204 protein-coding genes, 7 tRNA genes, 2 pseudogenes, 1 riboswitch and 1 other annotated feature (1 of these 215 cut by a window edge) are annotated in these 230686 nt (G+C 53.4%); of the genes and pseudogenes, 128 read left to right on the top strand and 85 right to left on the bottom strand.

Annotated features, from left to right (window positions below):
- The 4 genes from ACOTY9_RS05690 to ACOTY9_RS05675 form a co-directional block, all read left to right on the top strand.
- On the top strand, positions 1 to 72 hold the 3' end of the coding sequence (locus tag ACOTY9_RS05690; protein ID WP_250128109.1) for a polysaccharide export protein. The gene continues 1068 nt to the left of window position 1, outside the view; 72 of the gene's 1140 nt are visible here — the last part of the coding sequence; its start codon lies beyond the left edge, outside the window; it ends in the stop codon at positions 70 to 72.
- Complete coding sequence (locus ACOTY9_RS05685; protein WP_348565381.1) at positions 72 to 521, top strand: protein tyrosine phosphatase; 450 nt, start codon at positions 72 to 74, stop codon at positions 519 to 521. Before ACOTY9_RS05690 ends, ACOTY9_RS05685 begins: the two co-directional genes overlap by 1 nt.
- A complete protein-coding gene (locus ACOTY9_RS05680) occupies positions 521 to 2701 on the top strand; it encodes a polysaccharide biosynthesis tyrosine autokinase (protein ID WP_014884536.1) in 2181 nt (726 codons plus the stop codon). Before ACOTY9_RS05685 ends, ACOTY9_RS05680 begins: the two co-directional genes overlap by 1 nt.
- 76 nt (positions 2702 to 2777) lie before the next feature.
- Positions 2778 to 3293 (top strand): protein disulfide oxidoreductase, encoded by a 516-nt coding sequence (locus ACOTY9_RS05675; RefSeq protein WP_348565382.1) that lies wholly within the window; start codon positions 2778 to 2780, stop codon positions 3291 to 3293.
- A gap of 36 nt (positions 3294 to 3329) precedes the next feature.
- Here ACOTY9_RS05675 and ACOTY9_RS05670 read toward each other — a convergent pair whose 3' ends face one another.
- The 3 genes from ACOTY9_RS05670 to ACOTY9_RS05660 form a co-directional block, all read right to left on the bottom strand.
- Entirely contained in the window at positions 3330 to 4796 is a 1467-nt protein-coding gene (locus ACOTY9_RS05670) for a pyridoxal phosphate-dependent decarboxylase family protein (RefSeq protein ID WP_063862106.1), read from the bottom strand.
- Positions 4797 to 4814: 18 nt separating this feature from the next.
- Positions 4815 to 6191, bottom strand: coding sequence for a diaminobutyrate--2-oxoglutarate transaminase (locus ACOTY9_RS05665; protein ID WP_014884533.1), 1377 nt, complete (start codon positions 6189 to 6191; stop codon positions 4815 to 4817).
- Positions 6192 to 6534: 343 nt separating this feature from the next.
- Complete coding sequence (locus ACOTY9_RS05660) at positions 6535 to 7542, bottom strand: LacI family DNA-binding transcriptional regulator (RefSeq protein ID WP_014884532.1); 1008 nt, start codon at positions 7540 to 7542, stop codon at positions 6535 to 6537.
- A gap of 238 nt (positions 7543 to 7780) precedes the next feature.
- Between ACOTY9_RS05660 and ACOTY9_RS05655 the strand changes: the two genes are divergently transcribed.
- The 5 genes from ACOTY9_RS05655 to ACOTY9_RS05635 all read left to right on the top strand — a co-directional run bounded on the left by ACOTY9_RS05655 (position 7781) and on the right by ACOTY9_RS05635 (position 13239).
- A complete protein-coding gene (locus ACOTY9_RS05655) occupies positions 7781 to 9022 on the top strand; it encodes an MFS transporter (protein WP_014884531.1) in 1242 nt (413 codons plus the stop codon).
- A gap of 16 nt (positions 9023 to 9038) precedes the next feature.
- Positions 9039 to 10472 carry a glycoside hydrolase family 32 protein gene (locus ACOTY9_RS05650; protein ID WP_333108772.1) on the top strand — a complete coding sequence of 478 codons (1434 nt, stop codon included), beginning with the start codon at positions 9039 to 9041 and terminating at the stop codon, positions 10470 to 10472.
- Between the two features lie 278 nt (positions 10473 to 10750).
- Positions 10751 to 10847, top strand: a riboswitch (TPP riboswitch).
- A gap of 35 nt (positions 10848 to 10882) precedes the next feature.
- Complete coding sequence (gene thiM / locus ACOTY9_RS05645; protein WP_348565383.1) at positions 10883 to 11653, top strand: hydroxyethylthiazole kinase; 771 nt, start codon at positions 10883 to 10885, stop codon at positions 11651 to 11653.
- On the top strand, positions 11650 to 12450 hold the full coding sequence (gene thiD, locus ACOTY9_RS05640) for a bifunctional hydroxymethylpyrimidine kinase/phosphomethylpyrimidine kinase (protein ID WP_032636044.1): 801 nt from the start codon (positions 11650 to 11652) through the stop codon (positions 12448 to 12450). Before thiM ends, thiD begins: the two co-directional genes overlap by 4 nt.
- A gap of 42 nt (positions 12451 to 12492) precedes the next feature.
- On the top strand, positions 12493 to 13239 hold the full coding sequence (locus tag ACOTY9_RS05635; protein WP_023330895.1) for a GntR family transcriptional regulator: 747 nt from the start codon (positions 12493 to 12495) through the stop codon (positions 13237 to 13239).
- On the opposite strand, the gene ACOTY9_RS05630 is transcribed toward ACOTY9_RS05635, so the two are convergent.
- Genes ACOTY9_RS05630 through ACOTY9_RS05620 form a run of 3 tightly spaced genes read right to left on the bottom strand, consistent with a single transcriptional unit; the run spans position 13213 to position 16441 of the window.
- Positions 13213 to 14166: a PfkB family carbohydrate kinase gene (locus ACOTY9_RS05630; RefSeq protein ID WP_032636045.1), complete on the bottom strand. Its 954-nt coding sequence runs from the start codon at positions 14164 to 14166 to the stop codon at positions 13213 to 13215. The genes ACOTY9_RS05635 and ACOTY9_RS05630 overlap by 27 nt on opposite strands.
- The gene (locus tag ACOTY9_RS05625) at positions 14163 to 15167 is read right to left on the bottom strand and encodes an ADP-ribosylglycohydrolase family protein (RefSeq protein ID WP_032636046.1); all 1005 of its coding nucleotides are present in this window, start codon (positions 15165 to 15167) and stop codon (positions 14163 to 14165) included. The genes ACOTY9_RS05630 and ACOTY9_RS05625 overlap by 4 nt, the downstream gene beginning before the upstream one ends.
- On the bottom strand, positions 15164 to 16441 hold the full coding sequence (locus tag ACOTY9_RS05620; protein ID WP_014884524.1) for a nucleoside permease: 1278 nt from the start codon (positions 16439 to 16441) through the stop codon (positions 15164 to 15166). The genes ACOTY9_RS05625 and ACOTY9_RS05620 overlap by 4 nt, the downstream gene beginning before the upstream one ends.
- A gap of 250 nt (positions 16442 to 16691) precedes the next feature.
- On the opposite strand from ACOTY9_RS05620, the gene fbaB reads away from it, so the two are divergent.
- Positions 16692 to 17744 (top strand): class I fructose-bisphosphate aldolase, encoded by a 1053-nt coding sequence (gene fbaB / locus ACOTY9_RS05615; RefSeq protein WP_014170857.1) that lies wholly within the window; start codon positions 16692 to 16694, stop codon positions 17742 to 17744.
- Between the two features lie 53 nt (positions 17745 to 17797).
- On the opposite strand, the gene yegS is transcribed toward fbaB, so the two are convergent.
- Both yegS and yegQ read right to left on the bottom strand, forming a co-directional pair.
- Positions 17798 to 18697, bottom strand: coding sequence for a lipid kinase YegS (gene yegS, locus ACOTY9_RS05610; RefSeq protein WP_023330892.1), 900 nt, complete (start codon positions 18695 to 18697; stop codon positions 17798 to 17800).
- 248 nt (positions 18698 to 18945) lie between these two features.
- Complete coding sequence (yegQ, locus tag ACOTY9_RS05605) at positions 18946 to 20307, bottom strand: tRNA 5-hydroxyuridine modification protein YegQ (protein ID WP_008500866.1); 1362 nt, start codon at positions 20305 to 20307, stop codon at positions 18946 to 18948.
- Positions 20308 to 20681: 374 nt separating this feature from the next.
- Between yegQ and ACOTY9_RS05600 the strand changes: the two genes are divergently transcribed.
- Entirely contained in the window at positions 20682 to 22697 is a 2016-nt protein-coding gene (locus ACOTY9_RS05600) for a hypothetical protein (protein WP_348565384.1), read from the top strand.
- Between the two features lie 125 nt (positions 22698 to 22822).
- On the opposite strand, the gene baeR is transcribed toward ACOTY9_RS05600, so the two are convergent.
- The 7 genes from baeR to yegD form a co-directional block, all read right to left on the bottom strand.
- On the bottom strand, positions 22823 to 23545 hold the full coding sequence (baeR, locus tag ACOTY9_RS05595; RefSeq protein ID WP_348565385.1) for a two-component system response regulator BaeR: 723 nt from the start codon (positions 23543 to 23545) through the stop codon (positions 22823 to 22825).
- A complete protein-coding gene (gene baeS / locus ACOTY9_RS05590; RefSeq protein ID WP_023330891.1) occupies positions 23542 to 24945 on the bottom strand; it encodes a two-component system sensor histidine kinase BaeS in 1404 nt (467 codons plus the stop codon). Before baeS ends, baeR begins: the two co-directional genes overlap by 4 nt.
- The gene (locus ACOTY9_RS05585) at positions 24942 to 26357 is read right to left on the bottom strand and encodes an MFS transporter (RefSeq protein WP_014884520.1); all 1416 of its coding nucleotides are present in this window, start codon (positions 26355 to 26357) and stop codon (positions 24942 to 24944) included. Before ACOTY9_RS05585 ends, baeS begins: the two co-directional genes overlap by 4 nt.
- Complete coding sequence (gene mdtC / locus ACOTY9_RS05580; RefSeq protein ID WP_071922050.1) at positions 26358 to 29435, bottom strand: multidrug efflux RND transporter permease subunit MdtC; 3078 nt, start codon at positions 29433 to 29435, stop codon at positions 26358 to 26360.
- A complete protein-coding gene (locus ACOTY9_RS05575) occupies positions 29436 to 32558 on the bottom strand; it encodes an MdtB/MuxB family multidrug efflux RND transporter permease subunit (RefSeq protein ID WP_180253224.1) in 3123 nt (1040 codons plus the stop codon). It lies immediately after the preceding gene.
- The gene (locus ACOTY9_RS05570) at positions 32558 to 33760 is read right to left on the bottom strand and encodes an MdtA/MuxA family multidrug efflux RND transporter periplasmic adaptor subunit (protein ID WP_348565386.1); all 1203 of its coding nucleotides are present in this window, start codon (positions 33758 to 33760) and stop codon (positions 32558 to 32560) included. The genes ACOTY9_RS05575 and ACOTY9_RS05570 overlap by 1 nt, the downstream gene beginning before the upstream one ends.
- A 207-nt stretch (positions 33761 to 33967) precedes the next feature.
- On the bottom strand, positions 33968 to 35320 hold the full coding sequence (gene yegD, locus ACOTY9_RS05565; protein ID WP_014884516.1) for a molecular chaperone: 1353 nt from the start codon (positions 35318 to 35320) through the stop codon (positions 33968 to 33970).
- Between the two features lie 130 nt (positions 35321 to 35450).
- Here yegD and alkA point away from each other — a divergent pair, with 130 nt between their 5' ends.
- A complete protein-coding gene (gene alkA, locus ACOTY9_RS05560) occupies positions 35451 to 36323 on the top strand; it encodes a DNA-3-methyladenine glycosylase 2 (protein ID WP_023330887.1) in 873 nt (290 codons plus the stop codon).
- On the opposite strand, the gene ACOTY9_RS05555 is transcribed toward alkA, so the two are convergent.
- Positions 36288 to 39617, bottom strand: a complete 3330-nt coding sequence (locus ACOTY9_RS05555; protein WP_348565387.1) for a diguanylate cyclase — start codon at positions 39615 to 39617, stop codon at positions 36288 to 36290. The genes alkA and ACOTY9_RS05555 overlap by 36 nt on opposite strands.
- Positions 39618 to 39960: 343 nt before the next feature.
- Here ACOTY9_RS05555 and udk point away from each other — a divergent pair, with 343 nt between their 5' ends.
- The 3 genes from udk (at position 39961) to asmA (ending at position 43148) form a co-directional block, all read left to right on the top strand.
- Entirely contained in the window at positions 39961 to 40602 is a 642-nt protein-coding gene (udk, locus tag ACOTY9_RS05550; RefSeq protein WP_008500855.1) for a uridine kinase, read from the top strand.
- Positions 40603 to 40693: 91 nt separating this feature from the next.
- Complete coding sequence (gene dcd / locus ACOTY9_RS05545; RefSeq protein WP_014884513.1) at positions 40694 to 41275, top strand: dCTP deaminase; 582 nt, start codon at positions 40694 to 40696, stop codon at positions 41273 to 41275.
- Between the two features lie 22 nt (positions 41276 to 41297).
- Positions 41298 to 43148, top strand: coding sequence for an outer membrane assembly protein AsmA (gene asmA, locus ACOTY9_RS05540; protein WP_045281001.1), 1851 nt, complete (start codon positions 41298 to 41300; stop codon positions 43146 to 43148).
- A gap of 60 nt (positions 43149 to 43208) precedes the next feature.
- Here the strand turns inward: asmA and ACOTY9_RS05535 are convergent, their stop codons facing one another.
- Complete coding sequence (locus ACOTY9_RS05535) at positions 43209 to 44792, bottom strand: TerC family protein (RefSeq protein ID WP_023330884.1); 1584 nt, start codon at positions 44790 to 44792, stop codon at positions 43209 to 43211.
- A 693-nt stretch (positions 44793 to 45485) separates the two neighbouring features.
- Here ACOTY9_RS05535 and ACOTY9_RS05530 point away from each other — a divergent pair.
- The 39 genes from ACOTY9_RS05530 to ugd all read left to right on the top strand — a co-directional run bounded on the left by ACOTY9_RS05530 (position 45486) and on the right by ugd (position 88385).
- The gene (locus ACOTY9_RS05530; protein ID WP_014884510.1) at positions 45486 to 46625 is read left to right on the top strand and encodes a polysaccharide export protein; all 1140 of its coding nucleotides are present in this window, start codon (positions 45486 to 45488) and stop codon (positions 46623 to 46625) included.
- Positions 46626 to 46631: 6 nt separating this feature from the next.
- Complete coding sequence (gene wzb, locus ACOTY9_RS05525; RefSeq protein ID WP_014884509.1) at positions 46632 to 47075, top strand: low molecular weight protein-tyrosine-phosphatase Wzb; 444 nt, start codon at positions 46632 to 46634, stop codon at positions 47073 to 47075.
- Positions 47076 to 47077: 2 nt separating this feature from the next.
- Positions 47078 to 49240 carry a tyrosine-protein kinase Wzc gene (gene wzc / locus ACOTY9_RS05520; protein WP_014884508.1) on the top strand — a complete coding sequence of 721 codons (2163 nt, stop codon included), beginning with the start codon at positions 47078 to 47080 and terminating at the stop codon, positions 49238 to 49240.
- A gap of 126 nt (positions 49241 to 49366) precedes the next feature.
- Entirely contained in the window at positions 49367 to 50209 is an 843-nt protein-coding gene (gene wcaA / locus ACOTY9_RS05515; protein ID WP_014884507.1) for a colanic acid biosynthesis glycosyltransferase WcaA, read from the top strand.
- Positions 50209 to 50700 carry a colanic acid biosynthesis acetyltransferase WcaB gene (wcaB, locus tag ACOTY9_RS05510; protein ID WP_014170825.1) on the top strand — a complete coding sequence of 164 codons (492 nt, stop codon included), beginning with the start codon at positions 50209 to 50211 and terminating at the stop codon, positions 50698 to 50700. The genes wcaA and wcaB overlap by 1 nt, the downstream gene beginning before the upstream one ends.
- Positions 50697 to 51914, top strand: a complete 1218-nt coding sequence (gene wcaC, locus ACOTY9_RS05505) for a colanic acid biosynthesis glycosyltransferase WcaC (RefSeq protein WP_348565388.1) — start codon at positions 50697 to 50699, stop codon at positions 51912 to 51914. The genes wcaB and wcaC overlap by 4 nt, the downstream gene beginning before the upstream one ends.
- Positions 51889 to 53109 carry a colanic acid polymerase WcaD gene (gene wcaD / locus ACOTY9_RS05500; RefSeq protein WP_014884505.1) on the top strand — a complete coding sequence of 407 codons (1221 nt, stop codon included), beginning with the start codon at positions 51889 to 51891 and terminating at the stop codon, positions 53107 to 53109. The genes wcaC and wcaD overlap by 26 nt, the downstream gene beginning before the upstream one ends.
- Positions 53110 to 53125: 16 nt before the next feature.
- Positions 53126 to 53872, top strand: a complete 747-nt coding sequence (wcaE, locus tag ACOTY9_RS05495; protein WP_023330882.1) for a colanic acid biosynthesis glycosyltransferase WcaE — start codon at positions 53126 to 53128, stop codon at positions 53870 to 53872.
- Between the two features lie 15 nt (positions 53873 to 53887).
- A complete protein-coding gene (gene wcaF / locus ACOTY9_RS05490; RefSeq protein ID WP_023330881.1) occupies positions 53888 to 54436 on the top strand; it encodes a colanic acid biosynthesis acetyltransferase WcaF in 549 nt (182 codons plus the stop codon).
- A 24-nt stretch (positions 54437 to 54460) separates the two neighbouring features.
- Entirely contained in the window at positions 54461 to 55582 is a 1122-nt protein-coding gene (gmd, locus tag ACOTY9_RS05485; protein WP_014884502.1) for a GDP-mannose 4,6-dehydratase, read from the top strand.
- A gap of 2 nt (positions 55583 to 55584) precedes the next feature.
- Positions 55585 to 56550 (top strand): GDP-L-fucose synthase, encoded by a 966-nt coding sequence (gene fcl / locus ACOTY9_RS05480; RefSeq protein ID WP_348565390.1) that lies wholly within the window; start codon positions 55585 to 55587, stop codon positions 56548 to 56550.
- Positions 56551 to 56552: 2 nt separating this feature from the next.
- Complete coding sequence (locus ACOTY9_RS05475; RefSeq protein ID WP_014884500.1) at positions 56553 to 57032, top strand: GDP-mannose mannosyl hydrolase; 480 nt, start codon at positions 56553 to 56555, stop codon at positions 57030 to 57032.
- Complete coding sequence (wcaI, locus tag ACOTY9_RS05470) at positions 57029 to 58252, top strand: colanic acid biosynthesis fucosyltransferase WcaI (protein ID WP_348565391.1); 1224 nt, start codon at positions 57029 to 57031, stop codon at positions 58250 to 58252. The genes ACOTY9_RS05475 and wcaI overlap by 4 nt, the downstream gene beginning before the upstream one ends.
- A 3-nt stretch (positions 58253 to 58255) precedes the next feature.
- Entirely contained in the window at positions 58256 to 59692 is a 1437-nt protein-coding gene (cpsB, locus tag ACOTY9_RS05465; protein WP_014884498.1) for a mannose-1-phosphate guanyltransferase, read from the top strand.
- Between the two features lie 111 nt (positions 59693 to 59803).
- Positions 59804 to 61174, top strand: a complete 1371-nt coding sequence (gene cpsG / locus ACOTY9_RS05460; protein ID WP_045281004.1) for a colanic acid biosynthesis phosphomannomutase CpsG — start codon at positions 59804 to 59806, stop codon at positions 61172 to 61174.
- Positions 61175 to 61220: 46 nt separating this feature from the next.
- The gene (wcaJ, locus tag ACOTY9_RS05455) at positions 61221 to 62615 is read left to right on the top strand and encodes an undecaprenyl-phosphate glucose phosphotransferase (RefSeq protein WP_014884496.1); all 1395 of its coding nucleotides are present in this window, start codon (positions 61221 to 61223) and stop codon (positions 62613 to 62615) included.
- Between the two features lies 1 nt (position 62616).
- Positions 62617 to 64095: a colanic acid undecaprenyl disphosphate flippase WzxC gene (gene wzxC / locus ACOTY9_RS05450; protein ID WP_014884495.1), complete on the top strand. Its 1479-nt coding sequence runs from the start codon at positions 62617 to 62619 to the stop codon at positions 64093 to 64095.
- 17 nt (positions 64096 to 64112) lie between these two features.
- A complete protein-coding gene (wcaK, locus tag ACOTY9_RS05445; RefSeq protein WP_023330878.1) occupies positions 64113 to 65393 on the top strand; it encodes a colanic acid biosynthesis pyruvyl transferase WcaK in 1281 nt (426 codons plus the stop codon).
- Positions 65390 to 66610 carry a colanic acid biosynthesis glycosyltransferase WcaL gene (gene wcaL / locus ACOTY9_RS05440; RefSeq protein WP_248196959.1) on the top strand — a complete coding sequence of 407 codons (1221 nt, stop codon included), beginning with the start codon at positions 65390 to 65392 and terminating at the stop codon, positions 66608 to 66610. The genes wcaK and wcaL overlap by 4 nt, the downstream gene beginning before the upstream one ends.
- 12 nt (positions 66611 to 66622) lie before the next feature.
- On the top strand, positions 66623 to 68014 hold the full coding sequence (gene wcaM / locus ACOTY9_RS05435) for a colanic acid biosynthesis protein WcaM (RefSeq protein WP_032636057.1): 1392 nt from the start codon (positions 66623 to 66625) through the stop codon (positions 68012 to 68014).
- Between the two features lie 176 nt (positions 68015 to 68190).
- Positions 68191 to 69087: a GalU regulator GalF gene (galF, locus tag ACOTY9_RS05430; RefSeq protein ID WP_032636058.1), complete on the top strand. Its 897-nt coding sequence runs from the start codon at positions 68191 to 68193 to the stop codon at positions 69085 to 69087.
- Between the two features lie 354 nt (positions 69088 to 69441).
- Entirely contained in the window at positions 69442 to 70527 is a 1086-nt protein-coding gene (gene rfbB, locus ACOTY9_RS05425; protein ID WP_348565392.1) for a dTDP-glucose 4,6-dehydratase, read from the top strand.
- Positions 70527 to 71426 carry a dTDP-4-dehydrorhamnose reductase gene (gene rfbD / locus ACOTY9_RS05420; RefSeq protein WP_032636060.1) on the top strand — a complete coding sequence of 300 codons (900 nt, stop codon included), beginning with the start codon at positions 70527 to 70529 and terminating at the stop codon, positions 71424 to 71426. The genes rfbB and rfbD overlap by 1 nt, the downstream gene beginning before the upstream one ends.
- 52 nt (positions 71427 to 71478) lie before the next feature.
- The gene (gene rfbA / locus ACOTY9_RS05415; RefSeq protein WP_048995749.1) at positions 71479 to 72357 is read left to right on the top strand and encodes a glucose-1-phosphate thymidylyltransferase RfbA; all 879 of its coding nucleotides are present in this window, start codon (positions 71479 to 71481) and stop codon (positions 72355 to 72357) included.
- 3 nt (positions 72358 to 72360) lie between these two features.
- Positions 72361 to 72906, top strand: a complete 546-nt coding sequence (gene rfbC, locus ACOTY9_RS05410; protein ID WP_248196956.1) for a dTDP-4-dehydrorhamnose 3,5-epimerase — start codon at positions 72361 to 72363, stop codon at positions 72904 to 72906.
- 2 nt (positions 72907 to 72908) lie between these two features.
- The gene (locus ACOTY9_RS05405) at positions 72909 to 74099 is read left to right on the top strand and encodes a UDP-N-acetylglucosamine 4,6-dehydratase (protein ID WP_248196954.1); all 1191 of its coding nucleotides are present in this window, start codon (positions 72909 to 72911) and stop codon (positions 74097 to 74099) included.
- A gap of 10 nt (positions 74100 to 74109) precedes the next feature.
- Positions 74110 to 75258, top strand: coding sequence for a LegC family aminotransferase (locus tag ACOTY9_RS05400; RefSeq protein ID WP_348565393.1), 1149 nt, complete (start codon positions 74110 to 74112; stop codon positions 75256 to 75258).
- 11 nt (positions 75259 to 75269) lie between these two features.
- Positions 75270 to 76424, top strand: a complete 1155-nt coding sequence (gene neuC / locus ACOTY9_RS05395; RefSeq protein ID WP_048995765.1) for a UDP-N-acetylglucosamine 2-epimerase — start codon at positions 75270 to 75272, stop codon at positions 76422 to 76424.
- Between the two features lie 4 nt (positions 76425 to 76428).
- Complete coding sequence (neuB, locus tag ACOTY9_RS05390; RefSeq protein WP_248196947.1) at positions 76429 to 77505, top strand: N-acetylneuraminate synthase; 1077 nt, start codon at positions 76429 to 76431, stop codon at positions 77503 to 77505.
- Positions 77498 to 78109, top strand: a complete 612-nt coding sequence (locus tag ACOTY9_RS05385; RefSeq protein ID WP_248196946.1) for an acetyltransferase — start codon at positions 77498 to 77500, stop codon at positions 78107 to 78109. The genes neuB and ACOTY9_RS05385 overlap by 8 nt, the downstream gene beginning before the upstream one ends.
- A gap of 33 nt (positions 78110 to 78142) precedes the next feature.
- Positions 78143 to 79201: a nucleotidyltransferase family protein gene (locus ACOTY9_RS05380; RefSeq protein ID WP_248196944.1), complete on the top strand. Its 1059-nt coding sequence runs from the start codon at positions 78143 to 78145 to the stop codon at positions 79199 to 79201.
- Positions 79201 to 79890 carry a cytidylyltransferase domain-containing protein gene (locus ACOTY9_RS05375; RefSeq protein WP_048995755.1) on the top strand — a complete coding sequence of 230 codons (690 nt, stop codon included), beginning with the start codon at positions 79201 to 79203 and terminating at the stop codon, positions 79888 to 79890. The genes ACOTY9_RS05380 and ACOTY9_RS05375 overlap by 1 nt, the downstream gene beginning before the upstream one ends.
- 12 nt (positions 79891 to 79902) lie before the next feature.
- Complete coding sequence (locus tag ACOTY9_RS05370) at positions 79903 to 81159, top strand: lipopolysaccharide biosynthesis protein (protein WP_248196941.1); 1257 nt, start codon at positions 79903 to 79905, stop codon at positions 81157 to 81159.
- Positions 81156 to 82127 (top strand): glycosyltransferase family 52, encoded by a 972-nt coding sequence (locus ACOTY9_RS05365; protein ID WP_248196939.1) that lies wholly within the window; start codon positions 81156 to 81158, stop codon positions 82125 to 82127. The genes ACOTY9_RS05370 and ACOTY9_RS05365 overlap by 4 nt, the downstream gene beginning before the upstream one ends.
- A complete protein-coding gene (locus ACOTY9_RS05360) occupies positions 82114 to 83295 on the top strand; it encodes a glycosyltransferase family 4 protein (RefSeq protein WP_348565394.1) in 1182 nt (393 codons plus the stop codon). The genes ACOTY9_RS05365 and ACOTY9_RS05360 overlap by 14 nt, the downstream gene beginning before the upstream one ends.
- The gene (locus ACOTY9_RS05355; RefSeq protein WP_248196933.1) at positions 83279 to 84364 is read left to right on the top strand and encodes a hypothetical protein; all 1086 of its coding nucleotides are present in this window, start codon (positions 83279 to 83281) and stop codon (positions 84362 to 84364) included. The genes ACOTY9_RS05360 and ACOTY9_RS05355 overlap by 17 nt, the downstream gene beginning before the upstream one ends.
- Complete coding sequence (locus ACOTY9_RS05350; RefSeq protein WP_348565395.1) at positions 84361 to 85437, top strand: DUF1972 domain-containing protein; 1077 nt, start codon at positions 84361 to 84363, stop codon at positions 85435 to 85437. The genes ACOTY9_RS05355 and ACOTY9_RS05350 overlap by 4 nt, the downstream gene beginning before the upstream one ends.
- Before the next feature lie 149 nt (positions 85438 to 85586).
- The gene (gene gndA / locus ACOTY9_RS05345) at positions 85587 to 86993 is read left to right on the top strand and encodes an NADP-dependent phosphogluconate dehydrogenase (RefSeq protein ID WP_048995787.1); all 1407 of its coding nucleotides are present in this window, start codon (positions 85587 to 85589) and stop codon (positions 86991 to 86993) included.
- 225 nt (positions 86994 to 87218) lie between these two features.
- Entirely contained in the window at positions 87219 to 88385 is a 1167-nt protein-coding gene (gene ugd / locus ACOTY9_RS05340) for a UDP-glucose 6-dehydrogenase (protein WP_048995784.1), read from the top strand.
- A gap of 51 nt (positions 88386 to 88436) precedes the next feature.
- On the opposite strand, the gene ACOTY9_RS05335 is transcribed toward ugd, so the two are convergent.
- Positions 88437 to 89441 (bottom strand): NAD-dependent epimerase, encoded by a 1005-nt coding sequence (locus ACOTY9_RS05335; RefSeq protein WP_221703409.1) that lies wholly within the window; start codon positions 89439 to 89441, stop codon positions 88437 to 88439.
- Positions 89442 to 89634: 193 nt separating this feature from the next.
- On the opposite strand from ACOTY9_RS05335, the gene wzzB reads away from it, so the two are divergent.
- Positions 89635 to 90615 carry an LPS O-antigen chain length determinant protein WzzB gene (gene wzzB / locus ACOTY9_RS05330; RefSeq protein ID WP_088126573.1) on the top strand — a complete coding sequence of 327 codons (981 nt, stop codon included), beginning with the start codon at positions 89635 to 89637 and terminating at the stop codon, positions 90613 to 90615.
- Between the two features lie 43 nt (positions 90616 to 90658).
- On the opposite strand, the gene hisIE is transcribed toward wzzB, so the two are convergent.
- The 9 genes from hisIE to hisL all read right to left on the bottom strand — a co-directional run bounded on the left by hisIE (position 90659) and on the right by hisL (position 97875).
- On the bottom strand, positions 90659 to 91270 hold the full coding sequence (gene hisIE / locus ACOTY9_RS05325) for a bifunctional phosphoribosyl-AMP cyclohydrolase/phosphoribosyl-ATP diphosphatase HisIE (RefSeq protein ID WP_014884472.1): 612 nt from the start codon (positions 91268 to 91270) through the stop codon (positions 90659 to 90661).
- Entirely contained in the window at positions 91264 to 92040 is a 777-nt protein-coding gene (gene hisF, locus ACOTY9_RS05320) for an imidazole glycerol phosphate synthase subunit HisF (protein ID WP_023330862.1), read from the bottom strand. Before hisF ends, hisIE begins: the two co-directional genes overlap by 7 nt.
- Positions 92022 to 92759, bottom strand: a complete 738-nt coding sequence (gene hisA / locus ACOTY9_RS05315; protein WP_023330861.1) for a 1-(5-phosphoribosyl)-5-[(5-phosphoribosylamino)methylideneamino]imidazole-4-carboxamide isomerase — start codon at positions 92757 to 92759, stop codon at positions 92022 to 92024. The genes hisF and hisA overlap by 19 nt, the downstream gene beginning before the upstream one ends.
- Entirely contained in the window at positions 92759 to 93349 is a 591-nt protein-coding gene (hisH, locus tag ACOTY9_RS05310; protein WP_014884470.1) for an imidazole glycerol phosphate synthase subunit HisH, read from the bottom strand. Before hisH ends, hisA begins: the two co-directional genes overlap by 1 nt.
- Positions 93349 to 94416 (bottom strand): bifunctional histidinol-phosphatase/imidazoleglycerol-phosphate dehydratase HisB, encoded by a 1068-nt coding sequence (gene hisB, locus ACOTY9_RS05305; protein ID WP_348565396.1) that lies wholly within the window; start codon positions 94414 to 94416, stop codon positions 93349 to 93351. Before hisB ends, hisH begins: the two co-directional genes overlap by 1 nt.
- Entirely contained in the window at positions 94413 to 95474 is a 1062-nt protein-coding gene (gene hisC / locus ACOTY9_RS05300) for a histidinol-phosphate transaminase (protein WP_014884468.1), read from the bottom strand. The genes hisB and hisC overlap by 4 nt, the downstream gene beginning before the upstream one ends.
- On the bottom strand, positions 95471 to 96775 hold the full coding sequence (hisD, locus tag ACOTY9_RS05295) for a histidinol dehydrogenase (RefSeq protein ID WP_348565397.1): 1305 nt from the start codon (positions 96773 to 96775) through the stop codon (positions 95471 to 95473). The genes hisC and hisD overlap by 4 nt, the downstream gene beginning before the upstream one ends.
- Positions 96776 to 96780: 5 nt before the next feature.
- The gene (gene hisG, locus ACOTY9_RS05290) at positions 96781 to 97680 is read right to left on the bottom strand and encodes an ATP phosphoribosyltransferase (protein ID WP_023330857.1); all 900 of its coding nucleotides are present in this window, start codon (positions 97678 to 97680) and stop codon (positions 96781 to 96783) included.
- Between the two features lie 45 nt (positions 97681 to 97725).
- Positions 97726 to 97849 (bottom strand) — a sequence feature (His leader region).
- A complete protein-coding gene (gene hisL / locus ACOTY9_RS05285; RefSeq protein ID WP_001364200.1) occupies positions 97825 to 97875 on the bottom strand; it encodes a his operon leader peptide in 51 nt (16 codons plus the stop codon). (Overlaps the previous feature by 25 nt.)
- A 175-nt stretch (positions 97876 to 98050) precedes the next feature.
- Between hisL and ACOTY9_RS05280 the strand changes: the two genes are divergently transcribed.
- The 4 genes from ACOTY9_RS05280 (at position 98051) to ACOTY9_RS05265 (ending at position 101476) form a co-directional block, all read left to right on the top strand.
- Positions 98051 to 98875, top strand: a complete 825-nt coding sequence (locus ACOTY9_RS05280; RefSeq protein ID WP_023330856.1) for an SDR family oxidoreductase — start codon at positions 98051 to 98053, stop codon at positions 98873 to 98875.
- Between the two features lie 41 nt (positions 98876 to 98916).
- A complete protein-coding gene (locus tag ACOTY9_RS05275; RefSeq protein ID WP_023330855.1) occupies positions 98917 to 99846 on the top strand; it encodes a LysR substrate-binding domain-containing protein in 930 nt (309 codons plus the stop codon).
- 219 nt (positions 99847 to 100065) lie between these two features.
- A complete protein-coding gene (gene yoeI / locus ACOTY9_RS05270) occupies positions 100066 to 100128 on the top strand; it encodes a membrane protein YoeI (protein WP_099458931.1) in 63 nt (20 codons plus the stop codon).
- A complete protein-coding gene (locus ACOTY9_RS05265) occupies positions 100118 to 101476 on the top strand; it encodes an APC family permease (protein ID WP_176690544.1) in 1359 nt (452 codons plus the stop codon). The genes yoeI and ACOTY9_RS05265 overlap by 11 nt, the downstream gene beginning before the upstream one ends.
- A 127-nt stretch (positions 101477 to 101603) precedes the next feature.
- Here the strand turns inward: ACOTY9_RS05265 and sbcB are convergent, their stop codons facing one another.
- Positions 101604 to 103040, bottom strand: coding sequence for an exodeoxyribonuclease I (sbcB, locus tag ACOTY9_RS05260; protein WP_421637324.1), 1437 nt, complete (start codon positions 103038 to 103040; stop codon positions 101604 to 101606).
- 198 nt (positions 103041 to 103238) lie between these two features.
- On the opposite strand from sbcB, the gene dacD reads away from it, so the two are divergent.
- From dacD to ACOTY9_RS05240, 4 genes are all read left to right on the top strand, one after another.
- The gene (gene dacD / locus ACOTY9_RS05255) at positions 103239 to 104405 is read left to right on the top strand and encodes a serine-type D-Ala-D-Ala carboxypeptidase DacD (protein ID WP_088126577.1); all 1167 of its coding nucleotides are present in this window, start codon (positions 103239 to 103241) and stop codon (positions 104403 to 104405) included.
- Between the two features lie 118 nt (positions 104406 to 104523).
- On the top strand, positions 104524 to 104997 hold the full coding sequence (sbmC, locus tag ACOTY9_RS05250) for a DNA gyrase inhibitor SbmC (protein WP_014884460.1): 474 nt from the start codon (positions 104524 to 104526) through the stop codon (positions 104995 to 104997).
- 92 nt (positions 104998 to 105089) lie between these two features.
- Positions 105090 to 106148 carry an FUSC family protein gene (locus ACOTY9_RS05245; protein WP_014884459.1) on the top strand — a complete coding sequence of 353 codons (1059 nt, stop codon included), beginning with the start codon at positions 105090 to 105092 and terminating at the stop codon, positions 106146 to 106148.
- A gap of 158 nt (positions 106149 to 106306) precedes the next feature.
- Entirely contained in the window at positions 106307 to 106642 is a 336-nt protein-coding gene (locus tag ACOTY9_RS05240) for a DUF496 family protein (protein WP_008499467.1), read from the top strand.
- A gap of 144 nt (positions 106643 to 106786) precedes the next feature.
- On the opposite strand, the gene ACOTY9_RS05235 is transcribed toward ACOTY9_RS05240, so the two are convergent.
- A tRNA-Asn gene (locus ACOTY9_RS05235) sits at positions 106787 to 106862 on the bottom strand.
- A 161-nt stretch (positions 106863 to 107023) separates the two neighbouring features.
- Between ACOTY9_RS05235 and emmdR the strand changes: the two genes are divergently transcribed.
- The gene (gene emmdR / locus ACOTY9_RS05230; protein ID WP_014884458.1) at positions 107024 to 108478 is read left to right on the top strand and encodes a multidrug efflux MATE transporter EmmdR; all 1455 of its coding nucleotides are present in this window, start codon (positions 107024 to 107026) and stop codon (positions 108476 to 108478) included.
- Between the two features lie 103 nt (positions 108479 to 108581).
- Positions 108582 to 108657 (top strand) — tRNA-Asn (locus ACOTY9_RS05225).
- A gap of 142 nt (positions 108658 to 108799) precedes the next feature.
- On the opposite strand, the gene ACOTY9_RS05220 is transcribed toward ACOTY9_RS05225, so the two are convergent.
- From ACOTY9_RS05220 to shiA, 3 genes are all read right to left on the bottom strand, one after another.
- Positions 108800 to 110566, bottom strand: coding sequence for an aminopeptidase P family protein (locus ACOTY9_RS05220; RefSeq protein ID WP_196361881.1), 1767 nt, complete (start codon positions 110564 to 110566; stop codon positions 108800 to 108802).
- A gap of 19 nt (positions 110567 to 110585) precedes the next feature.
- Positions 110586 to 112040, bottom strand: a complete 1455-nt coding sequence (locus tag ACOTY9_RS05215; protein ID WP_014884456.1) for an AMP nucleosidase — start codon at positions 112038 to 112040, stop codon at positions 110586 to 110588.
- Between the two features lie 73 nt (positions 112041 to 112113).
- Positions 112114 to 113427 (bottom strand): shikimate transporter, encoded by a 1314-nt coding sequence (gene shiA, locus ACOTY9_RS05210; protein ID WP_014884455.1) that lies wholly within the window; start codon positions 113425 to 113427, stop codon positions 112114 to 112116.
- A 255-nt stretch (positions 113428 to 113682) separates the two neighbouring features.
- Between shiA and pagP the strand changes: the two genes are divergently transcribed.
- Positions 113683 to 114258: a lipid IV(A) palmitoyltransferase PagP gene (pagP, locus tag ACOTY9_RS05205; RefSeq protein ID WP_014884454.1), complete on the top strand. Its 576-nt coding sequence runs from the start codon at positions 113683 to 113685 to the stop codon at positions 114256 to 114258.
- On the opposite strand, the gene ACOTY9_RS05200 is transcribed toward pagP, so the two are convergent.
- Genes ACOTY9_RS05200 through ACOTY9_RS05190 form a run of 3 tightly spaced genes read right to left on the bottom strand, consistent with a single transcriptional unit; the run spans position 114255 to position 119364 of the window.
- The gene (locus ACOTY9_RS05200) at positions 114255 to 115220 is read right to left on the bottom strand and encodes an acyltransferase (RefSeq protein WP_014884453.1); all 966 of its coding nucleotides are present in this window, start codon (positions 115218 to 115220) and stop codon (positions 114255 to 114257) included. The two genes, pagP and ACOTY9_RS05200, sit on opposite strands and share 4 nt — an antisense overlap.
- Positions 115217 to 118279, bottom strand: coding sequence for an efflux RND transporter permease subunit (locus ACOTY9_RS05195; RefSeq protein ID WP_180253243.1), 3063 nt, complete (start codon positions 118277 to 118279; stop codon positions 115217 to 115219). The genes ACOTY9_RS05200 and ACOTY9_RS05195 overlap by 4 nt, the downstream gene beginning before the upstream one ends.
- Positions 118279 to 119364 carry an efflux RND transporter periplasmic adaptor subunit gene (locus ACOTY9_RS05190; RefSeq protein WP_014884451.1) on the bottom strand — a complete coding sequence of 362 codons (1086 nt, stop codon included), beginning with the start codon at positions 119362 to 119364 and terminating at the stop codon, positions 118279 to 118281. The genes ACOTY9_RS05195 and ACOTY9_RS05190 overlap by 1 nt, the downstream gene beginning before the upstream one ends.
- Before the next feature lie 394 nt (positions 119365 to 119758).
- Here ACOTY9_RS05190 and ACOTY9_RS05185 point away from each other — a divergent pair, with 394 nt between their 5' ends.
- Genes ACOTY9_RS05185 through ldtA form a run of 3 tightly spaced genes read left to right on the top strand, consistent with a single transcriptional unit; the run spans position 119759 to position 123889 of the window.
- Positions 119759 to 120190, top strand: a complete 432-nt coding sequence (locus ACOTY9_RS05185; RefSeq protein ID WP_063943676.1) for a universal stress protein — start codon at positions 119759 to 119761, stop codon at positions 120188 to 120190.
- Positions 120191 to 120237: 47 nt separating this feature from the next.
- Entirely contained in the window at positions 120238 to 122934 is a 2697-nt protein-coding gene (locus ACOTY9_RS05180) for a cation-transporting P-type ATPase (protein WP_063943674.1), read from the top strand.
- Positions 122935 to 122992: 58 nt separating this feature from the next.
- A complete protein-coding gene (ldtA, locus tag ACOTY9_RS05175; protein WP_088126580.1) occupies positions 122993 to 123889 on the top strand; it encodes a L,D-transpeptidase in 897 nt (298 codons plus the stop codon).
- Positions 123890 to 123983: 94 nt separating this feature from the next.
- Here the strand turns inward: ldtA and ACOTY9_RS05170 are convergent.
- Positions 123984 to 124059: transfer RNA gene (locus ACOTY9_RS05170), tRNA-Asn, on the bottom strand.
- A 320-nt stretch (positions 124060 to 124379) separates the two neighbouring features.
- Here ACOTY9_RS05170 and nac point away from each other — a divergent pair.
- The 13 genes from nac (at position 124380) to ACOTY9_RS05105 (ending at position 137376) form a co-directional block, all read left to right on the top strand.
- Positions 124380 to 125297 carry a nitrogen assimilation transcriptional regulator NAC gene (nac, locus tag ACOTY9_RS05165; RefSeq protein WP_014884446.1) on the top strand — a complete coding sequence of 306 codons (918 nt, stop codon included), beginning with the start codon at positions 124380 to 124382 and terminating at the stop codon, positions 125295 to 125297.
- 96 nt (positions 125298 to 125393) lie between these two features.
- On the top strand, positions 125394 to 126344 hold the full coding sequence (cbl, locus tag ACOTY9_RS05160; RefSeq protein WP_023330849.1) for an HTH-type transcriptional regulator Cbl: 951 nt from the start codon (positions 125394 to 125396) through the stop codon (positions 126342 to 126344).
- A gap of 497 nt (positions 126345 to 126841) precedes the next feature.
- The gene (locus ACOTY9_RS05155) at positions 126842 to 127246 is read left to right on the top strand and encodes a Rid family hydrolase (protein WP_032629102.1); all 405 of its coding nucleotides are present in this window, start codon (positions 126842 to 126844) and stop codon (positions 127244 to 127246) included.
- Positions 127239 to 128429, top strand: coding sequence for an MFS transporter (locus ACOTY9_RS05150; protein WP_063943323.1), 1191 nt, complete (start codon positions 127239 to 127241; stop codon positions 128427 to 128429). Before ACOTY9_RS05155 ends, ACOTY9_RS05150 begins: the two co-directional genes overlap by 8 nt.
- A 48-nt stretch (positions 128430 to 128477) precedes the next feature.
- Entirely contained in the window at positions 128478 to 129728 is a 1251-nt protein-coding gene (locus ACOTY9_RS05145; protein WP_014884443.1) for a cation:proton antiporter, read from the top strand.
- Between the two features lie 4 nt (positions 129729 to 129732).
- On the top strand, positions 129733 to 129996 hold the full coding sequence (locus ACOTY9_RS05140) for an acyl carrier protein (protein ID WP_014884442.1): 264 nt from the start codon (positions 129733 to 129735) through the stop codon (positions 129994 to 129996).
- A 2-nt stretch (positions 129997 to 129998) separates the two neighbouring features.
- Positions 129999 to 131444 carry a class I adenylate-forming enzyme family protein gene (locus ACOTY9_RS05135; RefSeq protein WP_014884441.1) on the top strand — a complete coding sequence of 482 codons (1446 nt, stop codon included), beginning with the start codon at positions 129999 to 130001 and terminating at the stop codon, positions 131442 to 131444.
- A 9-nt stretch (positions 131445 to 131453) separates the two neighbouring features.
- Positions 131454 to 132137 (top strand): hypothetical protein, encoded by a 684-nt coding sequence (locus ACOTY9_RS05130; protein WP_014884440.1) that lies wholly within the window; start codon positions 131454 to 131456, stop codon positions 132135 to 132137.
- 56 nt (positions 132138 to 132193) lie between these two features.
- Positions 132194 to 133312: a beta-ketoacyl synthase N-terminal-like domain-containing protein gene (locus ACOTY9_RS05125; RefSeq protein WP_023337501.1), complete on the top strand. Its 1119-nt coding sequence runs from the start codon at positions 132194 to 132196 to the stop codon at positions 133310 to 133312.
- Between the two features lie 15 nt (positions 133313 to 133327).
- A complete protein-coding gene (locus ACOTY9_RS05120) occupies positions 133328 to 133816 on the top strand; it encodes a hypothetical protein (protein ID WP_045134950.1) in 489 nt (162 codons plus the stop codon).
- Between the two features lie 19 nt (positions 133817 to 133835).
- The gene (locus ACOTY9_RS05115) at positions 133836 to 135527 is read left to right on the top strand and encodes an NAD(P)/FAD-dependent oxidoreductase (RefSeq protein ID WP_014884437.1); all 1692 of its coding nucleotides are present in this window, start codon (positions 133836 to 133838) and stop codon (positions 135525 to 135527) included.
- Positions 135528 to 135569: 42 nt separating this feature from the next.
- A complete protein-coding gene (locus tag ACOTY9_RS05110) occupies positions 135570 to 136880 on the top strand; it encodes an aminotransferase class III-fold pyridoxal phosphate-dependent enzyme (protein WP_023338514.1) in 1311 nt (436 codons plus the stop codon).
- A 1-nt stretch (position 136881) separates the two neighbouring features.
- On the top strand, positions 136882 to 137376 hold the full coding sequence (locus ACOTY9_RS05105) for a flavin reductase family protein (protein WP_023337497.1): 495 nt from the start codon (positions 136882 to 136884) through the stop codon (positions 137374 to 137376).
- A 42-nt stretch (positions 137377 to 137418) separates the two neighbouring features.
- On the opposite strand, the gene ACOTY9_RS05100 is transcribed toward ACOTY9_RS05105, so the two are convergent.
- Positions 137419 to 138027 (bottom strand): glutathione S-transferase family protein, encoded by a 609-nt coding sequence (locus ACOTY9_RS05100; protein ID WP_014884434.1) that lies wholly within the window; start codon positions 138025 to 138027, stop codon positions 137419 to 137421.
- A 170-nt stretch (positions 138028 to 138197) separates the two neighbouring features.
- Between ACOTY9_RS05100 and ACOTY9_RS05095 the strand changes: the two genes are divergently transcribed.
- The 3 genes from ACOTY9_RS05095 to ACOTY9_RS05085 all read left to right on the top strand — a co-directional run bounded on the left by ACOTY9_RS05095 (position 138198) and on the right by ACOTY9_RS05085 (position 141343).
- A complete protein-coding gene (locus tag ACOTY9_RS05095) occupies positions 138198 to 139106 on the top strand; it encodes a LysR substrate-binding domain-containing protein (protein WP_014884433.1) in 909 nt (302 codons plus the stop codon).
- A 575-nt stretch (positions 139107 to 139681) separates the two neighbouring features.
- The gene (locus tag ACOTY9_RS05090; protein ID WP_248196911.1) at positions 139682 to 140827 is read left to right on the top strand and encodes an HNH endonuclease signature motif containing protein; all 1146 of its coding nucleotides are present in this window, start codon (positions 139682 to 139684) and stop codon (positions 140825 to 140827) included.
- Positions 140828 to 140842: 15 nt separating this feature from the next.
- Positions 140843 to 141343 carry a YrhA family protein gene (locus ACOTY9_RS05085; RefSeq protein ID WP_283255502.1) on the top strand — a complete coding sequence of 167 codons (501 nt, stop codon included), beginning with the start codon at positions 140843 to 140845 and terminating at the stop codon, positions 141341 to 141343.
- A 129-nt stretch (positions 141344 to 141472) separates the two neighbouring features.
- Here the strand turns inward: ACOTY9_RS05085 and ACOTY9_RS05080 are convergent.
- The 6 genes from ACOTY9_RS05080 to ACOTY9_RS05055 form a co-directional block, all read right to left on the bottom strand.
- Positions 141473 to 141548 (bottom strand) — tRNA-Asn (locus ACOTY9_RS05080).
- Positions 141549 to 141712: 164 nt separating this feature from the next.
- Entirely contained in the window at positions 141713 to 143902 is a 2190-nt protein-coding gene (locus ACOTY9_RS05075) for a TonB-dependent siderophore receptor (protein WP_348565398.1), read from the bottom strand.
- A gap of 26 nt (positions 143903 to 143928) precedes the next feature.
- Complete coding sequence (locus ACOTY9_RS05070) at positions 143929 to 145254, bottom strand: lysine N(6)-hydroxylase/L-ornithine N(5)-oxygenase family protein (protein WP_059372591.1); 1326 nt, start codon at positions 145252 to 145254, stop codon at positions 143929 to 143931.
- Entirely contained in the window at positions 145251 to 146993 is a 1743-nt protein-coding gene (iucC, locus tag ACOTY9_RS05065) for an IucA/IucC family protein (protein WP_059372589.1), read from the bottom strand. Before iucC ends, ACOTY9_RS05070 begins: the two co-directional genes overlap by 4 nt.
- The gene (locus ACOTY9_RS05060; RefSeq protein ID WP_059372585.1) at positions 146990 to 147937 is read right to left on the bottom strand and encodes a GNAT family N-acetyltransferase; all 948 of its coding nucleotides are present in this window, start codon (positions 147935 to 147937) and stop codon (positions 146990 to 146992) included. Before ACOTY9_RS05060 ends, iucC begins: the two co-directional genes overlap by 4 nt.
- Positions 147937 to 149679, bottom strand: a complete 1743-nt coding sequence (locus ACOTY9_RS05055) for an IucA/IucC family protein (protein WP_059372582.1) — start codon at positions 149677 to 149679, stop codon at positions 147937 to 147939. The genes ACOTY9_RS05060 and ACOTY9_RS05055 overlap by 1 nt, the downstream gene beginning before the upstream one ends.
- A gap of 138 nt (positions 149680 to 149817) precedes the next feature.
- On the opposite strand from ACOTY9_RS05055, the gene ACOTY9_RS05050 reads away from it, so the two are divergent.
- On the top strand, positions 149818 to 151029 hold the full coding sequence (locus ACOTY9_RS05050) for an MFS transporter (RefSeq protein ID WP_045281555.1): 1212 nt from the start codon (positions 149818 to 149820) through the stop codon (positions 151027 to 151029).
- Here ACOTY9_RS05050 and mtfA read toward each other — a convergent pair.
- The gene (gene mtfA / locus ACOTY9_RS05045; protein ID WP_014884426.1) at positions 151026 to 151820 is read right to left on the bottom strand and encodes a DgsA anti-repressor MtfA; all 795 of its coding nucleotides are present in this window, start codon (positions 151818 to 151820) and stop codon (positions 151026 to 151028) included. The two genes, ACOTY9_RS05050 and mtfA, sit on opposite strands and share 4 nt — an antisense overlap.
- A 216-nt stretch (positions 151821 to 152036) precedes the next feature.
- On the opposite strand from mtfA, the gene ACOTY9_RS05040 reads away from it, so the two are divergent.
- The 3 genes from ACOTY9_RS05040 to ACOTY9_RS05030 all read left to right on the top strand — a co-directional run bounded on the left by ACOTY9_RS05040 (position 152037) and on the right by ACOTY9_RS05030 (position 154703).
- Complete coding sequence (locus ACOTY9_RS05040) at positions 152037 to 152183, top strand: DUF2256 domain-containing protein (RefSeq protein WP_071890883.1); 147 nt, start codon at positions 152037 to 152039, stop codon at positions 152181 to 152183.
- On the top strand, positions 152180 to 153709 hold the full coding sequence (locus ACOTY9_RS05035) for a cryptochrome/photolyase family protein (RefSeq protein ID WP_108444076.1): 1530 nt from the start codon (positions 152180 to 152182) through the stop codon (positions 153707 to 153709). Before ACOTY9_RS05040 ends, ACOTY9_RS05035 begins: the two co-directional genes overlap by 4 nt.
- 94 nt (positions 153710 to 153803) lie before the next feature.
- On the top strand, positions 153804 to 154703 hold the full coding sequence (locus ACOTY9_RS05030) for a LysR family transcriptional regulator (RefSeq protein ID WP_059372580.1): 900 nt from the start codon (positions 153804 to 153806) through the stop codon (positions 154701 to 154703).
- Here ACOTY9_RS05030 and ACOTY9_RS05025 read toward each other — a convergent pair.
- From ACOTY9_RS05025 to ACOTY9_RS05015, 3 genes are all read right to left on the bottom strand, one after another.
- On the bottom strand, positions 154678 to 155466 hold the full coding sequence (locus ACOTY9_RS05025) for a substrate-binding domain-containing protein (RefSeq protein WP_059372577.1): 789 nt from the start codon (positions 155464 to 155466) through the stop codon (positions 154678 to 154680). The genes ACOTY9_RS05030 and ACOTY9_RS05025 overlap by 26 nt on opposite strands.
- Positions 155463 to 156776, bottom strand: a complete 1314-nt coding sequence (locus tag ACOTY9_RS05020; protein ID WP_059372575.1) for an MFS transporter — start codon at positions 156774 to 156776, stop codon at positions 155463 to 155465. The genes ACOTY9_RS05025 and ACOTY9_RS05020 overlap by 4 nt, the downstream gene beginning before the upstream one ends.
- 260 nt (positions 156777 to 157036) lie before the next feature.
- Positions 157037 to 158332, bottom strand: coding sequence for a serine hydrolase domain-containing protein (locus tag ACOTY9_RS05015; protein ID WP_045281550.1), 1296 nt, complete (start codon positions 158330 to 158332; stop codon positions 157037 to 157039).
- Between the two features lie 95 nt (positions 158333 to 158427).
- Here ACOTY9_RS05015 and ACOTY9_RS05010 point away from each other — a divergent pair, with 95 nt between their 5' ends.
- The gene (locus tag ACOTY9_RS05010) at positions 158428 to 159333 is read left to right on the top strand and encodes a LysR family transcriptional regulator (RefSeq protein ID WP_045281549.1); all 906 of its coding nucleotides are present in this window, start codon (positions 158428 to 158430) and stop codon (positions 159331 to 159333) included.
- Here the strand turns inward: ACOTY9_RS05010 and fumA are convergent.
- Complete coding sequence (gene fumA / locus ACOTY9_RS05005) at positions 159322 to 160971, bottom strand: class I fumarate hydratase FumA (RefSeq protein ID WP_045281548.1); 1650 nt, start codon at positions 160969 to 160971, stop codon at positions 159322 to 159324. The genes ACOTY9_RS05010 and fumA overlap by 12 nt on opposite strands.
- Before the next feature lie 52 nt (positions 160972 to 161023).
- Positions 161024 to 162532 (bottom strand): anion permease, encoded by a 1509-nt coding sequence (locus ACOTY9_RS05000; RefSeq protein WP_074165009.1) that lies wholly within the window; start codon positions 162530 to 162532, stop codon positions 161024 to 161026.
- A 611-nt stretch (positions 162533 to 163143) separates the two neighbouring features.
- Between ACOTY9_RS05000 and ACOTY9_RS04995 the strand changes: the two genes are divergently transcribed.
- Together ACOTY9_RS04995 and ACOTY9_RS04990 are read left to right on the top strand one after the other, a co-directional pair.
- Positions 163144 to 165924: a flavocytochrome c gene (locus ACOTY9_RS04995; protein ID WP_045269262.1), complete on the top strand. Its 2781-nt coding sequence runs from the start codon at positions 163144 to 163146 to the stop codon at positions 165922 to 165924.
- Between the two features lie 93 nt (positions 165925 to 166017).
- Positions 166018 to 166977: an FAD:protein FMN transferase gene (locus tag ACOTY9_RS04990; protein WP_096217924.1), complete on the top strand. Its 960-nt coding sequence runs from the start codon at positions 166018 to 166020 to the stop codon at positions 166975 to 166977.
- Here ACOTY9_RS04990 and dcuR read toward each other — a convergent pair.
- Positions 166958 to 167677 (bottom strand): two-component system response regulator DcuR, encoded by a 720-nt coding sequence (gene dcuR, locus ACOTY9_RS04985; RefSeq protein ID WP_014884414.1) that lies wholly within the window; start codon positions 167675 to 167677, stop codon positions 166958 to 166960. The genes ACOTY9_RS04990 and dcuR overlap by 20 nt on opposite strands.
- The gene (locus ACOTY9_RS04980; protein WP_014884413.1) at positions 167674 to 169290 is read right to left on the bottom strand and encodes a sensor histidine kinase; all 1617 of its coding nucleotides are present in this window, start codon (positions 169288 to 169290) and stop codon (positions 167674 to 167676) included. The genes dcuR and ACOTY9_RS04980 overlap by 4 nt, the downstream gene beginning before the upstream one ends.
- A 164-nt stretch (positions 169291 to 169454) precedes the next feature.
- On the opposite strand from ACOTY9_RS04980, the gene ACOTY9_RS04975 reads away from it, so the two are divergent.
- Complete coding sequence (locus ACOTY9_RS04975) at positions 169455 to 170318, top strand: N-acetylmuramic acid 6-phosphate etherase (RefSeq protein WP_176260784.1); 864 nt, start codon at positions 169455 to 169457, stop codon at positions 170316 to 170318.
- A 58-nt stretch (positions 170319 to 170376) separates the two neighbouring features.
- Here ACOTY9_RS04975 and ompC read toward each other — a convergent pair whose 3' ends face one another.
- The gene (ompC, locus tag ACOTY9_RS04970) at positions 170377 to 171519 is read right to left on the bottom strand and encodes a porin OmpC (protein ID WP_045281544.1); all 1143 of its coding nucleotides are present in this window, start codon (positions 171517 to 171519) and stop codon (positions 170377 to 170379) included.
- 285 nt (positions 171520 to 171804) lie between these two features.
- Between ompC and ACOTY9_RS04965 the strand changes: the two genes are divergently transcribed.
- The 3 genes from ACOTY9_RS04965 to ACOTY9_RS04955 all read left to right on the top strand — a co-directional run bounded on the left by ACOTY9_RS04965 (position 171805) and on the right by ACOTY9_RS04955 (position 174455).
- Positions 171805 to 172506, top strand: coding sequence for a phosphohydrolase (locus ACOTY9_RS04965; RefSeq protein WP_032636112.1), 702 nt, complete (start codon positions 171805 to 171807; stop codon positions 172504 to 172506).
- Between the two features lie 61 nt (positions 172507 to 172567).
- Complete coding sequence (locus ACOTY9_RS04960) at positions 172568 to 173983, top strand: DNA cytosine methyltransferase (RefSeq protein WP_348565731.1); 1416 nt, start codon at positions 172568 to 172570, stop codon at positions 173981 to 173983.
- The gene (locus tag ACOTY9_RS04955; protein WP_348565400.1) at positions 173964 to 174455 is read left to right on the top strand and encodes a very short patch repair endonuclease; all 492 of its coding nucleotides are present in this window, start codon (positions 173964 to 173966) and stop codon (positions 174453 to 174455) included. The genes ACOTY9_RS04960 and ACOTY9_RS04955 overlap by 20 nt, the downstream gene beginning before the upstream one ends.
- Here ACOTY9_RS04955 and yedA read toward each other — a convergent pair.
- Positions 174427 to 175341 carry a drug/metabolite exporter YedA gene (yedA, locus tag ACOTY9_RS04950; protein WP_014884407.1) on the bottom strand — a complete coding sequence of 305 codons (915 nt, stop codon included), beginning with the start codon at positions 175339 to 175341 and terminating at the stop codon, positions 174427 to 174429. The two genes, ACOTY9_RS04955 and yedA, sit on opposite strands and share 29 nt — an antisense overlap.
- A gap of 175 nt (positions 175342 to 175516) precedes the next feature.
- Between yedA and ACOTY9_RS04945 the strand changes: the two genes are divergently transcribed.
- From ACOTY9_RS04945 to dgcQ, 3 genes are all read left to right on the top strand, one after another.
- Positions 175517 to 176431, top strand: coding sequence for a DUF808 domain-containing protein (locus tag ACOTY9_RS04945; protein WP_349675070.1), 915 nt, complete (start codon positions 175517 to 175519; stop codon positions 176429 to 176431).
- 78 nt (positions 176432 to 176509) lie between these two features.
- Positions 176510 to 176692, top strand: coding sequence for a YodC family protein (locus ACOTY9_RS04940; RefSeq protein WP_008500307.1), 183 nt, complete (start codon positions 176510 to 176512; stop codon positions 176690 to 176692).
- 73 nt (positions 176693 to 176765) lie between these two features.
- Entirely contained in the window at positions 176766 to 178466 is a 1701-nt protein-coding gene (dgcQ, locus tag ACOTY9_RS04935; RefSeq protein ID WP_088126597.1) for a cellulose biosynthesis regulator diguanylate cyclase DgcQ, read from the top strand.
- Here the strand turns inward: dgcQ and ACOTY9_RS04930 are convergent.
- Positions 178451 to 179251 carry a mannosyl-3-phosphoglycerate phosphatase-related protein gene (locus tag ACOTY9_RS04930; protein WP_088126598.1) on the bottom strand — a complete coding sequence of 267 codons (801 nt, stop codon included), beginning with the start codon at positions 179249 to 179251 and terminating at the stop codon, positions 178451 to 178453. The two genes, dgcQ and ACOTY9_RS04930, sit on opposite strands and share 16 nt — an antisense overlap.
- Positions 179252 to 179552: 301 nt before the next feature.
- On the bottom strand, positions 179553 to 179780 hold the full coding sequence (yodD, locus tag ACOTY9_RS04925; RefSeq protein WP_348565732.1) for a YodD family peroxide/acid resistance protein: 228 nt from the start codon (positions 179778 to 179780) through the stop codon (positions 179553 to 179555).
- Between the two features lie 129 nt (positions 179781 to 179909).
- Between yodD and dsrB the strand changes: the two genes are divergently transcribed.
- Complete coding sequence (gene dsrB / locus ACOTY9_RS04920) at positions 179910 to 180098, top strand: protein DsrB (RefSeq protein ID WP_013097741.1); 189 nt, start codon at positions 179910 to 179912, stop codon at positions 180096 to 180098.
- A gap of 102 nt (positions 180099 to 180200) precedes the next feature.
- On the opposite strand, the gene rcsA is transcribed toward dsrB, so the two are convergent.
- From rcsA to fliF, 14 genes and pseudogenes are all read right to left on the bottom strand, one after another.
- Entirely contained in the window at positions 180201 to 180824 is a 624-nt protein-coding gene (gene rcsA, locus ACOTY9_RS04915) for a transcriptional regulator RcsA (RefSeq protein WP_008500313.1), read from the bottom strand.
- Positions 180825 to 181102: 278 nt separating this feature from the next.
- Positions 181103 to 181904 (bottom strand): annotated as a pseudogene (gene fliR, locus ACOTY9_RS04910) (flagellar biosynthetic protein FliR).
- Positions 181905 to 181911: 7 nt separating this feature from the next.
- Positions 181912 to 182181 carry a flagellar biosynthesis protein FliQ gene (gene fliQ / locus ACOTY9_RS04905; protein ID WP_008500315.1) on the bottom strand — a complete coding sequence of 90 codons (270 nt, stop codon included), beginning with the start codon at positions 182179 to 182181 and terminating at the stop codon, positions 181912 to 181914.
- 9 nt (positions 182182 to 182190) lie between these two features.
- Entirely contained in the window at positions 182191 to 182928 is a 738-nt protein-coding gene (fliP, locus tag ACOTY9_RS04900) for a flagellar type III secretion system pore protein FliP (protein ID WP_014884401.1), read from the bottom strand.
- The gene (fliO, locus tag ACOTY9_RS04895; RefSeq protein WP_014884400.1) at positions 182928 to 183302 is read right to left on the bottom strand and encodes a flagellar biosynthetic protein FliO; all 375 of its coding nucleotides are present in this window, start codon (positions 183300 to 183302) and stop codon (positions 182928 to 182930) included. The genes fliP and fliO overlap by 1 nt, the downstream gene beginning before the upstream one ends.
- 2 nt (positions 183303 to 183304) lie before the next feature.
- On the bottom strand, positions 183305 to 183718 hold the full coding sequence (gene fliN / locus ACOTY9_RS04890) for a flagellar motor switch protein FliN (protein WP_014884399.1): 414 nt from the start codon (positions 183716 to 183718) through the stop codon (positions 183305 to 183307).
- Positions 183715 to 184719: a flagellar motor switch protein FliM gene (fliM, locus tag ACOTY9_RS04885; protein WP_014884398.1), complete on the bottom strand. Its 1005-nt coding sequence runs from the start codon at positions 184717 to 184719 to the stop codon at positions 183715 to 183717. The genes fliN and fliM overlap by 4 nt, the downstream gene beginning before the upstream one ends.
- A gap of 4 nt (positions 184720 to 184723) precedes the next feature.
- On the bottom strand, positions 184724 to 185194 hold the full coding sequence (gene fliL, locus ACOTY9_RS04880) for a flagellar basal body-associated protein FliL (RefSeq protein ID WP_014884397.1): 471 nt from the start codon (positions 185192 to 185194) through the stop codon (positions 184724 to 184726).
- Between the two features lie 106 nt (positions 185195 to 185300).
- Positions 185301 to 186530: a flagellar hook length control protein FliK gene (fliK, locus tag ACOTY9_RS04875; RefSeq protein WP_348565401.1), complete on the bottom strand. Its 1230-nt coding sequence runs from the start codon at positions 186528 to 186530 to the stop codon at positions 185301 to 185303.
- Positions 186527 to 186970: a flagellar export protein FliJ gene (fliJ, locus tag ACOTY9_RS04870; RefSeq protein ID WP_014884395.1), complete on the bottom strand. Its 444-nt coding sequence runs from the start codon at positions 186968 to 186970 to the stop codon at positions 186527 to 186529. Before fliJ ends, fliK begins: the two co-directional genes overlap by 4 nt.
- Before the next feature lie 21 nt (positions 186971 to 186991).
- Positions 186992 to 188362: a flagellar protein export ATPase FliI gene (gene fliI, locus ACOTY9_RS04865; protein WP_179121031.1), complete on the bottom strand. Its 1371-nt coding sequence runs from the start codon at positions 188360 to 188362 to the stop codon at positions 186992 to 186994.
- A complete protein-coding gene (gene fliH / locus ACOTY9_RS04860; RefSeq protein ID WP_248196888.1) occupies positions 188362 to 189069 on the bottom strand; it encodes a flagellar assembly protein FliH in 708 nt (235 codons plus the stop codon). The genes fliI and fliH overlap by 1 nt, the downstream gene beginning before the upstream one ends.
- Positions 189062 to 190060: a flagellar motor switch protein FliG gene (gene fliG / locus ACOTY9_RS04855; protein ID WP_008500327.1), complete on the bottom strand. Its 999-nt coding sequence runs from the start codon at positions 190058 to 190060 to the stop codon at positions 189062 to 189064. The genes fliH and fliG overlap by 8 nt, the downstream gene beginning before the upstream one ends.
- Complete coding sequence (fliF, locus tag ACOTY9_RS04850; RefSeq protein ID WP_023330812.1) at positions 190053 to 191732, bottom strand: flagellar basal-body MS-ring/collar protein FliF; 1680 nt, start codon at positions 191730 to 191732, stop codon at positions 190053 to 190055. Before fliF ends, fliG begins: the two co-directional genes overlap by 8 nt.
- A gap of 228 nt (positions 191733 to 191960) precedes the next feature.
- On the opposite strand from fliF, the gene fliE reads away from it, so the two are divergent.
- Both fliE and yedD read left to right on the top strand, forming a co-directional pair.
- Positions 191961 to 192275 carry a flagellar hook-basal body complex protein FliE gene (gene fliE, locus ACOTY9_RS04845; protein WP_013097729.1) on the top strand — a complete coding sequence of 105 codons (315 nt, stop codon included), beginning with the start codon at positions 191961 to 191963 and terminating at the stop codon, positions 192273 to 192275.
- Positions 192276 to 192347: 72 nt separating this feature from the next.
- Complete coding sequence (gene yedD, locus ACOTY9_RS04840) at positions 192348 to 192761, top strand: lipoprotein YedD (RefSeq protein WP_014884390.1); 414 nt, start codon at positions 192348 to 192350, stop codon at positions 192759 to 192761.
- Between the two features lie 93 nt (positions 192762 to 192854).
- Here the strand turns inward: yedD and amyA are convergent, their stop codons facing one another.
- From amyA to fliD, 4 genes are read right to left on the bottom strand one after another with little or no spacing between them, the layout of a single operon-like run.
- Positions 192855 to 194342: an alpha-amylase gene (gene amyA, locus ACOTY9_RS04835; protein ID WP_248196882.1), complete on the bottom strand. Its 1488-nt coding sequence runs from the start codon at positions 194340 to 194342 to the stop codon at positions 192855 to 192857.
- A gap of 52 nt (positions 194343 to 194394) precedes the next feature.
- Entirely contained in the window at positions 194395 to 194769 is a 375-nt protein-coding gene (gene fliT, locus ACOTY9_RS04830) for a flagella biosynthesis regulatory protein FliT (RefSeq protein ID WP_063861512.1), read from the bottom strand.
- On the bottom strand, positions 194769 to 195179 hold the full coding sequence (gene fliS / locus ACOTY9_RS04825; protein ID WP_014832470.1) for a flagellar export chaperone FliS: 411 nt from the start codon (positions 195177 to 195179) through the stop codon (positions 194769 to 194771). Before fliS ends, fliT begins: the two co-directional genes overlap by 1 nt.
- 15 nt (positions 195180 to 195194) lie before the next feature.
- Positions 195195 to 196646, bottom strand: coding sequence for a flagellar filament capping protein FliD (gene fliD / locus ACOTY9_RS04820; RefSeq protein ID WP_248196881.1), 1452 nt, complete (start codon positions 196644 to 196646; stop codon positions 195195 to 195197).
- A 380-nt stretch (positions 196647 to 197026) separates the two neighbouring features.
- Here fliD and ACOTY9_RS04815 point away from each other — a divergent pair, with 380 nt between their 5' ends.
- From ACOTY9_RS04815 to sdiA, 16 genes are all read left to right on the top strand, one after another.
- Entirely contained in the window at positions 197027 to 197863 is an 837-nt protein-coding gene (locus tag ACOTY9_RS04815) for a flagellin FliC (protein WP_013096009.1), read from the top strand.
- 164 nt (positions 197864 to 198027) lie between these two features.
- Complete coding sequence (locus tag ACOTY9_RS04810) at positions 198028 to 199446, top strand: hypothetical protein (protein WP_063861511.1); 1419 nt, start codon at positions 198028 to 198030, stop codon at positions 199444 to 199446.
- Positions 199447 to 199473: 27 nt separating this feature from the next.
- The gene (locus ACOTY9_RS04805; protein ID WP_348565402.1) at positions 199474 to 202809 is read left to right on the top strand and encodes a methyltransferase domain-containing protein; all 3336 of its coding nucleotides are present in this window, start codon (positions 199474 to 199476) and stop codon (positions 202807 to 202809) included.
- A gap of 3 nt (positions 202810 to 202812) precedes the next feature.
- Positions 202813 to 203967 (top strand): DegT/DnrJ/EryC1/StrS family aminotransferase, encoded by a 1155-nt coding sequence (locus ACOTY9_RS04800; protein WP_348565403.1) that lies wholly within the window; start codon positions 202813 to 202815, stop codon positions 203965 to 203967.
- A gap of 12 nt (positions 203968 to 203979) precedes the next feature.
- On the top strand, positions 203980 to 204678 hold the full coding sequence (locus tag ACOTY9_RS04795; protein ID WP_348565404.1) for a WbqC family protein: 699 nt from the start codon (positions 203980 to 203982) through the stop codon (positions 204676 to 204678).
- A gap of 1 nt (position 204679) precedes the next feature.
- Positions 204680 to 205642 (top strand): hypothetical protein, encoded by a 963-nt coding sequence (locus tag ACOTY9_RS04790; RefSeq protein ID WP_063861507.1) that lies wholly within the window; start codon positions 204680 to 204682, stop codon positions 205640 to 205642.
- Positions 205636 to 206601, top strand: coding sequence for a hypothetical protein (locus ACOTY9_RS04785; RefSeq protein ID WP_348565405.1), 966 nt, complete (start codon positions 205636 to 205638; stop codon positions 206599 to 206601). The genes ACOTY9_RS04790 and ACOTY9_RS04785 overlap by 7 nt, the downstream gene beginning before the upstream one ends.
- Positions 206598 to 207050 carry a GNAT family N-acetyltransferase gene (locus tag ACOTY9_RS04780; protein ID WP_348565406.1) on the top strand — a complete coding sequence of 151 codons (453 nt, stop codon included), beginning with the start codon at positions 206598 to 206600 and terminating at the stop codon, positions 207048 to 207050. The genes ACOTY9_RS04785 and ACOTY9_RS04780 overlap by 4 nt, the downstream gene beginning before the upstream one ends.
- A complete protein-coding gene (locus ACOTY9_RS04775; protein ID WP_063861503.1) occupies positions 207047 to 207784 on the top strand; it encodes a class I SAM-dependent methyltransferase in 738 nt (245 codons plus the stop codon). The genes ACOTY9_RS04780 and ACOTY9_RS04775 overlap by 4 nt, the downstream gene beginning before the upstream one ends.
- 148 nt (positions 207785 to 207932) lie before the next feature.
- On the top strand, positions 207933 to 208652 hold the full coding sequence (locus ACOTY9_RS04770; protein ID WP_014170714.1) for an RNA polymerase sigma factor FliA: 720 nt from the start codon (positions 207933 to 207935) through the stop codon (positions 208650 to 208652).
- A 54-nt stretch (positions 208653 to 208706) separates the two neighbouring features.
- On the top strand, positions 208707 to 209258 hold the full coding sequence (gene fliZ / locus ACOTY9_RS04765; RefSeq protein WP_014884383.1) for a flagella biosynthesis regulatory protein FliZ: 552 nt from the start codon (positions 208707 to 208709) through the stop codon (positions 209256 to 209258).
- Between the two features lie 86 nt (positions 209259 to 209344).
- Positions 209345 to 210145 (top strand): cystine ABC transporter substrate-binding protein, encoded by an 801-nt coding sequence (tcyJ, locus tag ACOTY9_RS04760; RefSeq protein WP_348565407.1) that lies wholly within the window; start codon positions 209345 to 209347, stop codon positions 210143 to 210145.
- Positions 210146 to 210252: 107 nt separating this feature from the next.
- Positions 210253 to 211239 carry a D-cysteine desulfhydrase gene (gene dcyD / locus ACOTY9_RS04755; protein WP_348565408.1) on the top strand — a complete coding sequence of 329 codons (987 nt, stop codon included), beginning with the start codon at positions 210253 to 210255 and terminating at the stop codon, positions 211237 to 211239.
- 21 nt (positions 211240 to 211260) lie between these two features.
- The gene (gene tcyL / locus ACOTY9_RS04750; protein ID WP_348565409.1) at positions 211261 to 211929 is read left to right on the top strand and encodes a cystine ABC transporter permease; all 669 of its coding nucleotides are present in this window, start codon (positions 211261 to 211263) and stop codon (positions 211927 to 211929) included.
- Positions 211926 to 212678, top strand: coding sequence for an L-cystine ABC transporter ATP-binding protein TcyN (gene tcyN / locus ACOTY9_RS04745; RefSeq protein ID WP_014884379.1), 753 nt, complete (start codon positions 211926 to 211928; stop codon positions 212676 to 212678). The genes tcyL and tcyN overlap by 4 nt, the downstream gene beginning before the upstream one ends.
- Positions 212679 to 212899: 221 nt before the next feature.
- Entirely contained in the window at positions 212900 to 213622 is a 723-nt protein-coding gene (gene sdiA, locus ACOTY9_RS04740; RefSeq protein WP_014884378.1) for a transcriptional regulator SdiA, read from the top strand.
- Positions 213623 to 213688: 66 nt separating this feature from the next.
- Here sdiA and ACOTY9_RS04735 read toward each other — a convergent pair whose 3' ends face one another.
- On the bottom strand, positions 213689 to 213913 hold the full coding sequence (locus ACOTY9_RS04735) for a DUF2594 family protein (RefSeq protein WP_014832453.1): 225 nt from the start codon (positions 213911 to 213913) through the stop codon (positions 213689 to 213691).
- A gap of 25 nt (positions 213914 to 213938) precedes the next feature.
- Positions 213939 to 214007, bottom strand: a pseudogene (locus ACOTY9_RS04730) (hypothetical protein); the annotation flags it as partial.
- A 370-nt stretch (positions 214008 to 214377) separates the two neighbouring features.
- Between ACOTY9_RS04730 and uvrY the strand changes: the two are divergent.
- From uvrY to ACOTY9_RS04700, 6 genes are all read left to right on the top strand, one after another.
- Entirely contained in the window at positions 214378 to 215034 is a 657-nt protein-coding gene (gene uvrY, locus ACOTY9_RS04725; RefSeq protein WP_023330806.1) for a UvrY/SirA/GacA family response regulator transcription factor, read from the top strand.
- Complete coding sequence (uvrC, locus tag ACOTY9_RS04720) at positions 215031 to 216863, top strand: excinuclease ABC subunit UvrC (RefSeq protein WP_014884376.1); 1833 nt, start codon at positions 215031 to 215033, stop codon at positions 216861 to 216863. The genes uvrY and uvrC overlap by 4 nt, the downstream gene beginning before the upstream one ends.
- Before the next feature lie 56 nt (positions 216864 to 216919).
- On the top strand, positions 216920 to 217468 hold the full coding sequence (gene pgsA, locus ACOTY9_RS04715) for a CDP-diacylglycerol--glycerol-3-phosphate 3-phosphatidyltransferase (protein WP_008500348.1): 549 nt from the start codon (positions 216920 to 216922) through the stop codon (positions 217466 to 217468).
- Positions 217469 to 217620: 152 nt separating this feature from the next.
- Positions 217621 to 217696 (top strand) — tRNA-Gly (locus ACOTY9_RS04710).
- Positions 217697 to 217742: 46 nt separating this feature from the next.
- Positions 217743 to 217816: transfer RNA gene (locus tag ACOTY9_RS04705), tRNA-Cys, on the top strand.
- 11 nt (positions 217817 to 217827) lie between these two features.
- Positions 217828 to 217914 (top strand) — tRNA-Leu (locus ACOTY9_RS04700).
- Positions 217915 to 218714: 800 nt separating this feature from the next.
- Here the strand turns inward: ACOTY9_RS04700 and ACOTY9_RS04695 are convergent.
- The 5 genes from ACOTY9_RS04695 to ACOTY9_RS04675 form a co-directional block, all read right to left on the bottom strand.
- A complete protein-coding gene (locus ACOTY9_RS04695; RefSeq protein WP_045135357.1) occupies positions 218715 to 219431 on the bottom strand; it encodes an ABC transporter ATP-binding protein in 717 nt (238 codons plus the stop codon).
- The gene (locus ACOTY9_RS04690) at positions 219428 to 220303 is read right to left on the bottom strand and encodes an ATP-binding cassette domain-containing protein (protein ID WP_014884373.1); all 876 of its coding nucleotides are present in this window, start codon (positions 220301 to 220303) and stop codon (positions 219428 to 219430) included. Before ACOTY9_RS04690 ends, ACOTY9_RS04695 begins: the two co-directional genes overlap by 4 nt.
- Positions 220300 to 221574: a high-affinity branched-chain amino acid ABC transporter permease LivM gene (gene livM / locus ACOTY9_RS04685; protein WP_045135359.1), complete on the bottom strand. Its 1275-nt coding sequence runs from the start codon at positions 221572 to 221574 to the stop codon at positions 220300 to 220302. The genes ACOTY9_RS04690 and livM overlap by 4 nt, the downstream gene beginning before the upstream one ends.
- An 11-nt stretch (positions 221575 to 221585) precedes the next feature.
- Positions 221586 to 222500, bottom strand: a complete 915-nt coding sequence (locus ACOTY9_RS04680) for an ABC transporter permease subunit (protein ID WP_014884371.1) — start codon at positions 222498 to 222500, stop codon at positions 221586 to 221588.
- A gap of 99 nt (positions 222501 to 222599) precedes the next feature.
- Positions 222600 to 223721 carry a branched-chain amino acid ABC transporter substrate-binding protein gene (locus ACOTY9_RS04675; protein WP_348565410.1) on the bottom strand — a complete coding sequence of 374 codons (1122 nt, stop codon included), beginning with the start codon at positions 223719 to 223721 and terminating at the stop codon, positions 222600 to 222602.
- A gap of 413 nt (positions 223722 to 224134) precedes the next feature.
- Here ACOTY9_RS04675 and ACOTY9_RS04670 point away from each other — a divergent pair, with 413 nt between their 5' ends.
- Entirely contained in the window at positions 224135 to 224803 is a 669-nt protein-coding gene (locus ACOTY9_RS04670; protein WP_014884369.1) for a YecA family protein, read from the top strand.
- 32 nt (positions 224804 to 224835) lie between these two features.
- On the opposite strand, the gene tyrP is transcribed toward ACOTY9_RS04670, so the two are convergent.
- Positions 224836 to 226047, bottom strand: coding sequence for a tyrosine transporter TyrP (tyrP, locus tag ACOTY9_RS04665; RefSeq protein WP_421637310.1), 1212 nt, complete (start codon positions 226045 to 226047; stop codon positions 224836 to 224838).
- A gap of 231 nt (positions 226048 to 226278) precedes the next feature.
- On the opposite strand from tyrP, the gene ACOTY9_RS04660 reads away from it, so the two are divergent.
- Positions 226279 to 226620 carry a hypothetical protein gene (locus ACOTY9_RS04660; protein WP_421637309.1) on the top strand — a complete coding sequence of 114 codons (342 nt, stop codon included), beginning with the start codon at positions 226279 to 226281 and terminating at the stop codon, positions 226618 to 226620.
- Positions 226621 to 226656: 36 nt separating this feature from the next.
- Here the strand turns inward: ACOTY9_RS04660 and ftnA are convergent, their stop codons facing one another.
- Positions 226657 to 227154: a non-heme ferritin gene (ftnA, locus tag ACOTY9_RS04655; RefSeq protein WP_014884366.1), complete on the bottom strand. Its 498-nt coding sequence runs from the start codon at positions 227152 to 227154 to the stop codon at positions 226657 to 226659.
- A 197-nt stretch (positions 227155 to 227351) separates the two neighbouring features.
- Positions 227352 to 227690, bottom strand: coding sequence for a YecR family lipoprotein (gene yecR, locus ACOTY9_RS04650; protein ID WP_014884365.1), 339 nt, complete (start codon positions 227688 to 227690; stop codon positions 227352 to 227354).
- Between the two features lie 237 nt (positions 227691 to 227927).
- Between yecR and azuC the strand changes: the two genes are divergently transcribed.
- Both azuC and ACOTY9_RS04640 read left to right on the top strand, forming a co-directional pair.
- Positions 227928 to 228011 carry a stress response protein AzuC gene (azuC, locus tag ACOTY9_RS04645; RefSeq protein ID WP_014884364.1) on the top strand — a complete coding sequence of 28 codons (84 nt, stop codon included), beginning with the start codon at positions 227928 to 227930 and terminating at the stop codon, positions 228009 to 228011.
- A 109-nt stretch (positions 228012 to 228120) separates the two neighbouring features.
- The gene (locus ACOTY9_RS04640; RefSeq protein ID WP_014884363.1) at positions 228121 to 228372 is read left to right on the top strand and encodes a DUF2766 family protein; all 252 of its coding nucleotides are present in this window, start codon (positions 228121 to 228123) and stop codon (positions 228370 to 228372) included.
- A gap of 42 nt (positions 228373 to 228414) precedes the next feature.
- On the opposite strand, the gene ACOTY9_RS04635 is transcribed toward ACOTY9_RS04640, so the two are convergent.
- Together ACOTY9_RS04635 and ACOTY9_RS04630 are read right to left on the bottom strand one after the other, a co-directional pair.
- Positions 228415 to 229758, bottom strand: a complete 1344-nt coding sequence (locus ACOTY9_RS04635; RefSeq protein ID WP_047626984.1) for an anaerobic C4-dicarboxylate transporter — start codon at positions 229756 to 229758, stop codon at positions 228415 to 228417.
- 154 nt (positions 229759 to 229912) lie between these two features.
- Positions 229913 to 230416 carry a non-heme ferritin-like protein gene (locus ACOTY9_RS04630; protein ID WP_014884361.1) on the bottom strand — a complete coding sequence of 168 codons (504 nt, stop codon included), beginning with the start codon at positions 230414 to 230416 and terminating at the stop codon, positions 229913 to 229915.
- Positions 230417 to 230686 lie beyond the last annotated feature (270 nt).

The following is a 230686-nucleotide window of genomic DNA, read 5'->3' as shown; positions in this document are numbered from 1 at the left end:
CTGGTGCCGACTATCACAGGTGTTCACGATCTGACCGAAACCGTCCGTTATATCAGATCGTGGCCGCAATAATGTTCAATTCAATCTTAGTGGTTTGCACAGGCAATATTTGCCGTTCGCCAATGGGTGAACGGCTGTTGCGCCAGCAGTTACCCGGCAGGCAGGTGACCTCGGCAGGTATTTTCGGTCTCGAAGGATGCCCGGCGGATGCCGCTGCGCAGGCCGTGGCCTGGCGTCATGGTATTTCGCTGGAGGGGCATGTTGCCCGCAAGGTGACGCGTAGCCTGTTACAAAAATCCGATTTGATTCTGGTGATGGAGCCGAAACACCTTCGTTTTATCGCCACTATGGCCCCGGAGAACCGGGGAAAATCGCTGCTATTTGGACAATGGCTGGAAACCAAGGACATTCCCGACCCGTATCACAAAAGTCGTGAAGCCTTCGAATATGTTTTCAACCAATTGGGAAAAGCCAGTCAGGAATGGGCTCGTCGTTTGCGTCAACAAGGAATGAAGCAGTAATGTCGTCTTCTAAATCAGACAAATTTGGTGCCGCGACACCGCAGAATAATGAAATCGATCTCATTCAGTTGCTTGCTGAGATGTTTGATCACCGGATCATGATTGCGTGTATCACACTCCTGTTCACGGTATGTGCGGGGATTTATGCATTTAGCGCCACGCCAGTTTATCAGGCTGATGCCCTGGTGCAGGTCGAGGCGAAGCAGGATAACTCGCTACTTAAAAGCTTAAGCCAGTTCGGGTCCGATCTCTCCCCCGATGTCGCCCCAGAACTTCTGCTCCTTAAATCAAGGATGATTCTGGGAGAGACCGTTGATCAACTCGGGCTAACATACCACGTTAAGCGGCGCGTACTCCCTGTTATCGGTCCTGTGTGGGAACAGATTCGGGGACGAAAATCTGATGAAATAACGATTGGCGCACTGACTATTCCGCTTCTGGAAGGTGAGCCACAAACGCTTTTACTCACCGTACAGGACCAGGGGCGATTTCATCTTGAGGGAAAGACGCTGGCTGTAGACGGCGTTGTGGGAAAAGCGCTGGTTAAAGATGGGGTATCTCTGCTGGTGACATCCCTCGATTCGGTTCCGGGTACCCAATTTATCCTCAAAACCGTCACGAAACTTGAAGCGATCAACGCCATTCAAAAGAGGCTTACGGTTGCTGAATCGGCGAAACAGAGCGGTATGATCGCGTTAACCATAGCGGGTGAAGACCCCGGTAAGATCGCCAGAGTGCTCAATACGATTGCTGAAAATTATCTCAGCCAGAATATTGCGCGTCAGGAAGCTCAAGATACCCGGAGCCTGACGTTTTTACAGACTCAATTACCGAAGATCAGTCGGGAGCTGGATGAAGCCGAAGCACGACTGAATGCCTACAGAGAGAAGCGTGATTCTGTCGACTTGTCTCTGGAGGCAAAGTCGGTTCTTGATCAGGTTGTTAATGTGGAAAACCAGCTTAACGAGCTGACATTCCGTGAAGCAGAGGTTTCTCAGCTTTTCAAGAAGGATCACCCCACTTACCGCGCGTTACGGGAAAAGAAACAAACGCTCGAGCAGGAACGTACGCGCCTCAACAAACGCGTTTCAGCCATGCCCTCCACGCAGCAGGAAATATTACGCCTGAGTCGTGACGTGGAATCCGGGCGTACCATCTACCTGCAGCTTCTGACGCGGCAGCAGGAGCTGAATATCTCCCGCTCCAGCGCGATTGGAAACGTGCGGATCATTGACCCGGCCGTGACGCAGCCCATTCCGATTAAACCGCGTAAAGCGCTTATTATTGTGCTGGGCATGTTGATGGGGTTGATGCTCTCGACCGGAACGGTTTTCGTGCGTTCGGCCTTTAAGCGGGGCATTACGTCATCTGAGCAACTTGAAATGCAGGGAATACCGCTTCTGGCGACGCTCCCGCGTTCAGTTTGGCTCTGGAAAAAGACGCATCTGCGCAGGCGGAACCTGTTTGCTTCCCACTGGAAACACAGAACATCAAACGTACCTTTCCTGCCAGTTGACCGGCCGACCGATATGTTTATCGAAGCGGTGCGCGGACTCCGTACCAGTCTGCATTTTACAATGATGGATGCAACAAACCGGATCGTAGTGGTGTCAGGCCCTACGCAGGACTGCGGAAAGACCCTGGTCAGTACCTCACTGGCGTCGATTGCGGCTCAGGCGGGACAGCGAGTCTTGTTTATTGATGCGGATATGCGCAAGGGGTATGTCCACAATATTTTCAAACTGAACAATCATCTTGGATTGTCCAGCGTGCTCGGAGGAAACGTAGAATGGCAGGACGCGGTTCAACGCTTTGAGAAAGGCGGTTTTGATGTCCTGACCTGCGGACCCCGGCCTTCACATCCCGTTGATTTGCTCATGAGTGAACGCTTCCAGGCGGTAATGTCACGGATCGACACACTTTATGACATCGTCATTATCGACACCCCACCCGTACTTGCCGTGACGGATGCATTGCTGATCACCAGAGCCGCGGCCACCACGCTACTGGTTGCCCGTTTTGGAAAAACCAGCGGTAAAGAGGTCGAGCACTCACTGAAGCGTCTGCGGCAAACGGGCGTGCAGGTGAATGGCGCTATCCTCAACGATATCGTGAAATCCGCTGCGCTCTATTACAACTCGGGCTATAGCCACTACGACTACGGTTACACTCAGGAATAAGCGTGGCGCGACACTTCTTTACAGCACCGCGCCGAACAGCCCGTTAAGATGACCTCCGTTACAACGAGAGGTCATAATGGATAACCGTAAATTGAGTCGACTGCGCCGTTGGGCGCGGGAAGGGATCATTTTTTTCCTGCTCGCGCTGGCCGTGATGTGGGGCGTGGATCAATACCGCAAGCCCACACTCCCCGCCAGTTTTAGCGCCACCCCAATGCAAAGCATTGACGGAAAGCGCCACGATATCGAAGCGCTCAGCCAGGAGCGGCCACTGCTGATCTACGTCTGGGCCACCTGGTGTAGCATCTGCCGTTATACGACACCGGCGGTGGATAAGCTGGCAGAAGAGGGCGGTAACGTCATCAGTATTGCCATGCGTTCCGGTGATGATGCGAAGCTGGCTCGCTGGGACGAGAAGAAAAGCCTGAGTATGCCGGTGATTAACGATGCAAACGGTGCGGTGTCACAACAGTGGCAGGTGAGCGTAACGCCGACGCTGGTGATTGTATCGAAGGGGAATGTGGTCAGTACCACAACGGGCTGGACGAGCTACTGGGGATTAAAAGTCAGGATGTGGTGGGCAGGTCTGTAAAAATAACCCCTCTCCCGGTGGAAGAGGGGTTGTATATTACTTAGCCAGAACTTCCTGCGCGGTGCGCTCAACCAAAGACAGCAGGGTTTTAATATCCTCCAGCGTCACGGTTGGGTTCAGCAGCGTCAGCTTCAGGCAGGTAACGCCGTTATGCTCGGTCACACCGACGTTCGCGCGACCAGACTCCAGCAGCGCATCACCAATTTTCTGGTTCAGCAGGGCGATACCCGCATCGTCCATCTGCACCTGGCCACGGAAGCGGAACAGCACGCTTGCCAGCTGTGGCTGCATAACCAGTTCCAGAGCAGGCTGCTCTTGCACGTAGGCGGCAACCTGCTGCGCCAGCGTCACGCCGTGATCGATGATCGCGGCGTATTGCTCCTGACCCAGTGCTTCCAGGCTCATCCACAGCTTCAGCGCGTCGAAACGACGGGTCGTCTGCAGAGATTTGGACACCAGGTTTGGCACGCCCGCCTCTTCATCGAACTCAGAGTTCAGATAGGCTGCCTGATAGCGCATCAGTTCATAGTGACGTGCTTCTTTCAGCAGGAACGCGCCGCAGCTGATGGTCTGGAAGAACTGCTTGTGGAAGTCCAGCGTGACGGAATCCACCAGCTCAATACCGTCCAGGTAATGACGATACTGCTCAGACATCAGCAGCGCGCCGCCCCAGGCCGCATCAACGTGTACCCAGATGTTCTGCTTCGCCGCCAGTTCAGCAATCGCACGCAGCGGGTCGATAGCACCGGCATCGGTGGTACCGGCTGTCGCGACGATCGCCAGAATCTGCTCGCCGTTCGCGTTGCACTGCGCAATTTTCGCCGCCAGATCGGACAGATCCATACGGGAGAATTCATCCGTTTTCACCTGCACCACGGACTGGTAGCCCAGACCCATCAGCGCCATGTTTTTCTGCACGGAGAAGTGCGCGTTTTCGGAGCACAGTACGCGGATCTTACGCAGATCGCCCACCAGACCGTCCTGCTGAACGGAGTGACCCTGACGCGCGAAGAACGCATCACGGGCCAGCATCAGACCCATCAGGTTGCTCTGAGTGCCGCCGCTGGTGAAAACACCTGCGTCGCCAGCCTGATAACCCACGCGGGTACGCAGCCATTCGATCAGTTTGATCTCAATGATGGTTGCGGACGGGCTTTGATCCCAGGAGTCCATACTCTGGTTAGTGGCGTTAATCAGCACTTCTGCCGCCTGGCTTACGACCAGACTTGGGCAGTGCAAGTGCGCCACGCACTGTGGGTGATGAACGGACAAGCTGTCTTTCAGGAAGAACTCCACGGCGCGTTCAATCGCCGCTTCGTTGCCCAGCCCTTTCGGGTTGAAATCCAGCTTAATACGGTCGCGCAGTTCCGCGACCGTTTTGCCCTGGTACATCTCAGGCTGTTTCAGCCACTGCATCACAGCCTGAGTGCTTTGTTCAATCGCCTGCTGATAAGCGTCAATACTCTGCGCAGAGGAGAACAAAATTGGGTTTGAATCTGACATCGTAATCAACTACTCCGGTTACGCCGGGCGAACGCCCGCAGCAAGCAGTGCCTGCTCGAATTTATCCAGGAAGATTTTCAGCTCTTCATCGCTGATCAGCAGAGAAGGCAGCAGACGCAGAACGATACCGTTGCGACCACCACGTTCCAGAATCAGACCGGCTTCGAAGCATTTCTTCTGAATCAGTGCAGACAGCTCGCCGTCGCCCGGGAAGCAACCCATGTGGTCAGCCGCTTCGTGTGGCTTAACGATCTCAATACCGATCATCATGCCCAGACCGCGAACGTGGCCGATGACCGGATAACGTTTCGCCATCTCTTTCAGCTGGCCTTTCAGCCATTCGCCCTGTGCAGCCACTTTGCCTGCGATGTTCTGGTCTTTCAGGATTTTCAGCGTCGTCAGACCGGTTGCCATCGCCAGCTGGTTGCCGCGGAAGGTGCCGGTGTGGTGACCCGGTGCCCATGCGTCGAACTGCTTTTTGATACCGAGCACGGCCAGCGGCAGACCGCCGCCAACGGCTTTAGACATCACGATAATGTCTGGCTCAATGCCCGCGTGTTCGAAGGCGAAGAATTTACCGGTACGGGCAAAGCCTGCCTGAACTTCGTCGAGGATCAGCAGAATGCCATGTTCCTGCGTCACTTTACGGATGCGCTGCAGCCACTCAGCCGGAGCCGGGTTCACGCCGCCTTCACCCTGAACGGCTTCGAGGATCACCGCTGCAGGTTTACGCACGCCGCTTTCAACGTCGTTAATCAGGTTGTCGAAGTAGTAGGTCAGCGCTTTAACACCCGCTTCACCACCGATACCCAGTGGGCAGCGGTATTCGTGCGGATAAGGCATGAACTGCACTTCTGGCATCATACCGTCAACCGCTTCTTTCGGAGACAGGTTACCCGTCACGGACAGTGCGCCGTGGGTCATCCCGTGGTAACCACCTGAGAAGCTGATGATACCGCTACGGCCGGTCACTTTTTTCGCCAGCTTCAGCGCCGCTTCAACGGCGTCAGCACCGGATGGACCGGTGAACTGCAGGCAGTACTCTTTGCCCTGACCCGGCAGCAGAGAGAGAAGGTATTCAGAAAACGCGTCTTTCAGAGGCGTCGTCAGATCCAGTGTATGTAACGGCAAGCCGCTGGTAATGACATTTTGGATGCTTTTCAGCACATCAGGATGGTTATGTCCAAGCGCAAGGGTCCCTGCACCTGCTAAACAGTCAAGGTATTCTTTATTATCTGCATCGGTGATCCACACGCCTTCTGCTTTAGTGATCGCTAAAGGCAGTTTGCGCGGATAACTCCTGACGTTAGATTCAAACTCGGCCTGACGGGCCAGATAGGTTTCGTTGCTTTTGTGGGCATCTACAGTGTCAATACGGACTTTATCCGTCATCATATCACTCCTACAACCGCCGCTTCGTTATGAGCCACGATTGAATAAAAAGTTAAAAAACAGATGGGGCCTGAAAAAAACGCCGCCAATATAGAGCCTTTTGCCACGGGGCTCAATGGTTAATTTGTTTACTGTTTTGTGACATGGGTTACAGGGGCGGGTTTATCCCCGTTTAAGGAGAGGAAATTACACTTTATGGTAAATAAAAACAGCCTGTTACGTACTTTACGCCCTGATTGTAAAATCATAAAAAAGAGTGTGGCAAATTGTGCGATTCGCTTGATGAAAAGGAGGTAAGCCGCCTCCTTTGCAAGCTTATTTCTGCGACCTGTGCAAAAAGCTGCGGTCAGGATGCATGCGCAACGGAATCACGCTTTAAATATGGACTTTCAACACGTGTGGTTTCCAGGTGTTGCTCACCGTTAATAATATGCAGGGCGCTCAGGCGACCAATTTCATAATGCGGCAACTGAACCGTAGAGAGCGGAGGGAGGAAGAGTTCCCCAATGCCGACCATATTGTCGTAGCCGATAACCGCGACATCCTCGGGAATGCGAAGCCCTTGCGCCAGTAGCGTCTGATAGACCATCAACGCGATGCGGTCGTTGCCGCAGATCACGGCGTCGAACCGTGGGACACCATTCTGGATGCGCGCCAGCAACACTGAGGGAATGTCACGATAGTGCTCATCGCCGGGCGCCATATAGTTGTGCTCCAGGCTATCCGGGTCGATTCCCGCTTCAAGGCATGCGCGTTCCAGCCCCTGACGGCGTCGGGTTGTGGCCAGGTGGCCCGCAGGCAAATGCAGGCAGAGTGGTTGTTGATAGCCCTCCGCAAGCAACGCGCGCACGGCGGTGTACTGCCCCAGTTCGTCATCTGGAATATAGCTGGCTACCCGTTCACCGTCACTTTCGCAGTTGGCCAACACACAGGGTAGGGTAAGCAACTTAGCCGGGAGAGGAACCTGACGTAGCCCCATGGTGGTGTAAATAATCCCGTCAGGCCGATGAGACAGGAGAAGGTCGACAATGGCGTCCGGGTTATCATCGCTAAACATATTCATCACGAAGCTGTTCCAGCCGTGCATCCTGGCGGTCTCTTCAATGGACAGCGTAATCTCCACCGAGAAAGGTGTCGTCACCGTATCAAGGGCCAGCACGCCGATGGTTTTAGGTGAGGCATGTGCACCACGTATCTTCTTGGCGGACAGATCGGGCACATAGTTGGTCTGCTCGATGGCCCGATGTACGCGCGCCAGCGTTTCCGGTTTTAGGCGCTCCGGGCTGTTAAGCGCACGTGATACAGTCATCAGAGACACGTTCGCCAGCTTTGCGACGTCCTTCAGGGAAGCCATTTTCTTACTCCGTCAATGATCTGTAAGAGAGAATATACAACTAAGTAAATGATGTAAAAGGAAATCCTGTTCTGGGGTAGTGTCGTGCAGCGATCACAGATGAATATTTGATCGCGATCGCACTCCTTCAATGTTAACGTTAACTTTCGTGATTAACATCATAAATCTTAGTCAAACAGCATGAGAATAAAATTATGTTAACGTTACCATTGCGCCATTACTCCAACATGAGAATGTCATGATGAAAACGCATCACTCTCACAGCTACCCTTTATTGAGCGCATTACTGTTTTTCTTTTTTGTGACCTGGTCGTCTTCCGGCTCGTTGCTTTCTATCTGGCTCCACCAGGAAGTGGGCTTAAAGGCAGGGGATACCGGCATTATCTATGCCGTGCTTTCAGTCTCTGCGCTGTTTGCTCAAATCTGCTATGGATTCATTCAGGACAAGCTCGGTCTGCGAAAAAACCTGCTCTGGTTTTTGACCAGTCTGCTCATTCTTTCGGGTCCGGCGTTTTTGCTGTTTGGTTATCTGCTGCAGATTAACGTTTTACTCGGCAGTATTTTCGGCGGGGTTTTTATCGGTTTGACGTTTAACGGCGGGATAGGGGTACTGGAATCCTATACCGAGCGCGTGGCACGCCAAAGCCAGTTTGAATTCGGCAAAGCGAGGATGTGGGGATCGCTTGGCTGGGCAGTGGCGACCTTTTTTGCGGGACTCTTGTTTAACATCGATCCGAAGCTGAATTTCGCTGTCGCGAGCTGCGCAGGACTGGTGTTTTTTATTTTGCTGGCGCGTCTCAGGGTCTCTTCCGCACCGCACGCCATGCAGGAAGCGGTCTCCGGCGGCAAGGTCACGCTGGAAGACGCGCTGCGCCTGCTGACGCTGCCACGCTTCTGGGCGCTGGTGTTTTTCGTAATCGGGACCTGTATTTACGGCGTTTACGACCAGCAGTTTCCGGTCTATTTCTCCTCCCAGTTCCCGACGTTGCAGGAAGGGAACGCCATGTACGGCTACCTCAACTCCTTCCAGGTTTTCCTTGAAGCGGCGGGGATGTTCTGCGCCCCCTGGCTGGTGAATCGCCTCGGCGCGAAGAATGGCCTGATTTTCGCGGGAATGGTGATGGCGATGCGTATGGTGGCATCGGGTCTGGTTGAGGGGCCGGTATTGATCTCCATAACCAAACTATTGCACGCAGTAGAACTGCCTGTTTTGCTGGTCTCAATCTTTAAATACAACAGTTTACATTTTGATAAGCGGCTCTCTTCCACCCTTTATCTGGTGGGCTTCGCCTGTACAAGCTCGGTAATTGCCTCAGTCCTGTCGCCGCTGGCAGGTTACAGCTATGAGAAATACGGTTTTGCCCAGTCTTATCTGATTATGGGGCTGTTAGTGTTCAGCACCACGTTTATCTCCATCTTCCTTTTGCGCTCGGGTAAGTCCTCTTCTGACCCGCTCATGCCGCAACCTTCCACTATCTGATCGAAAGAGTAGAGCAATGACGTATTCCATTACGAAAGCAGAGCAGGAACTTCAGTCCAGACGCGAGGGGCTTAACCTGCGCTGGTATCCGCGTTACCACCTCGCTGCACGCGCTGGCTGGATGAACGACCCTAATGGCCTGGTCTGGTTTGATGGCTGGTATCACGCCTTTTATCAACATCATCCGTATTCGACCCAGTGGGGCCCGATGCACTGGGGCCATGCGCGCAGCAAGGATTTAGTTCACTGGGAACATCTCCCGGTTGCACTGGCGCCAGAAGGAGCAGAAGACAAGGATGGCTGTTTTTCCGGATCGGCAGTGGTGGATGGCGATACGCTTGCGCTGATTTACACCGGACATAAATTCCACGGCGATCCTAGTGATGAGGCAAATCTCTACCAGGTGCAGTGTCTGGCGACCAGCCGTGATGGTATTCATTTTAGCCGGGAAGGCATGGTTGTTGACACGCCGCCTGGCCTGCATCACTTCCGTGACCCGAAAGTGTGGCGTGAGGGGGAGAGCTGGTACATGGTCGTCGGTGCGCGGGACGGCGAAACGGGTCAGGTGCGCGTGTATCGCTCTGAAGATCTGCACGCGTGGCAGGATATGGGCGTGCTTGCGGTGGCAGAAAAAGAGATGGGGTATATGTGGGAATGCCCTGACTTTTTCACTCTCAATGGCAAGCGCGTACTGATGTTTTCACCTCAGGGAGTGGTGGCTGAAGGATACAAAAATCGTAATCTATTTCAGAGTGGCTATCTGTTGGGCGAGTGGCAGCCTGGTCAGCCTTTTGTGCGAGAAGGTGAGTTTGTGGAGATGGATCGCGGACATGATTTCTATGCGCCACAAAGTTTCCTGACCCCTGATGGCCGCCGCATCGTTATCGGCTGGCTGGACATGTGGGAATCCCCACTGCCGGAGCAGGAAGATGGATGGGCTGGCATGCTCTCTTTACCGCGCGAACTGACGCTGAGTGCGGATAACCGCCTGCAGATGCGACCGGCCAGAGAGGTCGAAGGCCTCCGGGGAGAGTGGTTCCCCTGGCCAGTAAGTACTCTTAAAAACCAGCAGATTACTCTGGTGGAACACTGCGACGCGATGGAGGTCATGCTGAAGTGGGATTGCGCCAACAGCGGTGCAGAGCAATACGGCATTCGTTTTGGAGATGGCTTACGCGTCTATGTTGATGCGCAGATGCAGCGCCTGGTGCTGGAGCGTCACTATCCGCAGTATGGCCTCTGTGGTACCCGAAGCGTTGCGCTTGATATGAACGACACGCTAAACCTGCGCTTGTTCTTTGACAATTCATCCGTAGAAGTGTTTGTCAATGAAGGGGAGGCGTGCCTGAGCAGCCGTATTTACCCTGATGCAGAGTGTCGCGAACTGGCGTTGTTCGCGTGGACCGGGGCCGCTTCGCTTATCGATGCCGGAGCATGGCAATTAGGGTAAACGAATGACGTCAGGAATAACGTCCTGAATTTCCTGACGTCATAATCCGTATGGTCTGCAAATAAAAAGGCGACAGGCGACGCCTTTGTTTTACGTTGCTTCTTTACTCACCGCCGATCTGCTCTGACAGAGTAATAAACGAAGATGAACAGGTGATTCCTTTCCCGGTCTCTGTTGTGATGAGTACCGCGATAAATCGAAACCCCTTGCGCCTGGCACGCCGCCGCGGTTACACTAAACAACAGCAATAAGCGTTAATTAACTCATTGTTTTAAAAGTATTTTGACTCGGGGTGCCCTTCATTGTGAAGGCTGAGAAATACCCGTATTACCTGATCTGGATAATGCCAGCGTAGGGAAGTCAGATGCCTCACCGGTCATCGCTTCTTCACGCAAGGCAGGAGCGAACCCATGCAGCCTGACCTGCTCGATTTACACGTTTTACATCATTTCCGTACCCGTTCTCCGCTTACCCATTGCATGACCAACGATGTCGTACAGACCTTCACGGCTAACGTGTTGCTGGCGCTTGGCGCATCCCCTGCGATGGTGATTGAGGCCGAAGAAGCTGAGCAGTTTGCCGGGATTGCCGATGCCCTGCTGATTAACGTCGGCACGTTGACCTCGCCGCGCGCCCAGTCGATGCGGCGGGCGATTGAAAGCGCGGTGGCGGCAGGAAAGCCCTGGACGCTGGACCCGGTGGCCGTGGGCGCGCTGACGTTCCGCACCCGCTTTTGCCACCAAATTCTTGCCCTTAAACCGGCCGCCATTCGCGGCAATGCCTCCGAAATCCTTGCCCTTGCCGGAATGAGCGCCGGTGGGCGCGGCGTTGATACCACCGATACCGCGGTCAGCGCGGTGCCAGCTGCACAGGCGCTGGCCCGTCAGACTAATACCATTGTGGCGGTGACGGGGGAAATAGATTACATCACTGACGGACAGCGCACCCGAACGGTTGCGGGCGGCGACCCGCTGATGACCCGCGTGGTGGGTACGGGCTGTGCGCTCTCCGCCGTCGTCGCGGCCTGCTGTTCGCTGCCGGGCGACAGGCTGGATAACGTTGCCGCCGCCTGCGGATGGATGAAGCGTGCCGGAACGGTTGGCGTTGCGCACGCTCGCGAGCCAGGCAGTTTTGCCAGCGCGTTCCTTGATGCGCTCTATACGCTGGAGGACCAGGCATGAAACGGATTAACGCCCTGACCATTGCCGGTACCGACCCCAGCGGCGGCGCGGGTATCCAGGCTGACCTGAAAACCTTCTCGGCCCTCGGCGCGTACGGCTGTTCAGTGATTACCGCGCTGGTGGCGCAAAATACGCGCGGCGTGCAGTCGGTTTACCGAATCGAACCGGATTTTGTTGCCGCGCAGCTTGATTCGGTGTTCAGCGACGTGCGCATTGATACCACCAAAATCGGCATGCTGGCCGAAACGGACATTGTTGAAGCGGTGGCAGAACGACTGAAGCGTTATCAGGTGCAAAACGTGGTGCTGGACACCGTGATGCTGGCAAAAAGTGGCGATCCGCTGCTTTCCGCTTCCGCGGTTGAGACGTTGCGCTGGAAATTGCTGCCGCAGGTGGCGCTCATTACCCCTAATCTGCCGGAGGCCGCCGCGCTGTTAGGCACATCGCATGCGCAAACTGAACGTGAAATGAAAGCGCAGGGAAACGCGCTGCTGGCGATGGGGTGTGGCGCGGTGCTGATGAAAGGTGGGCACCTGGATGATGCTGAAAGCCCTGACTGGCTCTTTACCCGCGACGGAGAAGTGCGTTTTACCGCCCCGCGCGTACAGACAAAAAATACCCACGGCACGGGCTGTACGCTCTCTGCCGCGCTGGCGGCGCTGCGTCCACGGCATGACAACTGGGCCGATACGGTACGCGAAGCGAAGACCTGGCTCTCGGCGGCGCTGGCAAAAGCCGATACTCTGGAAGTCGGTCACGGTATTGGGCCGGTTCATCATTTTCATGCATGGTGGTAAGCCAGTATACTGGCAGGAAACACCACGTCTGAGAAAACAGAGATGGAACAAGCGCATACCCGATTAATCGCTCAACTGAATGAACGGATCGCCGCGGCCGATAACACACCGCTGTACCTGAAATTTGCCGAAACGGTAAAAAACGCGGTGCGCAGCGGGGTGCTGGAGCACGGGAATATTCTGCCCGGCGAACGCGATCTGAGCCAGTTAACCGGCGTGTCGCGCATCACCGTGCGCAAAGCGATGCAGGCGCTGGAAGCCGAGGGGGTTGTAACGCGTGCCCGGGGTTACGGAACGCAAATCCACAACATCTTCGAATATTCGCTGAAAGAGGCGCGCGGTTTTTCTCAGCAGGTGGTGCTGCGCGGTAAAACGCCCAACACGCTGTGGGTCAATAAACGGGTGGTAAAATGCCCGGAAGAGGTGGCCAGCCAGCTGTCGCTTGAGCCTGAAAGCGAGGTGTTCATGCTGAAACGCATTCGCTATGTTGACGACGACGCGGTGTCGATTGAAGAGTCCTGGGTGCCGGTCGGGTTAATTCCCGATCCGGATGCGATTGGTATTTCGCTGTACGATTACTTCCGCAGTCAGAATATTTTCCCGCAGCGTACCCGTTCACGGGTGAGCGCCCGTATGCCGGACAGCGAGTTTCAGGCGCACATCAAGATGGACGAAAAAATACCGGTGCTGGTGATCAAGCAGGTTGCGCTTGACCAGCAACACCGGCCGATTGAGTACAGCATCAGCTACTGTCGTAGCGATCTATACGTCTTTGTGTGCGAGGAGTAGTTCCTCGCGAGTGGGAGCGCAATCACCGCCGCGGTGGCTGACCACCCAGGACGCCACGGCATTCCCCAACAGAATGGCATCTGCCAGTGACCATCCTGCCGCCAGCCCGGCGAGCGTGCCGCCCGCATGGCTGTCGCCTGCGCCAATGGTATCCACGACTGTGGCCGGAAACGCCGGAACAACGCCTGAAGCATCGCCGTCATACCAGGCTGCGCCGTCTTTATCATGACGGACAATCAGCGCGGCGCCGAAACGCCGCTGCCATTCCACGCCGAGGTTTTCAGGCTTCACCCCCAGTCTTTCTGCCGCAATTTCTGCCTCCTGACGATTAAGCGACACGATCGGCCTGCAGGCCATAATCCGCGCCATAAGGGGGTCTGGAATATCCCCGATGCGCGGGCCGAAATCGATCAATGCCGTCACCTCATGTAACCCTTCCAGCCAGCTCGTCAGCAGCTCACCGCACGGTGAGGCCAGCTGATATCCGGACAAATAAACCAGGCTGTGTGATGGTACAGACAGCGTATCAAGCCAGCCCGGCTGCCACTGGTTCTCCACCCCGCTAAACGACATAAAGGTGCGCTCGCCGTCAGGCTCTACCAGCGCCAGGCACCAGCCGTTGTCGCCGGTTTCGGCCTCCACGGCGCTGTGCAGATCCTGTTTTGCCATCGCGTTGCGGATAATATCCGCCCACACGCCGTGGCCGACGGGAAGGGCGTTTTGTGCCGCAATGCCGAGTCGTTTCAGGGCGATGGCAATGTTCAGCGCGCAGCCGCCGATATTCACACCCTGCTGTTTAAGCTCGATATCGCACCCGCGCCAGGGCAGGGCGTAGGCGTCGGCGATGACGTCAATCACCGCCGCGCCCAGCACCGTCACCGGGCGTGTGGCATGCAAGGTTTCGAGACGTCGGGCAAACGAGTTCATACGCCCTCCCTTTGCTCCCGGTAGTGCAGCAGTTTTTCGCAATAGTGGCCGAAATCGAGCTGGTTGACGGCGTCGAGCTCGGCCTTAAGCGCCGGATCAATCGCCTGCACGCCATGCAACGCCCCGCAGATGGCCGTTGCCATCGCGCCAATGGTGTCGGTGTCGCCGCCCAGGTTGGCGCACAGGACCGCGCAGCGGTTCGGGTCGGTTCCCGCCAGTTCCACCATCGCAATGGCCGCCGGAACGGATTCAATGGTGCTGGTTCCCGCGCCCGTGAGCTGATAAATCTGCTCGCTGGCGGAGTCGATGCCGTTAGCTTCCCGCACTGTCTTAAGCGCCAGCTCAATACGCGCTGCCAGCGATGCACTGAAGGTGGTCGTTTTCGCCTCCTGCGCATAGCGGGCGATACCCGGCAGGGCATCGACGATGTTCTGCCAGCGTTCCCCGTCGATGGCGCGGGAAACCGCCCAGGCAATCACCACCGCACCGGCGATGGCAAGATCCGATTTATGGGTCGGGCTGGAGGCCAGTGCCACCTGCTCCACAAAATGTTCCAGACGCGTGGCCGGGAGCAGGCAGCCCAACGGGGAGGCTCGCATCGCCGCCCCGTTGGTCACGCCGTTGTTTTCCAGTTCACTGACCGGTTTCCCGTCACGGATCGCGTTTAGCGCGATTTTCGATGTCGGGCCGAGTACGTTCTTATTAAACGCGTCGAAATCGAGCGCCCAGTTCAGGATATGTTTGCCGATAACATCCGCATCAATGTGTCCGTCGCATTCGATAATCGCATCCGCCAGACACAGCGCCATCGAGGTATCATCGGTGAACTCGGCCTGCCTGAAATAACAGGCTGCATTATTCTCTGCCGGGCCGGGTAAAAAGCGGTCGATCCAGCCGAAGTGCGCCTTAACGCGCTTTCTCGGCCACAGCTCTGACGGCATGCCCATCGCATCGCCTAATGCCTGCCCGTAAAGGGCACCGAGAATACGGTTTTGCTTCATTTAACTTCCCCTTGTGTCAGCGCGGCATCGCCATCAACCACCTCAATTGCAGTGATCTCTTTGTCCGATTCGCGGAAAAACAGCATAAACAGCACGGCGATCACGGCAATCATGATCCCACCAAATGTCCACATTCCGGCCCAGTTGAAGGTCAGCCCATTCACCGGCTCTTTGTAGGCGAACATTTTTTCCATCATCACGCCGCCCAGGCGGTAACCCAGCAGGCTACCAAAACCCTGACAGCACAGCGTAATCAGGCCTTGCGCGGCGGTGCGCATATGCGCCGGCGCTTTTTTATCCACGTAGATATACGCGGTGACGTAGTAGAAGTCGTAGCTCACGCCATGCAGCAGAATACCGAGGAACAGCAGGGCATAGGTGAAGTACTGTTCCGCGCCGCCGTAAACGAAGAATCCATAGCGAATGGCGGCCGTAATCAGGCCCAGCAGTAAGACCTTCTTAATACCAAAGCGTTTGGTGAAGAACGGCAGGGCCAGCATAAAGAAGATTTCGGAGAACTGACCGAGCGTCATCCAGCCGGTGGCGTTTTTCATTCCCACTTCGGTGAGATAGCCGTTGGCGAAGATGTAATAGAAGGCCAGCGGCATGGCGAATAAAAATGAGCAGAAGAAGAACACCAGAAAGTTTTTATCACGCAGCAGGATAAGGGCATCCAGACCCAGCATCACTTTGAAATCCAGCTTGCCGGTACTCTTCGGCGGCGTGTCTGGCAGGAACAGGGCAAAGACACCGAGCAGGGCGGAGCTGGCTGCCGTCATCAGCAGCGGAATATTGGTATCCGAGATGTCGCTATAGCCCAGCATTTGCGGCAGGAATCCGCACGCCAGCCCGGAGGCGATCCAGCCGATCGTTCCCATCACGCGGATGCGCGGGAAATCGGCCTCGACATCGCCCACGTTGGCGAAGGCGATACTGTTGGTCAGTGCGATGGTGGGCATATAGGTCAGGGAGTAAGCCAGCAGCAGCGGGAAGAAGGTGCTGAACTGGGTTTGCTGCGCGGCGAAGTACATCAGAATGGCACCGGCAAACATCAGTACCGCCAGCACTTTCTGGGCGGCGAAGAAGCGGTCCGTCAGCGAGCCGACCAGAATAGGCGAGAGGATAGCGGCAATGGCGGTACAGGCATAAGACCAGCCGATTTCCCCGGCGGTAAACCCGCTTTTACTCAGCCACAGCCACAATGGCACAAACCAGGCGCCCCAGATAAACCATTCAACGAACATCATGAATGACAGTTGGACTTTCGTTTTCATTTTTTAATCCTGCATGTCAGTGAGGGTACGCCTTTAACATACCACTCAATAATACCTTTTAAATACCTTTGTGGCGATTGTTTGATCAATGTAACAGTTTTGTTGTACACGAATCGAGCCAGCAGATTGTGCTGAAAAAAAATGCAAAGGGTGGAAAATCGGTTAAGTCGGTACCAGGCTTAGTCTGCCCATAAAAAATGGGACGGGATAAACACACACCGACACGATGTCGGATTTACGGGAGTATCACATGACTGATATTGCGCAGTTGCTTGGCAAAGACGCCGACAGCCTTTTACAGCATCGTTGTATGACCATTCCAGCCGACCAGCTTTACCTGCCTGGTCATGACTATGTTGACCGGGTGATGGTGGATAACAACCGTCCGCCAGCGGTTCTGCGAAATATGCAAACGCTCTATAATACCGGACGACTGGGTGGCACCGGCTATCTCTCTATTCTGCCGGTAGACCAGGGCGTTGAACACTCGGCGGGTGCCTCCTTTGCCGCGAATCCGCTCTATTTCGATCCGAAGAACATCGTTGAACTGGCGATAGAAGCGGGCTGTAACTGCGTGGCGTCCACCTACGGCGTGCTGGCCTCCGTCTCGCGTCGCTATGCCCACCGCATTCCGTTCCTCGTGAAGTTGAACCACAACGAAACCCTCAGCTACCCAACCGAATATGACCAGACCCTCTACGCCAGCGTCGAGCAGGCGTTCAATATGGGGGCGGTGGCCGTTGGCGCGACGATTTACTTTGGCTCTGAACAGTCCCGCCGTCAGATTGAAGAGATCTCTGCGGCGTTTGAGCGTGCGCACGAGCTGGGTATGGTCACCGTGCTGTGGGCGTACCTGCGTAACTCAGCGTTCAAAAAAGACGGGGTAGATTACCACGTCTCCGCTGACCTGACCGGGCAGGCGAACCATCTGGCCGCGACCATCGGCGCGGATATTGTGAAGCAGAAAATGGCCGAGAATAACGGTGGCTATAAAGCGGTCAACTTCGGCTATACCGACGATCGCGTCTACAGCAAGCTGACCAGCGAAAACCCAATCGACCTGGTGCGCTACCAGCTGGCGAACTGCTATATGGGCCGCGCGGGGCTGATCAACTCCGGCGGGGCTGCAGGGGGCGACACTGACCTGTCAGATGCGGTGCGTACAGCGGTTATTAACAAACGCGCGGGCGGCATGGGGCTGATCCTGGGCCGTAAGGCGTTTAAGAAATCGATGGCCGACGGCGTGAAGCTGATCAATGCGGTTCAGGACGTCTATCTGGACAGCAAAGTAACGATTGCCTGATCTGAGGACGAAACGTAGGCCGGGTAAGGCGTAGCCGCCACCCGGCAATACAATCAGCGCAAAAGCACACAGTCCGGCGGCAATCTGCACTGCAGCGCGCCGGGCAATACCTCAATGCGGAACTGCGTCCCGCTCAGCGGTTCGCCGTCGAGATTAAAGGTCATCCCGTGCGGGGCATTCACCTCAAACCATGCCGATTTCCCGGCAATAATATTCGGGCTCTCTTCGGGCTGCGTCAGCGTGGTAAACAGCGCGGGCAGCAGGCCGTCACCTGTGAAAATACGTAGCTGGAGCTGACCGTCATTGATCAGCGCCTCTGGGCAGAGCTGCTGTCCGCCGCCTGCCTGACGGCCATTGCCAATCCCAATCACCAGCGCATCTCCCTGCCAGTGAAAATCCTCGCCATGAATTTCGCAGCGGTCTGGCTTAAGGGTATCCATGCGCATCAGACCGTGGATCAGATAAGACACGCCGCCCAGCGCCGCCTTCAGCTTTTCCGGCGTTTCGCTGGTGATGCGCGTGCCAAATCCGCCCGTCGCCATATTAATAAAGCAGGTTTTGTCATTCACCTGGGCAATATCCACCGCGGTGGCTTTGCCAAGGATGGCCAGCTGGAGTGCTTTCTCTAAATCTTCCGGGATCCCGGCGCTGGTGGCGAAATCATTGGCGGTGCCGAGCGGTAAGATGCCCATCACCGGGCGGTCAGCCGGGGGAAGGTCGATAAGCGCAGAGGCGATCTCATTGATGGTGCCGTCGCCGCCGCCGGAAATAATAGTGCTGACGCCTAACGTTAAGCCTTCATGGATATAGCGTGCCGCGTCGCCCTTTTCCCAGGTTACCCGCACGTGGATACGTGCGCCATCGTCACGCAACCCCTGAATTGCCTGACGCAACAGATCGTTGCCTGCACTTTTGCCATTGAGAATCAATAAACTGTCTGGATAGGTTGCCATCCGCGCTGCTCCCTTTTTTAGCGTTAGTAAGAGTGTATAGCAGAGCGGCAAAAAGCGGGTAAGAACAGGATGAAAGGCAAAAAATAAGCCCGCGTAAGGGAGATTACGCAGGCTAAGGAGGTGGTTCCTGGTACAGCTAGCATTTATGGGTTATGTTTTTCAGCGGGGGGATAATACCCGTATTGAACGAAGCGGTATGTGATCCGATTCTAAGAATTATCCCACCGTGAAAAAATTCCCCTGATTAACTATTTACCGTGTGGGTTTCGGGTGCTTTCACCGTTGAAATTACGCATCAGCAGCGCGAATTTCAGCTCCACCTCTTCCGGAACCGGCAGCCAGACGGTATGACCGTCACCCGGGGCAACCTCAATCGCTTCGCCTTTACCGTTTTCCAGATGCTCCAGCGTGAAGTTCATATTGCCCTGCGGGGTCATCAGCTCCAGGCTGTCGCCTTTGGTGAACTTATTTTTCACCGCCACGGCCGCCAGTGCGCCCTTACGCTCGCCGGTGAAGTCACCGACAAACTGCTGACGCTCGGAAACGGAGTAGCCGTGCTCATAGTTCTGGTAGTCATCGTGAGTGTGACGACGCAGGAAGCCTTCGGTATAGCCGCGGTGCGCCAGACCCTCCAGGGTTTCCAGCAGGCTGGTATCGAACGGTTTACCGGCTGCCGCATCGTCGATGGCCTTGCGGTAGACCTGCGCGGTACGCGCGCAGTAGTAGTAGGATTTGGTGCGGCCTTCGATCTTGAGGGAGTGCACACCCATCTGGGTCAGGCGTTCAACGTGGGCGATAGCGCGCAGATCTTTCGAGTTCATGATGTAGGTGCCGTGTTCGTCTTCAAAGGCGGTCATGTACTCGCCCGGACGTTTGGCTTCTTCAATCATAAACACGCTGTCGGTTGGTGCGCCGATGCCCAGCGTCGGCTCAACGTTGGTCACCGGGATCGGCTCATGTTTGTGGACAATGTTGCCGATGTCATCCTCTTTGCCTTCCTGGACGTTGTATTCCCAGCGGCAGGCGTTGGTGCAGGTACCCTGGTTCGGGTCGCGCTTGTTGATATAGCCGGAAAGCAGGCAGCGGCCGGAGTAGGCCATGCACAGCGCGCCGTGAACGAAGATTTCGATCTCCATATCCGGCACCTGAGTGCGGATCTCTTCGATCTCTTCAAGGGACAATTCGCGAGACAGGATAACGCGGGTCAGCCCCATCTGCTTCCAGAACTTCACCGTCGCCCAGTTGACGGCGTTAGCCTGTACCGAGAGGTGAATATCCATCTCCGGGAAGTTCTCCCGAACCAGCATGATTAAACCCGGGTCCGACATGATCAGCGCGTCCGGACCCATATCCACCACCGGCTTCAGGTCACGGATGAACGTCTTCAGCTTGGCGTTGTGCGGCGCGATGTTGACCACCACGTAGAATTTTTTGCCAAGGGCATGCGCTTCGTTGATGCCGAGCTGCAGGTTCTCGTGGTTGAATTCGTTGTTACGCACGCGCAGCGAGTAGCGAGGCTGGCCCGCGTAAACGGCGTCGGCACCATAGGCGAAAGCGTAACGCATATTTTGCAGCGTTCCCGCCGGGGAAAGGAGTTCCGGTTTAAACATGTTTGTTCTCGTTCTGATGACAGGTCAGATCCGCATGCACCAGGTGCAGCGGTAAGGGGAGATCCCCCACTTTAAGGGCGGGCATTGTAGCGCTGAGGGTCAGGGAGGTAAAGCGCGGGACTCTTAAAAAAGTAATTTACTACTCTTTATGGTAGTTGAAATTTATTTCATATTTTATAAATCAATAATGCGATTTAAAATAATTTATCTAAATGCAAAATAACAGTAGTTTTATCTTTTATTGATTTGCTATGTTATTAATTTTAATATCGCATAAGCCGTTTGTTTTATGCGTGTTTTTTTACTTGCTGTCATTTTTTATGAAGTCTGACAGTTTTAAATATGGTGGATTCAATTTAAAAGGAACCTTTTCAATGTCAAATATAAATTTTAAAGAATTAGCTAAGGATTGCGTTAATTACAAAACCAAACGATTAGTCAGTGCATTAAGCTCGACTGAAAATGAAGGAGGGTTACATAGCTTTCTTGAGTATCAAGTTAAAAATTTTAAAAATTTCCAAATGCATGATTTTGATAAAAGAGAGAAAAGAAATGGTTTTTTAGAATCAATTATTAAAAATTGTAGTAGTCAGGAAATAATAGATTTGACGAAAAAAGTATTAACAATATGTCAAATTTCTGAAAATCTACTTGATGGCATCAAGGATGGGTTACATAATTTAGAGATCATGAAAAAATCGGTACGGGAACAATGTTGGTCCGTAATTAGCCATGCTCTGGATGAGGGGTATTTTCTCCAGGATTTGATAGATAAAAATATACAAAGCTTTGATTTCAAAGATTCAATGCTTACTATAAATGCTCGGAATATTAAAAATGATGAAGGAAAGTCGTTCTCTCCTGATTCAGCATTAGATAAAATAGTGAACTATTTGACTCTTACGTTAAAAATGTTTTCCTATGAGAATAAACTCTGCAAAGGGGACGTAATTGTCTTGCCGGAAAATATTGTAATGGTTGAAGAGGATATAAAAAAAGCAATCCCTGTTTTTTACTATGCTCTCATTTGGAATGAACTTCTCACATGTACAAAAAGCTGTATCTATTTTGATAATGAATTATTAATGATGGAGTCAAAGGAAATTCCAGAAGATTACAAGAGAGAGGGGATTGAATCAGTTGTAGTTTTTGATAGAACAATTGATAGTCTTGAGAGGTATGATGTGATCTCCAATGAAAGACTTTCAAGAAAAATTAGCCAGAATTTTTGGGAAGGAGTCGCTAAGCATAATCTTGAGGGAAATTTACTTAAAGATATTACAGAGTGGCCTGGAAAAATTGACCATAGGATGGTAATCCTTGAAGAATTACCTGCCTTGGTTTCTCTCTTTGATGTAATTTCGAGTAATGATGTTAATACTGTAGTTCTAGGGCTCACCATCCGTGAGTGGGTTAGGGGATATTCTGTTATTACTTATATTGCCAAAAATAAAAAGAAAAAAATACATTATAGTCACAGTGCTCTTGTAGGCATTCTGCGTCTTGGAGGTTTGTCAGAGAGTAGTGCGAAAACATTTATTGATAAGCTTACATTTAGTATGAAAAGTCGAGATATTTATGACTCGCCATTAATTAAAGTTGAGGATGATACATATGTATTATTCACTCCTGCTTATACATCCCCTTTAATTAGTAACATCATACTATCAAAATTTGCCTCTGAAGAAGCAGATCTTACGGCAAAAGGATATGGATTTGAAAAGGATATAATAAGTACTCTTGAAGAGCATGGCTTAAATTTTAAAAAATTTAAATTTACTCGAGATAAAGAAGAGTATGAATATGACGCTGTATTTTTATTAGATGATAAGTTATTTGTTCTAGAATGCAAGAATACTAATTTATCTTCTGGATCCGTTACTAGAGCCTATCAGAGGAAAAAATTTCTTTTTGAAACCACTTATCAAGTCAAGAGGCTTGTTAAAGGTCTTAAGATATATCCAGAAATATTCAAAGAATACTTTGGTTTTGAGCTGGGTAATTATGAAATAATCCCTGTTATTATGAATAATCTTCCCCATTCAATTCCAGGGAAAATTAATGATGTTTATGTGACCGATTCATCTTCATTTAGCCGGTTAATAAAGTCAAAGTATATAAATGCAACAATGATTTCACATGAGGAAGGGTTTAAGATGTCGGAGTCGAGAGCAATAATAAATCAATGGGAAGGGGAGGTCTTATCTGCAATGGATATAATTAGATCTTTTGAAGAACCTATACAAGTAAATGATTTCAAAAAACACGAGAAAGTTAATGTATACCCGCTTCAAGTTGATAGGGAAAGAGTATTTATTAATAAAATAATTGAAACTGATTATGATAGTATGGTAACTGAACAAAACACAATTTTGAAGTCATTACGTTAAGTTCAATATGAAAATATTATTTTAATGAATATTTTTACCCAAAAAATATTTAAGCAAATTATTGTACTAAGTCTCTAAGAAATGAGTATCGTGTGGATTGTTTTCCACCGATACCCATTGCAAAATCACGCAATCCTGCACGCATCCGCTTCCCAGCGATACCCCACGCCGTACACCGCGCGGATAAACGACTGCTCGGCGTCCAGCGCCTCCAGCTTGCGGCGCAGGTTTTTGATGTGGCTGTCGATGGTGCGGTCAGTCACCACGCGGTAATCATCGTACAGATGGTTCAGCAGCTGTTCTCGGGAAAATACCTTCCCGGGCTCATGAGAGAGGGTTTTCAGCAGGCGGAATTCGGCAGGCGTCAGGTCCAGCAGCTTACTGCGCCAGCTTGCCTGGAAACGGCTTTCGTCGACAATCAGCGGGCTTTGTGCATCCAGCACCTGCAGTTCGCGCTGCGGTTTGCAGCGGCGCAGAATGGTTTTCACCCGGGCGACCACTTCACGCGGGCTGTAGGGTTTACAGATGTAATCGTCCGCGCCGATTTCGAGGCCCAGCAGGCGGTCAATCTCTTCAATTTTGGCGGTGACCATGACGATCGGCACGTCGGAGAAGCGACGAATTTCCCGGCACAGGGTCAGGCCATCGGTACCCGGTAGCATCAGGTCCAGCAGGATCAGGTCCTGTGGCGTCTGGCGCACGTACGCCAATACCTGGTCGCCGTGGCTTATCAGTGACGGGGCATAGCTGGCCGCGCGTAAATAGTCGATCAGCAGTTGCCCCAGCTTGGGTTCGTCTTCGACAATCAAAATACGTGGCGTGTTTTCGTCAATCGGTAACTCGGTCATGCTTCTCTCGATAAATCCCGTTCCAGAGGTAACTCTACTGTAATGCTAACCCCGCCAAAAGGCGAATGGGCGGCGCGGATCGTCCCATTATGCGCCTCGACGATGTTAACGCAAATCGCCAGCCCCAGGCCGGATCCGCCGCTGGCGCGGTTGCGGGAGCCTTCGGTCCGGTAAAAACGTTCGAATAGTTTGTCCAGCTGTGCATCCTGCACCCCTGGAGCGGAATCGGCGAAGGTGAGGGCAAAGCGCCCGTTTTCCTGTCTGCCGGAGATATGCAGCCCGCCGCCGCTGTCGGTATAGCGCAGGCTGTTTTCCAGCAGATTATTGAAGAGCTGCATCAGACGATCTTTGTCGCCAAACACCACCGCGCTGTCCGGCAGGGAGAGATCGATCTTCAGGTTGCGGCTTGCAAACCGTTCCCGGAAGGCGCCGCTGGCAACTTCAAGCACGTTAATCACATCAACCGGCGCCTTCTGGTAAGCCAGAGCCCCTTCGTCGGACATAGAGAGCTGGTGGAGGTCATCCACCAGTTTGGTGAGTGTGCCCACCTCCGCCTGCAGAGAGGCCACCGATTCAGGCGTAAACTGACGCACGCCGTCCTGAATGGCTTCCAGCTCGCCGCGCAGGACCGCCAGCGGCGTGCGCAGTTCATGAGAAATATCGGCCATAAAGTCGCGTCGCATCTGCTGGTTTTTCTCCAGCGTGCTGGCGAGCTGGTTAAAGTCCTGCGCCAGCCGGCCGAGTTCATCCTGGCTACGGGTATCGACGCGGGTGGTGAAATCCCCGGCGGCCAGCTTGTGCGTACCTTCCACCAGCCGCTTTACCGGGGCGAGCAGACCGCGCGCCAGCGGGAAGGTGGCGAGCGCGGCGAGCAGGGTGGAGAGAGCGACAATCAGCCAACTGGTCCGGCGCTGCTGGCGATCAAAGTTGATGTCGGTGTTGCGCGTCAGGCGCTCCACCGGGGAGGCGATAACCCAGCCGACGGTGGCGTTATTGACCTTAATCGCCCGCCGGGTGCCGTCCGGCGGAATCGGTGCGCGCGGGCCAACCAGCGTGCGCATCTCCTGGTCAATGACCCAAAACTGGGTGCGCCAGCCGTGCGGCGGCATGCCCGGGCCGGGACGATCGTCCCCGGTATCGTGCTCCAGCGAGCGCAGGATCTGGAAAATAAAGCGGTCATTGTTGCGCAGAAAACGCCAGTTGCCGTGCTGGGCGTACTGCTCGCCCAGCGCATCGCTTAAGCCCTGCAGACGCTGCTCGTTGCCGTGCTTAATGTAATCAATAAAACCCCGCTCAAAGCTGACCCGCACGGCCCAGTGCATGGTGATCAGCAGGACGATACAGGTGGCGAAGATCGCCACAAAGAGCTTGCCGGTGATCCCCGGTCGCCAGAATTTCATGAGCCACTCCTTTTGCCGCGCCTAATCACGACGTTCTTGCTGGTATCATCCGGCACTCTGGCGAAGATGAATGCGGGCAGGGCGATGATGACCGCCATGCTGAGATACGTATATAAAAAGATCTGATGCGCCACCGGCGTATCGACGCTGAGATGGTGCTGGCCGTACATGCCGAGCAGCAGTCCGGCGATCGTCACCCCCACGCTCATGGAGAGCTGCATGATCATCGACAGCAGGCTGTTGCCGCTGCTCGCCAGTTCGTCCGGCAGATCTTTCAGCGTCAGGGTATTCATCGACGAGAAACGCATGGAGTTGATGATCCCCTGGCAGAACAGGACCAGCGGCAGAACGTAGAACCAGCCCATTAACGCCACGGCCATGAACAGCAGGCTGACCAGCGCCAGCCCCAGCGTGGCGGCCACCAGCACGTGACGGTAGCCAAAGCGGTTCACCACCTGCACTACGATGCGCTTCATGCCCATGCTGCCGAGCACCATCGGGATCATCATCAGGCCCGCGTGAAACGGTGAAAATCCCATCCCGATTTGCAGAAAAACGGGGGTCATGAACGGCAACATGCCGCTGCCAATACGTCCGGCAAAACTTCCCAGCAGTCCCAGACGGTAGGTCGGGTTTTTAAACAAATTCAGGCTGAACAAGGCCCGATCGTTTCCTCTGGCATGCCACAGGTACCACAGAATCGCGGTGATGCCGAGGGCGACCAGAACACCGAGCATGAGGGAAGAGATCCCCAGCCCCTTTTGTCCGTCGAGCGCCAGGGTGAGCGTGGCCATGCCCGCTGCCAGCAGAATAAAACCGAAGAAATCGAAGCGACGCGTCTGCATTGTGTAGTTCGGCATCAGCGCCAGGGTGGCAATCGCGCCGATGATGCCCACCGGCAGGTTGATTAAGAAAATCCAGTGCCACGAGGCGTACTCCACCAGCATCCCGCCCAGCGCCGGGCCCAGCAGCGGCCCCACCTGGCCGGGCAGGGTGACAAAGGTCATCGCCGCCATGTACTGCTCGCGCGGGACAATCTTCATCACCGTTAACCGCCCGACGGGCACCATCATCGCCCCGCCAACGCCCTGCAGCACGCGCGCCATGACCAGCTGGTCGAGGGTGCTGGCCTGAGCGCAAAACAGCGAGCCGGTGGTGAACAGCACGATGGCGGTAAAGAAGATATTTCTCACGCCCACTTTGTCCGCCAGCCAGCCGCTGGCAGGCAGCATGACGGCAACCGTCAGCACGTAGGCGACAATCACCATATGCATATGCAGCGGGCTCTCCCCCAGGCTTTTCGCCATGGAGGGGAGGGCGGTGTTGACGATGGTCGTGTCCAGCGACTGCATAAAGAAGCCGAAGGCGACTATCCATAACTGCCAGCGAACGTTAGCGGGGAGGTCGGTCATTTACTCGGTCACCGTGGATCTGTTTTTACGCGAAAAACGCAGCCGCAGGCGGTCGAAGAACAGATAGACCACCGGCGTGGTGTACAGCGTCAGCAGCTGACTCATCACCAGGCCGCCGACAATGGTGATCCCCAGCGGCTGGCGCAGTTCAGACCCGTCGCCGCCCGAGACAACCAGCGGCAACGCACCAAACAGTGCCGCCAGGGTGGTCATCATGATCGGACGAAAACGCAGCAGGCACGCCTGGAAGATCGCCTCTTCCGGGGAGAGATTGCCATTACGCTGGGCGTCCAGCGCGAAGTCGACCATCATAATCGCGTTTTTCTTCACGATACCGATCAATAGCATGATCCCGATGAGCGCGATAAGGCTGAATGGCGCACCAAACAGCTCAAGCGCCAGCAGTGCCCCCACGCCTGCGGAGGGTAGCGTCGAGAGAATAGTCAGCGGGTGAACGTAGCTCTCATACAGGATACCCAGCACAATGTAGACCGTGGCGATGGCGGCCAGAATCAAAATCACCTGCGAGTTCATCGTCTCCTGGAACACCTGCGCAGTGCCGGCAAAACTGCCGCGCACGGTGGACGGCACGCCGAGCTGCGTCATCGCACGGTTGATCGCATCGCTGGCTTCGGAAAGCGACGAACCGGCGGGCAGGTTGAAGGAGATGGTCGACGCCGCTGACAGCCCCTGGTGGTTTACCGACAGCGGCGCGTTGGCTGGCTGCCAGCTGGCAAAGTAGGAGAGCGGTATCGCCTTGCCGTCGTTGTTAATCACAAACATTTTGTCCAGGGCGCTGATGTCCTGGGTATAACGCGGATCCACCTCCATCACCACCTTGTACTGGTTCATCGGCTGGTAGATGGTCGAGATCTCACGCTGGCCGAAGGCGTTGTTCAGCAGGCTGTTGGCGGCCTCAACGTTGATGCCCAGCCGCGACATGGTTTCGCGGTCGTAGGTCAGGGCCATCTCGGCGCCGTTGTCCTGCTGGTCGGAGTTCACGTCCGCCAGCTGGGGCAGGGCGGCCAGCGCCTTGCGGATCTTCGGCTCCCACTCGCGCAGGGCGGCCAAATCATCCGAGAGCAGCGTGTACTGATAGCTGGCGTTAGCCTGACGCCCGCCGACGCGGATATCCTGAACGGCCATCAAAAACAGGTTGGCCCCCGGCTCTTTGGCGAGCTTGACCCGCAGGCGGTCGATCACCTGCTGGGCGGTTTCATTGCGCTCGCTGCGCGGTTTGAGGGTGATAAACATCATCCCGCTGTTGACGCGCGATCCGCCGGTAAAGCCGGTGACGTTATCCACGGCGTTGTCTTCACGAATGATCTTCATAAAGTCCTGCAGCTTGCCGCGCATCGCCTGGAACGAAATGCTCTGGTCCGCCTGAATGCCGCCCATCAGCACGCCGGTATCTTGCTCCGGGAAGAAGGTTTTCGGGATGGTGATATACATCCAGACGTTGAGCACAATGGTGCCGATGAGCACCAGGCCGACAAGCCGGGTATGGTTGAGCACCCACTTCAGCGATTTGCCATAGCCTTCCTGCATCGCCATCAGGAAACGGCCAAAGCCTTTGCGACGCGGCTGGGAGTGCGGCTTGCTGCGCTTGAGCATCCACCCGCACATCATCGGCGTGAGCGTCAGCGAAATCAGCAGCGAGATGCCGATGGCGACCGAAAGCGTGACGGCAAACTCCCGCAACAGCCGACCCGGCAGGCCGCCCATCAGCAGCAGCGGCAGGAACACCGCCACCAGGGACAGGCTCATGGAGAGCACCGTAAAGCCCACCTCGCGCGTCCCCTGCAGCGCGGCCTGAAGCGGCTTCACGCCCGCTTCCAGATGGCGGGAAATGTTCTCCAGCACCACGATAGCGTCATCCACCACAAAACCCGTCGCAATGGTCAGGGCCATCAGCGACAGGTTATTGAGGCTAAACCCGCACAGGTACATGGCGGCAAAGGTGCCAATAAGCGACACCGGCACGGCCACCGCCGGGATCAGCGTCGCCCGACCGGAGCGCAGGAACAGGAATACCACCAGGATCACCAGCGCGACGGAGATCACCAGCGTCTGCTCCACCTCCTCAAGCGAGGCGCGAATGGTCGGGGAACGATCCTGGGCAATTTGCAGATCGATCGCGGCCGGGATAGTCTCCTGCAGCTCCGGGAGGCGGGCGCGAATGCTGTTCACCGTCTCAATAATGTTCGCTTCCGGCAGCTTGCGGATCATCAGCAGAATGGCCGGTTTGGCGTTGGTCATCCCGGCGTTGCGTACGTCCTGCACGGAGTCTGTCACGCTGGCGACATCGCTTAAGCGTACCGCCGCGCCGTTGTTGTAGTGAATAATCAACGGCTGATATTCAGCTGCAGTTTTCAGCTCGTCGTTGGTGTGGATCTGCCAGCGGTGGCTGCTGTCCTCAACCGCCCCTTGCGGTTTGCGCACGTTGGCGTTGCTGATGGCGGATCGCACATCGTCCAGCGACACGCCCTGGTTGAACAGCGCCTGTGGGTTTAATCCCACGCGCACGGCGGGCAGGGAGCTGCCGCCGACGCTCACGTCACCGACGCCGTTAATCTGTGAGATCGTCTGCGCCAGTTGGGTGGACGCAAAGTCGTAAAGCTGCCCCTGAGAATAGGTATCGGAGGTCAGCGTCAGGATCATGATCGGCGCATCGGACGGGTTGGCCTTGCGGTAGGTCGGGCGGCTCGGCATCCCGCTCGGCAGCAGGCTTTGCGCGGCGTTGATGGCGGCCTGCACGTCGCGCGCTGCGCCGTTAATATCCCGGTCGAAGCTGAACTCCAGAATGATGCGCGTACTGCCGAGCGAACTGCTGGAGGTCATCTCGTTAACCCCGGCAATCCGCCCGAGCGAGCGCTCCAGCGGCGTGGCGACGGATGACGCCATGGTTTCCGGTGAGGCGCCCGGCAGCGAGGCGCTGACCATGATCACCGGGAAATCCACCTGCGGCAGGGGGGCCACCGGCAGTAGCCGGAAACCGAGCACGCCGCAGAGGGTGATGGCGAGCGAGATTAATATCGTCGCCACCGGGCGATAAATGAAGAGGGCGAAAAACTTCACTTATGCCTCCTCTTCACGTTTCGGGAAGCGGCTTTTGGTCCACAGCGCCAGGCGGTCAAACAGCAGGTAGATCACCGGCGTGGTGAACAGGGTCAATACCTGGCTCACCAGCAGACCGCCGACCATGCCTATCCCCAGCGGACGGCGTAGCTCCGCCCCGACGCCGGTGCTGAGCATCAGCGGCAGCGCGCCAAGCAGGGCCGCCAGCGTGGTCATCAGGATCGGACGAAAACGCAGCAGACAGGCCTGGAAGATGGCCTCACGCGGCGACATGCCTTGCTCGCGTTCGGCGGCCAGCGCAAAGTCGATCATCATGATGGCGTTTTTCTTCACGATCCCAATTAACAGGATGATGCCGATAATGGCAATCACGTCCAGCTCGCTTCCCGCCAGCATTAATGCCAGCAGCGCCCCCACGCCTGCCGTCGGCAGGGTAGAGAGGATGGTGATCGGGTGGATAAAGCTTTCATACAGCACGCCGAGCACGATGTACATTGCCACGACGGCGGCGACAATCAGCCAGATGGTGTTGCCCAGTGCGGCCTGGAACGCCAGCGTGCTGCCCTGGAACTGGGTCTGAATATCGGACGGGAAGCTGAGCGCTTTTTCAGCCGCCTGGATCGCCTCCACCGCTTCGCCGAGCGAATAATTGTCCGACACGTTGAAGGAAATCGTGGTGGACGGGAACTGATCCAGGTGGTTAATCGACAGCGGGGTATAGCGCTCTTCCACCGTGGCGATAGCGCTTAACGGCACAATCCCACCGTCTTTGCTGGTCAGGCGCACCGAATCCAGCCCGGCCAGACCGGGTGTATTTTCCGTGTTGTGCTCCAGTACCACGCGGTATTGATTCGCCTGGGTGTAGATGGTGGAGATCAGTCGCTGCCCAAACGCGTTATACAGGGCGTTATCCACGTCCGCCATGGTAATGCCGAGACGGCTTGCCGTGTCGCGGTTGACGTTCACATACGCGGCCAGCCCTTTGTCCTGCCAGTCGCTGCTTACATCGTTAAGTTGCGGCAGGGTTTTTAGCTTATCGACCAGCTGCGGCACCCAGGTGCTGAGGGCATCCAGCGTGGTGGCCTGCAGCGTAAACTGGTACTGCGTGCGGCTGACCTGGGTATCAATGGTCAAATCCTGTATCGGTTGCAGATAAAGCTCCACGCCCGGGACGCGAGCGACGGCGCTTTGCAGCCGTTCAATAACGGCATTGACGCGATCGTCACGCTCATCCAGCGGTTTGAGGTTGATCTGCAGACGGGCGCTGTTCAGCGACGGGTTGGTGCCGTCGACGCCAACGTAGGACGTCAGGCTCTCTACCGCCGGGTCTTTCATGACGATCTCAGACACCTGCTGCTGACGCTGCGCCATATTGGCGAAGGAGACCGACTGCGGCGCCTGCAGGGTTCCCTGAATAATGCCGTTGTCCTGAATCGGGAAGAAGCCTTTCGGGATAAAAATCCACAGCATCACGCTGAGCGCCAGCGTGCCAAGCGCCACGCCGAGCGTGGCCCATGGATGGTTCAGCACGTTGGCCAGCACGCGACCATACGCCGCAATGATCCGTTCGAACATCCGCTCGGAGGCGAGCGAGAAGCGGTTTTGCTTGCGCAGGGACGCGTGGCTCAGCATCCGGGCGCACATCATCGGCGTCAGGGTCAATGACACCACGGCGGAGATCAAAATGGCCACCGCCAGCGTGACGGCAAATTCGCGGAACAGTCGCCCGACGATATCGCCCATAAACAGCAGCGGGATCAGCACGGCAATCAGCGAGAAGGTCAGCGAGATAATGGTAAAGCCGATCTCACCCGCCCCTTTCAGCGCCGCCGCCAGCGGTTTTTCGCCTTTCTCGATATAGCGCGAGATGTTCTCGATAACCACGATGGCGTCGTCCACCACGAAGCCGGTGGCGATGGTGAGCGCCATTAGCGTCAGGTTGTTGATTGAAAAATCGAGGAACACCATCACCGCAAACGTGCCAACCAGCGAGAGCGGCACGGCGACGGCGGGAATAATGGTTGCCGGGACGTTGCGCAGGAACAGGTAGATAATCATCACGACCAGGGCAATCGCCAGCATCAGTTCGAACTGAGTGTCGGTGACCGACGCGCGAATGTTCGTGGTGCGGTCGGAAAGCACCTTCACGCTGACCGACTTCGGCAGGCTTTCGATCAGCTGCGGCAGCATGGTGCGAATGCTGTCGGCGGTTTCGATGATGTTGGCGCCCGGCTGGCGCTGGACGTTCATTACGATCGCCTGCTGCTTGTTCGCCCATGCGCCAAGCCAGCTATTCTCCGCCCCTTGCTCCACCGTCGCCACATCGCCCAGACGCACCGGGGCGCCGTTCTGGTAAGCAATAATCAGCTGACGGTATTCATCCGCGGACTGCATCTGATCGTTGGCAGAGAGCGTGACGGCGCGGGTTGGGCCGTCCAGCGAGCCTTTTGCCGAATTAACGTTGGCGCTGCTGATGGCGGTGCGGATGGTTTCACTGGTCAGCCCCAGTGCGGCAATCGCCTGCGCATTAAGCTTAACGCGCACCGCCGGGCGCTGCCCGCCCGCCAGCGTGACGAGACCGACGCCGGAGACCTGAGAAATCTTTTGCGCCACGCGGGTCTCGACCATGTCTTCCACCTGCGTCATTGGCATGGCGGAGGAGGTGACGGCAAGCGTCATGATCGGCGGATCCGCCGGGTTTACTTTGCTGTAGACCGGCGGGTTAGGCAGGTCCGACGGCAGCAGGTTGGTGGCCGCATTGATGGCGGCCTGAACTTCCTGCTCGGCGACATCCAGCGACAGCGTCAGCTGGAACTGTAGCGTCACGACAGAGGCCCCGCCGGAGCTTTGGGAGGACATCTGCTTCAGGCCCGACATCTGCCCAAACTGGCGCTCCAGCGGGGCGGTAATGGCGGACGTCACCACGTCAGGGCTGGCGCCGGGATAAAGCGTCACCACCTGAATGGTGGGGTAATCCACTTCCGGCAGCGCCGAGACGGGCAGGAAGCGGTAGCCGATAATCCCGGCCAGCAGGATCGCCACCATCAGCAGCGTGGTGGCGACAGGACGGAGGATAAACAGGCGTGACGGCCCACCTGTAGCGACGGGAGGCATAACCTGCATCAGGAGGCCGCTCCCTGTTTCGCAGGTTCAACCACTTCCACTTTCGCCCCTTCGGTCAGACGGTCGATACCGTCGGTGACCACGCGGTCGCCAGCGGAAAGCCCGGCGCTGATTACGACCGTCTGACTGTCCTGAATCCCGGTTTTCACCAGATGCTTACTGACTTTGTTTTCACTGTTCAGTACCCAGACAAAGTTGCCTTCGTTACCCATCTGCAGCGCGGCGCTGGGGATCACCACCGCGTTCTCTTCGGTCGCGACCAGCATTCGCGCGTTGACGAACTGGTTCGGGAAGAGGGCATCGTCCTGGTTGTTAAAGCGGGCCTTCAGCTTAATGGTACCGGTCGTGGTGTCGATCTGGTTATCCAGGCTGAGCAGGCTACCTTCGCTGAGCTTCTGTTTATTGGTGCGGTCCCAGGCTTCCACCACCAGGCCTTTCCCGGCTTTTTGCGCCTGAATGACCGTCGCAATGTCGCTTTCCGGCAGGGTAAAGACTAAATCAATCGGGTGAGTCTGGGTGATCACCACGATGCCCGTGGTATCTCCGCTGGAGATTTGGTTGCCGATATCGACCTGCTTCAGACCAACCCGCCCGTCAATCGGTGCGGTGATGCGGCTCCAGTCGAGTTGTAACTTGGCGCTGGCCACGGCGGCTTCGTCGGCTTTGATGGTGCCCTGCGTTTCGCTGACCAGCGACTGCTGTGTGTCCAGCTCCTGGCGGGAGACCAGATTGGTTTTTACCAGCTGCTGATAGCGCGCTAAATCACGCCGGGCGTTGGCAAGGGTGGCTTTGTCTTTCGCGAGCTGTCCCTGCGCCTGGGCGAGGGCCACCTTAAACTGGCTTGGGTCGATCGCCGCCAGTAAGTCACCGGCCTTAACCTGCTGACCTTCCTGGAAGTGGATCGCAATGAGCTGACCATCGACGCGGCTACGCACCGTGGCGGTGTTAGCGGCGGTAATGGTTCCGAGCCCCGTCAGATAACGCGGAACGGCTTTACTCACCGCCGTAGCTGCCTGAACCGGCGCCAGCGCACCGCCTCGCATACCGTGACGGCCGCCACCTGCCGGGCGCTGTGATGCGCTGTTGGCACCGGCGGGGGCGCCAGAGTTTGCGGATTGGCTGTGCCAGTACCAGGCGGCGGCAAGTGCCACCACAATGATGCCAGCGGCGATTGCCCAGCGGGATTTATTACGGCCTTTCATCGTTATACGTTCTCATCCTGAATACTTCGGGGAATGATACTAGTTTAGTCAGGCAACACAGCGGAAAGATGGAGGAAATATGGAAGACTGTCTGGAATTGTCTGAGTGTGGTGCTTTTTTTCGCCGGGTGGCGCTTCGCTTACCCGGCCTACGGTGCGAGGGTTTTGTGGGCCGGGTAAGGCGAAGCCGCCACCCGGCACAGCGGCACTAGCTAAACATCACCTGCGCCCAGCGCGCCAGCCCCGCGGTAACGGAACCAAAGTCATCTCCACCGGCAATAGGAATACCCGGCAGCTGTTCCGCCAGCGCTTTTTTGATCAGCGGTGAACGGGCGCTTCCGCCGGTGAGGTAGATGACGTCCGGCTTCTCTTTGCCGTTCTCCAGCGCGAGTTGCACCTGTTCCAGTATGCGCTGTAGCGGCTGCGCGAGCGCGGTCTCCAGCCCCTCCTGTGAAATCGCCGTGGCCAGATCGTCGCTGATAAATGGCAAGGACACCGCATGTTCAGCGCGGTTTGAAAGGGCAATTTTGCTCTCTTCGGCGGTGCGTACCACGCGGTAGCTCAGGCGCTGACGCCACACTTTATACAGCAGGGCGACTTTATCGGCGTCCTGCGCATCACGCATCAGGTCATTCAGGAAGCGGCCGTTGGCGGTACTGTAAAAATCACTCTGCGCCGGGACGTCGTTGATGGCAATCGCGTTCCACCACGGCAGGATCGGCAGGGCGATGCCTTTTTCCGTTTGCCCGCCCATGCCGAGCAGCGGCATCAGGCTCTTGAATGCCAGGGCGATATCCAGATCGTTACCGCCCACGCGGCAGCCGCTGTGCCCCAGCAGGCTATTTTCACGGTCGCGGCGGTGATGCCACTGCGGCCCCATCAGCAGCAGCGAGCAGTCCGTTGTACCCCCGCCGATATCCACGACCAGCACCCGTTTTTCTTCCGTCAACGTGGCCTCAAAGTCCAGCCCCGCCGCAACCGGCTCATACTGGAACACCACGTCGCGAAAGCCTGCCCGGTGCGCCGCGCGCTCAAGGATCCCCTGCGCCTGCTGGTTGGCCTCATCGCCGCCCAGCCCCTGGAAGTTGATCGGGCGGCCAATCACGGCCTGGGTAATCGTCTCGGGGACCTGCGTCTGCGCCTGATGACGGATATGCAGCATCATGGCGCATACCAGGTCTTCAAACACCGCCACCTGCTGCGGCTTGAGGCCGCTGGCCCCGAGGAAAGATTTTGGCGATTTAACAAAGTAGACCTCTTCCGGGTCTTCAATGTAATGCCCGAGTGAAGAGAGGCCGAACTGCACGCTGGAAGGCGTAACGTCGATATCTTCCTCGCGGTTAAAGCTCACTGCCCGGCGCAGCAGCGCCTGGGTTTCTGCCGCAGTCGCCGGAACCTGATGGTGGCGGAACAGCCACTCGCTCACCGCTTCACGCGTCGGCGCGCAGAGCATTGACGGCAGCAGCGTGCTCTCTTTTTCCATTTTCAGGAGCTGTGGTTGCCCGTTTTGCATAATTGCAACCGAGCAGTTTGCCGTACCGTAGTCGAATCCGATAAACACAATAAATCCCCATGCCAGTGAGAAGGGGCGAGACTTTAGCGGAATGCCTGTCCGGCGACAACAGGAATATGAAAGCAAGGCGTAACACGCTTTTTCAGTTTATCCTGAGGGGAACAAAAAAGGAGCGACAATGCATACCCTGACCTGGCACCCCCCTTACGACTGGCAATGGATGTTTGGCTTTCTTGGCGCCCGTGCGGTGGCGGGGGTTGAGACGGTCACGGAAAGCTATTACGAGCGCAGTTTTGCCTGTGAAGGGCATCAGGGGATCTTCCGCGTTACGCCGGACACGCAAACCCATACGCTACAGGTCACGCTCAGCCCGGGGTTAACGCCGGTGGCCGGACTTTGCCTTGAGCGTATCGGGCGTCTGTTCGATCTTGCCTGCGATCCGCAGGACGTCCACCGGACTTTGGGCGATCTCGGCGCCGCGCGACCAGGCCTGCGTTTGCCCGGGGCGATGGATGCCTACGAACAGGGCGTGCGGGCCATTCTGGGTCAACTGGTCAGCGTGGCGATGGCGGCTAAACTGGCTTCACGCGTTGTCGCCCTGTGCGGTGAGCCGGTCAAGGATGCGCCGGGCTATGTCTGCTTTCCCTCCCCACAAGCCCTGGCGGCTGCCGACCCGCTGGCGCTCAAAGCGCTCGGGATGCCGGTCAAACGCGCGGAATCGCTGATTCATCTGGCACAGTCGGTCGTCGACGGGACGTTTCCGCTCACGCCGCCTGAGGACGTTGAGGCAGGCATGAAGGCGTTACAACAACGGCCGGGTATTGGCCGCTGGACGGCAAATTACCTCGCCCTTCGCGGCTGGCAGGCGAAAGATGTGTTTCTTCCTGATGATTATCTGATTAAGCAACGTTTCGCCGGGATGACGCCTGCGCAAATTCGTCGCTATGCCGAGCGCTGGCAGCCATGGCGCTCCTACGCGCTGCTGCACATCTGGTATACCGACGGCTGGGCGCCGTCAGTTGATGGCGAAATAACTGGTGTTGAGCAGTAGATCCAGCGGCTGCGGCTCGGCGATGGTGTCACCATAGATAAAATCAATGCCAATGCCAGAAAGCGTATCCATCATGATGGGCTGGTTGCAGGGGCCTGCGATGGTTCTCATCCCCAGACGCTGGGCATGGCCCTGAACGATGGTCACCATCATCTCATCCATCAGGTTGCCATAGACGTTGCTCACGACTTCGGCATCCAGCATCAGGTAATCGGCCATGTTCGGACTCAGGTGGGTGAAAATGTCCATGTCGCGGCCTATCTGGCTGAGGATCACGCGGCAGCCCGCCTGGCGAAGCTTTTGTAAACCCCGCTGCAGATTCTCATCCGAATCACACACCACGCCGGCAGGGATCACCAGATGCAGCAGACGGCCCGGCATTGGGCTTTTATCAAGAAGATCGAGGAGTTCGTCGACCAGCGTCACGCTGGCTAAACCGGCTGCCGAAAGCGGCAATGCGATCCCCATGCCTTTACTGGCGATCCTGGCGGCAGATGTCCGGAAGAAGTCGCTAAAGATGCGTCTGTCGAGGGCGTGCAGCAGTTCCGGCTCTGCCAGGCCAGAACGGAAGGCGTGTTCCTCCAGAACTTCGCCCTGGCTGGTCCACAGGCGCAGCGAAATCAGCCAGAAATTACAGCTCTCCGGTATGCGAGGGGAGGCGACGCTACGGGCTATCATCATCAGGTGATTGTCTTTGATCATGTGCCATTGTTCGTCCAGCGACATCATGCTGCGCGTGCTGTGATCCCGCTCCTGCTGCGGTTCGTAAACCGTCACGATGCCGCGCCCGCTGTTTTTCGAGGCATAACAGGCAATATCTGCCTGTGACATCACTTCTGACGCCAGGTGGTTATGTTCATCGATCAGCGTGATCCCGGCGCTGGCGCCAATTCGATGCAGGCGGCCTTCCCACATAAAGTGATAGTCGTTGATGCTATGGACCAGACGACCGGTGATATAGCGTGCGCTCTCAATATTGCAGTCCGGGAGCAACAGCCCAAACTCATCACCCCCCAGACGCGCCAGCACATCGCTGGAGCGCAGCATGGTTAACATCATGGAAGAGAGTTCCCGCAGCAGGGCATCGCCCGCCGCATGGCCTGCGGTATCATTGACGGCTTTGAAGCGGTCCAGATCGATAAAGACCAGCGCATGACGCTGCCGCGTCTCACGAACCGTTTGCAGGAGTCGTTTGAGGTGGTTTTCAAAGCTGACCCGGTTTGCCAGGTGGGTCAGGGCATCGTGCGACGCGCTGTAACTCAGCTGACGCAGCATTTTGCGCGACTCGGTGACATCCTGAATAACGATAACCGAGCCGATACTTTGTCCATCCAGCGTGCTGAGTGGCGTAATGCTGTAATGGATGTCAAACGATCCACCCGTGCGGCAGTTCAGCACCACGTCCTGGTCGATATCTGAGCGTGACATATCCCCGCTGTGGATGTTCTCCATCAGCGGCCCCCGCTCCCCAAACGTGATGTGTAATACCTTGAGAACCGGCTGGCCGATAGCCTCGGTTTGTAGCCAGCCGCTCATCTTCTCGGCGACCGGGTTCATAAAGGTGACGTTCATGTCGATATCGGTACAGAGCACGGCTTCGCCGATGGAGTCGAGCGTGATATGCAGACGCTCTTTTTCCTGGAACAGCGCCTCGTTAAGCTGCTTAACCTCGGTCATGTCCATGTTGATGCCAAGCAAACGCTCGACTTCACCCTCTTTATTCAACACCCGGTTTGCCAGGGAGCGAATATGGCGCACGCCTTCCTTCACGCGGATACGGAATTCCAGCTTAAACGGCAGACGTGAGATCAGTGAATCCCGCAGCACCTGTTCTGCATGGGCGCGGTCTTCCGGCAGCATCGTGTCGTGCCAGAGCTGCCAGGTGGGCTTGATGTGCGGTGGGATTTCATACAGTTCGAACATCCGCTTATCCCAGCTGATGATGTCAGGCTCCAGATCCCACTCCCAGATGCCGATGCCGCCCGCTTCGTTGGCCAGCGTAATGCGCTCCATCAGGCGTTTGTTGACCCACTCGGTCTGCTTCAGGTCGTTAATGTCTTCAATCTGGGCGATAAAATAGAGCGGCGAGCCGTCGGTATGGCGCACAACGGAGACGGCAAGCAGCGCCCAGACCACTTCACCGTTGCGCGTGTAATAGCGCTTTTCAAGGGTATAGGTGTTGATGTCGCCGTTGACCAGCTGCTCCAGCTGTTCGAGGTCGGTGTGCAAATCTTCCGGCCAGGTGAGCTGCTGGAAAGTGAGTGACTGTAGTTCGGACTGGCTGTAACCGAGGAAATTGCACAGCGCTTTGTTGGCCTGTAGCCACTGCCCCTCAATGCTGACTAACGCCATCCCGATGGCGGAATACTCCATCGCATTACGAAAACGCGCTTCGCTTTCAGTGATGTGTTTGCGTTCGGCACGGAAGGCATACATCACCATGGTCATCACGTTCGCCGGGAGAAGCAGCATCAGGAACGGCAGCCAGGGCGCGTTGATCATCGGCCCTTCGTGTTGGGTGGTCAGCGCCTCAGGGTTATGGGCAATCATCAGGGACACGACCATCACGGTGACCAGAAACACCAGGAACGCTTCCATTCGCGGTAAGCGCACGGCGCTCCACATAAGCAGGACGATCACGCAGGTAAATGGCCATGGAAGCCAGGTGATGGCTGCCCAACTCAGGGCCAACGTCACGGCCATTGTGAGCAGCGTTTCCAGCAGCAGTCGCGGATCACGGTGGCGCAGCAGGTAGTGGGGTTTAAACAGTAATCCCAGCGGCACCAGTGCCAGCGCGCCAATGGATTCAGATAACACCCAGACAATGAAATCGCGCAGTGGCTCAGGACCGGGAACCAGAAAAATCACCAGAATACCGCCCACCAGCGGCGGCACCAGCGCGCTGCCCATCGCCAGACGGATCCAGTCACTTAAATTTTGCAGCGGGTTATACCACGGGAGCAGTTTGCGCAGTAGTAATGCACCGACGACGGCCTCAATCACATTTATGGCGGTGTAGGTGAGGTTAATCGCCCCCCACGAGAACAACATCCACGAGGCCAGAATATTGCCGAACGAACAGGCCAGGGCAATGCCCGGCCACATTTTTCCCGCGTGGCGGTAAAACGCCACCATCATGATGGCGGTGGGGAACCAGAGCGGCGCCAGCAGGGTGCCGAAGCGGGTAAGCTCCAGCGAAAATAAGGTAAAGATAAAGGTGACCAGGCCCAGACAGACAAGTCGTAATAAAGGATGTGGGGTGGTAACCAAAACCCGCTGGTATTGTTTATTCATTACCGCTTTATCCAGAGACGCCGTGCCGTCAGGAGAGAAGTCCGTACGAGTGAATTTGATAATTTGGTTTATGCTAGTACAAACAATTTACAATTCATATGGCGACTGCTCATAATTTGACATCATAGACTTATTAAATAGTTACAGGTTAAAAAATCGCTGTGAAACGCTGAAAAAACGCGCATTAAAATTTCACTCAGGGAACAATTCACAACTTTACAGGCTGTCTCGCATTACCTGCGCTTTCGACTGGTATCACGCCTGCGAAATCCCTATAATTGCCGCGTTTGACGCTCCGGCGTCGTCCTTCCTTAACATCCAGGTTAATCAGGTCGCTAAATTTATGACTGATAAGTCTCATCAGTGCGTCATTATAGGCATCGCCGGCGCATCGGCTTCAGGTAAAAGTCTAATTGCCAGTACGCTTTATCGCGAACTGCGTGAACAAGTAGGTGATGAGCACATCGGCGTCATTCCCGAAGACAGCTATTACAAAGATCAATCCCATCTGTCGATGGAAGAGCGCGTAAAAACCAACTATGACCACCCGAATGCAATGGATCACAGTTTACTGTTCCAGCATTTAGAAGCCCTAAAAAGCGGCCAGGCAATTGAGCTGCCCGTTTACAGTTACGTAGAACACACCCGCACCCAGGAGACGATCCGCATCGAGCCGAAAAAGGTGATTATCCTTGAAGGTATCCTGCTCCTGACCGATGCTCGCCTGCGTGAATCGATGAACTTCTCGATTTTCGTCGATACCCCGCTGGATATTTGCCTGATGCGCCGCATCAAGCGAGACGTTAACGAGCGCGGCCGTTCGATGGATTCCGTCATGGCGCAATACCAGAAAACGGTCCGTCCGATGTTCCTGCAGTTTATTGAGCCCTCCAAACAATACGCCGATATCATCGTGCCGCGCGGAGGCAAAAACCGCATTGCCATTGATATCTTAAAAGCGAAAATCAGCCAGTTTTTTGAATAAGCCGCGCGAATTGTGTACCGTTCAGAGATAACCTGGTTTTACCCTGAGATGTTAAGGTCTCAGGGGTCGATGCATGAAAGGAGAAAGTGCCATGCGTCTTTGTGATCGCGATATTGAAGCCTGGCTGGATGAAGGCCGTTTGTCTATTACCCCACGTCCTCCTGTAGAGCGTATCAATGGGGTGACCGTTGATGTACGGTTGGGGAATAAATTCCGCACCTTTAGTGGCCATACTGCACCGTTCATCGACCTCAGCGGGCCGAAGGATGAAGTCAGCGCCGCGCTCGATCGCGTGATGAGTGACGAAATCGTCATTGACGAAGGTGACGCTTTTTATTTGCATCCAGGTGAACTGGCGCTGGCGGTGACGTTCGAATCCGTGACCCTGCCTGCTGACCTCGTCGGCTGGCTGGATGGCCGTTCTTCTCTGGCCCGTCTGGGGCTGATGGTGCACGTGACCGCGCACCGTATCGATCCCGGCTGGTCGGGCCGTATCGTGCTGGAGTTCTTCAATGCCGGCAAACTGCCGCTGGCGCTGCGTCCCGGCATGATGATTGGTGCGTTAAGCTTTGAGCCGCTAACCGGCCCGGCAGACAGGCCTTATAACCGCCGGCAGGACGCAAAATACCGCGACCAGCAGGGTGCGGTTGCCAGCCGTATTGATAAAGACTGATCGTTAGTCCATTGAGGATGCCATGAGAAGAGTTCTGACAACGCTGATGATTTTGCTGGTCGTGCTGGTTGCTGGCCTTTCGGCGTTGGTTCTGCTGGTTAACCCTAACGATTTCCGCGCTTACATGGTGCGGCAGGTCGAGGCGCGCAGTGGTTACCAACTGAAGCTCGACGGACCGCTACGCTGGCACGTCTGGCCGCAGCTCAGCATTCTCTCTGGCCGCATGTCGTTAACGGCACCGGGCGCTGCCCAGCCGATCGTGTCTGCGGACAACATGCGTCTCGATGTGGCGCTCATCCCCCTCATTTCTCACCAGTTGCAGGTAAACCAGGTGATGCTCAAAGGGGCGGTCATTCAGCTTACCCAGCAGACTGAAGCCGTGCGCAACGCGAATGCGCCGGTTGCACCGCGTGAGAATACCTTACCGGATGAGCCGTCCGATACGGGCTGGTCCTTTGATATTGCCAAACTGAAAGTTGCCGATAGCGTGCTGGTATTCCAGCATGAGGATCAAGAGCAGGTTACGGTTCGCAATATTAATCTGCAGATGGAACAGGATGCGCATCATCTTGCGTCGCTGGAATTCAGCGGGCGAATGAATCGCGACCAGCGCGATCTGACTCTCTCGCTAAATGCCAGGGTCAATGCGTCAGATTATCCCCATCAGCTGACGGCCGATATTCAGCAGCTCAACTGGCAGCTCACGGGCGCAGATCTTCCGACCCAGGGGATTACCGGGCAGGGGACGATGCAGGCCGTCTGGCGCGAAGAACAAAAACAGCTGGAGCTGGATAACCTCAACCTGCAGGCCAATGACAGCAGCCTGAAGGGGCAGGCGAGCGTCACGCTCGAAGAGAAGCCGAAGTGGGTGCTGAACCTGCAGTTTGACAAGCTCAACCTGGAAAACATCCTGCCGCCGCTACCGGCTGGCACAACGGACAGCGATGCTGTGCAGACAGGACAAAGCCAGCCGCCGGTGTCGCGTCCGGTTATCTCGTCGAATCTTGATCAACCTGACTATAACGCCCTGCGCGGATTCACGGCCGATATCCTGTTGAAAGCCAACAGCCTGCGCTGGCGCGGTATGGACTTCACCGACGTGAGTGGCCAGATGTTTAACCACAACGGGTTGCTGGTGATCTCCGAGCTGAGCGGCAAAATGGGGGCAGGGCATCTTTCACTGCCTGGCACGCTGGACGTGCGTAAGGACGAAACCCGCGCGCAATTCCAGCCGCGTCTCGACAACGTTGAGATTGGTACCATCCTTAAAGCCTTTAACTATCCGATATCCCTGACAGGGCAGTTGACGCTGGCGGGGGATTTCTCAGGCACAAAAATTGATGCCGAAGCTTTCCGCCGTGAATGGCAGGGCGAGGCGCACGTGGACCTGAAAGACTCCCGTATGGAAGGTCTTAACTTCCAGCAGCTGGTACAGCAGGCAGTGGAGCGCAGCAGTGACGTCAAAGCGCAGGACAACTACGATAGCGTCACGCGCCTCGACAGTTTCTCCACGGATCTGACGCTGGATAACGGGCAACTGACGCTGGCAGCGATGCAGGGAACCTCTTCTATGCTGTCGTTGACCGGAGAAGGCTCGCTGGATCTGGTCAAAGAGACGGCGGACACGCGCTTTAACGTCCGGGTACTTTCCGGCTGGCAGGGCGAAAGTAAGCTGATTGATTTCCTGAAAGAGACGCCAGTGCCGCTTAGCGTCTATGGTAAATGGCAGGCGCTGAATTACAGCCTTCAGGTGGATCAGATCCTGCGTAAGCATCTGCAGGATGAAGCGAAACGTCGGCTTAATAGCTGGGCAGATCGTAATAAAGATTCCCAGAACGGCAAGGATGTGAAGAAACTGCTGGATAAGCTTTGATGCTGGTTTTGCCGGGTGCAAACACAAAAAACGGCAACGGGGTTGCCGTTTTGCTTTTACCTACACCTCAAAATCCAGTTCTTCCTCATCCCGCAGTGGAATGAGCTGCACTTTCTGCACGCGATGGTTTTCAATCTGCAGCGTTTTAAGCCGATAGTCACCCACCTGAACCTCTTCACCTGGCTGCGGGATACGCTGTAAGTATTCCATCAGCAGGCCCGCAATGGTGTGGTACTCCCGCTTTTCATCCAGCGGCAGCGGCACATACTGCACCAGGTCTTCCAGCGGCATATGGCCGTTGGCCGTCCACGAGCCGTCGGCGTTTTTCTGAATATCATGGCGGGCATCAATCTCATCCACTTCGTTTGGCAAATTACCGGCAATGGTTTCCATCACGTCGCTGAGCGTGACCAGCCCTTCAACCGAACCAAACTCATCCACCACAAAGGCAAAGTGCGTTCGTGCATTTCGGAATTGCTCAAGGGCAGAGAGCAATTGCAATCCTTCCGGGAAGACCAGGGGCTGGCGTACCAGGGCGCGCAGATTGAGCGCCTCCCCGTGCAGCTGCTGCTGGAGCAGGTCGATAACGTGCACGACGCCCAGTAATTCTTCTTCCTCTTCACCGCCGGTTACCACCACGCGCGTGTGCTGGTTTTTATCCAGCAGGGCGCGGATGTGCTCTTCGGGTGCCGTCAGATCGATATGCTCAATGTCATGCCGGGAAGTCATGATGCTGCTGACCGTGCGCTCATTAAGGTTAAGCACTCGCTCAATCATCAGGCGCTCCTGCGGGTTAAAGATCTGCCCGTCGCTGTGATCGGCCAGCATGGCAGCAGATTCGGCGTCCAGCTCTGCATCCTCTTTTTTACCGCTCAGCAGGCGCATAACGGTGTCGGCCGTGCGCTGACGCAGGGTCTGATTAGCGGAAAGGAAGCGGCGGCGGTTAAATATCGCCAGCTGGTTAAGCGCTTCAATCATGACGGAGAAACCAATGGCGGCGTACAAATAGCCTTTCGGAATGTGGAAGCCAAAACCGTCGGCCACCAGGCTAAAGCCAATCATCAGCAGGAAGCTCAGGCAGAGGATCACGATGGTCGGGTGGCTGTTCACAAAGCGGGTGAGTGCCTTGCTCGCCATCACCATCAGCGTGATGGCGATAATCACCGCTGCCATCATAACGGCCAGATGGTCCACCATCCCGACGGCGGTGATCACCGAATCCAGGGAGAAGACGGCATCCAGCACCACGATTTGCGCTACCACCGGCCAGAATCTCGCGCCACGTCGCTGGGTCGGGTTCTCGCTGTCTTTACCTTCGAGCCGTTCATTGAGCTCTACCGTGGCTTTGAACAGCAGGAACAACCCGCCGAAGAGCATGATCAGATCGCGGGCGCTAAAGCTGAGGCCGTGAACGGAGAACAGCGGTTGCGTGAGTGTGACCATCCAGGAGATAGAGGCCAGCAACAGTAAACGCATCACCATCGCCAGCAGCAGGCCCGTTACGCGCGCGCGATCGCGCTGGGAAGGGGGCAGTTTTTCAGCGAGGATGGCAATAAAGACCAGATTATCAATCCCGAGCACTAATTCGATGACGACCAGCGTCACGAGCCCGGCCCAGATTGATGGATCGGCAATCCATTCCATAGTAATAGCAATACCTTCTGTTATATGACGATTGTCACACTTCGATCATGGATAAAGCCGGGGAAAATTGCAATGCCGGGCTGAGATTTCTCTTAATACGAAACGCTTAAAAGAGAGCAAACTCATCGGGGTGTAAATAAGCAAATTACGTATATTTAATTATAAAGAGAACATTTTAGGATATATCGCAGATAATGGTTTTCACTCCCGCTTTGTCAATATAAAGAAAATCCTAAAAGGTTAAAACTTTGCTCTTAATATTAATCTTAAAAACAGATATTAGGACAGTTGTCTCCTTGCCTGCTATTAGGTTAGCTGCAACAATTCTCCCAGCATCAAATGTTAAATCTTGTTGTTGCTATTTTTGTTTTGGTCTTCCGGGATGGTTATTCATTATCCGTTGGGTGTCTCACCCGGCTGATATATTTCCAGAAGGCCTTGCTCAAGAGGGTGTCTATCCATAACACATTGTTTAGTCAGTGGATTGGTAACTGAAAGCCAAGGGCGGTAGCGTGCCTGAAAGCGTGTGAATCAGCCTCGGTTATTCTGTCAATAGCCAATGGATGAATAAGCTTTTTTTAGGACTGATGCCAGTTATATTTCTATTTGATTAACTGCATGCTGAAACCCAATACGACCCAAGCTTATTTAAATTGCACAGGATAATTACTCTGCCAAAGTGATAAATAATCAATGATGAAATCCAAAATGAAATTGATGCCATTATTGGTGTCTGTGACCTTGATGAGTGGTTGCACGGTCTTTCCCGGCAGCAATATGTCAACAATGGGTAAGGATGTGATCAAGCAACAGGATGCCGATTTTGATCTCGACAAAATGGTGAATGTTTATCCACTTACGCCACGTCTGGTCGAACAATTACGCCCACGTCCGAATGTTGCTCAGCCGAATATGTCTCTGGACCAGGAAATCGCCGCTTATCAGTATCGCGTGGGGCCGGGCGACGTGATCAACGTGACCGTCTGGGACCACCCCGAACTGACCACGCCAGCGGGCCAGTATCGTAGCTCAAGCGACACCGGGAACTGGGTACAGTCAGATGGCACGATGTTCTACCCCTACATTGGTAAAGTCCATGTTGCCGGGAAAACCCTTGCCGAGATCCGGAGTGATATTACCGGCCGCTTAGCGCAGTACATCGCCGATCCGCAGGTGGACGTTAATATTGCCGCATTCCGCTCGCAAAAAGCCTACATTTCCGGCCAGGTCAATAAATCCGGCCAGCAGGCCATCACCAACGTACCGTTAACCGTTCTGGATGCCATTAACGCCGCAGGCGGGTTAACCGACGGTGCCGACTGGCGCAACGTGGTCCTGACCCACAACGGCAAAGAGCAGCGCATCTCACTGCAGGCGCTGATGCAAAACGGCGATCTGACCCAGAACCGCCTGCTCTATCCGGGCGATATTCTCTACGTACCGCGTAATGACGATCTGAAAGTCTTCGTGATGGGTGAAGTGAAGAAACAGAGCACCCTCAAAATGGACTTCAGCGGCATGACGCTGACCGAAGCGCTGGGCAATGCGGAAGGCATCGATCTGACCTCCTCCAACGCCAGCGGCATCTTCGTGATTCGCCCACTTAAGGACGACGCCAGCAACAAAGGCAAGATTGCCAACATTTACCAGCTCGATATGTCCGACGCCACCTCGCTGGTGATGGCAACGTCGTTCCGCCTCCAGCCATACGATGTGGTGTATGTCACTACCGCGCCGGTTGCCCGCTGGAACCGTCTGATCAACCAGTTGCTGCCAACCATCAGTGGCGTTCGCTACATGACGGATACGGCGCGCGACATTCATACTTGGTAATCCGCGATGTTTAACAAAATTCTGGTGGTATGCGTGGGGAACATTTGCCGTTCCCCGACGGCAGAGCGGTTGTTGAAACACTACCAGCCTGAACTGACCGTCGAGTCCGCAGGCCTTGGCGCACTGGTCGGTAAAGCGGCCGATGAGCGCGCAACGAGCGTGGCCCGCGATCATAACCTCTCCCTTGACGGGCATATTGCCCGCCAGGTCACCGGCCGCATGTGCCGGGAATATGACCTGATCCTGGCAATGGAAAAACGCCATATTCATGCGCTATGCGATATCGCACCGGAGATGCGCGGCAAGGTGATGCTGTTTGGTCACTGGGACAATGAACGCGAAATCCCCGATCCGTATCGCAAAAGCCATGAGGCCTTCGAGGCGGTTTACACCTTACTTGACCAGTCTGCCCAACAGTGGGCGCAGGCACTGAAAGCTCAGCAGGGATAACAATGACAGAAAAAACAAGACCTTCTGCCGCCCCGACTTCGGGCAGTGATGAAATTGATATTGGTCGCCTGGTCGGCACGGTTATCGAGGCAAAGTGGTGGGTGCTTGGCATTACCGCTGTGTTTGCCGCGGCAGCCGTCGTCTACACGCTGTTCGCCACGCCTATCTACAGCGCCGACGCGCTGGTGCAGATTGAGCAAAATACCGGCAACTCGCTGGTGCAGGATATTGGCTCTGCGCTGGCGAACAAACCACCGGCATCCGACGCTGAAATTCAGCTGATTCAGTCACGTCTGGTACTGGGGAAAACGGTTCACGACCTCGGTCTCGATATCTCCGTCACCAAAAATACCTTCCCGATCTTTGGTGCCGGCTGGGATCGCCTTATGGGACGAAGCAACGATACGGTAAAGGTGACTGACTTTGTGCTGCCGAAAGGGGCGGGCGATCAAACCTTTACCCTGACGGTGCTGGGTCCGAAACAGTACCAGTTGACCAGCGATGCGGGATTCAGCGCGCGCGGCGAAGTGGGCCAGATGCTGACGAAAGATGGCGTCAGCATGATGGTGAGCGCCATTCATGCCCAGGAGGGCGGCGAGTTCACCGTGACCAAATTCTCCACGCTGGGAATGATCAACAATCTGCAAAACAACCTCACCGTGACTGAAAACGGTAAGGACACCGGCGTGCTGAGCATGACCTTTACCGGTGAAGATAAAGATCAAATCCGCGACATCCTGAACAGCATCACCCGCAACTATCTTGAGCAGAACGTTGAGCGTAAGTCGGCGGAAGCGGCGAAAAGCCTGGCTTTCCTTGCTAAACAGCTTCCGGAAGTGCGGGCCCGTCTGGATGATGCCGAGAATAAACTGAACGCTTACCGTCAGGATAAAGACTCTGTCGACCTGCCGCTGGAGGCGAAGTCTGTTCTTGATTCAATGGTTAACATCGACGCCCAGCTCAACGAGCTGACCTTCAAAGAGGCGGAGATTTCCAAGCTGTACACCAAACGTCACCCGGCCTACCGCACGCTGCTGGAAAAACGTCGCACGCTGGAAGAAGAGAAGGCGAAGCTGAACGACCGCGTAACCGCGATGCCGAAAACGCAGCAGGAAATTGTACGTCTGACCCGCGACGTGGAATCTGGTCAGCAGGTGTACATGCAGCTGCTGAACAAACAGCAGGAGCTGAAAATCACCGAAGCCAGTACCGTGGGTGATGTGCGCATCGTCGACCCGGCGATTACCCAGCCCGGCGTGCTGAAGCCGAAGAAAGCGCTGATCGTTCTCGGCAGCATTATTCTCGGCCTGATGCTCTCCATTGTCGGTGTGCTGCTGCGCTCGCTGTTCAACCGCGGAATCGAAAGCCCGCAGGCGCTGGAAGAGAGTGGTATCAACGTCTATGCCAGCATCCCGCTTTCCGAGTGGCAAAAATCCCGTGACAGCGTCAAAACCATTAAAGGCGTTAAGCGATACAAACAGAGCCAGTTGCTGGCCGTGGGTAACCCGACGGACCTGGCGATTGAAGCGATACGTAGCCTGCGTACCAGCCTGCACTTCGCCATGATGCAGGCCAAAAACAACGTCCTGATGTTAACCGGTGTCAGTCCGTCAATCGGTAAGACCTTTGTCTGCGCCAACCTGGCGGCCGTCGTCAGCCAGACCAACAAACGCGTGCTGCTGATCGACTGCGATATGCGCAAGGGTTATACCCACGAGCTGCTGGGCACCAACAACGTTAACGGTCTGTCGGAAATCCTGCTGGGGCAGGGGGAGATTAGCCAGAGCGCCAAGCCGACCTCGATTCCGAGATTCGATCTGATCCCACGTGGTCAGATACCGCCTAACCCGTCGGAACTGCTGATGAGCGAACGCTTCACCCAGCTGATTGAGTGGGCGAGCAAACACTATGACCTGGTGCTGATCGATACGCCGCCAATTCTGGCCGTGACCGATGCCGCCGTGGTAGGTCGCCATGCGGGTACCACCCTGATGGTGGCACGTTACGCGGTGAACACCCTGAAAGAAGTGGAAACCAGCCTGAGCCGCTTCGAGCAGAACGGGATTGAGGTGAAAGGGGTGATCCTGAACTCCATCTTCCGCCGCGCGACCGGGTATCAGGATTACGGTTATTACGAGTACGAATATAAGTCTGACAGTAAATAACAGCCAAAACATACCCTTACACCCCTCACCCTAACCCTCTCCCCTGAGGGGAGAGGGGATTGTTCGGTGCCGCTTTCACCCTATCCCCTCAGGGGAGAGGGCCGGGGTGAGGGGTAGGAGAAAGAAATGACCACACAACGCCCTTTGATTTCTATCTATATGCCGACATGGAATCGTCAGCAGCTGGCGATCCGCGCAATCAAGTCGGTGTTACGTCAGGATTATGACAACTGGGAACTGATCATCGTGGATGACTGTTCTTCTTCGTATGAACAGCTGCAAAAATTTGTCACCGATCTCAACGACCCGCGCGTGATGTACACCCATAACCCGATTAACTCCGGGGCATGCGCGGTGCGTAACCAGGCGATTATGCAGGCCAAAGGGCAGTATCTGACCGGCATCGACGACGATGACGAATGGACCCCGAACCGACTGTCTGTCTTCCTTTCACATAAAGCACAGCTGGTGACGCACGCGTTCCTGTATGCCAACGACTATGTCTGTCAGGGTGAAGTTTATTCGCAGCCTGCCAGCCTGCCGCTGTACCCGAAATCACCCTATTCTCGCCGCCTGTTCTACAAGCGCAATATTATCGGCAATCAGGTTTTCACCTGGGCATGGCGCTTTAAGGAGTGCCTGTTCGATACCGAACTGAAAGCCGCGCAGGATTACGACATCTTCTTGCGGATGGTGGTTGAGTATGGCGAACCGTGGAAAGTGGAAGAGGCCACGCAGATCCTGCACATCAATCACGGGGAGATGCAAATTACCTCCTCGCCGAAGAAGTTCTCGGGCTACTTCCATTTTTACCGCAAGCACAAGGACAAGTTCGACCGTGCCAGCCGGAAGTATCAGCTCTTTACCCTCTATCAGATCCGCAATAAGCGCATGAACTGGCGCACGCTGCTGACGCTGCTGTCCGTCCGTAACGGCAAACGTCTGGCTGATGGACTTCGGGGGAAATAATGTTTCTTGAAGATTGCCGCGCAAACAGCTGGAGCCTGCGCCCATGCTGCATGGTCCTGGCGTACCGTATCGCGCATTTTTGTTCGGTGTGGCGCAAGAAAAACGTGCTGAACAACCTCTGGGCAGCGCCGGTTCTGGTGCTGTACCGCATTATTACTGAATGCTTTTTTGGTTATGAAATTCAGGCCGCTGCCACCATTGGCCGCCGCTTTACCATTCACCACGGCTATGCGGTGGTGATCAATAAGTTCGTGGTCGCCGGGGATGATTTCACCATTCGTCATGCGGTCACCATTGGCAACCGAGGGCCAGACAGCCTGGCCTGCCCGGTTATCGGCAATAACGTCGAGCTGGGCGCGAACGTGGTGATCATTGGTGACATTACCATCGGTAACAACGTGACGATTGGTGCGGGCAGCGTGGTGCTGGACAGCATTCCGGACAACGCGCTGGTGGTGGGAGAAAAGGCCCGCGTGAAGGTGATTAAATGAACATTCTGCAATTTAACGTCCGCCTCGCTGAAGGCGGAGCGGCAGGCGTGGCCCTGGATCTGCACCAGCGCGCACTGCAAAAAGGACTTCAGTCTCGTTTTATTTATGGCTACGGCAAAGGCGGCAAGAAAAGCGTCAGTCACGATAACTACCCGCAGGTGCAAAAGCACACGCCGCGTCTGACCTCGATGGCCAACATTGCCTTGTTCCGCCTGTTTAACCGCGATCTGTTTGGTAACCTGAATAATCTTTATCGCACTGTAACCCGAACCACGGGTCCGGTTGTGCTGCATTTCCACGTCCTGCACAGCTATTGGCTGAATCTGGAAGAGGTGGTGGCGTTTTGTCAGAAGGTGCAGGCGCACAAGCCTGATACACGCTTCGTCTGGACGCTGCACGATCACTGGAGCGTGACCGGACGCTGCGCATTTACCGACGGCTGCGAAGGCTGGAAGGATAACTGCCAGAAATGCCCGACGTTAAGCAACTACCCGCCGGTGAAAGTGGATCGTGCTCACCAGCTGGTAACCGGCAAGCGCAAACTGTTCCGCGACATGCTCTCGCTCGGCTGCACGTTTATCTCCCCGAGCCAGCACGTGGCCGATGCCTTCAACAGCCTTTACGGGGCAGGGCGCTGCCAGATTATCAACAACGGTATCGACGTGGCGACGGAAGCCATTCTGGCGGAGCTGACGCCGGTGGCGGACACCGCGGGTAAACCGAAAATCGCCATCGTTGCGCATGACCTGCGTTACGACGGCAAAACCAACCAGCAGCTGGTGCGCGACATGATGGCGCTCGGTGACAAGATTGAACTGCATACCTTCGGCAAGTTTTCCCCGTTCGAAGGGGCGAACGTCGTGAACCACGGGTTTGAAACCGACAAGCGCAAACTGATGAGCGCGCTGAACGGCATGGATGCGCTGGTGTTCAGCTCCCGCGTGGATAACTACCCGCTGATCCTCTGCGAAGCGCTTTCCATCGGCGTGCCGGTGATTGCCACCCACAGCGATGCCGCGCGTGAAGTGCTGGAAAAGTCGGGCGGTAAAACGTTCTCGGAAGGGGAAGTGCTGCCGCTGGTGCAGATGCCGAAAGCGCAGATCGCTGAGACTGTTTTTGGCACTGACCTGGAATCGTTCCGCAACCGCAGCCGCAAGGCCTACAGTGGACAACAGATGCTGGAGGAGTATGTCTCGTTCTATCAGAATCTGTAGTTATCTGCTGCTGCCGCTGATCTACCTGCTGGTCAACGTCAAAATTGCCCAGCTTGGCGAAAGCTTCCCGATAACCATCGTCACCTTCTTGCCCGTTCTGCTTCTGCTGTATGTCGATAAAATCAACCTGAAGAAGCTGATGATTGCCCTGGGGTTGGGCACGGGCCTGACGCTGTTTAACTACATCTTTGGCCAGTCACTGGATGCCAGTAAATACGTCACCTCCACCATGCTGTTTGTCTATATTGTCATTATTATCGGCATGGTCTGGAGTATTCGGTTTAAAACGATTTCTCCGCACAATTATCGGAAAATCCTCAGGTTCTTTTATATTGCCGTTGCGTTAATTGTTATGCTTGCTGCACTGGAAATGGCGCAAATTATTCTCACCGGTGGCAGCAGCCTGATGGAGATAATTTCGAAATATCTCATTTACAGCAACAGCTATGTATTGAACTTCATTAAGTTTGGCGGAAAACGTACCACGGCCCTCTATTTTGAACCGGCGTTCTTCGCTCTGGCGTTAATCTCAATTTGGCTCAGCATCAAACAGTTTGGTATCAAAACACCTAAGACCGATGCTATGATTCTTGCAGGAATTGTTCTGTCTGGATCGTTCTCAGGGGTAATGACATTTATCCTGTTTTACCTGCTGGAGTGGGCGTTCCAGTACCTGAACAAAGATGCGATTAAGAAAAAACTGCCGCTGGCGATTATCTCCCTGACGGTATTTTTGGTCGGCGTGATATTTGCGTTCCCGTACATCTCAGAACGTCTGGGAGATTTGGGAACAGAAGGCTCATCGTCCTATTATCGCATCATTGGTCCGCTGGTGATGGTGGGTTATTCCTTAACCCATATTGATGGTGTAGTAAGATTCGGCTCACTTTACGAATATGTTGCATCATTCGGAATCTTTAACGGTGCGGATGTCGGTAAAACCATAGACAATGGTCTGTATCTGTTAATTATTTATTTTTCGTGGTTCGCCGTACTGTTGACGCTGTGGTATCTGTTTAAAGTTTTCAAAATGATGATTAACGCGTTTGGTGATAACCAGAACTTTCGCGTGCAACTTTATCTGTTTACACCGGTGTCGCTGTTTTTTACCGGGTCAATATTTAGCCCGGAATATGCTTTCTTGATTGTCTGTCCGTTTATTTTGCGCAAAGCGCTTAATATTACGAACGTATGACGAAATGAGGTGATTTATGTTTCTTAGCGTCATTACTGTCGCTTTTCGTAATTACGAAGGGGTGGTAAAAACCTGGCGCTCGCTGCGCAACCTGGCGCGCGATCCAAGCCTCACTTTTGAGTGGATTGTGGTCGACGGCGGCTCGAACGATGGCACGGCGGAGTTTCTGGAAAAACTCAACGGTGAGTTCAACTTACGTTACATCAGCGAGAAAGATAAAGGCATTTACGATGCGATGAACAAGGGCATTAACATGGCCCAGGGTCGTTATGCCATCTTCCTCAATTCTGGCGATGTTTTCCATGATGACGTGGCGCTGTTTGCCCGTCAGCTGGCGCGTCAGAAAGAGGAGGCCATGTATATTGGCGATGCACTGCTTGATTTTGGTGATGGGCATAAAGTGTGCCGCAGCGCAAAGCCAGGCTGGTATATCTACCACAGTTTGCCCGCCAGCCATCAGGCCATTTTCTTCCCGGTAAACGGTCTGAAAAAACAGCCATACGATTTGCAGTATAAAGTGTCATCGGATTATGCCCTGGCCGCCAGTCTGTATAAGTCGGGCTATCCGTTCCGCCGAATTAAAGGACTGGTCTCTGAATTCTCAATGGGTGGCGTGTCAACATCGAATAATCTGGAATTGTGCCAGGATGCCAAAAACGTGCAGCGCAAAATATTACGCGTGCCGGGGTTCTGGGCGGAATTGTCTTATTTATTACGCCTGCGGACGACAGGTAAAACGAAAACCTTATATAACAAAGCCTGAATATAAGGAAACGCAATGCAGGATTTGAAGGGTTTCTCCGTGCCGAAAGGCTTTCGGGGCGGCAACGGTATTAAAGTGCAGCTGTGGTGGGCCGTTCAGGCAACGTTATTTGCCTGGTCACCACAAATATTGTACCGCTGGCGAGCATTCTTATTGCGTCTGTTTGGCGCAAAAATCGGAAAAAACGTAGTCATTCGACCTTCGGTAAAAATTACCTACCCCTGGAAATTAACGCTTGGGGATTACGCCTGGGTAGGGGATGACGCGGTGTTATATACCCTTGGCGAAATTACGATTGGCGCAAATTCGGTGGTGTCACAGAAGTGTTATTTGTGCACCGGCAGCCACGATTTTATGAGTCAGCATTTTGATATTACCGCTTCGCCTATTGTGATTGGTGAAAAATGCTGGCTGGCAACGGATGTTTTTGTTGCACCAGGTGTTTCTGTTGGCGATGGCACGGTAGTGGGTGCCCGCAGCAGCGTTTTTAAATCGCTACCGGCAAATAAAGTTTGCCGTGGCAACCCCGCAGTGGTGATACGCGAACGCGTTGAAACTGATTAAATTCATAAGTAGAGGAATATAAACATGTCTAAAGTCGCTCTCATCACCGGCGTTACCGGGCAGGATGGTTCTTATCTGGCAGAGTTCCTGCTGGAAAAAGGGTATGAAGTACACGGTATTAAACGTCGTGCCTCTTCGTTCAACACCGAACGTGTCGATCATATTTATCAGGATCCTCACGCGGCAAACCCGAAATTCCACCTGCACTACGGCGACCTGACCGATACCTCCAACCTGACCCGTATCCTGCAGGAAGTGCAGCCGGATGAAGTGTACAACCTGGGCGCGATGAGCCACGTGGCGGTCTCCTTCGAATCCCCGGAATACACCGCTGACGTTGACGCCATGGGTACTCTGCGTCTGCTGGAAGCGATTCGCTTCCTGGGTCTGGAGAAGAAAACCCGTTTCTATCAGGCCTCTACCTCTGAGCTTTACGGTCTGGTGCAGGAAATCCCACAGAAAGAGACCACGCCGTTCTACCCACGTTCTCCGTATGCGGTCGCAAAACTGTACGCCTACTGGATCACCGTGAACTACCGTGAATCCTACGGCATGTATGCCTGTAACGGTATTCTGTTCAACCACGAATCCCCACGTCGCGGTGAAACGTTCGTTACCCGTAAAATCACCCGCGCTATTGCGAACATCGCCCAGGGTCTGGAATCGTGCCTGCACCTCGGCAACATGGACTCCCTGCGTGACTGGGGCCATGCGAAAGACTACGTGAAAATGCAGTGGATGATGCTGCAGCAGGAACAGCCAGAAGACTTCGTGATCGCAACCGGCGTTCAATACTCCGTACGTCAGTTCGTTGAGATGGCCGCTGCACAGCTGGGCATCAAGCTGCGCTTCGAAGGTACCGGCGTGGAAGAGAAAGGTATCGTTGTTTCCGTAACCGGCCATGATGCGCCAGGCGTGAAACCAGGCGACGTCATTGTTCAGGTTGACCCACGTTACTTCCGTCCTGCTGAAGTGGAAACCCTGCTGGGCGACCCAACCAAAGCGCACGAGAAACTGGGCTGGAAACCAGAAATCACTCTGCAGGAGATGGTTTCCGAGATGGTCGCCAAAGATCTTGAAGCAGCGAAAAAACACTCCCTGCTCAAGTCTCATGGCTACGAGGTTGCCATCGCGCTGGAGTCCTGAGAATGACAAAACAACGTATTTTTGTCGCCGGTCATCGCGGAATGGTGGGTTCCGCGATTGTTCGCCAGCTGGAACAGCGCGGTGACGTAGAAGTGGTTGTCCGCACGCGCGACGAGCTGAACCTGCTCGATAGCCGTGCGGTGCAGGACTTCTTTGCTAACGAACACATTGACCAGGTGTATCTGGCGGCGGCGAAAGTGGGCGGCATTGTCGCCAACAACACTTACCCGGCGGATTTCATCTACGAGAACATGATGATTGAGAGCAACATCATTCACGCGGCGCACCTGCACAACGTGAATAAGCTGCTGTTCCTCGGTTCATCCTGCATCTACCCGAAAATGGCAAAACAGCCGATCGCGGAAAGCGAACTGCTGCAGGGCACGCTGGAGGCAACCAACGAGCCTTACGCGATTGCCAAGATTGCCGGGATTAAGCTCTGCGAATCTTACAACCGTCAGTACAACCGCGACTATCGCTCGGTGATGCCGACCAACCTGTACGGACCGCACGACAACTTCCACCCGAGCAACTCGCACGTGATCCCGGCGCTGCTGCGTCGCTTCCACGAGGCGACCGCCGAGAACGCACCGGATGTGGTGGTGTGGGGCAGCGGCACGCCGATGCGCGAATTCCTGCACGTGGACGACATGGCTGCCGCCAGCATTCACGTGATGGAGCTGGATCGCGAAGTGTGGCAGGAGAACACCGAGCCGATGCTGTCGCACATCAACGTGGGAACCGGCGTGGACTGCACCATTCGCGAGCTGGCGCAAACCATCGCGCAGGTGGTGGGCTACAAAGGCCGCGTGGTGTTTGACGCGACGAAACCGGACGGCACGCCGCGCAAACTGCTGGACGTGACCCGTCTGCATCAGCTGGGCTGGTATCACGAGGTATCACTGGAGCTGGGGCTGGCCAGCACCTACCAGTGGTTCCTGGAAAACCAGCACCGCTTCCGGGGGTAACGATGTTTTTAAGTCAGGAAGATTTTGCCACGGTGGTGCGTTCCACTCCGCTCATCTCGATTGATTTGATCGTGGAGAACGAACGCGGCGAGTTCTTGCTGGGGAAACGAACCAACCGTCCTGCACAGGGCTTCTGGTTCGTGCCCGGCGGGCGCGTGCAGAAGGATGAGACGCTTCATGATGCGTTTGAGCGTCTCACTCTGGCGGAACTGGGCCTCCAGCTGCCGATGGCGGCGGGCCAGTTTTACGGGGTCTGGCAGCACTTCTATGACGATAACTTTTCAGGCACCGGGTTCACCACGCACTACATCGTGCTGGGGTTCCGCCTGAAGGTGACTCAGGCAGACCTGCGTCTGCCTGATGCTCAGCATGACGACTACCGCTGGCTGGCACCGGAGCCGCTTCTGGCAAGCGAGAACGTCCATGACAACAGTCGGGCGTATTTCCTGGCGGATCGTCAGGCCGAGGTGCCAGGCATATGAAAATCCTCGTATACGGAATTAACTACTCGCCGGAATTAACCGGTATCGGGAAATATACCGGCGAGATGGTCGAGTGGATGGCGAGCCAGGGACATGACGTGCGGGTCATTACCGCGCCGCCGTACTACCCGGAATGGAAAGTCGGTGAGCGCTACTCAAGCTGGCGCTACCGTCGTGAAGAGGGGGCGGCAACCGTCTGGCGCTGCCCGCTTTATGTACCTAAGCAGCCCTCGACGCTGAAACGGCTACTGCATCTCGGCAGCTTTGCCCTGAGCAGTTTTTTCCCGCTGATGGCGCAGCGTCGCTGGAAGCCGGATCGCATCATTGGTGTGGTGCCGACGCTGTTTTGCACGCCGGGCATGCGCCTGCTGGGCAAACTCTCCGGCGCACGCACCCTGCTGCACATACAGGATTATGAAGTGGACGCCATGCTGGGCCTGGGGATGGCAGGCAAAGGCAAGGGTGGAAAAGTGGCGAAGCTCGCCAGCGCCTTTGAGCGTAGCGGTCTGCATAACGTGGATTACGTTTCGACCATCTCACGCTCGATGATGAACAAGGCCCAGGAGAAGGGCGTACCTGCCCGGAAGGTGATCTTCTTCCCGAACTGGTCCGAAGTGGCGCGTTTTCGCGACGTGACGGAGCAGGACGCTCACACGCTACGCGCCCAACTCGGTTTGCCTGAAGACCAAAAAATCATTCTTTACTCAGGCAACATCGGCGAAAAGCAAGGGCTGGAAAGCGTGATTGAAGCGGCTCAGCAGCTTAACGAGCATCCGTGGATGTTTGTGATTGTCGGGCAGGGCGGCGGGAAAGCGCGGCTGGAAAAGATGGTCAGCGAACGCGGCCTGAGCAACGTGAAATTCTTCCCGCTTCAGTCTTACGAGGCGTTACCTGCGCTGCTGAAGATGGGCGACTGCCATCTGGTGGTACAAAAACGTGGCGCGGCGGATGCGGTATTGCCTTCCAAGCTGACAAACATTCTGGCGGTGGGCGGCAACGCGGTGATCACGGCAGAAGCCGAAACTGAATTAGGCCAGCTGTGTGACAGCTATCCGGGGATTGCCGTGTGCGTCGAACCGGAATCGGTCCCGGCACTGGTCTCCGGCATTGAACAGGCACTTGCCATGCCAAAAGTGAACACGGTGGCACGTGAATATGCCGAACGCACGCTCGAGAAAGAGAACGTGCTGAGTCAATTTATTGCAGATATACGGGGATAAATCATGAGTCAAACCACTTTGTATCCGGTCGTAATGGCGGGTGGATCCGGGAGCCGGTTGTGGCCACTGTCCCGCGTGCTTTATCCAAAACAATTTCTGTGCCTGAAGGGTGACCTCACCATGCTGCAGACGACGGTAAACCGTCTGCACGGTGTGGAGTGTGAAAGCCCGGTGGTGATTTGTAACGAACAGCACCGCTTTATTGTTGCCGAGCAGCTGCGCCAGCTGAATAAACTCACAGAAAACATCATTCTGGAGCCTGCCGGACGTAACACCGCGCCTGCTATCGCCCTCGCGGCGCTGGCGGCAAAACGCAGCAGTCCTGACTGTGACCCGCTGATGCTGGTGCTGGCGGCAGACCACGTTATCCAGCAGGAAGAGGCGTTCCGCGAGGCGGTGCGTGCAGCGATCCCTTACGCCGAAAGCGGCAAACTGGTGACCTTCGGCATCGTGCCGGATCTGCCAGAAACCGGCTATGGCTATATTCGCCGCGGTAATGTTACGCCTGGCGAAGGCGACAGCGTGGCGTTTGATGTGGCGCAGTTTGTCGAAAAACCGAATCTGGAAACCGCTCAGGCCTACGTCGCCAGCGGTGAGTACTACTGGAACAGTGGGATGTTCCTGTTCCGTGCCGGGCGCTATCTGGAAGAGCTGCGCAAATACCGTCCGGATATTCTGAATGCCTGTGAGAAGGCGATGGCAGTGGTGGACCCGGATCTCGACTTCATCCGCGTGGATGAGGAGGCGTTCCTCGCCTGCCCGGAAGAGTCCATTGACTATGCGGTGATGGAACGCACGGCCGACGCCGTTGTGGTTCCGATGGATGCGGGCTGGAGTGATGTGGGCTCCTGGTCCTCACTGTGGGAGATCAGCGCCCATACCCCGGAGGGTAACGTCCATCACGGCGATGTCATTAGCCACAAAACGGAAAACAGCTACGTCTATGCCGAGTCCGGCCTGGTGACCACGGTCGGGGTGAAAGATCTGGTGGTTGTCCAGACCAAAGACGCCGTGCTGATTGCCGACCGTAACGCCGTGCAGGACGTTAAAAAAGTGGTCGAGCAAATCAAGGCCGATGGCCGACACGAACACCACATTCACCGCGAAGTGTACCGTCCGTGGGGCAAATATGACTCCATCGATGCAGGTGAGCGTTATCAGGTGAAACGCATCACCGTGAAGCCGGGCGAAGGGCTGTCGGTGCAGATGCACCATCACCGCGCCGAGCACTGGGTCGTGGTGGCGGGCACGGCTAAAGTCACCATCGACGGCGAAGTCAAACTGCTGGGTGAAAACGAGTCCATCTATATTCCGCTGGGGGCCACGCACTGTCTGGAGAACCCGGGGAAAATTCCTCTCGATTTAATTGAGGTGCGCTCCGGCTCGTATCTGGAAGAGGACGATATCGTGCGCTTCCAGGACCGCTACGGTCGAGTGTAGCACGCTGCAATACGCCCGGTGGCGCTGCGCTTGCCGGGCCTACGAATGACAAAAAAATCAATTTGGCCATTTAGTGGTCAGGGCCGACTGTTGCCTGAAAAAGGGGTCATCATGGAAAAATTAACCTGTTTTAAAGCCTACGATATTCGCGGCAAGCTGGGCGAAGAGCTGAATGAAGATATCGCGTGGCGCATTGGCCGCGCCTATGGCGAATACCTGAAGCCGCAGACCATCGTGCTGGGCGGCGACGTGCGTCTGACCAGTGAATCCCTGAAGCTGGCGCTGGCGAAAGGCTTGCAGGACGCGGGCGTGGACGTGCTGGATATCGGACTTTCCGGGACCGAAGAGATTTACTTTGCCACCTTCCACCTGGGCGTGGACGGCGGTATTGAAGTGACCGCCAGCCACAACCCGATGGACTACAACGGCATGAAGCTGGTGCGCAAAGGTGCGCGTCCTATCAGCGGCGACACCGGCCTGCGCGACGTGCAGCGTCTGGCGGAAGCCAACGATTTCCCGCCGGTGAACGACGCGAAACGCGGCAGCTATAAGCAAATCAACCTGCAAAAAGAGTATATCGATCACCTGCTGGGCTACATCAACGTGGCGAACCTCAAGCCGCTGAAGCTGGTCATCAACTCCGGTAACGGCGCGGCCGGCCCGGTGGTGGATGCCCTGGAAGCCCGCTTTAAAGCGCTGAACGTGCCGGTGACCTTCGTCAAAGTGCACAACACCCCGGACGGCAACTTCCCGAACGGTATTCCTAACCCGCTGCTGCCGGAGTGCCGCGACGACACCCGTAACGCGGTGATTGAGCACGGCGCGGATATGGGCATTGCCTTTGACGGCGATTTCGACCGCTGCTTCCTGTTCGACGAGAAAGGGCAGTTCATCGAGGGCTACTACATTGTCGGCCTGCTGGCGGAAGCGTTCCTTGAGAAAAACCCGGGTGCGAAAATCATTCATGACCCGCGTCTTTCCTGGAACACCGTCGATGTGGTGTCAGCGGCAGGCGGCACGCCGGTGATGTCCAAAACCGGTCACGCCTTTATCAAAGAGCGCATGCGTGAAGAAGACGCTATCTACGGCGGCGAGATGAGCGCCCACCACTACTTCCGTGATTTTGCCTACTGCGACAGCGGGATGATCCCGTGGCTGCTGGTGACTGAACTCCTGTGTCTGAAAGGGAAAACGCTGGGTGAGCTGGTGCGCGACCGCATGGCGGCGTTCCCGGCGAGCGGGGAGATCAACAGCAAGCTGGCGCAGCCCGCCGAGGCGATTGCCCGCGTGGAGCAACACTTTGCCATTCACGCGCTGGAAGTTGACCGCACCGACGGCATCAGCATGGCGTTTCCACAGTGGCGCTTTAACCTGCGCTCCTCCAATACCGAGCCGGTGGTGCGCCTGAACGTGGAATCCCGCGCGGATACGGCGCTGATGGAAGCTCGAACGAAGGACATTCTGGCGCTGTTGAATCAGTAACAATTGCCCCTCCCGGCGGGAGGGGAAACCGAATACAGGAACAACGATGACGAATCTAAAAAAACGCGAACGAGCGAGAACGAATGCATCGTTAATCTCTATGGTGCAGCGTTTTTCTGATATCACCATCATGGTCGGCGGACTGTGGGCGGTGTGTCGGATCGGCGGGCTGCCGTTTTTATATATGCATCTGCTGATGGCGCTGATTGCGTTGGTCGTGTTTCAGATGATCGGCGGGATGACCGATTTCTACCGCTCGTGGCGCGGCGTGAAAATGACTACCGAACTGATGCTGTTGCTGCAGAACTGGACCCTGAGTCTGATCTTCAGCGCGGGCCTGGTGGCGTTCAGCCATGATTTCGATAATCGCCTCGTGACCTATCTCAGCTGGTATCTGCTGACCAGCGTCGGCATGGTGGTGTGCCGCTCCCTGATCCGCTTTGGCGCGGGCTGGCTGCGTAACCGCGGTTATAACCGTCGCTTTGTGGCGGTGGCAGGGGATTTACCGGTTGGAAGGGTTCTGCTCGAGAGCTTCCGCAAAGAGCCGTGGTTAGGGTTTGAAGTGGTGGGCATTTATCACGACGCGAAACCGGGCGGCGTGCCTTCGGACTGGGCGGGGAATTACGTCCAGCTGATTGAAGACGCGAAAGCCGGAAAAATTCACAACGTTTATATCGCCATGCAGATGAAAGACGAATCCCGCATTAAGCAGCTGATGCGCGAGCTGGCGGATACCACCTGCTCGGTGATCCTCATTCCGGATGTGTTTACCTTCAACATTCTGCATTCCCGTATTGAAGAGGTGAACGGCGTGCCGGTGGTACCGCTGTACGATACGCCGTTGTCGGGCATTAACCGCGTGCTCAAGCGTGTGGAAGATATCGTGCTCTCTTCGCTGATTTTACTCCTCATCTCCCCGGTACTGTGCTGCATCGCTCTGGCGGTGAAGCTGAGCTCCCCCGGCCCGGTCATTTTCCGTCAGACCCGCTACGGCATGGACGGTAAGCCGATCATGGTCTGGAAATTCCGCTCTATGAAGGTGATGGAGAACGACAAGGTGGTCACCCAGGCGACGCAGAACGATCCGCGCGTCACCCGTGTAGGTAACTTCCTGCGTCGCACCTCGCTGGACGAGCTGCCGCAGTTTATCAATGTCTTTACCGGCGGCATGTCGATTGTTGGCCCCCGTCCGCACGCCGTGGCGCACAACGAGCAGTACCGCTCGCTGATTGAAGGCTACATGCTGCGCCATAAGGTGAAGCCGGGCATCACCGGCTGGGCACAGATCAACGGCTGGCGCGGTGAAACCGACACGCTGGAAAAAATGGAAAAACGCATCGAGTTCGATCTGGAGTACATCCGCGAGTGGAGCCTCTGGTTCGATATCAAGATTGTTTTTCTGACCATTTTCAAAGGCTTCGTGAACAAAGCGGCGTACTAAGATGAGCTTACGTGAAAAAACCATCAGCGGCGCCAAGTGGTCAGCGATGGCGACCATCGTCATCATTGGCCTCGGCCTGGTGCAGATGACGGTGCTGGCGCGCATTATTGATAATCACCAGTTCGGCCTGCTGACCGTCTCGCTGGTGATTATTGCGCTGGCCGACACGCTGTCGGACTTTGGTATCGCCAACTCGATTATCCAGCGTAAAGAGATCAGCCATCTGGAGCTGACCACGCTCTACTGGCTGAATGTGGGGCTGGGTATTTTCGTGTTTGTGCTGGTCTTTCTGCTGAGCGGTACTATCGCCAGCGTGCTGCACAACCCGGATCTCGCCCCGCTGATGCGCACATTGTCCTTTGCCTTCGTGGTGATCCCACACGGGCAGCAGTTCCGCGCGCTGATGCAGAAAGAGCTGGAGTTCAACAAAATCGGCATGATCGAAACCAGCGCCGTGCTGGCGGGCTTTACCTTCACCGTGGTCAGCGCCCATTTCTGGCCGCTGGCGATGACGGCCATCCTCGGTTACCTGGTCAACTCCGCCGTGCGTACGCTGCTGTTTGGCTATTTTGGCCGCAAAATTTATCGCCCGGGGCTGCATTTCTCTCTCGCGTCCGTCTCGTCTAACCTGCGCTTTGGCGCGTGGCTGACGGCGGACAGCATCATTAACTACGTGAATACCAACCTCTCAACGCTGGTGCTGGCACGTATTCTTGGGGCGAGCGTCGCGGGGGGCTACAACCTGGCCTATAACGTTGCGGTTGTACCGCCGATGAAGCTGAACCCGATTATCACCCGCGTCCTGTTCCCGGCGTTTGCCAAGATTCAGGACGATACCGAAAAGCTGCGCGTTAATTTTTACAAGCTGCTGTCCGTGGTAGGGATCATCAACTTCCCGGTGCTGCTGGGGTTAATGGTGGTCTCGAGCAACTTCGTACCGCTGGTGTTTGGCGAGAAGTGGAACGGCATTATCCCGATCCTGCAATTGCTCTGCGTGGTGGGACTGCTGCGCTCCGTGGGGAATCCGATTGGTTCGCTGCTGATGGCGAAGGCACGGGTGGATATCAGCTTCAAGTTCAACGTGTTCAAAACCTTCCTGTTTATTCCGGCAATTATCGTCGGTGGCCATATGGCGGGCGCCATCGGCGTCACGCTGGGCTTCCTGCTGGTGCAGGTAGTCAATACCGTTCTGAGCTACTTCATCATGATTAAGCCGGTGCTGGGCTCCAGCTACCGTCAGTACATTTTGAGTCTGTGGCTGCCTTTTTACCTCTCACTGCCAACCCTGGCTGTGAGCTACGGTCTGGGCATTATCCTTCGCGGCCATCTGCCGCTGGCCGCACTGCTGGCGGTGCAGGTGGCCGCCGGCGCGCTGGCATTTGGCGTGATGATTGTGCTGTCACGCAATGCGCTGGTGGTCGAAATGAAGCGCCAGTTTTGCCGTAACGAAAAAATGAAAACGCTGCTTCGCGCAGGCTAGTTATTTAAGAGGCCATTATGAAATTATTAATTCTTGGCAACCATACCTGCGGCAACCGTGGCGACAGCGCCATCCTGCGCGGTTTACTGGATGCAATTAACACCCTTAAGCCTGAGACCGAAGTGGACGTGATGAGCCGTTATCCGGTCAGCTCATCCTGGTTACTGAACCGCCCGGTAATGGGCGACCCGCTCTACAGCCAGATGAAACAGCATAACAACGCCGCAGGCGTGATGGGGCGGGTGAAGAAAGTCCTGCGTCGTCGCTACCAGCACCAGGTGCTGCTTTCCCGCGTGACGGATACCGGCAAGCTGCGCAACATTGCGATTGCGCAGGGCTTTACCGATTTCGTGCGGCTGCTGTCCGGCTACGACGCGATTATTCAGGTTGGCGGTTCGTTCTTCGTCGATCTCTACGGCGTACCGCAGTTTGAACATGCGCTCTGCACGTTTATGGCCAAAAAGCCGTTGTTTATGATTGGCCACAGCGTCGGACCTTTCCAGGATCCGCAGTTCAACCAGCTGGCGAACTATGTCTTTGGGCACTGCGACGCGCTGATCCTGCGTGAGTCGGTGAGTCTGGATATGATGAAGCGCAGCGAAATTGACACGTCTAAAGTAGAACACGGCGTGGACACCGCCTGGCTGGTGGATCATCAGGACGACAGCTTCCAGGCAAGCTACGCGGTACAGCACTGGCTGGACGTGGCGGCAAAACAAAAAACGGTCGCCATCACGCTGCGTGAACTGGCTCCCTTTGATAAACGGCTAGGCACCACCCAGGCGGCGTATGAGAAAGCCTTTGCCGACGTGGTGAACCGCGTGCTGGACAGCGGTTATCAGGTACTGGCGCTTTCCACCTGTACCGGCATCGACAGCTACAACAAAGATGACCGCATGGTGGCGCTGAACCTGCGCAACCTGGTTAACGATCCGTCCCGTTATCACGTTGTGATGGATGAGCTGAACGACCTTGAAATGGGCAAGCTGCTCGGCGCCTGTGACCTGACCGTCGGCACCCGCCTGCATTCGGCCATTATCTCCATGAACTTCGGTACGCCGGCCATCGCCATTAACTACGAACACAAATCCGCCGGGATTATGCAGCAGCTTGGCATGCCGGAAATGGCCGTGGATATTCGTCATCTGCTGGATGGTTCGCTTGGTGCGATGGTGGGGGACACGCTGGGTCAACTGCCCGCCATCAACGAACGGCTGGCCGTGGCGGTGAAAGCCGAGCGCGAGAAGGGCATTGGCATGGTGAAATCGGTACTCGACCGCGTACGGGAGGGGAAATGAAGGTTGGTTTCTTCTTACTGAAATTTCCGCTGTCGTCCGAGACCTTTGTGCTGAACCAAATTACCGCGTTTATCGATATGGGATATGACGTGGAGATTATCGCCCTGCAAAAGGGCGATACCCAAAACACCCATGCGGCCTATACCCAGTATGGGCTGGAGGCGAAAACCCGCTGGCTTCAGGATGAGCCTTCCGGGAAGTTGAGCAAGCTGCGCCACCGGGCCAGCCAGACCTTACGCGGGATCCATCGGCCGCAGACCTGGCGGGCGCTGAATGTTTCCCGCTATGGGGCCGAATCTCGCAATCTGATCCTGTCGGCCATCTGCGGGCAAACGGCGCAGCCGTATCGTGCCGATGTGTTTATCGCCCACTTCGGCCCGGCGGGTGTCACTGCCGCGAAGCTGCGCGAACTGGGGGTAATAGACGGCAAGATTGCGACTATTTTCCACGGAATCGACATCTCAAGCCGTGAAGTGTTGAACCACTATACGCCAGAGTATCAGCAGCTTTTCCGCCGTGGTGACATGATGCTGCCCATCAGCGACCTGTGGGCCGGACGCCTGAAAAGTATGGGCTGCCCGGGTGAGAAGATTGCCGTTTCGCGCATGGGCGTCGATTTAACACGCTTTACGCGTCGTCCGGTGAAGGTGCCGGGAAAACCGCTACAGATCATCTCTGTGGCGCGTCTGACCGAAAAGAAAGGTCTGCATGTGGCCATTGAGGCCTGCCGTCAGCTAAAAGCACGCGGGGTGGCGTTCCACTATCGCATTCTCGGCATTGGGCCGTGGGAACGTCGTCTGCGCACGCTTATCGAACAGTATCAGCTGGACGATGTCGTGGAGATGCCGGGCTTTAAGCCGAGCCATGAAGTTAAGGCCATGCTCGATGAGGCGGACGTGTTCCTGCTGCCCTCCGTGACGGGCGCCGATGGTGACATGGAAGGCATTCCGGTGGCGCTGATGGAGGCGATGGCCGTGGGTATTCCGGTGGTATCGACCCTGCACAGCGGGATCCCGGAGCTGATTAAATCTGACCATTCCGGCTGGCTGGTGCCGGAGAATAACGCGATGGCCCTTGCTGACCGGTTAGCGGCCTTCAGCGACATCGACCAGCAGGCGCTGGAGCCCGTGATTCACAATGCCAGACAAAAAGTAGAAACCGATTTTAACCAGCAGGTGATTAATCGCCAGTTAGCGAGCCTGCTGCAAACGCTGTAACGCCGAGGTTGTATGCTGAAAAAGATTACCCGACGCACTTTTGTCTCTTCTCTGTCCGTTCTGGCGGCCACGCCGCTGCTGTCGTCCCGCCTCGCGCGGGCGGCAGGCGGAAAGACGGTCTCAGTTAATCAGTACAATAACAACGACTGGATCGCTGCCTTTAAGCAGGCGTTTAAAGAAGGTGACATCGTCGTTGTCCCGGCGGGACTCACCTGCGAGAACATCAATACGGGCATTTTCATTCCTGACGGTAAAACGCTGCTGATCCGCGGGGCGTTAACCGGCAACGGGCGCGGCCGCTTTGTTCTGCAGGAAGGCTGCAAGGTCATTGGCGAAGGGGCAGGGCGCACGGAGAACATTACGCTCGACGTTCGTGGCTCAGATTGTGTGATTAAAGGGCTGGCAATGAGTGGATTTGGCCCGGTAACGCAGATCTACATTGGCGGTAAGAAACCCAAAGTGATGCGCAATTTGCTGATTGATAATATCAGCGTGAGCCAGGCTAACTACGCTATCCTGCGTCAGGGTTTTCATAACCAGATCGATGGGGCCCGTATTACCAACAGCAAATTCAGCCACCTGCAGGGCGATGCGATTGAGTGGAATGTGGCGATCAATGACCGCAATATCCTGATCTCCGATCACGTCATCGACAACATCAACTGCACCAACGGCAAGATCAACTGGGGTATCGGTATTGGCCTCGCCGGGAGCACCTACGACAACGACTATCCTGAAAAACAGACCGTTAAGAACTTCGTGGTGGCCAACATCACCGGCAGCAACTGTCGCCAGCTGGTACATGTTGAAAACGGTAAACACTTTGTTATCCGCAATATAAAGGCCGAAAATATTACCCCCGACTTCAGTAAAAAGGCGGGAATAGATAACGCCACGGTAGCTATTTATGGCTGTGATAATTTCATTATTGATAATGTCGATATGGTCAATAGTGCCGGAATGCTAATTGGCTATGGGGTCATTAAAGGCGATTATTTGTCCATTCCCCAGAACTTCAAGCTAAACAATATTCATCTGGATAATCGCCAGCTTGCGTATAAGCTGCGCGGAATCCAAATATCATCCGGCAATGCCACCTCCTTTGTGGCGATCACCAACGTCGAGATGAAGCGCGCGACGCTTGAGCTGCACAATAAGCCGCAGCATCTGTTCTTACGTAATATCAACGTGATGCAGGAGGCTGCTATCGGTCCTGCGCTGAAGATAAACTTTGACTTACGTAAGGATGTGCGGGGCAAATTTATGGCCAAAGATGAGACCCTGCTGTCACTGGCGAACATAAAAGCGGTGAATGAGAAGGGGCAGAGCTCGGTGGATATTGACCGGGTGGACCAGCAGGTAGTGAATGTGGAAAGGCTGAACTTTGCACTTCCGCGCAAATAATCGACGATCGTCTGTTTTGAGACTATTCCTGGCACAAAAGCGCGATCGAATCAGATTACAACTACAGAAATTTGTGATGCTGAGGCGTAACATTACCTCAGGATTACGGCAAATCATGCTGGCGAAAACAGGTTTAAGAGCTATAATTCGTCAACCATTTTAAGGTGGAAGAAATAATGATTAATTTGAAAGCAGTCATTCCGGTAGCAGGCCTGGGCATGCATATGTTGCCAGCCACAAAAGCCATTCCTAAAGAAATGCTGCCGATCGTCGACAAACCGATGATTCAATACATCGTCGACGAGATTGTTGCTGCAGGGATCAAAGAAATCGTCCTGGTTACGCACTCGTCCAAGAATGCGGTTGAAAACCACTTCGACACCTCTTACGAACTCGAAGCGTTGCTTGAGCAACGCGTGAAACGCCAGCTGCTGGCGGAAGTGCAATCTATTTGTCCACCTGGCGTGACCATCATGAACGTGCGCCAGGCGCAGCCGCTGGGGCTGGGCCACTCCATCCTGTGTGCCCGTCCGGTTGTCGGTGATAACCCGTTCATCGTTGTTCTTCCGGACATCATCATTGATACCGCGTCTGCCGATCCGCTGCGCTACAACCTGGCGGCCATGGTGGCGCGTTTCAACGAAACCGGTCGCAGCCAGGTACTGGCAAAACGCATGAAGGGCGATCTCTCTGAGTACTCTGTGATTCAGACGAAAGAAGCGCTGGAGACGGAAGGGCAGGTGAGCCGCATCGTTGAGTTCATCGAAAAGCCGGATCAGCCGCAGACGCTGGACTCCGACCTGATGGCGGTGGGCCGTTATGTTCTGAATGCCGATATCTGGGCGGAGCTGGAGAAAACCGAGCCAGGCGCCTGGGACCGTATTCAGCTGACTGACGCGATTGCCGAACTGGCGAAGAAGCAGTCTGTGGATGCCATGCTGATGACGGGTGACAGCTATGACTGCGGTAAGAAAATGGGGTATATGCAGGCGTTTGTGAACTATGGGCTGCGTAACCTGAAGGAAGGGGCGAAGTTCAGAAGCCGGATTGAGAAGCTGCTGGCTAACGACTGATATTCCTTTTTGTCTTTTTGAATAAGCGGCAGTTATCATTTGGCTATGTCAAACATAACCAAAATGGTAACTGCCGTTTTTTATTATTAATTCTAGCAATAACATGCAGTTATCTGATTCAATTGTGGGCTGATTTGTAACGATTTGTGCTTGTTTCCAGGGCCATTTAGGACGACAATTAATGCCAGTTTTTTGTCTGTAATCAGACTTCAAAATCCTTTATTCAACATTCGCTCAGTGCACTGGTAGCTGTTAAGCCAGGGGCGGTAGCGTGCAAAATTTCTGAAACCGTTATTATTAATCGGGTTCCAGAGCATCAATATCTCGATATACCCAATAGATGGAATAGCTAACGTGAAGATTCTTGTTACGGGCGGTGCCGGTTTTATCGGCTCAGCAGTGGTGCGTCATATTATTAAGAATACCCAGGATGCGGTCGTCAATGTGGATAAACTGACTTACGCCGGTAACCTGGAGTCACTGACCGACGTCAATGAAAGCGATCGTTATGTCTTCGAACATGCGGATATTTGCGATAAAGCCGCTATGGATCGCATTTTTGCCGAGCACAAACCGGATGCGGTGATGCACCTTGCGGCAGAGAGTCACGTTGACCGTTCTATTACCGGCCCAGCTGCGTTTATTGAAACTAACATTGTGGGTACCTATGTCCTTCTGGAGGCCGCCCGTGCCTACTGGTTGACGTTAGATGATGCGGCTAAAGCGGCGTTTCGTTTCCACCACATCTCAACTGATGAAGTTTACGGTGATTTGCCTCACCCTGATGAACATCCTGCGTCTGCTGAGTTGCCGCTGTTTACCGAAACTACAGCCTATGCGCCAAGCAGCCCGTATTCCGCCTCTAAAGCCTCCAGCGATCATCTTGTACGCGCGTGGCTGCGTACCTACGGTTTCCCTACGATTGTGACTAACTGCTCCAATAACTACGGTCCGTATCATTTCCCTGAAAAGCTGATCCCGTTGGTGATTTTGAATGCTCTGGACGGTAAAGCGCTGCCAATTTACGGCAAAGGTGACCAGATACGTGACTGGCTGTATGTTGAAGACCATGCGCGTGCGCTGTATACCGTTGTAACCCAAGGTAAGCCGGGTGAAACATATAACATTGGTGGGCATAACGAAAAGCAGAATCTGGATGTGGTACACACCATCTGCGATCTGCTGGATGAAATCGTGCCGAAAGAAGGCTCCTATCGCGATCAGATTACTTACGTCGCTGACCGTCCAGGGCATGATCGGCGCTACGCAATTGATGCACATAAAATTGGCGTTGAGCTGGGCTGGAAACCCGAAGAGACATTCGAAAGCGGTATCCGCAAGACCGTGGAATGGTATTTGAGCAACCAGGACTGGGTTAACAATGTTAAAAGCGGTGCCTACAAGACCTGGATCGAACAGAATTACGGAGAACGTCAATAATGAACATTCTTCTGTTCGGCAAGACAGGGCAGGTGGGTTGGGAACTCCAGCGTGCACTCGCACCATTAGGGAACGTGATTGCACTCGATGTGCAGTCGAAAGAATATTGTGGTGATTTTAGCAACCCTGAAGGTATCGCTGAAACCGTTCGTACAATTAAGCCCGACGTCATCGTCAATGCTGCGGCGCATACCGCAGTCGATAAAGCTGAATCAGAGCAGGAATTCGCTCAGCTGCTCAACGCAACCAGCGTCGAGGCAATTGCGAAAGAAGCGGCTAAAATCGGTGCCTGGGTTGTACACTATTCTACTGATTACGTGTTTCCAGGGGATGGCGAAACGCCATGGTGCGAAACGGATGCTACCGCACCTCTTAATGTATATGGGCAGACCAAGCTCGAGGGTGAAAAAGCGCTCCAGTCTCATTGTGCTAAGCACCTGATTTTCCGCACAAGTTGGGTTTACGCCGGCAAAGGCAATAACTTTGCAAAAACAATGCTTCGCCTGGCGAAAGCGCGTAAAGAGCTCTCCGTCATCAACGATCAGGTTGGCGCACCGACAGGCGCTGAGTTACTGGCTGACTGTACTGCGCATGCTATCCGTGTAGCGATGGTAAAACCGGAAGTGGCTGGCCTGTATCATCTTGTTGCATCAGACACGACCACCTGGTATGACTATGCCGCGTTAGTATTCGATGAAGCCAGAAAGGCGGGGATTGAACTGGAAATTGAAAAACTCAATGCCGTTCCAACCACCGCATATCCTACGCCTGCACGTCGGCCACATAATTCGCGTTTAAATACAGAGAAATTCCAGCGCAACTTTGGCCTGGTATTACCGGCATGGGATGTGGGCGTTAAGCGAATGCTCGCCGAGCTTTTTACCGCTGAATCAATCTAATCATTAAATAATTGCCCGGATTCGGGCAATTTGCATTTATAGAGAAATTAAAATGGCTACGCGTAAAGGTATTATTCTTGCTGGTGGATCCGGTACTCGTCTCTACCCTGTGACCATGGCGGTGAGTAAACAACTGCTGCCCATTTACGACAAACCAATGATTTACTATCCGCTGTCTACACTGATGCTGGCGGGGATTAAAGACATTTTGATCATCAGTACGCCACAGGATACCCCACGCTTTGAACAGCTTCTGGGCGACGGCAGTCAGTGGGGGTTAAACCTTCAGTATAAAGTACAGCCAAGTCCTGATGGACTGGCACAGGCTTTTATCATTGGTGAAGAGTTCATTGGTGACGATAGCTGTGCGCTGGTGCTGGGCGATAATATTTTCTACGGTCATGATTTGCCTAAACAGCTGGAAGCCGCAGTGAGTAAAGGCGAAGGTGCAACGGTATTCGCCTACCACGTCAACGATCCTGAACGTTATGGCGTGGTGGAGTTCGATAAAAATGGTACGGCTATCAGTCTGGAAGAGAAGCCGCTGGAACCTAAAAGCAACTATGCCGTAACGGGTCTTTATTTCTACGACAATGATGTAGTGGAAATGGCGAAGAACCTAAAGCCTTCTGCGCGTGGTGAGTTGGAAATTACCGATATTAACCGTATCTACCTGGAGCAGGGCCGTTTGTCTGTAGCGATGATGGGACGCGGATATGCCTGGCTGGATACCGGTACACACCAGAGCCTGATTGAAGCGAGTAACTTTATTGCGACAATTGAAGAGCGTCAGGGGCTAAAGGTTTCCTGTCCTGAAGAGATTGCTTTTCGAAAAGGTTTCATCGATGCGGAGCAGGTCAAGATACTGGCAGAACCCCTGAAAAAGAATGCCTACGGTCAATATCTGCTTAAAATGATAAAAGGTTACTAATCGATGAAAGTTGTAAAAACTGATATTCCAGATGTACTCATTTTTGAGCCGAAAGTATTTGGTGACGAACGCGGTTTTTTCTTTGAAAGCTTTAGCCATAAAGTTTTTGAAGAAGCAGTTGGGCGAAAAATTGAATTTGTACAAGATAACCATTCGAAATCGTGTAAAGGCGTTTTACGCGGATTGCACTATCAGTTAGATCCCTACGCGCAGGGTAAATTAGTACGCTGCGTTGCGGGCGAAGTATTTGATGTCGCCGTGGATATTCGCGAATCTTCTCCAACTTTTGGTAAATGGGTTGGTGTAAATATCTCTGCTGAAAATAAAAAACAATTGTGGATCCCTGAAGGATTTGCGCATGGATTTTTAGTATTAAGTGAATCTGCTGAGTTTGTTTATAAAACGACAAATTATTATGCACCCCAGCATGAGGCTGGAATAATTTGGAATGATGAAACCATAAATATTGAATGGCCTTCAATTGAAGTGGTTTTATCAGAAAAAGATAAACAAAACCCACGATTCAATAAATCTTTTGGAGTAAGATAAAAATGATTGATATTTTAAAGTTAATTGGAAGAAATAAAGCATTGTTCGAATCGGATATCATCCACCATGAGAATGAATTAAAAGAGATTGTTTCAGATTCGAAATTTCTAGTTCTTGGTGGCGCTGGTTCGATAGGTCAGGCTGTAACTAAAGAAATATTCAAAAGAAATCCTAAAAAGTTACATGTGGTTGATATCAGTGAAAACAATTTAGTTGAGCTCGTTCGTGATATCCGAAGTTCTTTTGGTTATATTAATGGGGATTTTAAAACTTTCGCTTTAGATATAGGCTCTATCGTATATGATGCATTCATAAAAGCTGATGGCGAATATGATTATGTATTGAATTTATCTGCTCTAAAGCACGTTCGTAGTGAAAAAGACCCTTACACATTAATGCGTATGATAGATGTTAATGTGTTTAATACGGAAAAAACAATCATTCAATCTCATTTGCACGGCGCAAAAAAATATTTCTGTGTGTCAACGGACAAGGCCGCCAATCCCGTTAATATGATGGGTGGCTCTAAACGTATCATGGAAATGTTTTTAATGGAACAAAGCCAGAACATAAATATCTCAACAGCAAGATTTGCAAATGTTGCTTTCTCTGATGGTTCGTTATTACATGGTTTTAACCAAAGAATACAGAAAAGACAACCGATTGTTGCTCCTAATGATATCAAACGCTATTTTGTTACTCCACAAGAGTCCGGTGAGTTATGTTTGATGTCATGTATCTTCGGAGAACGTGGTGATATATTTTTCCCTAAACTAAGCGAAGAGTTGGATTTAATAACTTTTTCGGAAATAGCTGTGCTGTATTTACAACAGCTAGGACTAAAGCCATATTTATGTAATTCAGAAGAAGAAGCGCGAGAATTTGCCAAAAGTAATCTAAACAAAGATTTATGGCCTTGCTTGTTTACACCGAGTGATACTACAGGTGAAAAGGATTTCGAAGAGTTTTTCATGGCAAATGAAATTGTTGATATGTATAAATACGATAACATTGGAATAGTTAAAAATACATCTTCGCCTGATTCTGAAAAAATACAGAATTTCCGTGATAAAATTCAGAGTATGAAGAAAGATTTATCATGGAACAAAGATGAAATCGTTTCTTTATTTCACGAAACTATTGGTGGTTTCGGACATCAAGAAAAAGGCAAATATTTAGATGGCAAAATGTAAAGGTTGAAAGATGAACGCTGATATCTTGGTGGATTTTATTAGAGAACTGTATAAAACGGATGATTTCATTCCTCTCCATGTGCCAACATTCATTGGAAATGAAAAGGCATATGTTGCTGATACAATTGAATCAAGTTTTGTCTCTAGTGTTGGGAAGTATGTGGATGAATTCGAGAGGAAAATCGAATCTTATACAAAAAGCCCAAGGGCAGTGGCGACAGTAAATGGTACCGCTGCGCTACACGCAGCACTCTATCTTTCTGGAGTGCAACGTGGTGACTTGGTCATTACACAAGCATTAACATTTGTCGCAACATGCAATGCCATATATCATTTAGGTGCAGAGCCTGTCTTCATCGATATATCACCTATTAGCATGGGCCTATGTCCAGTAGCGATGAGTAATTGGCTTAATGAAAATGCTGAGCTCACTGAATCTGGTGCAATTCATCGGAAAACGGGTAAAAATATTCGAGCGGCAGTTCCGATGCATACTTTTGGTCATCCAGTTGAGTTAGATGAATTACTTAAAGTATGTCTTAAGTGGGGCATCACATTAGTAGAAGATGCTGCAGAGAGCCTGGGGTCTTATTATAAAGGTAGACATACTGGCACAATCGGAAAATATGGATGTTTAAGTTTTAATGGTAACAAAATAATCACCACTGGCGGTGGTGGAATGATTTTATGTCATTCAGAGGAGGAAGGTAAAAGAACTAAGCATGTAACAACGACGGCGAAAATTCCTCATCCTTACGAGTTTAATCATGATGAACCAGGATTTAATTATCGGATGCCAAATATTAATGCCGCTCTTGGTTGTGCACAAATAGAAAATATTAATCTTTTCCTCTCTCAAAAAAGAGAGCTTGCTAAAAAATATCAAGAGTTTTTTGCTAAAAGTGAACTGAGATTTGTATCTGAGCCTGAATATGCACGTTCTAATTACTGGTTAAATGCGGTTATATGTGACACAAAAGAAACGAGAGAACGGTTACTTAACGATTTGAATCAGAAGGGGATAATGACCAGGCCTGTCTGGAAATTAATGCATCGTTTACCAATGTATAGCGGATGCATTCGTGATGAATTGACACAATCGGAAATTATTGAAGAGAGATTAATTAATCTTCCAAGTACCCCTATCAATACTTTGTAGGAAAATTTGGTATGCCAAAAAAAATTGCTGTCTTTACTGGTACAAGAGCTGAATATGGTCTGCTATATTGGTTAATGCAGGACATAAAAAATGATCCTACTCTTGAGCTCCAGGTTTTGGTTAGCGGGATGCATTTGTCCCCTGAATTTGGCCTAACATGGCAGCAGATAGAAGAAGATGGCTTTAAGATTGATGAAAAAGTTGAAATCCTGCTATCTTCGGACAGTGCTATTGGAGTGGTGAAGAGTATAGGGCTTGGTTTAATTGGATTTGCCGATGCACTAGCCAGAATGAAACCTGACCTGATTATCATTCTGGGGGATCGATATGAAGCTTTTGCAGCAGCCCAGGCAGCAATGTTCTTAAGAATACCTATCTTTCATTTACATGGCGGTGAAATTACTGAAGGTGCATACGACGATGCGATTCGTCATGCTATAACTAAGCTTAGTTATCTGCATGGAGTTTCAACAGAAGAATATCGTACAAGAGTCATTCAATTAGGTGAGGAACCTAACAGAGTTTACAATGTCGGTGCGTTAGGCCTCGAACACCTTCATCGTACTAATCTACTAGGATTAGCTGAATTAAGTAAATCATTAAATTTTGCGTTAGATTGTCCTTATTTTCTAGTTACATATCACCCTGTGACTCTTGCATTCGAATCACCAAAGTCCTCTTTTGAGGCATTATTGGATGCACTTGATGAATTTAAAGAATACAAAATCATTATAACTTATCCAAATTCAGACGATGGTGGGCGGCAAATAATTCCAATCCTTGAGCAATATGCGAAGAATCAGGCGGGTAGAGTTTTTGCTATACCCTCCTTAGGACAACTTCGCTACCTTTCTGCATTGAAGCATAGCACTATGGTAATTGGGAACTCTTCAAGTGGAATCATTGAAGCACCATCATTTGGTGTCCCAACTATAAATATTGGCTCTCGTCAAAATGGTAGATTGGCTGCTGACTCTGTTTTTAACTGCCTCCCAAATAAGAATGCTATTGTTGAGACTATAAAAGCAGCCTGCCAGATGAAAGTTAAACTTAATGCTGTAAAAATTGATAATCCTTATGGGGAAGGTGATTCGAGCAAAAAAATTATTAATGCAGTTAAAACACTCGATTTTAATCCCATGAAAAAATTTCACGATTTAGGATAACATTATGACTCTTATCATTGCAGAGGCCGGTGTAAATCACAATGGCCAGCGTGACCTGGCTTTTCGTTTGGTCGATGCGGCACACGACGCTGGAGCTGATATAGTAAAGTTTCAAACCTTCAAATCGCAAAGTCTCGTTACATCTAGTGCAGTTCAGGCTGAATATCAAGTTGCTAATACTAATAAAACCGAATCGCAGCTAGCCATGTTAAGTCGGTTAGAATTATCTTATGAAGTTCATAAGGAACTAATTGACTATTGCAACCAGTTAGGCATTGAGTTTTTATCTACTGCATTTGATGAAGAAAGCTTAAATTTTTTGGTAAATGACTTAAACTTGAAAACGTTGAAAATACCCTCAGGAGAGATAACGAACGCTCCATTCGTATTATCGCATGCATTGACAGGCTGCAATATTATCTTGTCAACAGGAATGGCTACATTATCCGAAATTGAAGATGCTCTGGGTGTGCTTGCATTTGGATTTACTTCTGATGGTGATGTGGAACCGTCACGCTCAGAATTTCAGAAAGCATATTCATCGGATGCTGGGCAGCGCGCACTGAAAGAAAAGGTACGTATATTACATTGCACTACTGAATATCCTGCACCAATGAATGAAATAAATCTGAGGGCGATGGATTCTATGGCTTTAGCCTTTGGCTTACCGACAGGATATTCAGATCATAGTCAGGGCATTACTATTCCAGTTGCCGCTGTTGCAAGAGGAGCTGTTATAATAGAAAAACATTTCACTCTCGATAAAAATATGGAAGGGCCTGATCATAAAGCATCTCTTGAACCAAACGAGCTTGCAGAAATGGTTAAAGCAATTAGAAACGTTGAATTAGCTTTAGGTGATGGAGTTAAAAGACCAACGGCTTCAGAGCAAAAGAATAAATCGATAGCACGTCGAAGCATTGTTGCTGCAAAAGATATTAGTTCGGGTTCTAATTTTAGTAGCGATAATATTGCTATCAAACGTCCCGGTGATGGTATTTCACCGTATGAATATTGGAGTATGCAAGGGAAAACAGCAAAAAAAGATTATCGTGAAGGTGATAGAATCAGCAATGACTAAAACGATTGCTTTATTTGGTGGTGGGGGCCATGCCTCTGTTATTGCTGATATGTTACTCAAGCTTGGGTATAAAATAGAAGTTATAGTTGATAAACAGTTATCTCTAAATCGTGAAGTATTTAATGGTATACCCGTTATTCCCGATGATGTTTTTATTAGCAAATACTCACCCGAGGCAATAAAGGTAGTAAATGGCTTAGGCTTTGTGCCTGGGTCTCATATCAGAAAAGCGATATTTGAGAAATTAAAAACTATCGGGTTTGTATTTGAAACAGTTGTATCTAAAGACGCTATAGTTTCTTCGTACTCAGAATTAGGCGAAGGTGTACAGGTTTTACCTGGTGCAATAATTCAACCCGGCGTAAGACTTGGTGAAAATACAATTATCAATACAGGCGTTATCATTGAGCATGACTCAATTGTTGGTAATAACTGCCATATTTCACCTGGCGGGGTGCTGTGCGGTGGTGTTACTTGTGGCGATAATGTTTTTGTAGGCGCGAATGCGACTGTTATTCAAAACATCACTATCGGAGATGAAAGCATTATCGGTTCTGCTGCACTTGTCCGGAAAAATATTCTACCTAACTCTACCTTTTACTAAATATCATGATTGCTCGCTAGTCAGGGGGATACGATGAAAAAAAAATGGCAAAAAGTTCTTATATCACCAAATGAAAGTATTCGTAGTGCACTCAAAATAATCAATGACGAAGCCTTACGTATAGCCCTTGTTATCGATGCTGAAGGCCGGTTGCTTGGAGTACTTACCGATGGTGATATACGGCGTGGTATAATAAATAATATTGATCTTGACGAAAATGTCAGCTGCGTGATGAATAAATCACCCATCACAGCAACTGTTGAAACATCAAAATCGCAGTTAGTCCAATTAATGTCAAATCGATCTATACTAGCAATACCAATTATTGATTCTCTGACTAGGAAAGTAGTTGGTTTGGAAACTTATGAAACAAGTATGGAGAAGCCTAGCTACCAAAATCCTATTTTTATAATGGCGGGTGGGTTTGGGACCAGGCTAAAACCCTTAACCGATAATTGCCCAAAACCAATGCTTAAGGTTGGTGATAAACCAATTTTGGAAACACTTTTAACTCAGTTTATTTCCTCTGGGTTTGAGAATATATATATTTCAACGCATTATATGCCAGATTATATTTCAGACTATTTTGGCGACGGTTCTAAATGGGGTGTTAATATAACCTATGTTTATGAGGCTGAGCCTTTAGGGACTGGCGGTGCCCTTGGGCTTTTACCGAATGATATCGGTAATTTACCATTGATCATGATTAATGGTGACGTACTTACGACGCTTAATGTTGAGAAGCTTTTGCAATTTCATATTGAATCAAAATCAATTGCGACTATGTGTGTGCGGGAATATGAGTATCAAATCCCATATGGAGTTGTTCGTGGCAAAGGGAATGTCATTACGGATATGGTCGAAAAGCCAATTCAAAAATTTTTTGTGAATGCAGGCATTTATGTTGTTAATCCAGAAATATATAAAAATGTTGGAGCAAATACTAAAGTTGACATGCCAACATTATTAGAGCAACAAATAAAAATGGATAAACAAGTAACAATGTTCCCAATCCATGAATACTGGTTGGATATTGGTCGTATGGATGATTTTAATAAAGCTCAACAAGATATCCAGGGGTTGTACTTATAATGAAGAAAATAGCGATAATTCCTGCCAGAGGCGGTAGTAAAAGACTCCCAGGTAAGAATATTAAAAAAATTTGTGGGAGACCTCTGATTGAATGGACGATAGAAGCAGCCTTAAAATCTAAGCTATTCGATAGGATTATAGTTAGCACGGATTCTGATGAGATCCGTGAAATTTCTATACGCGCCGGAGCAGAGGTTCCTTACCTTCGTTCGCCTGAACTCTCATCTGATACGGCAACTACCAATGATGTTGTTACAGATATAGTAAATTGGTTAGAGGGAACTGGTGTCGTAGTTTCTACTATTATGATATTACAACCAACTTCACCTCTGCGAACCGAGACTGACATCATTAATGCATTTGACTTGATGGTAGAAAAAAAAGCAAAGGCGATAGTCTCAGTATGCGAGATTGAGCATCCTATTCAATATTGTAACGTTTTGGAAGATGATTTATCGATGGATAATTTTATTCCAGAAGCCAGTATTAAACGGACTCAAGATCTTCCTACATATTATAGATTAAATGGCTCAATCTATTTATTTAATAGGGATTATGTCTCAAACATAAATACTATTTATAGTAAAGGGACTTTTGCTTATATAATGAACAGGTTTAATTCTATTGATATTGATGAGGAAATAGATTTTGAATTGGCTGAAATACTACTGTCTAAAAGAATTAATTAAAACAGGTATCCTATGTCTTTTCTAAAGAAATCATCAGTATATTTGATTTCAAACATATTAAATGCATCTATACCTTTTGTTCTTTTACCAATACTAACCCGATATCTTACGACATCTGAGTATGGAAAAATCGCTATTTTCCAAACAATTATTACAGGATTAGTGTCAGTTATTGCATTTAATACTCTAGGTGCAACTGCGCGGGTTTTTTTCGATAAAAAAGACAAAGATTATTTAAGGAATTACAACGGTGCTTGTTTTTATCTTTTGATTCTAAGTCTAGCAATCATTATTACTTTAACTTTAATGTTTTCATCACACTTGGAATATTTTACTGGGATAAATAAAAACTGGATTCTCGCTGCTATATTCATAAGTGGTATAAATTTCATTGTCCAATTTCGGCTTAACCAATGGCAAGTTACTGAGAAAGCGGTATCATTTGGAATGTTGCAAATCGGACAAAGCCTTCTTCTTTTTATTTTCACATTGGCTTTCGTTGTGGTTCTTGGACGTCATGCCGAGGGACGAATTGAAGCACAAATATATACCATGATTATTATTTTAGTCATTGTTATTTATCTCATCCAAAAAGATAAATTATTAAGCTTTAAGAAAATACATAGAGGTATGTTTCTGGATGCGTTAAGTTTTAGCGTTCCTCTAATACCTCATGTTTTTGGCATGTATCTTATTAGTTCAGTCGACCGTTTTTTTATAAATGCTAAAATGGGTTCTGATCAGGCTGGTATATACATGGTGGCAATGCAATTAAGTATGGGAATGGTGATCGTTTTCGATGCAGTTAATAAAGCATTTATGCCATGGCTTTTCAAGGAATTGAGTAATAGTGCGTTTATTGAGAGGAAGCATATCGTTAGTAAAACGTATTATTATTTTATTCTATTAGTATGTATTGGTGTGTTATCTTTCTTCATTTCACCTTATATTTTAACCTTGGTTGCAGGCGAAAAATATGAAGCAGGAAAATCTGTTATAGGCTGGTTGTGCATAGGGCAGGTTTGTCTTGGCATGTATTTAATGGTAACTAATTATTTGTTTTACGCCAAAAAAACAGGACAATTATCAGTTTTAACGATAGCCTGCGGAATATTTAATGTCATCCTTCTTATGTTATTGATTACTCCATTTGGTATAAAAGGCGTCGCGATTTCATTTGCTATTTCGATGTTTCTACGTTTTTTAGGTACCTGGATTCTTGCTTATAAAACAAAACTTGTACCGTGGGCTTTAGGGAATGTTAGATGATAAATAGTCGAGAATTGCAATTACCAATAATTTGTGTTGTTAATAATATACATGGTCTTTTCATGTATTATCTTATAAGACCAGAAGATTTTAAAAAGACAACCTTTATTGTTTCCGATGGCATTTCACAAGATGTCCAGAGAAAACTGCCTTCTTCAGTGTTATTTCCTTCATTCAATAATCATCCTAAATTAATAAGCCTGTTGCTAAGGGCAGTTTATTATCGTTATAAAAACATTTGCCTTCATCTTAAAATGAAAAAGAGTAAAGTGTATGGGCATGATCATCTATATTTTTCGCAGCTTTACATTAAGCGCAGTCTTGGTTTTGTCTTAATTGAAGATGGATTGGCTAATTATGCATCTACAAAGCAAAATCGAAAATCTTTATTCAGAAAATATCTATTCGGTTCAAGTGGTCCTTTCTTTGGATGGGGCGATGATATAAATGAGGTTATTCTCTCTGGTATTGTTAATATACCAGAAGAAATTAGCAACAAAGTAACGCAGATCGATATTACTAAAACTTGGAATAACCTCTCATCTATTCAGAAAAACTATTTTCTAGATCTCTTTTCTAATGAGCCTTATGTACCACTTTCAAAAGTTGTTATTTTTACCCAACCATTTTCAGAAGATGGAATGATGTCCGAGACAGAAAAAATCGCGATTTACAAAGTTCTTTATGAGCATTATTGCAGCATCTATGATAAAAATGAAATTTGCATAAAATCCCACCCGCGAGAAAATACGGATTATTCTCGATATTTTGACTGTACATTTATTCAATCAAAAATCCCTGGTCAGATCATGATATTAATAGATCAGCCTGAGGTATTAGCAACAATTTATTCGAGCGTGGGTTTTGTAAAAGGTAATGCCCAGACCCACGTATGGGGAACGTCTTTTAATGAATCTCTTTTGAAGAAAGCTGGTTACTTCGAAGGAAACTATAATGGATTTGAATGAAATGAGAAAGATTGTTATAATTCATCCTTTAGATGACAGCTATGGCGCAACGAAGATTTTATCTTATGTGATATCTATTTTATCAAATTATTTTTTGATTGAAGTCTGGTTTAAAAATGATAAAAAGTGTCTTGAAGAATTTCTGTCAAAACAATCATGCAAAATTGAGAATATAAAATATAATAAAGTCGATACTATTCCAGTTGTACATAGTAAAATTTTCACTGCGAAAGGCATATCTTCTCTTGTTAAAGATTTCATAAAATTCAGTTTTTATTTGTTCAAAAATAAAAATAACTATGATTTTTTTTACATTAACACTTATGCTGCAGGTTTGGTTTCTTTTGGTTGTAAATTATTTCTTGTTAAAAATATAGTCCATTGCCATGAAAATCAGAAACAAAAATTCTCTGGTAGGGCATTGGCTTTTTTAATAAAGAAGAGTGCGAATCAAATTTTTTGCGTATCCAATGTAGTTAAAGATTATGTAACGAATGGAGACGAGAATATATGTGCTACCGTAATAAAAAATGGTGTTCCAGATATTTTTGAAGCCTCCATTTCCCAAAAGAAAATTAATCTTTCCAACCCAAAATTCCTTATGGTAGGTAGAATAATGCCTGAAAAGGGATATTGGTTTTTAGCTGATGCTGTAAAGAAACTCACTAATAATGAAAACCAAAGTATCTTAATTGATGCATACGGAGATGCACCACCAAATAGACCTTCATTACTCGACGATTTTCGACATTATCTTAAAGAAAATAATATAGAGAATAATGTTCGATTACTTGGTTTCAGTGACTGTGCTGATCGTCAAATGTTCAACTATGACGTGGTTCTGGTTCCATCTGTTATGAGTGATCCTTTTCCAACTACAGTCTTGGAGGCAATGCGAGCAAAATGTGTAATAATTACAACTTCACATGGTGGAGCTGCAGAGATAGTTAGCAATAATAATAATGGGATACTCATTAATAAAGATGATATTGACGCTTTCGCCGAAGTGTTAAAAAATATCTGCCAACAAAAAATAGATACTGAGCTTTTAGCTTCCCGAGCTAGAGAGTTTTATGCTACCAACCTAACTAAAGATATTTTCGAAAAGAATATTCTTAGTCATATTCAAAATTTTATAAAAGATCATATCGATGAAAAGCATATTTAAAGCAGTATTCTTATTATTGACTGCAATTTATCTCTTTTCAATGACATTCGATGGTGTGCTAATACGACAAATGGTAACAGTCCTTTTTTTAGCATCTTCTCTAATGTTATTCATCTTTAACAAGACTTATTTCTCCCAAAACGTCATTTTTGGGCTTGCAATTATTTTGATTATATTTTCTGTTTCAGCTTTATTATCACCAAACGATGACTGGAAACTGAAGATCTACTTTATATTCTCTGGGGTGGCATTTTTAGCTTTTTCATATGCATTGTATATTTTGGATTATAAGCGTTATTTTTTTCACTTTCTTCTTTTGGCGTGTGCACTGATTATAATACGCCTTTTAATTGTTCATGATGAAAATCTAATTTTCTTTGAGGCTAGCAGAAATATTGTAGCCACCTTTGTAATTTTTCCCGTTGCTTGTAGTTTTTTGTTTACTCTACGAAATAGAAACTTACTCCCCGTCGCAATTGTTACGTTATTAATGTGCTTTTTATTAAAGGGAAGAACAGCTTTATTAATTTCCGCAGTGATATTGTGTGTTGCGCTGTATAAGACCTTTGGCTTGAAAGGAATGCTGATTGTAGTTTTGATTTGCTCACCTTTTATAATGTATGTTGATTTCAGTTCTCTGAATGAAAGAATTGCTGATAATACAAATTTTTCCGAAGGGTTAAAAACCACAAGAAGTGTTATATATGATGAGTATTTTTCCAATTTCGGTCTGACTGATCTTGTCCTGGGCCGATCATTCAATGGAATGGAGATAATTAATATTCTAAATAACAACCCACATAATTCTTTTGTCTTAATACACTCATTATTTGGATTGCTACCGGTATTAATGCTGTTAATTCTATTTATAGTCGTGACTTTTAAAACGTTTTTACGCTATGGCTTTATATGCTCTTTATTGTTCGCAATAATACCAATTAAAGCAATGACGGACAGTGTTTTATTTTTTAATTTGTTAGATGTTTTTTATATGTTCCCTATTATGCTGTTAATGAATGGAGAGCGATCAATTAATTCAATTGATTCGAAGAATGAAGGTTATAAATGAAAAAAATATCTATAATTGGTATTGTTGGTATTCCTGCTTCCTATGGTGGATTTGAGTCGCTTGTTGAAAACCTGACAAGGTTTTCTAGTGAAGATATTAACTACGAAGTCTTTTGTTCATCAAAACAACTTTCGACACGTTTAGAACACCACAATGGCGCTAAATTAAAGTATATACCATTAAAAGCGAATGGAATTCAAAGTATTGCATATGATATGGTTTCAATAATGCAAACTCTGAAAACCAAGCCAGATGTGATACTTGTGCTCGGCGTTTCTGGCGCTGTTATTTTCCCTTTTTTTAAACTCTTTAGCCGCAGTAAGGTTATTACAAATATTGATGGGTTGGAGTGGAGAAGAGAAAAATGGGGTCGGTTCGCACGTTTGTTTTTGAAATTTTCTGAATATATAGCTATTAAATTTTCTGATGTAATTATTACTGATAATCAAGCTTTGTCGGATTATGTTTATAGAAAATATAAGCTGCAAAGTGAAGTTATTGCATATGGCGGTGATCACGCAGTAAATGTTTGTGAAATTTCAACCTCCAGTGGAGTTGATACATTCCTCCAGGATGATGAAAAGTTTTTTCTCAGCATCTGCCGGATAGAACCAGAGAATAATATACACCTTATTCTTGATTCGTTTACGAAAAGTCAAAAGAAAATTAAATTCATTGGTAATTGGAATTCCAGCGAATATGGGCGTGAGCTCGTAAAGAAATATAGCCACTTTTCCAACATTGAGCTAATCAATCCAATTTATGATATAAATCTTCTCTATCACATTCGAATGGCTTGTGCTGGCTATCTTCACGGGCATTCCGCTGGAGGTACTAATCCTTCCCTGGTTGAAGCAATGCACTTTGGCAAACCTATATATGCATATGATTGCAGCTTCAACCGTTTCACAACGGAAGGACAAGCTTTCTATTTTACTGACAGCGATAACCTTGTACAACTTTTGAATGATCAAAAGCTTAATATTTCAGAGAATGCAGCTGCAATGCAGGAAATTGCAGAACGCAGGTATACCTGGAAGATTATCTCCAGGCAGTATGAAAGTTTGTATTAAGATGTTCAGTGTTTCATAACGCATTGATAAAAATGAAAATTATTTAAAGAGCATCTTCCACTACCTTTCACCTCGTATCCTGAGTTAACATCATAGATACATTCAAGCCACGTATTTTTCGTGGTGACCACACCTGACAGGAGTATGTAATGTCCAAGCAACAGATCGGCGTTGTCGGTATGGCAGTGATGGGGCGCAACCTGGCGCTCAACATCGAAAGCCGTGGTTATACCGTCTCCGTTTTCAACCGCTCCCGTGATAAGACTGAAGAAGTCATCGCTGAGAATCCAGGCAAGAAACTGGTTCCTTTCTATACGGTTAAAGAGTTCGTTGAGTCTCTGGAAACGCCTCGTCGTATCCTGTTAATGGTGAAAGCGGGCGCGGGTACCGATGCTGCTATCGATTCCCTGAAACCGTATCTGGATAAAGGCGACATCATCATTGATGGCGGCAACACCTTCTTCCACGACACCATCCGTCGTAACCGTGAACTGTCTGCTGAAGGCTTTAACTTCATCGGTACCGGTGTCTCCGGTGGTGAAGAGGGCGCCCTGAAAGGCCCATCTATCATGCCTGGCGGTCAGAAAGAAGCCTACGAACTGGTTGCACCTATCCTGACCAAAATCGCAGCGGTTGCCGAAGATGGCGAACCGTGCGTGACCTATATCGGTCCGGACGGTGCGGGCCACTACGTTAAGATGGTTCACAACGGCATCGAATACGGTGATATGCAGCTGATTGCAGAAGCCTACTCCCTGTTGAAAGGCGGTCTGAACCTTTCTAACGAAGAGCTGGCTGAAACCTTCACCGAGTGGAACAAAGGTGAGCTGAACAGCTACCTTATCGACATCACTAAAGATATCTTCACGAAGAAAGATGAAGAGGGTAAATACCTGGTCGATGTGATTCTCGATGAAGCAGCGAACAAAGGTACTGGTAAATGGACCAGCCAGAGCTCTCTGGATCTGGGCGAACCTCTGTCCCTGATCACCGAATCTGTGTTTGCACGTTACATTTCCTCTCTGAAAGAGCAGCGCGTTGCGGCATCTAAAGTGCTCTCTGGTCCGCAGGCTAAGCCAGCGGGTGACAAAGCGGAATTCGTTGAGAAAGTTCGTCGCGCTCTGTACCTGGGTAAAATCGTTTCCTACGCGCAGGGCTTCTCACAGCTGCGTGCAGCGTCTGACGAGAACAACTGGGATCTGAACTACGGCGAAATCGCGAAGATCTTCCGTGCTGGTTGCATTATTCGCGCTCAGTTCCTGCAGAAAATTACTGATGCTTATGCTGAAAATGCCGGTATCGCGAACCTGCTGCTGGCACCGTATTTCAAGAAGATTGCCGACGAATACCAGCAGGCACTGCGTGATGTGGTTGCTTACGCTGTTCAAAACGGTATTCCGGTTCCGACGTTCTCCGCTGCCGTGGCGTACTATGACAGCTACCGTGCTGCCGTACTGCCAGCGAACCTGATTCAGGCGCAGCGTGATTACTTCGGTGCACATACGTATAAACGTACCGATAAAGACGGTGTATTCCATACCGAATGGATGGAATAATTTAATCAACTGGCTGTGAACATAACCCGGAGAATTCTCCGGGTTTTTTTTATCCTGAAAATGCCGATTTTTTTCGAAGAAGTCTGAATGTCAGCCCACTCGTAGGGATTACTCCTGGTTTGCCTTGACAGTTCTGTTGGCAAGGAGGTACAAAGCCCAACAGTCAGGTTCATCGCGATGGTCAGGTGGCCATCAATACAGTTAACTCACAGAAGTCATTAGCGAATGAAAATAACTATTTCCGGAACAGGCTATGTTGGTCTTTCAAACGGCATTCTAATTGCTCAGAATCATGAAGTGGTTGCACTGGACATCGTGCAGGCCAAAGTTGATATGCTCAACCAGAAGAAGTCCCCGATTGTTGATAAGGAAATACAGGATTATCTCTCAAATAAGTCGCTGAATTTCCGTGCCACGACGGACAAAGAAGACGCCTACCGCGACGCAGATTTCGTCATCATCGCGACACCAACAGATTACGATCCCAAAACCAACTACTTCAACACCTCTACTGTTGAAGCCGTGATCAAAGACGTTATCGCAATTAATCCAAAAGCGGTAATGATCATCAAATCGACCATTCCGGTAGGCTTCACCAAATCGATTAAAGAAGAGTTGGGTATTGATAATGTCTTCTTCTCGCCAGAGTTTCTGCGCGAGGGCAGGGCGCTATACGACAACCTGCACCCCTCGCGTATCGTGATCGGTGAGCGCTCTGAGCGGGCGGAGCGTTTTGCCGCGCTGCTCCAGGAAGGCGCAATCAAGAAAGACATTCCGGTTCTGTTTACCGACTCCACGGAAGCCGAAGCCATCAAGCTGTTCGCCAATACTTATCTGGCGATGCGTGTAGCGTACTTCAACGAGCTGGACAGCTACGCAGAGAGTTTGGGCCTGAATACCCGTCAGATCATAGAAGGCGTGTGCCTCGACCCTCGCATCGGCAACCACTATAACAACCCGTCATTCGGTTACGGCGGCTACTGCCTGCCAAAAGATACCAAACAGTTGCTGGCCAACTATCAGGCTGTACCGAATAACCTGATTTCAGCCATTGTAGATGCCAACCGCACGCGTAAAGATTTCATCTCTGACTCTATCCTTGCGCGTCAGCCTAAAGTTGTGGGCGTGTATCGTCTGATCATGAAGAGCGGTTCAGATAACTTCCGTGCCTCTTCCATTCAGGGCATCATGAAGCGCATTAAGGCTAAAGGAGTGCAGGTTATTATTTATGAACCCGCGATGCAGGAAGATGAGTTCTTCCACTCCCGCGTGATTCGCGATCTGGATGCATTCAAGCAGGAAGCGGACGTGATCATCTCTAACCGCATGGCGGAAGAGCTGGCGGACGTGGCGGATAAAGTCTATACCCGCGATCTGTTCGGAAGCGATTGATTACTCTTAACGCACGTAAAAAACCCGGCCATGTAGCCGGGTTTTTTATTTTCAGACCTTGTAGAAAGCGCGATACCAGTCGACAAAGTTCTTCACTCCGTCTTTGACCGACGTCTGCGGTTTAAAGCCAATATCGTCATACAACGCTTTCGTATCCGCGCTGGTCTCCAGCACGTCACCCGGTTGAATCGGCATCATGTTTTTCTCTGCTTCTTTGCCGAGAGCTTCTTCCAGCGCCGTGATGTAATCCATAAGCTCGACCGGAGAGCTGTTACCAATGTTGTAAACGCGATAAGGCGCGGAGCTGGTCGCCGGGGAACCGGTCTCGACGGTCCAGTCTGCATCGGCCTGAGGAATGACATCCTGCAGACGAATAATGGCTTCGGCGATATCGTCGATGTAGGTGAAGTCTCGTTTCATCTTACCGTAGTTGTAAACATCAATCGGCTTATCTTCGATCATTGCTTTGGTAAATTTGAACAAGGCCATGTCCGGTCGCCCCCACGGGCCGTACACAGTAAAGAAGCGCAGGCCGGTCGTTGGCAGGTTGTACAAATGAGAATAGGTATGCGACATCAGCTCATTGGCCTTTTTAGTTGCCGCATACAGCGAAACAGGGTGATCCACTGAATCGTCCGTAGAGAAAGGCATCTTACGGTTGAGCCCATAAACGGAGCTGGATGAGGCGTAAAGCAGGTGTTGAACCTTATTATGGCGACAGCCTTCCAGCACGTTGAGATGACCCACCAGGTTAGCTTCTGCATAAGCATGTGGATTATCCAGCGAGTAGCGAACCCCAGCCTGCGCGGCCAGATGAATCACCCGATCAAACTGCTCATCGGCGAAGAGCGCAGACATCCCTTCACGGTCGGCTAAATCAAGTTTATGGAAAGAGAAATTGTCAGATTTGAGCAAGTCCAGACGTGCCAGCTTAAGATTGACGTCATAGTAGTCATTCAGATTATCAATACCGACAACCTGATGGCCTGCGTCCAGCAGTCGCTTGCTGACATGTGAACCGATAAAACCTGCTGCGCCCGTTACCAAAAATTTCATATCTTTCCTCGTTAACGCTTCGTTCTTGTGATGCATAAGGCATCCGAATTTGTCTATGATAGCGCGTAGCACACCCGATACATAACCCATCTTTCCGATATAACTCATCGAATTCCTATAGAAAAATCCTCAGCAACAGATAAACTACGTAAACATAATTTTTTTTTGCCCTTTTTCATCTGTTAGGGATTGTATGACGCAAAACAACAATAGCCTGGTCACGCGCAGTACTGACCCGGAGCAAATTGATTTACTTGATTTAGTGCTGCAACTTTGGCGCGGAAAGTGGGTAATTGGGGCATTTATTGCGGTTTTTATCGTATTAGCAGGCGTATACATTACAGTCGCGAAAGAGAAATGGACCTCCTCCGCCATTATTGCTCAGCCAGATGCGGCGCAGATCGCCACTTACGCCAATGCACTGAATATCCTTTACGGTAGCGCTGCACCTTCAATGCTGGATATCCAGAACCGTGCTATTAATCGTTTCAATTCCTCGTTTTCTGCTTTAGCTCAGGCTCTCGACAACCAGGACATTCCAGAAAAGCTGACTATCGACACCACCGTTAAGGGGCAACCGCTGCCGTTAAGCGTCTCCTATCAGGGGGAGTCTGCAGAAGCGGCTCAAAAACAGCTGGCGCAATACATACAGCAGGTTGATCAGCAAACAGCGAAAGAACTTTCTCTCGACCTCAAAGATAATATCAAGCAGCAAATTACCACGCTAAATGACTCTCTGGAAAACCAGGAAAAGGTTGCTCAGGAGCAGAAAGATCTGCGAATCAAACAGATCACTGAGGCGCTTAAAAATGCGGAAGCTGCAAAAATCGCGACCCCACAGATCCAGCAAACTCAGGATGTGACCCAGGAAACTATGTTTCTGCTGGGTAGTGAAGCGCTGAAATCGATGATTGATAACGAAGCGTCTCGCCCGTTAGTGTTCTCTCCTGCTTACTATCAGACGAAACAAAACTTACTGGATATCGAGAAGTTGAATGTGAATCCAGACACGATTCACGTCTATCGTTACGTCATGAAGCCGGATCTCCCTGTCCGTCGTGATAGCCCGAAAAAGGCGATCACCTTAATTCTGGCGGTTCTGCTGGGCGGGATTATTGGTTCTGGTGTGGTACTGGGCCGCAATGCACTGCGTAACTACAAACCCAAATCCTGAACCACATTGGATATAAAAAAACCGGGGAAATTCCCCGGTTTTTTTATTTGTGGCGCTTACGAAGATTCTCGATCACCGCCGTCAAATCCAGCTCCTGATCCTGCAGCAGTACCAGAAGGTGATACATCAAATCCGACGCCTCGTTGGTCAGCTCCTCGCGGTCATGCACCGTCGCAGCCAGCGCGGTCTCAACGCCTTCTTCCCCTACCTTTTGCGCAATACGCTTGGTTCCGCTGGCGTACAACTTCGCAGTGTAAGAGCTTTCAGGATCCGCCGTTTTACGCTCTGCCAGCAGCTGTTCCAGTTGATACAGGAACAGCCACTGGTGGCTCGCCTCACCGAAGCAGCTGCTGGTGCCCTTGTGGCAGGTCGGCCCGATCGGATTGGCCAGCACCAGCAGGGTGTCGTTATCGCAGTCTGGCGCCATGCTGACCACATTCAGGAAATGACCTGAGGTTTCACCTTTGGTCCACAGACGCTGTTTCGTGCGTGAGAAAAACGTCACCTTGCCGCTGTCGATCGTTTTCGCCAGCGCGTCCTGGTTCATATACCCCAGCATCAGCACTTCGCCTGAGACGGCATGCTGTACAACCACCGGCAGTAATCCGTCAGTTTTTTCCCAGTCCAGCTGCGCCTGTTGTTGCTCTGTTAACATACCCTGATCTCCACGCCCTGGTCGGCCAGGTACGTCTTTAACTCACCAATATTAATAATCTGTTTGTGGAACACGGACGCCGCCAGCGCACCGTCTACGTTCGCATCACGGAAAGCTTCCAGGAAGTGCTCCATGGTGCCCGCACCGCCGGAGGCAATCAGCGGCACGTGGCAGACCGCACGGACTTTTTTCAGCTGCTCGAGGTCATACCCGTTACGCACGCCGTCCTGGTTCATCATGTTCAGCACAATCTCACCCGCGCCGCGCTTCTGCACTTCCTGCACCCAGTCCAGCGTTTCCCATTGGGTGACACGCGTCCGGCTCTCATCACCGGTATACTGGTTGACGTGATATTTACCGGTTGCAGCGTCATACCAGGTGTCGATCCCAACCACAATGCACTGCACGCCAAAGCGATCGGCCAGACGGGTAATCAGCTCCGGGTCGGCCAGGGCAGGGGAGTTGATGGAAATCTTGTCGGCACCAAAAGAGAGAATTTTGGCCGCGTCGTCAGCGGACTTAATCCCGCCCGCGACACAGAACGGAATATCAATCACTTCCGCCACGCGCGCGACCCAGCTTTTGTCGACCACGCGACCATCGCTTGAGGCGGTGATATCGTAAAAGACCAGCTCGTCTGCGCCTTCATCGGCATAACGTTTTGCCAGCGGAACGATGTCGCCAATAATCTCGTGGTTGCGGAACTGTACGCCTTTCACAACCTGACCGTCGCGTACGTCAAGACAAGGGATTATCCGTTTTGCCAGCATTGAATCGCCTCCGTTACAGTAAATTTACCTTCCAGCAGGGCACGGCCTACAATCACACCCTTTACACCGGTACCGCGCAGCGCAGCCACGTCGTCTATATCGCCGATGCCGCCTGAAGACTGGAACGCCACCTGCGGATAACGTGCACAAACCTCTTCATACAGCGAGACATTAGAGCCTGCCAGCGTACCGTCGCGAGAGATATCGGTGCACAGCACGTGCTTGAGGCCAACGGGCAGATACATCTCGACCAGTTCTTCCAGCGTTACCCCGGAGTTTTCCTGCCAGCCGCTGATCGCCACCTGCTTATTACCTTGTTCGTCAATGCGAACGTCCAGCGCCAGCACCAGCGCATCGGCGCCGAAGCGGCGGAACCAGCCTTTCACGGTCTCAGGATCGTTGACCGCGGTTGAGCCTACCACCACGCGCGCCACGCCTGCATCCAGGAGTGCCGCAACGTCCTCTTCCGTACGCACGCCGCCGCCGACCTGTACGGGCACATTAACGCCAGCAACCAGGTTTTTCAGCAGCGGGATCTGGCGTTTCGCCGGATCTTTCGCGCCCGTCAAATCCACCAGATGCAATACCTGCGCGCCCTGAGCCGCATAATCCTGCAGACGCGGCAGCGGGTCGTTCCCGTAGTCACGCTGCTGGCCGTAATCGCCCTGATGCAGACGGACAACCGTGCCGTCAATTAAATCTAAAGCGGGAATGATCATCACATCTCCAGGAAGTTTTTCAGCAACTGCGCGCCCGCGGCGCCCGAACGTTCCGGGTGAAACTGCACGCCGAAGAAATTGTCTTTCTGCACCGCGGCAGTAAATGCCTCGCCGTAGTTGCACTGGGCGATGGTATGGGCGTTCACCGGCATGGCGTAGCTGTGCACGAAGTAAAAATACGCACCGTCTTCGATGCCGCGAAACAGACGGTCACCTGCTTTCGCGTAAACGCGGTTCCACCCCATATGCGGTAGCGGCAGGCCGTGGTCGGTCATTTTCGGTACGTCTTCGTCAATAATGCCCAGCAGGTCAACGCCGTTGCTCTCTTCGCTGCGGCGACCCAGAAGCTGCATGCCTAAGCAAATCCCCAGTACCGGTTGGGTACAGGCTTTGATCAAATCGACCAGCTCGCGCTCGTGGATCTGATCCATCGCCGCCTGGGCGGTGCCTACGCCGGGCAGGAAAAGCTTGTCGGCGCGCAATACCACGTCCGGATCACGGCTCACCACCGGCTCGTAGCCGTGGCGCGCAATGGCCGATTTGACGGAGTTCAGGTTGGCGCATCCGGTGTCCAGAATCACCACGTTCATCACAGCACTCCTTTCGACGAGGGAAGGGCGTCACCTTCCACGCGGATCGCCTGACGCAGCGTACGGCCAAAGGCTTTAAACAGACTTTCCACGCGGTGGTGATCGTTTTTGCCTTTCGTTTTCAGATGCAACGTCAGGCCCATGGTGTAGGACAAGGAACGGAAGAAATGCTCCACCATTTCGGTGCTGAGATCGCCCACGCGCTGATAGGTGAAGTCGGCTTTGTATTCCAGGTGCGGACGACCGGAGATGTCCATCGCGCAGCGCGCCAGACATTCGTCCATCGGAAGAACAAAGCCAAAACGGTTGATGCCGCGTTTGTTGCCGAGCGCCAGCTTCAGGGCTTCACCCAGCGCCAGACCGGTATCTTCTACGGTGTGGTGATCGTCAATGTAAAGGTCACCCTTCACCGAGATTTCCATGCGGAAACCGCCGTGGGTGGCAATCTGGTCCAGCATATGGTCAAAGAAACCGACACCGGTGTGGATCTTGCTGCCGCCTTCACGGTCCAGCCAGACCTTCACATCAATCTGTGTCTCTTTGGTGTTGCGTTCAACGTGCGAGTAGCGGTCACGTTTTGTCAGCTGTTCGCCAATCTTTGCCCAGCTAAGATTGTTGCGGTCGTAGCGAAGCCCCGCAATGCCCATATTTTCCGCCAGCGTAATATCAGTGATGCGATCCCCGATGACATAGCTGTTGGTTTTATCCAGCATATCCTCAGCCAGATAGCGCTCAACCAGCTTCACTTTTGGCTTACGGCAGTCGCACTCATCGGCTGGCATGTGCGGGCAAATCAGTACCTCATCGAACACTACGCCCTGAGAGGTCAACACCTGCATCATTAAATTATGGGGGCCGTCAAAGTCTGCCTGCGGGAAGCTGTCGGTACCCAGACCGTCCTGGTTGGTGATCATCACCAGCTTATAACCGGCTTTTTGCAGCGTAAGCAGCACCGGTATCACGTCCGGTTCAAAAGCCAGTTTGTCGAAACGATCAACCTGAAAATCGGCTGGTGGCTCCGAAATAAGGGTGCCGTCACGATCGATGAAAAGGATCTTCTGGGTCATACTTTCTCCGCTTTCAGGGCGTCAATCACGCGCTGGCTCTCTGCGCGGGTGCCTACGGTAATGCGCAGGCAGCCGCTCAGGGAAGGTTGTTTATTCTGGTCTCGTAAGATAATGCCCTGATCCCACAAAGATTTAAATACGGCACTCGAGGCGGTAAAACGCACCAGGATGTAATTGGTTTCCGAGTCAAACACCTGCTCCACGCACGCAATATCCTTCAGGGCGGTGACCAGGTACTGGCGTTCTTCCAGGATCTGCGCCACGCGTTCGCGCATCGCATTAATGCCCTGAGGCGTCAACGCCTGGGCCGCAATATCCGCAACCGGTGTGGAGAGTGGATACGGGGCGATGACTTTCAAAAGCAGGTCGATGACCGCTTTATTCGCCAGGGTGAATCCGCAGCGCAAGCCCGCGAGGGCGAAAGCCTTCGACAGTGTGCGCAGGACAACAAGATGCGGATACTCCTCAAGCCAGCCTGTCAGCGTCGCCTGTGGGCAGAACTCAATATATGCTTCGTCCGCGACCACCAGCGCTTTACCGCGCGTCATTTCCAGCAGGGTACGGATATCCTGTGGCGTGATAATCTGCCCGGTTGGATTGTTCGGGCTACAGACAAACACGACTTTTACGCCGTCAAGATTGTCGGCAATCCCCTGCAGATCCAGCTGCCAGTTCTCCAGCGCCTGCACGTTGCGGCACGCCACGCCGAAGGTTTCGGCGCTGACGCTGTACATGCCGTAGGTCGGCTGGCAGTACATTACTGCGTCTTTTCCCGGCTCGCAGAACGCGCGGATCAGCAGTTCAATGCCTTCGTCTGCCCCACGGCTGACCAGCACCTGCTCCGGTTTCACGCCTGCGTACTGGGCGTAGTTTTCGATTACCGCTTTCGGCTGACACTCCGGATAACGGTTCAACGTTTGCTGCGACAGCTCAAACTGCACCGCCGTCGGGAATTCGTTGGCGTTCAGCCAGACATCGCCTTTGCCACCCAGGCGGCGCGCGGACTGATAAGGCGTCAGGCGACGGACATTTTCGCGGGCTAATTCTTCAATGTTCATGCTTGCTCCTTCAGCGCAGCAACGCGCAGCGTAACGGCATTTTTATGGGCAGTCAGACGTTCGGCGGCGGCCAGCGTCTCAATAGTTGAAGCCAGCGAGGCAAACCCTTCTCGGGAAAGTTCCTGCACGGTCATCCGTTTCTGGAAATCCGCCAGGCCCAGGCTGGAACAGGTTGAGGTATAGCCATACGTCGGCAGAACGTGGTTGGTACCAGAAGCGTAGTCGCCCGCGGATTCCGGTGACCAGTCGCCGAGGAACACCGAGCCAGCGCTGGTAATGCTGTCGACCAGATCGCGGGCGTTGCGGGTCTGAATAATCAGATGCTCCGGGCCGTACTGGTTGGAAATAGCAATGCACTGCTCCATGTCACGCGCCACAATCAGGCGGCTGGCGGATAATGCCTGGCGTGCCGTGTCGGCACGGGGCAGGTCGGCAAGCTGACGCTCAACGGCCTCACCCACACGTTTAGCCATATCGGCGTCCGGTGTCAGCAAAATGACCTGGGAGTCCGGGCCGTGTTCTGCCTGTGAAAGCAGGTCAGACGCCACGAAATCCGGCGTTGCGCCGCTGTCGGCAATCACCAGTACCTCAGAAGGGCCGGCTGGCATATCAATTGCCGCACCGTCCAGACGCTGGCTGACCTGGCGCTTGGCTTCGGTTACATACGCGTTGCCCGGTCCAAAGATTTTGTCGACCTTCGGAATGGATTCAGTCCCGAACGCCAGGGCCGAAATGGCCTGGGCACCGCCCACTTTATAGACTGCCTGTACGCCGCACAGCTTTGCCGCATAAAGGATCTCATCGGCAATCGGTGGCGGAGAGCACAGCACCACTTTCTGGCATCCGGCGATACGCGCCGGGGTTGCGAGCATTAATACGGTTGAAAACAGCGGCGCTGAACCGCCAGGGATATAAAGCCCGACTGACGCCACCGGGCGAGTCACCTGCTGACAACGCACGCCGGGCAGGGTTTCCACGTCCACGGTCGGCAGTTTCTGCGCGACGTGAAAGGTCTCAATGTTTTTCACCGCGACGGCCATCGCCTGTTTGATGTCGTCACCGAGGCGGCTTTCCGCCTCCGCGATTTCTTGCCCGGTGACCTGTAGCGCGTCAACTTCGGTTTTATCAAACTTTGCACTGTATTCACGCAGCGCGTCATCGCCACGCGTTTTGACGCTATCAAGGATCTCCGCCACGGTGCGGGAGATGCTTTCGGAGGCGGAAATCGCCGGGCGCATCAGCAGCTCGCGCTGCTGTGCGTCGCTACAGGTATTCCAGTCGATGATTGTGTTAAAACGCATGGCCGTTACTCCATCATCTTCTCAATTGGCAGCACCAGAATGGAGCTTGCGCCCAGCGCCTTCAGTTTTTCCATGGTTTCCCAGAAGAGGGTTTCGCTACTGACCATGTGCATTGCCACGCGCTGCTGATCGCCCGCCAGCGGCAGAATGGTTGGACGTTCTGCGCCCGGCAGCAGGGCAATCACTTCATCCAGACGCTCGGTCGGCGCATGCATCATGATGTATTTTGATTCACGTGCCTGAATCACGCCCTGAATACGGGTCAGCAGTTTGTCGATGAGCTGCTGCTTGGCATCGGCCATATCGCCATCACGCTGGATCAGACACGCTTTGGAGCGGTAAATCACTTCGACCTCGCGCAGGCCGTTCGCTTCCAGCGTCGCGCCGGTAGAGACGAGGTCACAGATAGCGTCCGCCAGACCCGCACGCGGTGCCACTTCAACCGAGCCGTTCAGCAGGCAGGATTTAAACTGCACGCCTTTCTGATCCAGATAACGCTTTAACAGGTGAGGGTAGGAGGTGGCGATACGTTTGCCATTCAGCGCGGCCGGACCGTCCCAGGGTTCATCAACCGGCGTTGCCAGCGACAGGCGGCAGCCGCCAAAATCCAGACGACGCAGGGTGAAGTAACGCGGGTCTTCGCCCTGCGCACGGCGGGTCAGCAATTCTTCTTCCAGCACGTTTTCACCGATAATCCCGAGATCAACGACGCCATCCATGACCAGGCCTGGAATATCGTCATCACGCACGCGCAGAATGTCGATCGGCATGTTTTCAGCCAGAGCAATCAGGCGCTGGGTGTGCAGGTTGATTTTAATCCCGCAGCGGGCCAGCAGTTCGCGTGAATCATCACTCAAACGACCTGATTTTTGAATAGCTATGCGTAAGCGTGAGTTATCTAACATTCTTTATTCCTCGTTAACCTGTTTTAACCTGTCTGAATTTGGTCCAAAAAAAAGCCCCCGGAAGAAGATCTTCCGGGGGCTTTATCATGCGTTCATGCACCACTGGAAGATCCAAACGTCTTCCAGCACACATCGCCTGAAAGACTAGTCAGGATGATGGTGATGATGGTGGTGTTTAAATTGAACGCGTGTCATATAAATTCTCGATGAATGCTTATTCATTTGATGTCTTTTAACCTAAACCAGTTGTGTGACAGATTGCAAGGGCTTTTTTTGATCATTAATTCATTTCATATTGATGCTATGAATTGTGTGTTCTGCCAGGCTGGCGTAGCCTTATGAAAGACGAGTGAGAGTCAGGAGAATTCGCATGAAAAAGGTCGCGATTGTCGGTTTGGGCTGGCTGGGAATGCCGCTGGCGATGTCATTAGCCGCGAAAGGCTGGCAGGTGACCGGGAGCAAAACGACGAGGGATGGGGTCGAAGCGGCACGCATGTGCGGTATTGATGGCGTTGAACTGCGTCTGGAACCGGAGCTGGTGTGTGATGCGGACGATCTGGACACGCTGATGAACGTCGATGCGCTGGTGATTACGCTACCCGCGCGGCGCAGCGGCCCGGGTGAATCATTCTATCTGCAGGCGATGCAGGAGATTGTCGACAGCGCCCTTGCGCACCATGTTCCGCGTATCATTTTTACCAGTTCGACGTCGGTCTATGGCGATGCTCCGGGCGTAATGAAAGAAGGAACTGAGCGCCGTCCGGTGACCGCGAGTGGCAAGGTCCTTAAAGAGCTGGAAGACTGGCTGCATAATTTGCCCGGCACGCAGGTGGATATCGTCCGTCTGGCGGGGCTGGTCGGCCCCGGGCGGCATCCGGGACGCTTTTTTGCCGGGAAATCGGCGCCGGACGGGCAGCATGTCGTCAATCTTGTTCATCTTGAGGATGTTATTGGCGCGATTGAGCTACTCTTAAAAGCTCCAAAAGGTGGACACATCTATAATATATGTGCACCTTCTCATCCTTCGCGCAGCACGTTTTACCCGCTGATGGCGCGTCAGCTTGGCCTGGCTCCGCCGGTTTTTGCTGAGGCAAAGGACGAAAGCAAAGGCAAAATTGTTGATGGCAATCGCATTTGTCATGAGCTGGGGTTTGAGTATCAATATCCCGATCCGCTGGTGATGCCCATGGAATAAGTCCCGCAGCGGAAACGATCGCACACCGGAAGGGGGCGAGCATGAAACCGCTGCTGGATGTTCTTATTATTCTGGATGCACTGGAAAAAGAGGGGAGCTTTGCGGCTGCTTCAGCAAAGCTCTATAAAACCCCTTCGGCATTGAGTTACACCGTTCAAAAACTGGAAAGCGATCTTAATATCCAAATCCTCGATCGCACCGGACATCGCGCGCGTTTTACCCGTACCGGACAGATGCTGCTGGAAAAAGGCCGCGAAGTCCTGCACACCGTTCGTGAACTGGAAAAACAGGCCGTCAAGCTCCACCAGGGATGGGAGAACGAGCTGGTCATTGGCGTGGATGATACCTTCCCGTTCTCTCTTTTGACCCCGCTGATCGAAGCGTTTTATCAACATCACAGCGTCACCCGGCTTATCTTCATCAATGGTGTGCTTGGCGGCTCCTGGGATGCCTTAACGCAGGGCAGGGCAGATATTTTTGTCGGGGCATTGCATGAGCCTCCCCAGCTGAGTGAATTTGGCTTTGCCCGACTTGGCGTGCTGGAGCAGGTGTTCGCCGTAGCGCCTCATCATCCGCTGGCTCAGGAGCCAGAGCCCCTTAACCGTCGCGTGATTAAAGGCTATCGCGCCATCGTGGTGGGGGATAGCGCTCGCCCGGAATGTTCGGTTTCCTCGCAACTGCTTGATGAGCAGGAAGCCATCACGGTTTTTGATTTTAAAACTAAGCTGGAACTGCAAATTAGTGGACTCGGCTGCGGCTACTTACCGCGCTATCTGGCGCAGCGGTTTATTGATAGCGGTGCGCTTGTTGAAAAACAGGTACTTGCTCAAAGCAGTAACGAATCGGTATGGATGGGCTGGAATGAACAAACCGCCGGGCTTGCGAGCGCCTGGTGGCGGGATGAAATTTTAGCAAATAGTGCTATCGCGGCAATTTACTCTCAGCCCGGCGTCCAGAAATCAGCCAGTTAGCAGAAAGAAAACGGCCCGGTGCGTTGCAAAGTATTGCCTTTTGTATCCGATGTGGGGCAAAATGCCGCCGCTGCAACCAAATGAATAATCGACGATATAAAAGGCGTCGGTTATTTTTTTTTGCATGTACGAAACGAAACTAAAAACCAAGAGGCCGGGCTTCGTACCGGATAGATATTTACTAAAATCCGACAGTTGTTGTCGCTGAGGAAGAAAGAAATGGGGCAATTTTTCGCTTACGTGGCGGTTATCACCGTAAAGGAGAATAACTATGTCGCATAACGCAACTCCAAACACCTCTCGCGTGGAATTACGTAAAACGCTTACGTTGATTCCGGTTGTTATGATGGGCCTTGCCTATATGCAACCGATGACGCTGTTCGATACATTCGGTATCGTATCGGGCCTCACCAACGGTCACGTTGCGACGGCGTACGCCTTCGCACTGGTCGCGATCCTCTTTACCGCGCTGAGCTACGGAAAACTCGTCCGCCGTTTCCCGTCAGCAGGCTCTGCGTACACCTATGCTCAGAAATCCATTAGCCCGGCAGTTGGCTTTATGGTGGGCTGGTCATCTCTGCTGGACTACCTGTTCATGCCGATGATCAACATTCTGCTGGCAAAAATTTACTTTGAAGCGCTGGTGCCTTCCGTGCCGTCGTGGATCTTTGTTGTCGCGCTGGTGGCCTTTATGACCATTTCTAACCTGCGCAGCATCAAGACCGTGGCAAACTTCAACACCCTGATTGTTATTCTGCAGATGGGCATCGTGGCAGTTATCGTCGGCCTGATCATCTACGGTGTTTCTCACGGTGAAGGTGCGGGCACGCTGACCAGCACGCGTCCATTCTGGTCTGAAGGCGCACATGTTGTGCCGATGATTACCGGTGCGACAATTCTGTGCTTCTCGTTCCTGGGCTTTGACGGTATCTCTTCTCTGTCAGAAGAGACCAAAGATGCTGAGCGCGTGATCCCAAAAGCGATTTTCCTGACGGCGCTGATTGGCGGCCTGATCTTCATCGGTGCCTCCTACTTCCTGCAGCTGTACTTCCCGGATATCTCTCGCTTTAAAGATCCGGATGCGTCGCAGCCTGAAATCATGCTTTATGTTGCGGGTAAAACGTTCCAGTGGGGCGTGCTGATTTTCTCCAGCGTGACCGTACTGGCATCCGGTATGGCAGCACACGCAGGCGTTTCTCGTCTGATGTATGTTATGGGCCGTGACGGCGTGTTCCCGACTCGCTTCTTCGGTTATGTGCATCCAAAATGGCGTACTCCGGCGTGGAACGTGCTCTTGGTTGGCGCGATTGCCCTGCTGGCGATTAAATTCGACCTGGTGACTGCAACTGCGCTGATTAACTTCGGTGCGCTGGTGGCGTTCACCTTCGTTAACCTCTCCGTGATTTCGCAGTTCTGGATCCGTGAGAAGCGCAACAAAACGCTGAAAGACCACTTCAACTATCTGGTGCTGCCAGTGTGTGGTGCGCTGACGGTGGGGGCGCTGTGGATTAACCTGGAAGAGAGCTCTATGATTCTGGGGCTGATCTGGGGCGGTATCGGCCTGGTTTACCTGGCCTGCGTAACGAAGAGCTTCCGTAACCCGGTTCCTCAGTACGAAGACGTTGCGTGATGACTCGCCGGGTGGCGCTAGCGCTTACCCGGCCTACAAAACAACACTCCTGTAGGCCCGCGTAAGCGAAGCGCCACCGGGCAAAAAAAAGCGGAGACCATCGTCTCCGCTTTTTTATGTCTGATTTTCAGACTATCTCTTGCGCGTACTGAAACAGCGCTTTCAGCAGCGCCTGTTTCTCTGCATTCCCTTCGTACTGACCGTAAAGCATCTCCAGCTCCTGGGCGTAGTTGTGCAGATACTCTGGCGTAAACACGTTACGACGATGCTGCAGCCAGCGCTCCTGCTCTGTTTCATCCAGCGTACCGGGGTAGTTACGTGCGCGGTAATTAAACATCAGCTTTTCGATGCGTTTATCGGCGAAAGTGATGTCCAGCGCCGGCAGGTTCCGCGGCTCGGTTTGCAGGACAATATTCATCGCTGCACGGTCGGCATCGCTGAAGAAGCCGTTGTAGAGCTGTGCATCGACGTTTTCCGACGGCACAAACGGCTCCGCTTCGGCGAAGATCGCGACCACTTTCTCGCGTACCTGCGGATTTTCGCGCAGCACTTTCAGGTTATCCAGGCAGTGCTGACGGTTAATGCCCAGCCTGTCAGCATCCTCCGGGCGCAGCGTATTCGCCTGCGCCAGTACCGGACATTTATTGATATGCACCAGTTTGACCGGCACCGCGGGCAGGTCACCAAGCTCATTTTTCGTGGTGTAGAGCCGCTCGCGCAGGGTATCGCTGTCAAGTTCCAGCAGCGGCGAAATATCGCCCGCTAAATCCACCATGATAACGGCGTTACGGTTGTCCGGATGCCACGCCAGCGGTGCCACCCAGCTTGTATTGCCGCGCCAGGCACCGAACATACCGGAGATATGCACCAGGGGTTTCATCTGCGGCACGTCGATAAGGGTCATGAGCTTCTGCTTGCTGCGATGGCTCAGCAAATACTCAAACAGCCGGGGCTGCGCGGCTTTCACCAGCTTCGCCATGGCAATAGTGGCATAGACGTCCGCCATTGCGTCGTGGGCATTGCTGTGCTCAATGCCATTAGCGCGCGTCAGGTGTTCCAGGCGGAAGCTCGTCAGACCTTCCTCATTTTCCGGCCAGTTGATGCCTTCAGGACGCAGGGCATAACAGGCGCGCATGATATCCAGCAGATCCCAGCGCGAGTTGCGGTTCTGCCAGCTCCAGGCGTACGGATCGTAGAAGTTGCGATAGAAAACGTTGCGGGTCACTTCGTCATCGAAACGGATGTTGTTGTAACCGACCACGCAGGTATTGGGGACGGTAAACAGATCGTGGATGCGGCGGGCGAATTCCGCCTCGTTCACCCCTTTCTCCCGCGCTTCCTGAGGGGTGATCCCGGTGACCATGACCGCGCCTGGCTGCGGCAGGTAATCATCAGCAGGTTTGCAGTAAAAGACCTCAGGCTCGCCAATGATGTTGAATTCGTCGTCGGTACGGATGGCGGCAAACTGCGCCGGTCGGTCCAGCGCCGGGTGCGTGCCAAAGGTTTCATAGTCGTGGAATAAAAAAGTGGGGCGTGCGGCAGAGTCAGACACCAGTAATACCATCCTGTTAAAAAATGACGCCACTATGGTAAACGATCGTGCGGGTCAGACCGAATAAAAAGCGCCGCCGTGGTGCAAATTTGCGAGACAGATTCAGCGTGAAACCTGCGTTCTGTCACATTTTTTTGCAATTAAGCCAGGTAACGACATCAGAACTCCCGTAAAAAGGTCATCGATTTTTAATGACCTGAGGATATACCGTTGAAACGCCGTCTGTTTATTGCTGTTTCTTTACTCGCTTCGAGTATCTCATCTGCTTTTGCGGCCGAACCGCTGGATTTTTCCCCGCAGCCTCCGGCCATTCAGGCGGGCTCGTGGGTGCTGATGGATTACACGACTGGTCAGATCTTAACGGCGGGCAACGAACATCAACAACGTAATCCGGCGAGCCTTACTAAGCTGATGACGGGTTATGTGGTTGATCGGGCCATTGATAGCCATCGCATTACGCCGGATGACATTGTCACCGTAGGCCGTGATGCATGGGCCAAAGGGAACCCGGTTTTTGACGGATCATCCCTGATGTTCCTGAAAGAGGGCGATCGCGTCTCCGTGCGGGACTTAAGCCGCGGGCTGATTGTGGATTCCGGCAACGACGCCTGCGTGGCGCTGGCCGATCACGTAGCGGGTGGGCAGCCGCAGTTTGTGAAGATGATGAACGACTATGTGCAGAAGCTGAACCTGCGCGATACGCACTTTGAAACCGTCCATGGGCTTGATGCGCCGGGTCAACACAGCTCGGCCTATGACCTGGCCGTTCTCTCCCGGGCTATCATTCACGGTGAGCCTGAGTTTTACCATATGTACAGCGAAAAGAGTCTCACCTGGAACGGGATCACCCAGCAAAACCGTAACGGCCTGCTGTGGGATAAAACCATGAACGTGGATGGCCTCAAAACGGGGCACACTTCTGGCGCGGGCTTTAACCTGATTGCTTCCGCCATTGACGGTCAGCGCCGTTTAATCGCGGTGGTGATGGGGGCGGACAGCCCGAAAGGGCGCGAAGACCAGGCCCGGAAACTGCTGCACTGGGGTCAGCAGAATTTCGATACGGTGCAGATTCTGCACAGCGGTAAAAAAGTAGGGACAGAACGTATCTGGTACGGTGATAAAGAACAGGTAAATCTGGGTACGGATCAGGACTTCTGGCTGGCTTTACCGAAAGCGGAAGTGGCGAACATTAAGGCGAAATACGTTCTGGATAAAAAAGAGCTGGAAGCGCCGATTGCCGCACATCAGCGGGTTGGGGAGATCCAGCTCTATGACCGCGAAAAAGTGGTGGCACACTGGCCGCTGGTCACGCTGGAACGTGTTGATAAGGGTGGGATTTTCTCTCGCCTCAGTGATTACCTGCACCAAAAAATCTAACCTTTCTGAGCAGACTGGCAGGGTTGCGAGTCTGCTCACATAATAAACACTCCTCGTTTGCCGATAATATTGTTCCTGTTTTATAGTGTATAAATATACAGTAATAAGCGGAGGCAGTATGGACTACAGCATCAAGCAGCAACAGAAGCGTAAGATTGCGGGTTTTCATCTTGTTGGGCCGTGGGAAAAAACGGTTAAGCAGGGATTTGAACAGCTGGTCATGTGGGTGGACGGACGTCACATTGAGCCGCTGGAGTGGGTGGCGGTCTACTACGATAATCCTGATGAGGTCCCGGCGGAAAAACTGCGCTGTGATACGGCCGTTACGGTACCGGAGGATTTTGTTATCCCGGATAACAGCGAAGGCGTCATGATGACGGAAATCGCGGCGGGTGATTATGCCGTGGCCACGGCGCGTGTGGAAAACTACGACTTTGCAACACCGTGGTATCAGTTCTTCAATTCCCTGTTGCAGGACAATAAATACCAGATGGCGCTCAAACCCTGCTTCGAACGCTATCTCAATGATGGCAACGCGGACGGTTACTGGGATATCGAAATGTTTATCGCGGTAGAGCACAAAACGGCTTAAGCCTGCTAAATGAAGGGTTTTTCAGCCGGGTGTGATCCGCCCGGCTGAAAACACAGTACAATTGTGATTTGCCGTGTAGCTGGAGAGCGGGTGTGCGTCCCGACAAATCATTAACGCCGTTTGAAATTCGTCTATACAAACATTACCGCGTGGTGCATGGGTGCCGCATTGCGCTGGCGTTCGTATTGACCTTTATACTGGTCCGACTGCTGGATGTTCCGGAGGGGACGTGGCCGCTGATCACGCTGGTGGTGGTGATGGGGCCTATCTCATTTTGGGGGAACGTTGTTCCTCGCGCCTTCGAGCGGATCGGCGGTACCGTTCTTGGCTCTGCGCTGGGGCTTATTGCCCTGAAGCTGGAGCTTATCTCATTTCCGGTCATGCTGGCATGGTGCGGTGCGGCCATGTTCCTCTGCGGTTGGCTGGCGTTGGGCAAACGCCCCTATCAGGCGCTGCTGATTGGTATCACGCTTGCGGTGGTGGTTGGCGCACCGGCCGGGGATATGACCACGGCGCTCTGGCGAAGCGGGGATGTCATCCTGGGCTCGCTGCTTGCCATGCTGTTTACCGGCATCTGGCCGCAGCGTGCTTTTTTGCACTGGCGTATCCAGATGGCCAGCTATGTCACCGCGTTTAACCGCGTTTACCAGGCCGGTTTCTCCCCCAATCTGGTTGAGCGCCCCCGGCTGGAAAAGCATCTGCAAACCATCCTTAATGACGTGGTCAAAATGCGCGGCCTGATTACCCCCGCCAGCAAAGAGACCCATATTCAGAAAGCGATTTTCGAGGCTATTCAGACCGTAAGCCGCAATCTGGTCTGCATGCTTGAGCTGCAGATTAACGCGCACTGGGCTTCTCGCCCAAGCCATCTGTTGATGCTCAACGCACATACGCTGAAAGAGACACAGCAGATGACGCAGCAAACCCTGTTGACCATCGCTCATGCGCTCTATGAAGGCAACCCGCAGCCGATACTGGCGAACAGCGAGCGTCTGAATGACATTGTGGCGGAGCTGAAAACGCTTATTAGCGAGCGGCAGGGTGATAACGTGGCGGAAACGCCCATTCATGGCTATGTCTGGTTGAGCCTGGAACTGGCCCGGCAGCTTGAACTGTTATCGCACCTCATTTGCCGGGCGCTGCGCAAATAAAACGCGGATGTGACGCCTGCTGCTTCGATTCAGCAGCAATTGGGGTTATGATAGCGTTAAACGATATAGTCATTGTCATTCGCAGCCGCTGTCAGTAAGGTTATTGATACAACGGTTGCTTTAACGAATCCGAATCTCACATTATCAGGGGTGTAAAAATGGAAACTACCAAGCCTTCGTTCCAGGATGTTCTGGAATTCGTCCGCCTGTTCCGTCGCAAAAACAAACTGCAGCGTGAAATCCAGGACGTTGAGAAGAAGATCCGTGACAACCAGAAACGTGTCCTGCTGCTCGACAACCTGAGCGACTACATCAAGCCAGGCATGAGCGTTGAAGCTATTCAGGGCATCATCGCCAGCATGAAGAGCGACTATGAAGACCGCGTGGATGACTACATCATCAAAAATGCTGAGCTGTCCAAAGAGCGTCGCGATATCTCTAAAAAGCTGAAAGTGATGGGCGAAATCAAAAACGGCGAAGCAAAAAGCGAGTAATCGCAATGAATGGTGAAAAAGGCTCTCTGGTGACAGAGAGCCTTTTTTATTTTAGTAGGTCGGGTAAGGCGCAAGCCGCCACCTGACAATTTTATCAGGCACAGAAAAGCAAAAAGCCTGCTTTAAAAGCAGGCTTTTTAAATTTGGCTCCTCTGACTGGACTCGAACCAGTGACATACGGATTAACAGTCCGCCGTTCTACCGACTGAACTACAGAGGAATCGTTGTGGAGGCTTATCTTAGCGGCGAAAAAACTTTTGTCAAACCTGATCTTAGAGAAAATCGACCGACTGCTGAATCTGTCGTCAGTTTGTTGTAAATCCACACATCTTTTTCAGGAAAATACTTTGCAGGATGAGCATTTCTCCCCCATCATTTGAAATGGAGTTTCAACTTTTCTCGCTAAGGTCCATTTTGAACGTCACTGCTCCTCTGCGCCAGGCGATCATGCGCACGCCCTGGTATGCAAAACGTAAAAGCTATCGTGTCCTCTTCTGGCGTGAAATCACCCCCCTTGCGGTGCCTATCTTTCTGGAGAATACCTGCGTACTGCTGATGGGGGTGTTGAGCACCTTCCTTGTCAGCTGGCTGGGGAAAGAGGCGATGGCGGGGGTTGGGCTGGCGGACAGCTTCAACATGGTGGTGATGTCCTTCTTCGCGGCTATCGACCTTGGGACAACCGTCGTGGTGGCCTTCAGCCTTGGCAAGCTTGACCCCAAACGGGCCCGCGAGGCGGCTCGCCAGTCGCTGATGATCATGACCATTTTTTCGATCGTTCTGGCGGCAGTGATCCACTATTTCGGTAAAGAGATTATCGACGTTGTCGCCGGGGAAGCCACGAACGAGGTGAAGGACCTGGCGCTAACCTACCTCGAAATGACCGTCATAAGCTATCCGGCCGCGGCCATCGCGCTGATTGGCAGCGGTGCGCTGCGCGGGGCAGGTAACACCAAAATCCCGCTGCTGATCAACGGCGGGATGAATATCCTGAATATCATCATCAGCAGCGTGCTGATCTACGGCGTGTTTTCATGGGATGGGTTGGGGTTCGTCGGTGCCGGTCTGGGGCTAACCATTTCTCGCTACATTGGTGCTGCGGCGATTATCGGGGTGCTGATGACGGGCATCACGCCTTCGCTGCGCCTTACGCTGAAAAGCTACTTCCGACCCTTTAACTTCGCCATTATCTGGGAAGTGATGGGGATTGGTATTCCCGCCAGTATTGAATCAGTGCTGTTTAACGGCGGTAAGCTGCTGACGCAGATGTTTGTCGCCGGTATGGGGACCGACGTTATCGCCGGTAACTTTATCGCCTTCTCCATCGCCTCGCTGATTAACCTGCCGGGTAACGCGCTGGGTTCAGCCTCGACCATCATCACGGGCAAACGGCTCGGGAAAGGGCAGATAGGCCAGGCGGAACGTCAGCTGCGCCACGTGTTCTGGTTGTCAACGATTGGCCTGACGGCGATCGCCTGGGGAACCGCCCCCTTTGCCGGGCTGATGGCCGCGTTTTATACCCATGAACAGGATGTGAAAGAGGTTGTTAAGATCCTTATCTGGCTCAATGCCGCGTTTATGCCCATCTGGGCGGCCTCATGGGTGCTACCCGCGGGTCTGAAAGGGGCGCGTGATGCTCGTTTTGCGATGTGGGTGTCGATGCTCGGCATGTGGGGGTGTCGGGTTGTGGCGGGTTATACGTTAGGTGTGGTGCTTGGCTGGGGCGTGGTGGGTGTCTGGCTGGGAATGTTCCTTGACTGGGCCGTGCGCGGGGCGCTGTTCTACTGGCGTATGGTCAGCGGGCGCTGGCTATGGAAATATCCGCGACAAAATGCCTGACAAATGTGCGAAATGGAGAATAAATCGGCAAACGATCGGAAATCTGCATTCTGCCTTTGACATCCCGGGGGAGCATCGATAATATGCGCCCCGTTCACACGATTCCTCTGTAGTTCAGTCGGTAGAACGGCGGACTGTTAATCCGTATGTCACTGGTTCGAGTCCAGTCAGAGGAGCCAAATTTAAAAAGCCTGCTTTTAAAGCAGGCTTTTTGCTTTTCTGCGTAAGGTAAATGCAAAACGGCAACCTTGTTGCCGTTTTTAGTGTTTGCACTCTCTCCCGTGGGAGAGGGATGGGGTGAGGGCACCAGCCCGCACGATGTTACATGCTAATCGGCGCCGTCGCCTCAACCAGCCACGGACGCGCTTCGCTATTCACCAGCGGTGACAGCGCCTCGCGAACCTGCTGATGATATTCATCCAGCCACTGCTTTTCCTGCCCGGTCAACAGCTGCAATTCCACCTGGCTTAAATCAATCGGGATCAGCGTTAGCGAAGAAAACGTGCAGAACCCCGGGCGGCTTTCAACAATTTCCACCTGGTTTTCAATGCGGATACCGTGGCTGCCGCCCAGATAATACCCCGGTTCAATGGTCATGATATTGCCCGCCACCAGTGGCCAGGGGTTAACCTTTTTGGCGATGCGGTGTGGGTTTTCATGGATAAGAAGCTGATGCCCCACGCCATGTCCCGTGCCGTGATCGTAATCCAGCCCCATTTCCCACAGCGGACGTCGCGCGAAAGCGTCCAGCTGATGCCCGTGTGTGCCGGATGGGAACTGCAGGGTTATCAGCGACAGGAAGCCTCTCAGTACGGCGGTATAATGCATACGCTGCTGCGGGGGAACATGACCCCAGGCAAGCGTGCGCGTGGCGTCAGTGGTGCCGTTAGTGTACTGACCGCCAGAATCATTCAGGTAAAAATGATCGTGGCCGATGGGTTTGTTGCTGGCCTCGCTGGAGTGATAGTGGCACATCGCCGCGTTGCTCGAAGAGGCGGAAATGGTCGCAAAGCTCTGCTCGATAAAGCCGGGCTGCTGTTTACGGAACGCGAGCTGTTGCGCCTGTACTTCGAGCTCGGTTAAGGGATTTCCAGCCGCTTCACGTCGCGGCACTTCACGGCTCAGCCAGGCCAGGAAGTTGACCCACGCGGCGCCGTCCTGGTGATGACATTCACGATACCCTGCCAGCTCGACCGGGTTTTTGGTGGCTTTCAGCAGGGTGATCGGATCGGTCTGCCAGACGATCTCCCCCTGGGGTTCAATGGCGAAGCGCAGGGCTACCGGTGCGGAATCGGCATCGACCATCACTCGTTTACCTTCCGCAATTTCTCGGCAGCGTTCGATAAAGGTGTCCTGTGGCGCAGTGGCGAGCGTGTTACGCACGGCTTCGGGCAGGGCGCTGAGCTTAGTGTCGTTAACAAACCACTCCACGTGACCGTCGCGACGCAACAGGGCAAAAGAGAGCGGTACCGGGCTGGTGGGGATATCTGACCCGCGTACGTTGAGCAGCCAGGCAATGTTATCCGGCAGCGTAACCGCCAGATAATCAGCATTGTTCGCGGCCAGCACGGCGGCAACGCGCTGACGTTTGTCTTCGCTGCTTTCACCGCTTACCGCAACTGGCATTTCACTGATCGGCCCCGCCGGTGCGGCAGGACGATCGATCCAGAGCGTGTCAAACGGTGAGGCATTCAGCGGGACGAACTCACACGGCGTGGCAGAAAGTTGCGTAAACTCGGTATTTGTCATCAGCAGTGGATCAAAACCGATGCGCGTGGCGGGCTCAACGTTTGCCGCCAGCCATGCTGCCAGCGGTTCATTGTGCAGATGATGAATTTCAATCTCATCCAGGTTGACCTGAACGCGGGCCTGCACCTGATAGCGCCCGTCGACGAACAGCAACGCCTTGTCTTTCAGAACCAGCGCCAGGCCAGCCGAGCCGTCAAAGCCCGTCAGCCAGGCCAGTTTTTCATCATACGGCGCGCAGTATTCACTCTGCCAGGCATCCGCGCGCGGGACGATCATCCCGTCGAGATGGTTTTCCTGAAGCCACCGGCGCAGGGCCGCTAAGGGTGATGAGGTGGACATGCATTTTCCTTAATTGTTATCAGCGGAACGGTGGCTCGTTGAAGGTACGCAACTTGCGGGAATGCAGTTTGTCACCTTCCGCCCGCAGCAAATCAATGGCGCGAATGCCAATTTGCAGATGTTCGGATATCGCCCCTTCATAGAAGCGGTTGGCCTGACCCGGCAGCTTGATTTCGCCATGCAGCGGCTTATCGGACACGCAGAGCAAGGTGCCGTAAGGCACGCGGAAGCGATACCCCTGCGCGGCAATGGTGGCGCTCTCCATATCAATCGCCACCGCACGGCTCAGGTTGAACCGCAGCGCGGAGGCGGAGTAACGCAGCTCCCAGTTACGGTCATCGGTAGTGACCACCGTACCGGTGCGCAGGCGCTGCTTAACCTCTTCACCGGGCATGCCGCTCACCTCTTTGGTGGCGTCATACAGCGCGCGCTGCACTTCAGCGATGCTCGGAATCGGAATGTCTGGCGGCAGCACGGCGTCGAGAACGTGGTCGTCGCGTAAGTAGGCGTGGGCCAGCACGTAATCACCAATCAGCTGGCTTTCGCGCAGGCCGCCGCAATGGCCGATCATCAGCCAGACGTCCGGGCGCAGTACCGCCAGATGGTCGCAGATGGTTTTGGCGTTCGACGGCCCCACGCCGATGTTGATCAGCGTGATGCCCTGGCCGTCGGCGGTGATCAGGTGCCAGGCAGGCATCTGGTGTTTTTTCCATGCTAGATCGGAAATGGCCTGCTCTGGCGCTTCAGTCTCTGCGGTGATCCAGATCCCGCCCGCACAGGAGAGCGCGATGTACGGGCTTTCCGGGTCAAGGATCTGGCTGCAGCCCCAGCGGACAAACTCGTCGACGTAACGGGTGTAGTTGGTAAACAGCACGAACGGCTGGAAATGCTCGGCGGGCGTGCCGGTGTAGTGGCGCAGGCGTGCCAGCGAGAAATCCACCCGGCGGGCATCAAAGTGCGAGAGGGGAGAAAATTCTGCCGGGTGATAAATCCCGTCTGCCGTTTCATCGCCAATCTGTGAAAGCTCGGTGGTTGGGAAATGGCGGGTCAGTCCCGCGCTCATGGAACGATCAAGGGTTAGCGCCGAACCGTCAATCACGTAAGGATACGGGATCTCATGCTGTGAAGGTTCTACGGCAATGTGTGCGCCGTAATCCTGGTATAACAGCGTGAGTTGCTCTTCAAGATAAGGGCGGAACAGTGCAGGGCGGGTGACGGTGGTGCTGTAGCAGCCGGAGTGGGTAAAACGGGCATAGGCGCGGGTTTTTGGCGTCGTGCTGGCGCTGCCGTCCCAGGTCACAGAGAGCGATGGATAAACAAAAAGGCCCTCGCTTCTGGCCTTTTCGTCGGGAAGTTTCCCTGTTTCGATATATTCGCTGATGGCGCTGCGCAGCGCGTTGACGGACTGTTCATACAGTGCGTCGAGTTTTTCCAGCGCCTGAGCCGGGGTCAGGCTGGAGCCCTTATTATTCATCTCTGTCTCCTTGTTCCACAGGTGTGCGACTCTACCCGATAGTATGTCACACGCCTGTGAAACAAAAGGGAGATCAGCTGTGGCGCGTCTCTTTCATCAGTAGCGCCGTCGCCGCTGACAGCAGGCATCCAGCCAGCAGATAAATCGCCACGCTGTGCCAGTTTCCCCCGGAGAAGGTCACCAGCGCGGCGGCAATAAACGGCGTGAAACCGCCGCCGACCACGCTGGCAACCTGGTAGCCCACGCCCGCGCCGCTGTAGCGATAGCTCGCGCCAAACAGTTCGGTAAACATCGGCTGCTGTACGCAGACCACCATATCGTGAGCGATGTTCGCGAGCATAATGGCGAAGAAGACAATCCAGAACACAGACTGCGCCTCCAGCGCCATAAAGAACGGCCAGGCGCTGAGGGTACCAATCAGCGCGCCGGTGATATAGACGCGACGGCGGCCAAATTTGTCCGCCAGCCAGGCGAAACAGGGGATAGTCAGGCAGCTGATCCCGCCGACCACCAGACCAATATTCAGGAATAGCTCACGCGGCAGACCGAGATTTTGCGTCGAGTAGTTCAGGGCAAACGCGGTGACGATGTACATCGTCAGCAGCTCACACAGGCGCAGGGCGATAATTTTCAGAAAAGCGCCAGGGTGCCGGACGAGGGCTTCCATAACCGGAAGGCGTTTTTTGACGGAAGGCTTTTCCTGCTGCTTTTCGAATTCTGCCGACTCCTCCATACCGTTACGGATCCACAGCGCGGCAATGACCAGCACGATGCTGAAGATAAACGGAATGCGCCAGCCCCAGCTCAGGAACTGCTCGTCGGTGGTGTAATGGCTGATGAGTGACACCAGCCCGGTCGACAGCAGCAGCCCCACGCCATATCCCACCTGTACGCCGCTGCTGTAGAACGCTTTCCGGTTTTTCGGTGCGCTCTCAACGGATAACAACGCCGCACCGCCCCATTCGCCGCCTACGGCGAAGCCCTGGATGGCGCGCAGTATCACCAGCAATACCGGTGCCCACCAGCCAATGGCGGAAAACGAAGGGAGAATGCCAATCAGCGCAGTGGCAATCCCCATCATCCAGACGGTAAGCATTAGCATGCGTTTGCGGCCCAGCCGGTCGCCGAAGTGGCCGAAGATCACCCCACCAAGCGGACGAAACAGGAACCCGACGCCGAAGGTGGCAAATGCGGCGAGGGTGCCCATCGCGGGGCTGACCTGGGGGAAGAATTCACGGTTAAACACCAGCGCGGCGGTGATACCGTAGAGCAGAAAATCATACCAGTCGACGACGGCGCCCGCGAAGCTGCCGAGGGCGGCACGACGGGCACGATTGAGCGAAGGGGTCTCCTCGCCGGGACGTTCGGAGATGAGGGTGGAGTCCATAGTTGTCCTGTCCATACTGATTTTAATTATTGGTATAAGAAAAGGTCACTCACATAGCAGCCGTCATATAAACGGAACCTATGAGACTACCGCGACAGAACGTCTGAGAAAACGTTTTTATCTTTCCGGAAGGCGCTGAATAAAGAAATTTCATCAACACCTTCAGCGATATAATTATGTCTGCTTGACGCGGTTATCTGCTGAATGGTTTACAGTAATAGTGACCGCTGCGTGAGTTAAGCTGAGGGAATCACGATGCAACGCACCTTTTCGGCAATCTGGATGATCCTGTTTTTATTCGTCGCACCGCTTCACGCGGAGCCCAACGTCTACGGTGAACAGCGCATCAGCGGCTGGTGGAATGCGCTGACGGATGATATTTCGCAAACCTGGGAGCAGCCTCAACGTTACGATCTGTACCTGCCATTTTTGAGCTGGCATGCCCGCTTTATGTACGACAAAGAAAAAACCGACAATTACAATGAAATGCCGTGGGGCGGTGGCCTGGGCGTCTCCCGCTATAACGAAGAGGGCAACTGGAGCGCGCTTTTCGCAATGATGTTCAAAGACTCGCACAACGAATGGCAGCCCGCAATGGGCTATGGCTGGGAGAAGGGCTGGTATCTGGATGACGCCAACGATTTCCGGCTTGGGCTCGGCGCCGCGGCGGGGATCACGGCGCGAGATGATTTTGCAAACTATGTACCGCTACCGTTCATCTTCCCGCTGTTCTCGGCCAGCTATAAGCGCGTTACCGTTCAGTTCACCTATATTCCCGGAACCTATAACAACGGGAACGTGCTTTTTGCCTGGCTGCGCTTAGGCTTTTAAAGGGTGATCACCTTTTTTGCCACAGCGTTAGACAGTACCAGCATGGAGAAGAGAACTGAGCTGACGAACGTGAGCACAATCAACGTCAGCTTCATGCCGAGAGACGTCACCGGTATTAGCGCCGTCAGCAGATGAAATACCGAGTAGTGCACAATGTACACGCCGGTCATCGTTTTGCTGATGGCGGCCAGGATGGACTCCTTCAGTTCAGCATTGCGGCGAAAGCGTACGCCGTTCGCCGCAATCACCAGCGCGACGATCAGAATGTAAATTTGAGAGCCGGTGAGGATAAAAGCGTTTCTGTCGGCCTTAAACAGGGCAAAAAAGAAGTGGCGCTCGTAAAACCAGGTAAAGAGGTAGATGAACGGGATGGCAATAACCGCTGCCCGAACCACCGATTTGCGGCTTATCCACTCGGCTATTTTGGGGTCGCAGAAGAGTTGCCCCGTCAGATAAAACAGCAGCCATGTCCACAGCCGATACTGCGGTGACAGAGAGAGGACGTGCGCGTCAGGATAAAGCGCCGATAATAGGTCGTATCCGTAAGAAAAGACCAGCAGTGCAGCAATCGCGGTGCAGAACAACGCTCGCCGCTGGCTGAGCCATTCCACCGCAGGGTGGAAGGCGTAAATCACGACAAACGCAAACACGAACCACGGCTGGATTAAATACCCGCGCTGATACGGCTCCCACAGGTAGTAGATCGTTATCCAGAAAAGAAAGACGGTCACCAGGCTTTTAATTTTGCCCAGCTGCCAGTGGCTGCCGTGCCGGGACTGTCCGTCGAGATAGCCTGACACCACAAAAAACAACGGTGTGGCAATCGTCGAGATAAAGGTTAAAAACCCCAGGATCCAGTGATAGTCATAATCATAACGATCCCAGGTGTTGTAGATGGTGAAGAAGGTAACCGCCGTCATACAGCCCAGCGTCTTGATAATGTTCAGTCCTGTCGCATTCATTGTTGTCTGGCTTCGTCCTTACGATGGAAACATGCATATATTACAGGAAGAACCAGCAGCGTCAGGATAGTCGCAAACCCCAGTCCAAACATAATCACAACGGCCATGCTCTGGAAGAAAACATCCAGCAGCAGCGGCGCCAGGCCCAGTACGGTCGTAAATGCGGTAAGCAGGATAGGCCGCAGGCGCGAGGTGGCGGCGTAAACGATCGCCTCGTGCTGACCTTTATGCGCCTTCTGCTGCTCGATCTCTTCCACCAACACGATGCCGTTGCGAATGAGCATTCCGCTCAGGCTCAGGAGACCAATCAGCGCCATAAAGCCGAACGGGATCCCGGTAATTAAGAATCCCGGCGTAACGCCAATCAGCGCCAGCGGCACGGTCAGCCAGATGGCGACGGCGTTTTTCACCGAGCTGAACATCAATACTGTGATAACAAACATGACCAGGAATCCGATCGGCAGCGTGGTGAAGAGCCCCTGCTGGGCTTCGCTGGAGTTTTCTGCATCGCCTCCCCACTCGATGCTGTAGCCGTGGGGCAGAGGGAGGGCGTCAATGTGCGGCTTCACCCGGGCGAGAATATCGCCGGAGGTTTGCTGGCTGAGGGGATCGGGGTCGGTCATAACCGTCAGCACCCGCGAGCGGTCGCGGCGCAGAATAAGCGGATCTTCCCACTCCAGCGAGAAACGGCTAACAACGTTACTTAGCGGGATATACTGCTGCCGCGTCTGGCTCCAGACCAGCACGTTGTTCAGGTGATTGGCGTCCAGCCGTTCGCTCTCCGGCGGGCGCACCACGACAGGGAGCAGGTCGCTGCCTTCCCGATATAATCCTGCCCGGCTGCCGGAAAAATTCATCTCCAGCGCGTTGTCGACGTCCTGCTTGTCCACGCCAAGCTCGCGTCCAAGCGCGGCGACGTACTGCGGACGGATCACCTTGCTGCGGTTTTGCCAGTCGTTTCTCACGCTGCTTGTCGCCGGGTCGCGCGCCAGAATATCGTCCACCTGGCTGGCAATCAGGCGCAGCCTGTCGGGATCGGGACCCTTGATGCGCACCTCAATGGCGCTGTCCCCGGAGGGGCCAAACATCACGCGTTTGGTGCTGGCGTTAACCTGCGGATAGTTTCGCGCAATGTACTCATCGACGTGACGCGTCAATGCGGAGATGTTGCGCTGGTCATCCATGCGCACCATGATCTGCGCGTAGTTGCTGTACTGCCGCTGTCCGCTGTAGGTCAGAATAAACCGCATGCTGCCCTGACCGATGGTTGAAACGGTGGTTTCCACGCCGGGCTGGCCGTTGATGGTTTTTTCGATATCACTGGTCATCTTCTCGGTCCATTTGATATCGGTGCCATACGGTAACCACAGGTCGACAAAGAAAATCGGCGTATTAGACGAGGGGAAAAAGTTTTGCCGCACGGCGCCAAAACCCCAGACTGACGCGACCAGCAGCGCAGCCATAACGATGAGTGTCGGCGCTTTCCGGAACAGCAGCGCGTTCAGGAGACGCTGATAAAGGCGGTAGAGGCGTTTGTCGTAAGGATTTGACTCGTCGGGTTTCACAGCCGCGCCGTCGTTTTTAAACAACCACCACTTAATCAGCACCGGCGTGATGGTAAGCGCAGAGAACCAGCTCAGCATCAGGGAAATCAGCAGCACCTGGAACAGGGATTTACAATATTCCCCGGTAGAATCCTGCGACAGCCCGATAGGCGCAAAAGCCAGGATGGCGATCACCGTTGCCCCCAGCAGCGGCAGGGCGGAGCGACGGATGATGCAGCTAATGGCGGTCAATAGTGGCGAGCCCTGCTGACGCGCAATCAGTACCCCTTCAACTATCACGATGGCGTTATCCACCAGCATGCTGAGGGCGATGATCAGCGCGCCGAGCGAGATACGCTGCAGCTCAATGCCCCACAGATACATGATCAGCAGCGTGCCCAGCACGTTAAGCGCGAGGGAAAACGCGATGATAATCCCGCTGCGTACGCCCATAAAGATCAGCAGCACGCCGATGACAATCGCCAGCGCCATCAGAAAGTTAATGATAAAACCGTTAACAGAGTGGCCCACTTCGGCGGCCTGATCGTAGAACAGGTCGATGTGTATCCCCGCCGGTTTTTCCGCTGACATCTGGTTTAGCTTCGCCTCCAGCGCGTGTCCCACGTCGATCACGTTCACGCCGGGAATAAACGAGACGCCCATCGTGACGGCTTTTCTGCCGTTAGCATGGTAGATACTGGCGGGCGATTCGTTCAGCCCGCGCGACAGCGTGGCGATATCCCGTAGACGCGTCGCTGCCCCGGTGCCGGGAGGGGTGATGATGAGATCGGCCAGTTCATCCAGATTTTCAAACTCACCGGTTGGATGCAGGCGAATAGATTCCGTTCCCGAGGTGATTTCTCCGGCGCTGGAAACCACGTTCAGCCTGCCGAGCAGGGCGGAAAGCTGGTTCAGCGTGATGCCGCGCGCGGCCATTTTGGTCAGGGAAATATCGATGTTGACCTGCTGGCTGATGGCCCCGCCGATGGCAACTTTACCGACGCCGGGGACCAGAATCAGTTCACGACGCAGCTGCTCGGCATACCTCACCAGTTCAGGATTGCTGAATTCATCCCCGGAAATCGCGAAGAAAAAGCCGAAGACATCGCCAAAATCATCATTTACAAAGGGCGTCACGACGCCGGGTGGGAACTGGCGCGCGGCATCGCCCACGCGACGGCGCAGTTCGTCCCAAATCTGCGGCAGTTCGTTCGAATGATAGCGCGAGGCAATGTTCACGGTGATTTGCGACAAGCCGTTTGATGAGATAGAGCTGACATTGTCCAGATAGGGCAGCTGCTGAAGGGCATTCTCGAGGGGCAGCGTGACCTCCTCTTCCACCTGCTGAGCAGAGGCCCCAGGATAGTGGGTAATGACCACGGCCGTTTTGATGGTAAAGGCCGGATCTTCCAGTCTGCCAATGTTCAGCAGGGCGAAAATGCCCCCCACGCCGAGCAGCAGGATCGTTAGCCAGACGCGAATGGGGTTATTAATAAACTGGCGAGAGATATCCATTATAGTCCCCGTTCACGCGTCCAGATACGCACCGGCTGGTTAGCATGAAGCTCACCCACGCCTGCAGCCACCACGCGCTCGCCCGCCTTGAGCCCATGCGTTATGACAACGCCCTCAGTGGTGACTTGCCCCACGCTGACCTTGCGGTCTTCAAGATGGAGCGCGTCGCCTTCTCCCGCGACGACCCAGACGTGCGGCTCATTGCGCGGGCTGTTGTTTGGGTTAAAGACCGCCTCCACCGGGACGACCAGTGCCTCAGCGCCCGCACCTGCCGGGAGATTGGTTAAATTGATTGTCACCGTACCGCTGACGCCGCCCACGGCGGGAAAATCATCCGGGCGCGGCATGGTGAGGATCACCTGCCAGGTCAGGGTGTTGCTATCGCTGCTGCCCGAGTGCTCTTTATAGACGGCGGTAAACTCCCGATCCGGGAAGGCGTTAATTCTCACCACGGGGCGATACTGCGCGTTACGAATATCAAAGGTCCTGAACAGGTTCTCAGGAATACTAAACACCACGTCCAGCAGGTCTGTGCGGGTTAAAGTCACAACCGGCTGACCCGCAGACACCACCTGATGGTTTCGGACATGCACGCTGGCCACCGTTCCGCTGAAGGGGGCGACGAGCGTCATCTGATTGAGCTCTTCACGGGCAATCTTTAGCGCCGCATTCGCCGAATCACGGTTCGCGCGCTGTACGTCCATCTCTGCTTTAGAGATAGCCTGGCGGCCCGCCAGCGTCTGAAAGCGATCGAACTGCCGCTGGGCCAGCGTCGCCGCTGTTTGTCTGTCGTTAACCCGCTGCTGGGCTTCACGGGCATTTAATCTCGCAAGCTGTTGACCCTGCTTGATGGCTGCACCCTGACGTATATCGAGTGCCTCAATTTGACCTGCGCGCTTGAAGGAAAGGTCTGTGGCATCACCCGATTCTATGCGTGCGGGAAAAACGCGCTGCTGGGCGTGACCGGGGACCGTCACCTCCGCCACTTTTACCATTCTGGGCAGAGGGGGAGCTTGCTTAGGTTTCGGGTCACATGCCGTGAGCATTAACAAAACGAATGGTAAAAGAGAGAGGTAGCGGTTCACTGTATTCCCCTAATAAATAACTGTTTTATTTATTCCATAACCTGGGCAGGGGTGACACTATTCTGCCAGAACAGTGACGACCATATAGGTAAATAAACCAATCGCCGTACTGGCGATAATGGCAAGCGCAATAAACAGACCGAGGCGGAGCAGGCTTAAACCATACATAAATTCCTCCATGAGCCGGAAGCGGTGGCTGACTATGAGCATAGTCGGCGAAAAGATAAATGTTAAATAACCATTATCAGTGGGTGGCGCTAAACCTGATATTCATGTGCTACGTTTAATATCAATCATCTCTTTTTACCGTAACTGGCATTAAGGGCAACCCCCTGCATTTAATGCGCTTTTTGCTTCTCTCACTCTCGTGTTGGTTATAAAAAGGATGCTCGATATGTACAAAAACATTCTCGTTCCGGTGGATGTCTACGAGACAAGCCTGGCGGATAAAGCGTTGCAGCATGCCCATTTTCTGGCGCAAAGCGCATCGGGTGACATTCATTTGCTGCACGTTATGCCAAAATTTTCAGCCGAACTGACGCGTGGTTTTATTTCAGATGCGCGTAAGATGGATGAATATATGATTAATAATTCGAAGGAAAAACTGTCTGACCTGATCAAAAAATTGAATTTGCCAGAAGAACGCGTTCACCTCCATGTCCGGAGCGGGAATGTTCGTGATGAGGTGATTAAGCTGGCGGATGAACTTGCCGTCGGCGCGATTATTGTCGGCTCTCGAAACCCCAATATTCAAACCCATTTGTTAGGCTCAGAGGCGGCAAGTATTGTTCGTTACGCCCATGTTCCTGTTTTCGTTATTCGTTAATTACATGAAAGCAAGGTGATTTCTGAATAGAACCTGAGGAAGGAACGATGAAAACAGGAAAACCTGACCGTCCGTATTATCAACAAACCGTTGACGAAACCCTGTCGAATATTCACTCCACCCTGGAAGGGCTTAGCGGCACTGAGGCATCCGTCCGACTTCAGCAGCATGGAGAGAATGCGTTACCGCAAAAAGAGGGCAAGCCTGCCTGGCTGCGCTTCCTGGCACATTTTAACGATGTGTTGATTTACGTTCTGCTGGTGGCCGCGTTGCTTAAGCTCTTTATGGGCCACTGGGTAGACATGCTGGTGATCCTTGGGGTTGCGATCGTCAACGCGCTGATTGGCCATATTCAGGAGAGCAATGCTGAAAAATCGTTGCAGAGTATTCGTAATATGCTCTCCAGCGAAGCCGTGGTGGTAAGACAGGGGAATCATGAAACAATCCCCACCACGGCGTTGGTACCGGGTGATATCGTGGTGATCCGCGCCGGGGATCGCATCCCTGCGGACCTGCGCGTGATTGAAGCGCATAACCTTCGCGTGGAGGAGGCCATCCTCACCGGTGAATCCACCGTTGTTGAGAAAAACAGCGATGCGTTAAGCGGGGAACTGCCTCTGGGCGATCGCTACAATTTGCTCTATTCAGGGACAACCGTCAGCTCTGGCGGCGGTAAAGGCGTGGTGGTGGCGACCGGGGGCGAGACCGAGCTGGGCCACATCAATCAGATGATGTCCGACATTGAAAAGCACCGCACGCCGCTGATGGTGCAGATGGATAAGCTTGGAAAAACCATCTTCATTACCATTCTGGTGATGATGGTGGCGCTGTTTGTTTTTAGCCTTCTGTTCCGGGATATGCCCGTTTCTGAACTGGTGCTGTCGCTTATCAGCTTAGCCGTTGCTGCCGTGCCGGAAGGCCTGCCCGCCATCATCTCCATTATCCTTTCGCTTGGCGTGCAGGCCATGGCGCGCCGTAAGGCCATCATTCGTAAGTTGCCTACGGTGGAAACCCTGGGCGCAATGACGGTCATCTGCTCGGATAAAACCGGCACCCTGACCATGAACGAAATGACGGTCAAGGCGGTGATTACCGCTGATACGATCTATCGCGTGGAGGGAGAAAGCTACGAGCCGGTCGGCAATATTCACCCCGTAGATGATCCGACGCCCGTCAGCGTGACGCAGGGTTCCGTGCTGGAACGCTACCTGCGGACCATCGACCTCTGTAACGACAGTCAGCTGATCAAAGACGAACAGGGACTGTGGAAAATAACCGGCGGCCCGACCGAAGGCGCGCTGAAGGTGCTGGCGGCGAAAATCCCGCTTCCCGCGCTGGATACCGAAATGCGCAGTAAAATCCCGTTTGATTCGCAGTATAAATACATGTCCACGCTGTACCGTCTGGGCGAAGAAGAGGTGATTTTACTCACCGGCGCGCCGGACGTCCTGTTCCGTCTCTGCCAGTACCAGCAGACGAATGACGGACTGCAGCCGTTCGATCAGCCATACTGGGAAGGGAAGATTGAAGAGTATGCCCGCGAGGGGCTGCGCATGGTGGCTGCGGCCTGGAAACCCGCCCGCGAGGGACAGCGTGAGCTGGATCACCCTGACCTGCAGGATGGCATTATTCTGCTCGGTATCGCCGGGATGATGGATCCCCCGCGTCCGGAGGCCATTACCGCGATTGCCGACTGCCTGCAGGCCGGGATCCGCGTGAAAATGATCACCGGCGACCACCCGCAAACGGCGATGAGCATTGGGCAAATGTTGGGGATTGGTAACGCCGCAAGCGCTATTACCGGACGTGAGCTGGAGGCGATGGACGATCGTCAGCTGAGCGACGCCGCGCAACAGTACGATATTTTCGCCCGCACCAGCCCGGAGGATAAATTCCGCCTCGTGCAGGCCCTGCAAAGTAAACAGGAAGTGGTAGGGATGACCGGGGATGGCGTGAATGACGCTCCGGCGCTCAAGCGGGCGGATGTGGGGATCGCCATGGGGATTAAGGGGACTGAAGTCACCAAGGAAGCCGCGGACATGGTGTTAACGGATGACAACTTTGCCACCATTGCCAGCGCGGTGCACGAGGGTCGTCGGGTTTACGATAACCTGAAAAAGACCATCCTGTTCGTTATCCCCAGCAACATCGCCCAGGCCCTGCTGATCATCATTGCGCTGCTGGCGGGGAACCTCATCCCGCTGACGCCGGTTCTGATCCTGTGGATGAACATGGCAACATCGGCAACGCTGTCGTTTGGCCTGGCGTTTGAAGCGGGTGAGAAGGACATCATGAACCGGCCGCCGCGCAAGGCGAATTTGCATGTGATGGACGGCTATGCCATCTGGCGCGTAGTGTTTGTCGGCCTGATGATTGCCATCAGCGCCTTCGTGCTGGAAGCCTGGCTACAGCCGCGCGGTTACTCGGCGGAATTTATCCGCACCGTGCTGTTGCAAACCCTGGTGACCGCGCAGTGGTTCTACATGCTTAACTGCCGCGTTAATGACGGCTTCTCACTGAGCAAAGGCCTGCTGGAGAATAAAGGGATTTGGATCGTGAGCGGCGTACTGCTGGCGCTACAACTTCTTATTATTTACGCGCCGTTCATGCAGATGCTGTTTGGCACCGAAGCGCTGCCGTTCCGCTACTGGGTCATTACCTTCCTGATTGGTTTTGTGATGTTCCTGATTGTCGAGGCGGAAAAGGTGCTGACACGCAGGTGGCGCAAAACCGAGGTGAGATAGTATATGCTGAGAAAGCCTGACGGAGATCGGGCTTTCTCTTTTTTGAGCGCAGGAAACTATGATTCGATTTATCTGGTTCGTCCTTACGCTGTGTGCCGCTGTTCCCGGTGCGTTTGCCGTAACCTATACCCTACCGCCGGAAGGCAGTCGTCTGGTGGGAACGCCGATTATCGTCACCGTTCCGCAGGGCAACACGCTGCCTCTGGAGGCTTTCGCCGCGCAGCACGGACAGGGCCTAAGCAATATGCTGGAAGCAAACCCGGGCGTGGATCCTTTTCTGCCTAAGTCCGGCACCCGGCTGGTGATCCCCCAGCAACTGATTTTGCCCGACACCGTCCGCGAGGGGATTGTCGTTAACGTGGCGGAAATGCGTCTCTACTATTATCCACCGGGCAGTCATACCGTTGACGTATTGCCCATCGGCATCGGTCAGGCCGGGCGTGAAACTCCGCGAAACTGGGTAACGGCCGTTGAGCGTAAGCAGGAAGGCCCCACCTGGTCTCCGACGCCGAATACGCGGCGCGCCTATGCGGCAGAGGGGAAAACGCTTCCGGCCTTCGTGCCCGCCGGGCCGGATAACCCGATGGGCCTGTATGCGATATATATCGGCAGGCTGTATGCGATTCACGGCACCAACTCGAATTTCGGTATCGGGCTACGGGTTAGCCAGGGATGTATTCGTCTGCGTAACGCCGATATCAAATATCTTTTCGATAATGTTCCCGTGGGCACCCGTGTGCAGATTATCGATCGCCCCGTTAAAGTGACGACAGAGCCGGACGGTAGCCGGTGGGTGGAGGTTCACGAACCGCTATCACGCAATCGGGCGGAATTCGAGTCAACCCGGAAAGTGCCTCTGCCCATTTCGGCCGCGCAGCGGACGCAGTTGATTAACGAGGGCGCGGGAGCGGAGCTGGAACGTCGGTCGGGGTTGCCGGTTAAGATAGGGATGTGAAGCCCTTTCCGTCGGGTAAGGCGCAGCCGCCACCCGACAATTTTACCAGATGCAGAAAAGCAAAAAGCCCGCTCGTAAGCAGGCTTTTCAAATTTGGCTCCTCTGACTGGACTCGAACCAGTGACATACGGATTAACAGTCCGCCGTTCTACCGACTGAACTACAGAGGAATCGTGTGAACGGGGCGCATATTATCGACGTCAGCCGCGCTTGTCAAAGGGTGGATCAACGCCTTTTGATCGTTTGCTGACAAAATCGGCAATGTGATGTTTTTGACAGCGTAATGCACCGCTTTGGTGCGTATATACCTCTAATGGGGCAGATCATAAACTGCTGTTTCAGTAATAAAACCCCCCTCCATGATTAGGTTTCCTTATTTTCAGGCGCTTAGCGAGGAATTCAGACCGCCCGGTAAAAGTGGCATTCATATTGCAAAACCTGTTCAACAACGATAGCCAGTACCGGCAAAGCATTTCGAACAGGGGGCAAAATGAACTTAAGACGACTGAAATACTTCGTAAAAATCGTCGATATCGGCAGCCTGACTCAAGCGGCAGAAGTGCTGCATATCGCGCAGCCTGCGCTGAGCCAGCAGGTGGCTACTCTGGAAGGCGAGATGGATCAGCAATTATTGATTCGTACCAAACGCGGCGTCACGCCAACGGAAGCCGGAAAAATTCTTTATACCCATGCCCGCACTATTCTGCGCCAGTGCGAACAGGCGCAACTGGCGGTCAACAACGTCGGCCAGACCCTCAGCGGGCACGTTTCCATTGGTCTTGCGCCGGGCACTGCGGCGTCTTCTATCACCATGCCGCTGCTGCAGGCCGTTCGTGCTGAGCTGCCGGAAGTGCTGGTCTATCTGCACGAGAACAGCGGTTCGGTACTCAATGACAAACTGCTCAATGGCCAGCTGGATATGGCGGTCCTTTACGATCGTTCTCCGGTCGCCGGGATCACCAGCCAGCCGCTGCTGAAAGAAGATCTCTACCTCGTGGGCACCCGCGACTGTCCGGGGCAGAGCGTCGATCTTACCGCCGTGGCAGAAATGAACCTCTATCTGCCGCGTGATTACAGCGCCGTGCGTGTGCGCGTGGATGAAGCATTCTCCCTGCGTCGCCTGACGGCCAAAATCATCGGCGAGATCGACTCACTCTCCACGCTGACCGCGGCCATTGCCAGCGGAATGGGCGTCACCGTGTTGCCAGAATCCGCAGCGCGCTCGCTCTGCAGTGCGGCAAATGGCTGGATGGCACGGATCACTACGCCTTCGATGAGCCTGCCGCTGTCGCTCAACATGTCCGCACGCGGCTCGCTGACGCCACAGGCGCAGGCGGTAAAAGAGATTTTGATGTCGCTGGTCAGCAAGCCATCGCTTGAGAACCGTGAACTCCAGCTCGTGAGCTGATATTCCATAAAAGCATAAGTTGCGGGTTTTTATTATTTGTTCTGCAGTGCGGCTGACTCTAACAATAGCGTTATGTCAGATGCGCCGGAGTGAATCGTGAATTTCCAGCAACTTAAAATTATCCGTGAGGCGGCCAGGCGGGATTACAACCTGACCGAGGTCGCCAATATGCTTTATACCTCTCAGTCCGGCGTCAGTCGCCATATCCGCGAGCTGGAAGAAGAACTGGGGATAGAGATTTTTATCCGTCGCGGCAAACGTCTGCTTGGCATGACGGAGCCGGGCAAAGCCTTGCTGACCATTGCGGAGCGGATCCTCAACGAAGCCAGCAATGTGCGCCGCCTGGCGGATCTCTTCACGAATGACGCCTCGGGCGTCCTCACCATCGCCACCACCCACACCCAGGCGCGTTACAGCCTGCCGCCGGTGATTAAAGCCTTCCGTGAACTTTTTCCTGACGTCCGCCTGGAGCTTATCCAGGGGACGCCGCAGGAAATTGAAGTGCTGCTGCAAAACGGTGGGGCAGATATCGGCATTGCCAGTGAACGCCTGAGCAACGACCCGCTGCTGGTGGCTTTTCCCTGGTTCCGCTGGTATCACAGTTTGTTGCTCCCCGCCGATCATCCGTTGAATCAGGTTTCGCCCCTGACGCTGGAAGACATTGCCAAATGGCCGCTGATTACCTATCGCCAGGGCATTACCGGACGCTCGCGCATTGATGAAGCCTTCAACCGCAAAGGGCTCACGCCGGACGTGGTGCTGAGCGCACAGGACTCTGATGTAATCAAAACCTACGTCGAGCTCGGGCTGGGCATAGGTCTGGTGGCAGAACAGTCCAGTGGCGAACGCGAGGGGGGAGATCTGGTGCGTCTTGATACACGTCATCTGTTTGATGCTAATACCGTATGGCTCGGCCTGAAGCGTGGACAGCTGCAGCGCAACTATGTGTGGCGTTTTATCGAACTTTGCAACGCCGGGCTGTCCGTTGATGAGATTAAACGTCAGGTGATGGAGCCAGAAGAAGTGGCGATTGATTATCAGATTTAAGCCCTTTATAGCATCCGTCTCCGTCGACAAGAAGCAAAGGCCTGCAATTAAAGCAGGCTTTTTTATTGAAACCGTTTAATTTCCTGACCACTTATTCTTAAGAATACCCTGATTAACAACGATACCCTGTGACGTCATAAGGTTGTCTTATATTTAAATATTTCTCATATTTTCCATTGGGTTACATATAAGAATAAATAAAGAAATATGATTCGGGTAATATTTGTGTGCGGTAAAAACTCCCGGTTAAATAAAAGAGTCATTATTTTAATACTCAACTCATTTAATTGTCGTTATCTGCGGGAAATTTTCTGCTTTATTTATCATTTAATTTTATTAATTTAGATATTGATTGGTTAGCTGAGCTTACAGCTTATCCAGGAAATGCTTACTTAATTACCTGCTAAATTTCAGGTCAATTTTTTGTTATTTTTTCTGGACAAATTTGATTGGGTTGTAATATGTTTGTTTCACCCTGTGATGAAAGGCATGACATTGTGGAATCAAAAAGACTTATTACTTCTGGCAGCAGCTGGGAGGAGGCTTTCGGTTTCTCGCGAGCGGTAGAAGCAGACGGTTGGCTATATATTTCGAAAACGGGACCTCTTAATTCTTGTGGTGAGATTGAATCTGATGACATCTCACTGCAAACGGAATGCGTTCTGAATAAGATCAAGGGGATACTTGAATCCAGTGGTTATGCAATAGACGATGTAATACAAAGCAGGCTGTATCTGACTGAAATTGAAGAATGGCAGCAGGTAGCGCGTATCCATGGGCACTATTTCCGTGATTCCCGACCTGCATTTACGTTATTGCATGTCTTACCGTTTCCCGAGAAAAAAATGAAAGTAGCAATTGATATTGTGGCAAAAAAAAGACAGGGGGCGATTAATGAGTGATATCGCGCAAGAAAATCCGGTTTCGCCGTTATTTATCTGGTTCGCCAGTATCGCGGCGGGTACGGCTATGGCAAATAACTATATTCTTCAGCCCGTATTGCCCGCTATCGCGGCATCTTTGCAGTTGCCTCTGTTTTATACCGGCTTCATTGCGGCGAGCATGCAAATAGGTTATATGCTGGGAATACTGTTTCTTGTTCCGCTTGGAGACAGCGTTAACCGTAAGAAACTGATTATTTCTCAGTTTATTCTCCTCTCACTTGCGCTCTTCGCCGCTTCCCTGACCCGTCAGCCGTTGCTCCTTTTTAGCGCGGGAATAGTGACAGGCGCCATGGCGACAAGCGCAGTGCAACTGAATGCGCTTGGATTTCACATTACGCCAAAAGGCGCTACGGTCGGACTGATCACCATGGGCATTTCGGCAGGAATTTTGCTCGCGAGGCTCGTGGGCGGCAGTCTGGCCGATGCGCTTGGCTGGCGAGGGATGCTGGCCATCGTCGCAGCCGTGATGGCCTCCATGGCGCTACTGGCCATCAGATGCCTGCCTGATGTTAAACCCGCAAGGGAGACGGGGTATCTGAGCGTCATGGCGCAATTGCCGGGCTTGCTGCGTAACGTGCGGCTTATTGAATCTGCCGTCACCGGAGGGGCATGGTTTTTCGTCTTTAGCCTGTTATGGGTGACCATCATGCTTCATCTGCAAAGACCGCCACTCCATCTGCCAGCGGGAACAGCCGGATTATTTGGCCTGGCGGGTATCGTCGGTCTTGTACTGGCCAACTATGCGGGGAAACTGGCTGACCGCTTCGGGTGTCGTAGCGTGATTTTTGGCGGAATGGTATTTGTGGTTGCGGGAATATCCATACTGTTTCTTTTTCCTGCGTCCTTACCGGGAATTACGCTGGGCATTATATTATTCGATTTAGGGTGTTTTGCCGCGCAGGTGGCTAACCAGACGCGTGTTCTCGGATTACATCCGGATAAAAGAAGCAGCCTCTATGCGCTTTATATGTTCTTTTATTATGCATTGGGCGCAGCCGGATCCGTTACCGGTCCGTGGGTTTATGAAAGGTGGGACTGGCAGGGCATCTGTTTGCTGAGCCTCGTTATGGTGATGGTAGCGATGATAACCACCGCGATGGGGTATTTTAACGAGAACAGCGTCGCCCACGTTTCGAACTAAACACTTTTAATATCAATAAACTCAACGCTAGCATTGGCGGGGATACCCATGTTTATTATTCAGCTTTCGGTCATTGTTTTTGCCTGCTATGTCGTCGGCAAACTTATGGAGCAAATAGGTCAAACACAGGTTATTGGCCATATTGCTGCAGGCGTTTTATTGGGACCGACTTTCTTTCCCGGAATAATGTCTCTGTTCTCATTTCAAACGTCTTTATTTAGCCAGGAGTCGCTGACCACCATAGATAAGCTGGCGAATCTGGGCATGATTCTGCTCATGTTCGATATTGGGTTGTCGCATTTTCATGGTCATAATCATGGCCGTCGAAAGCAGACTATCGCTGCATTGAAAATAGCGTTCCTGGGCATGCTGCTGCCGTTTATCGGTGGCATGTTAGCGGGAAATTCGGTACATGCCGAACTGGCGCCACAAACCGATCGTCTTTTATTTAATATCTTTATGGGGACGGCGCTGGCGGTATCCGCTCTGCCGGTCATTGTGCGAATCATTGAAGATTTAAAAATGCTTCACCTGGCCATCATTCCTCCCGTCATTACCGCTGCCATTCTTACCGATGTGACAGGCTGGGGGATTTTGGCTTTGGACAGCGTATTTGCCGCGGTTGAAGGAAAATCTGATTCGCTGTGGTCGTATTTGGCGGTCGTGACGGCAGCCCTGGTACTTTATGGGTTGGTGACCGGCAAAGTCGTGGTCCCCCTGCTTATACGGTATGCGCACAGGCCGGAGATGAGATTTCCGGCGATCATTTTTTGGATTTTGGTCAGCGCGTGGGGAGCGGAGTATCTTCACCTGCACAGTGGTTTCGGTGCCTTGCTGGCGGGCAGCATGTTCGCGCGGATCCCCGGGTTAGCGAAGCAATGGCATGCGAGTATGAACGGTTTCATGCACTATCTTTTACTTCCCGTATTGTTTGTCAGCGCCGGCCTGAAAACGCATTTCGACTTCAGTATGGCAACGCAGGACATTGCCTGGATAATTGGGTTCACCTTACTGGCATTTATAACCAAATTCAGTGGTGCTCTGCTCGGGGCGCGTATTTCAGGATATTCCCTTCGTGAAGCCTCCATGATTGGCGCGCTCATGAATACGCGTGGTCTGATGGAGCTGGTTGTGCTGTCTATCGGGCTCGAATTGCATCTTATTTCACAACGCGTCTACTCCATTATGGTCATCGTGGCGCTCGTGGTAACGGCAACCACACCGCCAATATTACGTTGGTTAAATAAAGAATCATCTTCCGCTGTAGTAAATAAAACACTTGAAAACATTAAAGGGTAAAATTATGAAACTGGATATGCCTGTAATTGTCGATCGTATTAAAGAAATCATCGCTGAACGTATTGGTCTGGATGTCGAGCGCGAAGATATTGCTGACGAGACCGGTCTCGCCTCAATGGTAGGAATGGATTCTATTGGATTTGTAGAATTACGCTTCCAGTGTGAGGAAGAGTTTAATATTAAAGTTGAAGATAAAGAGTTTTCGCCCGCGAATTTTTATTCGTGCCAAACCCTTTCGCGTTTCATTATGAATAAGCTCGGAGCCTGAGAATGTTAACGCGAGCAGAAGAATGTGCCGCATTTGTTCCCTATGAGCCTGCCGGTTTATTTTCTCCGGTGCAGGCAACGTCTGCGGTGGGGACCAGCGGCACTGAAGGAGAGAGTTATCAATACTATGTCGATTACTGGCAGCGGCAGAGTCTGGAACCCGGTCGGGTGGTGCTGATAGCGATGCCGAACTGCCCGGACTTGATGTATATGTTCTTTGCTGTCCTCAACAGTGGCTTTGTGCCTGCGCTGATCCCGCCGCTCACGCCAGCAGAACGCATCCTGCAGATGCTTGAGGACTTTGCGGCGGGGGCGCTGGTGCGTACGCCGGTTCAGCCAGGACGATGGCAGGAGCTGGGCGTAAGCGCAGCTGAACCCCTCGGGCGCTGGCAGGTGGGAAAATGCCGTGATGGCGGACCCGTACAGACACAGCCGGGGCAGGTCGTGATAGCCACGTCCGGCACGTCGTCGTCGTTCAGCAGCGGCTGTGTCCATCATTTTGATTCGCTGCGGCGTAACGCGCTGCGTCATGCCAAAAGTATCGGCATGAGCGCCAGCGACAGGGTATTGATCAGTTTGCCGATGTGCTATTCCACCGCGCTGGTTGCCCAGATGATTGCTGCCCTGGAGACGGGCTGCGAAATTGTTATCAGTGGACCTCCGTTTTCTGTACCCCATTATCTGGATGATTTACAGCGATACGGCGTGACCCTCAGTTCGCTCACGCCCGTATTGCTGCGACAGTTGAACGCCTGGGAAACAACGCTTCCGCCGGGGTTAAACAAACTGACGATTGGGGGCGATTTGGCTGCGCCGAATGAGGTGGAAGCCTTTTTACTCCGACAGCCATGGCTTGAGTTATATCTGACTTATGGCATCAGTGAGGCCGGACCGCGGGTGTCGACATGCCCGGCTCATCTGCTGGGGAGAGGATATTATGCGTCAGCCGGACGTCCTATTGACCAGACGGACGTCCGTATCCTGCCCGGTGCAGACGGCCAGGACGGGCAGGGGGAGTTGCTAATTAGTTCTGATACGTTGCTCGTCAAGCGCATTGGGCGCGGTAACCGACAAACGTTCATTGAGCTTGATGGCAAACGCTGGCTTCGCACCGGAGACATCTTCTTCCAGGACGCTGATGGGTTCCTGTTTTTCAAAGGCAGAATCAGTGATTTTATTGTTATCAGGGATGAGAAAGTCAATATCGGCGCCGTTAAGCAGCTGTGCCGGGAAATTAAAGGGGTGATGACCTGCAAGACCCAAATTGTCAATGAAGGGGATCAAATTGCGGGATTCGATATTGTTTTGACCTGCGATGAATCAGTGATCAATGAAACTAATTGCCAGCAGCACAGTGCCAGCCTGCTGAAAAAGCTCAAACGCCACGAACGGCCACGTAATATAAACTTTGTTTATTGTGGCGCGGCCTCTTTAACACAATATAAGTAAGGTGATGTTATGAATGATGAACTTCGGGAACTGGCACGGGCAGTCATTGAAAAATATCACCTGGCGAGCCTTGATGATATTCTACGTGAAGTTCCAAAAACAATGTGCCATGTCCTTCAGGAATCAGATGTGTTTGAAACATGGCCGGCAGACATCGTTCGCCTCAAATTTCCTGAGGAGCATTGGGATTATTATATTTCACGTTACGAGCATTTTCGCGACGAGGTCATACGTAACCTGACACCTCAGGATTATCTTCGTGAAATGCTGGGTCAAACACAGCGCTTGCCCTGCTTCTGTTCGGAAATGGCCGATGTCTCGGCAATACTGTATAGCCAGATAATCAACAAGCCAGTGTATTCTCTTCGGAATATTTTTGTGAATTATCTTTATTTGCCCCGCCCCTGGCATTGTATTAATGCAGTGGTGGAAGATGATCGCATTCGATATTTTGATATTTCTGCTTATGCACAGGTTCTGGACCGTAAAAGAAGGAAAGTGGTTAAGCCTGCCGAGCTCGAAGGATTTGATGCGACAGACATCGCATTTGATTTTATTGAAAGTCCACGCTGGCTACAAAAAGAACCTTATCAACGAAAGATAGAATTAACTGCAGGCGAGATTAAAGATAATTTTTCTCCTTCTCCGCTTGAAGATAAACCTTCAAACGAATTTTTGCGCGCGTTCCACTGATATATCGTTAATTCACTTTAACCAGCTTACCGTACTATTTTGCGGTAAAGGAAAAAATGATGACTACTACAACGTATGTCGCCAATGTTGTCGGCATGGGATGGACAACTGCGTCTGGCGATCGTATCGAGGATGTTTTCCAGACATTACTGGAAAAACAAACCGGTATTGCGCCTGCGCCATCGGATCGAAGCTTGCGTACCGATCTGGCCGCCATGCTGCCGGGTGAATGGCCTGCCGAAATGCGCGAAAAATTGATCGCTCTGACGAAACGCACGGCCCGCCAGGCGCTAGAGGATTCGGGTGCAGCAGAACCTGTGCCGGAGGAGCGACGCTTTTTGATTGTCGGAACCAGTCTGGGATTCCGCCTCGACAGCGAGGCGTTTTGCCGGGAGCCGCTCGACGGCTGGGTCAACGAGGTAGCGGAGTCGCTGGGAATGGAAGGGATAGCCCTTTCTACCGCCTGCTCCTCGGGCTCGGATGCTCTTCTTCTGGGGGCGCATTTAATTGCAACGGGGCAAGCCGATCTGTGCGTGTGCGGCGGCGCCGATATTCTTACTGATTCAAAACGTCTGGCCCATAGCGCATTAGGCACGCTCTCACTTTCTACCCTGAAATCGTTCGATGCTACACACGAAGGAACCATTCTCGGAGAAGGGGCCGGTTTTCTGGTGCTGCAACGAGAAGGCGGCTCTGCACCACGCGTGCTGGCAAGGCTTGTCGGTGCTGGGGCGTCTAACGATGCGGCAGGCTTGACCGCGCCGGATGAGCAAGGCAATGGCATCCGCCTGGCATTGCAGCGTGCCCTGACGCAGGCGGGACTTGAACCTGGCGATATTGCGCTTATTAATGCGCACGGTTCGGGTACCCTGACCAACGATCGGGTTGAAAGCAATGCCTATAACCAGTTTTTCACACATCGTCCCTGGGTCTTCGCGACGAAGGGCAATTTTGGCCATACGCTGGGGGCGACAGGGGCGCTGGAAGCCATCGCGCTCATTCATAGCCTCAATGCGGGCACGATCCCCCCGGTGTATGAACTGAAAAAGCCGATTGATGGCCTGCGTTTTAATTTACCTGCCGCGCAGCCTCAGCCCTTAACGGGAAAGACCGGGTTAAGCATGACGATTGGGTTTGGTGGTTTTAACACCTGCCTGATATTTACCGTAATGTAAAAGGTGGGGCAGCTAATGAAGATCGTTTCTACGAGTACCGCACGCTCATTAATCTGGTCTGATTTAGATGAGACCTTGCGCCGGGGGCTAAAAACAGCCGACCCATTGTCTTTAAATGTGCTGTTTACTGTCGATGAACTTTATCAACAGCACCAGGCATTGCTGGATAATCATCTTGAAAGCGTCGGGATTATTCAGTTTGGCACGGCATTCCCGGTGAATACCAGTGAGAAAATTATTCATGACATGGCAATAAAATCGCGCGTCTCTCCGGTCGATTTTATTAATGCCAATGTTGGGGCACCTATTTCCATTTGCTGTACGCGCTATCGCTTTCAGGGACCCACCATGGTACTGACAATGCCGCAGCGCACTGGCAAAGAAATTGCCCTGTCTCTGGCGAGAGAATGGTTAACACAACAGGCAACATATCTTTTTCTGATTCAGGCAGATCACACGCGTGAACATGAAATCGAAATAACAACTCAGTTAGTCACTCAGTAATATTATTAAGGGTAAAGCAATGAAACAAAGTCATTATGATGTGGCCATCATCGGGAGCGGTATTGCAGGAACCATGCTCGGCGCTATTCTGGCAAAACAGAAATTAAACGTGGTAATTATTGATGCCGGTACCCATCCTCGCTTTGCCGTCGGGGAATCGATGGTGCCGGAAAGTGCTGTACTGTTGAAAATTCTGGCGCGTCAGTACAATATTCCTGAGCTGGCGTGGCCGGGGGAAATTCACGCGCTGATGGAAAATATTGGTACGTCGAGCGCCGGTATTAAACTGGCGTTCAGCTTTGCATGGAACGGTAAGAATAAAGCGCATAATCCCCAGGACGTTGTCTCGACACCGGTATTGTCGCCGGAAGCGCATCTGTTCCGTCAGGATATTGATGCCTATTATCTGGCGCTGGCCGCACGTCTGGGGGCCGATATTCGCCAGCAAACCCGCATCCAGTCGATTGAAGAAACCGGCGACGGGATGCTGCTGGATCTGGGAAAAGAGCAGATAAAAGCCAGGTACGTCGTGGATGCAGCAGGCTATCGTTCACCGGTTGCCGATAAGTTTGGCCTGCGCGAGGGTGCACGTGAGATGCAGAGCCGTACGCGTTCGTTGTTCACCCATATGACAGGGGTCAAACTGTATGAAGACGTCATCGCCTCAACGGACGTGACCGGTTCGCCGACCCCGCTCTCACAGAGCACGCTGCACCACATGTTTGAAGGCGGATGGCTGTGGATTATTCCGTTCAACAACCACCCCTATTCGACCAATACCTTATGCAGCGTCGGCCTGCAGTTCGATATTGATAAACATGGTCCCGCAGGCGATCCGGAAGAAGAGTTTACCCGTTTTCTCGATGAGCACCCCTCCGTTGCCCGTCACTTTGAGAGCGCGGCACGGGTACGCGAATGGACCGTTGCACCTCGTCTGAATTACACCAGCCGCGAAAGCGTAGGGGAGCGTTATTGCCTTTTAGGCCATGCAGTGGGCTTTGTCGATCCGCTGTTCTCGCGCGGGTTGGTGAATACGTTCGAATCGATTCTGCGCGTCGCGCCTAAAATTGTTCGTGCCGTCAGACAGGATGACTGGTCAGCAGCGAATTTCGCCAGCTATCAGGATTACAGCCTGGAAGTGGTGAAGGTAAACGACAGGCTGGTGGCAAATTCATTCACCGCATTTGATAGCTTCCCACTGTGGAATGCGTGGTTCCGTATCTGGATTAGCGGCAGTTACATCGGCGTGTTGCGTCTGCGCAAAATCCTCAGCGACTATCAGCAGCACGGTGATGACGAGCGGCTTGAGAAGGAATTTGAAAGCGCAACCTATCCGGGACATCTTTCCATTGAGAGCCCTTACTATGAGGCTATTTTCGATAAGGCCTGCGAAACAATGGAAGCCTATCGCGCCGGTAATCTTCCAGAAAAAGAGGTGATTGCTACGCTTCATTCGCTTTTTGCTGACAACCGCGAGCATTTCCCCATCGATTTCTCTGATTTCACCAATCGTTACCTGTCCCGGGCAACGGAGGAATTTGCCGATTCTCTGTTCTACTGGGCTCATAACGCGCCTGGCGGAATCGGGCACTTGTTCGACCGCGGAGATAAACCGGTCCGTTTCGATTTCCTCGATCCTTACCGCTATGGCGATCGTCAGCAGTTAAACCAGCATGCAGATGCCATGTTGCAACAGGCGCGTCATCAATAACCTGACGGGCGGTTGTTCCGACCGCCCACTGAGGAGAGCGTTATGGATACTGTAGTCGAGCAGCTTTTGCAGCGACGGGAGGGTGCCGTCGCCCGTGGTATTAACCAGATGCATCCGGTTTATATTCAACGAGCGGAAAATGCGGTGATGTATGACGTCAACAACCGTCGCTACATTGATTTTTCCGGCGGCATTGCCGCGCTCAATACCGGCCATCTTCATCCCAACGTCATCGCGGCCGTTGAGCGCCAGCTGCACCAGTTTACCCACAGCTGTTTTGCCGCCACCCCTTATGAATCGTATATTGCGGTGTGTGAACGTATTAACGCCTTAATGCCGGGAGATTTTGACCGACGGAGTTTTCTCCTGACGACGGGGTCCGAAGCGGTGGAAAGCGCGCTTAAGGTTGCCCGCGCGGCCACGCGGCGAAGCGGTGTGATTGTTTTCAGCGGTGCCTATCACGGGCGTACGTTTATGACCCTCGCGATGAACGGCAAAATTGCGCCCTACAGCCAGGGGATGGGGATCATGCCCGGCCCGGTCTTCCGGGCACCCTTCCCGCAGGGAGAGACGGAGCGTGATATTGCTCAGGCGCTGGCGGGCCTCAAGACGATATTAACGAGCGACATTGCCCCCCAGGATGTGGCCGCCATCGTCATTGAGCCCGTTCAGGGAGAAGGCGGGTTTTACGTCGTGCCGCCTGCGTTTATGCGTGCTCTGCGTGAACTCTGTGACCGGGAAGGCATCGTGTTAATCGCGGATGAAGTTCAGTCTGGCGCGGGGCGCACGGGGACGTTCTTTGCTATGGAACAAACCGGTGTTGACGCCGATTTAATTGTGTTCGGTAAATCCGTTGCCGGCGGGCTTCCGCTGTCTGGCGTGGTGGGCCGTGAGTCGCTTATCAACCAGGTGGCACCGGGCGGTCTTGGTGGAACCTGGGCAGGCAACCCGCTTTCCTGCGCGGCGGCGCTGGCGGTACTTAAGCTCTTTGAAGAGACTGACCTGCTGGGCGCAGCCCGGCGTCTGGGTCAACGTCTGCGCTCCGCCTTAGTGTCCATTGTCAGCCCTCTGTCGATTGGCTATGAGATACGCGGGACTGGCGCCATGATTGCGCTGGAGCTTTTTTCTCTGGAGCATGGAGAGCGAACGCCGGCGACCGGGCTTATCGATCGGTTAGTCAAAAGCTGTGCCCGTGAGGGGCTTATTCTTCTTAAATGCGGCAAACAGGCAAATGCTATCCGCTTTTTAATGCCGCTAACGATTGAAGACAGCGTTCTGGATGAAGGGCTGACAATTTTTGCCGGCGCGCTGCAGCAGCAGGTCGCGTCTTCAGGCTTAGCAGAGGTGAAATAATATGGCGCAGTTTGATAGCCGAACATTACGGAATGTATTTGGTCAATTCGCAACTGGCGTGTGTGTCGTGACCATGATGGATAAAGATAACAATTTCCATGGGCTAACCATCAGCAGCTTTAACACCGTCTCCCTGGAACCCCCGCTGGTGCTCTGGAGCCTGCGCAAGCAATCCTGGTACGCTCAGCATTTTCTGGAGGCGGACGCCTTTGCGATAAATGTCCTGTCGGGCCATCAGCATCAGGTTAGCGATATTTTTGCCAGCGCGGGGAGCGACAAATTTCATCGCGTAGACCACCGGGTCAGCGGCTTTAAACTGCCTTTGATTGACGGGGCACTCGCGCATCTTGAATGTAAAATGTGGCGTCAGGTAGACGGTGGCGATCACTGGATATTCATCGGTGAGGTGGTGGATTCGTTACATACTGAAGGTGAACCGCTCATCTTTTTCAACGGTCGCTATGCCACCACCGCGGGTCTGTCGATTCCTGCCTAAAAAAAAGGGGCTGAAAAGCCCCATAACACGCCGAGCGAAGCGTTAACTAAAAGGGTATTTTTTAAATGCCGCCTGGTTTTCGAAAACGTCGGCAACCGCCTGAATCTTTTTAAAATCCCCGGCGTTAACGACGTGAGGGATCATTGACTGAATAAATGTCCAGATAACCGTACTGGTGACAGCAACCTGATCGGCCACCGCATTTTCCGGACGGGCTTCCAGTAGCGCGTTCCATTCCCGACAGGCAGCCAGCAGCTGGACGGTGATACGTTCTATCCACGGATTATGTTGTTTCTCCGCCGGGCGCAGGTTGTGTTCGTACACATTTTGCACAGCTTTCTCCGCGGCGGCGAGGATAAAGCCCAGCGTCTGGAGATCGTTCGCCAGTGCATCCGGCGTCACGGGCAGGAGTCTCCGTTCAGGCGCGGCCTGAGCCTCAAAATAATTCAGTATGAGAGACGAGTCCATCAGACGTGTTCCATTCTCCAGAACCAGCGTTGGCGCTTTTACCGCAGGGTTAATCCGGGAAAATTCCTCAAATGTGCTGAATACGGACAACGGCTGGCTTTCAAACGCAACGCCATAAAGTTCCAGGGAGACCGCCACGCGGCGTACATAAGGAGAATCCATCATGCCAATCAGCTTTATCATGATTCCAGTTTTCCTGTCTGTGTGAAAAAACGCTTCATTGAAGATGATAAACAGACATTACAATAAATTCGTTATGGCGAATATCATCAGTATCTTACGGCCTGAGTTAGTATTACTGACAGATTGGCCGGTTAGCGTTTATCAGATTCAGTCTATGAGGGAGTGGTTTCATGTCGGATTTTCCACCTATCGCAAGTTTGCGTAGTTTTGAAGCTGTGGCTCGCCTTGGCAGCGTAACGCTTGCGGCGAAAGAGCTTCACGTTACCCATTCCGCCATCAGCCAGCAGATTAAAGTGCTGGAGGAAATGGTGGGGGTGAAGCTGTTTATCCGTCATGGGCGAGGGGTGCAGATCAACGAAGAGGGGCGTCTCTACGCGTTACAGGTGCGCGAAGCGCTGAATCATATCGCAGATGCTACCCGGTTAGTGCAGGTGAAACCGAGAATACTGGAACTGACGCTGGCGATGGTGCCGTCTTTTGGTTGTCACTGGTTGTTGCCGCGTCTGGAGCGGTTTCGGGAAAAATATCCACACATCACGCTGCGGATCCAGGCCAGTCTGACGATCACCAGCATGCAGCAGGAAGGGATAGATGTGGCGATACGCATGGGGAAAGGTAACTGGGAAGGAAGCGACTGCCATTATCTGTTTTCAGATGAACTGATTGTGGTTGCAGCACCCGGTTATAACGGCGGCATCCTCCCGGCAACGCCAGCAGAGGTGGCAAAGAGTAAAATCATATTCTCCATGGAGTCGTGGAAAACCTGGTGTTTCAATGCGGGACTGGAAAAAGATATTGTGCCCGGCGGGTTATGCATTAACGACTCAAATTTAGTCCTTGAGGCTGTCAGACTCGGTAAAGGTATCGCGCTGGAACGTCGCTCTCTGGTACAGGATGCCATCACCCGGGGCGAACTGGTCCAGCTTACCCCTTTCACTGCACCTTATCCCTGGCCTTACTGGCTGGTGACATCGCAGTTAACGGAAGCGAAACCGGAGGTGGCTCTCTTTAGTGAGTGGCTGGATGAGGAAGTGGCGGCCTGGCGTCAGTTGACAGGGGCGGTGGAAAGTAACGGCTAACAGAAAAGCAAAAAGCCTGCTTTAAAAGCAGGCTTTTTAAATTTGGATCCTCTAACTGTATGCGTTTTTGCACATACCTTATTGAATTAAAATAAATTAAATTTTTAAAATCGAAATGAGGCTCTTAATAAGGCCCCAAATGTTGTTGCTGTTTTTAAATGTGATGTCTCACATTATAGATTGCTATTCTGACCGCAGGTAAATATGACAATCAGCATTGCGCTACAAGCAAGCTTCCATAGAGAGGCTCCTGGCATTATATGGCAGAAAACATGTTTTTGGTTCCAAATGAAGATAAATATTGCCCTGAACATTTTTCATAGCAGATAAGCACGTTTTTCAGCACCCAATAGATAAAACCAATAGCACCGACAGAATAAAGAAAATATCTAAACCCGCATAAGAGAAGAATTGAAAGTAAGTTATTATGCCTTTCCAACTATTGTTACTTCCAGCTTGTGGCGACATTACATGTTCAGATAATAAATGTATTGTTTGCGTATATTCACAATCTAAATAATTGATCGCATAGCGAGCAATGCTAGTATAACCCCTTAACATTGTGAGGGATCTACATGCACGATTTCAGATTAATGATGGTATGGGATGCAGCAAGAGAGCTTAGCCCGGAAGATTTCCAATACATACTGAGGCCAGAAGTAGCTTTTGAAAGAGCAAGAATTTACTACGATCTTGATTCTGACAACTACTCTCACTTTGGCCTCCAACAAATGCCAAAGCGGAAGAGCGGATTTATCACCCCCTTTTCAACTAAGTATGACCGCAAACGTAATGGTATGTATGACGGTGCTTATGATCATACACAGCATAATATAGATATTGGCTGGTTTATTGGAATAGATGAATCTGAACAATGGGATTACTTTAATCATCCATTCTATTTTGATGAGAAAGGTGATCTTATCTATGATTGCTTTATGAGTCATTGGCATGAATGGTTTGAGATGGAAGTTAGAGATGCTTACCGAAAGTGCTTAGATAGCTATCAGGGAAGGAAACCAGCACCAACACAAAAGATTCATTATTCAGATGCTCCTATACAACACGCTCAAGCCGCCAAAACGATTAACAGTAAAGCAGCAGGACGTTTGTTAGCTGCTGGCGGCATTTATAATGGAAACATTGAAGGATTCAGGAAAACGGCAGAGCAATTAGGCGGTGACGCTGTTCAAGGTTATGACCAGGTATTAAATGAAAAAACAGCAGGTTCAGCGATAGCAGCGGCTTCAATACTTTTAGCTAAAAGACCTAATGCTAAACTATATGAAGAGATGAATAGTTACTTAGGAAAGTTAAGAGGTGAAACTAATTTGCTTGATGGGTTAGAAATTAAGCAAATTAACTACATGAAGCGCAATCCTGCTGAAGCAGCAGCTTTAAGACGCGAGTTTAATATTTCTGTCAGGAAGAGCTTCCTTAAAGATATAGCCGGTACACCGGAAGCTGCAAGCAAGTTTAATCTGTCCGATTTATTGCGTATGTCAGAAGGTGGTGTTCCTGGCGGTTGGAGCGTTCACCACAAGTTACCGTTAGATGATGGTGGTACTAACGCTTTTGATAACCTGTCATTGATTGAAAATGAACCATTCCATAAAGTGCTTACCAATATGCAATCATCCGTAACAAGAGGTATGATAGCAGGTGAGAGCAAAGTAACACCGTGGGCTGTGCCAACTGGTTCAATTTATCCGCTAAATTAATTATCAGGAATTAAAATGCGTAATAATATTAGTAAAATTCTGAGTGATTTAAAAAGCAAAATGACCAATTGGAATTATCCAATAGAAGAGCCTATCACAGAACAATACCTGGAGAGTATAACTAAGCGAAAATCACCTTCTGGCTTAAGCCCAATGCTGGAAAAGCTAGGTGATGAAGTTTGTCTATTATTCGTAAATCAGCCTGATTATGTTACTTTCTTAGAAATAATGGATGGATTTGAATTTGATGGGCTGATTTTGTTTAGCCTATCCATACCTGAGCCATTAGTAAGAAACTTGTTTGTAATGAATGATTTTTACAGGAATAATGATGATTACATCAATCCTGATTTAAGTGAGAGAATAGTTATTGGCAATGACAGCATTTCTATATTTACCTACGACAGTAAAAAAAATCTGTTTGAAATTAGAGATAATGTAGGTACTGAAAATGTCTTTGGTTCATTTTCGAACTTTACAGATTTTCTATCAGAAATATTAGATGCAGTAGCTTAAATTACGGAGGGGCTAGAATGCCCTGACGACGTTGTAAATAAGGTGCTTGCCAGGCTGGATGCGATTCTGAATTAACATCAGAGATGCAGAAAAGCAAAAAGCCTGCTCTAAAAGCAGGCTTTTCAAATTTGGCTCCTCTGACTGGACTCGAACCAGTGACATACGGATTAACAGTCCGCCGTTCTACCGACTGAACTACAGAGGAATCGTGTGAACGAGGCGCATAGTAGCGACCTCAGTTCGTCTTGTCAAAGGGGGAAAACGTACTTTTCGTTCGTTTGCCGACAATTTCAGCAAATCGCTGATTTTATAGCAAATTCGCGCTGAAATTACGCAGCAAATTGCGCCGCCCGCAGGCGGCGCACAGGATCAGAACAGTACGGAGTAGTTCAGACCAAACGTACGGCCACGGCCTTTATAGGTATACAGACCTGGTGCACCGTAGGTTGGGCTATACAGCCCCGGCGCGCGCTGACCCCAGGCGGTGGTGTAGTCTTTGTCCAGCACGTTTTCCACGCTGAAGCTCACTTTACCCACCGGCAGGGCGTAGCTACCCAGGAAGTCGACCGTGTTATAGCCATCGATCTTCTTGCCGTCCGCATCTGACACGTCAAAGGTCTGCGAGCTCTGCACGCGCAGGGTCCAGTCGCCCGGTGCCCAGTTGACCCATGCGCTGGCTTTTGACGGGCTGGCGCTGTCTACCGTCAGCTTCTCCCATTTGCCGTTTTCGCGGGTTTCAGACTTAATGGCGTTAAAGTTCGCGCCCGTGCTCCAGTCGCTGTCGGTGAAGAAATAGTCCACCTGGCCTTCAATCCCGTAGATACGACGCTTGTCGTCTTCGAGGTTGATGGTCATGTCCGTCTTGTTGATGGTGATCGTTTTGTCCGAGAGCGAGTAGTACGCCGCGACCTGGGTACGCAGGTTATCGCCGGTGTAGCGCCAGCCCAGCTCGTAAGCGTTGACCTTGATGCCGTCAAGCGTCGAGTCGTTCACGTTCACGCTGTTCAGCAGGCGATAGTGACCGTTGCTGAGCTGATAAGTCCCGGAACCGTAGTACTTCGCCAGATCCGGAATTTCAAAGCCCTGGGAGAAGTTAAACCACAGCTGCTGCTGTTCGGTCAGACGACCGAGGATCCCGGCGTTGAACAGGAAGTTATTGTAATCGGTTTTCCCGCCCGGCACCGCGTCTGCGGAGGTGGCTTTCCCGGTTGCAATGGCCTGCTGCTGGGCGTAACCCACAAAATCGTCCACCTTGTTTTCGGTGTACTGGTAGCGCACGCCGCCGCTCAGGGTGATGGCGTCAATGTCGTAGCTGGCCTGCAGGAACGGGGCGAGGTTGGTAATGCTGTAACCCGGGTAGCGGCCCACGTTATAGGCGTTATCAAGCTCCATGCCGCCGCTCGCCGCTGCTTTGCTCAGATCAAAGAACTGCTGATTGGCATCGAAGGTTTCATGGTCGGCATCCACACCCCAGGTCAGGGTTAAATCATCCATCGGTTTGCTGTTCAGCGTCAGCTTGCCGCCGTAAAAATCGGTTTTCTGCTGCGACGCACCGATGCTGCTCACGACGCCTTTGGTCAGGGTCGGGAAGGGGTAGTAGGTCAGGATTTCGTCACGATAGTAAATCTGCGCAACCAGATCCTGGCCCCAGAAGTCGGTATTGGAGTATTGCAGGTTAATCAGATGACGCTCGGTACCCGGTATACGGTCAGAATCGAGATTACCTTTGTTATAGGCAGTCGCATCGCCCGTGACCGCCGAGAAGTTTTTCCCGAGGTACAGGCCATGCTTGCCGTCGGACTCGCTCTTATAGTACTGCGTCGTGAGCTGAAGCTGCTGGTGTTCATCAATGTTGAGGGTGCCGGTCCCCATCACATCAATACGGTCGGAATACTGTAAGCCGGTCTGGGTGTTATCAATGATCACCTCGTCGCCGTTGCCGTCATACCAGCCGCCGTAACGCTGATACGACACCGACAGACGACCCGAGGCGTTGTCGTTGCCGCCGCTGACCGCCGCCGACACGTTCTCATCGTGGTCGTTGTGGCTGTTAAAGCCGCTTTTTGCTCCGGTCTGGAACTCAACTTCGGTCTCCGGCTGGCCTTTTTTGGTGACGATGTTCACCAGGCCGCCGGTGCTGCCGCCGCCGTAGAGGGACGTGGCGCCGGAGATCACTTCGATACGGTCAATGTTGAACGGATCGATGGAGTCGAGCTGGCGGCTGTCGCTGCGGGAGGAGTTCAGGCGCACGCCGTCCACCATCACCATCATCGAGCGGCCGCGCAGGTTCATACCGTAGTTGGTACGCCCCTGGCTGCTGACGTCCATGCCCGGGATCAGCTGCGCCAGGACTTCTTTAATCTCCTTTCCGCCCTGAACCTGCTGCTCAATTTCAGACCGTTCAATAACCCACGTGGTCTGCGCCATCTCGGCCACGCTGCGGTGTGCACGGCTGGCGGAGACCACGATATTTTCTTCCTTTTGTTCTTCCGCCCACGCAGAGGTAGAAAGCATTGCAAGCAAGCAAGGATTTAAAACCCAAAGATGAGAACGTTTCATTGTTATGTTGATCCTGATTGTGTGTGTCAGTACTCGGTCGTTTTCTCTAACGCGTTAAAAACCGGGCTGCTGTCCTGGCTGGCGGTGGTGCGCCAGTGGATAACGCCGGGTGTGGTAGCCAGCTCAAATGGCTCGTCAGGATGCGCGCGGTTAAGAATGCGTGCGGCACGCCAGGCCATCAGGCTGAGCTGGGGTTCAGCAATGCCGAGACGGTGCATCCCGGCATTGACGGCAAACAGGCGGTTGCTCTGCGGGCCGTCCCATTCGAGGGTGAAATCGTTGTTGATGCAGAAGGCTTCGTCCGTATCCAGATGCAGGCGGTGAGACAGCGGGGCAAGGAACGCAGGCTGCACGGCGCGGTAACCGGTGGCAAAGATCACCACGTCGGTATCCAGCTGTTCGCGACCGCCGTCGAGATGATGCTGTATGCTCAGACGCTGACCGTTTTCCTGACGCGCCAGTGACGTCACCGAGCGGGACGGCAAAAGGTGCGCCCACGGTTTTTCACGCAGCACCTCAAAGCGGTGATACATGGCGCGGTAAATTGCCAGCAGGGACTCGGTGGTAATGCCGTCAGAGGTCATCTTCTGCTCGTGCAGCATCTGACGACGGGCCTCTTCGCCGAGCGTGGAGAAGCTGTCCACATACTCCGGCGTGAAGTACTCGTTGGCGAAGGCGGCTTCATCCAGCGCGTTATAATTGTTACGGCGCGACACCCAGTTCAGGCTTAGCGGCTGGCCCCATTCCCCGCGGAAGATATTTAAGAACAGGTCGGCACCGCTCTGGCCGCCACCGACGACGGTCACGCGCTTGCCCGCTAAATTTGGCGTGCGCAGCATCATCTCGCTGGCGTGGAAACAGGTGTCGTCCTGCACCGTCACGCAATCCGGGAGGTTAATCTGTTTGCCAATCCCCACGCAGACGTGGCGGGCAAAGAACCGATCCCGCTGGGTCACGACCTCAAACAGACCGCTTGTCTCATCAAAGCTCACCTGCTGCACCTGCTGGCTGAAGGCGAGGTTGGTGAGGTTTTCTGCCGCCCAGCACAGGTAATCGGCAAACTCTTCGCGAGACACCGTGCGCTGTTCGGTGGTCAGGAAGCGGTAGAACTTTTTACGCTGCACCAGGTAGTTCAGGAAGCTGTGGCGGTTGGTCGGCTCCACGGCGCTGACCAGATCCTTCAGGAAGCTGGTCTGCATGTGGCAGTCCGGCACCATCATCCCCGGGTGCCAGGAGAAGTGCGGCTTGCGCTCAAGGAACAGCGAGCTAAAACCGTCCAGCCCTTCGGCCAGGGCGGCGATGCTGAGGTTAAACGGGCCAATACCAATGCCGATGAAATCATAGGTTTTCATTGCGCTGACTCCCGGGAGGCCAGAAAAAGAGGGTTATCAAGGTCGGTAACGTAGTTCGGCAGCATGCGGCTGCCGCCGTCATGCTCGGAGAAGGTCAGTTTGACCGGGTTAAGGATCACGCGAATAATTTGCGGCTTAAACAGGTCGAACATCGCGAAACGTTCCGCAAGCTCGGGGTGCGCAGCCATATACCGGCGCAATACCCCCGCCAGGATTTGATAGAAACGGATTTCGCTCACGCCGCATTGCAGGGTGAGACGCGAGATAAAGCGCAGCACCGTTACAAAGTTGCCGGTTTGCAGGTCGTGGATGATGTAATCCGCGCTCAGACGTGCCGTAACGTCCTTCACCTGCGCCGGCAGGCTCTGCGCCTGCGGGAAATCTTCGTCCACCAGACGCATATCACCCTGGAAATCCTTCAGCAGGATGCGCTGCGGCACGTAGTTTTTCATCACCAGCGTCACGTTCTGGCCGTGGGCGATCAGCGCCACGCCGTAGCGGCAGAGCAGGTGATAGAACGGGATCACCGTCGCGTCGAACAGCTTTTCAAGCCAGGCGTCGGCGCTTAGCCCCGAGCGCTTAATCCACGCGTCGATCAGCGGACGCCCGGCGTTATCGGTTTCCATCAGCGCCGCCATCAGCACCGCCTGTTCACCGTCTTCTAAATAACAGGACGGATTCTCGCGCCAGATCACCCCCAGCATCTCCTGATAGCGGTAGGGCGCTTTCGGTAATGCGGCATAGCCCGGATGCGACAGATATCCGGCGGCGGGTTCACCCAGTACCTGCGCGCCGCAGCGAATCAGCGTGGCGTCAGAGGCGAACTGCTGCTGCAGCCAGCGCGAGGCCAGCGGCCCGGCGGCAATGTATTTGCCCGGAATGCCGCGATAGCAGGAGGTGTTGTAGATGGTCAGCGGCAGCTTGATGTCAAACGGCGCGCGACGGCTGGCGTTGGTGAGCGTGCGCAGGGACTGCTGCGCCAGATACTCATCGCCAAATTCGCCCAGCTCCACCATCTCACCGCGCGCCAGCTGCGCCAGGAAGTGAATGGCAATTTTCTGCTGCCACTGCCACGGGTGTAGCGGCACGGGCAGCCAGCTTTCGTCGAGCCCCAGCGCCTGCCAGCGATGCTCAAACCGGACGTGCTCGGCGTTGTCCATGGTACTGGCAAGCAGATTCTGAATGTCGCAATCGGCGTCGCTGCTCCAGACCAGGTGTTCACGCTGAACGGCAACCCAGTGCAGACGAAAACGTCCGCGATACTCAGGCGCGTACTGATGCAGGGCATCCAGCCCCCATCCGCGGCGGCCTTTGTTGAAAATAAACTTAGGATGACCGCTCATCAGACACTGTAATTCATCCGGGTCGAGGTGGATCAGTGCGTCGGCATCCAGCGCTTCACGCGCCTGGAGCAGCTGAATATCACCGCGCAGCGTGGCGTAAAGATCTTCCATATGCTCCGCCGTTTGCGCGTCGCTCATCTCCAGCACGGTCGCCAGCTGCAGCAGCGCGCTTTCCGCTTCCACGGCGGCGCCGCTGGCGGTGGTCAGGGTATCAGGATCGATATGCAGCCAGCCCCAGATCCCGCGCGTGGCGCGAAACTGCCAGGACTCCATGCCCATGGTGATGCGCCAGCCGTCCGATGAAACCGGCTCAGCGCGCAGGGTACGTTCGTATTCCAGTTCGGCGAGGATCTTCGCCACCATCTCGCGGTTTACTTTCTGCCAGAGCGCGTTCACAGTTCCACCTCATGGAAGAAGCGGTGACGCTCGCTCACGATCAGGCGCGAGCGCTTGTGCGGGAAGTCGAACTCTTTTGCGGTGTCGAAACCGGCGGACGCCAGGTGGCGGAACAGGCGTTGGTTGTCGAAGCGCGGCTCGGCCACAATGCGCGTCGTGCGCGGTTCATCCAGATACAGGTAGTGGCTCAGACCGCGCAGCCAGCTGCGGATGTACTGCGCGCCGCGCCAGCGCTCTTCGCCCACCAGCATATGCAGCCCGCGGTCGAACGGCTGCCAGCGGTAGTGGCGGCCAATGCGGTCTTCAGGTGCCCAGTAGAGTTCAAAGTAGCCGAACGGCTGGTCGTCGAAGCAGCCGATAACCGGGTAGCAGTAGGTCGAGTCAAGCTGACGGCGCAGGTAGTTTTCCTGTTCGGCCTGCGAGCCGGCCATCTCCCAGAAGGCGTTCACGCGCGGGTTGTTCATCCATTGCGTGAATCGTTCGCCATCCAGCGCCACGTCGGCCACGCGGAAGCTCAGCGTGCGTTTAATTTGCGGATCGTAACGGCGATACACCTCACCCTGCGGGCGGCGAGGGCGCTGCGGGAAGTACAGCTGACGGCTCTCATCAAACTGCATACCGTTGCTCGTCTGCGGTCGTTCGCCTTTCAGCCAGAGCGGCAATTGCCAGAAGGTTTCACGCGCCAGGTAATCCCCGTGGACCAGGCTAAACAGCGCCTTTGCCTGAGGTTCATCCTGCCAGGTTGCCCACGGCAGCGTAATGCCGGTCAGCGCGGGTGCGGCGACAAACAGCTGATCCAGCGCTTCCACCAGCCAGCCCGCCGGGATAGCCCCGAGACGCTCCAGCACCGCGCTGCCGTCGAGACCTAACGTCAGCGGCAGCGCGGTATCCGTTGCGGTGCAGCGAAAGCCGAAGCCAGAATGGACGATATTCGCGATGGCCATTACGCCTTCTCCTTGTAGAACGGGTTGCTAAAGTCGAAATAGATCACCGCCGGATCGGCGATGGTGTTTTCGTTGCGATCGTGCAGATAACAGAAGAAGTTGCCTTTGCAGTTCCAGGTCGGGCTGTCCAGCACGTAGTCAAGGCAGCGGGTCTGCTTCGCCGTACGGCGCAGCGCGACCAGCGCGTCACGTACGCGCGCCATCAGGCGCTCTTCACTGTCGAAACCGGCGGCGGCAAGGGCGGCAGTCACCGCAAGGGTGGAGTTCAGCAGCAGGTAGTAAGGGAAGTAGCGCAGCAGCTGGCTCTCACCGAAGCGGTTTTCCACGTCAGTTTCACCCGCCTCTTTCAGCCACCCGTCGGCTCCTTCGGTCCAGGCGCTGCCCTGGCAGTCACGGTAGATAAGCCCGACGGGGAAATCCTGTTGCATCTCAACGAGGATATTTTGCTGGTGGGCGAGCAGCACCAGGCCGTAGTCCGCCTCGGCGCTGAACAGGGGGAGTAACACGCGGTCGCAATAGGCGTCCAGCCAGCAGCGTGCGGCCTGAGCGAGGGGTAAATCCAGACGCTGGCTCAGACGACGCACTGCCGCAGCCAGCAGGCTGTCACCGCCATCCGGGGCGGCCTGGGTCAGGCTGACCAGCACGTTGGTCTGCGTGTCCGGCGTGTCAAACAGCAGATTGACGCGCAGGGCCATCAGGCTCTCTTCCTGCACCACGCCGTTTTCGTCACGCAGCCCCGCCCAGCCGTCTTCCTGCATCACGCGCATCGTCGGGTAGCGTGCCTGAAGCGTTTGCCAGCGTTCCGTTTTCGCCAGGCGCGCCAGGCGCATCCCGCGCTTAACTTCTTTCACCGACAGCGTGCGCACGGAATTGGTCAGGCGCACGCTGAGGGAGAATTTAATCATGTCGCTGTTGGTTTCGCTGTACAGCGAGCGGGACGAGCTGGTGGGCAGCCACTGTGGGCCCGCTTCGCCCAGATCCTGCAATGAACCGTTTTCCACCAGACGCTGGCACCAGGCCTGACCCAGCAGATGCTCTGCCTGCCATGGGTGCATAGGCAACAGCCAGCGCGTGTCGGTGAAGTGGCCGAGCAGCTCAGGCGCGCTCTGGGCGGCGAAGCGCAGCAGACGTTCGCGCAGGGAGACGTTCAGGCTGTCACCGGCAATGCGCGTGCTCTCAACGGCAAACCAGCGCAGCGGGAAACGGGAGGCAAAATCAGGCAGATAGCGTCGCGCTTCGGTTTCGTTGAATGGCTCGTGCGACTTCGGTGCCGGGTGAAATGCGTGGCCGACCAGCAGCGCCTGTTCCGCTTCAGCAAACGTCAGCGGTTTATCACGCAGCGTGGACCAGCTGTGGCGCAGGTCGATCGCCTGCCAGGTATGCGCATGACTTTCCAGCACGCGTTGCTTAAAACGCGCCAGCGTATCGGCATCAAGAACGCCTTTTACTGATGGTTTTTCAAGAAGTAAATCAACAAGTTGGGTATATGTGACGGCGTCACCGCAGTCGCTATCGCTCTGGATAAGCGTTGCCGGGAAACAGTACTGATGGTGCTGGGTGGGGGAGAAATAGCGTACCGGAACCCGCAGGGCCTGAGCGGGAGAAAGCGGGATATGAATATGCGCCAGCTCATCCGCAGCGGCTGCGGGGAGATAGCGCCAGTCCGTCGTTTCGCGCAGCAGGGCGTTTAAAAAACACTGGGCCGCAACGTCTGTACCGGCGGAGCGGGGCAGAGTACGCATAGATGTACCTCATTCCATGATTGATAATAATTCTCGTTATGATATTCATTCTATTTACACTCGCAACCATTTTTGCAATATTTGTTTTCATAAACTTCATAATTTCCACACATTTATTGACACTATGTTCACATTCTCATGCGCGCTAATTCAGAAACGCTGACTGAAAACGTCACCTCTAAAGCCAACTGGCCGCTGGCACTCTGTGCAGGTTTATTGGGCATCGGGCAGAACGGTTTACTGGTCATGCTCCCGCAGCTGGTGAACCTGACCGGGCTGTCGCTCTCGGTCTGGGCCGGGCTGTTAATGTTCGGCTCCATGCTTTTTTTACCGGCATCGCCCTGGTGGGGGCGTCAGAGCGAGCGACGCGGCTGTAAGGTCGTGATGGTGGCCTCGCTCAGCGGCTATCTTGCCAGCTTCGCCGTGATGGCCGTGGTGGTCTGGGCAATGGCGGCCGGGTTGCTCCAGAGCACCTGGGGGCTGGCGGGGTTGATCTTTTCGCGCCTGCTCTACGGTTTAACCGTGTCGGGGATGGTGCCTGCCGCCCAGACCTGGGCTATTCAGCGTGCGGGGCTGGACAAACGCATGGCGGCGCTGGCCACCATCAGCTCCGGCCTGAGCTGCGGCCGTCTGCTTGGACCACCGCTGGCAGCAATGATGCTCAGCATTAACCCGGTGGCACCGCTCTGGCTCATGGCGATTGCGCCGTTTATCGCTCTGCTGCTGGTGCTGCGAGAAGTGGCCGACCCTCCGCTGCCGCCGGTGGCGCATCAGGCGACCCGTCTGCAGGTCTCTATGCTGCCGTTCCTGCTGCTGGCGATGCTGCTGGCGGCGCTGGTGAGCCTGATGCAGCTTGGCCTCACGCCGCATCTCAGCCCCTTGCTGGAGGGCAACGCCCGTGAGATCAGCCACCATGTTGCGCTCCTGCTGAGCCTGGCCGCGCTGGCCACGCTCGCGGCGCAATTTTTGATTGTTCGCCCGCAGCACTTCAGCCCGCTGACGTTGCTCTGTATGGCGGCGGTATTGATGGTGGCAGGACTTGGGTTGATGTGTATTGCCGGGCTGGCGCTGTTCTACGTGGGAATTGCTGTCACCTCGCTCGGCGCGGCGATGGCTACACCGGGCTATCAGCTACTGTTGAACGATCGGCTGACCACGGGGAAAGGCGCGGGCGCGATCGCCACCAGCCATACGTTAGGCTACGGCATCAGCGCGCTGCTGGTGCCCGTCGTCACGCGCTTTTTCGGTGAGCAGTATTTAACGATGGCGGCAGGGGGAATGGCGGTGCTGTTTCTCGTACTGAGCATCGGGGTACGGTTAACCGGGCGCACCCCTGTCGAAAAAAATTAATGTACCTGGTGAGGGGAAGGGCCGACCGCCTCATTTTGACGCAGACGCTTAAGCGGATCCTGCTGATAAAACTGGGTAAAACGCTGCCATAGCGCCGGGAAACGCGGGGCGAAGAGTTCGGGGGCGCTGAAGAAGTACTCTGAAAGCACCGCGAAGCACTCTGCGGGATCGGTCGCCGCGTAGGCATCAATGCTGGCGGCACTTTCGCCCACGAGATCGATCTCGTCCTGGATGTTATCCATCGCCGCATGCAGATCGTGCTCCCATCCTGCGACTTCACGCAGCGGGATCAGCGGAACGCCGCTGGCGCGGTCGCCGTTGCGGGTATCCAGCTTATGCGCGACTTCATGAATAATCAGATTAAAGCCTGACGCGTCGAACGAGTCCTGAATGTCGAGCCAGTTCAGGATAATCGGCCCTTGCTGCCAGCTTTGTCCGGACTGTACCACCCGCTGGTTGTGTACCAGGCCGATGTCATCCTCCCACTCATCGTCGACGATGAAGGGCGCCGGGTAGATCAGCACTTCGTGGAAGCCGTCCAGCCACTCGATACCCAGTTCAAGCACCGGCAGGCAGAAAAGCAGGGCGATACGCGCGTTTTTCAGGGGATCCAGCTCGAAGCCCTGCAGAGGAACCAGGCGTTTTTGCTGCAAAAAACGATCCGCCAGCTGAACCAGTTTTGACTGTTCGTCCGGCTGGAGATTCGCCAGAACAGGGATCGCCAGCGCGTCATCCCACGGCAGCGCCATATCCCGGCCAGCCTCATTCGTTTTCCAGGGCCACTTAATCATCGCTTTGCTCGCAAACTCGTCACTTGAACAAAAATGGGAAAGTCAGGTTCAGTTAAGATGCCAGAAAATGGCTTATTTCTACACTTCCAGCCTGAATAAACTATCATTTCGTACAGAGCAGTAGGTAGCGCTTTGCAGGCATCACCTTCATTTTGTGATGTCTGTCGTAGCCTTTATCCGCAGCCCGAGTGAATAAATCAGTCCGGTATTGAAAAGATGAGTGATTTCAAAGGTAACAAGCAGAACCTGCCCAGTCGAGCGTGTTTGCACTGCCAGCGGCCCATGACGTGGCGCAAGAAGTGGGCGAAATGCTGGGATGAGGTCAAATTCTGTTCTGAGCGCTGTCGCAGGAGCCACCGTTGACCGAACTACGCCTGATTCTGGGCGATCAGCTCAATCCACATCACAGCTGGTTTGATACCTGCAGCGCGAATGTCATTTACGTGATGCTGGAACTGCGGGCAGAAACCGCGTATGTCCTTCATCATGCTCAGAAAATCATCGCTATCTTCGCAGCCATGCGCGCGTTTGCCGCTGAGTTAAAAGAGAAGGGGCATCGGGTAAGGTATGTCCGGCTCTCTGAGGGTTCAAATCGCGGCGCGCTGGAAGATAATCTCAACGCGCTTATCGCACATTACCATGCTGGCAGGGTGATGTGGCAGGAGCCCGATGAATGGCGCCTTGATGCGCAGTTGCAGGCGTGGGCGAAAACGGCGACCGTCGAAACGACCTGCGTCAGCAGCGAGCATTTTTTCACCTCCCGGGAGCAGGTGAGCGCGTTCTTTGCATCGCGTAAAAGCTGGCGAATGGAATATTTTTACCGGGAAATGCGTCGTCAGCATGGCGTGCTGTTGACTCCGGAAGGCGAGCCAGAAGGGGGGAAATGGAATTTCGATGCTGAAAACCGCAAGCGCTGGTCCGGTGAACCGCCTGCTCCGGATGACTCTCGCATCTGCCACGATCGCTCAGCATTATGGGAAGAGATCCAACGCTGCGGCGTACGCACCTTTGGCGAACCGCGGGCCAACACTTTTCGCTGGCCAGTCGACCGCGCTGAAGCTAAAGCCCGGCTGGATGCGTTTATTTCGCACGTCCTGCCCCAGTTTGGTAACTGGCAGGATGCAATGCACACGGAAGAACCTTTTCTTTTCCACTCTTTAATTTCATTTGCGCTGAACACTAAAATGCTCAATCCCCGGGAAGTGGTTGCCGCCGCCGAGCAGGCATGGCGCTCGGGTGATGCGCCGTTGCCTGCTGTCGAAGGGTTCATCCGGCAAATTCTTGGCTGGCGGGAGTATGTGCGCGGGATCTACTGGTCGCAAATGCCGGGTTATCGGGAGATGAATGCGTTAGAGCAGCACACCCCGCTGCCGGAGTGGTTCTGGACGGGCAAGACGCAAATGCGCTGCCTGGCGCACGCCATTGGACAGTCGCTCACTGAGGCTTACGCCCACCATATCCAGCGCCTGATGATTATCGGGAATTTTAGCCTGCTCGGCGGTCTCTCGCCGCAGGCGGTACATGAATGGTATCTGGGCGTTTATATTGATGCGTTTGAGTGGGTAGAATTGCCCAATACTCTCGGCATGAGCCAGTTTGGCGATGGCGGTTTACTGGCCAGTAAGCCTTATGTTTCAAGCGCGTCTTACATCCATAAGATGAGTAACTACTGTCAGGGATGTCGGTATCAACACAATCAACGCACCGGCGAGCTGGCGTGTCCCTTCAATGCGCTTTACTGGGATTTCTTTGAGCGTAACCAGGCACGTCTCGGTCACAATCCCCGGCTGGGCATTGTCTTTAAACAACTCGCGGATATGACGGAAGAGGAACGGCACGCTATTGCTGAGCGCGCCGGACACATTCGTCTCAATCTCAACGACCTTTGAACGGCATTCCGACACCGCGCCGGTTGCGGCAGGTTAATAAGCCGTTATTATTTTGGACTTTGTAACGTATTCCCTGACAGGACCGCCAGATACTATGCCCGTGAATTTTGACCTCAACGATCTCTATGCCTTCAGAGCGTTAGTGGAATACGGTAACTTCCGTGTCGCCGCTGAATCTATCTGTCTGTCCCAGTCGGCGCTGAGCCGCAGGATTGAAAAGCTGGAAGCCGCGCTGGGGAACCGACTCTTTGACCGAACCACCCGCCGCGTCTCCCTGACGTTATACGGGCAAAACTTTGCTGAACGCTCCACGCAGCTGCTCGATAACGTAGAGTCAATGCTGGCGGATGTCGATAAAGCCAGCGAAGAGCGGACGGGGCTGATCACGGTGGCCACGGTACCTTCCGCAGCCTGTTACTTTATGCCCGATGTGATCCGTCGCTTTCAGTCTCGCTATCCGCGCGTTCGCATTAAGCTCATCGACAGCAGCGCGGGCAACGTGATGGACGCCGTGGCCCGAAGCCAGGCGGATTTTGGTATTTGCTTCGCAGGAAACTTGTCGTCTGAAATCGAATTTTTCCCGCTGGTGGAGGATGTGTATGTTGCAGCATGCAGAAAGGATCACCCGCTGGCGCAGAAGAGCCAGCTGACGTGGCAGGCATTTTTTCAGCAGGATTACATCTCTCTCGATAAAACGTCCGGCAATCGCAACCTGCTCGATCGCCTGCTGGGGGATATCATTCCCGAGCGTCCCAGCGTCTGCGAAACGCGTCATGTCACCACGATGCTCGGTATGGTAGAGGCGGGGATCGGCATTGCTGCCGTTCCCGCCATGTCGATGCCGACGTCAGAGCACACGCTGCTGACCCATTTGCCGCTGGTGGCGCCGGAGGTGAAGCGTACCGTGGGGCTTATCCGGCGCCGGGGGCGCATCCAGTCCTATATTGCGGCTGAGCTTGAAAAACAGATCACCGAACAGTATCGCCGGACGTAACGGGGATCATCCCCGTTACGCGGATGACTTCCCTTGAGGGCGGTGAGGCGAGATAGTTCAGCAGCGCTTTTCCCTCCGCGGGATGTTCCGCGTCACGGGTGACCGCGCCAGCGAAGCGCGTGATGTATTGCAAATTATCCGGGATTTTACCGATAAAGGTGACGCCCTGAATCGGCAGCAGCTCGCTGACCTGCTGGAACCCGACGGCGTATTTTCCTTTCGCCACTTCTGATGCGACCGGAATGCGCTCGACTTTTGTCGCTTTGCCCGTCACCTCCTTTTCAATCCCCAGCTTTTTGAACAATTCTTCACTGACATACCTGCCGCTGGCGCTGTCTGAGTAGGCGATGGAGCGAGCCTGCAGCAGGGTATTACGCAGCGTCGTCTCGCTGCTGATATCAGGGATATCCGCACCTTTTTTCACGACCATGCCGATGGGAGAGTCCGCGAGTTCAGTCCGCGTACCCGGCCAGGTCAGACGGGCCTGTTCAAGCTTCGCCAGTGCATTGCCCACCATAATCACCACGTCGGCTTTCTCTCCGCGCGCGAGCCGGTTTGGGATTGCCTGCGGCGTAGTGCCCATTGAGGGACCGGGGATGATCACAATGTTATCCCCGGTCCGGCGTTCATACTCCGGAGCCAGCTTTTCCAGGGCGGCCTTGAATCCGCCCGAAATCATGACCTTCACGTCCTCTGCGCAGGCATTGACGCTCAGGAACATCGTCATTAGCGCGATGGCGGTAGAGCGAGACGTACGTTTCATGCGGCCCCCTGTGACTTAACGGTGTTTTGCAGCGATGCCGCGCGGCGACGATAGAGGTAGAGCGTTGCCAGCAACGCGCAGACCGCCGCAAAGCTCATCCAGTATCCCGGCGAGGCTTTGTCACCCGTGTATTCAATCAGCGCGGTTGACATCACGGGGGTGAAACCGCCAAAGACGGCGGTAGCCAGGCTATAAGCCAGCGAGAACCCCGCCACGCGGACTTCAGCAGGCATGATTTCCGTCAGCGCCGGGATCATCGCGCCGTTATACAGGCCGTAGAGGAAAGAGAGCCACAGCAGGACGCTCAGCATCATGGAGAAGCTGGGGGCTGCCGCCAGCATCGTCAGTGCCGGGTAGCTGGTGGCGAGCGCCAGCAGCGTCATGACAACCAGCACCGGTTTACGACCGAAGCGGTCCGAGAGGGCACCGCCCACTGGCAGCCAGATGAAGTTGGAGACGGCCACCAGCAGCGTGACCAGCAGGCTGTCCGACGCGCTCAGCATCAGCACTTTTTTGCCGAAGGTTGGTGCGTAAACGGTGATCAGGTAGAACGCGGTGGTGGTCATTGCCACCATCAGCATGCCCGCGACCACAACCTGCCAGTTTGTCAGCAGCGTTTTGAAAACCTGGCGCATCGCCAGATGATTGCGCCGTGCGTTGAACGCTTCGGTCTCCTCCAGCTTACGACGCAGGAAAAAGATGAACGGCACGATTAAACAGCCAAACAGAAACGGGATGCGCCAGCCCCACTCGCGAATGGCGCTCTCCTCCATCAGGGCATTCAGGGCAAAGCCCATCGCCGCGGCGACCATAATGGCAACCTGCTGGCTGCCGGACTGCCAGCTGGTGTAAAAACCTTTGCGGCCCGGCGTGGCGATTTCTGCCAGATAGACCGAGACGCCGCCAAGCTCCGCACCGGCGGAAAAGCCCTGCAGCAAACGGCCCGTCAGCACCAGCAGCGGTGCCCACAGCCCAATGCTCTGATACGACGGAATAAGCACAATCAGGAATGTTCCGGCAGCCATGATCGACAAGGTGACAATCAGCCCTTTACGACGACCCACTTTATCGATGTAAGCGCCGAGCACAATAGCGCCGATCGGACGCATCAAAAAGCCCGCGCCAAAGACGGCAAAGGTCATCATCAGCGAGGCAAATTCACTGCTTGCCGGGAAGAAGGTGTGGGCGATATAGGTGGCATAAAAGCCGAACAGAAAGAAGTCGAATTGCTCGAGAAAGTTGCCCGAGGTGACGCGAAAAATCGCGCCCGCTTTCGCACGGACCGTTGCAGGTGAGGTTGAGGAAACCATGATTATCTCCAGTTTTTATCGTGACGTTATGCTCGTCTGTTTTTGAAAACTGGATCAGGAAACGGAAATTAATAAGCGCAAAGAGTGAATGAACTGATGCGCGTTGTGCATCAATGACAGGATGTTGACCAGGATTCACATACCTAACAATAACTTAACAATCGTGTGATTTTTTATTCACGCTAATTCGCTAAGTTGCTGATATCGCTGTTTTGTGACATCGCGCAGAGGAGACGCCAGGCAGCGCCTGGCTCTAAAAATCAGCGCAGCGCGTTCGCGATTGCGCTAAACATTAACGATGCTTCCAGCGGCTGAGCGCTGAAGGACGGTTCCGCCTGCGGCCAGGTGGACCACTGGACGATAACCAGGTTCTCTTTCTGATTCACCATAATCATCTGTCCAAAGATCCCCAGCGCCCAGAGCGACCCTTTAAGTGAATTGTCGACCTTTGGCGCGACGTGGGTGGCATTAACCGGCACTTCGTTGTTCCACCACTGATAGCCATACAACCCGTTCGGATGCGCGGCGGACACCGAACCTTTTGCCTGCGTCCAGTCTGAGGACTGTTTTACCCAGCCTTCGGGCAGGATCTGCTTCCCGCCGGGCAATGTGCCGTTATGAAGGATGAACTGACCGAAGCGGCCCCAGTCTTCCAGCGTGGCGTTAAAGCCGTGGGCGCCGACATCATGCTGGCCTTTGCTGTAGGCATGCCATACGCCGTCGCTGGCCATGCCGTAGGGTTGCCAGATGCGTTTCTCCAGATACGCCGCGAGCGTCATGCCGGTTGCGCGTTCAAGCACGTCACCCAGCAGCCACGCGCCGCCCGAGGAATAGGACCAGTTTTCGCCCGCAGGGTGTGCGCGGTGTAACCCTTTTACTAATGTCCGCACGCAGTCATAGGTGCCCGGTTTGGCTTCGCACTCTGTCAGCTTTGCGAAATCGGATCCCGGATTCGTGTAGTCCTCATTCCACGCCACGCCGGAGGTGTGGGTAATAAGCTGTCTCAGCGTCACACCGTCCCAGGCGGTGCCTTTCAAATCAGGTTCATATTGGGTAATAAGATCGTCGAGGGAGTGGATTTTTCCCTCTTTAATCGCTACCCCAACCAGCGCAGAGACCACCGATTTACCGACAGAGCGTGAGGTCCAGAGCGTGCTGTCGGTATTTCCTTCACCCAGATACTTATAGGCAACGTGGCCGTTTTTTAATACCAGCATGCCGCTGACGTTCTGGCGTTTCAGGTAATCATGGAGATCGTAGGTCTTGCCATTCACCTGATAGCGGGCATCGGTCAGCGGTTTTTCTGCGGCCAGCAACGGCGAGGCGTTGCCGTGATGGAATACGTCGCCCGCATAGTTGCGGTAGTCATTGCGGAAACCCACGACGCGGTCGGCCTGGCTCCAGGTGAGCATCGTATGTGCGTCCGGCAGTTTTGTATCAAAAGGGGCGGGACAGGTGTCGAGAACGGTACCGTTGCAGGCAGCCATGGCGGCAGGAGAGAGAAGGCTGCTGACAATCAGCGCCGCGAGCAGAGTGCGGTGTGTTTTGTTTTTCATGTTTTTCTCGTATGGCTCAGGAAGGACTTCAGTTTACGAACCCGCGGCCTATAATAAAAAACGCGTTATGGGGGAAAATCCCCCGAAAAGATACTGTGGAGGATGGCGTGGCGTCATTGATCTATTCGTTTGCCCAGCTTGAGGCGTTCACCGCCGTGGCTGAACATGGCAGCCTGGTGAAGGCGGCCACTAAACTGGGTAAAGACCGCACGACCCTGCGCGATCTGATTGATTTTCTGGAAGATGGTCTGGGTTACGCGTTGTTCCTGCGCGAGGGGCGGACCCTGCGGTTAACGCTGGAGGGGGAGCAGTTACAGCGGCAGGCGCATCTGTTGATGCGTCAGGTAAAAGCCTTTGAGGCGTTCGCCAGAGCCGTTCCGCAAAGCGCGACGCAGGATATTGCGCTCGTCTACGATCCGTTCACCCCGCGCGCTTTTTTGCAGGCGCTGATAGCAAAAATGGCGAGCCAGAATATTCGGCTGAGCCTGACCAGCACCTCGCGTGATGAAGCAGAAGCGATGCTCGCCAGCGGTGAGGCCGATGTGGGGATCTGTCAGGCACGTAATCGCAGCGTAGGCAATGAGATGGAATGGCGGGCGTTAGGGTCCATTGAGATGGATTTTTACGCCTCGAAAGCGCTGTTCCGGAATAACGGCTCTCCGGTTTCGCTACTCGATCTCTCTCTGGTGCCGCAGGTCATTATGCATGCGGCGTCTGACGAGCCGGTCGCGCGCCGTCTGCAAATCTCCGGACATACCCTTTTTACCAATGAACTTGAGATGCTGCGCGGTCTGCTGGAAAAGGGGTGCGGCTGGGGATTTTTGCCGACGCATCTTCATGCGGCGCAGTGGAAGGATGTAAAAAGGCTGCCCACCGAGGTGGGCAGCCAGGGTATAGCTCAGACGATGGTGACCATCTGGAAACCGGGCAGCGACAAGCGCGGGCTTATCAACGAAACGCTGTCGCTGTTACCGGCGTTGTGGAAGTCCTCAGCGCTGTGAGCAGCCTTTGCACTGTTGATTCTGGATCTGCTGGAAGAAATCGTTACCTTTGTCATCCACCAGGATAAACGCCGGGAAATTTTCCACTTCAATTTTCCAGATGGCTTCCATACCCAGTTCAGGATACGCCACGCACTCCAGGCTCTTAATGCTGTTTTGCGCCAGTACCGCCGCCGGACCGCCAATGCTGCCGAGGTAGAAGCCGCCGTGCTTATGGCAGGCGTCGGTCACCTGCTGGCTGCGGTTGCCCTTCGCCAGCATGATCATGCTCGCACCGTGGGATTGCAGTAAGTCTACGTACGAGTCCATACGTCCCGCGGTGGTCGGGCCGAGTGAGCCAGAGGCGTAACCTTCCGGCGTTTTTGCCGGACCTGCGTAGTAAATCGGATGATCTTTAACGTACTGCGGCAGTTCCTCGCCGTTATCCAGCAGCTCTTTCAGCTTCGCATGGGCAATATCGCGTGCCACGATGATGGTCCCGTTCAGCGACAGTCGGGTAGAGACCGGGTGCGCGGAGAGCTGGGCCAGGATTTCATTCATCGGCTTGTTCAGGTTGATGCTCACCACGTCGCCTTCACCCTGCTGACGCAGTGATTCAGGAATATACTGGCCCGGGTTGTGTTCCAGTTTTTCAATCCAGATCCCGTCGCGGTTGATTTTCGCTTTGATGTTGCGGTCTGCGGAGCAGGAAACCCCCATGCCGATCGGGCAGGACGCGCCGTGGCGCGGCAGGCGAATAACGCGGATGTCGTGGGCAAAATATTTACCGCCAAACTGTGCGCCCAGGCCGAGGTTCTGCGCTTCCTCGAGCAGTTCCTGTTCCAGCTTAACGTCGCGGAACGCCTGGCCATGTTCGTTGCCTTCGGTTGGCAGCGCGTCATAGTAGCGGGTAGAGGCCAGCTTCACGGTTTTCAGCGTGGCTTCTGCGGAGGTACCGCCGATCACAAACGCGATATGGTAAGGCGGGCAGGCGGCGGTGCCGAGCGTGCGCATCTTCTCAACGAGATAGTTTTTCAGCTTCGCCGGGACGATCAGCGCTTTGGTTTCCTGATAGAGATAGGTTTTATTCGCGGAACCGCCGCCTTTTGCCATGCACAGGAATTTGTACTCATCACCGTCCACGCTGTAGAGGTCAATCTGCGCGGGCAGGTTGGTGCCGGTATTCACCTCTTTATACATATCCAGCGCGGCGTTCTGGGAATAACGCAGGTTGTCTTCAATGTAGGTGTTATACACGCCCTGGCTCAGGGCGGCTTCGTCACCGCCGCCGGTCCAGACGCGCTGGCCTTTCTTGCCCATGATGATCGCGGTGCCGGTATCCTGACAGGTCGGCAGGACGCCTTTTGCGGCAATTTCAGAGTTGCGCAGGAACTGCAGGGCGACGTACTTATCGTTCTGGCTGGCTTCCGGGTCGTTAAGAATGGCGGCAACCTGTTTCTGATGAGAAGGACGCAGCATAAAGGCGGCATCGTGGAAGGCCTGCTGCGCCAGCAGCGTCAGGGCTTGCGGCTCGACTTTCAGGATTTCCTGCCCCTCGAACTCGGCAACGGAAACGTGCTCTTTGGTGAGCAGATAATATTCTGTGTCGTCATGGGAAAGAGGGAAGGGGTTCTGGTAGATAAACGGTTTGTTTGACATAGCTTGCTCCACAAAAATAAAACCGCCGGAGGAAGACCCCGGCGGTCAGAAATCAGAACATCATCGACATCCACGGATAACCAATCAGCAGCAGGGCCGCCAGGAAGATGGCACCGAAGATAGTGCCCAGGCGCCAGTAGTCTTTGGTTGGCAGGTAGCCGCTACCGTAGTAAATCGGGCTTGGGCCGGTACCGTATGGGGTGATGATCCCCATTACACCCAGCGAGGTCACCATCAGCAGGACGAACACTTCCATATTCATGCCCGGAATGGTGGAGGCGATGGTCAGCATCGCGGGCAGCAGCGCGGTGGTGTGTGCGGTGGTGCTGGCAAACAGGTAGTGCAGCAGGTAGAACGCCAGCAGCAGGACGATAGTCGCCACGCCCGGAGAGATACCGCTCATCAGCAGACCGCCTTCTTTACCTAACCAGCTGATAAAGCCGGTAGAGGAGAGGCCATCCGCCAGCGCCACCAGGGTGGCGAACCAGACGAAGGTGTTCCATGCGGCTTTGTTACCGGTGATATCGTTCCACTCCAGCACACCGGTCCACAGCATCAGACCGACAATTAACAGGGCAGCCATGGCCGGTTCAATCCACGCCGCGGCGAAGATCCACATCAGTAACGCACAGCACACGAAGACCAGCAGCAGGATCTCATTGCGCGACAGTTTGCCAAGTTTTTCCAGCTCGCGGGTCGCCCACAGCGGTACTTCGTTATTCACTTTCACTTCAGGCGGGTAGAACCAGTAGGCCAGCAGCGGCATGGTCAGAATCAACAGGATGCCCAGCGGCAGGAACGCGAGGAACCAGGTACCCCAGGAGATATCAATCCCAACGGTGCTTTTCACCAGCGCCAGCGCCAGCAGGTTCGGCGCCAGAGCGGAGAGGAACATAGAGCTGGTGATACAGGCCGCGGTGATAGCCACCCACATCAGATAAGAACCAATTTTGCGCGCGCTTGGGTCGTTGGGTTTTGAGCCGTACAGCGGCGGCAGGTTAGCGATAATCGGGTAGATGGTCCCGCCGCTGCGTGCCGTGTTGGACGGGGTAAACGGTGCCAGCAGCAGGTCTGCAAAGGTAATAGCATACCCGAGCGTCAGGCTGCGACGGCCGAGATATTTTACCAGAATCAGCGCCAGACGGCGGCCGAAGCGGGTTTTGTCATAGCCTGCGGCAAACATAAAGGCACCGAAAATCAACCAGACCGTTGAGTTACCGAACCCGCTCACCGCCCATTTGAAGGAGGCGCCTGCCAGCTTGAATTTTGGATCTGCCAGCTGGTCCGGGCTGAAGAGCACCCACTGGCTACACAGCGCAATGGCGACCACGCCGGTCAGGCCAATCACCGCGCCAGGCAGTGGTTCGAAGATCAACCCGACGATCACGCCAACGAAGATAGCGAAGTAGTGCCACGCGTAAGGCGGTAAACCTTCCGGTACCGGAACAAACAGCAGCAGTACGGCGACGATGACGGGCAACGCCATCATGAGCAGTCGTTTCGCTTTTCCATTTGATGCCTGGTTCGCCACTTGGGGCGTTACAGCAGTTTTTGTATTCATAGTTTCACGTCTTAAGTTGTCAAAAATTCGGTGGTGCAGAAAAAACCAAATGCGTTTTTTTAAGTTTCTTTGCTTTTTTTAGTTATTAAAGGTGCGGTTTGATTTTTTCATTAATAACGATTTAACGCCTTTCTGTGTGCGTTAAATTAAAAATTGATGATGTTTTTATATTGCGCTTTTGGATGCTGCAACTATTGATCAGGATCAAAAAAACAGAAGTGCGGCGTTATTTTCGTGCTTTTATTAATAACCACTCTGGCGTATGGGGTTATTATTTATTTTTATCGTTTTCTTTATCATTCTTGTAACAATTCAAAATCTGGTATTCTTTTTATTGTTTGATTTTATTGAATTTTTTACGGTTAAAGGAAATTGGTATGACCAATATTTATTTAACTTATTTTAAATTATTGTAAACGGGTAAATTATTATCACTAACACCATTGTGTTATTTCTGTTATCTCAGGGATTAAATAGTTTTTTAACTAACGTAATGGCTTTAGAAACTAAAAAAATCATTATATTGGTATCATGACATCGGCAAATAACAACCAATTTAAAAATTAAACCCGATAACGAATTCTTAATTTTAAAAGTTTGGAGTTTCTATTATGAGCACTAACGAACGCATTCTTAGCCCCTTCACATTACCGAATGGCACCGAACTGAAAAACCGTTTGTTAATGGCCCCGATGACCACCTGTACCGGCTACTATGACGGTACTGTCACCAGTGAGCTGGTGGAGTACTACCGGGCTCGCTCCGGCAGCATCGGTACCATCATCGTGGAGTGCTGCTTCGTTGACGATCTCGGTCTCGCCTTCCCGGGCGCCATCGGTATTGATAACGACGAGAAAATTGCCGGGCTGGCGAAAATCGCAGAGGCGATTAAATCCAAAGGTTCGAAAGCGCTGCTGCAGATCTACCACGGCGGCCGTATGGTTGACCCAAAACTGATTGGTGGCCGTACCCCGGTTGGCCCAAGCGCGGTGGCCGCACCGCGTGACGGTGCCGCAACGCCGGTTGCACTGACCGCCGAAGAAGTAGAAGGAATGATCGGCAAGTTTGGGGAAGCTGTGCGTCGCGCCATTCAGGCCGGTTTCGACGGCGTGGAAATCCACGGGGCCAACACCTACCTGATTCAGCAGTTCTACTCACCGAACTCTAACCAGCGCGATGACGAGTGGGGCGGCAGCCGCGACAACCGCGCGAAGTTCCCGCTGGCCGTGCTGGACATTACGCACAAAATGGTGCGCCAGTACGCGGATGATGCCTTCATCATTGGTTACCGCTTCTCCCCTGAAGAGCTGGAAGTCCCGGGCATCCGTTTTGAAGACACCATGTACCTGCTGGAGAAACTGGCCGCGCGCGGCGTGGATTACCTGCACTTCTCCGTCGGTGCAACCCTGCGTCCTTCGATTGTTGACACCCAGGACCCGACCCCGCTCATCGAAAAATACTGCGCGATGCGTTCAGAAACGCTGGCGCAGGTTCCGGTCATGGGCGTGGGCGGCGTGGTGAATGCTTCAGACGTGAATGACGCGCTGGACCACGGTTACGACCTGATTGCCGTTGGCCGCGCCACCATCGCTTATCCGGACTGGACAGACCGCATTGCGGCTGGCGAAAGCCTTGAACTGTTTATGGACAGCACCAAACGCGAGGAGCTGAGCATTCCGGAACCGCTGTGGCGTTTCTCGCTGGTGGAAGCGATGATCCGCGACATGAGCATGGGCGAGTCTAAATTCAAACCGGGCACCTTCGTCGAGAAAGTGCAGGACGACGCTAACGAGCTGGTGATTAACGTCAGCCTGGAAACCGACCGCATTGCGGACATCGCGCTGGCCTCCGGCCCAAGCGAAGACGTTGAGTTTGTGACCAGCTTCGAAGAGATCCGCACCCGCATTCTGGATGCCAACACCCCGCACGTGGATGCCATCACTGGCGCAACCAGCCAGAGTGAAGCGGTGAAAAAAGCGGTTTCTAAAGCGATGCTGAAATCCAGTAAAGCGCTGGCGGCAGAGGAGGGCGTTGACCCGAACGAAACCCGCAGCGTTGACGTGGTTGTCGTGGGCAGCGGCGGTGCCGGTCTGGCGGCGGCGATTCAGGCGCACGACGAAGGCGCAAGCGTGCTGATTGTCGAGAAAATGCCAACCATCGGCGGTAACACCATCAAAGCGTCTGCCGGGATGAACGCCGCTGAAACTCGCTTCCAGCGCGTGAAGGGTATTCAGGACAGCAAAGAACTGTTCTACCAGGAAAGCCTGAAAGGCGGCGGTAACAAGAACAACCCGGAACTGCTGCGTCGCTTTGTCGAGAACGCACCGGAAGCAATTGAGTGGCTGGCAACCCGCGGCATTATGCTCAACGACATCACCACCACCGGCGGGATGAGCATCGACCGTACTCACCGTCCAAAAGACGGTTCTGCAGTAGGCGGCTATCTGATCAGCGGTCTGGTGCGTAACGTCAACAAACGCAACATCGAGGTGATGCTGGATACCTCCGTCAGTGACATTATTTTCGAAAACGGCGAAGTGACCGGCGTGCGCCTGACGACCGAAGAGAATGAAACCGTCATCGTGGCAACCAAAAGCGTGATTGTGGCGACCGGCGGCTTCAGCGCCAACAGCCAGATGGTGGTGAAATACCGTCCGGACCTGGAAGGATTCGTCACCACCAACCATAAAGGGGCCACCGGCGGCGGTATCGCACTGCTGGAGCGCATTGGGGCGGGCACCGTGGATATGGGCGAAATTCAGATTCACCCCACCGTGGAGCAGAAAACCTCGTACCTGATTTCCGAATCCATCCGCGGCGGCGGGGCGATTCTGGTCAATCAGAAAGGAGAGCGCTTCTACAACGAAATGTCGACCCGCGACAAAGTCTCCGCGCAGATCATCGCGCTGCCAGAGAAATACGCTTACATCGTCTTTGATGAACACGTACGCGCCAAAAACAAAGCTGCGGATGAGTACATCGCCAAAGGGTTCGTGACCAGCGCCAGCTCACCAAAAGCCCTGGCCGAAGCGCTGGGCATGGATCATCACGCCTTCCTGGCAACGCTGGAACGCTACAACGGCTTTGTCGAGAAACAGCACGACGATGATTTTGGCCGTACCACCGCGCTGCGTGCGCCAATCAATGAAGGGCCGTTCTACGCCATTCAGATTGCGCCGGGCGTGCACCACACCATGGGCGGTGTGACCATCAACACTGAAACCTGCGTGCTGGACAGCAACCACAACGTGCTGCCAGGGGCATTTGCTGCGGGTGAAGTGGTCGGCGGGATCCACGGCGGTAACCGTATCGGCGGTAACGCGGTGGCAGACATCATTATTTTTGGTACCCTTGCCGGACATCAGGCGGCGATGCGCGCAAAAATGGCATAAAGCACCTGTGTTGTAGGCCGGATAAACGCAACGTTATCCGGCGATTTCCCCGGCGGCGCGGTGCTTGCCGGGGCTACATCTGAGGAAACATGCATGTCAGATAACCGTGTTTACAGTTACTCCGCCGTCCTGATGGGTTCCCCCATCCTCCTGAAACTCTTCTCCCATGACGAAGCCCTCGCCTCCCGCGTGTTTCGACTCATCAAACAGTATGAAGATCTGCTTACCGTCAACCGTGCCCACTCGCAGGTGATGGACATCAACCACGCGGCTGGTCAGCATCCGGTCATCGTCAGCCGACCGGTGTTCGAGCTGATCCGCTGTGCAAAAGCGGCAAGCCTGCTCAAGGACAGCGCTTTTAACCTGGCGATAGGCCCGCTGGTGAAGCGCTGGAAAATTGGTTTCCGGGGTGACAGCGTTCCGCCTGCTGATGACATTGCGGCGCTGCTGGCGATTACCCGTCCTGAGGATGTCATCCTTGATGAGGCGCAGAGCAGCGTGTTTCTGGCGAGAGCAGGCATGGAGATCGACCTGGGCGCCATCGCCAAAGGCTATATCGCTGACCGGGTGCGGGATTACCTGCACAAAGAGGGGACCGAGCGGGGACTCATCAACCTGGGAGGAAATATCCAGACGTTGGGCTCACCGGAAGGGGGCTGGAGCGTCGGGCTGAAAAAACCGTTCGTCAGCGACGCGCTGATTGGCGCGATGACGGTGGAAAACCGCTCCGTGGTGACTTCAGGAACCTACGAGCGCTTCTTTGAGCAAAACGGCAAGCGCTATCACCATATTCTCGATCCGCGCACCGGATACCCGCTGGACAACGCGCTGGACAGCGTCACCATCGTGTCAAAAGAGTCTATCGACGGCGATATCTGGACCACGCTGATGTACGGCATGGGCGTGGAGAAGGGCTGCGCGGCGCTGCGCTCTCGCCCGGATATTGAAGCCATTTTTGTGACCAAAACAAAAGAAGTGGTGATCTCATCGATGCACCACTTCCGCTTTACGTTGCTGGATAATACCTACCGCGTTACTGACAGTACTGCTTAAGCAGACCCGTCTGTTCCGGCTGGAGACGGTAACGATACACTGGCCGCCCGGTGGCACCGTAGTGAATGCTGGTGAACAGAATGTTGATTTGCGCCAGCCAGATCAGGTATTTGCGGCAAGAGACGCGGGAGATATTCACCGCGCTCGCCAGGTCATCGGTGGAAAACTCCATCTCCGGGTGGGCGTCAATCCACTGGCAGATCGTGCGCAGCGTCTGCGGCGTTAACCCTTTCGGCAGTTTTTTGCTGTCCGCCAGCTCCGGCGCTCCGCCGTGGATCAGGCGGTCAACGTCGGCCTGTTCATAATACGGGTGCGATTCCATCAGGTTATGCTTCGCTTTCCAGCCGTTGAGCGCCTCTTCAAAGCGCGGGAACTGGAAGGGTTTGATCAGGTAATCCACCACGCCGTAGTGGATAGAGGTCTGGATCGTGGCGGCATCGGCGGCCGAGGAGATCATAATGACATCGATCGGGCGGCCGGACGCGCGAATCACGGGCAGCAGATCCAGCCCGTTATCCTGCTGCATATAGACATCCAGTAGCACCAGATCGACCGGCTGACCGGGGTCGTTAATCATGGCCTTCGCCTGGTTGAGCGTGGAGGCGACACCGCAGCAGCTAAAGCCTTCAACACGGTTGACATACAGACGGTTGAGGTCGGCCACCATGGCGTCATCATCGACAATTAATACATTTATCACGCGATATTCCTCTCGCTATCCCAGGGGATGTGAACAAAAAATTGGGTAAAGACGCCAGGCTCAGACTCCACGGAGATCTCTCCGCCCAGGTTCTGAATCTGCTGGCGAGCAAGGAACAGCCCAACGCCGCGGTTTTCACCTTTCGTTGAGAAGCCCTTAGTAAAAATAGCCTCCAGCTGAGTGGGATCAATGCCGGGGCCATCGTCGCTGACTTCGCAACTAAGCCAGCCATTCTGATAATGCAGCAGCAGGCCGATCTCGCCTTCCTGCTGTCCTTCCATCGCGTCGAGCGCGTTTTCAATCAGGTTACCCAGCGCGGTGATCAACACCGCGACCTGCTCTTCGCTGGCGGTATCCGGTATCTGGCTTTCGTCCGCCAGCGTCAGGGTGACGCCCGCCTCTTTTGCCCGGTTGATTTTACCCAGCAGGAACCCGGCAATGACCGGCGATTTTACCTTGCTCTGGATCGTACCGATATCCGTCTGGTAATTATGCGCCGTCTGGATGATGTACTCCTCCAGCTTGTCGTAGCGCTTCATATGCAGCAGGCCAAGGATCACATGCAGTTTATTCATAAACTCGTGCGTGTGGCTGCGCAGGGCATCGACGTAGTTGACCATGCCATCAATGCGCTGCATCAGCTGGCTGATTTCCGTTTTATCGCGGAAGGTGGCGATCGCCCCGATGACCTGCTCCTGGCTTTTGACCGGCACCATGTTGCACAGCAACAACCGACCGTTACAGCTGATCTCCTGATCCTGGCGCGCGACGCCGGTTTTTGAAATCTCACGCAGGCTGGCTAAAAGTGGTGCGCTGGCGTTTTCCGTTTGCTTGCCGGAGGGCAGGAGTAAAATTTCTCTGGCGGTGTGGTTGATCATCGTCACGCGCCCGTGAATATCGACGGCCAGTACGCCTTCGCGAAGCGACTGCAGCATCGCCTGACGTTGTTCGAAAAGGGCGGATATCTCGTAGGGTTCGAGGCCGAACAGAATGCGCTTCAGCACCCGCACCAGGCCCCAAATCGCCATCGAACTCATAAAGATACTGAATAATATCGTCCAGAGCGCATTCAGCCGCCCGCGGGCAATCTGGTCTTCCACCTTTTTGAGAGAGATACCGACCACCACCACCCCGATCTGATCGTGCTGGCTGTCATAAACCGGGGTAAAGACGCGAAGCGCTTCGGCGAGGGCGCCCCGGTTAACCGAGACGTTCTCTTTACCTTCCAGGGCGGGTTCCAGATCGTTGCCAATAAAATGCAGGCCAATCAGTGCTTCGTTTGGGTGCGAGTAGCGAATACCGCGCATGTCGGTCACCACGGTGAGCAGCAGATCGTTACGTTGGGTGACCGCTTTGGCGATGGGCTGAATGATGTCGGCCTGCGGGGACTGCATCAGGCCTCGCTGGATCTCCGGGCTGTCGGCCAGCGTGCGGGCGATACCCAGTGCGGTGTCTTTGACATCATCGCGGGTGGCCCGGGTGATCTGAACGGAGTAGAGCGCAAAGACCAGAAGCAGCACAGAAGCAATAATCGCGCATACCATCAACGTGACCAGCGTGTTCAGTTTCATGGGGCGCTTGCGCGTCAGAAGGAAAGGCTGCAAATCGCTCATCAATACTCCGCGATGATTAACAAAGGGGTAATTATCGCTGATGACGCGCGTTTCTTAAAGCCATGTAAAGGCATGGATTTGGTCCTCTTTTCGTGACCCTCCTCGCAGGTCATCCATATAAAACACTTTATAGTGTGTGGGTACTCATAATAAGGAGGCTGTTTATGAGCATTATGCTTACCGGTTCGGTCAAGGAAAGACGGCACGCCAGCACGATGAATATTGATAGATTGTCCACGCTGGACATGCTGAAGGTCATTCACCAGGAAGATGCACTCATTTCCGCTGCAATATCCCCCTGTTTAACGACGATCGCCCGCGTGGTGGATAACGCCGCGGCGACTCTTAGTCACGGGGGCCGTCTGGTTATTGTTGGAGCGGGGCCGTCTGGCCGTGTCGCACAACAGGCTGCCGATGAATATGCGCCGGGCAAAACCCCCGTGATTGCCGTGACGGCACAGGAAGGGGAAGGGAGCTACGAGCGTGGCGTTGCCGATCTGCAGGCCATTAAGTTTGGTGAACACGATATGATGCTGGCGGTCACCGTTAGCGGAAAAACGCCGTGGGTCTGGGGTGCAATGCGCCATGCATGGTCGCTGGGGTCACCGGTCGCCATCATAACCGGTGATGCACAAAGTGAAGCGGCGCAGCTGGCAAGCATGGTGATTGCCCCGGCGCTGGGAGCTGATGTGGTGGCAGGCTTTAGCAATACCAAAGCGGGTATTGCGCAAAAAATGATCCTCTCGATGGTCACCACCGGGCTGGCCGTGCGGACCGGGCGCGTTTACAGCAACCTGCGGGTGGATCTGGAGGCACGCAATACCAAATGGGCCGAACGACAAATTGCCATTGTGATGGAGGCGGGGGGCTGCACCCGGGCGCAGGCAAAAGCCGCGCTGGAGAGCTGTAACCATAACTGTAAAACGGCAGTCCTGATGGTACTGACCGGGCTGGATGCATGGAAAGCCCACGAACTGCTGGCGCAGAATAACGGGTTTATTCGCGTGGCGTTGCAGGAAGCGCCGTAAATTCGGCTCTTATAAATGAAAAAAAGCCCGCGAGTGCGGGCTTTAGTATTTTTGGGGATTAGAACTGGTAGGTCATGCCTACGCCAACGATGTCGTCGGTAGAGATACCGTACGCATCATACAGCGCTTCATCCTGATCCAGCATGTTGATTTTGTAATCAACATAGGTGGAGAAGTTTTTGTTGAAGCTGTAAGTCATGCCCAGGTCAATGTAGTTAACCAGATCCTGGTTGAAGCCCTGACCATCCAGGTCTTTACCTTTTGAGTAAACCCATGCCAGGGAAGGACGCAGACCAAAGTCGAACTGGTACTGTGCAACCGCTTCAAAGTTTTGAGTCTGGTTTGCGACACCAACGTCACCGAATGGCGTCATGTTGCGGGTTTCCGCATACATCATCGCCAGGTAGATGCTGTTTGCATCGTATTTCGCGCCAACAGTCCAGGCTTCGGCTTTTTCGCCATCCGCAAACCCGACACCTTCAAAGCGTTTGCCGTTTGCAACCTGCTCATTGGTACGGTCAGAAGACGAGTACGCCGCACCCAGGCTCAGGCCGGACAGGTCGCCAGAGAAATCATAGGAGGTAGACATACCGAAGCCGTCACCGTTCTGGAAACGTACTTTGTTATGACCGTTTTTGGTGCCTTCCTGATCTTCATTCGCGTTAGCACCTTCATTCGCCCCCTGATACTGCAGTGCGAAATTCAGACCTTCAACCAGACCGAAGAAATCACTATTACGGTAGGTTGCCAGACCGTTAGCACGGCCGTTCATGAAGTTATCGGTCCAGGTGTAAGAATCACCGCCGAATACTGGCAGCATATCGGTCCAGGCTTCAACGTCATACACCACGCCATAATTACGGCCATAATCAAATGAACCGTATTCGCCATATTTCAGGCCAGCGTACGCCAGACGGTTGAAAGAGTTACCACCTGCGTTTTCAGTATCGTTGGCGTAGGTTTTATATTCCCACTGGCCGTAACCCGTCAGCTCATTAGTAATCTGAGTTTCGCCTTTGAAACCCACCTGTACATAGGTTTCATCGCCGTCGTCACCAGGGTTGTCAGAGAAGGTATGACGCGCATCAACTTTGCCATACAGGTCAACTTTGTTGCCGTTTTTATTATAAATTTCAGCCGCATTTGCTGCGCCAGCCATTAATAATGCGGGTACCAGGATTGCCAGAACTTTTCTTTTCATTATATATTCCCTTTAAAGATAATTTATATGAATATATGTAATTACCCTCCGTAATTACGGTTTTGATACTATTCTATGGATTGTTATTTTGGTTCAAAAATAAATGTAATTAAATCGGTAAAGATATTGCAAAATATTTCTAAAGCTCTCATTATTTTTCATGTGAATTAATGAACTGAATACATTGCGCATAATTATTATTAAGTATTTCTCATTTCTATTTTTTAAATCATTTAATTCGGCTGTGTTATAATCCACAGCCTGTTTTCGTCACAGGATAGAATGATGGAACCCATACAGTGGCAGCAGCGTTTTGAATCCTGGCTTGATGAACATCACGCCAGCGAAGACAGTGCGCATGATATTTCGCACTTCCGACGCGTCTGGATGACGGCCCGCAAAATAATGATTCATCATCAGGCCGATCCGCTGGTGGTCCTGACCGCCTGCTATTTTCACGACATCGTTAGCCTGCCGAAAAATCATCCTGAACGCAGTCAGTCATCGCGTCTGGCGGCGCGCAAAACGCGGGACATTCTGCACCGCGATTTCCCGGACTTTCCGCCGGATCGCTTTGCCGCCGTGGAGCATGCCATCGAGGCGCACAGTTTCAGCGCGGGTATTGCGCCGCAAAGTATCGAGGCCAAAATTGTCCAGGACGCCGATCGTCTCGAAGCGCTGGGCGCGATTGGCCTGGCGCGCGTGTTTGCCGTCTCGGGGGCGCTGGGCGTGGCACTGTTTGACGCGGAAGATCCCTTTGCCGATGCGCGCTCGCTGGATGACCGGGCATTTGCCCTCGATCATTTTCAGACTAAGCTGCTGCGCTTGCCTGATACAATGCAAACCGACGTCGGGCGCGAGCTCGCACAACATAACGCCGATTTTCTCGTTCACTTTATGGCGAAACTCAGTGCCGAATTACAGGGCGACTGCATCGGGCTGGATAGCCAGATTCAGCACCGCTTCTGTCGCAGTTTGCCCAACTGAACTGTGGTAATCTGTTCCCAGTCTTTATTCTCCGGTTAAAAGAATGCAGGAAAATCGATCAGTGACAGGGCCCGCGCCAGAGCAGGCTGAGAAATCAACGGCAACGGTGCAGGCATTACTGCGCCAGCTGCTGGATATTTATGATGTCAAAACGCTGGCGAACCAGCTGATAGCGCACGGTGAGAGCCACTGGAGCCCGGCCATCCTTAAGCGACTGCTGACCAGCGAGCGGGCAGGGCGCCGCCTGAGCGACGGTGAGTTTCGTTATCTGCAAAACCTGCTTCCGCGTCCGTCTGCCGCGCACCCGGACTATGCATTCCGCTTTATCGATCTGTTCGCCGGTATCGGTGGGATCCGGCACGGTTTTGAAGCCATCGGCGGTCAGTGCGTGTTTACCAGCGAGTGGAACAAACATGCGGTACGCACCTATAAAGCGAACTGGTACTGCGATCCGCACGAACATCACTTCAACGCCGATATCCGTGATGTCACCCTGAGCCATAAAAGCGGCGTCACGGATGAACAGGCCGCCGGGCATATTCGTCAGACGATCCCGGCGCACGACGTGCTGCTGGCTGGCTTCCCCTGCCAGCCTTTCTCGCTGGCCGGCGTATCGAAAAAGAATGCCCTCGGTCGCGCCCACGGTTTCGCCTGCGATACGCAGGGAACGCTGTTTTTTGATGTGGCCCGCATCATTGACGCCCGCCGTCCGGCCATTTTTGTGCTGGAAAACGTCAAAAACTTAAAGAGCCATGACGGCGGAAAAACCTTCCGCATTATTATGCAGACTCTGGATGAGCTGGGTTACGACGTGGCCGATTCTGAGGATATGGGCGCGGATGACCCAAAAATCATTGACGGGAAACATTTCCTGCCCCAGCATCGCGAGCGCATTGTGCTGGTCGGCTTCCGCCGCGATCTCAATCTGAAGGGAGATTTTACCCTGCGGGATATCCCGTCTCTGTATCCCGAGCGTCGTCCAACCGTCGCCGACCTGCTGGAGCCTGTGGTCGATGCGAAATTTATCCTTACGCCCGTTCTGTGGAAATACCTCTACCGCTATGCCAAAAAGCATCAGGCAAAAGGCAACGGCTTCGGATTTGGCATGGTTAATCCTCACGATCCGCACAGCGTGACCCGCACCTTGTCCGCCCGTTATTATAAAGACGGCGCGGAAATCCTGATCGACAGAGGCTGGGATAAAGCGCTGGGCGAGAAGGATTTCGACGATCCGCAAAACCAGCTCCACCGTCCACGACGCCTCACACCGCGGGAATGTGCCCGGCTGATGGGCTTTGAAACGCCGCAGGGCTACAGTTTCCGTATTCCGGTGTCGGACACTCAGGCATACCGTCAGTTTGGTAACTCGGTGGTGGTGCCCGCGTTTGCGGCGGTGGCAAAACTGCTGGCCTCACGTATCCGGCAGGCGGTGGCACTCCGCCAGAGTGAGGCCGTCAATGACGGACGTTCACGATAAGGCAACGCGCAGCAAAAACATGCGTGCCATCGGCACGCGTGATACCGCCATTGAAAAGCGTCTGGCCGGATTATTGACGCAGGCGGGGTTTGATTTCCGCGTGCAGGATGCCGCGCTGGCGGGGCGACCGGATTTCGTCATCGACGCGTATCAGTGCCTTATCTTTACCCACGGCTGTTTCTGGCATCATCACGACTGTTACCTGTTTAAAGTTCCGGCAACGCGCACTGATTTCTGGCTGGAGAAGATTGGCAAGAACGTTGCGCGCGACGCGCGGGATCTCACCACGCTTATCGCGCAGGGCTGGCGCGTGCTGATCGTCTGGGAGTGTGCGCTGAGAGGGCGGCTAAAACTGAACGATGCCGATCTGCGCGAACGGCTGGAAGAGTGGATCTGCGGCGGCGGACACACCGCGCAGATCGACACACAGGGGATCCACGCGCTTACGGTTTCTCCACCCCGCAAGGCGTAATCACGGGCTTCGCCGGCAGTAAATATTTGCCCAGCGTCACCAGCACGACGGCAAAAACAATCACCCCTAATGCTAACCACTCAACCGGAGAGAGCGTTTCCCCGCCGAGCCCGGTACCGAGCAGCACGGCCACGACCGGGTTGACGTAGGCATAGCTGGTGGCAACCGCCGGAGACACATTGCGGATCAGGAACATGTAGGCATTGATTGCAATGAGCGAACCAAACAGCGCCAGATACCCGACCGCCAGGAAGCCCGACAGATCCGGCATGGTCGTCAGCCTTTCCCCCGTCAGCATGGAGGCAATCAGAAGCACGATCCCCGCGGCAAGCATCTCAATCGCCCCCGCCATCATGCCGGTTGGCAGTTCGATACGCGAACCGTATACCGAACCAAACGCCCAGCTCATTGAGCCGATAAGAATAATGATCGCGCCCCACGGATTGCCGCTCAGGTTACCGCCGCTGTTGAGCAGAATAATGCCCGCCAGGCCGATGCCAATCCCCAGCCATTCCAGCTTGCGGGTACGGATGCCAAAAAGACGGCTGAAGCAGAGGGTAAACAGCGGTACGGTGGCAACGACCACGGCGGCGATCCCCGACGGTACGTTCTGGTGCTCGGCAATGGTCACAAACCCATTCCCTACCGCCAATAGCAGCAGGCCAATCAGGGCGGCGTTGAGCATCGGGCGCAGCGGCGGTAGCTTATGACCGCGCAGCAGCAGAAAGGCCAGCAGCAACACGCCCGCCGAGAGGAAACGAATGCCCGCCATCATCAGCGGCGGCCAGCTTTCCACGCCGATGCGAATGACAAAGTAGGTCGAACCCCAGATGATATAAAGCGAAAAAAGTGCCCCGATGAGCGGTAGCAGTTGCCGGAAACGCATAATCCCTCACGACGAAATAAAAAGGTCGCTGATAGTAAACGCGAAAACTATCGTGCTGGCGAGCCCTTTAATTGTGTAGTTGATGTGAATTTTTTGTTGACGTGAGGTGCCTGTTTCCGCGTTTGCGCTTTTGCTCCATACTATTCACTTAATTACCAAAAAAAGAAGGATCACGATTTTGGCAGGAAGTAGCTTATTAACATTGCTGGATGATATTGCCACCTTACTGGATGATATTTCCGTGATGGGGAAACTGGCGGCGAAGAAAACCGCGGGTGTGCTGGGGGATGATTTATCGCTTAACGCTCAACAGGTGAGCGGTGTACGGGCTAACCGCGAACTGCCGGTGGTGTGGGGCGTGGCAAAAGGCTCGTTTCTGAATAAAGTGATCCTGGTGCCGCTGGCGCTGCTGATCAGTGCATTTATTCCCTGGGCCATCACGCCGTTGCTGATGATTGGCGGGGCATTTTTATGCTTTGAAGGCGTGGAGAAAGTCCTGCACTCCTTCAGCGCACGCAAGCAGAACGACACGCCGGAGATGCGCCAGCAGCGTCTGGACGCGCTGGCCGCGCAGGATCCGAAAACCTTCGAGCGCGATAAAGTCAAAGGCGCCATTCGGACCGACTTTATTCTCTCGGCAGAGATCGTCGCCATTACGTTGGGCATTGTCTCCGATGCGCCGCTGCTCAATCAGGTGTTGATCCTCTCCGGCATCGCCATTCTGGTCACCGTCGGCGTGTACGGTCTGGTCGGATTGATCGTGAAGCTGGATGATATCGGCTACTGGCTGGAGGAGAAATCAAGCGCGGTGGCAAAAGGCATCGGTAAAAGCTTACTGACGCTGGCACCGTGGTTGATGAAGAGCTTGTCGGTGGTTGGCACCCTGGCGATGTTCCTGGTGGGGGGCGGTATTGTGGTCCACGGCATTGCTCCGCTGCACCATGCGATCGAACAGTTCTCCTCGGCGCAGGGGAGCGTGGTGGCCGCTATTCTGCCGACGCTGCTTAATCTTGTGCTGGGCTTTATCGTTGGCGCTATCGTGGTGGCGGCGGTGAAACTGGTCGAAAAAATGCGCGGTTCTGCGCACTAATTGTTACCTGTTGTGGTATGCAAAAAGACTATTCCTCGTCTAAATTGAAACAGTTTCACCCTGATACAGGAGGCAGGTATGGTCTTTTTGGTCAGTGATGAAGTTAAGCCTAAGAAAGGTGGCCCACGTATGATTGTCACAGGCTATTCTAGCGGAATGGTGGAGTGTCGGTGGCACGATGGCTATAGCATCAAGCGGGAAGCATTTCGTGAAGATGAGCTTCAGCCGGGCGACGGGCAGCACAAGCGGGACAAGGCTTAATCACATAACGCCCGGCTTTGCCGGGCGTTTTTATCTCATGTACCGGGTGTAAGGCAGTAATCAGGGAGTGTGTGTGCAGCGCGATACCTTTGTTGTAAAACAATATTTTCTGCAATGGCTGCATAAGCGTAGCAATCCGGGGTTAATCGTTAATCTCTGTTTTCTTGTCGTCCTTGTCTTTTCCACCCTCCTGACCTGGCGTGAGGTGGTGGTCCTGGAGGAGGCGTATATCTCCAGCCAGCGTAACCATCTCGAAACGGTCGCCACGTCGCTGGACCGTCAGCTGCAGTACAGCGTGGACAAAATGCTGTTTTTTCGCACCAGCATGCATGATGCCTTACAGACCCCCCTGGGGTTTGATGTCCTGCACGATGCGGTGTCTCGTTTTAGCGCCGTGCGGACGGATGAAACCTGGCAGCTGGCCGTTGATAAAAAACGCACCCTTCCCCTGAACGGCGTGTCAGATGCCTTCGTTGCAAAGTCCACGCTCCTTAACCGTGATAGTGAGCGTATCAGTAATGAGATTTCTGCCGCGCTGGAAGTGGGGTATTTACTGCGCCTGGCCTCGTCGGGTGTGCAAAGTGAAGAGCGGATTATCTACGTTTCCCGCGCGGGGTTTTATCTTTCGACAGACACGCCTGACATGGCTGACGATATCAGCGCCCGCTATTACTTTCTGGTGACTCAACCCTGGTTTACCTTACACTCAGAACGCCACAATCGCGCGCGCGCGGTGCGCTGGTTTATTTCGGCGCCGTCGCCCTGGAGCAATGGGGAGCGCACGATAACGGCGAGCGTGCCCATCTATTTTGAGCATTACTGGTATGGCGTGGTAGCGATGGATTTCTCCATACACACCATGAAACGCCTGCTGACTGAGGCGACGCAGGACCGGACGGAGGGCGAGTATCAACTGTATGACACGCGTCTGAACATGATTGCCACGTCAGAAGCGGACGGCAGTCAGGTGAACCGCTTTGACGAGGTTGAAACGGCGCAAATTGCTCACGCGATTGAGCACGACACCCGAGGCGGTATTCGCCTTGGAAGCCGTTTTATTAGCTGGGAGCGACTCGATCATTTTGACGGGGTGATCTTACGCGTTCATACGTTGCACGAAGGCGTACAGGGTGACTTTGGCAGTATCAGTATTGTGCTGGCCCTGCTGTGGGCGCTCTTTACCGCCATGCTGCTTGTTTCATGGCTGGTCATCCGCAGGATGGTCAGCAATATGTACACCCTGCAGCACTCCCTGCAGTGGCAGGCCTGGCACGATCCCCTCACGCGTCTGAATAACCGCGGCGCGCTGTTTGAGCGCGCAAAAGTGATTGCGGAGAACTGTCGACAACAGGGTCAACCGTTTACGGTGATCCAGATCGATCTTGACCATTTCAAATGCATTAATGACCAGTACGGGCATCAGGCGGGTGACAAAGTGCTGTCCCATGCCGCAGGGTTGATTGCCAGCGTGCTGCGCAAAAATGATGTTGCCGGGCGCGTGGGCGGGGAAGAGTTTTGCGTCGTCCTGCCGGGGAGCAGCCTGGAAGAGGGGAGGAGGGTCGCGGAGCGCATCCGGTCACGCATCAACAGCAGGGAGATCCTGGTTAAAAAGAGCACGACCGTTCGCATCAGCGCCTCGCTGGGCGTCGCCAGCGCGCAGGAAAAAGAGAACTATGTTTTTGAACAACTGCAGTCTGCCGCGGACGACAGGCTGTATCAGGCCAAGCAGAGCGGGCGTAACCGGGTGTGCTGGAGCGATCAGGAGAAAAAGTGATCCATCCCTTCCCGCCAGCCTAAGGGACCGCTCAGCTGCGTGTGATAAGCCCGTTCAGGGCTATCATTCTGTAGCGTAATGCCCTGGCGGTTTATGCTTTTAATCACCACGGCGAAGTCGACGCTGTCCAGCAGCGGTGCATCGTTTGGGCCATCCCCCAGCCCCAGGGTGGTGGGGACACAATCTTCCTGCTCGCGGTACTGCGCAATCAGCCAGTTAACCGCCACGTCTTTACCGCAGCGTGCATCCAGAATGTGCCAGAAACGGGCCCCCTGTAGACATTTCAGACCCCTTTGCGCCAGCGCCTCTTCAAAGCGGACCATTGCGTCGTCGGTATCACGCCAGATGAGCGTGACAGAGGCGTCGTGTTTGCGTGCGAGCGCCGCACGGTAGCGCGTCAGCCCGGTCCATTCGCTGATGACGCGTTCGTTCACGTCATCAAACGTGACGAATTTAAAGACTGCCTGCTGGCGGATTTGCTCAATAAGCGGATGAATTTCCCGATGCGTCATCCCTGTGATCTGGCGCTGCCCCCTCTCCCAGCGCACATCAGGCTGAATGACCGCGCCGTTCTCAGCAATAAAAGGTAACCCCTCCAGGCCCAGATCCTGTTGGATATCCAGCATCTCTGCGGCACTCTTGCTGCTGCACAGAATCACCGGCACCTGATAATCCTGCAGTTTGTCCAGCCATGGCATCGCGGGTTGCCACTCGTAGGTATGAATGTCCAAAAGCGATCCATCCAGATCGGAAAAAACCAGCAGGGGACCCTGAAGTGAAAGCATGATTACTCCTGAAAGCGCACGCGCTTCTACCTAAGAATATTCTTAAAAAAATACTGAAGGGAAAACCGTCTTTATAAGACGCGATTCAGCCAAAGCCGCATTCACCGTGCGTTATTGCTCATAACAAAAATGATTATGTTAAAAATATTATATTCGCCGTAAGAATATATGCTTGTCAGACAAAATCGTTGGGGATAGTGTGGTTTGTACATCAGATTTCCTGGTGTAACGAATTTTCAAGTGCTTCTTGCATAAGCAAGTTTTGATCCCGGCCATCCCCATGACCGGGATTTTTTTCGCGCTAACGATTGGCTTCAGTCACGCTAAAGTCGTGTATATCAAGCTCGAAGGCCTCCGCCAGTTCGCGGTAGGTATGGTAATCCCTCCCGTTCACCATCACCCTCTCGGAATCATCCTCTGCACGACGTACTTCGGATTCACTGATCTCATTGATGGCGGCCAGCAGGGCATCGACATCCACTTCGACTTCGCGCTTGATGGTGTCGCTATACGCTTTGTTGGTCTTCATTACGGGGTACCTCATATAAACGTGTCCACGGTTAAGTATAGACCGCACACAAAAACGGCATTCGCATCCGTCAGCGATGTCAGCGCATGCGTTTTGTTCTACACTGGCTCAAAACCAGAGGAGGAATGTATGAAGGTCAACGATCGGGTTACCGTTAAAACGGACGGTGGGCCGCGCCGCCCGGGGGTGGTATTGGCAATTGAAGAGTTCAGTGAGGGGACAATGTACCTGGTATCACTGGAAGACTACCCGCTCGGCATCTGGTTTTTTAATGAACTGGGGCATCCGGACGGCATTTTTGTCGAAAAAGCGGAGTAACACAGCGTCGGGTGGCATTGCGGTTGCCCGACAACGCCCACATAAGCAAAAATCTCTGGCCTGGCCAGAGATCAAAGGTAGGGTGCAAAGGGGTTTAAGCCACTAACGCATGTTGACGAAAATCCCGTTCGTCACATTATCGGTCAAACGTACCACGTGATAGATCACTTGCTTATTATGCGTTTTAATTTTCCTTTTAATATTTCCTTTATGTGATGAAACGGTTTTTGCTTTAATATTCATCTGGTCAGAGATCTGAATAGTTCCTTGTCCTGCCATCCACATTCGCAGCATACTTGATTCAGTCCTGCTTAATGATAGGGTGGGTAAGTTAACCGCTCCTACATTTTTAACTTCTTTATTCAAATAATCACCCAGAATGTCATCCAGCGACTCGGGCTTAATCGACTTAGAACTGATCAATAAATTTTTACGGACCAACAAATACTCATCGAAATGGATATTCGCGATCGCCATAAAAACAATAAACAGAGTTTTTGGATGCTGATTAATGATTTGCTTAATGTGCTGACTGTTGGCTGGATCGTGAATGAAACAGTCCTCATTAATAAACACCACGCCTGGTTTTAGTTCGTCACAAGCGGCTGCGAGTTCGTCAACGGTGTGTGCATCGTTGATGTCTCTCTTTCTTACCCCTCTGCTTGCCAGGTACCCGGTTAACCCTAGCCGGGTGTAGCTGCATAAATCCATAATGATCGTTGACATGGCATACCCTCACTCAATGCGTAACGATAATTCACCATCTGCCTGAGAGCTCAAAACAGCCATACGGGATGGAAAAAAATAATAAACCTGTGAGCATGACAAAGACTTTCAGGCGGACTCACTATCCCGTAAAGTTACGTATAATTTGCCAGGAATCTTCTTAAAGTAAAGTAAATATTAAGTATTGTGAGGTGGTTAGAAACAATTAAACCCCGTCAGATATATCCTGGAAGATGTTTTTCATGTTTTATTTTAGGAATATCCTCAGAAAGACAATATCAATCGTGAGGACTATTATTTACGTGGCAGCTCGCTGACAATATCTGCTAACAGATTGAATATCTCGCCGAATAAGTGTTCACAGAAGGGGGCGATAAGGGGCATCAGTAATGACATTAATAAAATTCCGACCGTCAACGTCAGCGGAAAACCGATCACAAAGATGGAGAGCTGCGGTGCCATGCGGTTCAACAGACCTAATGCCAGGTTGACGGTCAGGAGCAGGGTGATAATCGGCAACGCCAGCATCAGGCCGTTGAGGAAGATCAGCCCCGCCGCGCGGGTGAGCGCGAGAAAGGCATTGCTGTTGACCGGGTTTTCACCAATCGGCAGCGTATGAAAAGTATCCACCAGCATGGAGATAAGCCACAGATGACCGTTAAACGACAGGAACAGCAGCATGGCGAGCAGATCGATAATGCGCGCCAGCACCGGCATATTGAGGTGGCTGCCGGGGTCAACAAACGTGGCGAACGATAAGCCCATCTGCAGGCCAATCAGCTCCCCGGCCGTGCGAACGGCGGCAAAGGCGAGCTGCATGGTAAAGCCTACGGCAACGCCAATCATCACCTGCTGTAATGCCACCCACACCGCATTCGCCGAGAAGATCGGAATATCCACCGGGGGAAGGGAAGGGGCGACGATGATGGTGATGATAATGCCCAGCCCCACTTTGACACGCTTGGGGATCGATTTCTCACTGAGAATCGGGGCGGTGGTGATCAGCGCCAGAATGCGCAGCATCGGCCAGAAATAGACGCCGAGCCACTGAACCCACTGGTCGCTGGTGAAGTGAAGCATCGTCAGGTCAGCCGATGATATACGGCAGATTGGTAAACAGGTTGCGCATATAGTCCAGCAACAGGTTCAGCATCCACGGTCCGGCCACGATAATCGCCACAAATACGGCGATGATTTTCGGAATGAAGGACAGCGTCATTTCGTTAATCTGCGTGGCGGCCTGCAGAATACTGATAATCAGACCGGTAACCAGCGCGACAAGCAGCAGGGGAGCGGCAACGGCAATGGCGATTTTCATCGCTTCCGTGCCCATCATCATGACCGATTCGGGTGTCATTGCCGTTCCTTAACTGTAGAAACTCTGCGCCAGCGAACTGACCAGCAGCTGCCAGCCATCGACCAGTACAAAGAGCATGATCTTAAAGGGCAGGGCAATGGTTGCGGGCGGCACCATCATCATCCCGAGCGCCATCAGGACGCTGGCGATCACCAGGTCGATAATCAGGAACGGAATAAAGATGGTAAAGCCAATCTGAAACGCCGTTTTCAGCTCGCTGGTGACGTAGGCAGGCAGCAGAACGCGCATGGGTACCGCTTCCGGCCCCTGCAATTCGCCGGTATTGGACAAGCGGACAAAGAGTGCCAGATCCGCTTCGCGCGTCTGGCGCAGCATAAATTCCCGCAGCGGCTGTGCGCCTTTATCCAGCGCCTCCTGCATGGAGATTTTATCTTCGCTGAACGGCTGGTACGCGTCGGTATAAATCTTATCGATGACCGGCGACATAATGAAAAAGGTCAAAAACAGCGCCAGCCCCAGCAGCACCTGGTTTGGCGGCGCGGAAGGGGTACCGAGCGCGTTTCGCAGCAGACCAAAGACGATAATGATGCGGGTGAAGCTGGTCATCATCAGCAGGATGGCCGGGATAAAGGTCAGCGAGGTGATGAATACCAGCGTCTGCACCGGGAGCGACCAGCTCTGACCGCCACCGGCAATGGGCGTTGAGACCAGACCGGGCAGTTGCGCATAAACCGCGGGAGCAAACAGGCCAATGCCCGCAAGCGTAAGGGATAACAAACGGCGCATCAGGATCTCCCGGAACGCTTAAGCAAACTCTTCATGACGGACTGAAAATCCGCAGGGGCTTGTGCGCGCTCCTCCACCGTGACAGGGGCGGGCGGCAGTTTATGTAATACGTTGATGTTCGAGGCGGTGACACCCAAAACCAGACGCGCATCGTCCACCTCGACGATAACCACGCGTTCACGCGGCCCCAGCGTGGTGCTGGCGCTCACCTTCAGGCCGCGGGTGCCGGCGGTTTTACCCGCCAGACCAAAACGCTTCGCCAGCCAGGCGGCGATAAGAATAAAGGCAATAATACCGAACAACGCCCCGCTCACCTGGAGCAGCGGGGAACCGGGAACGGCAGACGGTTGCGATAGTGTTGCCTGGGTTTTCATACTTATCGGCTCAGACGACGCATACGTTCAGACGGGGTGATGATGTCCGTGATACGCACGCCGTATTTATCGGCAACCACCACTACTTCACCCTGGGCAATCAGATAACCGTTGATCAGAATATCCAGCGGCTCACCCGCCAGACCGTCAAGGGCCACGACGGAACCCTGCGTCAGGCGCAGCAGCTCTTTAATGGTCATCCGGGTGCGTCCCAGTTCAACGGTCAGCTTGACCGGGATGTCCATAATCAGGTCGATATCCTGCAGCGTGCCGCTGACGTCACCGCCGCCGAGTTGCTGGAATACCGCATCCGCTGCGCTTTTCGTTGGGGTCGCTTTTTGTTCGTTTAACGCGTCAGCCCACAGATCGTCCAGTGCTCCGCTGTTTTCATCGGACGGATTGTTCATGTCACTCATTTGGGCTGTTCCTCATTCAGCGAATTCAAAATCGGGTTGATCAAGTGCTCAACGCGTAACGCATACTGACCGTTAATCGTGCCGTACTGGCTTGTCAGCACGGGGACACCATCCACATGGGCAATAATGCGGTCGGGTTTGTCTATCGGCAAAACGTCGCCGGGTTGTAATTTCAGGATCTGGGATAACCGCATTGAGATGTCGGCAAAGTTAGCCACCAGCTCAAGCTGTGAGTGCTGGACCTGGCGAACCAGATTTTCACGCCAGTTCTGATCTTCGTTGCGTGAGTTTTCCAGCGGCGGGTTAACCAGCAGCTCGCGCAGCGGTTCAATCATGCTGAACGGCAGACAGATATTGAACTCGCCGGTCAGGTTACCGATCTCAACGTGGAACGGCGTGTTGACGACGATATCGTTCGGGGAGGTGGTGATATTGGTAAACTTCACCTGCATCTCGGAACGAACGTATTCCACTTCCAGCGGGTTAATCGCTTTCCACGCGTCGCTGTAGGACTCCAGCGCCAGCTTCAGCATGCGGTTGATGACGCGCTGTTCGGTGTGGGTGAATTCACGACCTTCTACTTTGGTCGGGAAACGCCCGTCGCCGCCGAACAGGTTATCCACCGCAATGAACACCAGGCTTGGCGAAAACACGACCAGACCGGTGCCGCGCAGCGGCTTCAGATGAATCAGGTTAAGGTTGGTTGGCACCGGCAGGTTGCGGGCAAACTCGTGATACGGCTGAATGCGGATCGCACCGACCGTGATATCCGGGCTACGACGCAACAGGTTGAACAGCCCCATTCGGAACTGACGTGCAAAACGTTCGTTAATGATCTCCAGCGCCTGCAGACGTTCACGAACTACGCGGCGCTGGGTATTCGGATCATAGGGACGAATATTGTCGTCACCCGTTAGGCCCGGTTGCGGATCATCGTTTTTATCGCTGTCGCCGTTGAGCAGCGCATCGATTTCTGCCTGAGAAAGAATACTGTCGCCCATGTCGTTACCGCAGAATGAAGGCTGTATACAGAACGTCAGTGACTTCCTGCTTAGGTTGACCGTTTACCAGCGGGGTGGCCAGCGTCTCTTTGATGGCGTCGACCAGCTTTTGCTTACCCACGTCGGTGGCCAGCGCGGAGGCGTCCTGACGAGAGAACAGCAGCAGAAGACGGCTACGCACTTCCGGAAGATAATCATTCAGGCGCGCGCGAGTGGCTTCATCCTTCAGGCGCAGCGTAATACCGACATACAGCACACGATCCGCATCACCGAGGTTAACGGTGAAGGTGTCCAGAGGGAAAAAGACCGGCGCCGGCGGCGGTGCGGGTTCGGCTTTGGCGGCAGCGGTTGAAGGTTCCTGCTGCATACGCCAGTAACTATAGCCCGCGGTAGCGCAGGCGGCGAGCGTGATCAACACCAGCAGCGGGATCCAGATGGAACGCTTACTTTTTTTGGTGATAGCGGAGTCTGTCATCTGATACGAGCTTCCTGTTTCGGTACAGCTTAATAAGGTGATTATCCCGTGTCCTGCCGTCGTCAAAGCGTGGAAAAGACGGGGATAATCACGCTACCTCTGGCGTTTAGGCGAAGATGTCTACGGCGCTGTTACCGCGCGCCGCGGATTGCAGGGCGGCAGGGGTGGGCAGTAGCTCCTCGCTCTCTTCATTAAATCCGCCGTTGTGACCGGAACGTGAAGCCTGATGCTGCTGCGATGAGGATTGCTGTTGCCCGGCAAAGCTTTCGCTGCTGACGCTGCTCTGAGAGAGCTGAATACCGTTCTCTGCCAGTGACGTCCGCAGGACAGGCAGTGCCGCTTCCAGCGCCGCGCGCACGTGGCTGTGTGCCGAGACCATCTGCAGCTGCGCCTGGTTATCATCCAGTTTAAGCGAGATTTGCACCTGGCCCAGATCTTCCGGGTACAGGCGCAGCTCCGCAGTCTGTTGCCCCTGCTTAGTGAACAGCGTGATGTGCTGGCTCAGGGACTGCTGCCATTCGTGAGTACCCAGCGGCTGGCTTAACACCGGCGCGGTGGCAACGGTGGCGGCAGGCTGGCTGGTGGCATGACTGGACATGATCGGCGCCAGGGTAGCCGTGGGTGAGGATGATGAAGAGGAACTGGCGAATTCCTGCTTCTCTGCCGCAGCGGCCACGACCGGAGTGACTGGCGCAGTGGCGGAGAGATCCGGGCCGTTGTTTTTCGCCTGACTCTGATAAGGTGCGGAAAGCTGCGCTTTATCGTGGTCTCCCGCTGCCGCGTTCAGGGGGGAGTGGCCCGCTGCGTTTGGCGAAAGCGTTGCTGAACTCAACGTTGAGGTTGCGGAAACGCCGTTACTGCCCGCCGCGTGAGGCGTGCTAGTCTGCTGGTGCGGCAGCATTGCCATCAGCGCGCTTAATCCGGCCAGCTCTTCTTCGCTCAGTTCGCTTTTGCTGTCATCCTTGCTGTTGGCCGCATTGAGCGTTTTCAGGGCATCGCCCTTTGACAGCGGCACCAGCCCGGAAATCAGGGTTTCAGGTGTGGCAAGCTGCGCCGTTTCATCGCCACTCAGGGCTGGCTGACGCGCGAGCAGGTCGGCAATTTTGGCCTGCAGCGCGGTATCGCCTTTGGTGTCCTGAGCGACTTTTGACAGCTTACTGCCAGCGGCTTTCAGGTCAGCCAGGGTCAGCGGCGCATCTTTGCCCTTGCCCGTCGCGTCCGTCAGGGCACCCGTCAGCAGGGAGAGAAAGTCTTGCGCACCGTCGGTGCCTTTCCCTGTTTGCATCCCGCCCGACAGGTCGCTGTCGCTCATCAGCAGTTGTTGCAGTGTGATCATTCCGGTTTCCTCATTGATGCGCGCTGGGCAAACTCATCCATTTTTTTCTGATCCAGACGGTTTTCCGCCAGGGTCGCGGCTGCGATCTGCCGGTCCTGTAAGGTTTGCCAGGCCTGCAGCCGCTGTTTTTTCTCACGCCAGAAATTCAGCGCGGTATCGACTTTTTGGGTCCACTGGTTAAGCTGCTGGCGGTGCTGCTCTATCGCCTTCTCCAGCGTCTGGATAAACTGCTGATAGTTAATCCACCGCTGGCTTCCAATGCCCTGGGTCATATCGGTATTGAGGTTGGTGCGATACTCATGCTGATAGTCGATTAACATCTTCAACTGTTCTTCAGCCTGCTGGCACCCGCGTCGCATTGCACCAAGCTGCAATGCGGCATCATCAACTTCTTTTTCAGCCAGATCTTTCAGCGTTGATAACGCGCTGTTTTGCGCCATGACCTTCGCCCTCCACCTGTGTTACACCTGCGGGAAAATCAGTTCCAGAGCCTGGATTGAATCTTCCCAGTCGGCACGTTCAAAAATGCCCTGTTGTAAAAACGCCTCCAGCTGCGGCCACAGGCTAATCGCTTTGTCGAGCATAGGATCGCTGCCTTTGGCATACGCCCCCACGCTGACCAGATCGCGGTTGCGCTGGAAGCTGGAGAGGAGTTGTTTAAAGTTACGCACGCGGGCGTAATGCTTCTCGGTGATCAGCGCCGTCATTGCGCGGCTGATGGATGCTTCAATATCAATCGCCGGGTAGTGTCCGGCTTCAGCCAGACGACGCGATAACACAATATGACCGTCGAGAATGGCGCGCGCGGAGTCGGCAATCGGGTCCTGCTGGTCATCGCCTTCGGTCAGTACCGTATAAAATGCAGTGATGGATCCGCCGCCGCTGATGCCGTTCCCTGCGCGTTCAACCAGCGCAGGAAGTTTGGCAAAGACCGAAGGCGGGTAGCCTTTGGTGGCTGGTGGCTCACCGATTGCCAGCGCAATTTCGCGCTGCGCCATCGCGTAGCGGGTGAGGGAGTCCATGATCAGCAGCACGTGCTTGCCGCGGTCGCGGAAATCTTCGGCAATACGGGTGGCGTAGGCGGCACCCTGCATACGCAGCAGGGGGGACACATCCGCCGGGGCGGCGATAACCACTGAACGGGCGCGACCTTCCGCACCCAGAATGTTTTCGATGAAATCTTTGACTTCACGGCCACGCTCACCGATCAACCCAACGACGATCACGTCGGCCTGGGTATAACGCGCCATCATGCCGAGCAGGACCGATTTACCCACGCCGGAGCCGGCGAACAGACCCATACGTTGTCCGCGTCCTACCGTGAGCAGGGCGTTAATCGGCCGTACGCCGGTATCCAGCACATGCTCGATAGGGGTACGCTGCAGGGGGTTAAACGGCTGGGTGATCAACGCCCCGGTTTCGGTGGTGTCCGGCGCGGGCAGGCCATCCAGCGGTTTCCCGCTGCCGTCGAGCACGCGGCCGAGCAGGGCCGGACCAAGCGGCAGCTGTTTCCCGCTTTGCAGGCCGTCGCCGCTGATGTTTTTCGCGTAGACGCGGGCGCCGGGGAGAATACCTTCCACCTCTTCAAGCGGCATCAGGAACAGTCGCTGACCGTTAAACCCAACCACTTCGCTTTCGACTTCACGCGTTTCCGAGCCATCCTGACGCTCAATCACACAGGTTGCGCCCAGCGGAAGCTGTAGGCCGGTGGCTTCCAGTACCAGACCGGTCGCGCGCGTCAGTCGTCCATAACGACGAACGGATGGCAGTTGCGCCATCTTCGTCTCAAAGTTGTCGAGCGTGTTGAGCCAGCGGGTGAGGCGTGCGGTCATCAGACGACTCCCGGTGCCGCCAGACGGCACAGTTCCTGCCAGCGAGTGGCGACGCTGGCATCCAGGTCACCTTCGTCGGCAGAGACTTTGCAGCCGCCGTGGTGTAACGACGGATCGCCGCGCAAACGCCAGCCGTGCAGGCTGAGGGTTGCCCCCAGACTCTCTTCAACGCGCTGCAGATCGTCCGGGTGAACGCGCAGCTGCGGTTTGCCGCTGAACAGCGGCTCCTGCTGCAAAAGCCCCTGAATCTGTTTGATCAGCGCCGTGTTATCCACCACAGGCGTCTGGCCAATGACCTGACGCGCAGCTTCCAGCGCCATCTGCATCAGACGGGACGCAATCACGCTGTCCAGCGCGTCCAGCGTGTGCTGGAACTCGCTGACCAGCTGCTGCATGCGGGCGTGGATCGGCGCCTGCTGCTGACGCGCCTGGTCGATACCGTGCTCTAATCCTTTCGCCAGACCTTCCTGATAGCCCAGATCGTGACCTTTCTGGCGGCCTTCATTCAGGCCGGCATTGTAGCCCTGCTCATGCGCCTGCATTTGCAGCTGCGCCAGCATCTGCGCCTGCTGCTCCTCCTCGCTCAGCTCGGGCTGTTCGACGTCGACGTCAGGCTCTGCGGGCGAGACCTTCGCGGGCGTGAATTCCGAAAGGGGAGGGGCCAGATCGTCTGGCGTCCAGCGCTTCCACGACAGCTCATTAGACATAGGTGTCGTCTCCGCTGCCAATCACCATCTCGCCGGTTTCCGCCAGACGACGAACGATAAGCAGGATGGCTTTCTGTTCGTTCTCCACCTGAGACAGACGAACCGGGCCGCGGTTGGCAAGGTCGTCGCGCAGGATATCCGCCGCACGCTGAGACATGTTGCGCAGGAACTTCTCGCGCAGCGGCTGTTCGGCACCTTTGAGGGCGATAAGCAGCGATTCGGAGTCCACTTCCTGGAGCAGGCGCTGGATGCTGCGATCGTCCACTTCGACCAGGTTTTCGAACAGGAACATCTCGTCGATAATTTTCTGTGCCAGCTCGCCGTCGAATTCGCGAACCGCGGTAATAACCGCTTCTTCCTGCTGCGTTTTCATCAGGTTGATGATTTCCGCCGCCGTTCTCACGCCGCCCATTTTGCTGCGCTTGAGGTTCTGACCGTCGAGCAGGTTGTTCAGTACTTCGGTCAGCTCCGCCAGCGCGGCCGGCTGGACGCCACCGAAGGTTGCGATACGCAGCATCACATCGTGACGCAGACGCTCTTCGAACAGGGCCAGAATATCGGCTGCCTGACCCCGTTTGAGGTGGACAAGGATGGTGGCGATAATCTGCGGGTGCTCGTCGCGAATAAGGTCGGCGGCACTCTGCGGCTCCATAAAGTTAAGCGTTTCGATCCCGCTGGCGGTATCGCGCGTTTCCAGAATGTCTTCCAGCAGGCTGGCGGCACGCTCTTCGCCCAGCGCTTTGACCAGGACGGAGCGCAGGTAGTCGTTGGCGTTGACGTTGAGCGCGGCAAACTGTTCGGCTTCCTGCTCAAATTCCGACAGCACTTCGGTCAGCTGTTTATTGGAGATCTGACGCACGTTGGCCATGGCCGCACTGAGGATTTGCACTTCCCGCTGGGAGAGGTGCTTAAACACCTCTGCCGCGCGGTCTTCGCCAATGGTCATCAGCAGGATGACGCTTTTATCGGTGCCTGTAAGCGTATTACTCATGTTCGTTACCCATCCACTGGCGGATGACCAGCGCCACGACGCGCGGATCGTTATCTGACATTTCGCGAATGCGCTGGCTCATCACTTCGGCGCCCATGCGCTGGTTAGCCCGACGCTGCTGCATCTGCTCATCTTTGCTGAGGCGAACTTCAACCGCTTCTTCCGTTTCCTGACGCGTAGACATCTGTTCGCGAGCGGCTTTTTCTGCTTCAGCACGACGCTGGAGCTGTGGACGAACGCCCTTACGCCACAGCAGCCACGCGACAATCAGCACCAGCAGCCAGCGTCCAGCGGACATCAGCTGGTCGATAAACGCCTGCTGTTGCCAGAACGGCAGTTCACCGCCGGTCTCTTCAACCGCGTTGAACGGCGAGTTCACCACGTTAAGGGTGTCGCCACGCTTCTCGGAGTAGCCCATCGCTTCGCGGGTCAGGTTTTCAATCTGCTTCATCTGCTCGGCGGTTAACGGCAACGGTTTGCCATCCGCCAGCGTTTTGTAGTTCACCACCACCGCAACAGAGAGACGCTGAATATCGCCCACGTTGAGTTTAGTGTGGCGGATCGTCCGATCCACTTCGTAGTTCGTGGTTTCGTTACGGCTACTGGTGCGTGGACCGGCGTTACTGGTCGTTGAGGTGGTCTGCTGATTATTTTGCTGACCGTTCTGCTGATTGGCCGGCGGCGTGGAAATCGGTGCCGCGTTTGCCGGAGCCGGCTGGTTAGAGAGCGCACCCGGCACGCCGCCAGGGTAGGCGCCGCCCACCTGTTCGCTGGAGTTGATCTGACGCGAGCGCATCACCGCCTGAGCCGGATCGCCGTTCGGGCTGTATTGCTCTTCGGTTTGTTCTTTATTAGAGAAGTCAATCTGCGCGGTCACCTGCGCATGCACGTTGCTGTTACCGACAACCGGGCCGAGGATCGCTTCAATGCGACGCTGGAGACGGTTTTCTACGTCTGCGGCATATTTCAGCTGCGCGTCGTTCAGGTCACGCCCGGCGGTATTGGATTGGGTCAGCAGGTGTCCGCTTTGATCGACCACCGTCACGTTACCCGGTGGCAGACCGGCGACGGCGCTGGAGACGAGATGCGTCACCGCGCTGATTTGCCCTTCGTCCAGCGCGCGGCCAGGTTCGAGGTTCACGGTCACGGAAGCTGAAGGGGATTTCTGTTCACGAACAAATAAAGAAGGCTTAGGCATCGCCAGATGCACACGGGCACTCTTCACCGGGCCTAACGTTTCAATGGTGCGGGCCAGCTCACCTTCCAGCGCACGCTGGTAGTTCACCTGCTCGCTGAACTGGCTGATACCGAACTTTTCCTGATCCAGCAGTTCAAAACCGACCGCACCGCCCTTCGGCAGGCCCTGCTGAGCCAGACGCAGACGCAGCTCGTGGACCTTATCAGCAGGCACCTCAAGGGCACCGCCGTTATCGGCAAAGCGATAAGGGATGTTCATCTGGGTAAGCTGGGTGACGATGGCACCGCCATCCTGATCGGAAAGGTTGCTATAGAGCGTGCGGTAATCAGGGCTTTTTGCCCATAGAACCATCGCTACAAGGATCGCAATAGCGGCAGCGCCTGCCACGATCAACGGGATTTTAGGATTCGCGCGAAGGCGGTTCATCCACTCGAGTGATTTATTTTGCGGCGCTGTCGATGCTGTTGCACTCATTGCGCACCTCTTAAATCCTGGTGGTTTACGTTATTCGTGTAGAGAAACAAAACTGACTCCCGGGTCGGCAAACACGACAAAAGTTCCATATTGATGGCCCTGCCATTATTTGATGATTCCGGATTTTCTATGCGTCAAATAACCTGGTTTTTTCACGCTATTTACCGCCATTATCTTATTGACAAGCTGTTAGTCTTGACCGCGTAAAAAACCATCCAGGGGAGAGTCATGGCTATACAGGGCATTGAAGGGGTAATCAGTCAGTTACAGGCAACGGCGATGACGGCCCGTAATCAGAATGTGGCAGAACAACAGCCGACCATCAGCTTTGCGGGGCAACTGCATGCCGCTCTTGACCGTATCAGCGATACCCAGACCGCGGCGCGTACCCAGGCGGAGAAATTCACCCTCGGTGAGCCGGGCGTGGCGCTGAATGATGTGATGACCGATTTACAAAAAGCTTCGGTTTCCCTGCAGATGGGGATCCAGGTGCGTAACAAGCTGGTATCGGCGTATCAGGAAGTGATGGGGATGCAGGTTTAAGCCTTTTATCTTCGCTGGCAGCCGCAGCGCTTTAATGCCACAATATTTTTTTCTTCGAAAGCAGGAAAGATGATGAAAAAAATAGCAATTGCTGGCGCGCTGCTGGCACTGACCGGGTGCGTACAGGTCGATAACTATCAGGATGTGATCAAGCATCCTGTCCCGGCGCATCTGGCGGGATACTGGCAGTCAAAAGGACCGCAGAGTAGCCTGGTCAGTCCTGAAGCGATTGCCACGCTGGTGGTGACCGAAGAGGGCGATACGCTGGACTGCCGCCAGTGGCAGCGCGTGATTGCCGTGCCGGGTAAAATCATGCTGCGTTCAGACAGCTACTACAACGTTACCCGCAAGCTGGATATCTATCCGCTGGAGCGCGATGGCGCGACGCTTGAGTATGACGGGATGGAGTTGCAGAAGGTTGACCGCCCAACGGTGGAATGTACTGATTACCTGAGCAAAAACCCGCTGGAGAGTAAACTACCGTAGCCGTTTGTTGCCGGATGGCGGCTTCGCCTGGCCCGGCCTACAAAAGTACCGTCCCGTAGGCCGGGTAAGCGTCAGCGCCACCCGGCATTGTTTCTACAGCGCATCTTCTATTACCCAAACGCTGACACTCCCTCCATTACAGGTAAAGGTGCCTTCGCCATCTGCCGCGGTGGTGACCGTTTCTTCGCGATTGCCGAGGAAATCACGCCACGTTTTGTCGCCGTAATTTTCCCCAAGACAAATCACTTTCTCGCCGTCGTCGCCGTTCGACATCACTACCACACAGCCGGGATCGTCTTCCGTACCGCTGCGGCTGAAGGCGATGCAGTTAGGATGGTCAAAAAACAGGGTCTGCACGCCGTGGGCAAAACGCTGCCGGGCGAGGATCAGTTCGTGAAGCTGCTCAATGACCGGCATGTCGATGTGGTAGGTCTCGCCGTCTCCACCCGTATCGTCATAGCTCGCCCCGAAGAGATCCGGATAAAACACGCTCGGCACGCCGTTTTCCCGCAGCAGGATCAACGCATACGCCAGCGGTTTGAACCAGGCTTCGACCGGTGCCTCCAGCGCCTGCAAAGGTTGGGTGTCGTGGTTAGCGACGAGAGTGACCGCATGGAACGGATCCGCCTCCACCAGCGTACCGGTGAAGATCTGGCTCATGTCGTAATCCCGCCCCTGACGAGACGCTTCGTGGAATTTCATCTGCAGGGGAGCATCAAAGAGCATGGTTTTACCGTCGACCTGGTCAATATAGGCCTGCAGTTTATCCACCTCATGGGACCAGTATTCCGCCACAATAAACAGCGGCTGGTCAGCGACGTCCTGGACGTGCTCAATCCACTCTTTATAAAACCAGGCGGGAATATGCTTGACGGCATCCAGACGAAAACCGTTGCAGCCCGTTTGTTCCATGACCCAGCGGGCCCAGTATTTGATCTCTTCGGTGACCGCGTGATTGCGAAAATCAATATTCTCGCCCATCAGATAATCGAAGTTACCCATCTCATCATCAACCTGATCGTTCCAGCCTTCGCCGGTGTAGTCGTTGACGATTTTAAAGATGCCGTCTTCATCCGGGTTTTCAATATGGTCCACGCCGCTGAAGCATTTGTAATCCCAGACGAATTGGGAATATTGCCCGGCACGGGCAGGGAAGGTGTAGCGGGTCCAGGCTTCACACTCAATGATTTCATCATCAATTTGCGTGCGGTCCTGCTCGTTCACGCGCTGAACGCGGACAGGTTCTTTCTCGTCTGCCCCCATCTTGTGGTTCACCACGACGTCCAACAGCACGGCGATATCATTGCTTTTCAGCGCCTCTATGGCCTCCAGCAGCTGCGCTTTGTCACCGTATTTCGTGGCGATACTGCCTTTCTGGTCAAATTCGCCGAGATCGAAAAGATCGTATGAGTCATAGCCAACCGAATACCCGCCGGACGCACCTTTATACGCGGGGGGAAGCCAGATCATATTGATGCCGATTTCATTAAGATTAGGGGCTAACGCCGTGACTTCGCGCCACAATTCACCGCCAGCAGGGTAATACCAGTGAAAACATTGTAACAGGGTGGGGTTTTTCATCGTCCGTGCTCCAGAAGCCATTTGGCAGACTTCTGGAGTATGGTTGAAGAAATCATAATTGTGTGTCGCGGGTCAAACTTTCTGGATAAAGAATATTCCCTGACAGCTTTCCATAGGTTGACGTGATGGATTGCTGTTTACCGGTTTGATCAATGAGGCTGCGCAATTCCTCCATGCGTGTGGCAAGCAGCATTTTGAGCTCGGTCTCGTTTTGCAGAACCTTCTCGAGTAGAAAACGTGCCTGCTCGATCTGGGACGGATGTGCCTCGGATATAGGGTTTTTGGAGATATTCTCTACCAGCTGAACATAAGAAATCTCCAGCGTAATGAGCTCGTCCCAGAGACCGGAACGAGCATGTTTTAGCATGGTAAGGCTGAGGTTATAGAGGGCCTGCCAGTTATCAAGAGCGGACGCTGGATTATTCATCAATAGATATCCTGAGAAGAAGGACCATTGGGACCAATTTGTTTCCACGCATCCGCAATGTTATTGAGCAGCGCTTCGACCTCTACAATCGCTTCCACGTCGTTACGCAGATTTGCATGCAACAAACGTCTGACCATGTACTCGTACAGCGCGGCAAGGTTGCCCGGTAATTCACTGTCGATGTCCATATTCAGACCGGCTTTTAAACCATTATCGATAATATTGATTGCCTTTGATAAGGCTTCACCCTTTTCGGTGATTTTGCCTTCGTCCAGGAAAAGCCGGGCGCGGACAAGGGCACTCAGTGCCCCGTCAAACAGCATTACGACAAGTTGATGCGGACTGGCGCTTAGCACCGCGCTTTCCAGCCCGACCTGCTGATAAGCTCGGGCGCCATTTTGTGCATACATATACGTTCCTTACGACTAAGAACTAAATTGTTGTTTGAGGTAGGTGGCCGTGTTATTCAGTTTACTCATCATGGTATCAAGACTATTGAACTGGGATTTATAACGGGCCATCGTGGCTTCGATGCTCGCTTCCATTGCGTCATAGCGCTTATCAAGGGTCTTCAACGTGCTGTTGATACCGTCAGTGGCGCTTTTGATGATCCCTTCTTTGCCGGTGGTCGTACTCAGCATGGTGGTCAGGGTTGCGCCCATCTGCGTGGCCAGACCGGTTGTTTTGCCATCGCCGACAAAGTAGGCCTGTACCGCTTCCGGGCTGTCGGTCAGTGCTTTTGTCAGTTTGGCATCGTCGATTTTCAGGTTACCCATTGAGCCGTCAGCACCCACGGTAGGATCCTGGGTAATACCCAGCTGGGCCATGATCGCGTAAGAACCAGACTGGACGACGGTTAACATATCGCGCAGCTGTGACTGCACAGAACGCACGGTGTTATCGCCCAGCAGTGCACCGTTGCTGGCAGACTGATCAGCACCAGCTTCCACCTTCACATATTTGGTGATGCTGGCGATGGTCGACTGCAGGGAGTTGTAGGCGGTAACCCAATCCGTGACGGCTTTTTTGGTGGCATCGGTAGAGCGGGTGACATCTAAATTTTCGCTCTTGGTGCTTTCTGCCTTCAGCGTGAGCGTCACGCCCGGCAGCGCGTCATTAATCGTGTTTGTAGAACGTTCAATGTCGATGTCGTTGATGGTGACCACAGCGTTCTGTGACGCGGTTTGTTGCTTCAACGCGCCGGTATTCGTCGCTGAATCGTAACTGATAATGCCTTTTAAAGTGTCGTCACCGGTCACCGTCACCGTCATGTCATTTGCAGTGCCGGTGGTTTTCGAGGACAGCATCAGCGTGTACTCGTTGTCCTTCGACTTCACTACCGTCGCCGTGACGTTGCCGTTGGCCTTGTTAATCGCGCTGGCAATGCCGTTCAGGCTGGTGTCGCCGTCAGCAAGATCGACAGTCAGCGGTTTGGTAGTGCCTGGCTGGCTGATAGTGATGGTGCGGGTTGTGCCGGTAGTCGCTCCCAGCTGCGCGGTGGCACTGGTCTGGACGGCAGAGGTTAATACCTGGGCTTTCGCCAGCGATTTAACCTGCACGCTATAGGAACCTACCGCTGCACCGGCCGTGGTCGTGGCGCTAAAGGCGGTGTTAGTCGAGCCAATAGACGCCGCGTTCCAGGTATCCGTTTTTCCCAGGGCTGCAGTGGCGGTATTCAGCGACGTCATTGCGCTTTGCAGCTTACTGAACGCGCTCAGCTGGGCATTATAGGAGGTCTGCTGATTGGTAATGGTGTTCAGCTTGGTTTTTTCAGCCGTTTCGAGATTGTTATACAGTGTTGCCAGATCCAAACCTGAACCTACGCCCAGACTCGTAATAGTCGCGCCTGAAGAGAGAGTAATTGAGCTACTCGCCATTTTTTTATTTCCTTTAGCCAATGGTAGTTTCAGGTAGTTATCGGCGACTTATGCAGATAGTTTACGTTTCAGGTAAAAAAATTATCGACTGAATAGCGCTCAACCTTACGGCCATATAGCACTATTGGCGCGTGAGTGGCATATATAAAAGAAAAACGCGTGAAGAATAAAATGCGAAAACATTCCCTCAAAAATAGGGTTTTTGATGCCGGCCTGAGTACACTTTAATAACTATAAATTCATTAAAATCATGGTGTTAATAATTTTTTGACGAAATTTCTAAAGTCTTATTCAGACCCGTCGATAACTTTCATGACGGTGAGAGACGCCGTGAGTGTTAAGGCACCGACCCTAGAAACCATTTTTGAAGGAATTAAATTATGGCAGTTATCAATACTAACCTGTTGTCCCTGACCACTCAGAACAACCTGAACAAATCTCAGTCTTCTCTGGGCACTGCTATCGAGCGTCTGTCCTCTGGTCTGCGTATCAACAGCGCGAAAGATGACGCTGCTGGCCAGGCGATTGCTAACCGCATGACCTCCCAGGTTAAAGGTATGACCCAGGCGGCGCGTAACGCCAACGACGGTATCTCCCTGGTTCAGACTGCTGAAGGTAACCTGAACGAAATCAACACCAACTTACAGCGTATTCGTGAGCTGTCTGTTCAGGCTGCTACCGACACTAACGGTTCTTCTGACCTGACTTCTATCAACACTGAAATCAAACAGCGTCTGGCTGAAATCGACCGTATCGCGGGCGCAGCTAACTTCAACGGTAAGAAACTGCTGGACGGTTCCGTATCTACCGCGCTGAAAATTCAGGTTGGTGCAGGTACTTCTTCTAACGACACCATCTCTATCGACAGCAACGCGCTGATCAACGCCACCTCTGGTACCCTGAGCGCTGGCCTGAGCACTGCAATCTCCGATAACGCCTCTGCACAGGCTGTTATCTCTGCTGCTGACGCTGCAATCGCGAAAATCGATACTGCGCGTTCTAACATGGGTGCGATTCAGAACCGTTTCGAATCTACCATCAACAACCTGAACAACTCTATCAACAACCTGTCTGCTGCTCAGTCCCGTATCCAGGACGCTGACTACGCTACTGAAGTTTCTAACATGTCTCGCGCGCAGATCCTGCAGCAGGCTGGTACTTCTGTACTGTCTCAGGCAAACCAGGTTCCACAGGCAATGCTGTCTCTGCTGCGTTAATCGCTGCGCCTGTTTCGCAAAAGGTTGCTGGAAACAGCAACCTTTTTTTTTGCCCATCAGACAATCTCCGAAATAAGCCATTATTCCCGGGGGTGTTCCTTCCATTATCCCGGATATTCCCTTGTACGATGGGTAAGAATCGCAATCTTACTAAGAGAATCGGGATGAACAAGTTCGAGCGTACACGATCGCTGCATCAGTTTTACCGTGATGAATTTTCACGGTTAATTTTCCTGCCGGAAACGGATGCATTGCCTGCGCATATCGTTACCGAAATCCTGCATTATAAAAATTCCGATATTGTCACGCTCGAACCCCAGATCATGGAAGCCATGACCGATCTGGATGCAGACAAAGAACTCGCCGTGAAGCGCATGCTGTGCGCGATTGCTGCTGCAAATGCCGCGTTTGATTTTAAAAATGAAGGGAAACCCACGCCATTTTCGAAAGAGATGAGCGATACCATCACCGGCTGGGTGGTAGAGGCACTTCAACACGACAACAGCATTAATCTTCTGGTGGCGGGTATTCAGGTTTTCTTCCGTATTAACGAAATTGACGCCGCCTTATTCCTGATTTCAAACTACTACGCGGTGGTGAGTCCATCTCCAACCGTGATGAAAATATTACTGCTCGTGTGTCTGATGGAAGATGATTTTAATCAGATGCAGACGATTATCCAGCAGCTGACCGCTAATCCTGAACATATTGGTGAAGACGCGTTAACGATGCTGATGATCGTCACGGGCATTCATAAGCTGGGGGGCTGTCCCGAATCGTTCATCGATTTTTCCGCCCTGAAAATGCCTGATTATGAGCCTGATTTTTCGCACTACGAGTGGCTTCTTCCGGCGGAAGAAAACGGAAAAACCACGGTTCTGGTGGCGTGCGACAAACGTTATTACTTCGACCATGCCCTGACGCTGTTAGGTTCTGTCTACCACACCAACGGCGATCGGCTTAACGTTCACCTGCATCTTTATAATCCTGATGATGAAACTAAGGCGCACGTTAATTCGTTGCACCAGCGTTTTCCGGGCATGGTGATATCCGCGACGTCCGAAACCATTACGCCCGTTTTTGGTATCAACGTCTGGTACGCCTCAAGACGTTTTGTTTTCCTCAGCTATGCGCTGAGCGTATTCACTTCCCCGATCATGGTGCTTGATGCGGACTGTCTGGTGCGTAAGAACTGGTCAGATATTGAGCCACATCTCCCGAAGAGTGAGATCGTCCTCTCATACAGCAACGGCGCGCCACCGTGGGAGCAGGTGCCTGCGGGCTTTGTCTATACGATCCCGGGCACGCTTTCGCGTAAATACCTTTCGCTTGTCGCCACCTTTATTGACTGGAACTTACACCGCGGTAATGCGGAGTGGTTCCTTGATCAGGTCGCACTGTCGGTCTCTCTGGATGCCCTTCCGGCGATTGAACAGATGGCCATTCATCGCGAGCCGCTGGAGAAACTGATCGACATTCGCTACACCGATGACACGTTCAGTTGGACAGTGACCACGCAAAAATCAGGCGGCGAAGCGTACCAGAACTATAAAGCTGCGATGCAACAAACCTATTTTGGCTAACCACTGAACTCATGGAACTTTCTCTGTATGTTGTATCCAGATAATCGATTCACGCTATCGGGCCTGCAGGCCGCCGCTGCCCTGTATCAGTTTCCTGCCAGGGCGCCTGAGAATGCGCGCGTCCTGGATTTAGGCTGCGGGCAGGGGGATGTGTTGTTATCCGCTGCGCTGGCCTGGCCTGATTGTGTCGGGATAGGGATTGATAGTAACGAAGAGGCTGTTACAGCGGCGCAGAGGCAGGCGCAGCGTATGGGTATCACCAATATCGAACTGGTTGCGGCGGGTCTTAACGATCTGCTGAGCGTGTCGCCGGGTGAATTTGATTACATTCTTATTCGCGGGGACTTTATTCCTGCTGGCATGCCAGAGCGTGACGCGCTGTTGCAGTGGTGTCGTCGTCACCTGTCTGCCCATGGCATGATTGCCATCCACCAGACCTTTACCCCGCCTGAATCCGCAGCGCAATATGTCCAGGATGCGCTGGCCTTCCATGCACGTCTTGCGGGCCGGCCAGAAGAGCAGGTGGCGTTTGCTCGCGGCATGCTCAGCTATCTGGCACTGACCCAGCCGGAAGGCGAGATTAAACACCATGTGCTCGCGATGGAGCGCACTGACGACGGTACCCTTATTGAGAGCCTGGCAGGCGCCACCCATACCTCCGGACAGTTCATTCACTTCAATGATAGCCTTTCAGCCTGCGGGTTACGCTATGTGGGAGATGCGCTGCCGCAGTACGAAACGGGTGAAAGTTTTAGTGAGCAAATCCATCAGCTGCACGTTCTGGTCTCATCCGGGCAGACGTCGATTGCCGCGCAGCAATATCTCGATTTTGCCGTCAACCGTCGCGAGCGCGTCAGCCTGCTTTCCCGTGATGATGCCGTTGACGCGGCGGCGCTGGATTTTACCCGCTTAAACGCGCTGCACTGGGCCGGTGATTTCAGACGTTACCGCAACGATCGGGGTGAGGTTGTTAATGCTCACACCAACGCGGAAGGGAAGTTTTTCTCGACGCTTAATACCACGACCCTGCACATTCTCGATCTGCTTGGCGGTGCATGGCCGCTGAGCCTGTCGTTTGAACAACTGGTGTTCAACACCCGTCTTCCTGAAAAGGAGGAGGATGTCGCCCAGCGGGTGCTTGAGTCACTGAAAGATCTGTTTCTCAATCAAATTCCGGGGCTCTACTGGGCCGGTTCACCGGGGCCATACAATGTTCAATCGGAACGTGAACTTGCCTTCATTTCACCCCTTCAGGCTGGCGATGATGCCGACGTCACGCTTAATCTGTGGGGCGCGCGCGTCACTCTCAGTCTGGAAGAGCGTGAATTTGCGGTGGCAGGCATGGATGTCAATCAGGCCAAAAGCAGCACGCTTTTTTCGGCACTGAAAGCGAAAGGTCTGTTGAAAGGCTCCCCTGAAGCGTGGCGCAGAGCACAGCAGCATTATTTGCGGCCGGGGGATGTCGACTACTTCAAACGCAGCATCGATACGCTGTTGCTGCTTAACGTTGGGTCGCAGCAGGGCGGTTTACTTGCTGACGGGCAGATAATGGCAGGGGAGAAGGACGAACAGGACCCTGCTATCGATCTCATTTACAAAAATGTCAACGCCCTGATTGCTGCGGGGCTGGCTAAAGACGCGCGCGATTATATCCGGGGACAGATTGAAAACGATCCCCATAACCTGCATATGCTTCGCTGCTATTCCCGCGCAAGCCTGCTGATGGGCGACTGGGATGAGGCCTTATTGGCACTCGGTCAATTGATGAGCCGCTACTCTGCCGGGCAGGATATCTGGTTCGACCTGGCCACGGTGCTGCAGAAAAAGGGTGAGTTGCATTATTCAGCCCGCATCCTCCAGGCGCTGCTGCGGTTGAATAAAAATAACGCGTCATTCTGGAATACGCTGGCGGTGGTATATCACTCGCGTCGCAACATGGCCATGGCTGAACGCTGTGCCAGGGAGTCTTTGCGCTATAACGCCACGAACCCGCTGCATCTCGCGATGATGGGCATCATTCTAAGTGATAATCAGAAACTCACGGAAGCACGCTATTTCCTCGAGAAATCGCTTGAGTTTGCGCCGGGTGATTTTGACTGCTTCACCAGCCTGCTGTTTGTTCTGACCCACGATTTTTCCGTCTCGCCGGAGATGCTCTTTGAGCGCCATCTTGCCTATGGCGAGTTGGTAAGTGCCTGGGCGAAAAAATTCGACCTGGCACTGCCGTGGCAGGGCAGCAAGGATCCTGAGCGGCCGCTGCGCGTCGGCTTTGTGTCCGGCGATTTCCGCAACCACCCGGTTAGCCGCTTCCTGCGACCGTTCTGGGATGGAATGGACCGGAAACAGTTCTCCCTCTATGGCTATAGCACACTCGATAAAGATGATGCCATCACGGAGCACTTCCGTAGCACCTCGACGAAGTGGTTATCCGTTACCGATCTCAATAACGTTGAGCTGGCAAAACAGATCCACAGTGATGGGATCGATATTCTGTTTGACCTCTCGGGTCATACCACCGGGACGCGACTCCCTGCGTTCGCCTTTAAGCCTGCGCCGGTGCAAATCACCTGGCTCGGCTACCCGGGCACGACCGGGATGACGCAGATGGATTACCGCATCATCAGTACGGGGTTTGTCAGAAATGCGGCGATAGACGCGCAATTCACGGAGAAGTTGATTGCGATCCCACTCGATAACTTCTTCGAGCCGGATGCGTCCAGCCCTGCAGTCAATACGCTGCCAGCCCTGACGAATGGCTGGTTTACCTACGGTAGCTTTAACCGTCCAAAAAAATTGAACGATCGGGTGTTCGCGCTTTGGGCGCGTATTCTGCAGCATAACGCCACGTCACGTTTACTGATTGGTTTTATGGATGATGACGCGATGATCGCCCGCTACCGTAAAAAGCTCAATGCGCTGGGCGTGCCGGATGAACAGCTGATCTTCCGCAAAACCACGGGAATGGAGGCCTATCTTCATATGCATCATGAAGTGGATATGCTGCTTGACTCTTTCCCTTACAACGGCGGCACCACCACCAGCCATGGCATCTGGATGGGCGTCCCGACGCTCACCCTGGCTGGGGCAACGTATCCCGCCCGCCAGGGGCTGGAGATTATGCATATCTACGGGCTGGATGAATTTGTTGCAGACAGTCAGCAGGACTATTTCGACAAAGCCGTGCGCTGGCAAACCCAACTGAAAACCCTTAACGCCTTGCGCCAGAACATGCGGAGCACGATCCCACCGCAGGGGCAGAGCAATGTGGCGATTCCTTTCCAGCAGGCCCTGCGCGAGGCCTGGCGTAAATGGTGTGCTGATGAAGCACCTCATAGTTTCCGGGTAACAGGTACTGAGGATTAACTTATGAAAAATGTCTACGTTACCAGTCCACTTCTTCCGCCACTTGAGGAGTTCATCCCTTACCTGGAGACCTTGTGGGAAAGTAAAATTTTGACCAACAGCGGGCAATTCCATCGGCAACTGGAAGAGGCGTTGGCGGTGTATCTCGGCGTGAAGCATGTCTGCCTGTTCTCCAACGGCACGCTCGCACTGCTGACGGCGCTGCAGACATTGCGTATTACCGGCGAAGTGATCACCACGCCGTACTCCTTTGTCGCCACGTCTCACAGTCTGCTGTGGAATGATTTAACGCCGGTGTTTGCCGATATTGATCCTGTTACTTTTAATATCGATCCGGATCGCATTGAAGAACTGATTACACCTAAAACAACGGCCATCATGCCGGTCCATTGCTACGGTATTCCGTGCGATATGGAACGCATCCAGAAAATTGCCGATACCTATGGGCTGAAGGTGATTTACGATGCGGCCCACTGTTTCGGCGTCAAGCAGGATAACGCCAGCATTCTCAATTATGGCGATCTGTCCGTGCTGAGCTTCCACGCCACGAAGGTATTTAACACCTTCGAAGGAGGAGCCATTATTTGCCATGATACCAAAACCAAACAGCGAATCGATTATCTGAAAAACTTTGGTTTTGCTGATGAAACCATCGTGATGGCGCCGGGTATTAACGCCAAGATGAATGAAGTGCAGGCGGCCATGGGGCTGCTGCAGTTAAAGTATATAGACAGCGCTCTGCAGGAGCGCGCGGTGATTTATCAACGTTACGTTGAGCTGCTTGATTCCGCTCTTCCGGCGCTGGAGTACATTACACCGGCCAGTAATATTGAATGGAATTACTCCTATTTCCCGGTACTAATTCGCGCAGATTCGGCGGTCAGTCGGGATGCAATCTATGCGGAATTACGCAAGCATAATATCTATGCCCGGCGTTATTTCTATCCGCTTATCAGTGCCTTCCCGATGTATCGCCACTTCCCGACGGCGAATGCACAACATCTTCCGGTTGCCGATGAAATTTCTCATGCGGTGCTTTGCCTGCCGATTTATCCCGGACTGCCGGTGGCCGATCAGCGTCGTATTATTGAGATTATTCAGAGCTTGTTTGTCGATGCCGCTCGCGCGGCAGAGCCTGCGCTGGTGGTCAATGGATAGGAAAGGGAACCGATGAAGCTGGCAATTATGCAACCCTATTTTTTCCCGTACTGCGGCTATTTTCAGCTTATGGCGGCCGTTGATGCTTTCGTGGTGTATGACAACATCAAGTACACGAAAAAAGGGTGGATTAACCGTAACCGTATCCAGGTTCGTGGTGCGGAGTCGTTAATCTCGCTGCCGCTAAAAAAAGACTCGGACTTTCTGGATATCAGGGAGCGTCAGCTCTCGGCAGCATTTGACCGTACTAAGCTGTGCAATCAGATTGTTGGCGCGTATCGCCACGCACCTTCATTTTCTGCGGTAATGCCGGTGCTTGAGGAGATTATTCAGAACCCGGACGATAACCTTTTTAATTATCTGTGGCAGGGTCTGACCGGCCTGCGGGATTATTTCGGCTTCTCCTGCGAGCTGATTGTCTCGTCTTCGTTGCCGGCGAATCACACGTTAAAGTCTCAGGATCGCGTCATCGATATTTGTCAGGTTTTGAACGCCCGTACGTATATTAATCCCCCGGGGGGCATGGCGCTCTATTCCCGGCAGGATTTTGTCGATCGTGGGCTTGCACTGCAATTTATCCAGCCGCAGCCGTGGCACTACCCGCATTCTGACGCGGCGTTTATTCCCTGGTTGTCGATTATTGACGTCATGATGTTTAACCCTCGCGATGAGGTGGTTCGTCGCCTCCAGCATGGTTATGAGTTAATTTAATATGTTTACATGGAAAAAATTGGGTAAGGTCTTTACCCCGCAGGAGGTGACTCATCTCCCCTGGCTTAAAGAGTTTGCGCAGGCTCCGGCGACGCTGATCTTCGATGATTTCGTGCGCGTCTATTTCTCCTGCCGCCCACCTGCCGATGAGCAGGGAAAATATGTCAGCTATTCAGCCTGGGTGGATTTGGCACGTGACGATCTCTTCCACGTGTTGCGCTTCGCCCGCGAACCAATCCTCCCGTTGGGGGGATACGGAGAGTTCGACGAATTTGGAACCTATCCCGTCTCCGTGATGCGCGATAACGATGTGGTAAAAGCCTGGTATGCAGGCTGGACCCGTTGCGAATCGGTGCCGTTCAACGTGGCGATTGGCATGGCAGTAAGCCATGACCAAGGGGAAACCTTCGTTAAAGCGGGCCCGGGTCCAGCAATCGGTTACTCTCCGGATGAGCCGTTTGTGATGAGTGGGCCAAAAATTCGCAGGTTCAATAACCAGTGGCAGCTTTTTTATATCGCGGGTCGCAAATGGAAGTGGGTGGATGGCCGTGCAGAACCGGTCTACAAGATCCGCATGGCGACCTCTGACGATGGCATCAACTGGACAAAACTGAATAAAGATCTGATCCCCAGCCGCATTGAAGAGGACGAGGCGCAGGCCAGTCCTGATGTCTTTTACGCCAACGGCAAATACCATATGTTTTTTTGCTACCGCTACAGCGCCCATTATCGCGGGAAACAGAACGGTTACCGCATCGGCTATGCGTGGAGCCTGGATATGAAGTCGTGGTACCGGGATGATAGCAAAGCTGGCATTGACGTTTCTGCTTCCGGATGGGATGCAGAGATGATCAGCTACCCACACGTTTTTGAACTCGATGGCACTATTTACATGGCTTACCTGGGGGATCAGGTGGGCCGCTATGGCTTTGGTCTGGCACAACTTGAGGGTAAATTATGCTGACCCTGAACTGGCGTAAGCACGGGCTTATCTATTCGCCGTCACAGTTTCCTCCTCTGGCAAATGGGGTGGGTTTTGCCCAGTCTCCGCAAGCGCTGGTGTTTGATGATTTTGTCCGCATCTACTTTTCCACGCGTGAGCGGGAGGAGCATTCAGCAAAGTTTATTAGCCGCGTCTGCTATGTGGATATGGATAAATCGCTGCGGGAGGTGCTGCGCATCAGTCCCGAGCCGGTAATCGCACCTGCTGAACTGGGCACATTCGATGAGCACGGTATTTTCCCCTGTAACGTTCTGCGTCATGAAGGAAAAATCATGGCATGGACAACGGGGTGGAATCGACGCGTTTCAGTCTCTGTTGATACGGCTATTGGTCTTGCGGTAAGTACGGACAATGGCGAAAACTTCATCCGCATCGGTACCGGGCCGGTGATGGGACCGTCATTGCACGAGCCACACTTAGTGGGTGATGCCTTTGTTATCCATACCCGTGAACGTTTCCACATGTGGTACATCTTTGGCACGGGCTGGAAGAAGCGCACCCCGGATTCGGTTCCGGATCGTATCTATAAAATTGCCCATGCGGAATCACACGATGGCATCAACTGGCAGCGTGACAGCCAGCAAATTATCCCCTCCGTGCTGGGGGGCGATGAATGCCAGGCACTGCCGACGGTGATTGAAATCAATGGCCGGTATCATATGGTCTTTTGCTTCCGTGAATGTTTCGATTTTCGCACAGGGCAGGGGCGTGGCTATCGTCTGGGCTATGCCTGGTCTGATGATTTACACCACTGGCATCGTGACGACAGCCAAATGGCCTCGCTCGCGTCTGTGAATGACTGGGACAGCGAAATGCAGTGCTATCCCCATCTGTTCCGCTGCGATGAGAAAGTGTATTTGCTTTATAACGGTAATGCGTTTGGCAAAGCAGGGTTTGGCCTGGCGGAACTGGTGTTATGAATCGCTTGACGTTTTGCCAGAACCGCGCCTCTGCGGAGGAGATCGTCGAACACTTTAATCAGTGTGACCCGCTATTTGCCGCATCTATTACCGAAATAATCGCGTTGCAGGACTATGCAAAAAAATTAGCGGAGCAGGCATGGCGAACTGAAGCCTGGCAAAACAACACGCTCACCGGACTGGTTGCAGCCTATTACAACGCCCAGCGTCAGCAGGGATTTATTACGAATGTTTCCGTTTTGCCTGACGCTCAGCATTGCGGTGTGGGTAGTCAGCTATTAATTCAAAGCATTGAACATTTACGCTCCCTGGGTGTGACTGAAATTAATCTTGAAGTCGATAAGAATAATGTGTCGGCACAACGTTTATATCTAAAGCATGGGTTTATCTTCGGAGGATCAAACGCTTCAAAGATAACCATGACTTTGCAGAGTGAGATAACAACATGACCCTTCGTGATTACAATCTGGAAATCAAAGACACTGCCGATCATCAGTATGCCTATAACTTTGATTTTGATGTTATGCACCCTTTTATGATCCGTGCGTTCACACCGTTCTTTAAGCCGGGTAATTTACTTGAACTTGGTAGTTTTAAAGGTGATTTTACCGCACGCCTGGCTGAAAAATTTAACGCCATCACCTGCGTGGAAGCTTCAGCAGAGGCGGTGGCCATCGCCAGTGAGCGCCTGGGTGAAAATGTATCGTTTGTGCATTCCCGCTTTGAAGATGTTGAACTTCCGGAACGTTATAACAATATTGTTCTCACTCATGTGCTGGAGCATATTGACGATCCCGTTAATCTCTTAAAACGTATTAATGATGAATGGCTAACGGATGACGGACATCTTTTTCTGGTCTGTCCCAATGCGCATGCCGCTTCCCGACAGATTGCCGTTAAAATGGGATTAATCTCTCATAATAGTGCGGTGACGGAGGCTGAGTATCAGCATGGCCACCGTTGTACGTATTCTCTGGATACGCTTGAGAGAGATGCCCGTCTTGCAGGACTCAACGTTGTGTATCGCACGGGTATTTTTTTCAAGGCGCTCGCTAATTTCCAGTGGGACAAGCTTTTACAGACAGATATCATCTCGACGCAATATCTTGAGGGCTGTTACGCCTTAGGCCATCAATACCCTGATTTATGTTCCAGCATATTCTTGCTGTGTAAAAAAGGCTGACGTTATTCTTACTGCAGGATGCATGTTATCCCGACATGCATCGGTAACCCCCAAATAACCCCTTATTTTACCCACTATTCACCCAATTGAACGCCCTGCAGAATCGGATAATCATGCCGATAACTCAACTAACGCAGGGCTGTTTATCGTGAATTCACTCTATACCGCTGAAGGTGTAATGGATAAACACTCGCTGTGGCAGCGTTATGTCCCGCTGGTGCGTCACGAAGCATTGCGCCTCCAGGTGCGCTTGCCGGCGAGCGTGGAACTTGACGATCTGCTACAGGCGGGCGGTATCGGGTTATTGAATGCAGTTGACCGATACGACGCTCTGCAAGGAACGGCATTTACGACTTACGCAGTTCAGCGTATTCGTGGTGCGATGCTGGACGAACTGCGCAGCCGTGACTGGGTGCCGCGAAGTGTTCGCCGCAACGCCCGCGAAGTGGCGCATGCGATGGGGCAGCTGGAACAGGAACTGGGACGCAACGCAACGGAAACCGAAGTGGCGGAACGTCTTGGCATTGCTGTTGAAGAGTATCGTCAGATGTTGCTCGATACCAATAATAGCCAACTCTTCTCTTATGACGAGTGGCGCGAAGAGCATGGCGATAGCATCGAGCTGGTGACGGATGAGCACCAGCAGGAAAACCCGTTACACCATTTAATGGAAGGGAATTTACGCCAGCGCGTAATGGAAGCGATTGAAGCGCTGCCGGAACGCGAACAGCTGGTGTTGACCCTTTATTACCAGGAAGAGCTTAATCTCAAAGAGATTGGCGCTGTGCTGGAAGTGGGGGAGTCGCGGGTGAGCCAGCTGCACAGCCAGGCCATTAAACGCTTACGAACCAAGCTGGGTAAGTTATAGGTGATTTTTTCACCCGAAAAATGCCGCACAACGTATTGACAACCAGGAGTTATCATGACGGTGCAGCAATCAAAAAGACGGCCTTTAAGCCGCTACCTGAAAGACTTTAAACACAGCCAGACGCATTGCGCCCACTGTAAGAAACTACTCGATCGTATCACGCTGGTTCGCCGTGGCGAGATCGTGAATAAAATCGCGATCTCTCGCCTCGACACGTTGATGGACGAAGCGGCGTGGCTCGAAGAGCAGAAAGAGTGGGTGGCGCTTTGTCGTTTCTGTGGCGATCTCCACTGCAAAGAGCAAAGCGACTTCTTCGACATTATCGGCTTCAAACAATTCCTGTTTGAACAAACGGAGATGAGCCACGGCACCGTGCGCGAATATGTGGTTCGCCTGCGCCGCCTTGGACAGCATCTGACCGTTAACAACATCTCTCGCGATCTGCTAAAAACCGGTTATCTGGATGAGAATCTGGAGCCGTGGCTGCCTGCCACCAGCACCAACAACTACCGTATTGCGCTGCGCAAGTATGCGCAATATAAGGTACAAATGCCGGGTGCGATGAAGCAGAAAGGCCACGCCGGAACAACTTCTGATATATATTAAAAAAGAATAAGATGTAGCGCAGTCGCCTTTGACGTCGCAGGCGATTTCTCTACACTACGTAAAAATTCTACGCTATCGGGGTATTTATGAAATTAGCACTTCTGGGTCGTCAGGCGTTGATGGGCGTTATGGCCGTGGCGCTGGTTGCGGGTATGAGCGTGAAAACGTTCGCTGCAGAAAATCTGCTGAACAAAGTAAAAGAGCGCGGAACGCTGCTGGTTGGGCTGGAAGGAACCTATCCTCCGTTCAGCTTCCAGGGCGACGACGGCAAACTGACCGGTTTTGAAGTGGAATTTGCCGAAGAACTGGCAAAACACCTCGGCGTGAAAGCCTCCCTGAAACCGACCAAATGGGACGGTATGCTGGCATCGCTGGATTCCAAACGCATTGACGTGGTGATTAACCAGGTGACCATTTCTGACGAGCGTAAGAAGAAGTATGGCTTCTCCACGCCGTACACCGTGTCCGGTATTCAGGCGCTGGTGAAGAAAGGTAACGAAGGCACCATCAAAACCGCGGCCGACCTGAAAGGCAAAAAAGTGGGTGTCGGTCTGGGCACTAACTACGAAGAGTGGCTGCGCCAGAACGTTCAGGGCGTGGACATCCGTACCTATGATGATGACCCGACGAAATACCAGGATCTGCGCGTAGGCCGTATTGACGCCATTCTGGTTGACCGCCTGGCCGCGCTGGATCTGGTGAAGAAAACCAACAACACCCTGGCGGTTGCCGGTGATGCGTTCTCTCGTCAGGAATCCGGTGTTGCGGTCCGTAAAGGTAACGAAGACCTGGTGAAAGCGATCGACGCTGCGATTGCTGATATGCAAAAAGACGGCAGCCTGAAGGCGCTCTCCGAGAAGTGGTTCGGCGCAGACGTCACCAAATAAGTCTTTGACGTGAAAAAAAGGCGCTTTTAAAAGCGCCTTTTTTATTTCTTACGCGTCTGCGTGCATAATGAAAAATATTACATTTTGTCTGAGTTACCGGAGAACCCATGTCACTACAGAATTTAACGCGCTTTCCCCGCCTGGAGTTTATCGGCGCGCCGACTCCGCTGGAGTATCTGCCGCGATTTTCTGATTACGTAGGACGCGATATTTTCATTAAGCGCGATGACGTGACGCCGATGGCGATGGGGGGCAACAAGCTGCGTAAGCTGGAGTTTCTGGCCGCGGATGCACTGCGTGAAGGGGCGGACACGCTCATCACCGCCGGGGCAATCCAGTCCAACCACGTTCGTCAGACGGCGGCAGTCGCGGCGAAGCTTGGTCTCCATTGCGTGGCACTGCTGGAAAACCCAATTGGCACGCGGGCAGAAAATTATCTCACCAACGGTAATCGTCTGCTGCTGGATCTGTTTAATGTGCAGGTGGAGATGGTCGATGCGTTGACCGACCCGACTGCCCAGCTCGACGAACTGGCTACGCGCCTCGAAGCGCAGGGTTTCCGTCCTTATGTTATCCCTGTCGGCGGTTCGAATGCGCTGGGCGCGCTGGGTTATGTGGAAAGTGCGCTGGAGATCGCGCAGCAGTGTGAGGGGGCGGTGAGCCTCTCCTCCGTGGTTGTCGCGTCTGGCAGTGCCGGCACGCACGCCGGGCTGGCGGTGGGGCTGGAGCAGCTGATGCCCGAGTTGGAACTGATAGGCGTGACGGTGTCCCGCAGCGTTGCGGATCAAAAGCCGAAAGTGGTCACGTTACAGCAGGCGGTGGCAGAGCAGCTGGCGCTTAAGGCAAAAGCCGATATTCTGCTCTGGGATGACTATTTTGCGCCGGGCTACGGCACGCCTAATGAAGAGGGGATGGAGGCGGTTAAACTGCTGGCGCGCCTTGAGGGTATACTGCTTGATCCGGTTTATACGGGTAAAGCGATGGCCGGGCTTATAGATGGCATTACGCAGAAACGCTTTAAGGATGAAGGGCCGATTTTATTTGTGCACACCGGCGGGGCGCCCGCGCTGTTTGCTTATCATCCTCATGTCTAAAAATCAGGTCGAAAAATAATAATGCAAGAGAGTATACAACTGGTTATTGATTCACTGCCGTATCTGCTGAAAGGTGCGGTATTTACGCTCCAGCTGAGTATTGGCGGGATGTTCTTCGGCCTCGTGCTGGGCTTCGTGCTGGCTTTAATGCGTATGTCGCCCATTCTGCCGGTACGCTGGCTGGCGCGTTTCTATACCTCCGTGTTTCGCGGTACGCCACTCATTGCTCAGCTCTTTATGATCTACTACGGTCTACCGCAATTCGGTATCGAGCTGGATCCGATCCCGGCGGCGATGATTGGCCTGTCGCTCAATACGGCGGCCTATACCTCTGAAACCCTGCGCGCGGCAATCTCGTCCATTGATAAAGGTCAGTGGGAAGCGGCGGCCAGTATCGGGATGACGCCGTGGCAAACATTGCGTCGCGCTATTTTGCCGCAGGCTGCGCGTGTGGCGCTTCCGCCGCTGAGCAACAGCTTCATCAGCCTGGTCAAAGATACCTCTCTGGCCGCAACGATTCAGGTGCCTGAACTGTTCCGTCAGGCGCAGCTTATTACCTCGCGCACCCTTGAAGTCTTCACCATGTATCTGGCTGCCTCGCTGATTTACTGGGTGATGGCAACGGTGTTGTCTGCTCTGCAAAACTATTTTGAAAACCAGCTTAACCGCCAGGAGCGTGATCCAAAATGAGTGCTATCGACGTTAAAAACCTGGTGAAAAAATTCCATGGTCAAACGGTGCTCCACGGGATCGATCTGGAAGTGGAGCAGGGCGAAGTGGTGGCTATTATCGGGCCGAGCGGGTCGGGAAAAACGACGCTGCTGCGCAGTATTAACCTGCTTGAACAACCGGAAGGGGGCACCATCCGGGTCGGGGAGATTACGATTGATACCGGTAAATCCATCAGCCAGCAGAAAGGATTAATTCGCCGTCTGCGTCAGCATGTGGGCTTTGTGTTCCAGAACTTCAATCTTTTTCCGCACCGCACGGTACTGGAAAACATTATTGAAGGGCCGGTTATCGTAAAAGGTGAGCCAAAAGAGGACGCGACGGCGCGTGCCCGCGAGCTGCTCGCTAAAGTTGGGCTGGCAGGTAAAGAGACCAGCTATCCGCGCCGCCTGTCAGGAGGCCAGCAGCAGCGCGTGGCGATAGCGCGTGCGCTGGCGATGCGCCCTGACGTGATCCTGTTTGATGAACCGACCTCGGCGCTCGACCCCGAGCTGGTGGGCGAAGTGCTGAACACCATTCGCCAGCTGGCGCAGGAGAAGCGCACGATGGTCATCGTGACCCATGAAATGAGCTTTGCTCGTGACGTGGCGGACAGGGCCATTTTCATGGACCAGGGGCGGATTGTGGAGCAGGGGCCGGCGAAAAGTTTATTTGCGGATCCTCAACAGCCGCGAACCCGTCAGTTCCTTGAAAAATTCCTCATGCAGTAGCATTTTTGTCCTTATTTGCTCCGGAAATCTTTTCTGGAGCAAATTATTCTCCCTGTTGCCCCGGGCGTCTGCTTTTTTATTCCACCCGACGCAGATAAGCCTTATCAATAGTAAAGTTAATTGTGCTATTGCCGATATTTTGTGGTTAGAAATAAGTTTTATGTGTTAGGTTATATTCACCATAATAATGATTATCTTTTCAGAGGCTTCTTTTAGTAAGTATGAAGGATTCAGACTTTTTCACCTGGCGACGGGATTGCTTCCTCCGGTTTCAGGAATTGACCTGTGCCGACGAGGTATATCAGGAACTTCAGCGACAAACGCAGGCGCTTGAATTCGATTATTACGCGCTCTGCGTGCGCCATCCCGTGCCATTTACGCGACCCAAGGTCTCGCTGCAAACCACTTATCCAAAGCAGTGGATGGCGCAATATCAATCCGCGAACTATTTCGCGATTGATCCGGTTTTAAAGCCGGAGAATTTCATTCAGGGTCATCTTCCCTGGACGGATGCATTATTCGCGGATGCGCAGGAGTTATGGCATAACGCACAGGATCACGGTTTACGCACGGGAATAACGCAGTGTCTGATGCTGCCTAATCACGCGCTCGGTTTCCTCTCGGTTTCCCGTACGAGTGTGCAGGATGTGCCGTACAGACAGGAAGAAATAGAACTACGGTTGCAAATGCTGGTGCAAATGGCATTAACCACGCTGTTGCGTTTTGAAGATGGGATGGTGATGCCGCCAGAGATGAAATTCAGCAAGCGTGAGCGGGAAATTCTGAAATGGACTGCAGAAGGGAAGACGTCAGCGGAAATAGCGATCATTCTCTCCATTTCAGAGAATACGGTTAACTTCCATCAGAAGAATATGCAGAAAAAATTCAATGCACCCAACAAAACCCAGATTGCTTGTTACGCGGCGGCAACGGGACTGATCTGATTAGAGAGTACGTTCTGCGTGACAGACGAGCGGACGGCTGAATGCAGTGCATCCAGCCGTTTTTTGTTACTGGCGGTACGCTTGTTTAATTTGCTTAACGGTGTTTGCAAATACAGCCGATTCCGCCTGGTCTTCCATCTGCGCGATTTGCTTTTCCATTTTAATGATCACACGACCAGCATCAGCCTGGCCCATCGCCTGCAGCATCAGCGTCAGCAGTGCTTTCAGGCAGTTTACTTCCTGTGCCAGTTCCTGGTTATTCTCCGCAGTGGCAAATTCAGGTGTGCTCATTTATTTTCCTCATTATTAAACGGCGCTAAAGCGCGACGACGAAAGTCAAGGCGGCGGAGTATACCACAAGCTGAAGCAAAAAATGCAGCGGTTGTTTTTCGTACTTTTACTGCGCTGTTTATTTGCGTAAACTCCGCCAGGCGGTAGACTGATGCCCTGGTATGACTATTAATTGTTTATGAGTGGTTTGCTTACCGTTAATTATTGTTACAAAAATCTGAAAACTGTTTTCCCCGAGGAAAAGGAGCAAGGTTTTTGTAACTTTTTGAATACGGATGCTTAAAAAAAAGCGCAAAAGCCCTGATGGCAAGGACTCTCTTTCCACGGACTGTACAGGCTAATTTCCAAAAACGAGAGCAAAATCGAATAGCCGATTTTTTAACGTTTTAATCTTGTGAGGAAAACCGTTAATATAAACCAAATTATCACTCAGTAGCGTTATCCCTATTCTGGAGACATTTCCTTTGATCAACGTCCTTCTTGTTGATGACCACGAACTGGTGCGCGCAGGGATACGACGCATTCTTGAAGATATAAAAGGGATTAAAGTTGCCGGAGAGGTGTGCTGTGGGGAAGATGCCGTAAAATGGTGCCGCACAAACTCCGCCGATGTGGTGCTGATGGATATGAACATGCCCGGCATCGGTGGCCTTGAGGCAACGCGCAAAATTGCGCGTACCTTCGTAGATACCAAAGTCATCATGCTGACCGTGCATACTGAAAATCCACTGCCTGCGAAAGTGATGCAGGCGGGTGCGGCCGGTTACCTGAGCAAAGGTGCCGCTCCGCAGGAGGTCGTCAATGCCATCCGCTCCGTGTTTGCCGGGCAGCGTTACATCGCCTCTGACATTGCGCAACAGATGGCTTTGAGCCAGATCGAACCCGAGAAAAACGAGTCCCCGTTTGCCAGTTTGTCTGAGCGCGAATTGCAGATTATGCTGATGATCACGAAAGGTCAGAAGGTAAATGAGATCTCGGAACAGCTGAACCTCAGCCCGAAAACGGTGAACAGCTATCGTTATCGAATGTTCAGTAAACTGAACATTCATGGTGATGTTGAACTGACTCATCTGGCCATCCGACATGGTTTATGTAATGCGGAGACGTTGTTAAGTCAGTGAGTGATGTGTTCGATTCAAAAGCATTTCTGAAAACGGTAACCAGCCAGCCTGGCGTCTATCGGATGTATGACGCTGGCGGTACGGTTATCTATGTGGGGAAGGCGAAAGACCTTAAAAAACGCCTTTCCAGCTATTTTCGCAGCAACCTTGCCTCCCGTAAGACTGAAGCGCTGGTCTCTCTCATTCATAATATTGATGTCACCGTCACGCATACCGAAACCGAAGCCCTGCTGCTTGAGCACAATTATATAAAGCTCTATCAACCGCGCTATAACGTGCTGTTGCGGGACGATAAATCCTATCCGTTTATCTTTCTCAGTGGCGATACTCATCCGCGTCTGGCGATGCACCGTGGTGCAAAACACGCGAAGGGGGAATATTTTGGTCCTTTCCCGAATGGCTATGCCGTGCGGGAGACGCTCGCGCTGCTGCAAAAAATCTTCCCGATTCGTCAGTGCGAAAACAGTGTCTACCGTAACCGCTCGCGTCCGTGTCTGCAGTACCAGATTGGTCGCTGCCTGGGCCCCTGTGTTGCCGGGCTGGTCAGTGAAGATGAGTATGCCCAGCAGGTGGACTATGTACGCCTGTTCTTAGCCGGAAAAGACGATCAGGTGTTAACCCAGCTGATCGCGCGGATGGAAAAAGCCAGCGCCGCACTTGAGTTTGAAGAGGCCGCACGGATCCGTGACCAAATTCAGGCGGTGCGCCGGGTCACCGAGAAACAGTTTGTCTCGAATACCGGTGACGATCTCGACGTTATCGGCGTCTCCTTTGACGCCGGAATGGCCTGTGTTCACGTGCTGTTTATCCGCCAGGGCAAGGTACTCGGCAGCCGCAGCTATTTCCCTAAAGTGCCTGGTGGCACCGAGCTGGGGGAAGTGGTGGAAACCTTTGTCGGCCAGTTCTATCTACAGGGAAGCCAGATGCGCACGCTCCCCTCGGAGATCTTGCTCGATTTCAACCTTGACGATAAAACCCTGCTGGCCGATTCGCTTTCCGAGCTGGCGGGCCGTCGGGTCAACGTACAAACCAAACCCCGCGGCGACAGGGCGCGTTATCTGAAGCTCGCGCGGACCAACGCGGCGACGGCGCTGACCACAAAATTGTCTCAGCAATCGACGGTCAGCCAGCGGTTAACCGCGCTGGCAACGCTCCTGAAGTTGCCGGAAGTGAAACGTATGGAGTGTTTCGATATCAGCCATACGATGGGCGAGCAGACGGTAGCATCCTGCGTCGTGTTTGATGCTAATGGCCCGCTTCGCGCCGAGTATCGACGCTACAACATCACCGGCATTACGCCGGGAGACGACTATGCCGCCATGAATCAGGTGTTGCGTCGTCGTTACGGTAAAGCAATTGAAGAGAGCAAGATCCCGGATGTGATCCTGATTGACGGTGGTAAAGGCCAGCTTGGCCAGGCGAAAGCGGTATTTGAATCGCTCGACGTTGAGTGGGACAAAAATCATCCGCTGCTGTTAGGTGTGGCGAAAGGGGCCGATCGTAAGGCGGGTCTGGAGACGTTGTTCTTCGAACCGGAAGGTGAGGGCTTCAGTCTGCCGCCAGACTCCCCGGCGCTGCATGTCATCCAGCATATTCGCGATGAATCGCACGACCATGCTATCAGTGGGCACCGTAAAAAACGGGCGAAGGTGAAAAATACCAGTACTCTGGAAACCATTGAGGGCGTCGGGCCGAAACGTCGCCAGATGCTGCTGAAGTATATGGGCGGATTGCAAGGATTACTCAACGCCAGCATGGAGGAAATTGCAAAAGTGCCGGGTATTTCGCAAGGGCTGGCAGAAAAGATCTACTACTCGTTGAAACATTGAGGGCTCTGTAGCAACATAGAGCTAAATTTTACTGACAACAAATAGTTACCGTCACTATGCAATATAATATCCCTACGTTGCTCACTCTCTTTCGTGTTGTACTCATTCCGTTCTTTGTGCTGGCGTTTTATCTGCCGGTTGTGTGGGCACCTTTTGCCTGCGCATTGATCTTCCTTATCGCAGCGGTAACGGACTGGTTTGATGGCTATCTGGCGCGTCGCTGGAATCAAAGCACTCGCTTCGGCGCGTTTCTCGATCCGGTAGCGGATAAGGTCATGGTTGCTATCGCGATGGTGCTGGTGGCTGAACACTATCATACCTGGTGGGTGACGCTGCCTGCGGCAACCATGATCGGCCGTGAAATCATCATTTCTGCGCTGCGTGAGTGGATGGCGGAGTTGGGTAAACGCAGCAGCGTGGCGGTCTCCTGGATCGGGAAAGTGAAAACGACCGCACAGATGGCGGCGCTGGTCTGGATGCTCTGGCGTCCAAACGCCTGGGTTGAGTGGGCGGGAATTGGTCTGCTGTGGGTGGCGGCAGTGCTGACGCTGTGGTCAATGCTGCAATATTTGAACGCTGCGCGCGGGGATTTGCTTGATCAGTGATCGTTTCGCCGTAATTTTCAGCAAACGATCCAGGGAAGCAAAAAATAACGTTGACTCATAACGTCATATCAGTAGAATGCAACGCATCGAACGGCGGCACAGCAAGCCGGACGATAATGAAATCAAGTGTTTAGAAGTTGACTTGATGACATGCGGGAATAGCTCAGTTGGTAGAGCACGACCTTGCCAAGGTCGGGGTCGCGAGTTCGAGTCTCGTTTCCCGCTCCAGATTAAAGACATGCGCAGTAGCGGGTGTCAGTTAGAAAAGTTTTACGGCGCGTTAGCAAAGCGGTTATGTAGCGGATTGCAAATCCGTCTAGTCCGGTTCGACTCCGGAACGCGCCTCCACTTTCTTCCCTGGCCGGATGGTGGAATCGGTAGACACAAGGGATTTAAAATCCCTCGGCGTTCGCGCTGTGTGGGTTCAAGTCCCACTCCGGCTACCATGGGAAACAAAGAATAATCAAAGCAATAAGCAGTGTCGTGAAACCACCGAAAGGTGGTTTTTTTGTGTTTGAAATCTATATATGTGATTTTATACCGCACAAGAAAAAGTCCTCCTGGCTTGGCTGGAAGACTTTTCACCCTAGCTTTTTTGAGTATTTCTGCATCATTTTTGAGTCTGACCTTAAACCGATTTCGCCGATAGTTTTCGATGTACTATCGCTGCTATCCATATCAATGCAGTGGTAAACATCATCGAAACGGTAAACAGAATCAGCGTGTAGTAATCAAGAAAATTTTCCTCCAAAACATATCTATGTTTTTCAACATACCAATCGTAAATTTTTAAATCCGGCAATAAGAAACACAGCAATGAATAAGATATAAAAAGAGTAGCGAGTTCTGCGAACCAAACAAACACCAGTGAAAGAGGTTTCATCAATATACCTGTATCGTCCCGAACGCCTTCAGTTGGGCGGTGATCATAACTGGCGGGGATTTAACTAGCGCCCTCCAGAGGATCTACATATTGAAGTATTTAACCTCCTGCCCAGCGTCGTTAATCCTCTACCGCTTAAATTCCGCTGATTGTAACGTCTGCCCTTGCACCGCCGTCATCTTTAAGCCATAGGTATGCGGGAATAGCCATTCTGAACGCTCCATTTCAGTGAGTTTGACGTGATTGTCAAAGACTAATAAATCAACAAACTCAGACCTTCACAAGGCATTGCGTGCTATAGCCTTTATAAATAACTCATTGTTATTCATATATAATAATTTTAATAAATCACCTTGTATCAGATCACACCCCACCCAAATACGCCTTCCTCACCTCCTGATTGCCCAGCAGCTCCTCGCCGCTGCCGCTCAGGCGGATCTGCCCGTTAACCATCACATACCCTCGATCGGAAAGCTTCAGCGCGTGGTGCGCATTCTGCTCCACCAGGAAGATCGTCATCCCGTTGCGGGCCAGCTCGCGCAGCGTCTGGAAAATCTGTTTCACCACAATCGGGGCTAAGCCCAGGCTGGGCTCATCCAGCAACAGCAGCGTCGGACGGCTCATCAGCGCCCGGGCGATAGCCAGCATTTGCTGTTCTCCGCCGGACAGGGTCATCGCGCGCTGTTTACGCCGTTCTTTCAGGCGAGGGAACAGATCGAACATCGTTTGCATATCTTCGGCCGCAAACTGGTTGCCAATCGGGATGGTCCCCATCAGCAGGTTCTCTTCGACGGTCATATCCGGAAAGATACGTCTGCCTTCAGGTGCCTGCGCAATGCCGCCGGAGGCGACGTAATGGGTGGATTTATGGCTGATGTCTTCGCCGCGATAAAGGATCTGTCCGTTGCGGATACGCGGCTGGCCAAAGATGGACATCAGTAATGTCGATTTACCCGCGCCGTTTGCGCCAATCAGCGCCACGGTTTCTCCTGTATTCACCTCAAGGGAGACCTGTTTCAGCGCCTGAATCACGCCGTAAAATACATCCACCTCGCGGAAGGCCAGCAGCGGTTCGCTCATAGGGTGACCTCGCTTTCATCCGTGCCCAGATAGGCGGCAATGACCTTTTCATCATGCTGGATCTGCGCGGGTTTCCCCCTGGCAATCACGTCACCGTGGTCGAGCACGATAATATCGTCCGAAATCTCCATCACCATCCCCATGTCATGCTCAATCAGTAATACCGTGATGTCATGATGATCCCGCAGAAAACGGATAATGCTGCTCAGCTTATGCGTTTCAACCGGGTTTAGCCCGGCGGCAGGTTCGTCGAGACAGATCATCTCCGGTCCGGTACACATTGCCCGGGCGATCTCCAGGCGACGCTGCTGACCGTACGACATCTCTCCCGCCAGGCGATTGGCACAGTCCACCAGATCGACCACTTCCAGCCAGTAGAAAGCTCTGTCGAGGGCGTCGCTTTCCGCCCGACGGTAGGCCGGGGAATTAACGATCCCGGCGAGCAGATTACGGTTAACGCGCATATGCTGTGCGACCAGCAGATTTTCCACGACCGACATCTCGCGAAACAGACGGATGTTCTGGAAGGTGCGTGCCAGCCCGGCGCGGTTGACCAGGTGGGTTCCGCCAAACATTTTATAGAACAGACGCTGCCCGAACTGCGCGGGGTTAATCCAGTCACCCGGCTGAAATTTTTGCCCGAGTACCTGAATGACGTTGGTCGTCTTATTGCGGCTGGTAAATAAAATATTGCCGCCGGAGGCTCTGTAGAAGCCGGTCAGGCAGTTAAATACGGTGGTTTTTCCCGCCCCGTTTGGCCCAATCAGGGCAGTAATGGAACCGCGCTGCACGTCCAGGTTGACGTCGTTTAGCGCCTTAATCCCGCCGAAGTGCATCATCAGATGTTCAACGCGCAATATCGTTTCGTTCATGGCGCGACGCCCTTACGCACGGCAAATCCGCTGCGGTTAATGCGGATCAAACCGCGTGGACGCCAGATCATCATCACCACCATCAGCATGCCAAACAGCAGGACCCGGTACTCGGCAAAACTGCGCAGCAGTTCCGGCGTGACCGTCAGCACAAAGGCGGCCAGCACCACGCCAAGCGTAGACCCCATGCCGCCCAGTACCACAATGGCGAGGATCAGCGCGGATTCAAAGAAGGTAAACGATGTCGGGTTCACGAACCCCTGATAGGTGGCGAAGAATACCCCGGCGATGCCCGCAGTCGATGCGCCCAGCGTAAAGGCCGAAAGCTTGACCAGCACATGATTGAGCCCCATGGAGCGACAGGCAATTTCGTCTTCCCGCAGGGCTTCCCACGCCCGGCCGATCGGCATCCGCGTCAGGCGGTGCTTGATATAGAGCACCAGCATTACCACCAGAAACAGCACCGTATAGATAAAGATAAACTTCATGTTCGGGTTATAGGTGAGGTGGAAAAACTCGTGAAAAGGCACGCCGCCTTCTTTTGCGCGTCGTCCAAACTCAAGGCCGAAAAAGGTAGGAGGAGGGGCCGACACGCCATTAGGCCCACCGGTGAACGTCAGCCAGTTGTTCAGGATCAGGCGAATGATCTCCCCGAACCCGAGGGTGACAATGGCCAGATAGTCACCGTGCATGCGCAGTACCGGAAAACCGAGCAGGGCGCCCGCGGCAGCGGCCATAATGGCCGCCAGCGGCAGCATGCTCCAGAAGCCTAAGCCGAGATACTGATACCCCAGCGCCAGTCCGTACGCACCAATCGCATAGAAAGCGACATACCCCAGATCCAGCAAACCCGCCAGACCCACGACGATGTTCAGCCCCAGCCCAAGAAGCACGTAGATCAGCCCGAGAATGGCGACGGTCAGCACATATTTAGTGGCGACAAACGGGAAGCAAATGGCAACGGCAATCACCAGGGGAATAATCCAGCGCATGCGGCTTTTGTATTCCGGTGGCCGGACATAAACACCTGCGCTGTCGGCTTCAAAACGTGCCTGGAAACGTGCGCCTGGGGCGGTACCTAAAAAAGCGCTCAGCAGAAAACGACCCAGCATAACGATGCCGACTATCCATGCGAGTCGCTGTCCGGCGAAGTTAAAGCTGTATCCGTCCAGCACCACGCCGGCAATCGGGCCAAAAATGATTAACGCAATCAGGCCAGAAAAAATGGCGTCCAGAATACAGCGCTTAAGCGAAAAGCCGTGAGAGGTCATCGTATTCTCCTTCACACTTTGGCGACAATCGGGCGGCCAAGCAGACCCTGAGGGCGAAAAATCAGGATCAAGACCAGCAAGCCAAACGAGAACACATCTTTATAATCGGAGTTCACCATGCCGGAAAATTGCGCCTCGGCGACGCCCAGAATCAACCCACCGAGCATCGCGCCCGGCAGGGAGCCAATCCCGCCGAGCACCGCTGCGGTAAACGCCTTAATGCCAATCACAAACCCGACGTAGAAATCAAAGGTGCCGTAATTCATGGTGATGAGCACACCTGCCAGGCCCGCCATGGCCGCACCAATGACAAAGACCAGGGAGATAATCCGGTCGGTGTTGATCCCCAGAATGGAGGCCATTTTACGGTCCTGCTGTACCGCGCGGCACATCCGCCCCAGCCGGGTATGGTTGATTATCCAGGTCAGCACCAGCATGCCGGCAAACGAGGCGACCAGGATAAATACTTTGGTATAAGTTATTTGCACAAAACCTTCGCCCAGATGCAGACGAAGTACGCCGTCGAGCATGGTTGGCACCCCTTGCTGGCGCGGCCCTTGGCTCAGCTGCGCGTAGTTTTGCAGGATAAGCGACATCCCGATGGCAGAGATAAGAGGCGCCAGGCGCGTAGAGTTCCGCAACGGCTTATAAGCAATACGCTCGATGGTCCAGCCGTACACCCCCGTAACGACAATGGTGAATACCAGCGTTCCCAGTATCAGCAGGGGGAATGACTGCAGGCCGAAGAAAGAGAGTAGCGCCAGGCCAATGGCGCAGAGGTAAGCGGAAATCATATACACTTCGCCGTGGGCGAAATTGATCATCCCGATAATGCCATACACCATGGTGTAGCCGATGGCGATGAGGCCGTAGACGGAGCCCAGCGTTAAGCCATTGATTAACTGCTGCAGGAAGAATGTACTCATCTTAGCGCGCTCGTTTTATAGGCAGCACGTGGTGCGCAGCCTGATGTTTATTACGCGCCGGCAAGCAGGCCCGCCGACGTTGAGCGTGATTCCGTCCCGTTACTGCACTTCCTTATATTTTCCTTGGTCGTCCCACTGGTAAACCACGTAGTCGGAGACTTTCAGATCGCCCTTGCTGTCCCAGGCTTTTTTACCCATCACCGTGTCGACCGTATTCGCTTTCAGCCACTCGCTGGCTTTGGCGGAGTCCTTGCCGCCCGTGGCTTTAAACGCAGCAGCAATGGCCTGCACGGAAGCATAGGAGTAGAGGGTGTAACCTTCCGGTTCGAATTTAGCGGCGCGGAATTTCTCAATCACTGCTTTACCGTCCGGGATCAGGCGAGGATCTTTACCGAAAGTCATATAAATGCCGTTGGTATACTGTGGACCGCCCGCCGCCGTCACCATCTCTTCATTAACAATGCAGTCGCCGGAGAAGAATTTCGCCTGTACGCCCTGTTCACGCATCTGGCGAACGAGCGGACCGGCTTCCGGGTGACAGCCACCGAAGAACAGCACGTCCGGTTTTTGCGCGCCAATCTTCGTCACCAGCGCGTTAAAGTCTTTTTCACCGCGCGATAACCCCTCGTACATCACATCCTTGACCCCGCGTTTCGCCAGTGCCGCTTTGGTTGCGTCTGCCAGCCCCTGCCCATAGGTGTCTTTATCGTGAATGATCGCCACGCGTTTGGCTTTCAGCTTATCAATGATGAAGTCGCTGGCAACCTGGCCCTGCTGGTCATCGCGGCCGCACATGCGGAACATATCGCTCATACCGCGTTCGGTGATCAGCGGGTTCGTCGAGCCGGGGGTAATGGAAATGATCCCCGCATCGCTATACACCTCAGAGGCGGGCATGGTCGATGAGGAGCAGAAATGGCCGACAACGGCGTTGACTTTATCCTGGTCGACTAAGCGGTTGGCGACTGCCACGGCCTGTTTAGGCTCGCACGCATCGTCACCCTGAACCAGCTTGATTTTCTCACCGTTAATCCCGCCGGCAGCGTTAATATCTTCAGCGGCCTGCGTTGCGCCGTGCCAGTACTGATCGCCATAGGTGGCATTGGGTCCCGTAAACGGCCCGGCGACACCAATCACGATATCTGCCCGGGCGGAAAACGCCGTCACCAGACAACCAGCTAACACAAGAGATAGGGGAGTTCTGATTAATTTCAGCGACATTATTATGTTCCTTAGCAAAGAGGTTTTTGCACCACGGCGTAAACCTGAACGCCCAGGGCGCAGCCAATCCAAAACACGGGCAAGAACAAAATGCACTAAACGAACGGCATCCTGCATGATACGGCGAGGTTTCCATGCGCAGCGTCGCGCGAAGAACAGCAAGCAAAAACGTTGCCAGAATGGTTAACCCCTTGACGGGGTTATGACATCTTTGAGTATAGAGCGCCGCGTTCTGCCGCCCTGCGGCAGGAGAAGAAATTACAGCGGAGATCACATATCGTTAACATTAAAGCCCATAAGTTGTGCAAGGGTCACGATTTGCACACTTTTGCAGCAATAAAGACCTAAACTTCAGCCGGGAACGGCGTGAGAACTGTGTTAGGATCTTTTCCTTTTTATCAGGAGTGTCCGCGATGACGGAAGGTCCATTAAATGAAAGCGAAATGGCATGGCTGGAAGAGACTCTCATGTCTTACGGCCATGACGATGCGTCCGTGATTGACGTATCCGAACTGGACGGCATGCTTACCGCAGTGCTTTCCGGCCCTGTTGTCGTTGAGCCAGATACCTGGCTGGTGGCCGTGTGGGGCGGGGAGAAATACATTCCGCGCTGGAAAAACGATCGTGAAATGAATCGTTTTATCGATCTCTGCTTTAAGCATATGAACGACATTGCTGAGCGGCTGAGCGAATACCCGGACCAGTTTGAGCCGATGTTTGGATATAACGACGTCGACGGTGAGAGCTACACCGTGGTGGAAGAGTGGTGCTATGGCTATATGCGCGGCGTGGCGTTGACGGACTGGTCAGCCTTGCCGGAGTCTCTGAAGGCCGATCTCGAAGTGATTGCCCTGCACGGTACGGAAGAGAACAGCGAGAAGCTGGATGAACTGAGCGAAGAAGACTATATCGCCAGCATTGAGCGCATCCAGCCAGCGGCACTGCGTTTATATCAATACTGGGTAGATAACCCGCAGCAGCCTGAAGCAAAGAAGCCGATTGTGAACGGTACGAAGGTCGGGCGCAACGATCCGTGTCCTTGCGGCAGCGGGAAGAAGTTTAAGAGCTGCTGTTTGCATTGATAAAAAGGGGCTAAAGATAGCCCCTTTTTTATTTAACCCACTTCCGGCAACATGCCGGCGGCAATCAATACCTGCACCAGAATAATCACCACCCCACAGCTAAACACAATGCCTAGCAGCGGTTTTCCTCCCGCCACGCGGTACCCCTGCTGAGGATGCTGCTGGCGGCTCTTCCATGCCAGCAGGGAAGGGAGTAACAGCGCCAGGATCGACAGCGCCACCCCGGCGTAACCCAGCGCCATCACAAACCCGCGTGGGTAAAACAGCGCAAACGCGAGCGGCGGCAGGAAAGTAATTACCCCCGTCTGTAACCGTCCGCTAACCGTATTGCGACGCTGGAACAGGTCGGCCAGGTAATCAAACAGGCCGAGCGCCACGCCCAGGAACGAGGTCGCCAGCGCCAGGTCGGCAAACAGGTGGACCGCCAGCTCCACGTGAGGAGACGTGACGACCTCGCGCAGTGCCAGCAGAAAACCATTCAGGCCAGCGTGCTGCGCCATGAGTCCAATAAAGGTTGTAGAGTCAATGCTGCCCAGCGTCACCAGTTGCCAGAAAATATAGGCGATGAGCGGGATCGCGCTGCCGATAACAAACACGCGGCGCAGCTTGCGAATATCACCGTTCATATAGCTGACAATACTCGGTACGCTGCCGTGGAAGCCAAACGAGGTGAAAATCACCGGGATAGCGGAAAGTGCGAGCCCTTTTTCCAGCGGCAACGTCAGCAGATTAACCTTGTGCACATGCGGTGCCAGCAGGACCAGCATGACAATCAGAAACAGAATTTTGGCGCTGAAGAGAAAACGATTGAACAGATCGACCAGCGAGGTCCCCACGCAGACCACGCCGCCGCCGATGAGCGCAAAGAAGATTGCCCCCGTCGCCGGGGTAATGTCAGAGCCAAACCAGTCATTGACGCTGGAGGCAATGAGCTCCCCGGCCCCGCTAATATACGCGGCAGTCAGGGCGTACATCAGGAACATCATGCTAAAGCCGGTTATCCACTGACCGTAGCGTCCCAGGTAGCGCGCCGCCAGTGAACCCAGACCGGTGTCGGCGGGCACGTGCTGGTAAACCTCAAGCAACAACAGCGCGGTGTAACACATCAGCGCCCAGAGTGTGCCAAGAAGCAGCAGCGTCATCCCGAATCCCACACCTGCAGCAGCCAGGGGCATTGCCAGCATTCCTGCGCCAATCGTCGTTCCGGCGACGATAAAAATACTTCCCAGGGTTCTGTTTTTCACGCTTTCCTCTACAACGATGGTGAATCGCGACAATTTCTGCGGCGCAGAGTAAGGGAAAAGCCGTAATTCGTCAAATCACCGTTACAAGGTGTGTAATTAAATATTTACAGGTTAGGCGTACTGTGATCCTTAATGGGGCGATACCTACTTCATAAGAGCAATGTCACGGCGCAAATTTCAGGCGTAACGTAAACAACTCGTGCAAATAATAAAATAATGTGAGGGTTTTTTATGGCGGGGGAGAATCCATTTACGGCGGCATGGAGCCGGGGAGGCAATCTGTTGTGCCATGGACACTGGATAATGAGCTGGCAGAACCAGCCTCTGACGCTGCCTGAGTCCCGCCGCGAAAAGGATATGGGCACCTGGGCAATCTATTCGGTTATTGATCCTGAAGATGAAACCTTTGCACAAGGCTTACAGGAAGATGAGTGGATTATCGAAAACGTTGACTGGCTGACAGACCTGTTTTTCGAGGTGGGTATTCCGCTTGAGACGGCCAGCTACCGCTATTTTTATCAGGCCGTCAATCCCCATGACTGGCGCTGTACCAGCTGCGCAGAATGTATGTAAATTAACGCGGTGCAGGAAACCCGCACCGCGTTGAAATTAATTCTGTGTATCGAGAGTGGAAAGTTCTTTATCAATAAAGTAAAGACCTTCACCTGATTTACCCACCAGGGATAATTTATCCAGCACGGATTTAAACAGCTTCTCTTCTTCATGCTGTTCTGCCACATACCATTGCAGGAAATTAAAGGTTGGATAATCCTGGCTGGTCATTGCCGCATGAACCAGTTCGTTAATTTTCTGCGTGATCAGCTGTTCGTGCTCGTAGGTGGCGCGGAACAGTTCATCGAGAGAATTATACTCGGCAAAAGGCGAGGCCACGGTCTCAATGCGCGGCAGGCTGCCGGTGTCGGTCAGATAATCAAACAGGCGCTGCATGTGGGTCATCTCTTCCTGCGCATGGCGACGCAGAAACGCGGCCGCACCTTCAAAGCTGTGGTAGCTGCACCAGGCGCTCATCTGCTGGTAGAGAAGGGATGAAAAGAGCTCAAGGTTCATTTGCGCATTGAGCTTGTCGATCATTTCAGTTTTCAGCATGGTGACGCTCCGGGTTATTATTACTGGTTCACAATGAGCGACACTATAATTTGTTATTTAATTATTTGCAAAACGTAAAATAAATATTCATTACTTCAAAATACGAATGGGAATAAAACGCATTGTCGGTTTTATATTAATGCGAATTGTTTTTGTTCTTAGTTAAATAAAGTGCCAGCAAACGCTGGCAGCTTGGATTAATACCAGGGATTATTTGACTTAGGGTTAACGGCATAACCCATGCATTTATACTGAATGGTCACGCTTTCGTTAAGGCACAAAGAGCCGCTTATCAGCGTACAGGTTTTGACGGGTTGCCCGTAGGCAGACGCGGTGGCATACCCCATACCCTGGCAGGCTTTCACTGCGGTGCCGTTATTTACATATTCGTCAGACCAGGCATTTTGCAGCACGGCCTGACCGTAATCGAGGCGGACAATGCCGTTTGGTGCGTCGAGGCTACTGATTTCCGCCTGACGGTTAACGCTGCATCCCGCGAGCAGCAGGATCGTACCGGCTACGATGACTCTTTTCATGGTTCGCTCTGAGTGGATGGAGATACGTTATCGTACCCGCAGAGACGTAGCCCAATGCCAGGAATAGCCGGACGATCTGCCTTCTCTCTTTGATTTTGTTCGCGGTTTTGCTGGCTAACAGGTGTTGCAGTAAATTGAATTGTGATGTACATCACAAAAACATTGATTTTTGTGATGTTGGTCATATTATAGGCGCATTGACGATAAAGCTGTATGACAAGTTAATGGAGCATCACAATGAAACTGCGCAAAATCCTCAAAAGTATGTGGGCCAATTACTGCCGCACCTTTAAAGACGTGCCGCCGGGCGCCATGTTCTGATAAAAAAAAACCTGCTTCGGCGGGTTTTTTTGTCCCTGCTGGTGACGAAGGGGAGATGTCAGGGGCTGCGTTTTGATACTATGGCGGCCTTTAAATAAGGAGAAGCCCCATGTCACAAAACCTGAGCGCCGATCAGGAACTGGTCTCTGACGTTGTTGCCTGTCAGCTGGTTATTAAGCAAATCCTTGATGTTCTGGATGTTATTGCCCCAGTTGAAGTCCGCGAGAAGATGTCCACGCAGCTGAGAAACATTGATTTCACCAGCCATCCTGCCGCCGCTGACCCGGTGACGCTTCGTGCGATCCAGAAAGCCATCGCGCTGATTGAGCTGCGCTTCACCCCGCAGGGCGAGTCGCATTAATATCTGCAAACGGGCGACCGCGTAAGTCGCCCGTTGATGCCTTTAAAAGAAAGTCTGTACCAGCAGGTAGCTCGCCGCACACGCGCAGCTCACACCGATTAATCCGGGCAGAATGAAGCTGTGGTTAATGATGAATTTGCCGATGCGGGTGGTTCCTGAGCGATCGAAGCCGATGCAGGCTAAATCACTGGGATAGGTCGGCAGAACAAAATAGCCGTATGACGCCGGGAAAAAGGCGATCAGCATTTTTGGATCGATCCCCAGCATCAGCCCCATTGGCGCCACGGCCGTCAGGGCAGCCGCCTGGCTGTTCACCAGCTTCGACACCAGGAAAAGCACGATGGCATACGTCCACGGATGGCTTTTCACCACGCCTTCCAGCGCCAGTTTTAACTCGTCCAGATGCGCCTGGAAAAAGGTATCGCTCATCCACGCCACCCCGAACACCGAGAAAATCGCCACCATACCGGCCTTAAATACCGCGCCGTTAGAAATGGCTGAGGCATTGACCTTGCAGGCCATCAGCATCACGGCACCGGCAATGAGCATCATCATCTGAATGACCAGGTTCATCGACAGCGCCGTCATTTTGCCTTTCAGCTCGAAGGCGGGGCGCAGTTCGGGGAAGGCCCCGAGCAGGACAACCACGGCAATACCGGCAAAGAAAATCCAGGTCGACCAGTAAGCCTGCTTCGGAAAACATTGATTCATTAACGTCTCCGTACCGCCATAGATAAACTCACGCTGCTTTGGATCTTTTAGTTTTTCCTGAAACTCCCTGTCGTCAGACAAATCTTTCCCGCGGCGTAAACTCCACAGGGCAGCAATGGCGACACCAAAAAGTGAAGCGGGAACCGACACGGCGAGTATTTCCAGGATCCCCCACGCGTGACCGATCCCATGCTGGGCGGCCAGGATGGAGACCAGCGACACGACGGCGACGGAAACCGGTGATGCCGTGATTGCCATCTGCGATGCTACCGATGCCACGGCCATTGGGCGCTCGGGTCGGATCCCTTTTTTCAGGGCGATATCCGCAATGATGGGGAACATAGTGTAGACCACATGGCCGGTACCGCAGAGAAAGGTCAGCATCCAGGTGGTAAACGGGGCGAGAAGCGTGATGTGCTGCGGATGTTTGCGCAGGAGGCGTTCGGCAAATTGCATCATGACATTGAGCCCACCGGCAGTTTGCAGGGTGGCTGCACAACCAATCACGGCGAGAATGGTCAACATCACGTCAACCGGCGGCTTGCCGGGCTGGAGACCAAAGACAAAACACAAAATAAAAAGGCCAATCCCGCTGATTAACCCAAGCCCCATGCCGCCGAAACGTGTACCCGTCAGCAGGCAGAGGAGAATGACAATAAACTCAATGGTGATCATGCTGCTCCCTCGTCAATGATTATGTAATTAAATAAATCATTACATGTTGTGTGGTTAATCATTGGGAGCGAGATCTGATTTGTTAAATCTCAGCAAAAGCAGAAGGTTGGCGCAGGGAAGGTAACCTGCTCCGAACGGGAGCAGGTCAAAAGCGTCAGTGATGCTGCACTGTGACAATGTCGAGCAGGTGGCGATCGGTTTGTTCCGGGCACAAACCTGCCTGTTGCGCATTATGGATCTCGTCCGCAAGGGTTTTCAGCAGCATTCCGTCCTGCTGCTGCTCTTTATCCATATCGCGCAGGAATTTCAGCGTGGTCATGTCATGCTGCGCTCTGGCTTCATCGGCCAGCTTGTTGAGTGTCGTGCAACGCTGTTCATACTCTTCCAGCGTCTTTTCAAACAATTCTTCCAGAGAAGAGTAATTATCGTTGATCCCCTCCAGGGCTTTAACAACCGGGTTTGCCCCCGCCGCTTTCAGGAAATTAAAGACGCGCATCATGTGGGTGACGTTGCTTTGGGCCTGTGAACGAAAGAACGTGGCAGAGCCCGTAAGGCTTTTCTCGGAACACCACGCACTGAGGTAAAGGTGCAGATTTGAGGCGTAAAACTCAAGGTTCATCTGCGCGTTAAGTTTTTGCATCATCGTTTGGGTAGCCATACTCATATCCTTATAGACTGTGGGACGTGATGTCCGTTGCTTAACCTGAGCGCCAGGCAAATACGAAGAAATAGAGCAGAAAAAGAGATTCTGCAGTGCCAAAGCTGACCGAAATTCACTTCCTGTGTTCGATATAAATAAGCATACCGTTGTCTTTAATTTAAGAAAAGTCTTAATCCCGCTGTTTTTACCATACATTACAAAATTTAATATAGTACAAATATGCAAATAGTTTCCCATGAAATGAAATCATTCTATCTTACTGATAGT

It is taken from the genome of Enterobacter cloacae complex sp. SHL012, from assembly GCF_049237505.1.
In the GTDB taxonomy this organism is placed as follows: Bacteria; Pseudomonadota; Gammaproteobacteria; order Enterobacterales; family Enterobacteriaceae; genus Enterobacter; species Enterobacter kobei.
The sequence above is the reverse complement of the archived record's forward strand: the minus strand, read 5'-3'. Positions and strand labels throughout refer to the sequence as shown.

Coding starts and splice junctions, on each gene's coding strand:
- ACOTY9_RS05370 (WP_248196941.1), top strand. CDS start 79,903: ATGTCTTTTCTAAAGAAATCATCAGTATATTTGATTTCAAACATATTA.
- wcaE (WP_023330882.1), top strand. CDS start 53,126: ATGTTTCTTAGCGTCATTACTGTCGCTTTTCGTAATTACGAAGGGGTG.
- hisC (WP_014884468.1), bottom strand. CDS start 95,474: ATGAACATTGAAGAATTAGCCCGCGAAAATGTCCGTCGCCTGACGCCT.
- fliK (WP_348565401.1), bottom strand. CDS start 186,530: ATGATCACACTGCAACAACTGCTGATGAGCGACAGCGACCTGTCGGGC.
- wzc (WP_014884508.1), top strand. CDS start 47,078: ATGACAGAAAAAACAAGACCTTCTGCCGCCCCGACTTCGGGCAGTGAT.
- fliI (WP_179121031.1), bottom strand. CDS start 188,362: ATGACCGCACGCCTCACCCGCTGGCTCAACACGCTCGACAACTTTGAG.
- ACOTY9_RS05100 (WP_014884434.1), bottom strand. CDS start 138,027: ATGATAAAGCTGATTGGCATGATGGATTCTCCTTATGTACGCCGCGTG.
- fcl (WP_348565390.1), top strand. CDS start 55,585: ATGACAAAACAACGTATTTTTGTCGCCGGTCATCGCGGAATGGTGGGT.
- ACOTY9_RS05275 (WP_023330855.1), top strand. CDS start 98,917: ATGAAACCGCTGCTGGATGTTCTTATTATTCTGGATGCACTGGAAAAA.
- ACOTY9_RS04790 (WP_063861507.1), top strand. CDS start 204,680: ATGTTTACATGGAAAAAATTGGGTAAGGTCTTTACCCCGCAGGAGGTG.
- ACOTY9_RS05530 (WP_014884510.1), top strand. CDS start 45,486: ATGATGAAATCCAAAATGAAATTGATGCCATTATTGGTGTCTGTGACC.
- yedA (WP_014884407.1), bottom strand. CDS start 175,341: ATGCGTTTCCGGCAACTGCTACCGCTCATCGGGGCACTTTTTTCGCTT.
- yecR (WP_014884365.1), bottom strand. CDS start 227,690: ATGAAAAGAGTCATCGTAGCCGGTACGATCCTGCTGCTCGCGGGATGC.
- wcaJ (WP_014884496.1), top strand. CDS start 61,221: ATGACGAATCTAAAAAAACGCGAACGAGCGAGAACGAATGCATCGTTA.
- tcyN (WP_014884379.1), top strand. CDS start 211,926: ATGAGTGCTATCGACGTTAAAAACCTGGTGAAAAAATTCCATGGTCAA.
- fumA (WP_045281548.1), bottom strand. CDS start 160,971: ATGTCAAACAAACCGTTTATCTACCAGAACCCCTTCCCTCTTTCCCAT.
- fliL (WP_014884397.1), bottom strand. CDS start 185,194: ATGACAGACTCCGCTATCACCAAAAAAAGTAAGCGTTCCATCTGGATC.
- cpsG (WP_045281004.1), top strand. CDS start 59,804: ATGGAAAAATTAACCTGTTTTAAAGCCTACGATATTCGCGGCAAGCTG.
- ACOTY9_RS05535 (WP_023330884.1), bottom strand. CDS start 44,792: ATGGAATGGATTGCCGATCCATCAATCTGGGCCGGGCTCGTGACGCTG.
- ACOTY9_RS05240 (WP_008499467.1), top strand. CDS start 106,307: ATGGAAACTACCAAGCCTTCGTTCCAGGATGTTCTGGAATTCGTCCGC.
- ACOTY9_RS04785 (WP_348565405.1), top strand. CDS start 205,636: ATGCTGACCCTGAACTGGCGTAAGCACGGGCTTATCTATTCGCCGTCA.
- ACOTY9_RS05115 (WP_014884437.1), top strand. CDS start 133,836: ATGAAACAAAGTCATTATGATGTGGCCATCATCGGGAGCGGTATTGCA.
- fliP (WP_014884401.1), bottom strand. CDS start 182,928: ATGCGCCGTTTGTTATCCCTTACGCTTGCGGGCATTGGCCTGTTTGCT.
- ACOTY9_RS04660 (WP_421637309.1), top strand. CDS start 226,279: ATGGCGGGGGAGAATCCATTTACGGCGGCATGGAGCCGGGGAGGCAAT.
- ACOTY9_RS05180 (WP_063943674.1), top strand. CDS start 120,238: ATGAAAACAGGAAAACCTGACCGTCCGTATTATCAACAAACCGTTGAC.
- wcaB (WP_014170825.1), top strand. CDS start 50,209: ATGTTTCTTGAAGATTGCCGCGCAAACAGCTGGAGCCTGCGCCCATGC.
- emmdR (WP_014884458.1), top strand. CDS start 107,024: ATGGAGTTTCAACTTTTCTCGCTAAGGTCCATTTTGAACGTCACTGCT.
- ACOTY9_RS05025 (WP_059372577.1), bottom strand. CDS start 155,466: ATGAAACGTACGTCTCGCTCTACCGCCATCGCGCTAATGACGATGTTC.
- nac (WP_014884446.1), top strand. CDS start 124,380: ATGAACTTAAGACGACTGAAATACTTCGTAAAAATCGTCGATATCGGC.
- neuC (WP_048995765.1), top strand. CDS start 75,270: ATGCCAAAAAAAATTGCTGTCTTTACTGGTACAAGAGCTGAATATGGT.
- ACOTY9_RS05680 (WP_014884536.1), top strand. CDS start 521: ATGTCGTCTTCTAAATCAGACAAATTTGGTGCCGCGACACCGCAGAAT.
- wzzB (WP_088126573.1), top strand. CDS start 89,635: ATGACGCAAAACAACAATAGCCTGGTCACGCGCAGTACTGACCCGGAG.
- ACOTY9_RS05625 (WP_032636046.1), bottom strand. CDS start 15,167: ATGAAGCAAAACCGTATTCTCGGTGCCCTTTACGGGCAGGCATTAGGC.
- hisIE (WP_014884472.1), bottom strand. CDS start 91,270: ATGTTAACAGAGCAACAACAGGCGCAGCTGGACTGGGAAAAAACTGAC.
- ACOTY9_RS05015 (WP_045281550.1), bottom strand. CDS start 158,332: ATGAAAAACAAAACACACCGCACTCTGCTCGCGGCGCTGATTGTCAGC.
- baeS (WP_023330891.1), bottom strand. CDS start 24,945: ATGAAATTCTGGCGACCGGGGATCACCGGCAAGCTCTTTGTGGCGATC.
- ACOTY9_RS04990 (WP_096217924.1), top strand. CDS start 166,018: ATGTCAGATAACCGTGTTTACAGTTACTCCGCCGTCCTGATGGGTTCC.
- ACOTY9_RS05675 (WP_348565382.1), top strand. CDS start 2,778: ATGGATAACCGTAAATTGAGTCGACTGCGCCGTTGGGCGCGGGAAGGG.
- ACOTY9_RS05475 (WP_014884500.1), top strand. CDS start 56,553: ATGTTTTTAAGTCAGGAAGATTTTGCCACGGTGGTGCGTTCCACTCCG.
- ACOTY9_RS05555 (WP_348565387.1), bottom strand. CDS start 39,617: ATGAATAAACAATACCAGCGGGTTTTGGTTACCACCCCACATCCTTTA.
- ACOTY9_RS05220 (WP_196361881.1), bottom strand. CDS start 110,566: ATGTCCACCTCATCACCCTTAGCGGCCCTGCGCCGGTGGCTTCAGGAA.
- wcaM (WP_032636057.1), top strand. CDS start 66,623: ATGCTGAAAAAGATTACCCGACGCACTTTTGTCTCTTCTCTGTCCGTT.
- ACOTY9_RS05055 (WP_059372582.1), bottom strand. CDS start 149,679: ATGCGTACTCTGCCCCGCTCCGCCGGTACAGACGTTGCGGCCCAGTGT.
- ACOTY9_RS05630 (WP_032636045.1), bottom strand. CDS start 14,166: ATGAACTCGTTTGCCCGACGTCTCGAAACCTTGCATGCCACACGCCCG.
- ACOTY9_RS04780 (WP_348565406.1), top strand. CDS start 206,598: ATGAATCGCTTGACGTTTTGCCAGAACCGCGCCTCTGCGGAGGAGATC.
- ACOTY9_RS05030 (WP_059372580.1), top strand. CDS start 153,804: ATGCCCGTGAATTTTGACCTCAACGATCTCTATGCCTTCAGAGCGTTA.
- ACOTY9_RS04940 (WP_008500307.1), top strand. CDS start 176,510: ATGGTCTTTTTGGTCAGTGATGAAGTTAAGCCTAAGAAAGGTGGCCCA.
- shiA (WP_014884455.1), bottom strand. CDS start 113,427: ATGGACTCCACCCTCATCTCCGAACGTCCCGGCGAGGAGACCCCTTCG.
- yegS (WP_023330892.1), bottom strand. CDS start 18,697: ATGGCAACCTATCCAGACAGTTTATTGATTCTCAATGGCAAAAGTGCA.
- dcyD (WP_348565408.1), top strand. CDS start 210,253: ATGTCACTACAGAATTTAACGCGCTTTCCCCGCCTGGAGTTTATCGGC.
- ACOTY9_RS05660 (WP_014884532.1), bottom strand. CDS start 7,542: ATGGCTTCCCTGAAGGACGTCGCAAAGCTGGCGAACGTGTCTCTGATG.
- ACOTY9_RS05355 (WP_248196933.1), top strand. CDS start 83,279: ATGAAAAGCATATTTAAAGCAGTATTCTTATTATTGACTGCAATTTAT.
- ACOTY9_RS05040 (WP_071890883.1), top strand. CDS start 152,037: ATGAGTGATTTCAAAGGTAACAAGCAGAACCTGCCCAGTCGAGCGTGT.
- hisF (WP_023330862.1), bottom strand. CDS start 92,040: ATGCTGGCAAAACGGATAATCCCTTGTCTTGACGTACGCGACGGTCAG.
- wcaF (WP_023330881.1), top strand. CDS start 53,888: ATGCAGGATTTGAAGGGTTTCTCCGTGCCGAAAGGCTTTCGGGGCGGC.
- ACOTY9_RS05665 (WP_014884533.1), bottom strand. CDS start 6,191: ATGATGACGGATAAAGTCCGTATTGACACTGTAGATGCCCACAAAAGC.
- ACOTY9_RS04810 (WP_063861511.1), top strand. CDS start 198,028: ATGAACAAGTTCGAGCGTACACGATCGCTGCATCAGTTTTACCGTGAT.
- fliQ (WP_008500315.1), bottom strand. CDS start 182,181: ATGACACCCGAATCGGTCATGATGATGGGCACGGAAGCGATGAAAATC.
- ACOTY9_RS05200 (WP_014884453.1), bottom strand. CDS start 115,220: ATGAATGCGACAGGACTGAACATTATCAAGACGCTGGGCTGTATGACG.
- ACOTY9_RS05070 (WP_059372591.1), bottom strand. CDS start 145,254: ATGAAAACCTATGATTTCATCGGCATTGGTATTGGCCCGTTTAACCTC.
- ACOTY9_RS05375 (WP_048995755.1), top strand. CDS start 79,201: ATGAAGAAAATAGCGATAATTCCTGCCAGAGGCGGTAGTAAAAGACTC.
- ACOTY9_RS05135 (WP_014884441.1), top strand. CDS start 129,999: ATGTTAACGCGAGCAGAAGAATGTGCCGCATTTGTTCCCTATGAGCCT.
- ACOTY9_RS04635 (WP_047626984.1), bottom strand. CDS start 229,758: ATGATCACCATTGAGTTTATTGTCATTCTCCTCTGCCTGCTGACGGGT.
- fliG (WP_008500327.1), bottom strand. CDS start 190,060: ATGAGTAATACGCTTACAGGCACCGATAAAAGCGTCATCCTGCTGATG.
- neuB (WP_248196947.1), top strand. CDS start 76,429: ATGACTCTTATCATTGCAGAGGCCGGTGTAAATCACAATGGCCAGCGT.
- rfbC (WP_248196956.1), top strand. CDS start 72,361: ATGAAAGTTGTAAAAACTGATATTCCAGATGTACTCATTTTTGAGCCG.
- ACOTY9_RS05185 (WP_063943676.1), top strand. CDS start 119,759: ATGTACAAAAACATTCTCGTTCCGGTGGATGTCTACGAGACAAGCCTG.
- ACOTY9_RS04800 (WP_348565403.1), top strand. CDS start 202,813: ATGAAAAATGTCTACGTTACCAGTCCACTTCTTCCGCCACTTGAGGAG.
- ACOTY9_RS05195 (WP_180253243.1), bottom strand. CDS start 118,279: ATGGATATCTCTCGCCAGTTTATTAATAACCCCATTCGCGTCTGGCTA.
- rcsA (WP_008500313.1), bottom strand. CDS start 180,824: ATGTCAACGATCATTATGGATTTATGCAGCTACACCCGGCTAGGGTTA.
- sbmC (WP_014884460.1), top strand. CDS start 104,524: ATGGACTACAGCATCAAGCAGCAACAGAAGCGTAAGATTGCGGGTTTT.
- fliT (WP_063861512.1), bottom strand. CDS start 194,769: ATGAATAATCCAGCGTCCGCTCTTGATAACTGGCAGGCCCTCTATAAC.
- mtfA (WP_014884426.1), bottom strand. CDS start 151,820: ATGATTAAGTGGCCCTGGAAAACGAATGAGGCTGGCCGGGATATGGCG.
- ACOTY9_RS05385 (WP_248196946.1), top strand. CDS start 77,498: ATGACTAAAACGATTGCTTTATTTGGTGGTGGGGGCCATGCCTCTGTT.
- ACOTY9_RS05120 (WP_045134950.1), top strand. CDS start 133,328: ATGAAGATCGTTTCTACGAGTACCGCACGCTCATTAATCTGGTCTGAT.
- fliE (WP_013097729.1), top strand. CDS start 191,961: ATGGCTATACAGGGCATTGAAGGGGTAATCAGTCAGTTACAGGCAACG.
- gmd (WP_014884502.1), top strand. CDS start 54,461: ATGTCTAAAGTCGCTCTCATCACCGGCGTTACCGGGCAGGATGGTTCT.
- ACOTY9_RS04675 (WP_348565410.1), bottom strand. CDS start 223,721: ATGTCGCTGAAATTAATCAGAACTCCCCTATCTCTTGTGTTAGCTGGT.
- ACOTY9_RS04965 (WP_032636112.1), top strand. CDS start 171,805: ATGGAACCCATACAGTGGCAGCAGCGTTTTGAATCCTGGCTTGATGAA.
- ACOTY9_RS04690 (WP_014884373.1), bottom strand. CDS start 220,303: ATGAACGAAACGATATTGCGCGTTGAACATCTGATGATGCACTTCGGC.
- rfbA (WP_048995749.1), top strand. CDS start 71,479: ATGGCTACGCGTAAAGGTATTATTCTTGCTGGTGGATCCGGTACTCGT.
- hisH (WP_014884470.1), bottom strand. CDS start 93,349: ATGAACGTGGTGATTCTGGACACCGGATGCGCCAACCTGAACTCCGTC.
- ACOTY9_RS05085 (WP_283255502.1), top strand. CDS start 140,843: ATGCGTAATAATATTAGTAAAATTCTGAGTGATTTAAAAAGCAAAATG.
- wcaK (WP_023330878.1), top strand. CDS start 64,113: ATGAAATTATTAATTCTTGGCAACCATACCTGCGGCAACCGTGGCGAC.
- wzxC (WP_014884495.1), top strand. CDS start 62,617: ATGAGCTTACGTGAAAAAACCATCAGCGGCGCCAAGTGGTCAGCGATG.
- fliM (WP_014884398.1), bottom strand. CDS start 184,719: ATGGGCGACAGTATTCTTTCTCAGGCAGAAATCGATGCGCTGCTCAAC.
- ACOTY9_RS04980 (WP_014884413.1), bottom strand. CDS start 169,290: ATGAGCGATTTGCAGCCTTTCCTTCTGACGCGCAAGCGCCCCATGAAA.
- ACOTY9_RS05585 (WP_014884520.1), bottom strand. CDS start 26,357: ATGACCGACCTCCCCGCTAACGTTCGCTGGCAGTTATGGATAGTCGCC.
- ACOTY9_RS05020 (WP_059372575.1), bottom strand. CDS start 156,776: ATGGTTTCCTCAACCTCACCTGCAACGGTCCGTGCGAAAGCGGGCGCG.
- ACOTY9_RS04735 (WP_014832453.1), bottom strand. CDS start 213,913: ATGAGCACACCTGAATTTGCCACTGCGGAGAATAACCAGGAACTGGCA.
- ldtA (WP_088126580.1), top strand. CDS start 122,993: ATGATTCGATTTATCTGGTTCGTCCTTACGCTGTGTGCCGCTGTTCCC.
- hisG (WP_023330857.1), bottom strand. CDS start 97,680: ATGTTAGATAACTCACGCTTACGCATAGCTATTCAAAAATCAGGTCGT.
- pagP (WP_014884454.1), top strand. CDS start 113,683: ATGCAACGCACCTTTTCGGCAATCTGGATGATCCTGTTTTTATTCGTC.
- thiM (WP_348565383.1), top strand. CDS start 10,883: ATGCAGCCTGACCTGCTCGATTTACACGTTTTACATCATTTCCGTACC.
- ACOTY9_RS05280 (WP_023330856.1), top strand. CDS start 98,051: ATGAAAAAGGTCGCGATTGTCGGTTTGGGCTGGCTGGGAATGCCGCTG.
- fliJ (WP_014884395.1), bottom strand. CDS start 186,970: ATGGCGCAAAACAGCGCGTTATCAACGCTGAAAGATCTGGCTGAAAAA.
- ACOTY9_RS04815 (WP_013096009.1), top strand. CDS start 197,027: ATGGCAGTTATCAATACTAACCTGTTGTCCCTGACCACTCAGAACAAC.
- ACOTY9_RS04975 (WP_176260784.1), top strand. CDS start 169,455: ATGAGCATTATGCTTACCGGTTCGGTCAAGGAAAGACGGCACGCCAGC.
- ACOTY9_RS05130 (WP_014884440.1), top strand. CDS start 131,454: ATGAATGATGAACTTCGGGAACTGGCACGGGCAGTCATTGAAAAATAT.
- wcaI (WP_348565391.1), top strand. CDS start 57,029: ATGAAAATCCTCGTATACGGAATTAACTACTCGCCGGAATTAACCGGT.
- ACOTY9_RS05140 (WP_014884442.1), top strand. CDS start 129,733: ATGAAACTGGATATGCCTGTAATTGTCGATCGTATTAAAGAAATCATC.
- fliS (WP_014832470.1), bottom strand. CDS start 195,179: ATGTATGCACAAAATGGCGCCCGAGCTTATCAGCAGGTCGGGCTGGAA.
- fliN (WP_014884399.1), bottom strand. CDS start 183,718: ATGAGTGACATGAACAATCCGTCCGATGAAAACAGCGGAGCACTGGAC.
- alkA (WP_023330887.1), top strand. CDS start 35,451: ATGCATACCCTGACCTGGCACCCCCCTTACGACTGGCAATGGATGTTT.
- yedD (WP_014884390.1), top strand. CDS start 192,348: ATGAAAAAAATAGCAATTGCTGGCGCGCTGCTGGCACTGACCGGGTGC.
- ACOTY9_RS05215 (WP_014884456.1), bottom strand. CDS start 112,040: ATGAATAATAAGGGCTCCAGCCTGACCCCGGCTCAGGCGCTGGAAAAA.
- ACOTY9_RS04955 (WP_348565400.1), top strand. CDS start 173,964: ATGACGGACGTTCACGATAAGGCAACGCGCAGCAAAAACATGCGTGCC.
- ACOTY9_RS05380 (WP_248196944.1), top strand. CDS start 78,143: ATGAAAAAAAAATGGCAAAAAGTTCTTATATCACCAAATGAAAGTATT.
- livM (WP_045135359.1), bottom strand. CDS start 221,574: ATGACCTCTCACGGCTTTTCGCTTAAGCGCTGTATTCTGGACGCCATT.
- gndA (WP_048995787.1), top strand. CDS start 85,587: ATGTCCAAGCAACAGATCGGCGTTGTCGGTATGGCAGTGATGGGGCGC.
- tcyJ (WP_348565407.1), top strand. CDS start 209,345: ATGAAATTAGCACTTCTGGGTCGTCAGGCGTTGATGGGCGTTATGGCC.
- yodD (WP_348565732.1), bottom strand. CDS start 179,780: ATGAAGACCAACAAAGCGTATAGCGACACCATCAAGCGCGAAGTCGAA.
- hisB (WP_348565396.1), bottom strand. CDS start 94,416: ATGACCCAGAAGATCCTTTTCATCGATCGTGACGGCACCCTTATTTCG.
- wcaD (WP_014884505.1), top strand. CDS start 51,889: ATGTCTCGTTCTATCAGAATCTGTAGTTATCTGCTGCTGCCGCTGATC.
- wcaL (WP_248196959.1), top strand. CDS start 65,390: ATGAAGGTTGGTTTCTTCTTACTGAAATTTCCGCTGTCGTCCGAGACC.
- hisD (WP_348565397.1), bottom strand. CDS start 96,775: ATGCGTTTTAACACAATCATCGACTGGAATACCTGTAGCGACGCACAG.
- dcd (WP_014884513.1), top strand. CDS start 40,694: ATGCGTCTTTGTGATCGCGATATTGAAGCCTGGCTGGATGAAGGCCGT.
- ACOTY9_RS05365 (WP_248196939.1), top strand. CDS start 81,156: ATGATAAATAGTCGAGAATTGCAATTACCAATAATTTGTGTTGTTAAT.
- azuC (WP_014884364.1), top strand. CDS start 227,928: ATGAAACTGCGCAAAATCCTCAAAAGTATGTGGGCCAATTACTGCCGC.
- ACOTY9_RS04775 (WP_063861503.1), top strand. CDS start 207,047: ATGACCCTTCGTGATTACAATCTGGAAATCAAAGACACTGCCGATCAT.
- ACOTY9_RS04640 (WP_014884363.1), top strand. CDS start 228,121: ATGTCACAAAACCTGAGCGCCGATCAGGAACTGGTCTCTGACGTTGTT.
- yegQ (WP_008500866.1), bottom strand. CDS start 20,307: ATGTTTAAACCGGAACTCCTTTCCCCGGCGGGAACGCTGCAAAATATG.
- fbaB (WP_014170857.1), top strand. CDS start 16,692: ATGACTGATATTGCGCAGTTGCTTGGCAAAGACGCCGACAGCCTTTTA.
- asmA (WP_045281001.1), top strand. CDS start 41,298: ATGAGAAGAGTTCTGACAACGCTGATGATTTTGCTGGTCGTGCTGGTT.
- ACOTY9_RS05400 (WP_348565393.1), top strand. CDS start 74,110: ATGAACGCTGATATCTTGGTGGATTTTATTAGAGAACTGTATAAAACG.
- ACOTY9_RS04670 (WP_014884369.1), top strand. CDS start 224,135: ATGACGGAAGGTCCATTAAATGAAAGCGAAATGGCATGGCTGGAAGAG.
- ACOTY9_RS05150 (WP_063943323.1), top strand. CDS start 127,239: ATGAGTGATATCGCGCAAGAAAATCCGGTTTCGCCGTTATTTATCTGG.
- ACOTY9_RS05360 (WP_348565394.1), top strand. CDS start 82,114: ATGGATTTGAATGAAATGAGAAAGATTGTTATAATTCATCCTTTAGAT.
- fliF (WP_023330812.1), bottom strand. CDS start 191,732: ATGAGTGCAACAGCATCGACAGCGCCGCAAAATAAATCACTCGAGTGG.
- ACOTY9_RS05670 (WP_063862106.1), bottom strand. CDS start 4,796: ATGTCAGATTCAAACCCAATTTTGTTCTCCTCTGCGCAGAGTATTGAC.
- pgsA (WP_008500348.1), top strand. CDS start 216,920: ATGCAATATAATATCCCTACGTTGCTCACTCTCTTTCGTGTTGTACTC.
- ACOTY9_RS04795 (WP_348565404.1), top strand. CDS start 203,980: ATGAAGCTGGCAATTATGCAACCCTATTTTTTCCCGTACTGCGGCTAT.
- ACOTY9_RS05060 (WP_059372585.1), bottom strand. CDS start 147,937: ATGGCCATCGCGAATATCGTCCATTCTGGCTTCGGCTTTCGCTGCACC.
- dsrB (WP_013097741.1), top strand. CDS start 179,910: ATGAAGGTCAACGATCGGGTTACCGTTAAAACGGACGGTGGGCCGCGC.
- fliO (WP_014884400.1), bottom strand. CDS start 183,302: ATGAAAACCCAGGCAACACTATCGCAACCGTCTGCCGTTCCCGGTTCC.
- ACOTY9_RS04930 (WP_088126598.1), bottom strand. CDS start 179,251: ATGCTTTCACTTCAGGGTCCCCTGCTGGTTTTTTCCGATCTGGATGGA.
- ACOTY9_RS04630 (WP_014884361.1), bottom strand. CDS start 230,416: ATGGCTACCCAAACGATGATGCAAAAACTTAACGCGCAGATGAACCTT.
- fliH (WP_248196888.1), bottom strand. CDS start 189,069: ATGTCTAATGAGCTGTCGTGGAAGCGCTGGACGCCAGACGATCTGGCC.
- ACOTY9_RS05145 (WP_014884443.1), top strand. CDS start 128,478: ATGTTTATTATTCAGCTTTCGGTCATTGTTTTTGCCTGCTATGTCGTC.
- amyA (WP_248196882.1), bottom strand. CDS start 194,342: ATGAAAAACCCCACCCTGTTACAATGTTTTCACTGGTATTACCCTGCT.
- baeR (WP_348565385.1), bottom strand. CDS start 23,545: ATGACCGAGTTACCGATTGACGAAAACACGCCACGTATTTTGATTGTC.
- ftnA (WP_014884366.1), bottom strand. CDS start 227,154: ATGCTGAAAACTGAAATGATCGACAAGCTCAATGCGCAAATGAACCTT.
- ACOTY9_RS05600 (WP_348565384.1), top strand. CDS start 20,682: ATGTCAAATATAAATTTTAAAGAATTAGCTAAGGATTGCGTTAATTAC.
- ACOTY9_RS05265 (WP_176690544.1), top strand. CDS start 100,118: ATGTCGCATAACGCAACTCCAAACACCTCTCGCGTGGAATTACGTAAA.
- ACOTY9_RS05650 (WP_333108772.1), top strand. CDS start 9,039: ATGACGTATTCCATTACGAAAGCAGAGCAGGAACTTCAGTCCAGACGC.
- ugd (WP_048995784.1), top strand. CDS start 87,219: ATGAAAATAACTATTTCCGGAACAGGCTATGTTGGTCTTTCAAACGGC.
- ACOTY9_RS05570 (WP_348565386.1), bottom strand. CDS start 33,760: ATGAAAGGCCGTAATAAATCCCGCTGGGCAATCGCCGCTGGCATCATT.
- ACOTY9_RS05050 (WP_045281555.1), top strand. CDS start 149,818: ATGCGCGCTAATTCAGAAACGCTGACTGAAAACGTCACCTCTAAAGCC.
- ACOTY9_RS05110 (WP_023338514.1), top strand. CDS start 135,570: ATGGATACTGTAGTCGAGCAGCTTTTGCAGCGACGGGAGGGTGCCGTC.
- ACOTY9_RS05125 (WP_023337501.1), top strand. CDS start 132,194: ATGATGACTACTACAACGTATGTCGCCAATGTTGTCGGCATGGGATGG.
- ACOTY9_RS05685 (WP_348565381.1), top strand. CDS start 72: ATGTTCAATTCAATCTTAGTGGTTTGCACAGGCAATATTTGCCGTTCG.
- ACOTY9_RS05090 (WP_248196911.1), top strand. CDS start 139,682: ATGCACGATTTCAGATTAATGATGGTATGGGATGCAGCAAGAGAGCTT.
- wcaA (WP_014884507.1), top strand. CDS start 49,367: ATGACCACACAACGCCCTTTGATTTCTATCTATATGCCGACATGGAAT.
- galF (WP_032636058.1), top strand. CDS start 68,191: ATGATTAATTTGAAAGCAGTCATTCCGGTAGCAGGCCTGGGCATGCAT.
- ACOTY9_RS05105 (WP_023337497.1), top strand. CDS start 136,882: ATGGCGCAGTTTGATAGCCGAACATTACGGAATGTATTTGGTCAATTC.
- ompC (WP_045281544.1), bottom strand. CDS start 171,519: ATGAAAAGAAAAGTTCTGGCAATCCTGGTACCCGCATTATTAATGGCT.
- rfbD (WP_032636060.1), top strand. CDS start 70,527: ATGAACATTCTTCTGTTCGGCAAGACAGGGCAGGTGGGTTGGGAACTC.
- ACOTY9_RS05655 (WP_014884531.1), top strand. CDS start 7,781: ATGATGAAAACGCATCACTCTCACAGCTACCCTTTATTGAGCGCATTA.
- ACOTY9_RS05075 (WP_348565398.1), bottom strand. CDS start 143,902: ATGAAACGTTCTCATCTTTGGGTTTTAAATCCTTGCTTGCTTGCAATG.
- ACOTY9_RS04995 (WP_045269262.1), top strand. CDS start 163,144: ATGAGCACTAACGAACGCATTCTTAGCCCCTTCACATTACCGAATGGC.
- hisA (WP_023330861.1), bottom strand. CDS start 92,759: ATGATCATTCCCGCTTTAGATTTAATTGACGGCACGGTTGTCCGTCTG.
- cpsB (WP_014884498.1), top strand. CDS start 58,256: ATGAGTCAAACCACTTTGTATCCGGTCGTAATGGCGGGTGGATCCGGG.
- ACOTY9_RS05335 (WP_221703409.1), bottom strand. CDS start 89,441: ATGAAATTTTTGGTAACGGGCGCAGCAGGTTTTATCGGTTCACATGTC.
- wzb (WP_014884509.1), top strand. CDS start 46,632: ATGTTTAACAAAATTCTGGTGGTATGCGTGGGGAACATTTGCCGTTCC.
- ACOTY9_RS05405 (WP_248196954.1), top strand. CDS start 72,909: ATGATTGATATTTTAAAGTTAATTGGAAGAAATAAAGCATTGTTCGAA.
- tcyL (WP_348565409.1), top strand. CDS start 211,261: ATGCAAGAGAGTATACAACTGGTTATTGATTCACTGCCGTATCTGCTG.
- sdiA (WP_014884378.1), top strand. CDS start 212,900: ATGAAGGATTCAGACTTTTTCACCTGGCGACGGGATTGCTTCCTCCGG.
- fliD (WP_248196881.1), bottom strand. CDS start 196,646: ATGGCGAGTAGCTCAATTACTCTCTCTTCAGGCGCGACTATTACGAGT.
- udk (WP_008500855.1), top strand. CDS start 39,961: ATGACTGATAAGTCTCATCAGTGCGTCATTATAGGCATCGCCGGCGCA.
- sbcB (WP_421637324.1), bottom strand. CDS start 103,040: ATGGTATTACTGGTGTCTGACTCTGCCGCACGCCCCACTTTTTTATTC.
- ACOTY9_RS05635 (WP_023330895.1), top strand. CDS start 12,493: ATGGAACAAGCGCATACCCGATTAATCGCTCAACTGAATGAACGGATC.
- thiD (WP_032636044.1), top strand. CDS start 11,650: ATGAAACGGATTAACGCCCTGACCATTGCCGGTACCGACCCCAGCGGC.
- fliZ (WP_014884383.1), top strand. CDS start 208,707: ATGACGGTGCAGCAATCAAAAAGACGGCCTTTAAGCCGCTACCTGAAA.
- ACOTY9_RS05575 (WP_180253224.1), bottom strand. CDS start 32,558: ATGCAGGTTATGCCTCCCGTCGCTACAGGTGGGCCGTCACGCCTGTTT.
- ACOTY9_RS05350 (WP_348565395.1), top strand. CDS start 84,361: ATGAAAAAAATATCTATAATTGGTATTGTTGGTATTCCTGCTTCCTAT.
- ACOTY9_RS04805 (WP_348565402.1), top strand. CDS start 199,474: ATGTTGTATCCAGATAATCGATTCACGCTATCGGGCCTGCAGGCCGCC.
- ACOTY9_RS04680 (WP_014884371.1), bottom strand. CDS start 222,500: ATGAGTACATTCTTCCTGCAGCAGTTAATCAATGGCTTAACGCTGGGC.
- ACOTY9_RS05620 (WP_014884524.1), bottom strand. CDS start 16,441: ATGAAAACGAAAGTCCAACTGTCATTCATGATGTTCGTTGAATGGTTT.
- ACOTY9_RS05000 (WP_074165009.1), bottom strand. CDS start 162,532: ATGAATACAAAAACTGCTGTAACGCCCCAAGTGGCGAACCAGGCATCA.
- wcaC (WP_348565388.1), top strand. CDS start 50,697: ATGAACATTCTGCAATTTAACGTCCGCCTCGCTGAAGGCGGAGCGGCA.
- ACOTY9_RS05095 (WP_014884433.1), top strand. CDS start 138,198: ATGTCGGATTTTCCACCTATCGCAAGTTTGCGTAGTTTTGAAGCTGTG.
- ACOTY9_RS04695 (WP_045135357.1), bottom strand. CDS start 219,431: ATGAGCGAACCGCTGCTGGCCTTCCGCGAGGTGGATGTATTTTACGGC.